The organism is Sphingopyxis sp. SE2 (assembly GCF_032227185.1).
GTDB lineage: Bacteria > Pseudomonadota > Alphaproteobacteria > Sphingomonadales > Sphingomonadaceae > Sphingopyxis.
The window spans coordinates 3,262,664-3,484,661 of record NZ_JAPMXW010000001.1; the positions used below are offsets into that span (position 1 = coordinate 3,262,664).

Here is a 221,998-nt window from a genome sequence, read left to right on the forward strand (position 1 = left end):
TGGGCGGTGATCTGCCCCGGAAGGTCCGAACGGATGCCGGTGATGAGCGCCGCCGGGATGATGCTGCCGGCCTGCACGATGTTGGGCGAGGCTGGCGCGGCCAGGCGCTCGACGCTCACCGTGCGCGCATTGGGCGCCTGGGCCATGAAGGCCCGCTTGGCGGCTTGGTCGCCCTGCGCGGCCGAGCCATCTGGTTGTCCTGGGGGCCGCGGAGCGGCGGCGTCCGGCGCTGCCATTGCGAAGTTCGGCAGGGACGGCATCGCAGCGGCCCCGGCGCTGCTGCCGCCGAGGAACACGCCGCTCATGCGCGCGGCGTCGCGTTCCTGCTGGGCGCGCTGGCGGGCGGCTTCCTCGGCCTGGGCGCGCGGATCGGGCCGGGCACCGACCGGCGGGACCGGGACATTCTCCCCGCGCTGCTGGGCGGAGACGATTGGGCCGCCGAGATCGCCGGGAAGCGGCGGGCCGAGTTTCGGCGCCTGGCTGTAGTCGCGCGGCCCGGAGGTGATGGTCTCGGACGTGGCGCGGCTGTCGGTGCTGTAGAGTTCCTTGGCCTCCTTCTCGCCCGGCGGCTTGAGCGCGTAGATCAGCGAGCCGCCGATGCCGAGGCCGGCGGCAACGCCCATGAGGGCCAGCGCCTTGCGCGAAAGCCGCATGACGCGGGGCGGGTCGCCCCGAAGCTGGAAGGCTTGAGGGTCGGCGCGCGGCGCTTGCGGTGCGGCCCCTTCGGGCGGGGTATTGCCGGCGGGATCGGTCACGGCCGCCCCCTGCGCCCGTCGTCACGCACGATGCGGACGCGCTGCTCGCTGCGCCGGTCGCCCAGGCGCAGCTCGGCGGCGGCGAACAGCCGGTCCACCACCATGTAGCGGCCCTGCACCCGGTAATTGACCAGCTCGGCATCGCCGGCCGCGCCGGTCACGAACAGCGGCGGCATCTCGCCCTGCGAGATCCCGGCCGGAAACTCGATGAACACCTGGGCGGAATCGTCGAAGGCGCGGACGGGCTTCCACGGCACGCGGTCGCCCTCGATCCGGTAGCGGAAATTGAGGGCGGCGAGGTCGATGCCGGCGGCGACGGGGGCCGAGACGGCAGCGGCGGCATTGGCGCTGCGTAGCGCGATGAGCTGGTCCTGCGGGTAGGTCCAGGAGACGGAGGCCATATAGGTCGAAGCTGTCGCGCGCAGTTCGATGTGATAGGTGCGCCGGTCGGTGTTGATGACCAGATTCGTGCCGATGTCGGCGCGGGTGGGCTTCACGAGAATATGCACGCGCGCGGTCTGCCCGCTGCCGCTCACCGTGTCGCCGATGATCCACCTGACCGTATCGCCGGCCGCGACCGGCCCCGGCCCCACAAGCTGCTCCCCTTCCTGCAAGGCGATGTCCGTCACCTGGCCGGGCGCGGTATAGACCTGATAGAGCGCGCCCTGCGTCCAGGGATATTGCTGGATGGCGTTCACATAACCGTCGCGGGTGGGCTGCACGCGGGCGGCCGCGTTCGCGGCCCCGACGCGGCGGCGCGGATCGGCGGGCTCGGACGTCGCCGTCCCGGCCGCGAGCGGCTTCAATTGGCCGGGGAGCGGCAAGGGTTCGGGGATCGTCACCACCTCGACGGCGCGCGGCGGCTGTGCGGCCGGCGTCGCCGCGATCTCGCGCGGCGGATCGTCGTAGGCGATGGCCGGCGGCTTTGCGGACGTGGTGGCGCAGCCGGCGAGCGCGGTTGCGGAAAGCAGCATTGCCGCGCTGGCGGCATGGTGGGCGGATTGCCAGGTCATTGCGACAACTCCTTGCTCCAGTTGAGGGCGTTGACGAACACGCCGAGCGGGTTCTTGCGCAGCGCGTCGGGCGTGCGCGGCGGTTGCACGACGATGGTGAGGATCGCCGACCAGTGTTCGGTGGTGGCGAGGCTCCCGTCCTGATAGCGCCGCTCGGTCCAGGCGACGCGGAAGCTGTCGGGCGAGGCGCGGATCACGCTGGAGACGTCCACCGCGACCTGCACCCGGCCGACATTGGCGAAGGGATCATTGGCGCGGGCGTAGTCATTGAGCGCCATCGCGCCCCGATCGGTCGTGAAGTCGTAGGCGCGCAGCCAGTTCTGGCGGACGATGACCGGATCGGCCGGGATCGCCCTGACCTGCTCGATGAAGCGGGCGAGATGGAACGCGATCTGCGGATCGGTCGGGCGATAGCTGGCCTCGGCTGGCGCGACGGCCTGCGCCTCGCCCAGTCGATCGACCTGGACAACCCAGGGGACGATGTGGCCGCGGGCGGATTGCCAGACGAGGCCGGCCGAGAGCCCACCGGACAGGGCAAGCGCGCCGAAGAAGGCGAGACGCCAGTTCTTCGCCTGCACGCGCGCCGAGCCGATGCGGTCGTCCCAGACCTGCGCGGCGCGCTGATAGGGTGTGGTGGGTTCGGGGGGCTGGCCGTAGCGAATGGTGGGGCGTCGGAACATGGAGGATCAGTCCTTCTCTTTGATGTCGGGACCGGCTCCGCCGCCGTGGCTGTCGCCAGCCTTCATGGTGTGGGCGAGGACGGTCGCGCCGTGGCTGACGGCCTGGCGGCGTTTAATCGCGGCCGCCCATGCGGGCTGGACGGACGTGCCGGCCGGCGCGGGACCGCCAGCGGTTGCGGCGGCCGGGGTGGCGGATGCGGGTCCGCCGGTGATCGTGCCGCCGGTGGCGGTGAATCCGGCGCGGGCGCCCGAGCGGAAATTGGCCTTCATCGCCGCGCCGCCCTTGGCGGCCGCCTTGCGCAAGGGCGAGAGGACGGCGCTCGCCGCGCTTCCCGCCGCCGCTTGGCCGACAGCGGCCATGCCGCCCGCGACAGCGCCGGCGCCGCTCTTGCCCAGCGACCCGAGGCTGTAGGCGCTGGTCGCACCGCCTGCCATCTGAGCGCCGCCACGCGCGGCGGCGCCGGTCATCCGGCCGGGCGCCGAGGCAGGAAACCGGCGCCGACGCCAGCGCGCCGCCGCGCCGCTCGACCAGCGCGCCGCCTGCGGCCAGCGCGGTGCCGGCCGCCGCGCCCGCGCCGAGTTGCGGGCCGCCCGAGACGATGCCGTTGGCGATCGAAGGGCCGAAGATCGACAGGCCCAGGAGCGACAGCGCGGCGAGCGCGATGGCCATGACCTGATTGATGTCGGGCGCGGGGCCGAGGGCCGCGCCGGTGAACTGGCTGAACAGGGTGGTGCCGATGCCGGTGATGACCGCGAGCACCAGCACCTTGATGCCGGTCGAGACGACATGGCCCAGCACCTTCTCGGCCATGAAGGCGGTCTTGTTGAAGAAGGCGAACGGCAGCAGGACGAACCCAGCCAACGTGACCAGCTTGAACTCAATCAGCGTGATGAAGACCTGCACGGCGATGATGAAGAAGGCGAGCACCACAATCACCCAGGCGAGCAGCAGCACGAGGATCAGCGCGAGGTTCGAGAACACGGCCCAAAGGCTGGAGAACTGCCCCGCCGCATCGAGCAGCGGCTTGGCCGCTTCGAGCCCCTTCGCCGCGATCGTGCCGGGCTTCATGAACTCGTCGATCGTCATGGCGCCGCCGCTGGCCTGGAGGCCGAGCCCGGCGAAGCTCTCGAACACGATGGTCGCGAGCAGCGCGAAATTGCCGATGATGAAGGCGAAGGTGCCGATGTAGAGCGTCTTCTTGACGAGGCGCTGAAGCACGTCCTCGTCCGCGCCCCAGGCCCAGAACAGGCCGGCGAGCGTCACGTCGATGGCGATCAGCGTGGTCGAGAGGAACGCGACCTCGCCGCCGAGCAGCCCGAATCCGCTGTCGATGTAGCCGGTGAAGACGTTGAGGAAATTGTCGATAACGCCGGTGTCGTTCATGGCCGGGCGCCTTCATCCGGCGCCATGTCGCCGCCGCGTTCCGTCGCAGGCGTGGACTCGTCCTGGCGGAAGAAGCGGCGGCGGTTGGCGGCCCAGGCCGCTTCGCAGCCGCTGTCCGGCATGGTCAGCGAGGCGCAGCGATCAAGCTCGCGGGCGAGCCTGGCCTGGCCTTCGTCAGCCGGCAGGACGAGCGGCGGCGCCGGCGCAGGCTCATCGGGCTGGACGGCGGCGACGATCGCCACCGTCATCATCAGCCCGGCCAGCGCCGCCACCCCTGCGATCTTCGCCGTGCGCGACATCGGGCGTCTCAGTTGCCCATGAAGCGGCGGAACCGCTCGCGCCCTTCGGCTTCCTCGGCCGCCTGGCGGGCGGATTGCAGCGCCTGCGCCCGGCCCTGCGCCGCGACGGCGGCGGTGAGGTCCGCGAGCTGCTGCGATTGCAGCGCAAGGAGCTGGTTGCCCGCCTGCGCCGCCTGGAGCGCGCCCGTCGCCGACTGGCTGGCCGAGACCAGGCTGTCCATCGTCGTGCGCGTGCCTTCGATGTTGCCGACGACGCCGGCCTGCACCTGCAAGGCATCCTGAAAGGCGCCGACGCTATCCTCCCAGCGGGCGTTCGCATTGGCGACCATCTGCGCGTGATCGCCGGTCAGCGCCGCGCCCCTGTAGCGGCCGCTGAACGCCTGCTGGATGTCCTGCACGTCGTAGGCGATGCGCTGCGCCTCGCTCAGAAGCTGCTGGGTGCGCTGCACCTGCTGCTGGAGCTGCTGGAGCGAGCTGAACGGCAGCGAGGTCAGGTTGCGCGCCTCGTTGATGAGGCTCGTCGCCTGGTTCTGGATTTGCTGGATCTGATTGTTGATCTGCTGGAGCGACCGCGCGGCGGTCAGCACGTTCTGCGCGTAGTTGGTCGGGTCATAGACGATGCCGCCGAACTGCGCGTAGGCCGGCATGGGCGCGATCATCGGCACGACGGCCGCGCTGGCGAGGACGCCGGCCAGGATGGCGCGGCGCAGGGGGAAGCGGGTCATAGAGGTAACTCCTGCTGGGGTTGGCGTGGGGGATCGGGGGGAAGAAGCTCGACAGCCCAGGCGCAGCCGCGATGGCGCAGCCATTCGGCCGCGAAGGCGGGCGCCCCGTGGGTTTCGATGATGTCGGCGATGGCGAGCTGGTCGGTTTTCGACGACGCGGCGGCGAAGGTCAGCGCGACCTCACCCAGCCCCAGCTCGAACAGGCGATTGCCGCGCCTGCTTTGACAGTAATAATCCCTCTTGGGCGTGGCCCGGCTGAGGATTTCGATCTGCCGGGCGTTGAGACCGAACCTCTCGTAGATGGCCGCGATCTGCGGCTCGGCCGCGCGCTCGTTCGGCAGGAAGATGCGCGTCGGGCAGCTCTCGATGATGGCCGGCGCGATGCTCGACGTCTCGATGTCGGCGAGGCTCTGCGTCGCGAAGACGACGCTGGCGTTGCGCTTGCGCAGGGTCTTCAGCCATTCGCGGAGCTGCGCGGCGAAGTCCGGACTGTCGAGGACCAGCCAGCCTTCGTCGATGATGATGAGCGTCGGCGAGCCGTCCAGCCGGCCCTCGATGCGGTGGAACAGATAGGAGAGCACCGCGGCCGCCGAGCCGGCCCCGACCAGCCCCTCGGTCTCGAACGCCTGCATGTCGGCTTCGCCCAGCCGCTCGGCCTCAGCGTCGAGCAGCCGACCCCACGGCCCGCCGATGCAATAGGGCGCGAGCGCCTGCTTGAGCTGCTGGCTCTGCAACAGGACCGCGAGCCCTGTCAGCGTGCGTTCCGGCATCGGCGCGCTGGCAAGCGAACCCAGCGCCGACCAGATATGCTCCTTGGCCTGGGGATCGACGGCGACGCCTTCGCTCGCGAGGATCGCCGCCAGCCATTCGGCGGCCCAGGCGCGTTCGGCCGGATCGTCGATGCGGGCGAGCGGCTGCAACTGGACGCCGCCGTCGCTGTCGTCGGAGAGCCCGCCGCCGAGATCCTGCCAGTCTCCGCCGGTCGCCAGCGCGGCGGCGCGAATCGAGCCGCCGAAGTCGAAGGCGAAGACCTGGGCCTTCTCGTAGCGGCGGAACTGCATCGCCATGAGGGCGAGCAGGACGGACTTGCCCGCGCCGGTCGGGCCGACGATCAGCGTGTGCCCGACATCGCTGCCGTCAGGGTGAAGGGAAAACCGGAACGGGGTCGAGCCTTCGGTCCTGCCGTAGAGCAAGGGGGGTTGTCCGAAGTGCTCGTCCCGTTCCGGCCCCGCCCATACCGCTGACAGGGGGATCAGGTGGGCGAGATTGATCGTGGAGATCGGGGGCTGGCGGACGTTGGCGTAGGTGTGACCGGGCAGAGACCCCAACCATGCCTCGATCGCGTTCATGCCCTCGGGGATGACGGTGAAGTCGCGGCCCTGAATGACCTTCTCGACCAGCCGCAGCTTCTCGGCGGCGATGGCGGGATCGCGATCCCATACCGTCACCGTCGCGGTGACGTAGGCCATGCCGGCATAGTCGGAGCCCAGCTCCTGTAGGGCGATGTCGGCGTCGGCGGCTTTGTTGGAGGCGTCGCTGTCGAGCAGCGTGGACGCCTCGTTGGTCATCACTTCCTTAAGGATCGCCGCGACCGATTTACGCTTGGCGAACCACTGGCGGCGGATGCGGGTCAGCAGCTTGGTCGCGTCGGTCTTGTCGAGCATGATCGCGCGGGTCGCCCAGCGATACTCGAAGGCGAGCCGGTTCAGCTCGTCGAGCAGGCCGGGAAAGGTGACGCTCGGGAATCCCGTGATCGTCAGCGTGCGCAGATGATGGTCGCCCAGGCGCGGTTCGAGCCCGCCGGTCAGCGGCTCGTCGGCGAGCAGCGCGTCCAGGTGCATCGGCGTCTCGGGGACACGCACCCGCTGGTGCCGGGTAGAGATGGTGCTGTGCAGGTAGGTCAGCGTCTCGCCGTCATCGAGCCAGCGGACCTCGGGCACGAAGCCTTCGACCAGATTGAGAACGCGGTCGCTGCGATCCGTGAAGCCCTTGAGCAGCTCCCACGGATCGACGCCGCTGGTGGACCGGCCCTCGTAGAGCCAGCCTTCGGCCCGCGCGGCTTCCTCGGCCGGCGGCATCCACAGCAGCGTCAGATAATAGGCGCTCTCGAAATGCGCGCCCTCCTCGCGGAACTGTTCGCGCCGCTCCATGTCCACGAGCGCCGAGACCGGATCGGGAAACTCCGATTCCGGGTAGTCGAGCGCGGGCGTGCGCTGCGCCTCGACGAAGATCGCCCAGCCCGAGCCCAGGCGGCGGAGCGCGTTGTTGAGCCGCGCCGTGGTGGCGACCAGCTCGGCGGGCGTGGCGCTGTCGAGATCGGGGCCGCGAAAGCGCGCTGTGCGCTGGAACGATCCGTCCTTGTTGAGAACGACGCCTTCGCCGACCAGCGCGGCCCAGGGCAGGAAGTCGGCCAGGTGGGAGGCGCGATTCCTGTATTCGCGCAGGCTCATCATGGCCGCATCCACGCCGGATAGCGGAGGTGGCGGCGGGCCACGTCCACGAACTGCGGATCGCGGCGCGCGGCCCATACCGAGAGCGCATGGCCGATGGCCCAGATGGCGAGACCGGCGATCCAGAGCCGCAGTCCGAGGCCGATCGCGCCCGCCAGCGTGCCGTTGACGATGGCTAGCGAGCGAGGGGCGCCGCCGAGCAGGATCGGCTCGGTCAGCGCCCGATGCACCGGGGCAAAGAAGCCCGCGATCGGCTCGACGGGATCGGCCGTGCTGGTCATGCGATCAGCGCCCCGCCGCCGAACGAGAAGAACGACAGGAAGAAGCTGGACGCGGCGAACGCGATCGACAGGCCGAAGACGATCTGGATGAGGCGGCGAAAGCCGCCGCTCGTATCGCCGAACGCCAGCGTCAGGCCGGTCACTATGATGATGATGACCGCGACAATCTTCGCCACCGGCCCTTCGATGCTTTCGAGAATCGACTGGAGCGGCGCTTCCCACGGCATCGACGAACCGCCCGCATGTGCGGGGAGCGCGTAGAGCAGGCCGGCGGCGGTGATCGCGGCGTGGCCCATGCGGTCGAGCATGGTGCCGCCGAGCAGGCGGCGCTTTGTAGCGCTGATAGGCTTGATGTCCTTGGTCATGGCAGGTCTCCGGGCTGGGGGGTGGTGAGCGGGGCGAGGCGGTAGTCGCCGGTCGCGGGGTCGAGCCCGGCGACGCGGGCCAGCTCGGTCAGCCGGCGCCCGTGCCCGTCGCGAACCAGCACGGCGATCAGGTCGATGGTCTCGGCCAGCAGCGCGCGCGGGACCGTGACGACGGCCTCCTGGATGAGCTGCTCCATGCGGCGCAGCGCGCCCAGCGCGGTCCCGGCGTGGATCGTGCCGACCCCGCCGGGGTGGCCGGTGCCCCAGGCTTTGATGAGGTCGAGCGCCTCGGTGCCGCGCACCTCGCCAATGGGGATGCGGTCGGGGCGTAGGCGCAGCGACGAGCGCACCAGCTCGGACAGCGACACCACGCCGTCCTTCGTCCGCATGGCGACGAGGTTGGGCGCGGCGCATTGCAGCTCGCGGGTGTCTTCGATCAGGACGATGCGGTCGGTGGTCTTGGCGACTTCGGCCAGGAGCGCGTTGACCAGCGTGGTCTTGCCGCTGCCGGTCCCGCCCGCGACGAGGATGTTGGCGCGTGTCTGCACGCCATCGCGCAGCGCCGCCGCCTCGGCCGCCGACATGATTCCGGCCGCCGCATAGTCGTCGAGCGTGAACACGGCGACGGCGGGCTTGCGGATCGCGAAGGCCGGCGCAGCGACGACGGGCGGCAGCAGCCCCTCGAACCGCTCGCCCCCTTCCGGCAACTCGGCCGAGACGCGCGGGGACCGGGCGTGAACCTCGACGCCGACATGGTGCGCGACCAGGCGGACGATGCGCTCGCCGTCAGCGGCGGCCAACGTCATGCCGGTATCGCTGATGCCTTCGCCAAGCCGATCGACCCACAGCCGGCCGTCCGGGTTCAGCATCACCTCGATGACGGCGGCATCGTCGAGCCAGGCCGCGATCGACGGTCCCAGCGCCGTGCGCAGCATCCGCGCGCCGCGTGATTTCGCCTCGGAACGGATTGGGTGGACGGTCAAGAAAAAGCCCCTGATGAGGGCCGGGCGAACCGCCGCCCGGCGTCAGGGGCACATCAAGAGAGACAGAAAAGACCGTGCTTCAACAAGTAAATGCGGGCGTCGTAGTCTGGCGTAGAGATACAAGAACTGGCGTAGTCAGTTCATTCTTCTTGAGGCGGAAAGTCCTCGCCAATTTCTTGTCTGACCTTCGGGCCTTTCGCGAGTCGGCGGCCCAGCGCATCCATGAAGGCGTCGTAGCGGTCGCCGCCCTGGCGACGCATCGCGGCTCGCTCGCTCTCGGGCGGCGGCGGGGTGTTCGACAGCCAGAAGCGCACGAACAGCGCGATCATCTCGACGCTGATACCCGTGTCGCGCTCCAGGCGGGTGATGCGCCGGTCCAGCTTGTCGAGCCGCTTGGCGATGGCGGCCTCGCGCTGCTCATCGGCGTCGGGCGACAGGAAGGATGCGATGGCCGCCTCGGCGATCAGCGAGCGGGACTTGTCCCTCCGATCGGCATAGGCGGCGAGCGCGCGCATCAGCTCCGGGTCGAGATAGACCGACAGCGGCGTCTTCGTGGTCATAGCTCGATGCCATCACCGGGATCGAGCGACGCCTGCCGGGCCGCGCGCTGCATCTGGCGGCGCACCGTCGCCTGCCGCGCCGCGTCGCTATCGGGCTCGGGCTCGTCCAGCTCGAACTCATTGGCGGGCGCGGGCCTGGGCGTGGGCGCAATGTCGATATGGCGCTCCAGCGCCGGCTCGCGGCGCAGGTCCGCGTTCGCGGCGTCGTCCTCAGCATCCGCCTTCTTGGCGGCCTTTTTCTTCTTCGGCTTCTTGGGAGATTCATGCTCGATCGGTTCGGGCATCGGTGGCGCCTCGATCGGCGGCAGGCCGCTCCAGTCGTCGGGGCGCGGCGGGCCGCCTCCGACATTGCTGTCGGGCGGCGACATCACCCGCTGCGTGAACCTCCGGTCCTTGAAGTAGCGGACCTTCTTCGCGCGGATCGGCGGGATGCCCGCGACCATGACGATCTCGTCGTCGGGCGGGAGCTGCATGATCTCGCCGGGGGTGAGGAGCTGGCGGGCGGTCTCGGAACGCGAGACCATCAAATGCCCGAGCCAGGGGCTCAACCTGTGCCCGGCGTAATTCTTCATCGCCCGCATCTCGGTCGCGGTGCCGAGTGCGTCCGATATGCGCTTGGCGGTGCGCTCGTCGTTGGTGGCGAACGACACGCGCACATGGCAATTGTCGAGGATCGCGTTGTTCGGTCCGTAAGCCTTCTCAATCTGATTGAGGCTCTGGGCGATGAGGAAGCTCTGGATGCCGTAGCCGGCCATGAACGCCAGCGCGCTCTCGAAGAAGTCGAGCCGCCCCAGCGCGGGAAACTCGTCGAGCATCAGGAGCAGCCGGTGGCGCGACTGCCGCGCCTTCAAGTCCTCGGTCAGCCGGCGGCCAATCTGGTTGAGGATGAGGCGAATGAGCGGCTTGGTGCGCGAGATGTCGGACGGTGGCACGACGAGGTAGAGCGTCACCGGCAGCTCGCCCTCGACCAGATCCTTTATGCGCCACTCGCAGGTGCGCGTGACCTGCGCGACGACGGGATCGCGATAGAGGCCGAGGAACGACATGGCGGTCGAGAGCACGCCCGATCGCTCGTTGGCCGATTTGTTGAGCAGCTCGCGCGCGGCCGAGGCGACGACGGGATGGACGCCCGCCTCGCCCAAATGCGGCGTCGTCATCATCGCCCATAGCGTGCTTTCGATCGGCCGGCGGGGATCGGACAGGAAGGCGGCGACACCCGCCAGCGTCTTGTCGGCCTCCGCGTAGAGGACATGGAGGATCGTGCCGACCAGCAAGGCATGGGAGGTCTTTTCCCAATGGTTGCGCTTCTCGAGCGATCCTTCCGGGTCCACGAGCACGTCGGCGACGTTCTGCACGTCGCGCACTTCCCAGGCGCCCTTGCGGATTTCGAGCAGCGGGTTGTAGGCGGCCGACGCGCCATTGGTCGGATCGAACAGCAGCACCCGCGCGTGCTGGGCGCGAAAGCCGGCGGTGAGCTGCCAGTTCTCGCCTTTGATATCATGCACGATCGCCGAGCCCGGCCAGGTGAGCAGCGTCGGCACCACGAGGCCGACCCCTTTGCCGCTCCGTGTCGGCGCGAAGCACAACACATGCTCGGGACCGTCGTGGCGCAGATAGTCGCGCCCAAGCCGACCGAGCATGACGCCGCTGCCGCCCGTCAGCCCGGCGGCGGCGATCTCCCCGCGCGTCGCCCAGCGCGCCGAGCCATAGGTCTCGGCGTTCTTCAACTCGCGCGCACGCCAGACCGACATGCCGATGGCGACGACGATCGCGGCGAACCCGCCCGACACGGCGATGAACGCGCCGGTCTGGAATATCTCCGGCGCATAGGCGTCGAAGGAGAACCACCACCAGAAGAAGGCCGGCGGCGGATAGATCGGCCAATCGCCGAGCATGAACCACGGCGCCCCAAGCTCGGGCTGATAGGCGAGCGCCGCGGCCGTCCATTGCGTCGCGGTCCACAGGGCGGCGAGCACGATCAGGAAGACCGCGAAGACCTGACCCCAAAGGATTTTGGTTGCCGACATGGCATCGAAGTCGATGCGGGTCGGATACCAAATCAAGTCACCGTTATTATGGAGGAAAGTCTAGCGTAGAAAGACAGGGAGTAGCGTAGTTTGGCCCATTATATTTCCGAGCGCGATCGGCGTTATTGGACGAATATTCACACGATAGCCGGACCACGGCCCGACTCTCTGCGCACTCGTGGTCAACGGCGATGCGCTGCACCATCGGATTGATGCAGCGCGTGTGATCTGCCCTTAGAGGCCCAGCCCCCGCCCGCGACCGAACGACCAATCGACGCCGCCGCCCGCGCGCATGACGCCGGAGATGTGCTTGCCGATCTGGCGGTCGAGCGAGGGAGACCAGGGCACAAGCTGGAAGCTCAGGCCGTTGTCGATCATGGCGAAGCGGCCCGAGGCGAGCGTGATGCGCTGACGCACGGTGCCCGCGACATACTCCCCGGCCGTGGACGGCGCGTGCGGCAGGCCGACCTCGGCTGACAAGTCCTTGGCGGCTTCGTCCAGCTCGCGGCGGCGGAGCGTGTCGAGTAGGTTGCGCGCGAAGATGATGCGCTGGCCCTGCCGCCGCGCGAGCCCCTCGTCGGCGAGATGCTCGGCGCGGGCCTCCATCGCGGCGCGCACCTCAGACCCGAAGCCGCCGCCGAGATCATGGCCATCGCTCGACAGGTTGCGCCGGTCGAGCCAGGTCGCCCCCGGCGCGCGAACCTGCGCCTCGATGTCCATGTCGGAGCGCACGGCCAGCGCCACCCGCTGCCGGCCCTTCCGGTCCTCGAAGCGGCGCAGCTCGACGATCGCGCCGGGCCGGCAATCGCCGGTCGCCTCGATGTCGGGAAGCTGGACATGGTGGGTGCGGCCATCGATCCCGTCCACGATCGCATAGGCTTTGCCGGTCAGCTCGTCATGCAGGCCGCGATCGACCAGCCTGCCGACAACGGGCTGAGCCGGATCGGCGTCAAGGACGTAGCTGCCGGCGCCCCGGTCGATGCCGCGGTCGCTCATCGCCTTGTGCATCCGCTTGATGATGTCGTCGCGCTCGCCCAGCTCGCGCAGCGCGGCCTGGGCGTTGTCCGCCAGCGTCCACTGGCCGGGCGCGATCTCGTTGGCGAGGCCGAGCCCCTCCAGCTTGCGCAGTCGGCCCGTCCTCAGCACATGGTCGCCGTCCGGCCGGACGCCGGGTTCGGGCGCCATGTCGATCACGCCGTCGCGCTGCATCGTCCGCGACAAGTCGCGGTCGATCTCGGTCCAGCGTTCGGCATCGACCTGCCGCTCCAGCGATTGCCGGATTTCGAGGTCGGTGCGCGGGCCGAGTTCCTGGGTGACGATCTCGCGCGCCTGCGCCCGCATCCCCTCGCGGATATAGTCGCGCGAGATGACGAGGTTCTGCCCGTCCTCGGCGACGCCGCGCACGATGATGTGGACGTGCGGGTTATCGGTGTTCCAATGCTCGACCGCTCGCCAGTCCAGGCGGGTGCCGAGATCCTTTTCCATCCGCGTCATCAGCTCGCGGGTGAAGCCCTTGAGGTCGCGCATCTGCTCAGCGTCCTCAGGCGAGACGATGAACCTGAAATGGTGGCGGTCGTCCTCGCAGCGCGCCGCGAACTCGTTGCGGTCGAGGCCGTCCGCCTCCGCGCCGAACAACACGCCCTTTTCGCCGTCGCGCGTGACGCCATCGCGTTGCAGGTAATTGAGATGGGCGGCGAGGGAGGCGCGGCCGCCGTGCCGGACGACGCGCGCCTTGACGATAACCTGGCGCGATCGGTGCCCGAGCCGGTGGGTGGCGCGCACGCTCGCCACGCGGCCCCGGCCGAAGGTCGAGCGGCCCGGCGCGACGATGCGGCCACGGCGCGAGACATGACCGCCGGCCCTCTGCGCGGCGGCGAGCGCCTGGACGATGATCGGCAACGCCCGCTGGCTTCCTCGCGAGCGGATGCGACCAGGCCGAATACGGAAATCGTCGTCGCCGCTCATGGCGCGACAGGCCGCAATGTGCGGCAAACCCTTATGGCGACGGGCTTCGGCCCTGCGCCGCACAGTGCGGGATTTCCGCACACATTGCGCAGCAATGCCCGAAAGCCTTGAGAATCAAGGCCACAACCGAGGCGCAAGGGCTCCGCACATTGCCGCCCTTTATCTTGCCCTCCAGCCTTCCCCTTCAAAAACAGAGCCTTGCACCCGTCCGGCGCTGCGAGAGGCTGCGAGGGAACACGCCATAGAGCGCAAGAGCTGCTCATGGCGGAGAACGCCCGGAAAGGGGGACGAACAGGCCGTTGGATGGCGCGGGCGCGTCGGCCAGCACAAGCTCGGCGTGGTCGGCGGACGGTCGCTCCGGCTGCGCATCGGATCCCGTCCGGTCGGCAGCCGGTTGCGCGGTCGAAAGCGCCCCCGGTCGCACCGCGAACAGCGCGGCACGACGCCATGCGAAGGGATCGGATGGCGGCGCGGCGGCAAGCTGACTGTCGCCCGAACTGCCGATGATCGCCGCCAGCTTTGCGAGATAGGCGAGCGTTTCGGTGGGCAGCGGGCGACCGCGCGACAGATATTCGTCGTAGCGGCCCGGCCCGGCATTGTAGGCCGCCAGCATCGCCGTCGCATTGCCATAGCGGTCGTGCATCGCCCGCAGATAGGCCGCGCCCGCCATGATGTTGTCGCGCACGTCATAGGGATCATTCCCCAGCCCGTGGCGTGCGCGGAGGCCCGCCCAGGTGCCGGGCATGATCTGCATCAGGCCCATCGCTCCGGCCGACGATATCGCGCGGGAGTCGCCGTTGCTCTCGACGCGCATGACAGCCCATATCCAGCGCTCGGGGATGCCGAAGTGCTGGGCTGCGTCGGCGACATGGACAGCATAGGGATGGCGCGCGGCCGATCGTTCGGCGGGCGCATACTGCGCCAGCGCGGCGACAGGCGCAGCGCCCGGCAAGAGCAGCAGCAGGACCGCGAGCATGGCGGGCGACCCGCCCCCGCTCCGCCGCCAGCCTGCCAGCGTGCTCGCTCCGGCAAAGGGTGCGCGCGATGCGCCGGCCGGGGGCCGCCCTTGACCTTCGCTGCGCGCGCCGGCCGGCCTGTGACCGAGCGGGACGGAGGGATGAGACGGCCTTTCCGCGAACAAAGGGATGATCGGGGACAGCACCGATCAACTCCGATCATCGCGCGGCTTGGGTCGCTTCCACGACAACCGGAACGTCCGGCCATCATCATCGGCGCGGAACAGCACCGGCCGGAACGGCGATCCAAATAGCGGGCTGTCGATCTCAAGCGCGATGTAGTCACCGGCGCGTTCGCCGACCCGTTTCCACGCGCCGCCGACTTCGGGGCCGTCCTCGTCGTCGAGGTGGACGCGGTAATCGGGCGCATTTTCGGCGTCGCTCGGATCGAGCGCGACAAGCACGATCGCTTCGTTGATGCCGAACAGCCGAACGCGGCCGGCATAGCCGTCGGCGGTGGATTCAAAGATGTTGGTTTGCATGGCCGATCTCCTTGGCTTTGGGGGTTGAAGGGGTTGGGGAGGGCGCGCGCAGCCAGAGCGACGTGGCGCGTCCGATGACGGCGGAGGCCGGCAGCGGGCCGAAGTAGCGACCGTCCAGACTGTCGGGATGGGCGGGATTGAGCAGCAGCAGCTCGCCCGGTTGCAGCGTGCGGCAACCTCGCCAGACCGGCAGCGGGCGGCCCCGCCCGTCACGCGCGCGGGCGCTGGCGACGAACTGGCCATCGACGCTCACCACAGCACCAATGCGGCACACGCGCTGTCCGGTCTTCGCGGCGACATGCTTCAGGAGCGGCACGCCCTCGGGCAAATAACCGCGCGCCGAAAGCCAGCGGGAAAGTCGCTCGGGCGGCGCGACAGCGACCAGATCGCCCAGTTTTGGATCGCGATCGGGATGGATGCGATAGAGCCCGATCGGCGCGCTGGCGCTGGCGTTCCAGATGACGCGCGGGAGCGGATCGGCGACGGCGATGGCGACGAAGGCCGTGGCGAAGGCGGACGCAGTGATAGCCGTCGCGATGGCATAGCGACGGCGCGTCATTCTTCGATCTCCCGGCGCTTGAGCCAGGCGTGATGGCGCTCGATCGTGTAGAGGCGCGGCTGCTGGCCGGCGGCGATGCGGTTGTGGACGTGCCGCCAATGGTCGGCAGCCGCATCGCAGGGATCGACGCCGGCCGCTTCCACCGCGTCGATCGCGGCGAGCACTTGGCTAACCTTGGGCCAGCCCTCGATCTTGAGCAGGATGTCGCCGCCCGGCCGCACGAACGGCAGCGTCGTGTAGGCTTCGTTGGCCGCGACCGCGCGCACCACGTCGATGCGCGAGACGATCGTGCCGAAGTCGTTGGCCGCCCAGCGCACGAACGCGAAGACGGCGCCCGGACGGAAGCCGACGACGCGGGTTCGGCGCGTCAGGATGCGGTCCTGGGCGATGCGGCCGAAGCGTATCCAGTGCTCCAGCTTCTTCTCGATCCAGGTCAGTTCGACATGGGTGAGGCCGTCGCGGGCGAGCGCGCTGAATGCGCCGCTGCCGCGCACGGCCGGGGGCCGGTCATCGATCATGGGAGGTCTCCGGGGGTGTGCCGCGCGTGCTGACTGGCAGCGGCGTCCAGAGCCGCGCGCGCCGTTAGCAAGAATCCGAAGGATTCTTTTCTATTAGCATCGTTAGAAGGGGGCCGATTCCGCGAGGATTTCTGCGGGTTTGCGAGGACCGCGCGTTCCCGAAAGTCCGAGTCTCGCGTTCCCGATCGTCCGAATCCGGCCGTTCCCGATAGTCCGAGCCTCATGGCCAGTTCTCCACAGGCTTGAGGCCGACACGGCGCATGGCCGCGTCGAACGGATCGACGGGGATAGGGGTGAAGTTGAGCCGGTCGCGGCCGAGCGCATGTTCAAGCGTGAGGACGTAGCCGGGGAGCGGTTGGCGCGCGACGATGGCGCGCAGCTCGAACGCGAACCGGCGCAGCGGCGAGAGCACGCCGGATTTCAGGTAGAGGTGCGGAACGTCGAAGCTCCAGCCGCCTTCCTGCCGCCCGCCATGCTTGCGCACGATGCGGTAGAGCCAGCGTTCAAGCCCGCCCGTGAGGTCGAAATAGGCGCGGTCGATGGTCAGCACGAGCGCGCGGTCGAGCACGCCGGCATAGAACCAGTCGGGCAGGATCAGCTCGATACCGAGCGCACGGCCGTTACTGTCCGCCAGCTCGCGCCATTCGTTGATCCATGAGAAACGATGGCGGCGGCGCTGGTGCTGCTGCCGGATCGAAGTGGCGACGGTCGTGGATTGCAGGCGGTCGAGCGCGGCCTTCAGCCGCTCGTAGCTCGCCTTGCCGGTGCCGCGCCGGGTGAACGCCAGTATCTCGTGCGGCGTCGTCACCATCAGGCGCGAGGTCGGCCGTCCGGCGTCGCGCGCCTCGATGAGCTGGCTCGCCGCCCAGATCAGCACGTCGGCGTCCCAAATAGTCGCCATGCCGTGCTCGGGCACGGCCTCGACCGAGATCCATGTCGCGCCCACGCGGAAGTCGATGGGCGCGGTGCGGCGGGCCTTGGCGAGCGAGAAGAACGGCCAGGCCATCAAGTTCTGGGCGTCGCGGGCCGCAAGGTCGCCGGGGACCGAGCGGAACAGTTCAAGCTGCGTGCGCTCGGCGCTCGACCGGCCGGAAAGGGAGCGTGCGGTGGGCATCGGTGCTCAGCGGCGCACGCAATCGGTGGGCAGGCGCTTGGCGGGATGGACGACGCCGCTGCCCGGATCGGACGTGGACCGGCGGGTGCCGAGCGCGGCCCAGGCGTCGAGATCGTCGATCGCATAGACGATCCGACCGCCGAGCCTGCGGAACACGGGGCCGGTGCCGTAGCAGCGATGCTTTTCCAGCGTGCGGGCCGAGAGGCCGAGGTGGATCGCCGCGTCGGGCGTCTTGAGATAGCGTGGCGTTGTGGCGGCGACAAGCTCGGCCATGATGATCCTCCTGGTGACGGCCGGCCCCGAAAAAGGGGTCCGGCGGACAGGAGGGAATGATGGCGAAATGCCCCCTATGTGGAGAAGGGGACGCGGGCGACCGGGTCGCCAATGTCCCCCTCAGCCGCCCCGCAGCAACCGGATGTAACCGCCGTCGCGCAGCTCGACGGCTTCCTTGAGCCAGCGTCTGATGCACTTGCGTTCCGCGCTGTCCGTCCATTCGGTAGGCGTGTAGTGACGGACCTTGGGGTGGATCAGCGAGGCGGCCAGCTCTCGCTGGCTGGCGCCCGCGCGGCGACCGTCGAGCACTTGCAGCAGGGTGAGGAGATGTTCGCGCCGGAAGGGCGGCGGGCGTAGCGCCGGCGGGCCGGCCGCCATGCCGCTGAGGCGGCGGCACAGGCGCTCGGCCGATGCGAGGCGCGCGAAGGGGGCGGGTTCGATCGGCACCATCAAGGCCATCGCGTCGTGACGTGATCCGCACACGCACAGATGCTCATCGCCATCGGGATCGGCGAGGATGACATGCAGGACGTCGCCCATCCTGATCCGGGCGCGAATGTCGCCCAGCGCCGCCAAGTCGAGCGGGCCGGCGCCGATGCCGGCGACCGCGGGCGCGAGGATGATGCTCGCCGGCGAGAGGTCGGGGCGCGCGACCGCCAGCTTGCGGTCGAAGGCCGCGCCGGGCGCGGCGTGGTAGCTGATCCCCCAGCGATCCACCAGGGCGGCGGTAGCGTCGTCGGCGGAGATCGCGCCACGTTTCACGCGGCCGAGCGCGCGCTGGTATTCGGCGCGATAGCGGGTATTGCGGCCGAGATAGCCGATGGCGATGTCCGTATATTGCAGCGCGTCGTCCCCGGTCTCGTTCAGGGGCGCGCGCCAGTCCCTCTCAGGCGGCATCGTAACCCTCCCAAGCATGGCCCTCTGCGGGGCGCGTTGGAAGATGTTCTCACCGCCGCCGTTGCCGAGAAGCCCTGCCGGGCAGGCGGCCGCATAGCGGATTCAAGTCAGCATTTTGAAGGGATTATACGCACCGCTGCGCGTGTTCCGGGGCCGCTCTCAGTTCGGCGGCGGGCGCAGATAGTGGCGATAGCCGGTCGCGGTCATCCAGCGCGCGCGGGCGAGATGCGAGTCATAGACGGAGCGGGCGCGTTCCGGTTCGGCGGCAGGGTCGATCCCGAAGATGATGCGAACGGCTTCGCGCCAGTCGGCATTTTCGTCGGCCGCATCGAGCAGTCGCCAATAGGTCCGATGATGATGCTCATCATAGTCGGTGACATGGGGCGCGTCCGGGGCGCGATCCTCGAAAGCGGCTATTGCCATCGCCTCGTTCCGCTTTCAGCCATAGCCCCCTGCGCCTGCTGATTCATCGCCTATACACCATAATGGATCGAAGTAATCGCACCGTCTTTGCTATGGCCCTCTGATACTGCGCGAACAGTCGGACCCGCTCCGTTGCCGGCTACTTGCGCTGTTCGGGACTTGAATCGGTCACGAGCAACACGCCTCGGCCTCGATCCGAATCGAGGAAGACAATCCCCGCCGCCTCAAGCGCCTTCATCACCTGATGCCGGGTATTGTCGTTCACCGGCTTATAACTCTCCGATTCCAGCCGCTTCAGCGCGGTCAGAGCAATAATGGCCTTCTCGGCGAGCGTCTCCTGTGTCCAGCCAAGAAGTGCGCGAGCGGCCCGCACCTGGCGGGAAGTGATCATGCAAGATCACCTCCACAACCTTCGGGTCGTTCGCTACGGAAACGACTATTATAGTCGTCTTGGGGGAATTGGAGTATCCTGATCGCGAGCTGGGTGAATACCCGGCGAGCGCGCCCTTTGAGCGGCCGCGCAGACCATCGGGATGCGCGGCCGCCGCCGATCCGGGGAGCGGGTCGGCGGCGTCGTGTGGGCGATGGGAAGCGAAGCCGCAGAGCCGGGCGGTCCAGCCCTGCGGCTCGAAACGGTCAACCCGTTTTTAGGCGCTGCATCCCTTCGGCTAGCGTCCAGAGCGCGCGATTGAGTGTCACATTCTGGTCGATGCCATTGATGGCGCGAGTCTGGCTGCGGCGGATACGGCCCTCAGCGTTACGCTTGCGGCCATGCAACCCGCCCCGAATGACGTTCTCCTGAATCACGTTGAACGTGCTCCACAGGCTGTTGCCTACATCCTCGCGGCGGCGCGGCTCGATGATCTGCTCGGGGCGAAGCGGGCTTTCATCGTCGCCATAGCGGGCGACAAGGCTTACCTCGCCAAGCAAGCGCTGTTCGTCTCGCGAAAGCTGCACACCCTTCATGGTCTCGCTGGCGTCGATCAGTCGCGGAAAGTCTTCCGCCACGGTATAAACGCCCTCGATAATGTCGTCCTGAATGTTGCCCTTGTGCGGCACGCGGACCTCCTCGAACCGCTCGCCCGCAATCATGCTGTTGGTGCAGACGAAGCGCAGCATCCCAGCGAACATCTGATAGGCGCTGGTCCCGTCATGGCTGTTAACGATGATGACTTCCGCCGCCTCCGGCTTGCCGATACCGTCATCCCGGCGCAAGCGCAGCATATGCTTGGCGTGGCCGTGGCGGCTGCCGTCGCGCGGGACCGACTGCACGGCGAAGAACGGGAACCATCCTTCGCGGCGCAGCCCCTCCACGATGTCGATGGTGGGGACATAGACATAGCGCTCGGAACGGCTGTCGTGCGCCTCGCGGGCGAAGATGGATGGCACGTGGCGATACAGCGCCTCGTTGTCGAGCGGTTCACGTCCGCTGATCTGGTGGGCGTTGCGGCCGAACCGGGTAGCGAGATGATGGATGCTCATGAGTCTGTCCTTCCTTGGGTCTGGGTTTCGCGCAGCGAAGCGCCGCGCTGAAACCCTGCCCGGCGGCGAGCCAGGGGTAGCAAAGGGCAAGGGCGGCCGGGGCGGAGGGGGATCACCCGGCCTGCACAAGCGAAGCGCGGAAGGCTGGGGATACCGCCCCGGACGGTTCCACTTCCCTTGCCCGGCGCGAGGGCAACGCCCTTAGCAACCGCGCGGCGCCAGCCGCGCTGCGACCAGCGCGACGATCAAGGATGCTTGATCGGCCCATCTGGATTAGAGATACCTGCGAGCAACTCGCAAATAGTGCCCCGCCCATAATCGGGCGCGGATCAAGAACCGAAGACCTGGAAGGACAATAATGAACAACAGCGACCTGGCCGAACAACTGGCTGCCGCCCACGGCGTCACCAAGACCGATGCGAAGAAGCTCGTCGATGCGGTGTTCGCCGCGATCGGTGACGCAGCCGCCAAGGGCGAGGAAGTCTCACTCAACGGCTTCGGCAAGTTCAAGGTGAAGGCCAGCCCAGCGCGCGACGGCCGCAATCCATCGACCGGCGAGACGATCAAGATCAAGGCGTCGAAGAAGCTGGTGTTCACGCCCGCCAAAGCGGTCAAGGACAAGCTCAACGGCTGAGTTTATGGGGGATGGCGCTTCGCCCGGCTCGCCGGGTGGAGCTCCAGTTCGCGGCGCTCAATAGAGATTGTCGCGATAGTCCTTGTCCAAGCCCTTCTTGAGCAGGCCGGTCACGCCGGGGACGGAAAGAGTCGCGCGCGCCAGACTGGCGCCGATGCCACCCGCCTTGTTGAGCTTGATATGCTCGACAAACAGCTCGGCGGGGTCGATGTCGGTTTCCGTGTGAACCGGCCAGAGGCCCGCGCGGGCCAGCGCCGGGCTTTCGCGCAGGTCGAGCGTCTCGATCTCCACGCCGATCGCCAGCAGCGGAGTCTTGTCCTTGACGGTGAAGCGCTCGCGCGCCGTCGCGTCAGTAGTAAGACGGGCTTGCCCCCGCACGACGGCGATCCGGTTCGCGCCGGGGATCAGCAGCGCCAGCGCGATATTCGGCTGCTCGACGACGTTGCGGAAGCTATCCACGCGGCGGTTGCCGGGCCGGTCGGCGAACCACAGCACGTCCCCATCGAGCTGCGCCATGCAACCGGCCGGATCGCCCTTTGGGCTGAGATCGGCGCGGCCTTCCGCGCCGATCGTCGCCAGCGCCAGGAAACGGCTTGCGGCAACGAAGGCGGCAGAATCGTCAGGAGCGTGGGCCGGCTGCGCCGCCCATAGTTCGGACCGGATCAGCGCCTTGGCGCAATGACCGTAGCATTCGTCCACGGCGACACGGACATGATCGGCGTCGATGCCGGCGACCCGGCCGTTGACGCGCAGCGTCTCGCCGATGCCGGAGAGGAGGAACAGCGCGCCGAACGCCGCGCCCGGCTGCGCGAGAGCGGGATCGTCGAGCAGCGCCAGCGGAACGCGCAATTCCTGGGCATCGACGCTGGCGAAGCCCGGCGCGCTGCCGGCCAGTGTGATGCCGACGCCCGATCCATCGCCGAAGCCGGCGAACATCAATTGCGATGCGGAGATCCAGCGCAGCGCGCCGACATCGAGATGGTCGATCACCTTGAGGTGCATCGGCGGCGGAGTCCTGCCGATCACGCTTTCCAGCTCGGCGACGGTGGTGATCGCCGCGCCGCTCATTGCAGTGTCCGCACGGGCTGGCCGAGCGTGAGCGCCAGCATGATCCGTGTCGAGCAGAGCGCGCAGTCGAGCGCGTTCGCCGCGTTCTGAGGGCAGTCGAGGCAGCGCGGGCTGGATCCATCGACCAGGCCGAGCAGCAGATGCTCGTCGTCGGACAGGCCCGGTCCTTCGCCGACGATCATCGGCCGGCCGAGCGCCGTTTCATAGAAGAGGCATAGGCTGTCGAGCACCGGCGCGAGCATGGTGCAGTCATGGGCGTCGAGCGTGTGCGCCAAGCGGGGCTGCACCGACGCTCCACTGTCCCGCGCATTCCGCCAGCACCGCGCCGCATCAACCAGCATCGCCGGAACGGCGATCGCATCCTGTGTGGGCGGCGAAAAATGGCGGGTCACGTGTCGATCCTTCCTAGACTTGGCCCCTTTCGCTTTTGCGAATGATTCTTAACTAGCCTGACGCCGTGTCATCGGCAAGTGCGAATGACCGTCTGATCGAGGAAGGCGCCCCGCCGAAAGGCGGGGCGCGTCGTCCGGTCAGCGCGACCAGATGAGGGCGTATTGGCCGGCGGTGTCGGTTTCGGACAGCGTGGCGTAGACGGGAGCCGGGAAGCTCGGATCGTCCAGCTTGACCGAGGTGTATTCGCGGCCTTCGCGGCTGGTCTTCTTCCAGGCAGCGCCGATATCCATGTCGGCGGTGCTGACGCGGAAGTCGGGGGACTTTTCGCCGTCCTTCTCGACCGGACGGAAGATGACCTTGGTGTTGAGAGTGAGCGTCTTGATGACGCCGGTGAACTCGCCCTTGCTGTTGGCGGTGAAGGTGCCGATCGTAGCCATGTCGTAATCTCCGTTCTTTCGGGCCACGCCCTTCGCGGCCTCGATGGTGATCGGCAGGCCGGGGGCGATTGGCCGCGCACCGCAAAGCGGCCGCAGCGTGAGCGGAGGATGGCGGCGGCCCGTTATTTTGGTTCGCGATGCAAAGCGCGGCACGCGCGGCGGAAAATAGCGGGCCATAGCCGTTGCGAAGACAATCGAGGCGAAGCCGTCGCTCGGTCAGATCACGCCATTGAGAGGCCGCCGGGGCGCTCGGCTCCGAGGGATGAGATTTCCGCTATGCCTGCCGTTTGTGTCGGCAACCCCGCCAGCAGCCTTGCGCGATGTTCATTCTACGTTCCAAGGTGCGGCTGCTTCAGCCACATGGGGACGTGAGGATTCGGGGGAAGGACGTGACGAAATTGTTTTCGCAGGATCAGCTCGAAGCCATAGCCGGTGCGCTTGGCGATACGGAAACCGGGTTGAAAGGAACCGAGATCGCGATGCTGATCGCGACCTGTCAAATGGCCGATCCCGGCGAGATGACCAAGCGGCACCGCATCTACAACGCCTTCGCCGAAAGCCAGAACGCGCGGCAGGACCGCACCCGCATCCTCGGCTTCATCCGCCATGCGATGCGTCCTGCGCGATACAGCCGCGAGCCGCATCGCTACGAGCCGATGCGTGCCAGTCTCAACCAGGCACTCGCCTTCGCCGGCCTTGTGGTCAGCGAGGCCGGGAAGATCGAAGCGGTCGAACAGGCGACGACGCTGCCGGAAGCGCAGCGCCGGGCGAAGGAACTGCGCACCGATCTGGAGACGCGCGGCGTCCATGCCGACGTGCTGCGCTTCTGCCGGGCCGAACTGCTGGCCGACGACTATTTCCATGCGGTCCAGGAAGCGGTGAAAAGCATCGCCGACAAGATGCGCGTGCGGACTGGCCTCACCGATGACGGGGGGACGCTGGTAGACCGCGTGCTCGGCGGCGAGCCGCCGATGCTGGCGATCAATCCGCGAAGCACGGTCAGCGAGCGCAGCGAGCAGAGCGGCTTCGCCAATCTCGTCAAAGGCGTCTTCGGCATGTTCCGCAACCCAACTGCCCACGAGGCGCGCATCCACTGGCCGATGACCAAGACCGACGCCGAGGATCTGCTGACGCTCGTATCGCTGATCCATCGCAGGCTCGATACCTCTATGATGCCACCGCGTACCTGATCCCTTCAGGGTGGCGGCGGATTGGCAACGTAATCGTCGAGCGCAGCCACGATCCGGTCGAGTAACCCGGCAAATTTCGAGAAATCGATCGTGTCCTTCTGCGGCTGCACAACCTTCTCGGCGAACCTGGCTTTGCCGTATTTCCCGGCCTCTCCGTGCTTCTTGTTGGGGTCGAACACCTTACCATCAATGACGGTTTTCAAAAGCGCGGGATCGAACAAGTCCTCAATGCAACTTATGCCTTGCGCACCGATTTCCGGTGTTTTGATAAGATAAAGATTGGGTGCGAGCCGATAGAATGGGTCCGTGGAGGTCCGAGCTATATGCGCGGCGCCGAGGCCCTTGGCGGCACCAAAAATCTCTTTCGCTCCGTCGTCATTGTCGATGAGCACGATGATGGGGTTGGGCAGCGGGCGATGTCGGTAACGCTTGAGGGCGTCAGGGTAGCGGCGGATAAAGTGGAAAAGATCGCCTGCGCCATTCCCGAGCTGCAACACGTCATGGATCGTGCTGGAGAACTTCATGAACTTGAGTGCGGGTTTAAACTTGCCTTTGTCCATCGCGCCCAGCCTGGGATGGTAGGCAGTGAGCTTCTCCATCGCCGCACGCAGATAGACGGTATCCGTCTTTCCCTCCGGGATGATGAGGGGCTTGGGCGCCACAACGAAGTTTCGGTAGAACAGAAACCGGATGTAGAGCTTACGGGTCGCCGTGGCCGTCGCGTCCTTCTTTTTGTCAGCGGAAGGTCGCGTATCGACCTGATCGCGCACATGATAGACGTGGCCGAGCATCCCTTGCAGCGGCGCGAGGGATGTTGCCGGCTCCGGCACATCGGGATCGCCTGCTTTGCCGCCCGCCAGCGCCGCAGGGACCATCCGATAGTAGGTTCCGCTGTTGAACAGCGACCAGCACATGGCCCGCACCGTGCGGTAGTATTCGGGACGGACGTTCGGCTTCTCGTTGACGAGCAAGCCGGTGGCGACCTGTCGTGACCCGCGATATTGCATCCTAGTCTTGGTAGGATTTACCTCAAACCCGGCCTTTTCGATCTCCTTCAGGAGCGCGGCGCCGAGTGTCCAGTCATGCTCCGAGCCTGCGACCGGGGCGGCGATGTCAGGAGGGAATGCCTTGGCGTTCGTGGAAAAGGTGATGTCGTCGGCATAGCGTGAGTAGGTGCATTTCTGCGCCTTGGCGAAGCGCACGAGCCGGATGTCCAGTAGATGCCCGACGACATTTGAAATGACCGGGGAACAGGGACTTCCTTGGGGAAGGACATGATCGTGGCAGGCGATCTGTGCGATCAAAGTCGCGATTTTCGGATCGAGGGCGAACCGTTTGTCCTTAATGAACATACCGCGCACGCGGCCGAAATTGATCGACGGGAAGAAATCCTTGATGTCGAGATTCAGCACGTAGCGCCGCCGTTTGTGGACCGCGGCGTTCGTTACGATGGACAGATGTTTGGCGAAGCCGTGGGAGAGCTGCCGGCGCGGTGAACCCACCTTGTCGATGTCGGCGAGCGCCAGGTAGAGGACATTGGCTAGACGCCGTTGCAGCAGCTTCAGCTTGGGCGTCGGGGCAAGAATCGCCCTCGGCGTGCCGTCGCGCTTCGGGATCGTGAACGCGGTATATTTCTGCGCGTCTGGGAGGTGATAGAGCAGGTAGGCAAGCGCGGCGGGCTTATATCCCAGGATCGCAGCTAGATCGTCGAGCGACTTTGCCGCTTGTAGTTTCGCCAGACTCGACACCCCACCCCCCTAACAGGCGGCTTACAGGCACTCCTATGCGTACGATCAGATCGTCCGCTCAGCGGAAATGCTGCAATAAGGGTAGATGGAAGCATCACTGCCTAACATCGGTGTCTTATATCGCGATGCGCGATAACAACTCTGCCTGTAAGCCTGCGGCTGTTGTTGTCCAAAGCACTTACAATTTCAAGTGTAAGTGGCGAGCCGGGCAAGCCCCGGCGAGCTGCAGACTCAAACGACAAAGCGGCCGCGCCCGATTGGGGCGCGGCCGCGATTTTTTGGGGCCGATTGCGAAAGGCTGTGCGGATCAGCGCTGCGCTTCGCGCCAGCGCCGGGCCGCCGCCGCGCTGAACAGGGGGCGGTCTACACAGGCGCGATGCTCGACCACGAAGGCGGCGCAACCGTGCAGGACATAATCGTGGGTGACGATCTGATCGTCGGAAAAGTCGTTGATCGGCTTGCCGCAGCGGATGCAGCACAACGTGCCCGGCTGGTTGTTGCGGCGGGCGATGACGCGGAACAGGCGGCGCATGACGGCCTCCTTGCAGCAAGAGCGCCGCCCCGAAGGCCGGCGCGAAGGTGCGGGTGAAGCCGGGACCGCTGACGCGGCCCCGGCCCGATGCCGCTATTCGGCGGCGACGGCGTAGGCGGCTTCGCCATCCTCAGCCTGCGCTTCGGGAGCCTCCGCCTCGGACGGTTCCACGGTCCCCGTATCCTCGTCCTCGACCGACGCGGGCTGCTCGGTCTCCGGCTCGGGCGTCCGCAGGATCGAGGGCAGCCATCCGGTCCCGGCCAGAAGCTGCTCGGCGGCTTGCGCCATGTCCGGCTTCTTCATGTCGGCGATACGGCGGGCGGCATCCTCGGACACGCCTTCAGTGACGGCCTCGACGATATGACCCTTGGTGACGCGGCCGAGGTAGCTCTCCACGGTCGGCGTCCAGTCCTTCGCCACGTCCAGCGCCAGCGCGGTCGCCAGCCTGTCCGCCGTTTGTAGCGACAGGGGCTTGCGATCCCACGGCAGGCGCAGCGCGTTGACGGTGCGGGCCGCGCAATGCGCCAGCAGCAGGGTCCGCTTCTCGCAGTCCAGCGCCACGATGAAGCCCCACAGGTCCGCCACGTCACGCGGCATCCGTTCGGCCCATGCCTCGTGTTGCTCGCTCGCCCGTGCCGCCAAGGGGGTGTCCTCGATCCCGTCCGCATGACTGCCAAGCGGCGTCACGGTCGGACGAACCTCAAGGCAACCGGCCTCGGCGTAGCTGTAGAACAGTTGCGCCGTGAGCGTATGGGTCAAGGCGACCAACGCCATATCGGGTTGCTCGGCCAGCGCCACGCGGAGCGCCAAGGTCCGATGGGCGGCCAGGTCGCACGTGAGGCTGTCGGAAATCGGCTTGCCCGGTTCCTCGTCCTCCACGTCCTCGGCTTCGGGCTCATCCTCGGCCTGCTCGTCCTCCACGCCCTCCGGGTCGATCCCTTCGCCGTCGACCTCATCCTCGGGCTGCGGGAAGGCCAGCGCCTCGTCCTCGGCCCGAATGAAGCCGCGCTCGATCCTGACCGCGCCGTCATGGTGCAGCACCACGAACGCGCCGCCGTAGGCGATCACGTTGGCGTCATAGGCATGGCGCTTCTCGGAAATGGCGTCGATCTCGTCGGAAATCGCCTCCAGCTTCTCGGCTACGTCCTCGGGCATTTCGTCGTAGGACGAATAGCCTTCGGCAAGCGCGTCATGCTCTGCGGACAGGGTGTCCAACCGCGCCTCGTCCTCATCGGACAGCGAAACGGATTGCGGATAGAAGCGCCGCATCCCGTGGGCGTGGGGGTAGTCGATATGCGCCTCGGCCCATTTCCAGCCTTCGGCCTGCACCGTCGCGGCAACCTCGCGCAGCTTCTCGACCGCAAGCATGTCGAGCAAGCCCGCATCCTCGAAGAAGCCGCCCCGGTCCTCGCTGAACAGGTCGCGGATGATATTGCCGCCCGCCTCGACATAGGCGTCGGCCCCGACGAACACCGCGCGTCGGTCGGTCGCCGGAACATTGCTCGCGGTCATGTCACGCCGGATGATCCACGGCTCGCGATTGTGATGCAGGCCCTCGAACACCTGCTCCTGCCGGGCATGGTCCTCGGTGATGGCGAAGGCCATAAGCTGGTCCAGCGTAAGGCCGTCCTCGCGATAGACCTGCAACAGCTTCGGACTGACAGCGCCCAAGCGAAGCCGCTGCTTCACCACGGAGGCCGACACGCCGAACCGCGCCCCGATCTCTTCCGCGCCCCAACCCTTGTCGTTGGAAAGCTCGGCGAACCGCTCGAACTGGTCGGCGGGGTGCATGGGGGTGCGGGTGACATTTTCGTCAAGGCTTACCTCGGCGGGATCATTCGCCGTATCCAGCCAGCACCGGACAGGTTCGGATTTCTTGCATTGTTTGCGCTTGGCGCGCAGCAGCATCGCCAGCCTGCGGCCCTCGCCAGCGGTGACGAGATAGTAGCTGGTCGGCGTCCCGTCCTCCTTGGTTTCCGGCTCCACGACAAGGTTCTGGATCAGCCCCTTATGCTGGATCGAAGCGGCCAGCGCCTCGATAGCGGCTTCCCCATGCGGCACCTTGCGCGCGTTGCGCGGGGACTTCTTGAGCTTGGCGAGCGGCACGAAAATCTCGACGCCAGACACAGGCTCGGCGGCTGCGGTTTGGGTAACAGCGTTCATTGTCTTCACTCCTTCAAAAGCACACGCACCCCGGAGCGGGGTGGGCGGCGAAAGAGCGACCGGCAGGCCCGCCGGCGGAGCCGGGCAGCACCCAAGGGGCCGGAAAGAAGAGGAGGACGCGCAACGCGCGTTGCGGCCCGGCGCGGCGGGCCTAAAGGGAAGCGACGCCCACCCCGCGGGAGGGGAGCGTAGCGACCCAACAAAGCGATCGGGACGGCGCACGCCCTGGCCCGATCTCCGCAGTCTGGAAAAGCTGGAATCCGCCACGGCGGATTTGCCGATCGGCGTGGATACGCCGACGTTTGGGGCGTTGCGGGGTTGCCCCCGCTTGAAGGGGTCTGACGAGACCCGCGTGGCTCGTCAGTAGGGGAAGTCCTTCCCCAACCGGTCGGTGACGTCATCCTGTAATTACGGTTGCTTCGGCGCTTCCGGGAGTCTGATTGCAGCGCTAGTCATATGTGATGAGCACAGCCTACTTAAACGCGATTCTGGCTCGGGAGGCTGTCGATACCAGCGCATTCTCCCCTGTTCGGCAGGTCCAAACAATTATCGCGCCCGTGCTTCAACGATGGGCAAACCGTTTCTTGCTGTCGATCTCTCCAAGCGGTTCTTTTGCCAAGGGCACGGCCAATCGAAGCGGCACCGACATCGACCTTTTCATTTCTCTGCACGAAGACACGCCCGAAACCTTGAAGGATATTTGCGGCTCGCTCTTCAACGCCATTGCGGGTGCCGGCTATGCGCCAAAACGGCAGAATGTGTCGATCAACGCGACGATCGGCGGCTTCGATGTCGATCTCGTCCCTGGCAAACGGCAGACCGCCTGGACGACAGATCACAGCCTTTACCGTCGCAAAGCCGATACCTGGACGAAGACAAATGTGACGACACATATCAACACCGTCGTCATGGCCGGCCATCAGCGCGAGTCGCGGCTCCTGAAGCTATGGCGCAACCAGAAGCGGCTCGAATTCCCGTCCTTCTACCTGGAGCTGACAGTGATCGCCGCCTTGCACGGTAGGCAATCGCAGGATCTGGCGCAGAATGTTGTGAAGGTGCTGGAGTATCTCCGAGACAGGTTCGCCGCAGCACGGGTGGTCGATCCCGCCAATGGCAACAACGTCATATCGGACGATCTCACCGACACGGAGAAGCAAGCGGTGCGGCGATTGGCGGAAGCTGCGCTGAGCGGCAATTGGAGCGGTTTCGTCCAATGACCGACTGGTCCCTCAAAACTCTGCTGCAAAGCCTGCACGACGAGATCGAAGCGAAGCTGGGCATCGCGCGCGGTAGCTTCGGCCACGGCGGAACGAAGGGTGACGCCAGCGAAGCTGTTTGGCTAGAGCTGTTGCAGGCCTATTTGCCGGAACGGTATCGCGCTGCCGGCGCCCATGTCGTCGACAGCAAGGGCGCCTTCAGCCACCAGATCGATATCGTCATTTTCGATCGGCAATATTCGCCCTTTATCTTCAATTTCAAAGGCCAGTTCATCGTACCGGCAGAGAGCGTCTATGCCGTGTTCGAGACCAAGCAGGCGATCAATGCCCAGCACGTCGCTTATGCAGCGGACAAGGTGGCCAGTGTTCGCGCGCTCCATCGGACGAGCCTGCCGATACCCTACGCCGGCGGTGTCTACGATCCGCGACCGCTGCCGGACATTATCGGCGGATTGCTTACGTTCGAAAGCGTATGGAATCCGCCGCTGGGCCAACCGCTGACCGATGCGCTCGCAGCCCTCGATGGGCAGCACCGCCTCGATATTGGATGCGTCGCGGCGCATGGGGTGTTCGGCTGTGACACGGACGGCTGCTCGCAAGCGGAGGTCGGCGTGCGAGCGGCGACGCGCTTCCTGCTCAACCTTATCGCTCGCCTCCAGGCGAGCGCGACGGTTCCGATGATCGATGTGGGTGCCTATGCCGCGTGGCTCGACTGACCGCGCGGCCCGCTAAGCTGCCGGGATCGGAACCGCGATCTGATTGGCGACGGCGGTATAAAGGTCGATGTCGGTCTCGGGCGCGCGGATCGACACACACAATGCATAGCGGGCGGAACGATCCCAGCGCTGGAGACCAGGCTTCTCCTTCCACCATCCGCTGACGGGAAAGACGCCGATCGCGTCGCGCTCGGCGAGGGCTGCCGCGCTCCCACGCCAAATGTCGCTATGGATCGAACCGCGGTCACGGATCGTCCCCAGAACCCAGGAGTCGCCGCCTGCGACAGCGCCGACAGCGCCAGCCTCTTCGTCCTGAGCCGCCTTGTTGATCCGCTGCCGGAACGCTTCCAAACCTTCGAGCGACCGCTTCACCGCAAAGCGGAGATTGTGTGAAGCGTAGCGGTGGCGCCGCGTCCAGCCCCGTTCTCCGGGATTGGGCTCGACGAAATAGGACAGGGTGATCCGCAGTTCCACATCGAGATCGCCAAGCGCGGCCAGTTCGGCGCGCGGCCAGGGCAGTCGATGCAGATTCATGTCGCGCGTCTTGATCGCCGAGCCATCCTTGCGGAACGGCAACAGGGCGTCCTCGACCATCAAAGTCGCGTCGTTGGACGCGCTCATCAGCGCCCGGCCAAGGTCAGGCACGCCCCAACCGTAGCGGCGCAGCATGGCCAGCTTCTGACTTTGCGAGCCGGCCGCGTCGAAGCGCTGGCGCATCGCCGGCGTCCATTCGGCGGAATGGACAATGAGCGCGCGTACCGTTTCCGGCCAGAGTGTCGGACGCGCTGCGATAATGCCGGCGGCAAGATTCGCGCCGAGCGCGGCAGCGCCGCTGGTGTCGCCGAACGCTTCAAACAGGCGCATGGCGGGACGATAGTGGGTCGTGAGGAGTTGGAGGTCGTCGATCGCCGAGGCCGGGTTGGCGCCGTCATGCGCGAAGTTACCGCCCTCGAACACGACATCCGGACGGATCGGCCATTGCCGATCCCAGATTGCGGACGTTCGGCTTGCCGGTGAGAGGTCGCCGGCCGGGGCGACGGGCGTCCATCCGTCATAGTCGGGATGGGTGATCATGATCTTGTCGGTGCTGGCCCCAACGACGAGCGGATTCCACGCCTGCCCCGGGCTTTCGACCTCTTCGAGGTCGTTGCGGTCAGGATAGTCGGCCGGATTGATGTCCCCGCGGAGATTGCCCGCCGCCAGGACCATGAGGCGTCGCCTGTCACCGCCGCCATAGCAGAGTTGATCGATTGACGAGGACCACGAGGACGGCCGGCCTCGGCCCAGGCCGACGTCGCTGGTCACGGCCATGCAGAACACGCGCCGGCGACGGGGAGCATGGTCTTCGGCGCGGGCGATGCCGGTTGCCGTGATCGCCCCGTAAAGTCGCGGCTCGTTCTGCCCGGTTGGCGGCAGGATCTTCACCGTTTCGAGGCGATGACCAAGCGCGACCGGCTCGCCGTGGGAAAGCGCCGCTTCGAGATCGCCATAAAGCGCGACACCAGCCATCGAGGTGCCGTGACCATTCCAGAAGGCGCTGTCGCCGACACCCCAGTCACCGTCGTAGCTATGCTGATCGGCAGGATCGAGGCCAGGCGCGAGCAGGGGGTGGGCCTGGGTCGCTCCGCTGTCCAGTATGCAGACCGCCGGTGCCAAGGGGGACGGCGGTGCGATCCGATCAGCCAAGTCGTTCGCCCAAGCGGCCTGATCGACCGTGCGCATTTCGAGAAAGAGCGACGGCGTGTCCTTGGCGAGGCGCAGTTCAGCGACGACATCGGAATTGCGTATCAGCCGATCCATCGTCGCTTCATCGGCGAGCGCCAGCGCGACATCGCGCTCGGGAAAGCTGATGACGTGATCCTTGATCGCGACATCGAGCTTGGCAGCGACAGACTGGAAGATTGCGAGACCGCCATCCCGAAGCCAGACTTCCCACCACACCTGACGGCCGTCGGCGGGAAAGTGCTGCGCTTCATCGGTGAATAGCGAGCGAGCGACCGCGACCCTGATATCGTCGATCCGAGCGATCAGGGCCTCGTTCTTGGGCTTGCCGGTGCGCGTCTCCTCGTCGCGATAGGCTTCGATCTTCTTGACGAAGAAATCGGCAGCGGCTTCCGGGACAAACACAGTGGCCGAGACCATTTCGTCGCCCTCCGCAGTGGGCCGCACGGCTACCAGTTCGATAGCCTTCGGCTTGTTCTCCAGGGCTTCGACAGCGGCGCGCTCGGCGATAGGAATATCGAACTCTAGATAAAAGCCTGGCTGGCCCTCGGCTACGCCATCTTCCCGATCGGCGAGCCGTTGGCGGCCGGCGGCCAGCGCCGTTCCGATCGCCTGTTCCAATCGTGCGGCGTGCGCGGCTCGCGCCCGCGCGGGAGGGAGGCCGCTTATGACCAGGCGCGGTGACGTGTAAGCCTCGCTTTGGCCGCCGCCTTCGACGTGGAAATGGGGGCGGTCGCGGGGAGGTACAGCCATCGGGCCTCGTTGCTTAGAGGATGGCCGCGCGCCGCTCCGTCAGAGCGGTCAGCAGCGTCGCGGTCGTCACGCCGTCGTGGCCATCCAGCACCGCGACTTTTGCCGCCTCGTCGGCAGCTCTGGCGACTTCGGCCTGGGAGAGATGGGCAGCGGATTCGAGAACAGGCCCCCATTCGATCGGCTTGAGATCGAAGGTCGCGAGCCGGGCTTCGAGGATGCCCTGCACAACCGAGGGATCGGGAAGATCGTAACTGATGACATCGTCGAACCGGCGATAAAGCGCCTTGTCGAGCAATTCGGGGTGATTGGTCGCGGCGACGATGAGGCTCGGGCCATCGTCATTCTCCAGAAACTGGAGGAAGGAATTGAGCACCCGGCGAATTTCCCCGACGTCGTTCGGCCCGGCCCGTTGCGCACCGATCGCGTCAAACTCGTCGAAGAAGTAGACACCGCGCTGCATGGCAACGGCGTCGAAGACAAGTCTCAGCCGTGTGGCGGTCTCGCCCATGAGCTTGCCGATCAGGCCGTCGTAAAGGACCGTGAAAAGGGGCAGCTTCAACTCGCCGGCCAGGGCGGCGGCGGTCATTGTCTTGCCTGCGCCAGGAGGGCCGACGAGCAGGAGCTTGCGGCGCGGCGCGAGCCCCCGCGCGCGAAGCCGCTCCTGCTGGCGCTGTTCCCGAAGCACGCGCGCAAGCCGCTCCTCAAGTTCCGGCTTGAGCACCATGCTCGACAACCGGACATCGGAATAGCGGGCTTCCAGAAGCCCGGCGAGTTCACCCTTCGGCTGCGCCATTGGCACGGGGCCGGCCCCGCGCCGCGCCACCGTCGCGCTTTTACCCTTGGCGGCGTCGACCAGTTCGCGCAGCTCCTGAGCGAGCTTCCCATGCCCTTGCCTCGCCTCATGCGCGGCAAGCTGCGTCGCCACGGAGAGGAAGCGATCTTCATCCCCGTCGATATGGCTTTGCAGCAGTGCAACGATGTGGCGCGCGGTTGTCATAGGTCAGTTCAAAATTCCGCCTCGGGTTTGGAGAACTTTTAAGGAATCTAGCGTCGGTGATTCGCTGTGTAACGCGAATTCGTACAAGGGGTCGTTACTGCCCCCTCTGCCCTTCGCCAACACAGCATTTAGCCCGCGCCCATGGTCCGCTGTTCCGGCCGCAATCCGTCGGTATCGACTGGCTAATGACCGACGTCCCCCCGAGCCCATAGTTGGACGCCCCCATCGGGTCATCACGACCGCAAAAGGGCATGGTGAGTTTGGTTCGGCGAGTTTTCTGCGGAAATCCAAGGGTTTCGCGTTGTGCCGCCGCGAGCGTGGTGAGTTTCCGACTTTGAGAGGCGGCGCACCAAGGGCGCTGCGGCAGTCTTAACTCACTGATTTTATTGAGATATTTTGGCGCACCCAAGAGGATTCGAACCTCTGGCCTTCGCCTTCGGAGGGCGACGCTCTATCCAGCTGAGCTATGGGTGCGTGTGGCGTGAGCCGTAAGTTTTACGCCGATGAAGGTCAATCCGCGATCGGAATCGGCTTACCCGAGCGCGGTGAGTTTCTGGTGAGTTTTTTCGTCCGTCCTTTCTTCCGTCTTCCTAAGCCCTCGAAAATCCTGTATAAAATCACTGCTCTCGCGTCGGACGTGAGCCTTCGGAGGGCGACACTCTATCCAGCTGAGCTACGGGTGCTTCGCGGCGGTGCCTAGCCGGTCGAACGGTCATTGGTCAACGGATTCGATGCAGGATGGTCCGACTGCTCGGTTCGCGACTGCGCCACTCTGCCGTAGCCCTTCGCACTCTATGATACTACGCAGTATGCTTACGTCATGCTTACGTGAAGCGATTTCACCAGACTGGTTCGCTGAAAAGACGCAAAAATCTATAAGAAACTCAATGGTTTACGAAGAGATTGAGCGCAATTTTGGGGCTTTACCTCTGCCTTCGGAGGGCAGCGCTCTATCCAGCTGAGCTACGGGTGCTGATAGAGCGCGGCCTCTAGCAAGCCCTTGGCCCGCCAGCAATGGCCTATCGACCGGCGCGCGCGGATATGCGAAGCGGGCCCCGCAAAGAGGACGGGAGCGTTGGCGAAACTATCCGAACAGAGCTGGCCGATGGCCGCCGACCTTTACGGCGAAATGCAGCTCGAGGCGAATCCGCCCGCGCGGCATCGCTGGCGCGACTATCTGCCGGGCAGCCTCGTCACGGCCATCGCCGCGCTCGCCGCCGCCTGGCTCGCCGATCATTATGCCGCGCCGATCGTGCTGATGGGGCTGCTCATCGGCCTCGCCCTGTCCTTCCTGTCGCAGGACAAGCGCACCCACGCCGGGCTCGACCTGATGTCGCAAACCGCGCTGCGCATCGGCATCGTGCTCGTCGGCGCGCGGATCACCGCTGGCCAGCTCGCCGAGCTGGGACCGCTGCCCTTCGCGCTGCTCGTCGTCATCATGCTCGCGGTGATCGTCGCGACCGTCGTCGTCGCGCCGCTGTTCCGGCAGGACAAGCAGGCTGCGCTGCTCGCGGGCGGCGCGACCGCGATCTGCGGCGCGTCGGCGGCGCTGGCGCTTTATTCGCTGATCGGCGACAAGCGCATCGACCAGGCGCGCTTCACGCTGACCCTCGTCGGCATCACCGTCGCGAGCGCGCTGGCGATGACGCTCTATCCGGTGCTCGCGGCGCAGCTCGGCCTGACCGACGCGCAGGCGGGATTCCTGATCGGCGCGTCGGTCCACGACGTCGCGCAGGCGATCGGCGGCGGCTTTTCCTTCTCGCAGCCGGCGGGCGAGGTCGCAACGATCGTCAAACTGACGCGCGTCGCGCTGCTCGCCCCGATGCTGATGCTGATCGCGCTCTGGCTCGGCCGCAACGGCGAAGCGGGCGCCGAGACGCGCATTCCGTTCCGCCTGCCCTGGTTCATCCTCGGCTTTCTCGGCTTCGCGGCGATCAATTCGCTCGTCGCGATTCCGAGGCCCGCGCAGGATGCCGCCGCGACCGCCGCGCAGGCGCTGCTTCTCCTCGCGATCGTAGCCACCGCGATGAAGGCGCGGCTGCACCTGCTGCTCGATCAGGGATGGCGCAGCTTCGCGCCGATCATCGTCGCAACGCTGACCAGCTTTTTGCTGTCCTTGGGCGCCGCGCTGCTGTTATGACGGCGTGACGTCAGTACAACACCCCGGAATCTCAGCCTTTCGGTAAGGCCCAGCTCACCGTCAGCTGCGTCGCGCGGCGCGGGATGTCGAGCTTCGCCTCGCTGAAATTGACCTTCTCGTTGGGCGGCAGCATCCGAACCGGCGGCTTGATCGTCCAGCTGTAGACGATCGTCCCCTGCGCATCGCGCAGCTCGGCGAGAATCGGCGGCACGCGCTGTTCGCGATCGGTGGGGTTGATGATCACCCCCGACGCGGCGAAATAGATCGTCCCGTCGGCGAGCTCGCGATGATCCTGGTTCGGCGGCAGCTCGATCACCAGGTCGGGTTCATCGACGCCGCCCGGCAGGCCGAGCCCCTGCGCCCAGCCCGGCAGGCCGAAATAGGCGAGCCCCGCGGTCGCGGCGATCATCAGCACGGCGGCGCTCGCGGCGATCGCCGTCCAGCGCTTCGCCGGGTTGCGCCGCGGGCGGCGGAACGGCAGCGGCGCGTCGGCCGCGACGGGCGCCGCGCGCGGCATGGGGTCCACGGCGGCGGCAAAGGCGGGCGGCGCCGGAGCGGGAGCCGGAGTGGGCGAAGGCTCTGCAACCTCCGATTGCGTGCCGGCGGCGGGTTCGGCGGCCGGCGTTGGCGTCGCCGCGGAGGCTTCGACCGCCGGGGCGGGCGGCGTTGCGGCGGGTGCGGCGGGTTCCTGGAACCAGCTGTGCCGGCAATTGGCGCAGCGCACCGTGCGCCCCGTCGGACCGATCGCCGTATCGGGAACGACATAGCGTGTGTGGCAGGACGGGCAGGCAAGGATCATGGGATCCCTCTAAACACGCTGATTCGCGCGTTGCAAGCGCCGCGTTTCACTCGCACCTTGTCCTTGGTGGATAGCCGTGCGACAGGCAGGTGGATGAGCGGACCAGCGCACCCGACCCCAGACCCCGCGCAGGCGCACGATCGCTGCGGCGCGACGTCATGACCGACGCGTCCCCGGCGCGCCCCGGCGGTGCGATGGTCGAATTCGACGGCGTCGGGCTGCGCTACGGTCCCGATGCCGAAATCCTCTCCGACATCAGCTTCAACCTCCAGCCGGGCAGCTTCTATTTCCTCACCGGCGCGTCGGGTGCGGGCAAGACGTCGCTGCTCAAGATGCTCTATCTCGCGCAGCGGCCGAGCCGCGGCATCGTCCGCCTATTCGGCGAGGATCTGGTCGCGATGCCGCGCCACCGCCTGCCCGGCTTTCGCCGCCGCATCGGCGTCGTTTTTCAGGACTTCCGCCTGATCCCGCATCTGAGCGCGCGCGACAATATCGCGCTGCCGCTGCGCATCGCAGGGGTCAGCGAAGAGGATCTTTCGGGTCCTGTGGGCGAAATGCTGAGTTGGATCGGGCTCGGCGATCGCGCCGACGCGCGCCCCGCGACGCTGTCGGGCGGCGAGCAGCAGCGCGTCGCGATCGCGCGCGCGGTGATCGCGCGCCCGCAATTGCTCGTCGCCGACGAGCCGACGGGTAACGTCGACCCCGAGATGGCGATGCGCCTCTTGGGCCTGTTCGAGGCCTTGAACCGCCTCGGCACCACCGTCGTCGTCGCGACCCACGACATCCACCTGATCAGCCGCATCGAAAATGCGCAGATGATGCGGCTCGAAAAGGGCCGCCTCGCCGACCCCACCGGCGCGCTGCGCTATCCGCCGGCAAATCGCGCATGATCATCCCGCGCGTCCCCGTCCAGCATCGCCGCCTGCTGCCCGACCGCCGCCTGTCGGGGCCGACGCCGTGGGTCGTCGCGATCCTGATGATGCTGACCTTGCTCGCCGCCGCCGCCGGGGTCGGTCTTGCCCGCTCTGCAAACGCGATCGGCGACGCGATTGCCGGGCGCGTCACCGTCCAGATCGTCACCGCCAACCCGGTGACGCGCGCCGAGCAGGCGGCGGCACTCCGCCGCGCCGCAGCCGCGCAGCCCTTCGTGCGGTCGGCGCGTTCGGTCGAGCGCGAGGAGCTGCAGGCGACGCTCGGCCAATGGTTCGGCAGCGCAGACGGCGACGACCCGGTGCTGAAGTCGCTGCCGCTGCCCGCCCTGGTCGATGTCGATTTCGTCGGCGAGGACCGCGGCAGCCATATGGAGGCGCTCCGTGCCCTCGTCGCGCGCGAGGCGCCGGGCGCGCGGATCATCCCGCACGCCGAATGGCTGGGTCCCGTCGCGCGGCTCATCCGTTCGCTCGCGTGGATCGCCGGCGCCATGGTGCTGCTGATGGCGGCGGCGAGCGCCGCGGTGGTGATCATGACCGCACGCGCCGCGCTCGGCACCCATTATGCGACGATCGAGATGCTCCATATGATCGGCGCGACCGACCGCCAGATCACGCGGCTGTTCCAGCGCCGCATCGCGATCGACACCGCCTATGGCATCGCGCTCGGCAGCACCGTCGCCGCGGCGATCCTGCTGCTCATCGGCTGGCAATGGTCGGGCGTCACCGCGGGCCTCGCCGCGACCGCATCGCTCGGCCCCGCGGGCTGGGCGCTCTTGCTGGCGCTGCCGCTATTGGCTATCGCGCTGGCTGCCCTCACCGCGCGGCAGACCCTGCTCGCGGCGCTCAAGAAGATTCTATGATCAAGCGCCTGATTTCCCTGTTGTTTCTGGCCTGGGTGCTGGGCTTCGCATGGTTTGCGCTGCTGTTGCCTTTGCCCGCGGGCGCGCAAAAGACCGACGCGATCGTCGTGCTCACCGGCGGCCCCGGCCGCATCGACCGCGCGCTCGAACGGCTCGAGGCGGGCGACGCCAAGCGCCTGCTCATCAGCGGCGTCGCGCGCGAGGTGAAGCCGCGCGAGCTCGCCGCCGAATATAAGCGCCCGGTTTCGCTGTTCGACTGCTGCATCGCATTGGGGTTCGAGGCCGAGGATACGCGCTCGAACGCGACCGAGGTCGCGACCTGGGCACAGCGGCGCAAGTACAAGAGCATCCGGCTGGTCACCACCGACTGGCACATGCGCCGCGCCGAATATGAGATTGGCCGCGCGGTCGGCGACACGGTGACGATCCTGCCCGACGCGGTGCGCAGCCAGCCCAGTTTCGCGACCCTGTTCCGCGAATATCATAAATATCTCGCGGGGCTGGCGGGCGGCCTCCTCGGGCTCTAAAGCGGGCGCCGATGCGCTACACCATCGCCCTCTTTCGCTCGATCCTCTTCTGGCTGCTGTTCGTGCTGATGAGCAGCATCAGCTCGATCGGCGCGGTGGTCTCGCTGCCGATCTCGCACCGCGCCACCATCTGGTTCGTGCGGATCTGGGCGCAATTCCACCGGCTGATCTGCCGCTTAGCCCTCGGGCAAAAGATCGTCATCGAGGGCGAAATGCCCGACAGCCCGGTGCTGTACGTCTTCAAGCATGAATCGGCGTTCGAAACGGTCGAACAGCCGATGCTGTTCAAACATCCCGCGGTGTTCGCGAAGGAAGAGCTGTTTTCGATCCCCGTCTGGGGCCAGGCGGCGCGCTTCTATGGCCTGATCCCCGTCGATCGCGACGGCGGCGGCAAGGCGATGCGCGCAATGCTCGGCGCCGCGAAAGCCGCGCTCGCGGGCGGGCGCCCGCTCGTCCTGTTCGCCGAAGGCACGCGCGTCGCGCACGGCGAGGCGCCGCAGCTGCGTTCGGGCTTCGCGGGCGTCTACCGCCTGCTCGGCGTGCCGGTGATCCCCGTCGCGGTGAACAGCGGCATCGCCTATCCGCCGCGCAAATGGGTCAAATGGCCGGGCACGATCACCTACAAGGTCGGCGAAACCATCCCCGCCGGGCTGCCGCGCGACGAGGCCGAGGCACGCGTGCGCATCGCGATCAACGCGCTGAACCCGCCCGCGGCGTTGCTGGAAGCGAATTGATCCTCCCTGTCGCGTTGCGATGGGGAGGGGGACCGCCCGCGAAGAGGGTGGTGGAGGGACCGCGACGGCAGCGTCATCGCCCCTCCGTCAGCGCTGTGCGCTGCCACCTCCCCATGGCTTCGCCACAGGGAGGATTAGCTACGCCTAATGCTTCCGCCCAAAGTCAGCCGCCGCATCATCCTGCCCCTGCTCGATGATCGACCGCCGGATCGCGCGCGTGCGCGTGAACCAGTCCTCGAGCTTGGCGCCGTCGCCGCGGCGGATCGCCTGCTGAAGCGCCGTCAGATCCTCGTTGAACCGCTGCAAGGTTGCGAGCACCGCATCCTTGTTGGCGAGGAACACGTCGCGCCACATCACCGGGTCGCTGGCCGCGATGCGCGTGAAGTCGCGGAAACCGCCCGCCGAATATTTGATCACCTCGCTCTCGGTGACCTCTTCGAGCTCGCTCGCGGTGCCGACGATCGTATAGGCGATGAGGTGCGGCAAATGGCTCGTCACCGCGAGCACCATGTCGTGATGCGCGGCGTCCATGACGTCGACTTTCGCGCCGAGCGCCTGCCAGAAGGACGTCACCGCCGTCACCGCCTCGCCCGACGCCCCCGCGCCGGGGGTGACGATGCACCAGCGACGATCGAACAGGGTCGCGAAACCCGCGGCGGGACCGCTGTTCTCGGTCCCCGCGACCGGGTGCGCCGGGATGACGATATGGTCGGGCAGCGCCTTTGCCAGCGCGTCCGCCACGCCGGCTTTCGACGATCCGACGTCCGAAATGATCGCCCCCGCCTTCAGCCCCGGCGCGATCGCCGCCGCCGCGTCGGCCATGCGCCCGACCGGGACCGCGAGGATGACGAGGTCGGCATCGGCCACAGCCGCGGCGGGATCGTCGACGATCGTGTCGCAAAGGCCCAGCGCGCGCGCGACCCCGCGCACATCGTCGCTGGCGTCATGGCCGGTCACCGCCACCTCTGGCAACCGTTCCGCCACCGCGCGCGCGATCGACGAGCCGATCAGGCCCAGTCCGATGACCGCGACCTTGCGGATCGCCATCAGCCGTTCAGCGCCGCGCGGATCGCCGCCGCGAGCCCGCGCGTCTCGTCCGCGGTGCCGATCGTCATGCGCAGCGCATTGGGTAGCCCCTGCCCCGGCAGCCAGCGGACGATATAGCCCGCGTCCATCAGCCGATTATAGACCGTCTCGGCGCTCACATCGCCTTCGAACAGCACGAGCAGGAAATTGCACGCCGACGGCACGACGCGCACGCCATGGTTGCCGAGGCTTTCGAGCTCGCTCGCCAGCCACGCGCGCCATGTCGCATTATGCTCGCGGCTGTGCGCGACGAATTCCTCGTCGCCGAGCGCCGCGATCGCCGCCGCCTGTCCGGCGCGCGTCACGTTGAACGGCAAACGGATACGATGCAGCGCCGAAATCACCTCGGCTGCGGCATAGCCCCAGCCGATGCGTTCGGCGGCGAGCCCGTGGATCTTCGAAAAGGTGCGCGTGATGAACACGTTCGGCTGCGTCTTGGCGAGTTCGAGCCCGCCGTCATCCTCGGCCTCCGACAGATATTCGCTATACGCCTGGTCGATCACGAACAGGACGTTCTTGGGCAGACCCGCGTAAAGCCGCTGGACCTCCTCGCGCGTCGCGAGCGTGCCGGTGGGGTTGTTCGGATTGGCGAGATAGACGACGCGGGTCTTGTCGGTCACCGCCGCGAGCAACGCGTCGACGTCGGTCGCATAGTCGCGATCGTCGGCCTCGACCGGGACCGCGCCGACGCGCCGCGCGGCGATCTCGTAGACCGCAAAGCCGTAGCGCACATAGAGAATCTCGTCGCCCACCCCGGCGTAAGTGCCCGCCGCGAGGTGGAGCAGCTCGTCCGACCCGTTGCCGCAGATGATCCGCGCCGGATCGAGCCCGAACTTCGCCGCGATCGTCTCGCGCAGCTCGACAGAGCCGGGATCGGGATAGCGCGACAGCGCATCGGCCGCGCCCTGCGCCGCCGCGAAGGCCGCGCGCGCCTTCTCGCCCGTCCCGAGCGGATTTTCGTTCGCGCTCAATTTGGTCAGCGGACGGCCATCGGCGCCGGCTGACTTGCCGGGAACATAGGGAGCGATGCCGCTGATCCACGGCTTGGGCACAAGGGTTTCGGTCGCGTCGGTCATGCCGCGCCGTTTAACGGCTGTGCGCCCCGAGTCCAGTGGGCGAAACGCCAAGCTCGACCTTTACTCGTTCGTCACCCCGGACTTGATCCGGGGTCCACGAAGGCAAGCGCGGCGATGGATCCCGGATCAAGTCCGGGATGACGAGGCTTTTCGCGCCCATCGTTGACACGCCCCCGGCGCCCGCTTAGCCCGGCGCACATCATGGCGAGCCTTCTCCACCAGATCCAGCATCAGGGCGTGACGATCAACGCACCGCTGCCGCTCGACAGCGGACAGGTGCTGCCGTCGGTGACGATCGCCTGGCAAAGCTATGGCGCGCTCAACGCCGACAGGTCGAACGCGGTGCTGATCTGCCACGCGCTCACCGGCGACCAATATGTCGCGAGCGACCATCCCGGAACCGGCAAGCCCGGCTGGTGGGCGCGCATGGTCGGCCCGGGCAAGCCGATCGACACCGATCGCTTCCACGTCATCTGCGCCAATGTGCTCGGCAGCTGCATGGGGACGAGCGGCCCCGCGACCCCCGACGCCGCGACGGGCGCGCCGCTCGGCATGGCCTTTCCCGTCATCACCATCACCGACATGGTGCGCGCGCAGGCGATGCTGCTCGACCATCTCGGCATATCGCGCCTCCACGCCGTCGTCGGCGGCTCGATGGGCGGAATGCAGACGCTCGCCTGGGCGGCGACCTTTCCCGAACGGCTTGCCTCGGCGCTCGTCATCGCGAGCGCGGCGCGCCATTCGGCGCAAAATATCGCGTTTCACGAGGTCGGGCGGCAAGCGATCATGGCCGACCCCAACTGGCAGGACGGCCAATATTATGGCAGCGCGCGCGCGCCCACCAAGGGGCTCGCGGTCGCGCGCATGGCCGCGCATATCACCTATTTGTCCGAGGAAGGGCTGACCGCGAAATTCGGCCGCCGCCTGCAGGCGCGCGACATCAAGAGCTTCGGTTTCGACGCCGATTTCCAGGTCGAATCCTATCTCAGGCATCAGGGGCTGGCCTTCACCGACCGTTTCGACGCCAACGCCTATCTCTATATCACGCGCGCGATGGATTATTTCGATCTCGCCGACCCGCACGACGGCCGCCTCGCCGGCGCCTTCGCGGGCGCCAGGGACGTGCGCTTCACGCTCGTCAGCTTCGACACCGACTGGCTCTATCCGACCTCCGAATCGCGCCGCGTCGTGCAGGCGCTGCAAAGCGTCGGCGCGGCGGCGAGCTTCGTCGAGCTGTCGGCGCCCTTCGGCCACGACAGCTTCCTCCTCGACGTCCCCGCGCTCGACCGGCTCGTCGCGGGGTCCTTGCGGGCGGGTCTGGCATGAGTGGAACCTATCGCCTTTCCTTCGACCCGTCCGACATGCAGGTCGACGCGATCCACGCCTTTCTGGCCCAAAGCTATTGGGCCGAAAATATCGCGTGCGCGGTCGTCGAACGCGCCATTGCCGGGTCGCTCTGCGTCGGTGTCTTCGCGCCCGGTGGCGAGCAGGTCGGCTTTGCCCGCGTTGTTACCGACCGCGCGACCTTCGCCTATCTCGCCGACGTCTATGTGCTCGCGGCGCATCGCGGGCATGGCCTTGCCGCGCGCATGGTGACCGCGCTCCACGACCATCCCGAGCTGCAGGGGCTGCGGCGCTGGATGCTCGCGACCAGCGACGCGCACGGCCTCTATGCCGCGCTCGGCTGGACCGCGATCGAGGACAGCGACCCGTTCATGCAGCGGCATTTCCCCGACGTCTACCGGCAGGCCGCGCAATGAAGCTTCGCCCCGATCTCGCGATCATCGCCGACGCCGTCCCGTCGAGCGCGCGCGTGCTCGACGTCGGCTGCGGCGACGGCGAACTGATGGCGGCGCTCCGCGCCAAGGGCGTCGACGCGCGCGGGCTGGAGATCGATCCCGACAATGTCACCGCGGCGATCGCGCGCGGCCAGTCGGTCGTGCAGGGCGACGCCAACCGCGACCTCGCCGACTATCCCGACGACGCCTTCGACTATGCGATCCTGTCGCAGACGCTGCAGACCACCGAGCGCCCCGACCGGGTCGTCGACGAACTGTTGCGCATCGCGCCGCGCGCCTTCGTCAGCTTTCCCAATTTCGCGCACTGGCGCGTCCGGCTCGCGCTGCTGTGGAACGGCCGGATGCCGGTGACGCGGCTGCTGCCCGTCGCCTGGTACGAAACGCCGAACATCCACCATGTCACGGTCCGCGACTTTCGCGACCTCGTGCGCGCCAAGGGCATCAGGGTCGAGCGCGTCTGGCACCTGTCGGGCGACAAGCCGGCGAGCGACGCCGCCGCCAGCTGGCGCGCCGAACATGCGATCTTCCTGATTTCGCGAACCTGATCCTCCCTGCCGCGAAGCGGTGGGGAGGGGGACTGCGCCCGTAGGGCGTGGTGGAGGGGCCGCGACGTCGCGCTATTGCCCCTCCGTCGGCGCTTCGCGCCGCCACCTCCCCATCGCTTCGCGACAGGGAGGACCGATCGCTAATCCCGCTTCCTGAGCCCGTTCGCAAGCAGGTCGTTCGCGATCGCGGCGATCTCCGAAATATCGCTGTCGGTATCCCAGAGGCCGTAACGCATCCCCAGAAACACGTTCATCCCGCCGATCGCCCAAGCATGAATTTCGCTGACGTCGCCGCGAATCTCGCCGCGCGCCGCGCCCTTTTCCAGCCGCTGGCGCACACGCGCCACGGTCGTCTCATAGTGGCGGCGATAGCTCGCATAATCGACGAACTCGGCCTCGTCGATGATGCGGTAAATCTCCTTATGCGCGCGCACGAAGCCGAGATAGGATTCGAGCCCGATGCGTTCGGCGCTGATCTCGTCGGGCGCCGCCTGCACCAGCGGCGTGACATGGTCGCGCAGTTGCTCGCTCATATAGCGAACGAGCGCCTGGAAGATTTCCTCCTTCGAATCGAAATAGGTGTAGAAGCTGCCGAGCGCGGTTCCGGCGCGGCGCGTGATCGCGCTGATCGACGCTTCGTGAAAGCCGCGCTCGCCGAATTCGACCGCCGCGGCGTCGAGCAGCTTGCGCAGCGTCCGCCGCCCGCGTTCGGTGCGCGGCGTCTTGTCGCGCGTATCGCCCGCGCCTTCGCCTGTTTCGGTCCGCGGCTGATCCATGGCTGCCTTTCCGCCTCCCCCCGTCCGGCTCCGCCTGCATCGTGGCATTTGAGCACCACTGGCAAGCAAAAAACGACGAAGCCCGTTTCCAAGTTGAAACTTGGTTCATGTTTCATTATTGGAAGCGGCGCGGCTTGGCAAGCACCGGCCCAAGAAAAGCAAACAGGGCGGCGAGGGGTCGCCCATCACATGGGAGAGTTTTCATGCGTCCTTTCGTCCGCCCGCTGCGCCGTGCCGTGCTCGCCACCAGCGCGCTTTCCATGATCGCCTTCGCCCCGCCCGCCTTCGCGCAGGAAGCCGGCGCCACCGACGTCGGCGATAACGAGATCATCGTCACGGCACGCCGCCGCGACGAACGGCTGATCGACGTCCCCGTCGCGATCACCGCTTACTCGGGCGAGGCGCTCGAAAAGGCGGGCGCGATCGACATCACCGACATCGGCGCGACGACCCCGAACACGACGCTCGAAGTCTCGCGCGGGTCGAACTCGACGCTCAGCGCCTTCATCCGCGGCGTCGGCCAGCAGGATCCGGTGTCGGGGTTCGAACAGGGCGTCGGCATCTATCTCGACGACGTCTATCTCAACCGCCCGCAGGCGGCGGTTCTCGACATCTACGATGTCGAGCGCATCGAAATCCTCCGCGGACCGCAGGGCACGCTCTATGGCCGCAACACGATCGGCGGCGCGGTCAAATATGTGACCAAGCCGCTGCCCGAGGAGTTTTCGCTCAAGATCAAGGGCACGCTCGGCACCTATGATCAGGCCGACCTCGTCGTCACCGCGAGCGCGCCGATCGGCGACCTCGTACGCGTCGGCGGATCGATCGCGCGGCTGTCGCGCGGCGGCTTCGGCGACAATCTCACGACGGGGCTCGAAAATTACAACAAGGACGTCTGGGCCGGCCGCGGCACCGTCGAGCTCGGCGGCTACGACGCCCCCGTGCTCATCCGCATCACGGGCGATTATTCGAAGGACAAGAGCGATCCGCGCGGCGGCCATCGCCTGATCCCCTCGCTCGCGACGGGGGCGCCCGTCCTCGACGACGTCTTCGATTCGCGCGGCGGTCTCAACGATCCGAAGCAGGATATCGAGGCCTATGGCCTCGCGATGAATGTCACCGCCGAACTCAGCGACACGGTGACGCTGCGTTCGATCAGCGCGTGGCGCAAGGACCGCTCGGCGACCCCGATCGACTTCGACGCGCTGCCCGCGGTCGACGTCGACGTTCCGGGCTTCTACTTCAACGAACAGATCAGCCAGGAATTCCAGCTGCTCTACGAAGGCGACCGGCTCAAGGGCCTGCTCGGCTTCTATTATCTCGATGCGACCGCCGACACGCTCTTCGACGTGCGCATCTTCAACACTTTCGCGGGGCTGACCGCCTTCACCGAGGCCGACGTCGACACCACGACCTTCGCGGTGTTCGGCGATGCGACGTTCGATTTCACCGACCGGCTCAGCCTGTCGGTCGGCGGCCGCTATACCTGGGACAAACGTGAAGCCTCGATCCTGCGCCAGAATTATCTCGGCGGCGGATCGCCGGTATTCGGCGGCGCCGGGGTGCCCTTCGGCGCGCCCAGCACCGATTTCGACGGCAGCCGCAGCTTCGAAAAATTCACCCCGCGCGCTTCGCTGTCGTTCAAGCCGACCCCCGACCACACGCTCTACGCTAGCTATTCGCAAGGCTTCAAGGGCGGCGGCTTCGACCCGCGCGGTGTCGGCGTCAATGCGCCCGCCGCAACCCCGGGGATGCCGACCGACGACGAGGTCGCCGCCTTTCTGAGCTTCCGCCCCGAACAGGTCGACAGCTATGAAATCGGCTATAAGGGCAGCCTGTTCGACGGCGCGCTGAATCTCGCGCTCGCGGGCTTCTACGCCGATTATACCGACGTCCAGATCCCCGGCTCGGTCGCCTGCACCGTGCAAGGCCTGCCGAGCTTCTGCGGCGTCGTGTCGAACGCGGGCAAGGCGACCTTCAAGGGGTTGGAATTCGAAGGCCGCGCGCGGCTCGGCGAGGATGTCGCGACCGTCGGCGACCGGCTGACGCTGTCGACCGCGCTCGGCTATATCGACGCCGAATATAAGGAATATGTCACCAACATCGGCGGCGTTCCCACCGATGTCGCCGATTTCCGCGAGGTCCAGAACACGCCGAAGTGGACCGCCAGCGGTACCCTCGCCTATTCGACCCCCGTCGGCGACGGCGACATCAATTTCGCCACGACGCTTTCCTATCGCAGCAAGACCTATCAGTTCGAAATTCCCAATCCCTATATCGACCAGAAAGGCTTCGCGCTCTGGGACGCGAGCATCGTCTACACCGCACCCGACGACCGCTGGAGCCTCGGGGTGTTCGGCAAGAACCTGCTCGACAAGGAATATAAGACCTCGGGCTATACCTTCATCGTCGTCGACCCGGTTACCGGCGTCCCCGCCCTCGGTGCCAACGGCCTCCCGGTCTCGGCGCTCGGCACCGAAGGCACGCTGACCGCCTTCTACGGCAACCCGCGCCAGGTCTTCGTCACCGGCACGGTCAAATTCTGATCCGACGACAAAGGGGGTAGAGGCGCGCGCCCGCCGCGGCGCCCCCTTTTTTCTTCGCCCCTGCCGGCGATACGGCCCCGATGTCCGGTTCGGGGTGGTGAGCGGACGTTGAGGTCTATCAAGCCCCTCCCCTTCAGGGGAGGGGCAACGCAGACTTGGCAGCTTGCTGCCTAGTCGTAGTGGGGTGGGGTCTATCGGCCTTGCGCAAGGCCGATAGACCCCACCCCAACCCAGTATCAGGTGAAACGTCCCCCGGACGTTTCACCTGATACTCCTGAAGGGGAGGAGCCTTCTTCTCTCCATGTCCGCAACCCGCCGCGTCCCGACATTTTACGTTCGCCCGCCGTGCTTCGAATATCGCACCACGGCACCGGGGATTGCCGAATTATTTGTACATCCCCTCGCGCAAATTGATGCCATGTTCCAGCCAGGCCTTCAGCGCACAGAGCATCTGCGACCAGCCCTGGCAATTGCCATAGGAGGCGCTGAGCGCGCCCTGATTCTCACGCCAGCCCTCCTCGGCGATTTCGACCAGCGTGCGGCCGTCGTCGAGCCCCTTGAAGCGCATCGTCACGCGCGTGCGATAGTCGGCATCCTTCGGTTCGCTGCCCTCGACGTTATGCGCCTCGCCTTCGCTCGCCTGCCATTCGAGGACGATCTTTTCGTCGGGCACGACCTCGACCACCCAGACCGGAAAAGCGCCCGGAAAATCATGGAAGTCCCACGTCACCGTCGCGCCGGTCTCGAGCCGGCCCTCCGCGCCGCCCGTGGTGAAATAGTTCGACAGCTTCGCGGGGTCCGCGACCGCCTCGAACACCTCGTGCACCGGCTTCGCGATCCGCGCCGCGACCCTGAATTTCAGTTCCATGTCGATTCTCCGCTTGAGTCGCACTCTTTTATGTTATAAAACTATAACATGTCAATTCACGACCAGTTCGACGCGACGTTCAAGGCGCTCGCCTCGCCGATCCGGCGCCAGATTCTCGACGATCTGAAGGACCAGCCGCTGACGACGGGGGCGCTGTGCGGCCATTTCGCCGACATCGACCGCTGCACGGTGATGCAGCATCTGAAGGTGCTGGAAGAGGCCGGCCTCGTCATCGCCGAACGCCGCGGCCGCGAACGCTGGAACCATCTCAACGCGATACCGATTCAGGACATCCATGACCGCTGGATCGGCCCGCACGCCGCAGCAGCAAGCGCACGGCTCGCCCGCTTCAAACAGTCGGTCGAGGCGCAATGAAAAGGCCGGGGTCGCGACCCCGGCCTTTCTACTTCCTGCCAGTCGGCCTAGCTCACCACCCCGACGGCTTGCCCTTATTCTGTTCGTCGAGCCATGTCTTCAGCGGCGCGAAATAGTCGGCCATCGCCTTGCCCGACATTTCGCGGTTGCCGGTAAAGGCTTCGAGCGCGTCGGGCCACGGCTTCGACGCGCCCATTTCGAGCATCGCGTTGAGCTTCGCGCCGACCTGCTTGTTGCCATAGAACGAACAGCGGTGGAGCGGGCCCTTCCAGCCCGCCTGCTTGCACGCCGCCTGATAGAATTGGAACTGCAGCACGCGCGCGAGGAAATAGCGGGTGTAGGGCGTGTTCCCCGGGATATGGTATTTCGCGCCCGCGTCGAATGCGTTCGCCGGTCGCTCACCCGGCGGGACGATGCCCTGATATTGGGTACGCAGCTGCGTCCATGCCTTGTTGTAATCGGCGGGCTGGATCGACCCGTCGAAAACGCCCCAGCGCCAGCGGTCGACGAGCAGGCCGAAGGGCAGGAAGGCGACCTTGTCCATCGCCTGCCGAAGCAGGAGGCCGATATCCTTGTCGGCGCTCGGCACCTTCGCCTTGTCGAGCAGCCCGATGTCGACGAGATATTGCGGCGTGATCGACAGCGCGACGAAATCGCCGATCGCCTCGTGGAAGCCGTCGTTCGCGCCGTTCAAATAGAGGAACGGCTGCTTGTTATAGGCGCGCTGGTAATAATTGTGCCCGAGTTCGTGGTGGATGGTGATGAAGTCGTCGGCGTTCACCTTGATGCACATCTTGATGCGGATATCGTCCTTATTGTCGATATCCCACGCCGACGCGTGACAGACGACCTCGCGATCGGCGGGCTTCAGGAACTGGCTGCGCTTCCAGAAGGTTTCGGGCAGCGGCGCCATCCCGAGCGACGAATAGAAATTCTCGCCTGCCTTGACCATGTCGAGCGGGGTCTTTCCCTGCGCGGTGAGCAGGTCGCCGATGTCATAGCCGAGGTCGCCGGTGCCCGCGGGCGCGACCAGCGGATAGATGTTACCCCATTCCTGCGCCCACATGTTACCGAGCAGGTCGGCGCGGATCGGGCCGGTCTTGGGCTGCACCGCGTCGCCATATTTCTCGTTCAGTTTCCAGCGGACATAGGTGTGGAGCGCGACGTACAGCGGCTTCATGTCCTGCCAGATCTTTTCGGTCAGCTTGGCGAATTCTTCGGGCGGCATGTCATAGCCCGAACGCCACATCGCGCCGGTGTCGGTGAAGCCCAGCTCCTTCGCGCCCTCGTTGGCGATGCCGACCATGCGGGCATAATCGTCCTTCATCGGCGCGCCGACCTTGTCGTGCCAGCTCGTCCACATTTCGGCGAATTGCGCGGGCGTGTTCTCGAGATTGCCCATCTCGGCCTCGATATCCGACCCCGAGATTTCCTTGCCGTTCAGCGTGCCGCGGCCCTTGCCATATTGCGACTGCAGGTCGGTTGCGATCGTGTTGAGCTCGGCCGCGGCACCCGGCGTCGTCGGCGCGGGCAGCACGATACCGGTGCGCAAAATGTCGAGCTTGCGCTTGGTGTCGGGGCTGAGTCCCGCGACATTCATATATTTCGCGGCCTCGAGCGCATATTTGACCGACTTTTCGGTGCCGACCGCGTTGATCCGCGCCGCCATCGCGTCGGTATCCTCGGTGATATAGGTCGAATTGACCCAGTTCACCTGGCTGGCCTCGACCGTATAGTCGAACAGGTCCTTTTCGACCGCCGCGATAAAGGCGTCGGCGTCAGCAGCAGTGGCGGCGGCCGCCGCGGGGGCAGCGGCGGGTGCGCTCTGCGCAAAAGCGGGGGTCGCCACCGCGAGCGACAGGGCAAGCGACAGCGTCGAAATCATGGCTTTCATGGGGTGCGTCCTCTGGAATGTTATCGCAGCGCTCTCTGGCGCATGCGAACAGCTAGGCGCCCGGCGCGAGTCCGGTCAAGTCGCGAGAAAGACGGCGATCGCTTCGCCCAGCTCGGGCTCCGTCACGCTCGACATATGCGTCCCCGGGATTGTCGCAAGCCGCGCGTCGGGCAAGGCCGCAACCAGCTCCTCGGCCGATCCATTGTCCTGATCGCGGTCGCCGCAGACGACGAGGGTCGGCATCGTCAGCGCCGCGAGCATCTCGGGCGTCGTATCGGTGAAGCTGTCGAGCAGATGCCCCGCCGCGATGCGGTCGACCTTCATCGTCTTCATGAACTGAACCGACAGCCATGTATCGTCGCCGCGTTTCGCCGTCTCATATTCGGCGATCACGCGCTTGAAGAAGCGCCCGCGCCGCTGCCAGCCGGCGAGCCCCGCCAATCCCATGCCGCCAAGAATCAAACGGCGCGGTTTCATCCCGGCGACAACTGCACGCACGCTCGTCCGCGCACCGAGCGAGAAACCGCCGAGGTCGAAGTCGGCGAGGTCCAGATGCGCGACCAGATCTTCGAGGTCATGCACCAGCACGTCGGACGGATAGAATTCCTCCTCGTGCGGCGCGTCGCTCGATCCGTGGACGCGCAGGTCGGGCATGATCATGCGGTATCCGTCGCGGGCGATGCGTGCCGCAGTGCCGAACTTGATCCAGTTGACCTCGCCGCTCGAAAACAGGCCGTGCAGCAAAATCAGCGGCCGACCTTCGCCCGTCTCGCGCCACGCCAGCCGCACGCCGTCGCGCGCTTCGAAATATCGGGGTTCGATTGTCATGCGACGCGCTATGCGCCCTCCATACCCGGTTCGGCAAGCGCCGATCAGCGCGGGAGAAGGCCCTTCTGCTCCATGCGCCACTTCGCCATCTCGATCCGGTCCTGCCCGAAAAAGGGCTCGCCTTCGAACACGAGAGTCGGCACGCCCCAATGGCCCGCGATTTCGAGCGCGACCTGGTTGCCGGCGACTTCATTGTCGAGCGCTTCGGCCTCGCGCACCGCCTCTTCGTCGAGTTCGGGGAGGTCGAGCCCCGCGCGCTTCGCCGCGCCCGCAAGATGATCGCCGAGATGCCAGTCCTGCGCGCCGCCCCAGATGAGCTGGCCGACCTCATGCGCAAAGGCGAGCCCCTTGCCGCGCCGCGACGCCGCCTGTCCCAGCCGGGTAAGGCGATGGATATAGGGCTGCTCGGCCGCGATCTCGCGCGTCGCGACATTCTGGACGATCGGGTCGGGACGCGGCGGGCCGAAGGGAATGCCGTGGAACTGCGCGACGCGGATCATGTCGCGCATCGTGTAGCTCAGCCAATTGGGATGATTGCGCTCGAAAAAGTCGGGCTGGCGCACCGCAAGCGGATAGACGGGGCGCAGGTTGATCGTCACGTCGTGGCTGGCGGCGAGCGCGCGATAGCGGCCGACCGCAAGATAGCTGTACGGCGAACGGAAGGACCAGAAAAGGTCGGCGGTTAAAGTCATCCCCACATCCTGCCCAAAAACATGCCCCACGCAAGCAGTGTAAAGAAAATTTACACCATATCCGAGACTGTTGGCAATCCCGTGCCGCGGTTGAATATAGTAGCAATTGCTATTATGTGCTATGATATGAGCGAGACGATCGGGTATCTGCTGAACGATAGCGCGCGCCTGTTCCGGCGCGCGTTCAACGCGCGCACGAAGGACAGCGGCATCACCGCGCTGCAATGGCGGCTGATCACCTACCTCAAGCGCCACGAGGGTATCCGCCAGGGCCCGCTCGCCGAGCTGATCGAGGTCGAGCCGATCACGCTGTCGCGGATGGTCGACCGGCTGGCCGAGGCGGATCTTGTCGAGCGCCGCGCCGACCCCGCCGACCGCCGCGCGTGGCAGCTTTACCTGACGCCGCGCGCCGGCGAACTGCTCGGCGGGATGCGCGCCACCGCCGATGCGCTGACCGCCGAAGCGACCGAAGGGCTGAGCCCCGCCGAGGTCGAGCAGCTGATCGACCTTGTCGAGCGCGTCCGCGCCAACCTGTCCCGCCGCATCTGCCAAAAAGAAAAAGAGACGATCTGATGGACCAGCTCTCCCCCTCCCGCCCGAAAGCCGAAGAGGCGACGCCGCCGAAGCGCGCGCCGAAGGCCGATCCGCTGCCGGACCCCGCGCCCGTCGCCGACGCCGCGCCCAAGGCGAGCTGGCGCACGCGGCTGTTGATGTTCGGGCTGCCCGCGCTGCTGATCGCGGGCGGCGCCGGCTGGTGGCTGACGAGCGGCGGGTCGGTGTCGACCGACAACGCCTATGTCCAGATGGACAAGGTGTCGGTCGCCGCCGAAGTCGGCGGACGGATCACCGAAGTTGCCGTCCGCGACGGCCAGCAGGTCGCAAAAGGCCAATTGCTCTTTCGCATCGACGGCGAGCCCTATGCGCTGAGCGTCGCGCAGGCGACCGCGGCGATCGACGCCGCCAGGGTCGAAGTCGGCAATCTGGCGGCGAGCGCGAACACGTCGAGCGTCGACATCGCCGCGGCGCGCGAGGATGTGAAGTTCGCCCAGGTGACCTTCGACCGGCAGGCGGCGCTGATGGAAAAGGGCTTCACGACGAAAGCCGCCTATGATGCCTCGCGCCACGCGCTCAGCCAAGCACGCGAAAGCGTCCGGCAGGCCGAAGCCGCCGCCGCCGAAGCGCGCACAAAACTCGCCGCGGGCCCGTCGAGCGGGATCAATCCGCAGGTCGAGGCGGCGCGCGTCCAGCGGTCGCAGGCGCAGGTGAACCTCGACCGGACGACGGTGCGCGCGCCGGGCGCGGGGCGCATCGCGCAGTCGGACCGATTGCAAGTCGGCCAGATGATGGTCGCGGGGCTGCCAGCGGTGACATTGGTCGACACCGCGCATCCGTGGGTCGAGGCCAATTTCAAGGAAACCGACCTTGCGAACATGCGCGTCGGCCAGCGCGCCGAAATCCGCTTCGACGCCTATCCGGGGCTGACGGTGCGTGGCCATGTGCTGACGATCGGCGCGGGTACGGGCAGCGAATTTTCGGTGCTCCCCGCGCAGAACGCGACCGGCAACTGGGTCAAGGTGACGCAGCGCGTGCCGGTGCGGATCGCCTTCGACGAAAAGCCGTCGCGCGATATGATCGCGGGGCTGTCGGCCGATGTGCGGGTGTTTACGAATTAAGCGGAATGCCTGGTCGTCCGTCGATTTCCCGTGCGAATATATCCTCCCCATCGCTTCGCGACAGGGAGGATCGGTTTTAGCCATGGCCAGCAACGCCCTCCCCCGCCGGCCCGCCGCCGCGGCCTTGCCCGACGACGATATGATCGCCCTCCACGAGCGCGTCCGCTATCGCGGCCTGCTGACCGTCGCCGTCATGGGCGCGTCGATCATGCAGATCCTCGACACGACGATCGCCAACGTCGCCATCCCGCACATGCAGTCGGCGCTCGGCGCGACGAGCGAGACGGTGACCTGGGTGCTGACCAGCTATATCCTCGCCTCGGCGATCGCGATGCCGATCACCGGCTGGCTCGCCGACCGCATCGGACGGCGCGAATTGTTCCTCGGCGCGGTCGCGGGCTTCATCGTCGCGTCGATGGCGTGCGGCGCGGCGCAGACGCTCGATCAGATGGTCGCCTTTCGCTTCATGCAGGGGATTTTCGCGGCGTTCATCGGGCCGCTGTCGCAGTCGGTGATGCTCGACATCAACCCGCCCGAGCGCCACGCGCGCGCGATGTCGATCTGGGGCATGGGGATCATGATCGGGCCGATTCTGGGCCCCGTGCTCGGCGGCTGGCTGACCGAAAGCGTCAACTGGCGCTGGGTTTTCTACGTCAACCTCCCCGTCGGATTGCTGACGCTCGCGATGATGTGGGCGCTGTTGCCCGCGACGCGCAGAACCGATCGCAAGTTCGACCTGTTCGGTTTCTCGATGCTCGCGCTCGGCCTCGCCGCGCTGCAACTGATGCTCGACCGCGGCGCGCACGAGGACTGGTTCAACAGCGTCGAAATCTGGATCGAGTGCGGGGTCGCGATCGCGTGCTTGTGGATGTTCTTCGTCCATCTGTTCACCGCGCGCGGCGATACGCTGTTCAACCGCAAGATGCTCGCCGACCGCAACCTCGTCACCGCGATGGGTTTCATGGTCGTGATCGGGGTCGTGATGTTCGCGTCGATGGCGCTGCTGCCGCCGATGCTGCAGAATCTGTTCGGCTGGCCGGTGATCGACACCGGGATCGTCCTCGCGGTGCGCGGGGTGGGCATTTTGATGAGCATGTGGGTCGCGGGGCAATTGCTCGGCCGGATCGACGCGCGCTGGCTGGTCGGCACCGGCCTGCTGATCGCCGCTTATTCGCTGTGGCAGATGAGCCACTGGTCGCTGATGATGGGGATGGAGCCGGTGATCGTCAGCGGGCTGGTGCAGGGGGTCGGCATGGGGCTGATCTTCATTCCGCTCAACACCATGGCATTCGCGACGATCGCACCGCAGCATCGCACCGACGGGTCGAGCCTGCTCAACCTGCTCCGCAGCCTCGGCGCGTCGGTCGGGATTTCGGTCGTTACCACGCTGCTCGGCGTGAACACGCAGACGAGCCACGAGGATCTGGCGGCGCATGTCACCAACAGCTCGGTCGGCCTGCTCGATCCGTCGACGTCCGACCGCTTCGGCGCGATGGGCGACACGGCGATGGCGATGATCAACGCCGAGATCAACCGGCAGGCGGCGATGGTCGCCTATATCGACGATTTCTGGCTGATGATGTGGGTGACTTTGGCGTCGGTCCCGCTGGTGCTGCTGTTGAAGCCGCCGAAACCCGGCGGGCCGCGCGCATCGGCGGCGGACATGGGGCATTAGCCGCGACCAGCCGCTTATGACCGCTACCGACCGGAAGCGGACGTACAGATCCTCCCCATCGCGAAGCGCTGGGGAGGGGGATCGCCGCGAAGCGGTGGTGGAGGGGTCTGGCCTTGCACCGACGCCTGACGGCGTCGACCCCTCCGTCAGCCCTGCGGGCTGCCACCTCCCCATCGCTGCGCAAAGGGGAGGATCTGGACGACAGCTCTCCACCCCTAAGCCGACATCGCCACCACTGCCCACACTCCCCCCTCGCAAATTGAAACTCCGCCCACGCATCCGTTACCTGCCGCGCCGATGCGACATCCAGAGTCCCTGGCCATCTTTCCCGGCCCTCGCTAACGCTCTTTTAACCAGCGCGGCCCAACAAGCTAATATGGCCATTTCCGGATATTTTCTTCCCGTGGAACCCGGCGCCGACAGACGGCAGGACGGCCGCCGGAAACTCAGCCTTCTCGCCAAGGGCGCGCGGCACGACGGCACGGGCATCGACGTCCGAATCCACAATATTTCGGGATCGGGCTTGCTGTTCGAAAGCGACATCAAGCTGGCGACCGGCGACCGAATCGAAATCGAGCTGCCGCATGCCGGCGACATTACCGCTATCGTGATCTGGGCCAGCGGACGGCATTTCGGCTGCCAGTTCGAAGGTCCGGTATCGCGCGCCACGCTGAGTGCCGTCGAACTGAAGAGCGCCACCGACGCGGCCCCCGCTCCCGAAAAGGAAGAGCCGGAACCGGCAACGGGCGAATCCTTCGGCGACCGCCTGCGGCGGCTTCGCATCGAAGCGAAGCTCGACCGGGCCGACGTCGCCAAACGCATGCGCGTCAGCGCGGCATCGGTTCTGGGCTGGGAAAAGGACCGGGCCCGCCCCAGGCCGGGCCGGATGGCGGCGCTCGCGAAGATTCTGGGCGTCGAAACCTCCGACCTGCTCGGCGAGGCCACGCCCGAAGGGATGCAGGAGCTGATCGACCGCGGCCGCGAAGAGATCGCGCGCGCCATCGGCGTCAGCGCCGACAGAATCCGGATCATCGTCGAATTCTAGAGCGGCGTGTGGCCCCCGGCGGGCCCAAGCCCGCGGCGAATATGGGGCATTGGGATGGGCGCGGCTGCTTTGCGGTGGGCGGGGATGTTGCACGCTCTCACTTCCGTCATCCCGGCTTGACCCGGGACCCGCCTTCCTTCCGGCTGGCCATGAAAAGAAGGGCGGCCCCGGGTCAAGCTCGGGGTGACGAGGAAAGAAACATCCTCCCTGTCGCGCAGCGATGGGGAGGTGGCAGCGCGAAGCGCTGACGGAGGGGCCCATAGCGCACCGTCACAGCCCCTCCACCACCGCTTCGCGGTGGTCCCCCTCCCCACGGGAGGATCTATGTCCGCAAGCGTTCGAAACAGGTCGTCTGTCCCTTTCCAGCCCCACTCGCGACTAAAGCGCCCACCCGAAGGCGCGGCGCAATTCGGCTGCGCCGCCGCTTTCATAGGGGAGGCCGTGCGCCATCACGACGCGCTCGCAGTCCCAGGCGAGGATTTGCGCCATCGCGGCGCGCACCGCGCGGCGACGCGGCCAGAAGGTCAGGCGCATATCGACCGGCGTGCCGCCCCCGGGATGCGCGACCCCCGCGAGCCGCACCAGCGCGCGAAACAGGCGGCTGCGAACGCGCGCGGGTTCGAAATTCTCGATCAGATCGGTCAGAATGACGGTGCGCGAGGGCCGGTGAAAAAAGACCGCTTCGCTGACCATCGTGCCCGGGACGAGCACGCCGGCGATATCGTCGGGAAGCGGCATCGCCGGGCCTTCGAGCAGCGCGTCGATGCGGAAGTCGCGCTTCGCCTTTTCGGCGAGCCCCGGCACAGCGAGGGTTTGCGCGGCGGGATAGCGCGCCTGCCAGTCGGCGACATACCAGTAATGGATGCTGTTCGGCGCGACGAGCCAGCCAACCTCGCCCAGCCGGTCGATCGCCGCGAACAGCGCATCGTCGGGGGCGATCGGCGAGTGGACCCACAGCCGTCCGCCGGGGAGTCGCACGACCGTCATCCGCGTCGGAAAGGGCATCGACGCGGGACCATAATCCATGCGGATTTCGGGGCCGTCGACGATCCATATCCCCTCGCCGAACGGCTTGGGCACGTTGAGCGGCGCATAGGGGACGAAGCTGGACATGGGCGGCAGGGTAACAGATGCCGCGGCCGCCTTTCAATTCGGCGGCGGCGGATATGGGGCAATGGCGGCAATGGCGGCGATGGCGGCTTCGGGGCGGGTAGCGGGCGCCGCTTTCCGGCTGCAAACAGCCGCTAACTGCCAAGCGGCGGCGCGCCTCTGTGCGCAACCATGCGCTCGCCGTCGATGACGATCGGGCTCGCGACCCCGTCGATCGACGCCCCCTCGGGACGGAAGCGCATGCCGCGCGCGACGACCTGCGGATCGGCGAACACCTGCGCAAGGTCGTTGATCGGCCCCGCCGGCACCCCCTCGGCCTCGAGCGCGAGCGACAGCGGCTGCGCCTCCCACGCCGCGATCTTCGCCGCGAGCAGCGGAACCAGCTCGGCGCGGTTCGCGAGCCGCGCGGCATTGTTGACGAAACGCACATCGTCGGCCCATTCGGGGACGCCCAATATCGCGCAGAGTTTGCGATATTGCCCGTCGTTGCCGACCGCGATCACCAGCTGGCCGTCGGCGGTGGCAAAGACCTGATAGGGCACGACATTGACGTGCGCATTGCCCATCCGTTTCGGCACGACCCCGCTCGCGAGATAATTGGCCGCCTGATTGGCAAGCACCGCGACCTGCGAATCGAGCAACGCCATATCGACATGCGCGCCCGCGCCGGTGACGTCACGACGTCGCAGCGCCGCGAGGATCGCTACGGCCGAATACATGCCGGTGAAGATGTCGGCGTAGGCGATCCCCGCCTTTTGCGGCGCGCCGTCGGGCTCGCCGGTCAGCGACATGAAGCCGCTCATCGCCTGCACGATATAATCATATCCCGCGCGGTGCGCATAAGGCCCCGTCTGGCCGAAACCGGTGATCGAACAGACGACCAGCCGCGGAAAATCGGCGCGGAGCCGCGCCGGATCGAGCCCGTATTTGACGAGCCCGCCGACCTTGTAATTCTCGATCACGACATCGGCACCGGCGAGCAGCGCGCGCACCTCCGCCTGTCCCTCCGCACGCGCGATATCGATCGCGACGCTCTGCTTGCCGCGGTTGCAGCTGTGATAATAGGCTGCGCCGAGATTTTCTCCGCCGGCACCGGTGACGAAGGGCGGACCCCATTCGCGCGTATCGTCGCCGACGCCCGGCCGCTCGACCTTGACCACCTCGGCACCGAGATCGGCGAGCAATTGCCCGCACCAGGGCCCCGCGAGCACCCGTGCCAGTTCAACGACGCGGATGCCCTCCAACGGTTTAGGCAAAGGCCGAAATGCCCGTGATCGCACGGCCGAGAATCAGCGCGTGCACATCGTGCGTGCCTTCATAGGTGTTCACCGTCTCGAGGTTCACCGCATGGCGGATGACATGATAGTCGGCCGAAATGCCGTTGCCGCCGTGCATGTCGCGCGCGACGCGCGCGATATCGAGCGCCTTGCCGCAATTGTTGCGCTTCAAGAGGCTGATCGCATCGGGGACGAGCCGCCCTTCGTCGATCAGCCGCCCGACGCGCAGCGCCGTCTGCAAGCCCAACGCGATTTCGGTGAGCATGTTGGCGAGCTTCAGCTGGACGATCTGGTTCGCCGCGAGCGGCCGCCCGAACTGCTGGCGCTCGAGCGTGTAATTGCGCGCTGCTTCGTAGCAGAATTCGGCCGCGCCCATCGCGCCCCAGCCGATGCCGTAGCGCGCGCGGTTGAGACAGCCGAACGGCCCCTTGAGCCCCGAGACATGGGGGAGCAGCGCATCCTCGCCGACCTCGACCCCGTCCATGACGATCTCGCCCGTGACCGAGGCGCGGAGGCTCACCTTGCCCTCGATCTTGGGCGCCGACAGGCCTTTCATCCCCTTTTCGAGCAGGAAGCCGCGGATCGCGCCGTCGTGCGCTTCCGATTTCGCCCATACGACGAAGACGTCGGCGATCGGCGAATTGGTGATCCACATCTTCGCGCCCTTCAGGCGATATCCGCCCGCGATCTTTTCGGCGCGCGTGCGCATCCCGCCCGGGTCGCTGCCCGCATCGGGTTCGGTGAGGCCGAAACAGCCGACGAGCTCGCCCGCGGTCAGCCCGGGCAGAAATTTGCGCTTCTGCTCTTCGCTGCCATAGGCGTTGATCGGGTGGATCACGAGGCTGCTCTGCACCGAACAGGCCGAGCGGTAGCCCGAATCGATGCGCTCGACCTCGCGCGCGATCAGCCCGTAGCTGACATAGTTCAGCCCCGCGCCGCCATATTCGGGATCGATCGTCGCGCCGAGCAGGCCGAGCGCGCCCATTTCGGACATGATCTCGCGGTCGAACCGCTCGTCGAGGAAGGCCGAGGTCACGCGCGGCAGCAACGCATCGGTCGCATAGGACCGCGCGGTGTCGCGCACCATCCGCTCCTCGTCGCTCAGCTCGGCGTCGAGCTGGAGGGGGTCGAGCGGGTCGAGCGCTTCGATACGCTGCGGATCGGCGAGGGCCATGGGTCTGCTTTCTTCAAAAAGCGACCTACGGGACCGGGTCGCTACGGGGTCGGTTCGGCCGTTTTACGGGCCACCGCGGCAGGCGGGCTGTCGCGCGGCTCCAATATCGCCGCGGTCTCGATCAGGTCAAGCGCGCGCCGCGCCTCGTGATAGCGCCGCGCGTCCATCAGCCACTCGCCCGCGACATCGGCGCCGGGCATCGCTTCGACCTCGGCGATCGCCTGATCGGCCTGCCCCGCCGTCAGATAGCGCCGCGCGCGATCGAGCCGTTCGGATGCGCGCGGCGATTTGGTTCCCGCCGCGCGCACGACGAACAGCTCGCCCAGTTCGCGGCGAAGCCCGGTCCACAGGCTGCCGTTTCCGTCGCCGCCCCGCCCGACGAGCTGCGGCGCCAGCGCGTCGAGTTCGGTACGAAGCCGCTCGAGCGTCACCGGGTCGCGCGAGGTGTCGATGATCGTCTTGACCGCATTCGGCTGGTCGTCGCCGAAGCGCAGCCGCAGCTGCGCGTCGAGATAGCCCAACGACAGCCCGCGATCGAGCGCGCGGCGCACCGCGAAGGCGACGAGCAGCCCCTCGGCGCGCGAGGCGTTGCCCGACGCCGATTCGGCCTGGAGCGTGATGCGCGACAGCCTTTGTTCGAGTTCGGCGACGCGCGCCGCGAGCGCATTCGCGCCGTCGACCGGCGTCACCATCAGCGACGGCACAGCGGTGTCGCCCTTTGCCGTCCCGCCGGTCAGCAGCGGATTGGCCGCGCCCGCGGGTGCGCCCACCGCCTTGGGCGCGGGCGATATATTGCCGCCGTTCAGCCAGCGATTCACCGCCCATCCGCCGCCAACGATGCCGATGAGCAGGAGAAGGAGGGCACCGATGACGAGCGCGCGGAACGATAGCCCCTTCGCCGGGACCGCCCCGCCCGCAGACGGGGAGGTTTCGAAGCTGTCGATTGCCATGTTTCTCTTTCGAACGACCCTATTTCGCACCCTTGTGCCACAAAGCACGCGCCTGTGCCAATATTGCAACATCGTCGGGCCGTTGGGCAACCGCGACATCGCGCCAGCCCTCCCCCGCCGCCGCCGCCGCCGCCGGGCTGATCGCGGCGAGCGACAGATGCGCGCGCGCCGTGCCTGCCAGATCGGAAATGCGCTTCGCCGCGCGCGCCGAATGCGCGAGCAGCACCGCCGGTGCGGCGATCAACCCCGCCCATTCCGCGGACGGCGGGACGGGGTCGACGGCATAGCAGGGCAGCGCCGTGATCGCCGCGCCGCGCGCGTTGAATTCGGATCGGTCACGCCCGCAAAGCCATAATATCGTTCGAATATTTTGCGACGTCATGGCGTCAAGAAGTCGCTGCGCGTCGGCTGTGCCGGTCCGCGCCACCGTCAGACCCGCCGCTTCGGCCGCGCGCGCGGTCGCATCGCCCACGGCGTGGACGGGCAAGCCCCGGAGGCCCGCGATTTCCGGGCCCGCCAGCCGCGCGGCAAAGGCGCTGGTCAGCAGCAGCGCGTCGAAATCTTCGGCTGCGGGCGCGCGCCAGGCGATCGGGCGCGCTGCAAACAGCGGCATCGCATGCACCTCGAAACCCATCGCCCGGGCCCGCAGGGCCGTCGCGACGTTGCCCGGCTCGGGCCGCGTGACGATCAGCGGCGGCCCATCCGTCATCGCGCGAACAGCGCCCGAACGCTGTCGGGCGCCTCGGCGAGCAGGCGGCGCGCCAGCGCAGCGGGCATATCGGGCCCCGTCACGACGATATGCCCGGCGGCATGCTCGGCGCCATCCTCCGAAAAAATCTCGGCGGCGAGGCGCAGCGCGCCATCCTCCTGCCAGAAGGCGTGCGCCGCAACAGGCGAACGGCAATCGCCGCCCACCGCCGCGAGAAAGGCGCGCTCGGCCGCAACCGCACCATGTGTCGGCGCGTGGTCGACCGCGGCGAGCAGCGCGATCGCCCCGGCATCGTCGGCGCGGCATTCGATCCCGATCGCGCCCTGCGACGCCGCCGGAAGCAGCAGCGCCGCGTCCTGCACGACCCCGACATCGTGCATCCCCAGCCGATCGAGCCCCGCCGCAGCGAGCAGCGTCGCATCGGCGTCGCCGCCCGCGATCTTGGCAAGCCGCGTCGCGACATTGCCGCGCAGCAGCACGGTGTCGAGATCGGGACGCAGCCGCTTCACCTGCGCCGCGCGGCGCGGGCTGCTCGTGCCCAATCGTGCGCCGGGCGGCAGGTCGGCGATCGTCGTGGCCCCTATCCCCTCGCGCACCACCAGCCGGTCGCGCGGGTCGGCGCGCTCGAGCATCGCGCCGAGGAAAAAGCGCGCATCGCGCAGCGTTTCGACGTCCTTCAGCGAATGCACCGCGACGTCGATCGTCCCGGCATCGAGCGCCGCGTCGAGTTCGCGCGTCCACAGCGCCTTGCCGCCGACCTCGGCGAGCGCGCGATCCTGGATCCGGTCGCCGGTCGCGGTCATCGGCACGATGTCGAGCGCCTCGGCAGGCAGGCCATGGCTGGCCATCAGCGCCGCCATCGCCATATGCGCCTGCGCCATCGCAAGCGGCGAGGCCCGCGTCCCGATGCGCAGCGGATGGTCGGAGGTGGGAAGGTCAATCATGCGCCGCTGCTAAGCCCTGCGCGCCCGAAAAGGAAGAGAAGGGATTCGCGCAGAGACCGCGGAGAGGATCGTTTGGGCCGAAAAGACCCCTTCCTCCTTCCACCTCCTGGCCGCGCCCCAACGTCGACAAAAAAGCCGCTTCGCGGCCCGCGCGAAAGCTTCGCGCCTTCGCGTGAACAAATCCCCGCCTTCTCTGCGGTCTCTGCGCCTCCGCGCGAATCTTCAAGGTCCTGCCGCTTGCTCCGTGGCCCGGTGCGCGCGTAAGGGGAGCAAGCACATGACCCTCATCCTTGGCCTTGAATCGAGCTGCGACGAAACCGCGGCGGCGCTCGTCGACAGCGAGCGGCGCATTTTGGCGCAGCGCGTCGCGGGGCAGGAAGCCGAGCATAGCCCCTATGGCGGCGTCGTCCCCGAGATCGCGGCGCGCGCGCATGTCGACCGGCTCGCACCGATCGTCGAGAGCGTGCTTGCCGACGCCGGAGTGTCGCTCGCCGACATCGACGCGATCGCCGCGACCGCCGGACCGGGGCTGATCGGCGGGGTGATGGTCGGGCTCGTCACCGGCAAGGCGCTCGCGCACGCCGCGAACAAGCCGCTGATCGCGGTCAACCATCTCGAAGGCCATGCGCTCAGCCCCCGCCTCGCCGATGCGGGCCTCGAATTCCCCTATCTGCTCCTGCTCGTCTCGGGCGGCCATTGCCAGCTGCTGCTGGTCAAGGGCGTCGGCGATTACCGCCGCCTCGCGACGACGATCGACGACGCCGCGGGCGAGGCGTTCGACAAGACCGCGAAGCTGCTCGGCCTCGGCTATCCGGGCGGCCCCGCGGTCGAGCGTGTCGCGAAGGACGGCGACCCGCACGCGGTGCCGCTGCCGCGTCCGCTCGTCGGCAGCGCCGAGCCGCATTTCTCCTTCGCCGGGCTCAAGAGCGCGGTCGCGCGCGCGGCGGAGAGCGGAGAGCATAGCGTTCCCGACCTCGCAGCATCCTTCCAGCAGGCGGTCGTCGACTGCCTCGTCGACCGCAGCCGCATCGCGCTCGCCGCCTGTCCGGAGGCGACCGCTTTCGTCGTCGCCGGGGGGGTCGCAGCGAATGGCAGGGTCCGCACCGCACTCACCGATCTCGCCGCGCGCTTCGACAAGGGTTTCGTCGCGCCGCCGCTCTGGCTCTGCACCGACAATGGCGCGATGATCGCCTGGGCGGGCGCCGAACGCTTCGCCGCCGGCCTCACCGACCCGCTCGACGCCCCCGCGCGCCCGCGCTGGCCGCTCGATCCCGAAGCCGAGACGGTGCGCGGCGCCGGAGTGAAAGCATGACGTCATACGCGAAATTCGGCGTCGTCGGCGGCGGCGCCTGGGGCACCGCGCTCGCGCAGCTGCTCGCGGCGGACGGCGCGCCCGTCCGCCTCTGGGCCCGCGAAGACGATGTCGTTGCCGCGATCAACGCCGAACATCGCAACCCCGTCTTCCTCCCCGGCGCGTCTCTCTCCCCGTCGCTAACCGCGACCGGCGACCTCGCCGAAATGGCCGATCTCGACGCGCTGCTGATCGTCGTCCCCGTCCCGTATCTCCGCGCGGTGCTCGCCGACCTGCCGCCCGGCGACGCCCCGCTGATCTTCTGCAGCAAGGGCATGGAGGCGGGCAGCTTCGCTTTTCCGATCGACATGGCGCGCGAACTCGTGCCGCAGCGTCCGCATGCCGTGCTGTCGGGACCGACCTTCGCGCACGAGGTCGCCGCCGGCCTGCCGACCGCGATCACCCTCGCGGCAGCCGATGCGGATGTCGCCGGGGGACTCGCGCAGGCGCTCGCGCGCCCGCACTTCCGTCCCTATGTCTCGACCGACATGATCGGGGCGGAGATCGGCGGCGCGGTGAAGAATATCCTCGCGATCGCCTGCGGCATCGTCGACGGCGCCGGGCTCGGGCTCAACGCGCGCGCCGCGCTGATCAGCCGCGGTTTCGCCGAAATGACGCGTTTCGGGCTGGCGCGCGGCGCGCAGGCCGAAACGCTCGCCGGGCTTGCGGGGCTCGGCGACCTCGTGCTCACCTGCACCTCGTCCAATTCGCGCAATTTCGCGCTCGGTCAGGGGCTCGGTCGCGGCGAAGCGGCCACCGAGCTCATGGCCGATCGCCGCACCGTTGCGGAGGGCGCGTTCAGCGCGCCGGTCGTCGCCGCCGCCGCGCACGCCGACGGGATCGACATGCCGATCACCGATACCGTCGCGCGCCTCGTCGCCGGCGAAGTGCGCGTCACCGACGCCATTCAGGCCCTGCTCAGCCGTCCGCTGCGACCCGAAGGGCGATGAATTGCCGCACACAATTGCCTGCTCCCTCCCGCCGCGCTAGACTGCGTCTCAGGGCAAAGCAGAAGGGGCGCCAGGCTTGAGCCAGACCGATAGCGCAGCCGCGCCCCAATCGCCCGACGTCGCGTCGCGCGACGCGGACACGGCGGCACTCGCCAAGGGCGGGCGCACCAATTTCTTCGGCTTCATCCTCCGCCTCGTCGCGCGCCTGCCCTTTCTCTATGTGGCGGGCCGCTGGTACGGGCCCGAGGCGGTCGGGCGCTTCGCCTTTGCCGTGCTCGTCATCGAACTCGTCGCGCAGCTCGCGACTTTGGGGCTCAAGCGCGGCCTCGCCGAGCAGTTGAGCGCGGAGGGCGCCGACCAGCGCATCGTCGTGTGGGACGGCATGTTCGTCGCCTTTATCGTCTCGGCGGCGGGATCGGCGCTTCTCCTCCTGTTTCCGCAGCTGATGTATCCCGCAGGCGATGTCGACAGCGCCGACCGCTGGATGGCGCTGCTCGTCTTCGTGATCGCGGGGACCGACATCGCGCTCGCCGCCTGCGCGTATAAATTCGACGTCGGAGCGACCGTGCGCGCGCGCGCGATCGTCGAACCCTGGGTGATCAGCGTCGCCGCGGCGGGCTTCTGGTTCGTTTCGGTGCGCGACGGGCTGATGCTTTCCTATGCTGCGGCGATGGTCGGCGCCTTTCTCACCGCGCTCATCCCGATGATCCGCCACTATGGCGGCCCCGGCGTATGGCGGCCGCACCCGGCGCATCTGATCATGCTCGCGCGGCGCAACGCCCCGCTCGCCGCCGCCGACGCGATCGAATGGGGCACGCGCCGCCTCGACCTCTTCATCCTCGGCCAGTTCACCTCGCCGACGATCTACGGCATCTATTATATGGCGCAGCAGGTCGCCTCGCTGCCGCAAAAATTGAAGACGAGCTTCGAGCCGATCCTCGGCCCGGTGATCACGCGCAACCTCGCCGAAAAGCGGCTGGGCGCGGTGGCGGCGCAGGTCAGCCAGGTCGGTTTCTGGATCATCGCCGCGCAAGCGGGCGTCGCGCTCGCGCTCGGCATTCCGGGCGAGGCGGTGATGGGCCTCGTCGGCCCCGAATTCGTCAGCGGCACCGCCGCGCTCGCCTTTCTGCTCGCCGCCGAAGTCGTCGCGGCGACCGCCGTGGTCAGCGAAGCCGCGCTCGTCTATGTCGCGCGCCACCGCAACCTGCTCATCAGCTTGGCGACGCTCGCGCTGCAGGCGGTGCTCAGCGTCGCGCTGATCCTGATCGCGCAGTCGATGGGATGGCCGCCGATCTATTATGCTGCAGCGGTCGCGCTCGCGCTGATGCTCGCGCTCGGTTTCGCCTCGCTGGTCAAGGCGCGGCTGCTTGCCCATATTCTCGGCGCCCCGGTGAACAGCCTGCGCTGGGCGCTCGTCTGGGCGACCGCGGGCGCCGCAGTGCTCGGCTGGGGCGCGACGCAGCTGCCCGAATGGGCCGAGCTGCTGCTCGGCGTGCCCTTCATCCTCGGCATTTACGGCTGGCTGATCTGGACGCGCGGCTTCGGGCCCGCCGACCGCGAATTGTTCCGGAAGCACCCCGATCCGGCCGCGGCACCCGCGAGCTGATTCTTAATCGACCGCCTTCTGCGCCGCGTCGCCGACATCCTGCGCGGCGTCGCCGACCTGCTGCGCCGCTTCGCTGATCGCGCCGCTTTCGGCCTGTTCGCTCGCAAGGAACTGATAGGCGAAAAAGGCCGCCACCAGAATCGCCACGAGCAGGATGAGCCCGATGCCGATCCCGCCGCCGCGGCGCGGTTCGCGGTCGATAACCGTGGTGGTGTGCGTCGTCCCGTCGGGATCGCGCGTCGTGTGGATTTCATCGGCCATGTCCGGACCTCCTCTGCTTGATGCCGCATAGGACGCCCGGACGCGCGTGAAGGTTCCTACCCCAGCCGCGCCGCGACCTTCGCCTTGAGGTCGGTCTGCGCGCGCGGGCCGACCTGCGCGATGATCTCGCGCGCGCACACCGCGCCCATCGTCAGGCAATCGGCCATCGACCGGCCTTCGGCAAGGCCGGCGAGAAATCCGGAAGCGAACAGGTCCCCCGCCCCCGTCGTGTCGACGACCTGCTCGATCGGCTCGGCGCCGACCTCGGTGCGCGTCCCGCCCTGCAACGCGATCGCCCCGTGCGCGCCGCGCGTGACGACGAGCAGCGGCACCTGCGGCGCGATCTTCGCGACCGCCGCCTCGAAATCGTCGGTTTCGGCGAGCGCCCGGATCTCGACCTCGTTCGCGAACAGGATGTCGAACAACCCTTCAGCGATCAGCGCACGGAAGTCGGCGCCGTGGCGGTCGATGATGAAGGCGTCCGAAAGCGTGAAGGCGACCTTGCGTCCCGCCGCGCGCGACACGTCGATCGCGCGCCGCATCGCCGCGCGCGACAGTTCGGGATCCCACAGATAGCCTTCGAGATAGAGGATCTCGGAATCGGCGATCCATTGCTCGTCGATCATCGCCTGATCGAGCAAAGGACTCGCCCCGAGAAAGGTGTTCATCGTCCGCTGCCCGTCGGGGGTGACGAGGATCAGGCAGCGCGCGGTCGGTGCGCCTTCCTTCAGCGCCGGAGTCTCGTAAGCGACGCCCAGTGCGCGCAGATCGTGCGTGAAGACATGGCCGAGCTGGTCGTCGGCGACCTGCCCGATGAAGGCGCAGCGTTCGCCGAGCGCCGCCATGCCCGCGAGCGTGTTCGCCGCGCTGCCCCCCGACACTTCGACCGCCGGGCCCATTGCCGCATAGAGACGCTCGGCCTCTTCGGCATCGATCAGCCGCATCGACCCCTTGGTCAGGCCTTCGGCGGCGATCAGCGCATCGTCGGCGCGGGCAAGAACGTCGACGATCGCGTTACCGATGGCGACGACGTCGAAACGGGCGGTGGAGGCCATGGGAAATCCTGTGCTGGCGGGAAAAAGCTGCGCGCGCTTTAGGGACGACGGCGCGCCAACGCAAGCGCGGCGCCATCCCGCCTCTTTCCTATTGTCGTCATGCCGGACTTGATCCGGCATCCATCCCGGCGCCGAAGCCATGGACCCCGGATCGAGTCCGGGATGACGAAGGGAATGGATTGCCAGAGCTTGACGCAAGCCCCCCGCGCGCGTCATCTCAAATCATGGCCCGCGCCGCCCACGCTTTCCTGCTCGCGCTCAGAGACCTGCCGCATCCGCGCGTGCTCCGCGTCCTCGCGCAAAGCCTTGCGCTCACGCTCCTGCTCCTCGCCGCTGCGGGCGCGGCGATCTTCTTCGGCGCACGCTGGGCGCTCGCGCACTGGAAGTGGCTCGACGGCGCGCAGCTCGACATGGCGGGCGTGCTGATCATCCTCCTGATCATCGCCGGAAGCTGGCTGCTCTTTCGCGCCGTCGCGATCGCCGTCATCGGCCTTTTCGCCGACGGCATCGTCGCCGATGTCGAGGGGCGCTATTATCCCGCCGCCGCGGCGCGCGCGGTCGACGTCGGCTGGCGGCAGAATATCCGCCTCGCGCTCGCCTCGCTCGTCCGCCTGATCGGCGGCAATCTGCTCGCTCTGCCGGTCTATATCCTGCTGCTCGCGACGGGGATCGGCACGCCGGTCTTCGCGCTCTTCGTCAACGCGCTGCTGCTCGGCCGCGATCTCGAGGCGATGGTGCTCGCGCGCCACCCCGATCGTCCGCGCTTCGACCGGCCGGCGCGCTGGTCGCTCGGGCTGCTGTCCGCCGCAAGCTTCGTGGTGCCCGTCGCCAATTTGTTGGCGCCGATATTGAGCGCCGCTATGGCCGTCCACATGCTGCATCTCGGCAAGGGGGACCCCGAAATATGATCGATAACCGCCGCCTCGGCGCCGTGGCCATGCTCGGCCTGACCCTCGGCGCCTGCGCCGGCCCCGCGATTCCGCGCGCGACCCCGCCGCGCGCCACCGCGCCGCCGCCTACCGTCGTGCGGCCGGTGCAGAACAATGTGCTGATCGGCAACAGCGCCGACGCGATCGGCCGCATGTTCGGCAAGCCGCGGCTCGACGTCACCGAAGGCGCCGGCCGCAAGATCCAGTACGCGGGGTCGAACTGCATTCTCGACGTCTATTTCTACGCCCCGCGCGCGGGCGCCGATCCGGTCGCGACGCATGTCGACGCGCGCACCCCCGACGGCCGCAACGCCGAGGTCGATAGCTGCGCGCAGGCGCTGCGACGCTGAAATTTCCTCCCTGTGGCGCAGCGATGGGGAGGAGCGGAAAGACGTCACGACGCCAGCTCTTTAAGCGCCCATAAGGCCGCATCGGCGACCATCGGCGATTCATCCGTCGCCAGCCGCTCGAGCGCCGGTACGAAACCCCGGTCGCCGCTGTTCCCCGCCGCGATCGCGGCGTTGCGCACCATCCGTCCGCGCCCGATCCGCTTGATCGGCGACCCCGCGAAGACCTGCCGGAACCCCGTATCGTCGAGGTCGAGCAGGTCGCCGATCGACGGCGCCGCCAGCTCGGCGCGCGGCAAAAACGCCCTGTGCCGATGCGCGGTGTCGGCGAATTTGTTCCACGGACAGGCGGCAAGACAATCGTCGCAACCGTAAATGCGGTTGCCGATCCCGCGCCGCAGCGCGACCGGGATCGGACCCTGATGCTCGATCGTGAGGTAGGAGATGCAGCGCCGCGCATCGAGCCGGTACGGCGCGGGAAAGGCATCGGTCGGGCACGCATCCTGACACGCCGCACAGCTGCCGCACGTATCGCGCCCCGGCACCGACGGCACCAGGTCGAGCGTCGTATAGATCGCGCCGAGGAAGAGCCAGCTGCCATGCTCGCGGCTGACAAGGTTGGTGTGCTTGCCCTGCCAGCCGAGCCCCGCGGCGGCCGACAGCGGCTTTTCCATCACCGGCGCGGTGTCGACGAACACCTTGACCTCGGCGTCCCTCACTTCGCCGACCAGCCAGCGCGCGACGGCTTTCAGAGCCTTTTTGACGACGTCATGATAGTCGCCGCCCTGCGCATAGACCGAAATCCGGCCGCGATCGGGCTGCGCCGCCAGCGCAAGCGGGTCGAATGCAGGCGCATAGCTCATGCCGAGCGCGATCACAGAGCGGACCTCGGGCCACAGCCCCTTTGGCGATCCGCGCTGCGCGGCGCGGCTTTCCATCCAGATCATGTCGCCGTGGCGCCCCTCGGCCAGCCACTGGTTCAGCCGCGCCGCCGTCTGCGGCGCCGCGTCGGCACGCGCGATCCCGAACGCTGCGAACCCATGTTCGCGCGCAACCGCTTCGAGGCGCTGTTCCAGCGATGGCAAGGCTTCGGCAACCATTGGCGCTCTATACGCGAGCCGCCTCGCCGTGCCATAGCCTGGTATGGGAATGATTGGGGACCGGCATTTGAACGATTTCAGCGTCGAGGCGAACGGCCTCACCAAATATTTCGGCGATTACAAGGCGGTCGACCATGTCAGCCTCAGCGTGCCGGCGGGCAGCATCTATGGCGTGCTCGGTCCCAACGGCGCGGGCAAGACGACGAGCCTCAGGATGACGCTCGGTATCATCGACCCCGACGAGGGGACGAGCCGGCTGCTCGGCGGCCACAAGCCGCAGAGCGTGCGCGGCCGCATCGGGTACCTGCCCGAAGAACGCGGGCTCTACCCGGGCATGAAAGCGCGCGAGGCGATCGCCTTCATGGGCGCACTGCGCGGGCTCGACTGGTCCGAAGGGCGCCGCCGCGCCGCGACCTTCATGACCGAACTCGGGCTCGAACGCGTCATCGATGCCAAGATCCGCAAGATGTCGAAAGGCATGGCGCAGATGGTCCAGCTCATCGGCTCGATCGTCCACGCCCCCGACCTCATCGTGCTCGACGAGCCTTTCTCGGGGCTCGACCCGGTCAATCAGGAGCGGCTCGAAACGCTCGTCCGGCGCGAGCAGGCGCGCGGCGCGACGATCCTCTTCTCGACGCATGTGATGGCGCACGCCGAGCGCCTCTGCGACCGGATCGCGATCATCGCGCGCTCGGCGCGGCGCTTCGAAGGCACGGTCGACGAGGCGCGCGCGCTGCTGCCGATGCAGGTGCGCTACACGCCGCGCGATGCCGGCGATCCCGCCGCGGTCGCCGCGACCCTGCCCGCCGGCGCCGAGCGGCGCGGCGACGCGTGGCATTTCGCGATCGAGGACGGCGGCGTCGAACCCTTGCTCGCACAAATCACCGCGAGCGGTCATGGCGTCACCGGCCTGTCGATCAGCCGCCCGGCGCTCCACGACGCCTTCGTCCATATCGTGCGTCAGGTCGACGCGGGTTTCGACGCCGACGCCGCCGAAGATGCTATCGAGGAGGCGAGCGCATGACCCCCTTCATCCGCAATATGTTCGTTGTTGCGCGGCGCGACTTTCTCGCGATCGTCGCGACGCCGACCTTCCTCCTCTTCCTGCTCGCGCCGCTGTTCATGGTCGGCATGGTGCTTGCGGGCGGCATGGGCGCGTCGCAGCTCGCCGACAGCGCGCGCGGCAAGGGCCGCATCGTCGCGGTCGCCGATCCCGCCCAGATCGAGGCGCTGCGCGCCGCCGACACGCGGCTCCGCGCCGCGATGCCGCGCGAGCCCGCGCTGCTCGAACTGCGCGTCGCGAGTCCCGCCGCCGACCCGCTCGCGATCGCGCGCGAAAAGGGCCGCGACACCTATGCGGTGATGAGCGGTCCGCTCGACGCGCCGCGCATCGTCGAGCGCGAGGAGGGCAGCGGCTCGGGACGCTATCTCGCGCTGCTCGCGGGCGAAGTGCGCCGCGCCGAGGCCGCCGGCGACCTGCCGCCGGTGACGCCGCGTTTCGAAAGCCTCGCGAGCGGCGGGACGAGCATCGCGGTGCAGCAATCGCTCGGTTTCGGCGCGGTGTTCGTCATCTTCCTTTTGACCCTGCTCCTCGCGGGCCAGACGGTGAGCTCGCTCGCCGAGGAAAAGGGCAACAAGGTCATCGAGATCCTCGCCGCCGCGGTGCCGCTCGAAAGCGTTTTTCTCGGCAAGCTGCTCGGCTTCCTCGGCGTCGCCGTGCTGTTCATCGCCTTCTGGATGGCCCTTGCGTTCGGCGGCGGACTGATCGCCGCGACGCAGATGGATCCCGCGGCGATCGCTGCGGCGGGCAAGGCGGGCAAGGCGGCGACCGCGCTCGCCGCGACGCCCGCGACCGGCTGGCCCTTCTTCCTCGGCATCGGCTTCATCTATTTCGTGATGGCCTTCCTGCTGCTCGGCGCCGTCTTCCTCGGCGTCGGCGCGCAGGCGGCGACGGTGCGCGAGATCCAGATGCTCAGCCTGCCGATCACCATCTTCCAGGTCGGCATGTTCAGCCTGTGCGCCGCCGCTGCGAGCGCGCCCGACAGCGGCCTCGCCCGTTTCGCTCAGATATTTCCCTTCTCCTCGCCGCTCGCGATGGCCGCACGCGCCGCGACCGACGATTCGAAGGCGATCCACCTGCTCGCGCTCGGCTGGCAGGCGCTGTGGGTCGCGCTCGTCGTCTGGATTTCGGTGCGCCTTTTTCGTTCGGGCGTTCTAGGGAGCGGCAAGAGCTGGCGATTCTGGCGGCGAGACCGGCCAGCGTGATCGCCGCGGCGCCATTGTTCCGCTTCCATTGACAAAGCTGTAAATAGTGGCATTCTGCAACTTAATCGGCCGCGTCCGACGGCCGCTTGAGAGGAACAGCCCATGGCCACCCAGATGCGTATCGCCCCCGAAGTTGCCAACCCGCTGGATGTCAGCCGCGCCGAGCTGTGGAGCGAGGATCGCTGGCAGGAACCGATGCGCCAGTTGCGCGCCGAGGCGCCGATCTATCGCTGCGAAGATTCGAAATTCGGTTCCTATTGGTCGGTGACGACCTACAAACCGATTCAGCATATCGAAGCACTCCCGAAAATCTTCTCCTCTTCATGGGAATATGGCGGGATCACCGTCGCCGGCGACGGCATCGAACATCTTCAGGAGGGCGAAATCCCGATGCCGATGTTCATCGCGATGGACCCTCCGCAGCACACCGCACAGCGCCGCACCGTCGCCCCCGCCTTTGGCCCCTCTGAAATAGAACGTATGCGCGCCGACACCCAGGCGCGCACCGCCGCGCTGATCGACACGCTCCCGGTGGGCGAGACCTTCGATTGGGTTGAACGCCTGTCGATCGAACTCACCACCGACATGCTCGCGATTCTGTTCGATTTCCCGTGGGAAGAGCGCCACCGGCTCACCGGCTGGTCCGACGCGCTTGGCGACATCGAAAGCTTCGATACACTCGAAAAGCGCCAGGCGCGCCTCGCCCAGGCCTTCGAAATGGGCGCCGCCTTCAAGCAATTGTGGGACCAAAAGGCCCAGAACCCGGGCGAGCATGACCTGATTTCGATCATGCTCCAGTCCGACGCGATGAAACATATGAGCGAGAATGAGTTCATGGGGAACCTCATCCTGCTCATCGTCGGAGGCAATGACACGACGCGCAATTCGATGTCGGCCTACGCCTATGGCCTCCACAAATTTCCTGAAGAACGCGCGAAGCTCGAAACCAATCACGACCCGGACCTCGCCATCAATGCGATGCACGAGATTCTGCGCTGGCAGACCCCGCTCGCGCATATGCGCCGTACCGCGACCGAGGACACCGAGTTGTTCGGCCACCAGATCAAGGCGCGCGACAAGATCGCACTGTGGTATGCGTCGGCGAACCGGGACGAGAGCGTATTTCCCGACGGCGACCGCATCATCGTCGATCGTGCGAACGCACGGCGCCACCTCGCCTTTGGCTACGGCATCCACCGCTGTGTCGGGGCGCGTGTGGCCGAACTGCAGCTCACCACGCTGATCTCCGAAATGCAGCGCCGCCGTCTGCGCGTCAACGTCCTCGCCGAGCCCGAGCGGGTGCATGCAAGCTTCGTCCACGGCTACCGACACATGCCGGTCCAACTCGAAAAATATTGACGCGCCCCAGTAACCCCGTGGCCGCGGCATGCGTATCAAAGCCATGATCGAACGTCGTTACCTTCTCGGCGGACTCGCGCTCGGCGGCGCCATCATCGGCGCACCGATGCTCTTCGCCAAATCGGCGCGGCCGAAAGCGCAGGCCGGTTGGCAGCTCAGCGACGCCGAGTGGAAAAAGCGCCTGTCGCCGCTTCAGTATCGCGTGCTGCGCGAAGCGGCGACCGAGCGCGCCTTCACCAGCCCGCTCGACAAGGAAAAGCGCGCCGGCACCTTCGTCTGCGCCGGCTGCGCGCTGCCGCTCTATTCGAGCAGGACCAAGTTCGACAGCGGCACGGGCTGGCCGAGCTTCTGGGCGCCGCTCAAAGGCGCGATCGGTACGTCGACCGACCGCGACCTCGGCTATGCGCGCACCGAGGTGCATTGCCGGCGCTGCGGCGGCCATCTCGGCCATGTCTTCAACGACGGGCCGAAACCGACGGGCAAGCGCTATTGCATGAACGGCGCCGCGCTCCGCTTTCGCGCCTCTTAGAAGCCGCGTGCATTAATCTGATCCGCATCCCCGAGCGAAGACGAGGGGCTCGTGCGAGCGGAGCGAGAACCGCGTAATCCCGCTGTCTCGACTTCGCTCGGGGATGCGGATGATTTAAAGCTTCGCAATTGGCTCTAAGTCACTCCGGCTTCACCCGCCATACCGCCAGCCCCGCAGGCGAGCTGATCGGCACCCCCTCGAGCCACGCCGGCGGCGTCCCCGCATAAAGCGCAGCAGCGAGCGAATCCTTGCGCGCGCGGCGATATTTGGTGAAATCATTGGCGGTGCGGCAAAAGACCACCAGCGTCGCCTGCTGCCCGCGTACCAGCGCCTCGGCCTTCGCCGGATCGCCCGCAAAGGCGCGGATCGTGTCGGCCATCGCGTGGCTGTTGCGGTGATGCGGCGTCGCAACGAGGTTGTGCCGCGTCCAGAAAACCAGCGGCGCGCCGAGGTCGATCGGCGTCAGCAACACCGTCGCCCGCAGATGATTGAGATCGGCGATCGCCGTGGGGTCGAGGCAGTTCGCTTTATAGGGATTGGCTTCGGCCTTCTCCGCCGCCGCGCGCTTCTCTTCCTCTTTGAGCGCGGGAACGAGCGGCGTCAGCACCGCCGCGACCGCCATGCTGCCAAGCAGCGGCAGCGTCAGCGCCGCCATCGCCGATGCGAGAATGCGCGGCACGGTCGACGCAATCGTCCGCGCCCGCGCCCAGGCGCGCAGCCCGAGCCAGGCGCAGCCCGGCAAGGCGAAGAGATGCGCGGTCGATACGGTACGGAATACGAACAAGGACAGCGCCGCCGCGCCCGCGAGTGCAACGATGACCGTCGCCCAGTTCCGCCGGTCCGCCGGTCCGGCACTATCGCGCCAGGCGAGAATCGCCCCCGCGAGGCCGACGAGCGACTGCACGAGCACATGGATCATGTCGTGCGGTTTCGCGACCCACAAAGGCTGGCCTTCGAGGACGCCGCGATACCAATATTGCACGACGATCGGGTCGAGCGCCGCGAAGGGACCGTTCGCGCATTGGGGCTCGGTCCAGACCAGCGCCCCCGCAGCCGCCACGCCGGCCAGCCCGAGCAGCGCGAAGCGGACCCAGACCGCAGCCGGATTGGCCCGTGCGGCGGCGAAACTCACCGCCGCCGCCGCGACGAACGCCGCCATATAGGGCGCTGACAAGGCATCGCACCAGCTTCCGACCAGCCCCACCGGACCGCGCGTCACGAACTGGAGCAGGATCGCCCCACCCGCGAGCGCGCCCATATAGCCGCAGAGACGCGCGCGATCGCCGTTCTTTCCGTTCAGCGCCCAGCGCAAGGCGGCAAGCCCAGCGAACAGCGCGACGACCGGCAGGCCTTCGATCGACACCGCGAGCAGCGCCGCCGCGAACAATCCGCCGAGCAGCCCCGCCTGCCAGGCTGCGGGGCGCAGCGCCTGCGCCATCACCAGCATCGCGAGGAAAATCTGCCAGCCATGATGGTCGACGCGCAGCGGCCGGAACTGCACGAGGATATAACCCGACATGATCAGGAACAGCGGCACCACATAGGCGATCCGGCGGTCGGAGAGGTTGCGGTAGCCGAGCGCGCACGCAACACTCAGCGCCGCGCCGAGCAGCGGCGGCCACAGCGCCATCACGATCCGCTCGGCCATCGCCTGCCCAAACAGCGGCTTCAGCAGCAATATGCCCGCTGCGAGCGGCGCGTCGACGATCCGCGACCAGTGCATCAGCACCCCGCCGCCCGCCGGATTGACGCGATATTGCGCGAGATCCCACCAGCTCTGCCCCGCAAGCAGGTCGCGCACCTGCGCCATGCGCATCGCATCGTCGGTGTCGGAAAGGTCGAGCGCCCCGATCGCCTGCCATTTGGCGCCGATCGCGATCAGGCTCATCAAGCCCCACACGATCAGCGCGATGCGCGCGGGCGTGAACCAGGGGCCGAGCTCGATGCCGCCCGAACCGGAAGCGGGCGGCGCGCCGGTCACGCAGCGGCGGCCCGGAACACGATATGGCGGCGCAGCAGATAGGTCGTCTGGAAACTCACGGCGATCGCCGCGAGCTTGGCGAGCCGCGGGTCGAGCCCCAGCGCGCTGCCGCCGCCGACGATCGCGGTGGTGACCGCGAGGCCGATCAGCGCCGAGCCGACGAAAAGCAATTTCTGGCGATGGCGTTCACCCGTGCCGCGCGCCGCGGCGCCGTCGGCGAAGACGAGCCGGCTCGAAATGACCCAGTGGACGAGAATCCCCGCGCAATAGCCCGTCCCCGACGCCTTCACCGGCGCCAGCCCGGCGTCGAGCAACAGCAGGAACAGCCCCGCATCGCTGCCGAGCGCGAGCCCGCTCGCGAGCAGATAATTGAGCCAGCGAATCTCGCCGCGCCGCACCGACGCGATCAATTTGGTCACAGGAAGCATGGCGCCGATCCCCCCGGCAAACAGCTCAGGCCGCCTTCGCGACGCGCGCCGGCACCTCGCGGACCGACGCCAGCGCCGCCTGTTCGCCCTCGGTACCGCTCTCATGATATTCGGCGTCCTCGTTGACGCCCCAGATATCATAGAGCTTCTCGCCCGCGACGATGTTGCGCACCGTCAGCATCGCGGTCATCATCGCATGATCCTGATTGTTGTATCGGTGCATGCCGTTGCGCCCGACCATGTGCAGCGTCGGGTAACGCGCCTCGAGCTCGCTCCGCATCGTTTCGACATGCGCGGCATAGTCATCGTCATAGACGGGATAGGCCTTTTCCTGCCGCACCACCGCGCCGCCGACGACGTCTTCGGGGTCGCAAAGCCCCAGGATTTCCATCTCCTTCGTCGCGAGCGCGATCAGACGCTCGTCGCTCGACGACCAGAGCCCGTCGCCCTCGAAACAGAAATATTCGAGGCCGACGCACGCGATCGCCGGATCGGGCACCATTTCGGGCGACCAGCTGCGGAAATTCTGCACCCGGCCGACCTGCACCTTGCTGTCGTGGATATAGATCCAGTTGTCGGGGAACAGATCCTCCGACCGGATCTTGAGCGCGACGGTCAGAAAGTCGCGATAATTGAGCTTGGGCGCCGCGGTGAGCGCGCACGCCGGCAGCGGATGGATCCGCGCCGCGAGTTCGCGCATCGGCGCCGAGCTGATGACATGGCCCGCATCGATCACGACGTCGCCGTCGGGTCCGGTCGCGGTCATCCGCCAGCGGCCGGTCTTCTGATCCTGCGTCAGCTGCTTGAAGCTGTGCGCCATCAGCACATGGTTGCCGCCTTGGGCGACCTTGTCGCGCGCGGCCTCCCACATCATGCCGGGGCCGAGCCGCGGATAGCGGAAGGTTTCGAGCAAGGTCTTGGTCGCCATGCCGTCATTGGGCTTTTTGTTGAGCCCGAGGCTGCGCTTCAGCCCGTCGATCACCGCGCCGCCGAGGCTCAGCCCCTTGATGCGCTGCGCCGCCCAGTCGGCCGACATTTCGTCGCACGGCATGCCCCACACCTTCTCGGTATAGGTTTTGAAAAAGATCGAATAGAGCTTTTTCCCGAACTGGTTGATCGTCCAGTCCTCGAAACTGCGCACCTGTTTCTTCGGCAGCAGCTTCGCCTTGGCATAGCTTATCATGCACAAGGTCGAGCGCACGACGCCGAGGTTCCACAGCGCCTCGAACGCCCGCAGCGGGTATGAATAGAATTTGCCTTCGTAATAGATACGGCTCATCCGCGGACGCTCGATGAAATCGTCAGGCAAAATCTCGTTCCACAGCTCGACGACTTCGCGGCTTTTCGAAAAGAAACGATGCCCGCCGATGTCGAACCGAAAGCCCTCATGCTCGACCGTCCGGCTGATCCCGCCGACGTAAACCGGATCCTTCTCGATCACCGTCACTTTATAGCCCTGCTGCGTCAGCAGATAGGCGGCGGTCAGCCCCGCAGGCCCCGCGCCGATGATGGCGACGTCGGCGCTCGTCGGACGATTTTCCGGCACTTGGGCGTTCATCACTTCAAATTCCCCCACACAGACAGATGCTGCCGGTCGCAATGGGGGAAACATGGCTAAGAACCGGTTAACGGGGCGGGGAATTTCGTGAGGATCGCGCGCTTTTTCCGGCGATATCGACGATACGATACACATGAAAGCCGCCCGACGAGAGCCTCGCTTGCGGCTCGAGCCAATCTATCGGCCGCCCTTCCAGCAGATGGGCCGCCAGTCCGCGCGGGCTGACGCGGGCAAGCGGCGCCAGTTCATTTTCGCAAAATACAAGATATCGCGCATTCTGTGCGCCGACCAATCGGCGCGCGGCGTCCGGCGGCGCGAGAAAGGCCGACAGGACGCGGTTGATCGCGGCATGATTGCGATGATGCCCCGTCGTCACCACGCTGTGCGGCGTACCGGCCAGCAAGGTGGGCGCGATATGGATCGACGAAAAGAGAAGCGCGGGAGGCTCGTCGGCGAGCGCCAAGTCCCCCCGCGACAGGCAGACCGGAGTGCTGCCGCTTTCGGTCGACCGCGTCGTCAACAAGGACAGGTTGAAACCCAGCGCGATATCGATCGTCGGCATCGACAGCAGCAGCAACAGCGTCCCGCACAGCCGGCGCCATGTGCTTGGCCCGGCATCACCCCAGCGCCAGAAGGCCACCGCCAATGCGGCAAAGGCCGGAATCATGAAGGCGTGGGCGACGGCGAGCGACCGTATCACCAACAGGGCCAGAATCGCGCTGCACAGGATCAGCACCGCGAGGCGCATCCAGTTTTCGGCTTCGGGACGGCCGCGGGCCCGGCGGCAGGCCCAGACGGTCGCCGCCCCGCCGACGGCGGTCGCGAGGCTGTACGCGATCATCCGCGCGGGTACCTGTTCCCAGAGGGGTCGTCCCTCGAGAATGGGTTCATACCAAAAGGTGCGGACAAGGGGCTCGAGCTCGCCGAAAGGCCCCGCGAGGCAGGAGGCGCCGGTCAGGCCGAAGCTTGCCGCAAACGCGACCCCCGCCGCCCCGACGATCGACACGCGCCGCGCGAGCGAGCCGGTCCAGCGCGCCGGCGCCGTCAGGAAAATCAGGAAGACCGCTCCCGCCAGCGCGGCGGCGGCGATATAGGGCAGCGAAAAGCTGTCGCAAAAGACGCTCGCCACATAGTGCGTGCCGCGCAGCGGCAACGACCACAGCGCCGGGAGCAGGATCATCCCCGCCGAAAAGCCGCGCAGCCGGCTCTCGCTCGCGGGATCGCGCAACCAGTCGAGGACAAAGAGCGCCCAGAAAATCCCCAGGAAAGGAAAGCCTTCGAGCGAAATCTCGACATAGATGCTCGCGACGAAGGCCGACAGAAATCCGTTCGCAAAGGACGCCGGGCGCAATGCGAGCCACAGAAGGACGACCGAAAGCAGCACTTGCCAATTGTGATGATCGATATTGAGCGGCGCGAAATGATGGAGATAGGTGATCGTCGTGGCCGCTATCGCGAGGCCGACAAGGACGAACGGCCGGTCGCCCAACATCTGCAATATCCGGGAAAAGACGAGCAGCAACGGCAATGCAAGCAGCGGCGGATAGGCCGCCAGCACCCAGCGCTCGGCCGTGCGCGGGTCGACGATCAGGCTCAGCAATTCGATCAGTCCAACGATCGGGGCATCGATGAACCGCGACCAATGCGTCAGTCCGCCGTTGCCCGGATTCGTGCGATATTGCGTTGTATCGAACCAGCTCTGCCCGGCGATCAGGTCGCGCACCTGCACGAGACGCATCGCATTGTCGGGATCGGAAAATGCCAGCGTCGCGATGGCGTCGCGATGGATATACAGGCTGGCCGCAACGAAGCCCAGCCACAGGATCAGCGCCAGCCGATCGGGGGAAAGCGCGGAAAAGGGATTCCGGTCATCGGGCGTTTTCGCTGTCGGTCCGGCCATTGGTTTCTTCCTGTGGCCATGTTTCAGCCCGCCGCGCTCCCTATGCCATGGCGCGCTAAAAACCGGTTAATGTCGCGATAGGGATATCAAAGACATGGATTTTTCGCCGATGAGGCGCCCGCGGGCTTGGGCGGCGGGCGGACCTCATGTAGACTCGCGCCGGCAAGGAGGCGCTCGGCAATGGCAGGCGGTCTGGCAATCGTATTGAGCGGCGGCGGCGCCAAGGGCGCCTTCCAGGTCGGCGTCGTCCACGAACTCGTCGTCAATCGCGGCGTCCGGCTCGACATCGTCGCCGGCGTCTCGACCGGCGCGATCCAGGCCTTGGGCGTCGCGCAGGACGATGTGCCCGCGCTGCTCGACGCCTGGCTCGGCATCCGCGGCAACAGTTCGATCTACAAATCGCGCCCGCTCGGCGTCGTCGGCGGGCTGCTCGGCGAGGATGCGCTTTACGACACCGGGCCCTTGAAGCGACTGCTCAAGGGCTTCGCGAACGAGACGAAATTGCGCGCGAGCGGGCGCAAGCTCCTGCTCGGCGTCGTCAATCTCGGCACCGGCACCTATCGCACGATCGACGAAAGCGTCCCCGGCATCCACAATTGGGTCTACGCCAGCTGCGCGATGCCGCTCTTCTTCGATCCCTTGAAGACGCGCGCACGCGACGGGACCGAGGAACAATGGGTCGACGGCGGCGTGCGCGACGTGACCCCTTTGAGTTCGGCGCTCCAAATGAACCCGCGCGGCGTGATCGCGGTGCGCGCCTCCCCCGCACCGCAGCCCGGTGCGGTGCGCACCTTCCCCAATCTCATCAAGATCGGGCTGCGCGCGGTCGACATCCTCCAGTCGGAGGTGTCGGCGAACGACCTCGCCGGAGCCGCGCTGATCAACGACCTGATCGCCGCGCGCGAGGGCCAGCTCCGCGCGCTCCAGAGCGAGGGCATCGGCGGCGCGCAGGCCGCGCGCATCCTCCGACCGCTCGACGTCCAGATCGCGCGCTACCGCTTCGCGCCGATCCGCATCATCGAGCCCGAGGAGGAGGTCGCCGAAACGCTCGAATTCAACCCCGCGAAAATCCGCGCAGCAATCGACGCCGGCCGCCGCGCCGTCGACCGCGAATGGGACGCGCTCGAACCGTTGCTGAGCTGAAATTGAAGGGCAGCTCCCGACCGGTTGGGCCATTGAGAGAAGAAAGCCCTTCCCCTTCAGGGGAGGGGCTAAATTGCCGCAACGTCCGCTCACCACCCCTAAACCGACATTCCCAGCCAACCCGCAATCGCCCCGCCCGCAACGATCGCCGGCGTCGCCCACGCGCCCTTGATGCGCCACACCACCACCAGCGCCGCCGCGAACAGCAACAGCGCAAACCACGGCTCCGCAACCCGCGCACCTGTCGCCTGCCCCAACTGCACGAAGGTCGCGGCAATGATCCCCACCACCGCCGCGGCGACCCCCGCCAGCAAGCGGTGCAGCGCCGGATTCTCGACGATCGCCTCGAGCCGCTCGAACAGGATCAGCGAAAAGGCGAAGGCGGGCAGGAACATGCCCGCGGTGATCGCCAGCGCGCCGCCCGGGCCGCCCGCGACATAGCCGACAAAGGTCGCGAAGATGACGAGCGGCGCCGGAAGCACGCCCGCGAGCGCGATGCCGTCGAGGAACGTCCCGTCGCCGATCCAGCCGCGCCCGACGGTGTCGGCGCGGACATAGGGGATCGCGGTATAGGCGCCGCCGAAGGTCAGCAGCCCGCCCTTCAGCCCCGCGACGAACAGCGCCGCGAGCGTCACGGGCGCCGCGGCCGTCGCCGGGCCGCTCGAAGCAGTTGTTGCCGTCAGATGGACCGCCGCCGCCACACCGGCCGCGGCGAGAATGACGGCAATCGCTGCAACCGGTCGATGCGACACCGCATAGGCGAGGCCGCCGGCGACGAGCGGAATCCAGAAGGCCACGCCTGCGAGCGTCGCGAGCAGGCTTGCGGCCGCAACGAGCGCGAGCAGGCGGTCCTCGACGATATGCTCGCCGATCCGCACCACCGCGCGCAGGATGACAGCGAGCACCACGACCTGCACGCCGAGCAGCATGCCCGACAGCCCGGCGCTTCCCGCGATCCAGCCGACATAGACCCACCCCGCGATCAGCATCAGCGCGAAACCCGGCAGCATGAATCCCAGCCCCGCGAGCAGCCCGCCGATCCGGCCGCGCGCAACCATGCCCAGATGCACGCAAAGCTCGTGCGCCTCGGGCCCGGGCAGGACCTGCAGCACCGCGAGCAGCCGGTTGAAGCGTGCCGGCTCGATCCAGCGCTCTTCCTCGATCAGCGCGTGCCGGATCATCGCGATCTGCGCGACCGGGCCGCCAAAGGCGAGGAATCCGAAACGCAGGAATTTCAGGAAGAGGGCCGTCAGGCTGAGTTCGGACGGGCGGGCTTGTGCAAGGTCGGTGGTCATATCAACGCTCCGAACGCCGCGAAAAGGCGGCGGGTGGAGCGGAACTTGGGCGAGCGCTTCGCCTGAACGGGCGTCCGCACCGGCCCGTTGCCGCCGCTATCGTCCGAAGCGGCGGCGAAGTCAATCGCGGTCGGGCGCGAACGGGGAAGTGCTGGGAGCGACCGCCGAACCGATGTCGAACGTCGCCATTCGATCGGAAGCCGCCCTATCCATCATCGTCACCCCGGACTTGATCCGGGGTGACGAAAGAAACGAATGTCCGCCTTCCACCCCGAACGCCTGACGACTACAACCCGCCATCTTGTTCGCCCGGCGGCCCGCGGGCAGTTTTGCTGCCGGACGGCGCTTCGTCCCGAATCGCAACGGCGCGGATCAACGGCTTCAGCACCATTGTCCCCAGCCTTACGCGCGGCGCTGCCTTGCCCGGCGCGGCGCCGGTCGAAAAGGCGCCATCGAGCCGCAGCGCCGCCGCCGAGACTTTGCCCGGCCGCACCGTGTAACGCCCGTAAGCCACGCCCTCGAACAGGAAATAGCCGTCGAACTCGGTCAGCGTTGCCGCGCGCACGCGCCCTTCGGCATCGACCAGTTCGACGCGCAGCCCTTCGACCACATGGCCGCCGTCGCGCCGGAAAATCCCCTCGATCTCGCCCGCCGCGACCATCGGCAACAGGACGCGCGTCGCGACCCCGGGCCGCGGCGCGACCACCACCCCCGGCAGCGCGGGCTGAACATAGGGATCGGGCAGGCTCCCCGCGTCGATGCCGATCATCACCGCGCGGAACGGCTCGAGCCCGTCGATCGTCCCGCGCCCTTCGCTGTCGGTCGCCGCATCGACAAGGGCGTTGCCCGCGGTCAGCGGCACGGCGGGCAGCGCCGCCTCGCCCGGCTGGCGCACCCCGTCGCCATTTTCGTCCATCCAGACATCGGCGATCACCTGCCCGCGGCTCGCGAGCTTCTCGGCCGATACGCGCCAGCCGCCGGCGGATTTCGGCCCGAAGCTGAACGCGAGCGCCAGCGATGCCGCGACCGATCCGTCGCTCGCGACCTCGCCGAAGCCGCTGAGCTGCAACTTGTTGAAACGGCGTGTATAACCAAGCCCGGCGCGCGCGCGGTCGAGTCCGCGGTCATAACCGAGTTCGGCGCGCCATTCGGCCTCGCCCTTCCCCGCCCATTCACCGATCAGCGCCATGCGCGTGTCGCTATTTTCGCCCGACAGCGCAAAGCGCGCCTCGCCGCGGACGCGCACTCGCCCGATCCGGGCGTTGGCCAGCAGGCTCGCGATCAGATTGTCGGGCGGGTCGGGGCCGATCGGCGCCTTGGTCCGGCTCCAGTCGAGCTGCCCGGTGAAGGTCATCGCGCGGAAACTCGCCGACGCGCGCGCGCTCGCCTCGATGCTGTCGCCTCCCGACCATCGCTCGACCTGCCGCACGTCGAAGTGGAGCGGCAATATCGTCCGCCCGAGCTTCACCGACTGGTCGACCGACACCGAATATATGGCGTTGATATTGGAAAATAAACGGTCCGACACGAAGCCGCCCCAGCCGCGCAGCGCATCGGCGCGCACATAAGTCTCGCCGAACGCCGCGAGCCAGCTCGCGCGCGCGGCGACGCCGCCCTTCTGTTCATAGCTGCCGCCGACCTCGAGCAGGGTCGGTCCGATCGAGCGCCGCAGCGCGAGCTCGCCATAATTGTAGCGGACATTCTCGATCAGCAGGCTGTGCAGATAGGCCGAAGCCGACGTGCGCGTATCGAGCCCGCGCTCGATCCCCGCCGTCCCGCGCCACCCGCGCCGGAACGCGCCGCGCCGCCGGCCGCCGAAGTCGATCAGGTCGGCATTTTCCTGCGCGACGCCCGCCCAATACCAGCTCTGCTGCGGCGGGATCGAATCGAGCCCCACCTGCACCTGCTTGATTTCGCGCCTTATCTGCCCCTGCGGCCCGTACAGTATGATCTCGAAGCGGTTCGCGCCATATTGCAACGGCACGTCGATGAACGCGTAACGCCCGTCGCTATTCGGGCTCGTGAAAGCGAGCAGCTGGCCGTTGCGATACAGTTCGGCATCCCAGCCCGCGGGCAAATCGCCGCGAAAATCGGTCTTGTCGAACGCGTCGGGGCGCTCGACCGGGCGGTTGGTCAGCACCGCGCCGCGCCCCGGCGTCGACGCCGCGACGATTCCCGTCGACAGCAGGCTGACGTCGCCGACGCCATAATGCGTCGCCTTCAACGACCCGAGCAGCCGCCCTTGCGCGTCGGTGCGATAGAGCCGCATCCGCAGACTGTCGGGAACGCCCTCATTGTCCGACGACAGCCGCGCGTCGAAGCTCTGCGCGAGCAGCTCGCCCGCCGCGAAAATCTCGTAGCGCCCCTGCCCATAGGATCCGCCGCGCTTGTCCGACACCGCGCCGACCGACGCGACGACATCGACCGACGGCGTCGCCCACGCCTGATACGGCCGCGCCGCCTGCGGTAGAGTGGCAAGATCGAATTGCGCTTGCGGGCGGATCGACGCCGCGCGCGCGCGGCGTTCGGCTGCGAGCTGGAACGGCAGCTTCTCCTTCGCATCGACGCGCAGCACCGCGTTCGACAGATCGGCGGTCAGCGGCACGCCGAGCCACGCGTTCAGACTGTCCAGATCGACGCACCAGCCCGCCGCCGTGTCGCGGATCGTCGTCGCGGCGAGGCGGAAACGCTCGCTCCCCGCGCGCACCTCGCCCGTCTCGCGGTCGATCGTCAGGCTGCGCCGCTCGTCGAACACCCAGCCGGTTGCGCGGCGCAACTTCTTATCGACGCGCACCGCGAGGTCGAGCGCGAGCACGACATCGCCCAGGTCGACGCAAATCCCCTGCGGCGTCTGATAGCCGCGCACCCCGTCGCCGAGCCGATACTGACCCGAGCGCACATCGAACAGCCAGCTGTCGTCGGCATTCGGCGCCCACGCCGCCGCGGTGGGAGAAACCGGCATTCGCTCGGCGGCTTCGGCGCCGGCGGGCGCGAGTCCCGCCAGCGCCAGCGCGGCGACGATGAAGCGCCCCCACCGCATCACGGCCGCACCTGAACTGTCCGTCCGCTTCCTACTTCACAATGCGCTCGGCTTCGTCGATCGTCCCGCCGCCGATTTCGCGGTCCTCCGAATAGCGGATGCGCACCGGCCCCTTCAGCTTTCCCGCGACATCGTCCGGCACGCGCAGCGACACCGTGCGCGCGGCGACCTCGGGATAGACCGCGATGCCGCGCGCGACGAGCAAAGGCTCGGCGACCCCCGGCCGCGTCACCTCGATATCGCCATAGACCGAGCGGCCACCCGTCCGCGACAGATCGAAATTGAACGCCGGCCCTTCGGCACCTTCGCTCACCCACGCGTCGCCGATCGCCGCCTCGGCGCCGAGGTCGCCGACGCGCACGATCACCGGGATCGTGATTCCGTAGATCGGGGTGAGCGCGATCGACACCCCCGTGCTCGCGGGCTTCGCTTCGGCCGCATTCGTCGCCACCGCGTCGGGAACCGCGCGAAACAGCATATGCGCGCGATATTCGCCCGCCGGCGTCCCCTCGGGCACGCGCACCCCGACGCGCACGACCTGCGGCTGGTTCGGCGGCAGCGTGACGCGGCGCGGGCTGAAGACGATCATGTCGAGCGCCGCGCGCTCGGCGGGCGTGATATTTTCCTCGGCGATCTCGTCGAGCCCGCCCACGGCGGTCATCCGCTTGATCTCGAGGCTGATGCGATAGGTCGCGGGCTCGCTGCCGATATTATTGAGCACCACTTCGGTCCCGCGCGATCCGTCGAGGATGACCCGCGTCGGCGCGACGAGCAGGTCGCCCGCCGCATGGGCGGGAGCGGCCGCGGCGCCGAGCGCGGCCGCGGTGGACAGGCCAAGGGCCTTCAGAAAGCGAAACATTGGTCACGATCCCCACAATCGTCCGGGAAGCGGCCCCACACCGTCCCGATGGTCGCATCCTGCTTGCGCTTACATGGTTGATATTTCGCTAACCATCGCCGTCACGGGCGCAAAAAAAGGGGCCGCCCGGCGCGCGCCCGGCGGCCCCATTTACACGGCTGGCGGGTCTCGGCCCGCCAGGCCCCCCAAATTTACTGATAGTTGGCGGTGACGTTGAACGTCCCCGAATAGTCACCCGACGCCTGATTGGCGCCGACGCTCAGCGTGCCGCCGATCTGAAAGCTGCCGCCCGTCGCGCCCAGCGTGATGTTCGGCGCCGAATAGGTCAGCGTCGACGTCATCGAGCCGCCGAGCGAGCCGTTGAGCGTCACGCTCGAATCGCCGCCGACGAGCACGACCGCACCGCTGGTGCCCGCGACGTCGAAACTGCCCGCCGCCGTCGTCCCGGTGCAGGTCAGCCCCGCGCCGCAAGTGACGCCGCCCGCGGTCGACACCGCGACGGTCGACGCGGTCGCGCCGCTGATGATCGTCGCATATTGCAGGTCGCTGGTCTTGGTGAGCGTGATCTGGCGAAGGATCTTGGCCGTCGCCGTGCCCGTGGCTGTCGCCGCATGCGCCGCCGGGGCGTTCATGGCGAGAGCAGCAATCGCGGCGCCCAGCAGGGCGCGCTTCATTCCGAATTTGCGCATATGATTGGTCCCTTGAATTCGGTCGATATTCGAATGGAAATCCCACCCCATTCACCGACCCGTTTAGGCCGCGACCTGTTCAGCTTTTGCCAGCAAGCTTGGTTAACGGCGCAACAAGGGCTTGCGCGCACAAAGCGATATATCCATTAATTATCAATTGTTTAGATCGTTTTTCAAGCGCGCAAGGAACGCCCTTTTTCTGCTTTGACGGCCCGAACTGGCACATTCCAACGCCCACGACGCGAATCAGATCCCTTCGCCCGAAAGCCGCTGGCAGATCATGTCGAGCTGGTCGAGCGACGCGAATTTCAGCGTCAGCGCGCCCTTGCCCTCGCCCGCATATTGGATCGCCACCCCGATGCCGAGCAGTTCGGACAGGTGGCGTTCGACCGCGACGATGTCGGGATCGCGCCCACCATCCATGCTCTTATATTCGAGCGGTCCCTTGGGCGGCGGCGCATCGCCGCGCTTGCCCGCGCGCACCAGCGCCTCGACCGCGCGCACCGACAGGCCTTCCTTTGCGACGCGGCGCGCGATCGCTTCGGCGTCTTCGGCACCGATCAGCGCGCGCGCGTGACCCATCGCGAGCGATCCGTCGCCGACGAGCGCCTGCACGGCTTGGGGCAGGTCGAGCAGGCGCATCAAATTGGCGACATGGCTGCGCGATTTGCCGACCAGCTTCGCCAGCGCTTCCTGATTATGCCCGAAATCCTCGATCAGCCGGCGATACGCGCTCGCCTCTTCGATCGCATTGAGGTCCTGGCGCTGGATATTCTCGACCAGCGCGATCTCATAGGTCGCGGCGTCGTCGAGTTCGCGCACGAGCGCGGGAATCTGGTGCAGGCCCGCGCGCTGCGCCGCGCGCCAGCGCCGTTCGCCCGCGACGAGCTGGAAACCCTCGCCATCCGGCGACCGGCGCACGATGATCGGCTGGAGCAATCCGCGCAGCCCGATCGAATCGGCGAGTTCGGCGATCGCATTCTCGTCAAAATGGCGCCGCGGCTGCCCGGGCAGCGGTCGAATCGCGCCGACGGGAACATGCTGCACCGCATCGCCCACCACCGGCGCCGCGCGCGCCGCGCTTCCGGGGGTCGCGAGCACCGGCGCTTCGACCGCCGCGTCGCCGAACAGCGCGTTCAGCCCGCGGCCGAGCCCCGAGGGGCGTTTGCGAATCGGCGTTGCGCCACTTTCTTTTTCATTATCAGCCATTTATGCCGCCTTGCGGATTTCGGGGAGCCGGTCGATCAGCTCGCGCGCGAGCGCGATATAGGCCGCCGACCCGGCGCAGCGATGATCGTAGATCAGCGCCGGCAGGCCGTGGCTCGGCGCTTCGGACAGGCGCACATTGCGCGGGATCACCGTGTCGAACACCACCGGGCCCAGCACCTCGCGCACATCGTCGGACACTTGGTCGGTCAGCCGGTTGCGCCGGTCGAACATGGTCAGCGCGACGCCGAGGATCGACAATTTCTGGTTGAAGCGCTCGCGCACGCGCTCGACCGTGGTGAGCAGCTGGCTCAGCCCCTCGAGCGCGAAAAATTCGCATTGGAGCGGCACGATCAGCGATTCGGCGGCGATCAACGCGTTGAGCGTCAACATGCCCAGCGACGGCGGACAATCGATCAGGCAGATGTCCCACTGCCCCGCTTCGGCGCCCGACAAGGCTTGCTGGAGCCGGTGGAGCCGGTCCTGAAATTCGATCAGCTCGATTTCGGCGCCCGACAGGTCGACCGTCGCGCTGACGATGTCGAGCCGCGGCACCGCGGTCGGAATCGCGCATTCGGCGACCGTCGCGTCGCCGCGCAGCAGCTCGTAACTCGAATATTCGCGCTGCGACTGCTTGATCCCGAGGCCGGTCGAGGCATTGCCCTGCGGATCGAGGTCGATGATCAGCGTGCGCCATCCGGTCGCCGCGAGCGCGGTCGCCAGATTGATCGCCGTCGTCGTCTTGCCGACCCCACCCTTCTGGTTCGCCACGGCAATGCGGATCATCGCTTTCCTCGCTGTTTTGCTAAGGGTCGAAACCCGGTAGTTGCACGTTCGAGGCGTCGAAATGGCGAAGATATCGGCTTCGCGGGGCCGCAGCGCATGGTGGTTCCATCTGCAAGGCCGCGCGGAGACGAGATCGAAGCCATTTCGACGTCCCTTCGGGATTTGACCGATTTTGTCCATTGCGTTGTCGGCAAGTTTGGAAATATCGACATATTCCTGCGCCTTGCCTCCTCACACTGAACAAAATCGCTTCAAACCTCGATCGTGCAACTACCGGGTTTCGACCCTTAATTTTCCGGTTCCGACCAGAATCCGGCTGTCGGCGTCGGTGCGGCTCTGTTCCACGTGGAACATTCTCTGCCATGGCTCGGGCAGCAAAGCCAGTTCCTTAACCGCGTTTCGGCCTTTTGGCAGCAGCCAGTGCGTCGATTCGGTGGAAAAACGGGCGGATAAGTCGATGAGCTTGTCGAGCGGCGCAAAGGCGCGCGCGCTGATCGTCGCCGCGCGCCGCGTTTCGACACGCTCGAGCGGCGCCTCGGCGACCTCGACATGCCCCAGCCCCAACGCGTCAGCGACCGCGCGCAAGAATTCGCACCGCCTTTTGCGCGATTCGACGAGCAGCATTGGTCGCGCGCTCAGAATCGCGACAACCAGCCCCGGCAACCCCGGCCCGCTCCCCAAATCGACCCAAAGCCCCTCGCCCTCGGTATCGAGCGCCAGAAGCTGCGCACTGTCGGCGATATGCCGCACCCAGATCGTCGGAATCGTCGACGCCGCGATCAGATTCTGTCGGTCATTCTCGGCGATTAGCATTTGGGCGAAGCGATCGAGCCGCGCCCATTGATCGGCGGTCGGCGAAAACGCGGCCCCGATCCAGGTCCTTGCTTCATCTTCGCTCATCAGAATCCCGCCGTCTGTATTCACCAGCTACCCGCCCATATTTCGTCATTCCCGCCGAAGCGGAAATCCAGCCACTCTTCACGCCCTAGCGCCTTTGCATGCGGCATTGAAAGCCTCATGCCCAAACGAGACGGGACACATCTCCCCCGTCACCCCGGATTGGATCCGGGGTCCATGACTTCGGCGCTACAAATGGATCCCGGATCAAGTCGAACGAGCCACGAGTCTCGTTCGAGGATGACAACGAGAATCAACTGACGGCGAATGTCATTGTGCACCCCGGCGAAAGCCCGAGCCCAGTTGCACCGCCTGAAAGGGTGCTTTCGTCCGTGGCCTACCAAGGGGACCGCTCTCGGTGGCTTGCGGACATCGTTCCAACCCCGTTCGCATCGAGCGAAATGGAGATTGCCCTTCGCTCTAGGCGCGTCGTCGAGGGGTGCCTCGACTTCGCTCGACACGAACGGGAAGCGAGAAAGGTCCAAATCGACCGATAGTTGTCATAAGATCCTCCCTGTGCCGCAGGCATGGGGAGGTGACAGCGCGAAGCGCTGACGGAGGGGCAAATGGCGCGACGCCGCGGCCCCTCCACCACGCCCTGTGGGCGAGTGCTGGGCCGTCCAGTCCCCAGGACTGGACTTGACTGCCGGGGGCAGTTCAACCCCGCACTCCCCCCTCCCCATCGCTTCGAGACAGGGAGGTTTTTTAACGACAGCTCCCCACCCCTAACGGACGCTCTCGCACCGAACCCGAAAAGCTCAAGCCGCGCGCCGCCGGCTATGCACCATGATCGCGGTGAGCGCCGCCGGCGTCACGCCGTCGATGCGCCCCGCCTGCCCCAGCGTTTCGGGGCGCGCCTTGGTCAGCCGCTCGACCATCTCGCGCGACAGGCCTCCGATCGCGCCATAATCGAGCGCGGGGTCGAGCAGGATTGCCTCGTTCGCCGCGAGCGACCGCAGTTCGGCATCCTGCCGTGCCACGTAAGGAGCATAATGCGCGTCCTCGGCAACCTCCGACAGAATCGCCGGGTCGATCGCGTCGAGTTCGGGCGCGAGCAAAGCAAGCCGCGCCATCGTCATCTCGGGATAGCGCAGCAGGTCGATCCGCTTGCGCGCCATTCCGTCGCCCGGCAACGCCAGCCCGACCACGGCATAATCGGCGGTGCTCACCGCAGCGTCGAGCAAGGCTTCGGCCCTCGCCCGCTCGGCTTGGCGTTCGGCGAACAGTTCCGCCGTCGCCGGACGCACCAGCCCCAGCGCGATCCCCTTCGGCGTCAACCGCGTCGCGGCATTGTCGGCGCGCAGTCGCAGCCGATATTCGGCGCGCGCGGTGAGCATCCGATAGGGTTCGCTCACCCCCTGCAGCACCAGATCGTCGACCATCACCCCGATATAGGATTCAACCCGGTCGAGGATCAGCGGATCGCGCCCCTGAACGCTGAGCGCCGCATTGGCGCCCGCGACCAGCCCCTGCGCCGCCGCTTCCTCATAACCCGTCGTGCCATTGATCTGCCCCGCGCACCACACGCCGGGCATCGCGCGCACCTGCAACGTCCGGTCGAGCGCGCGCGGATCTATATGATCATATTCGACCGCATAGCCGGGGACGACCATCGTAACCCGCCCGAGCCCCTCCATCGTGCGCAGCATCGCAAGCTGCACATCGGCGGGTAGCGAGGTCGAAATGCCGTTCGGATAGACAAGATACGTGTCGAGCCCCTCGGGTTCGAGAAACACCTGATGCCCGTCGCGGTCGGCGAAGCGGTGGATCTTGTCCTCGATCGACGGGCAATAGCGCGGCCCGGCCGCCCCGATCGCCCCCGTGAACAGCGGCGATCGGTCGAGGTTCGCCGCGATGATCGCATGGGCTTCTACGTTCGTGCGCGTGATCGCGCAGAAAATCTGCGGCACCGTGCGGGTGCTGTTCCACGTGGAACAGGTCCAGCTCGCGCCATCGGCGCTGTCCGACGCCTGCTCGTCCAGCCGCGCCCAGTCGATCGTCCGCCCGTCGAGCCGCGGCGGCGTCCCCGTCTTGAGCCGCGCCATCGGCAGATCGGCTGCGCGAAGTTGCTCCGCGAGCCGGTGCGCTCCGGCCTCGCCGATGCGCCCGCCATCCATCCGCTCCTCGCCGCGGAACAGGCGTCCGCCGAGGAAGGTTCCGGTCGCGAGCACGACCGCGCTCGCCGTCAGCACCGACCCATCGGCGAGTTCGAGGCCCTCGACGCGTCCCTCGTCCGACAGCCGCAGCGCCGCCGCCTCGCCCGCGACGACGGCGATGCCATCCTCGGCGGCGAGCAAATCCTGGATCGCGTCGCGGTACAATTTGCGGTCGGCCTGGATGCGCGGCCCCTGCACCGCCGCACCCTTCGACGCGTTGAGCATCCGGTAATGAATCGCCGCGCTGTCGGCCGCGCGCGCCATCCACCCGTCGAGCGCATCGACCTCGCGCATCAGATGCCCCTTGCCGAGCCCGCCGATCGCCGGGTTGCACGACATCGTCCCGATCAGCGCGGGGTCGAAGCTGACGAGCGCGACGCGCGCGCCGAGCCGCGACGCGGCCGCGGCGGCCTCGGTCCCGGCGTGCCCCCCGCCGACGACGATGACATCGAAAATTGCGCTATCCGGCATGATGGCGGCGCGCATAGCGCAAAGCGCGCATCGAATCCACCGCACTGCTTGCCGCTCGATGTTTCACGTGAAACATCATTTCCCGATGCAGAAACGGCCGAACAGCGCGTCGAGCATCTCCTCGACCCCCGCGCGCCCGGTGATGCGGTCGAGCGCGGTCGCGGCGAGCCTAAGCCTTTCTGCAAGAAGGATTAAATCGCCAGCCTCCCGCGAATCGGCTTCGACCGTCAGCCATTGCTTTGCTTCGGCAAGTGCGGCGCGCTGGCGCTGGCGCAGCGCCGCCTCGCCCTCGCGCGGCAATAGCGTCCGCGCCATCTCGACGATCATGCGGTGCAGCTTGTCCATCCCCTCGCCCGTCGCCGCCGACAGCGCGAGGTCGCAATGCGCCGCGTCGGCCTCCGCCGCCGCGTCGCCGCGCCAGCGATCGGCCTGCGGCGCGATCGTGATGCAGCGGGGATGCTCCGGAGCTTCCTTCGGCCGCCCGAGCCACAACAATATGTCCGCCGCCTCGACCGCTGCCTTCGCGCGGTCGATCCCGATCGCCTCGATCGCATCGGCACCTTCCCCGCGGATCCCCGCCGTGTCCGAAAAGCGCATCGCGATGCCGTCGAGCGCCAGCGGCGTCTCGATCACATCGCGCGTCGTTCCTTCGACGGGCGACACGATCGCCAGCTCACGCTGAGCTAACGCGTTGATTAAAGTAGATTTTCCGGCATTTGGTGGCCCCGCTATCACCACCGACAGTCCCTCGGCGATCACCTCCGCCGCCGGCCGCGCCAGCCATGTGCCCAGCTCGTCCGAAAGCGCCCCCATCCCCGAAATCAAACGCCGCGCGGCACCTTCGACAACTTCCACATCATCTTCGTCGGCGAAATTGAGCTCGGCCTCCGCCCCCGCCATCAGTCCAAGCAGCCGATCCTGCCAGCCCGCCACCGCGCGCGACACATGCCCGCTCGCCATGCCGAGCGCCTGCACCCGCTGGCTCTCGGTCTCGGCCGCGAGCAGGTCGGCGAGCCCCTCGGCCTCGGCAAGGTCGATCCGCCCATTCTCGAACGCGCGCCGCGTGAACTCGCCCGGCTCGGCGCGGCGGAGCCCCGGCAGCGCCGCAAGCGCCGCCTCGACCGCCGCAACCACCGCGCGTCCGCCGTGCAGATGCAGCTCGGCCAGATCTTCGCCCGTCGCCGTCGCCGGCCCCGGAAACCACAGGATCAGCGCCCGATCGAGCGCCGCACCATCGCCGTTCTTCAACTCCGCCAGCACCGCGCGGCGCGGCGCGGGCAGGCGTCCCGCCAGCGCTTGCAGCGCCGCCCCGGCCGCCGGTCCGCTGACGCGCACGACGCCGATCGCCGCCGGCGGCATCCCGCTCGACAGCGCGAAAATCGTATCGCTTGACGGATCTTGATTCAGCTCTTGCGCCCCTTGGCGGGCTTGTCATCATCGGCAGTTGCATCGGCCGGCTTCGCTCCGCCCATCAGTCCGCCGCCGAACTGGCCGAGCAACGACTGGACCAGCCCCAGCCCGCTCTCGCCCATCGGCAGCCAGGTCTTGACCATCGACTGGACCATGTCGGGCGTGATCCCCTTCGCCATCAATTCCTTGACGCGGTCGAGGTAGATGTCGTGCAGCGGCTCGAGATCGGGGAGACCGAACAGGCGCCGCGCTTCCTCGGGGGTGCAATCGATCTCGATATTGAACTTCATCGCCTGTCTCCGCCCGGAAAAATGCCGGTTAGCCGCTTGAGCCATGCCCATCGCGCGTCTAGCTTCGCGCTTTCACCGCAAAGAAGCAAGAGACAGGAGAGCTCCCCGCATGGCCGCGACCAACATCTCGATCCCCGCACTCGACGGGACGAACGAAATTCCCGCTTATGTCGCGCGCCCCGACGCCGACAGCTCGCGCGCGATCATCGTCATTCCCGAAATTTTCGGGATCAACGAAGGGATTCGCAAGAAATGCGACGATTGGGCGGCCGAAGGCTATCTCGCGATCGCACCGGACATCTTCTGGCGCTTCGCGCCCGGGGTCGAGCTCAATCCCGATGTCGAGGCCGAGCTGCAGGAAGCCTTCGGCTATTTCGCCCAATATGATGCCGACGACGGGGTGAAGGATATCGAGGCGGCCATCCGCTGGCTGCACGGCCAGGGTGCGAGCAAGGTCGGTGCGGTGGGCTTCTGTCTCGGCGGCCGCCTCGCCTATATGACCGCGGCGCGCACCGATATCGATGCGTCGGTCGGCTATTATGGCGTCATGATCGACCAGATGCTGAACGAAAGCCACGCGATCGCGCGGCCGCTGATGCTCCATATCCCGACCGAGGATCATCTCGTCGACCATGATGCGCAAAAGCGGATTCACGAAGGGCTCGATCCGCATCCGAAGGTGACGCTTCACGATTATCCGGGGCTCGACCACGGCTTTGCCGCGACGATGGGCAACCGGCGCGACGAGGACGGCGCGCAGCTCGCCGACGGCCGCACGCGCGCCTTTTTCGCCGAGCATCTCGCATGACCGCGCCGCATCCCGGTCTCGCCGCCTGGCACGCCTATATGGCGGGCGGCGGCGACCCGCGGGCCTTGCGCGACCTGCTCGCCGAGGATGCGGTGTTCCACTCGCCCGTCGTCCACACGCCGCAGGAAGGGCGCGACAAGGTCTTCGCCTATCTCCACGCCGCGAGCCATGTCCTCGGCGGCGACGATTTCCGCTATCTGCGCGAGATCGTCGACGGCAACCAAGCCGTCCTTGAGTTTCAGAGCATCCTCGACGGCATCCAGATCAACGGGGTCGACATCATCCGGTGGAACGCCGACGGAAAGATAGAAGATTTCAAGGTGATGGTCAGGCCGCTCAAGGCGATCAACAAGGTCTGGGAAAAAATGGCCGAAATGCTCGCAGCGCAGGCCGCAAGCTAGATCAGGCTGAGCTCGGCAAGCTCGCGATACAGTTCGGGCGGCAACGCGCCGATTCCGCTCGCATCGTCGATACCCTTGGGCGCATCGGCATCGATCAGGTACCGCCACCCCTGGTGCGCCCGCTTCGGCTGCGGGTGCACGCGCTCGAGGTCGGCGACGCAGACAATGTCGACGCGGCCATCACTACGATCGTCGAAGCGCAGGATTTCGACGCGCGCGACGAGCGTGTGTTTGACGATGAAATGCAGCTTGCCGCCGATCAGCTCGTCGGCGCGCTTGGGCCGGAAGCGTGTCGCGAAACGGATCTCGCCATCGGCGGCGTAATTGGCGATCCGTGCCTCAAGCGCAGGATAATCGGAGCAGCCGACGGCGACGCGGGTCATATGGAGCTGGGGCATGATCGCGAGATGGGAAGCCGATACGAAAAAGCCAGCCCCTCACGAGGCTGGCCCTTTCATTTTACGCTGAAAACCGGTCAGCCGAACAAGGTTCCGACGCCGACGCTCGGGTCGACCCAGCCGTCGTAGATCATCTTGACCGCGACATAGACGATCACCGCGAGGCCGAGATAGGCGATCCAGCGGTAACGCTCGATATATTGGGCAATGATATTCGCCGCGATGCCCATCAGCGCGACGGCAAAGATCAAGCCGACGATCAGGATGCCGGGGTGCTCGCGCGCGGCACCCGCGACCGCGAGCACATTGTCGAGGCTCATGCTGACGTCGGCGACCGCCACCGCCCAGGCGGCACCCGCGAAGCTCTTGGCGGGCTTCAGGCCCGAATGTTCATCGCCCGCAATCTCGGGCGAACCCTGCGACTGGCCCGTGTGGCGCAGTTCGCGCCACATTTTCCATGCCACCCAGATCAGGAGCAGCCCGCCGACGAAGATCAGCCCGACGATCTGCATCAACTGCGTCACGACGAGCGCGAAAGCGATGCGAAGAACCAGCGCGGCGAGCACGCCGATCAGGATGACCTTCTTGCGCTGGTCGGCGGGCAGCCCCGCGGCGAGTGCGCCGACGACGATCGCATTGTCGCCCGCCAGGACGAGGTCGATCATCAGCACCTGCAGGAACGCCGCGAAGGCGGCCGGCTCGGTAATGTTAGAGAAATCCTTGACGATCGCGTCCCACATTCCGGCGGGGCCGCCGAAACCGCCGGCGTGCGACGCGGCCTGAGTCAGAAATTCCAAAATCACAGCGGCTCTCCGAAATAACTGACCTCTGGAATAGGGTCATAAAAGCGATGCAGCAACGCCCGCCACCGTCCGTAGCGGTCCGATTGCCGGAAGCCGTCGCGATGATCCGCGACAGACCTCCATTCGACCAACAGCAGATAAGCCTGTCCGGTTGCGGCCGGGCGGAAAATTTTGAGCGAGATAAAGCCCGGTGAGGCTTCGATCAGCGGCTTTGCCTCTGCCACAGCCGCCTCGCTTCCCGCACGAACGGGCAGCAGGGCGTGTTCGATCACCGCCATGACCCGGGCTTACTGGTTCATGCTGTCGAAGAAATCCTCGTTGGTCTTCGAATCCTTGATCTTGTCGAGCAGGAATTCCATCGCGTCGACGGTGCCCATCTGCATGAGGATGCGGCGCAGCACCCACATTTTCGACAGCTTGTCCTTCTCGACGAGCAATTCTTCCTTGCGGGTGCCCGACTTGCCGACGTCGAGGCTCGGGAAGATGCGTTTGTCGGCGACCTTGCGGTCGAGCACGATTTCCGAATTGCCCGTGCCCTTGAATTCCTCGAAGATCACCTCGTCCATGCGGCTGCCGGTGTCGATCAGCGCGGTCGCGATGATCGACAGCGAACCGCCTTCCTCGATGTTGCGCGCCGCGCCGAAGAAGCGCTTCGGCCGCTGGAGCGCATTGGCATCGACACCGCCGGTCAGCACCTTGCCCGACGAGGGAACGACGGTGTTGTAAGCGCGGCCGAGGCGCGTGATCGAGTCGAGCAGGATGACGACGTCCTTCTTGTGCTCGACGAGGCGCTTCGCCTTTTCGATCACCATTTCGGCGACCTGGACGTGGCGCGTCGCGGGCTCGTCGAAGGTCGAGGAGACGACTTCGCCATTCACGCTGCGCTGCATGTCGGTGACTTCCTCGGGACGTTCGTCGACGAGGAGGACGATGAGGTAGACCTCGGGGTGGTTGTCGGTGATCGCCTTGGCGATATTCTGCAGCAGCACCGTCTTGCCGGTGCGCGGCGGCGCGACGATCAGCGCGCGCTGGCCCTTGCCCTGCGGGCTGACGAGGTCGATGACGCGCGCCGACTTGTCCTTGACGGTCGGGTCGACGGTGTCGAGCGACAGCTTCTGGTTCGGATAGAGCGGGGTGAGGTTGTCGAAATTGACGCGGTGACGCACCGCTTCGGGATCGTCGAAATTGACCTTGATCAGCTTGGTCAGCGCGAAATAGCGTTCGCCGTCGCGCGGGGCGCGAATCTCGCCCTCGACCGTGTCGCCGGTGCGCAGGCCATATTTGCGGACCTGGTTCGGCGAGACATAGATGTCGTCGGGGCCCGCGAGATAGTTCGCGTCCGACGAGCGCAGGAAACCGAACGAGTCGGGGAGAACCTCGATCGTCCCCGATCCGATGATTTCCTCGCCCTCTTCGGCGAGTTCCTTCAGGATCGAGAACATCAGGTCCTGCTTGCGCAGCGTCGATGCGCCTTCGACACCCAGTTCTTCCGCCATTTCGACGAGTTGGGCGGGCGCCTTGGTCTTGAGTTCTTTGAGGTGCATTGGATGGATTCCAGGTAGGTCTTCGGGAAAAATAGGACGCGAATTTGTCGCACCGCGGGGGTGCCTATCCGGCCGTGGGACGACCGTTTCGATAGCATCGGCGCGGGGGACGCGCCGCCCGTATGGAACGGGGTTGAATCGCCCCTATAACCGGCTTCGGATCAAGTCAATCGGGCTGCGCCGGGGCGATGAAGGTCAGGGTCGCACGACGACGAGGATGACGATGATCGCCGCGGCGACGCCGGGCACCTCGTTGAGCATCCTGAGCTGTTTTTCGCTGAGCGGGCGCTCGCCCTTCTTGAGCTTCTTGAAATAGCCGATCATCCAGCCGTGATAACCCGACAGCGCGATCACGAGCAGCAATTTGGCGATAAACCAGCCCTCGCGCCAATAATCGCCGTTGAAGGCGAGCATCAGCCCAAAGATCCAGACGATGATCAGCGACGGGTTCAAAATGATCCGCCGCAGCCGGTCCTCGCGCTCGATCCACTTCTTGTCCTCGTCGGACCCGACCGGAGCCTGATGATGATAGACGAAGAAGCGCGGCATCATGAACAGGCCGGCCATCAGGAAAATCACGAAAATGATATGCGCGGCTTTGATCCAAAGCATCGTCGCCCCCAAAAAACCTGCCAGTTCCATAGATTATCCGCCGCGAACGCGTTTGATGAGATGTTCGACATGCGCGATCGGCGTGTCGGGCACGATGCCATGGCCGAGATTGAAGATATGGGGACGCGACGGGAAAGCCGCAAGGATGCGGTCGATCGCCGCATCGAGCGCGCCGCCGCCCGCGACGAGCGCGAGCGGGTCGAGATTGCCCTGCACGGGCAGATGCGCCGGCAGCGCGGCGTCGGCCCATATAGGGTCTACCGTCTCGTCGAGACCGATCGCGTCGACTCCGGTCTCGTCGGCATAGGCGCGAAGCTTGCCCCCGGCACCCTTCGGAAAGCCGATGACCGGCGTATCGGGATGCAGCGCCTTGATCCGCCGCACGATCTCGGCGTTGGGGGCGATCACCCATTGCTCATATTGGGCGGGGGAAAGACTGCCCGCCCAGCTGTCGAACAATTGCACCGCGTCGACGCCATTTTCGATCTGCCCCGACAAATAGGTGATGGTCAGCTCGACGATCGCGTCGACGATCGCCTGGAAGGCTTCGGGATCGCCGAACGCCATGCGCCGCGCCGCAGCCTGGTCCTTCGACCCCTGTCCCGCCACCATATAGGTCGCGACGGTCCATGGGCTTCCGGCGAAGCCCAAGAAAGTCGTCTCGGGCGGCAGCGCCGCCGCGACGCGCGCGACGGTTGCATAAACCGGGTCGAGCCGCTCGGGTGCCGCCTCGAGCAACGCCAAAGCGCTGTCGACGAGCGGCGGCGCGAGCCGCGGCCCCTCGCCCGCTTCGAACCACAGATGCTGACCGAGCGCGTGCGGGATGACGAGAATGTCGGAAAAGAGGATCGACCCGTCGAAGCCGAAACGGCGGATCGGCTGCAGCGTCACTTCGGCGGCGGCCTCGGGATCGTAGCAGAGCTCGAGAAAACCGCCCTTGGTCTCGCGGAGCGCGCGATATTCGGGCAGATAGCGTCCGGCTTGGCGCATCAGCCAGAGCGGCGGGCGTTCCTGCCGCACCCCGCGCAGCGTCGCGAGCAGCTTCTTCGGTGACGCCTTCACGCGGCCCCTCTTTCTCTCTTCATATAGTTTTAAATATGATTGTGGTGGTTTGTAGGTCGGCGGACAAGGCGGCTTTAGGCCGGGGCGTCCTTTTTGCCAACAGCTTGACTCGGGGCGTTGCGGGTCACGCCCCGGAGTCGCCTTGCACAGTCCCCCTAATTCACAGCCTGTGGATAAGATTCGTCCCATGTGGATAAGCGGTGGAGCGGAATCGACACGGCCGGGGATGAATCCTGCCTGCCGAAATCATCCCGGGGCTTTTGCCAAATTTATCCACAGGGGCTTTTCGTCGTCGCGGGCGTGATCCGGCATTGCCTTTTTTCGCGGACTCCCGCCATGGTGGCGCGATGGGCCGGCTTCACCTTCACCTCATATCCGATTCCACGGGCGAGACGCTCGAAAATATCGCCAAGGCGGCGATCGCGCAGTTCGACGATGTCGAGGTGGTGCGCCATTTCTGGCCGATGGTGCGGTCGGAATCGCATCTCGACCGGATCATGGCCGAAGTGCAGGCGAGCCCCGGCATGATCCTCTTCACCCTCGTCAATGGCGAGCTGCGCGCCAGCCTCGAACGCCGCGCGGGGGCGCAGGGCCTGCCGACCGTCGCCGCGCTCGACGCGGTCACCGACGCGCTGTCGCGGATGCTCGGGCAGGAAGCGAAGGCGCGTCCGGGCCGCCAGCACGTTCTCGACGCCGCCTATTTCGCGCGCGTCGAGGCGATTCAATTTACCGTCGCGCACGACGACGGCATCGGCTGGGAAAATTGGGAACAGGCCGACATCGTTCTCGCCGGCGTGTCGCGCACGTCGAAAACGCCGACGAGCATCTATCTTGCCAACCGCGGCTTCAAGACCGCGAATATCCCGATCGTTCCCGAATCGCCGCCGCCGAACGCGCTGTTCAACCTGAAGCGCCCGATGATCGTCGGGCTGACGACCGGGCTCGACCGGCTCGTCCAGGTTCGCCGCAACCGGCTGCTGTCGCTGAATCAGGCGCCCGAAACCTCCTATGTCGACGACGAACGCGTCAAGGCCGAACTCGCTTATGCGCGGCGGATGTTCGCCGACAATGGCTGGCCGGTGATCGACGTGACGCGCCGCTCGATCGAGGAAACCGCCGCCGCGGTGATCAAGCTCGTCGAAGACCGGACGGACGCATGAGCTTGCTCCTCGCCTCGCAAAGCAGTGGCCGCGCCGCGATGCTTCGCGCCGCCGGGCTGACCTTCGAAACCAGCGCCGCGCATGTCGACGAGGAGGCGCTCACCGCGTCGCTGCTCGCCGCCGGCCAGACGCCGCGCAACATCGCCGACGCGCTCGCCGAGGCGAAGGCGGTCAAAATATCGTCGCGGCTTCCCGGCGTGACCGTGCTCGGCGCCGATTCGACGCTCGCGCTCGACGATGGCGCGATGCTCGCGAAACCCGGAAGCCCCGAAGAGGCCGCCGATCATCTCCGCCGCATGGCGGGAACGCGGCACCGGCTGTTCAGCGCCGCGGTCGCCGCGCGCGACGGCGCGTCGGTCTGGCGCGCGGTCGGCGAGGCGAAGCTCTGGATGCGCCCCTTGTCGGACGCCTTCATCGCCGACTATGTCGCGCGAAACTGGGACAGCATCCGCTGGACCGTCGGCTGTTACGAAATCGAAGGGGCGGGCGTGCAATTGTTCGACCGGGTCGAAGGCGACCCCTGGACCATCATCGGCATGCCGATGCTTCCCTTGCTGGCGTGGCTGCGCACCATCGGGCTCGCGCCGCAATGAGCGCACCTTACGCAGAAGTGATCGGCGACCCGATCGCACAATCGAAATCGCCGCTGATCCACGGTTTCTGGCTCGACGCGCTGGGGCTCGCCGGCGATTACCGCCGCGCGCATGTGAAACCCGACGAGCTCGCCGCCTATATCGCTGAGCGCCGCAGCGATCCTGACTGGCGCGGCTGCAACGTCACCATGCCGCACAAGGGGGCGGTTATGGATCTCGTCGACGATCCGGGCGATATCCGCGGCACGATCGGCGCGATGAACACCGTCGTGCGCCAGCCCGACGGGTCGCTGATCGGTACCAACACCGATGCCGCGGGCTTTTATTCGCCGCTCGCCGAACTCGATCTCGAGGGCGCGCCCGTCGCGGTGGTCGGTGCCGGCGGGGCGGCGCGCGCGGTGCTGTTCGCGCTTGCCCGCGCCCATGTCGGCAAGGTGACGATCTTCAATCGCTCGCCGCTGAAGGCGATGGGCCTGCTCGCGACCTTCGGGCTCAAGGGCGAGGTGGTCGCGCTCGACGCTCCGCTGCCGCCAGTGTCCCTGCTCGTCAATTCGAGCAGCCTCGGCATGGCGGGCCAGCCGCCGCTCGATCTCGACCTGTCGCCGCTCCCCGACGATGCGATCGTCTACGACCTCGTCTATTCGCCGCTCCAGACCGGGCTGCTCAAAGCCGCGGCGGCGCGCGGGCTCGACACCGTCGACGGGCTCGACATGCTCATCGGTCAGGCCGCGCTCGCGTTCGAGCTGTTCTTCGGCGCGTCGCCGCCCGAAGGCCGCGACGAGGAATTGCGCGCGCTGCTGGTGGCCGGATAATAGGGACATGACCCATCGTCCGCGCCCCGGCTCGCGGCTGCGCCGGCCGTTCATTCTCGGGCTTACCGGCTCGATCGGCATGGGCAAGTCGACCGCCGCGGCGATGTTCGAACGCGAGGGCGTCCCCGTCTTCGACGCCGATGCGATGGTCCACCGGCTGCAAGGTCCCGGCGGCGCGCTCGTCGCGGCGATCGAGGCGCGCTTCCCCGGCACCACCGGGCCGAACGGGGTCGACCGGCAGAAACTCGGCGCGCGCGTGCTCGGCAACACCCATGAACTCGCCGCGCTCGAAGCGATCGTTCATCCGGCGGTCGGCAAGGCCCAGAAACGCTTCCTCGCCCGCCACCGCGCGCGCGATTTCGTCGTGCTCGACATTCCCTTGCTCTTCGAAAAGGGCGGCTGGCGCAAGGTCGGCGCGATCGCGGTCGTTTCGGCGCCCGCGTGGATGCAGCGCAAACGCGTGATGCGGCGCCCTGGCATGACGACTGCGAAACTGAAGGCAATCCGCCGCCTGCAGGTTCCCGATCGGGTCAAGCGGTCGCGCGCCGATTTCATCATCGAAACGGGCCGCCCCAAAAGCGAGACGCACCGCCAAATTCGTTTCATCACCTCTTGTTTCCACGCCCGATAGGGTCCAGATTATCCATTCGATGCGCGAGATTATTTTCGATACCGAAACCACGGGTTTCGATCCCAGAAGCGGGGACAGGCTGGTCGAAATCGGATGTGTCGAGCTGATCGACCGCCGCGAAACCGGCGTCACCTTCCACGCCTATTTCAATCCCGAGCGCGATATGCCCGCCGCCGCCGAAGCGGTGCACGGGTTGTCGATCCAGTTCCTCTCGGACAAGCCGCTGTTCGCGGCGCGCGTCGACGAGCTGATCGAATTCCTCGGCGATGCGCCGCTGGTCGCGCACAATGCCGCCTTCGACTTCGGCTTCGTGAACGCCGAACTCGCCCGCGCCGGCCGCCCCGCGCTCGACATGGCGCGCATGTGCTGCACCGTGCAGATGGCGCGCAAGCTTCATCCGGGCGCGAAGCACAGCCTCGACGCGCTCTGCACGCGCTACGGCATCGACCGCAGCCACCGCGTCAAGCATGGCGCGCTGCTCGACGCCGAACTGCTCGCGCATCTCTATATCGAAATGACCGGCGGGCGGCAGATCGGCCTCGGTCTCGCGGCGGCCGCTGCCGTCTCGGTGTCGATGGACGCCGACGCGCCCGCCGCGCCGCGCGGCCCCGACCGCCCTTTTCGCGAACCCCGTCCCCATATGGCGTCGGCCGCCGAAATCGCGCGGCACGCCGAATTTGTCGCAGGGCTGAACCAGCCGCTGTGGCTCGATACGGTGTAACGACTCTCCCATTGTCGTCGCACCGGCCAAGAAGGAGAAGAAAAATGGAAATCCGCGTCTCTGGCCACCAGATCGAAACCGGCGAAGCGCTCCAGGCGCATGTGTCGGACCGGATGAACGCGATTGCCGACAAATATTTCTCGCGCGCGATCGGGGCGCACGCGACCTTCGGGAAAGGTCCGCACGACAGTTTCCAGTGCGACATCGTCGCGCATGTGATGCAGGGGCTGGTGCTCAAGGGGCACGGTCAGGCGCAGGACGCGCATGTCGCGTTCGAGGGCGCGGCCGAACGCATCGAAAAGCAGCTCAGGCGCTATATGCGGCGGTTGAAGGATCATAATAATGGCGTGGCGGCCCCGTCGCCGACGATCGACGAGATCGAGGATAATGCGGCCTACACCGTCTTCGACGCCGGCAGCGAAGAGGATGCGGGCGACGCGCCCGCGATCATCGCCGAAACGCGCGTCGACATTCCCAGCAGCAGCGTGTCCGACGCGGTGATGATGCTCGACCTTCGGAACACCAACGCGCTGCTCTTCGTCAACAGCAAGACCGGCACGCATAATATGGTCTATCGTCGCGACGACGGGACGATCGGCTGGGTCGAACCACGATAGGGCTGGATTTTCTCCGCCATCCGGCTTAAGGGCCGCGCCCAACGATGCCCGAAGCCGGGATGGCGGGGGGCCTGCCACGACAGATCCGCGACCGCTTGCCAGCCAAGTTCCTGGCGGCGGCCGGCGTTTAACAAGATTTGGCCAGACGATGAATCTTTCTTCCCTTCTCTATCCGGCGACCGTGCGCGCGCATGTTCAGCTCGATTCGAAAAAGGCGCTTTTCCCCTTCGTCGGCGATCTCGCCAGCCGTTCGCTCGGCCTCGACGCCGGCGAAGTCAGCGAGGCTTTGCTCGAACGCGAGCGTCTGGGTTCGACCGGCTTCGGCCGCGGCATCGCGCTGCCGCACGCCAAGATGGCCGACCTCGGCGGGGTGCGCGGCCTGTTCCTGCAACTGGCGCGGCCGATCGATTTCAACGCGGTCGACGGGCTGCCGGTCGACCTGCTTTTCGTCCTGCTCTCGCCGCTCGACGCCGGCGCCGACCATCTGAAAGCGCTCGCGGGCGTGTCGCGGATGCTGCGCAACGAGGCGATCGCCGACCGGCTGCGCGGTGCGAAGAATGACGAGGCGCTCTACGCGCTGCTCGCCGACACCGAAACGCGTGACGCGGCGTAACGCCGTTTAGCATGTTGACTAAATCCTCCCTGTGGCGAAGCCATGGGGAGGGGGACCGTTCGCGAAGCGAATGGTGGAGGGGCCGTAACGTCGCGTCATTGACCCTCCGTCAGCGGCTTCGCCGCTGCCACCTCCCCATCGCGACAGGGAGGATCGTTGTGACCCGCCTCAAAAGCCGCTTCCTCGTCGACCTGCTCCTCCGCCGCACCGAGGCAGCGGGAGGTTTTGCCACTATTCTCGCAAAAGGCGACGACACGTCGGGCGTCATTCTCGTCCAGTGCAGCGATCGCGGCGAGCCCGGCCCCCTTCTCGAACGGCGCTTCGCACCCGGCGGCCACTATATTTGGGAGGATGTCGGCCCAAGCGACGCAAAAGATAGTGAATCGCGCGCCAATTATCAGGAGCGGCGGCGAAGAGCCGATCCCGATCTGTGGATCGTCGAACTGGATATCGCAGATGCGCCACGACTCGTCGCGGAGTGGGCCGCGTTAACTTGACTCTGTTGCGGCGCACAATAACTGGCGCCCATTCGATAACGCGTAGGTCGTTCCGCGGGTTGCATCGCCTTGGGCGAAGCTCCGGTAAAACGGTTCGGACACGCAGTCGGACGATGACCGCAGGCGATATTGGACCATAGTCCCCCGCCTGTTTTGAGAGGTTCGGTTCATCGGCCGCCCTTTTGACGGACACTATGAGTCGCATTTTGAACGTGGCCGGCATGGCTGCCGTCGGCATGACTGCCGCCTCCATGCTGCTTCTGGCGGAACCGGGCTTTGCAAGCGATCTTGCGGCCGACGCCAATATTCCCGCCATCATCCTCCCGGGCACCGATGCGCCGGCGGTCGAGGAACAGGCGAATCTCCCGACCGAAATCGAAACCCCGGTCGAGGACAGCACCCAGAACGAAACCGAAGCCGACCCCGCGCCGACCCCGGCGCCGGTGACCGCCGCGTCGCTCGCCGAACTCGTCGCCGCGACGCCGCGGCCCGCCGAAATCGATCCCGAACTGCGCTGCCTCGCCGGCGCGGTCTATTTCGAATCGCGCGGCGAATCGCTTCCGGGCCAGCTCGCGGTCGCGCATGTCGTGATCAATCGCGCCCAGTCGGGCCGCTTCCCCAAAAGCCTGTGCGGCGTCGTCCATCAGAAAAGCCAGTTCAGCTTTGTGCGCGGCGGCCGGATGCCGGCGATCCGCCAGGGCGCCCAGTGGAACAACGCCGTCGCGATCGCCCAGATCGCGCGCGACGGCAGCTGGAAGAACCACGCCCCCGGCGCGCTCTTTTTCCACGCGCGCTACGTCTCGCCGGGCTGGCGCAAGACGCGCATCGCGCAGATCGACAACCACATCTTCTATCGTTGATCTTTGATCCTCCCTGTCGCCCTTCGGCTGGCCGGCAGGCCGGCCGCTCAGGATGAACTGCCCTTCGGGCAGCGATGGGGAGGTGGCAGCGCGCAGCGCTGACGGAGGGGCTATTAGCGCGACGTCGCAGCCCCTCCACCACTCGCTTTGCGAGCGGTCCCCCTCCCCATGCCTGCGGCACAGGGAGGATCGTCGCGCATCCCGTTCATTGCCAAGCCATAATTGCTGGCGCATGATGCGCGGATGACGCGTCCTCTTTTCGCCGCCCTGCTCGCTGCAGCGGCGCTCGCTCTCGGCGGCTGTGCCACCGCGGTTCCGCCGGTCGAAGTCACGCGCTTTCATACCAACGCGGCGCCAAGCTGGGCGCCGGGCACGCGCTACGCCATCGCGACCGACCCGCTCGATGCTCCGGGGACGTTCGACGCCCCGGGGACACGGCCCCCGGGCGCGGCGATACCCTCGCTCGAATGGAACAGCTACCGCGCCGCGGTCGACCAGCAGCTCCAGCGGCAGGGGCTGGTCCCCGCCGGGTCGGGCGAACGCGCGCCGCTCCTCGTCCGCATCTCCTTCGACCGCGTCGAACAGCTGCCCGAGGGGCGCCGCTCGCCCGTGTCGGTCGGCGTCGGCGGTTCGACCGGCAGCTATGGTTCTGGCGTGGGTCTCGGGATCGGCATCAATCTCGGCGGCGGTCCGAAGCGGATGGCCGATCTTCAGCTGTTCGTCCGCATCGACAATGCCGCCACTGGCCAGGCCTTGTGGGAAGGCCGCGCGCTGACCGCGGTTCCGGTCAAGGCGCCCGCCAACCAGCCCAGCCTCGCCGCGGCGAAATTGGCCGAAGCCCTATTCAAGGACTTCCCCGGCGAATCGGGACGCACTATCAGCGTCAAATGACCATCAGCATCAACGCCGCTTTCGACAGCGGCAATATCGTCGTGGAAAATGTCGACGGCACGTCGGCGCGCCTTTCGATTCGCAAGGATCGCGAATCGGACTTTTTCCAGTGGTTCCACTTTCGCGTTGCGTGCAGCATCGGCGACGCGCTCGAACTCGCGATCGCCGGGCTGGCCGAATCGGCCTATCCCGACGGCTGGCCGGGCTATGCCGCCTGCGCTAGCTATGACCGTGAATATTGGTTCCGGCTCGACACCAGCTATGACGCGGGCACGCTGACGATCCAGCACACCGCCGAGAGCCCGATCCTCTATATCGCCTATTTCGCGCCTTACTCGATGGAACGCCACCACGATCTGATCGCCTCGGTCGCCGAATGCGAAGGCGTGACCTATCGTTGCCTCGGCACCAGCCTCGAAGGCCAGCCGATCGACTGCCTCGAAATGGGCACCGGCGACACGCAGGTCTGGCTCTATGCACGCCAGCATCCCGGCGAATCGATGGCCGAATGGTGGATGGAAGGCGCGCTCGAAAAACTCACCGACACGGCCGACCCGCACGCGCGCTCGCTGCTCGGCAAGTGCCGCTTCCACATCGTCCCGAACATGAACCCCGACGGCTCGCGCCGCGGCCATCTGCGCACCAATTTCGCCGGGGTGAACCTCAACCGCGAATGGGACAATCCGACCGCCGAGCGCAGCCCCGAAGTGCTCGCGGTGCGGGGTGCGATGGACGCCACCGGCGTCGACTGGGCGATGGACGTCCATGGCGACGAGGCGATCCCCGCGGTCTTCCTCGCGGGCTTCGAAGGCATCCCGTCGCTGAAGAGCGAGCAGACCGAGAAATATAAGGCGTTCGAAACCGCGCTCGCCGCGAACACCCCCGATTTCCAGGTCGACCTCGGCTATGAAGAATCGGGGCCGGGACAGGCGAATCTTTCGATGTCGACGACGCAGCTCGCCGAACGCTTCGGCGCGGTGTCGATGACGCTCGAAATGCCGTTCAAGGACAATCGCGACCTGCCCGACCCGGCGCGCGGGTGGTCGCCCGAACGCTCGAAGCTGCTCGCCCACGCCTGCCTCGCGACGCTGGACCAGATGCTGTGAGTGACGCCTGGCGGATCGTCGAGGACGATCTGTCGGGCGCCGCGATCCGCGCGCTGCTCGAGCAACATTTCGCGGGCATGCTCGCGAACTCGCCCGCCGAAAGCTGTCATTTTCTCGATTTCGACGGACTGCGCGCGGGCGAGGTGACCTTCTGGTCGATCCACCGCGGCGACGAACTCGCGGGCTGCGGTGCATTGAAGATGCTCGATGCGCGGCATGGCGAGATCAAGTCGATGCGCACCCACGACGCCTTTCTGCGGCAGGGCGTCGCCGCACGCATGCTCGCCCATATCGTCGCCGAAGCGCGCAGCCGCGGCCTCGACCGCCTCAGCCTCGAAACCGGATCGGGTCCGGCTTTCGAACCCGCGCTTGCACTTTACGCGCGCCACGGTTTCGAAGAGTGCGAACCCTTCGCCGACTACAAGCCCGACCCTTTCAGCCGCTTTATGACGCGAAGCCTGCAGGTTTAACCGTTCGTCATCCCGGACTTGATCCGGAATCCATTGCTACGCCGGTTCGAATGGACCCCGGATCAAGTCCGGGGTGACGGGATTTGCGCGGCCAAGAATTGCGAACCTAAAACGGGGCCCGGAAGGGACTCCGGACCCCGCATCATCTAGCCAAATCGGCCTCCGTTTACGCGGCCTTCTTGTCTTCGATCGCCGGCTGCGTGCCGCCGATCGCGATCTTGTGCGGCTTCATCGCCTCGGGCACTTCGCGCACCAGGTCGATCGTCAGCAGCCCGTCGGCGAGGTCGGCCGCGCTCACCCGCACGAAATCGGCGAGCTGGAAGCGGCGCTCGAACGCGCGCGTCGCGATGCCGCTATAGAGCAATTGACGCGTCTCGCCCTCGGCCACGGGCGCCTTGCGGCCGCTCACGGTCAACATATTCTGCTGCGCGGTGATGTCGATCTCGTCGGATTTGAAACCCGCGACCGCCACGGTGATCCGGAAATGGTCGTCGGCAAGCCTTTCGATATCGAAGGGCGGATAATTTTCGGCGCCCGAACCGCCGGTTTCGAGGAAATCGAACAATCGGTCGAAGCCGACGGTCGAACGGCGATAGGGGGTCCAGTCGAAGCTGTTACGCATGATTCATTCCTTCCTCCAAAAAGCGAAGCAAAGGGACCGCGGCGCGCGCCGCGATCGCCACCCGGCCCCGTATCGGCGGCCGGACGAGGCAAATCTGGGTGCAGCTGAAACCATTTCAAGAGGGCGGTTGGCGTTCGGCGAAAAGCCGCGCCAGACCCTGTTTCAGCAAGATTGAAACGCGAGACGGAGCCGATTTTGCCGCGAGGCGAGGCGCGAGGAGGGAGCGATGGTTTTCCATCGTGACCGACGAGCAACGACGTCCTCGCGGTAAAATCGGCCCGCCGCCGCAGGCGGTCGTCCAGCGAGCCGCGCTGGGCGCGCCGCGCCGTTTGCACGGGCCGCCGGCCCGCGCCGCACAACGCTTCTCCCCAGCACAGCTCGCTGGACGATCTCGTCGCTTCAATCTTGCTGAAACAGGGTCTAAAGGGGCGGCAACTCTCCTCCAGCGCAAGGACCTGAAATGCCCCAGCTCATCCTCATCCGTCACGGCCAGTCGCAGTGGAATCTCGAAAACCGCTTCACCGGCTGGTGGGATGTCGATGTCACCGAAAAGGGTGCGGCCGAAGCCTGGGCCGCCGGCGAGCTGATGAAGGCAAAGGGCGTCGCGCCCGACACCTGCTTCACCTCGGTCCAGACGCGCGCGATCAAGACATTGAACCTCGCGCTCGAGGCGATGGGCCGCCTCTGGCTCCCCGTCACCAAGGACTGGCGCCTCAACGAGCGCCATTATGGCGGCCTCACCGGGCTCGACAAGGCCGAGACCGCGGCGAAGCATGGCGACGAGCAGGTCAAGATCTGGCGCCGCAGCTTCGACATCCCCCCGCCGCCGCTCGACGCCGGCTCGGAATGGGACCTGTCGGGCGACCCGCGCTACGCCGGCATCGCGATTCCCTCGACCGAAAGCCTCAAGGACACGATCGCGCGCGTGCTTCCCTATTATGAAGCCGCCATCGTCCCCGAACTCGCCGCGGGCAAAACGGTGCTGATCTCGGCGCACGGCAACAGCCTGCGCGCGCTCGTCAAGCATCTCTCGGGCATTTCGGACGCCGACATCACCGGCCTCGAAATCCCGACCGGCCAGCCGATCGTCTACGACCTCGCCGACGATCTGACCGCGCGCGAACGCTATTATCTCAGCGAGCGGTAATAACCGTCGCCCCCGCGAAGGCGGGGGCCGCTATCGATCCAGCGCAACAGTACCAGCCGACCTCGCTTGCGCGGGGACGCCGGGAAAACAATCAGTCGCGCAGCAGCTCGTTGATCCCGGTCTTCGCGCGCGTCTTGGCGTCGACGCGTTTGACGATCACCGCGCAGTAAAGCGACGGTCCCGGCGTCCCGTCGGGCAGCGGCTTGCCCGGCAGCGATCCCGGCACGACGACCGAATAAGCGGGAACCTCGCCCATGAAGACTTCGCCCGTCGCACGGTCGACGATCTTGGTCGACGCGCCGAGGTATACCCCCATCGACAGCACCGCGCCTTCGCGCACGATCACCCCCTCGGCGACCTCGGCGCGCGCGCCGATGAAGGCGCCGTCCTCGATCACCACCGGCCCGGCCTGCAAGGGTTCGAGCACGCCGCCGATGCCCGCGCCGCCCGACAGATGGACGTTCGCGCCGATCTGCGCGCAGCTGCCGACGGTCGCCCAGGCGTCGACCATCGATCCCTCGCCGACATAGGCGCCGATATTGACGAAGCTCGGCATCAGCACCGCGCCCTTGCTGATAAAGGCGCCGCGGCGGACGATCGATCCGGGGACGGCGCGAAAGCCCGCGTCGCGAAAGCGGTTCTCGCCCCATCCCGCGAATTTCGACGGCACCTTGTCCCACCAGGTCGCGCCGCCGGCGCCGCCCTCGATGATCTCCATGTCATTGAGGCGGAACGACAGCAGCACCGCCTTCTTCAGCCATTGGTTGACCTGCCAGCTACCGCCGGCATCGCGCTCGGCGACGCGGTAGCTGCCGTCGTCGAGCCCCGCGAGCGCACTCTCGACCGCCTCGCGCACCGCGCCGGTCGTGGTCAGCCCCAGCGTGTCGCGCGCGTCCCACGCGGCTTCGATCGTGCTCTGCAGGTCGGTCGTCATGAAATTCCCCAAGGTGAAGGCAAGGTATCGAGCCAGTCGGCGATGTCGGTCGCGTGGAAATCGACATGGTCCGGCAGGTGGTCCCGATGGCCGCTTTCGCTGCCATTGTCCAGCCACACGGTCGTCATCCCCAGCCGCTTCGCCGGGGTCAGGTTGCGCGCCATATCCTCGACGAACAGGCTCTTCACCGGATCGACGCCGAGGTGCGCGACCATCATATCATAAGCCGCCGCGTCGGGCTTGGGCGTATAGCGCGTGATCCGGATATCGCAGATGCCGTCGAACAGGTCGGCGATCCCGCGCGCTTCGAGCACGCGCGCCGCATAATCGGCATCGGCATTGGTGAAGACCATCCTGCGCCCCGGCAGCCGCTCGAGCCCGGCGCGCAGCCGCGCGTCGACGCTCAGCCGGTCGAGCGCGATGTCGTGGACGTCGACCAGAAAATCCTCGGGGTGCACGCCGTGGTGGCGCATCAGCCCCGCCATCGTCGTGCCATGATCGTGAAAATATTGCTTCTGCACCCGCCGCGCCTCGGCGGCATCGACGTTCAACAGCCGCATGATGAAGGCGCCCATGCGCGCGTCGATCAGGTCGAACAGCTTCGCCGACGGCGCATAGAGCGTGTTGTCGAGATCGAAAATCCAGCTGTCGATATGGTCGAGTGCGGGGGGCATGATGACCGGGCGCATAAAGGCTGCGGTGGGCAGCGGCAAGGCGCTCGAAATATCCTCCCTGTGGCGAAGCCATGGGGAGGTCGCAGCGCCCTTCGACTGCCTTGCAGGCGCTCCGGATAAACTGCGCCCTCGGCGCAGCGCTGACGGAGGGGCTTTGGCGCACCGCCGCAGCCCCTCCACCATCCGCTTCGCGGACGGTCCCCCTCCCCACCGCTAGGCGGCAGGGAGGAACGGGAACCCGCAATTAACCGCATGATGCTACCCTTGGTGCATCCGTCGCGCTAAAAGGCGGGCATCAGGACAAGGGGAACGGTCATGGCCGACGCGAACCGACGCAGCCGCATCCGGTGGATGGCTGGACGGTCTTTACCCCTTTTGCTCGGCATCGCCGCGCTTTCGCTTGGCGGCTGCGGTGGCAGGCAGCGGCAGCGTCCGTCCGTCGCCACGACGCCAGCGCCCCGCCGCTCGGCGCCAGCCCCAGCCCCCACGCGAGCCCCGGCCCGCGCCGCCGACGAAAGACGAAGATTTCAACACCGCCCGAAGCGCGGATGTCCGACGGCGTCAATTTCCACCGCGCGATCACCGCCTATCAGGCGGGGGCCACCGGGCAGGGCATATTGGCGGGCGTCATCGACGACGGCATCGATCAGGACAGCCCCGAATTCGCCGGGCGCATTTCGCCGCAATCCGCCGACCTTGCGGGATCGCGCGGGATCGACGGCGAAGGGACGCACGGCACCAATGTCGCGCAGCTCCTGCTCGGCGCAAAGAATGACGCGGGCACCTTCGGCATCGCCTTCGACGCCAGCCTGCTCGTGCTGCGCGCCGACCGGCCGGGCAGCTGCGCGACCGAGGATCCGTCGAACGATGAAAGCGGCTGCCGCTATCCCGAAACGGCGATCGCCGCGGGGCTCGACCGCGCGGTCAGCGCGGGCGCGCGTGTCGTCAACCTCTCGCTCGGCGGCGCGGATCCGCCCGGCGCGACGCTGCGCGCCGCCGTCTCGCGCGCGACCGCGGCGGGAATCATCGTCATCGTCGCGGCGGGCAACGACGGCGACACGAGCGCGAACGGCAACGATCCGAACAACCCCGATCGCTTCGCACAGGGGCTGCGCGATGCCGGCGGCGGGCTCGTCGTGATCGCCGGGTCGGTCGACGACAGCGGCGCGATCTCGGCGTTCAGCAATCGCGCGGGCGGCTATGCGGGGTCCTACCTCGCCGCGCTGGGCGAGGGGGTGTGCTGCGCCTATGAAAATGGCGCGCTCAAGACCGAGGGCAATTTCGTCTTCATACTCAACGGCACCAGCTTCGCCGCGCCGCAGGTCGCGGGCGCGGTCGCGCTGATCGCAGAGGCCTTCCCCAATCTTTCGAGCCAACAGATCGTCTCGCTTCTTTACCAGTCGGCGCGCGATGCCGGTGCCGCGGGCGCCGACGGCGTCTATGGTCAGGGTATCCTCGACATCGCGCGCGCCTTTCAGCCGATGGGGGCGACGGCGCTGACTGGGACTTCGACCGCCGTCGCGCTCGACGCGCCGCTCGGCGTCCTCGGCGGTCCGATGGGCGACGCGGGCGGCGCGGGCACGGTCGGGCTCGTCACCGACGGCTTCGGGCGTGCCTTTACCGTCGACTTCGGCGGATCGCTTGGCCTCCGCCGCCCCGATTTCAAGCTGTCGGGCGCGATCGGCGGCCTCGTCCGCCAGCAAAGCGCCGCAAGCCCGTCGCTTGCGCTCTCGCTTGTTACCGCGCCCGGCGCGGGCGGCACCGACGCGCTCGCCGGGCTGTCTTTCCACGATGCGCAGCGCGCGCGCACCCTCGCCGCCTCGGTGATGACGCGCCTCGACGCGCGGACGCGCCTCGGCTTCGCGGCGGGGCGCGGCACCGGCGGCCTGCTCGCGGGCGAGCGCGGCGAAAGCGGCCATGCGATGCTGATCGGCGACGCCGCGCACGAAGGGCTGGGCTTTGCCGCAAGCCCCGGCATCGGCACGATAGTCCGGCATAATATATTTGATAATCAATATGTTAATGTCATGCTGGAAAATGGCTGGGTCTCCGGCTCGCGCTGGCAGGACGACCCCCTCCTCCGCTACCGCTCGGGCCGCGACAGCCGCTACCGGCGCCTCGGTGCCGCGTGGGACGGCCGCTTCGGCCCCGTCCGCGCCGCGCTCGGCGCCAGCTGGCTCCGCGAATCGGACAGCCTCCTCGGCGCCCGTCTCGGCCCCGTCTTCGGCGCGGGCGGCGCGACCAGCCTCGTCGGCGACGCCAGCTTCACTCTCGATATGCGCGATGATTGGCAAATTGCCGCCGCTTGGCGCCAGATGCGCACGCGCCCCGACCAGCATGGCCTCGTCGCGGGCGGCGCGCTTTGGTCGACCGCCTTCTCCTTCGACATTGCCAAGGCGGGTCTGCTGCAAACCGGCGACCGCGCCGCGCTCCGCTTCGCCCAGCCGCTGCGCGTCGCGCACGGCGGCATCGACCTGATGCTCCCTGTCGTGCACGACTATGCCAGCGGCCACACCGATTTCGGCCGCCGCACCTATAATCTCGCGCCGACCGGGCGCGAACTGGTGGTCGAGGCGAGCTATGCGCTGTCGCTGTTCGGCGGCGACCTCATCGCCAACACATGGTGGCGCCGCGATCCCGGCCACATCGCCGCGATGCCCGACGACCGCGGCGCGGCGCTCCGCTTTACGAAGGGCTTCTGATCGGCTTTAACGCTCCCCAATTCAAAACAGGGGATGCAAAAATGAAGCCGCTTTATGTCCTTCCGTTCGCGCTGTTCGGCGCGGCGATCGCAACGCCGCTCGCCGCGCAGGCGCCCGCGCGCACCGTCATCCACGCCGGGCAGTTGCTCGCCGAACCCGGCAAGCCCGCGCGCGGCGCCTCGACGATCGTCGTCGAGGGTGGCAAGATCCTGAGTATCGCCGACGGCCATCTACCCGCCGAACCCGGCGCGACGCTGATCGACCTCAAGGACAAATATGTCCTCCCCGGCCTTATCGACAGCCATGTCCACCTGACGAGCGACGCGGGCGGCATCGCCGGCCAGCTCGAGGAAATCACGCTCAGCCCCGCCGCGCAGGCCTTCAATGCCGAGGTCAACGGCATGAAGACGCTGCGCGCGGGTTTCACCACGGTGCGCAACCTCGGCGACGGCGATGGGGCGACGCTGGCGCTCCGCGACGCGATCCTCGCGGGCAAGGTGCAGGGGCCGCGCATCGTCGATGCCGGCGCCAGCATCTCGGGCAGCGCGGGGCATATGGACGGCTCACTCGGCTATCGCGACGAACTTCGCCCTTTTTTCGCCGGCGCGGGAAACACTTGTAACGGCGCCGACGATTGCCGCCGCGCGGTGCGGCTCCAGATCGGGCGCGGCGCCGACGTGATCAAATTCGCCTCGACCGGCGGCGTGAACAGCCGCATCGGCGCGGGGCTCGGCAAGCAGATGTTCGACGACGAGGCGCGGGCGATCGTCGAAACCGCGCATCTGTTCGGCAAGAAGGTCGCGGTTCATGCGCACGGCGCCGACGGCATCCGCCTCGCGATCGACGCCGGCGCCGACTCGATCGAACATGGCACGATCCTCGACGACGCGACGATCGCGGCGTGGGCGAAGTCGAAGACCTATTATGTCCCGACGCTCTCGACCGTAAACGGGTACAAGGAACGCCTCGCCGCCAATCCCGACGCCTATGAACCCGACGTGCTGGCGAAGATCAAATGGCGCATCTCGATCACCGGCAAAAGCCTCGAAACGCTCGTGCCCAGAGGCGTGCGCATCGCCTTCGGCACCGACGCCGGCGTCTCGAAGCACGGCCGCAACGGCGACGAATTCGAGCTGATGGTCCAGCACGGCATGACGCCGGTCGAAGCGCTCAAGGCGGCGACGGTCAACGCCGCCGACCTGCTCGGCCTGTCGGACCAGATCGGCACGATCGCGCCGGGCAAGAGCGCCGACATCATCGCGGTGGCCAGCGACCCCGTCGCCGACGTGCGCGTCCTCAAGAAGGTCGATTTCGTGATGGCGCGGGGAACCGTCGTCGATTGATCAGAGCGCGCCGCGCAGGAATTGCCATCGTTCCAGCTTGGCATCGAATCCGATCGTATGCGCGGCGCTGCTCGACGGCAGGTCGACGAGCGCGATGTCCTCGAGCGGCGGCAGTTGCTTTCGTCCGATCGCCGCGGCCTTGCCGCCGTTGAAGGCGATCATGCGCAGATCGGGCAGCCCGGCGATCAGCGCGGCGAGGTCGTGCGCTTCGACCTCGCGGATATGCGAGTCGCTGCTCGCGTGCCGTTCGGCGGACCGGATCACGTCCCACAAGCCGATCTTCGCCCGGCGCAAGGCGGCCAGCCTGTCCTCATAGGCCAGAGGCGCGAGCGGCCGGCTCACTACCTCGCCGAGCAGGCGCCAGAACTGGTTCGTCGGATGGGCGTAATATTGCCGCTCGGCAAGCGAACGGGCGCCGGGCAGGCTTCCCAATATCAGCAGTCTTGTATCGGGCGCGACATGCGGGGCGAAGCTGGCGTGGCGGACGGCGGACATGGACTCGCGATAGCCCGCTCCGTCCGGCGCAACAATATTGCCAGCCCCTTGACCCGGAAGGGAATCGGGTCTAGGGGCGCGCTCGACCGAAAAGGGCGGTTTGCCGCCTCTTTCAGTTGCAACAGCGCTTGAACATTGCTGGCGCGGATGGAGCCTCCGGACGATCTTGTAGGTCTGCCGGGGTCTTTTGCTGTTATCAGGTCGGCCGTTTTCCGCCATTTTCGGTGGGTTATCGGCCGGAGCTTCATCCACCGCGGTACAGTAACCGTTCGCTTTGATGGGCGGACACAAAAAGGTGAAGCATTCATGCCCACGATCAACCAGCTGGTCCGCAAGGGCCGGACTCTCCAGAAGGTGAAGTCCAAGGTCCCGGCGATGGAAGCAAACCCGCAAAAGCGCGGCGTTTGCACCCGTGTCTATACGACGACCCCGAAAAAGCCGAACTCGGCGCTCCGCAAGGTTGCAAAGGTCCGCCTGACCAATGCCCGCGAAGTCATCACCTACATCCCCGGCGAAGGCCACAACCTCCAGGAACACAGCGTCGTGCTGATCCGCGGCGGCCGTGTGCGCGACCTTCCCGGTGTGCGTTACCACGTCCTGCGCGGCGTGCTCGATACGCAGGGTGTGAAGGACCGCAAGCAGAGCCGTTCGAAATACGGCGCGAAGCGTCCGAAGTAAGGACCGCTTTTTCGGCTATCTGATCATCCCGGGACGCCAGCGCGCCGGGATGCTGTTGTAAAAGGAATTACCTATGGCTCGTCGTCGTCGTCCTGAACGCCGCGAAATCCTGCCCGATCCCCGTTTCGGGGATGTCGTGCTGTCGAAATTCATGAACAGCGTCATGCTGGACGGGAAAAAGTCCGTCGCCGAAAGCATCGTTTACGGTGCGCTCGAGTCGGTCGAAGCCCGCGCCAAGAAGGAACCGATCGGCGTGTTCCACGAAGCGCTGGCGAACATTCGCCCGAACATCGAAGTCCGCAGCCGCCGCGTCGGCGGTGCGACCTATCAGGTTCCGGTCGAAGTCCGCCCCGACCGCGCGCAGGCGCTCGCGATCCGCTGGCTGATCACCGCCGCGCGCAACCGCAGCGAAACCACGATGGCCGCGCGCCTGTCGGGCGAACTGCTCGACGCGTCGAACAACCGCGGCAACGCGGTCAAGAAGCGCGAAGACACGCACCGCATGGCGGAAGCGAACCGCGCTTTCAGCCACTACCGCTGGTAATTTGCCGGACGCTCTCCGTGTTACGGGGGCGTCTCGCAATCGCAACAAAACTTCCTATATCGGGGGCGGCTCCCAAGGCCTCCCCCCAAATCCAAGGAAAAGATCATGGCACGTAGCCATCCGCTCGAACGCTATCGCAATTTCGGTATCATGGCGCACATCGACGCCGGCAAGACCACGACGACCGAGCGCATCCTCTATTACACCGGCAAGTCCTACAAGATCGGCGAAGTCCATGACGGCGCCGCGACGATGGACTGGATGGAGCAGGAGCAGGAACGCGGCATCACGATCACGTCGGCCGCCACCACCTGCCTGTGGAAAGCCGAAGAAGGTCAGGGTCCCGAGCATCGCCTGAACATCATCGATACCCCCGGACACGTCGACTTCACGATCGAAGTCGAGCGCAGCTTGCGCGTGCTCGACGGCGCGATCACCGCGTTCGACGGCGTTGCCGGCGTCGAGCCGCAGTCGGAGACCGTGTGGCGTCAGGCGGACAAGTACAAGGTTCCGCGGATGTGCTTCATCAACAAGCTCGACCGCACCGGCGCCGATTTCTATTATTGCGTCCAGACGATCATCGATCGCCTCGGCGCGACCCCGGCCGTCCTCTATCTGCCCATCGGCGCCGAAGGCGACTTCAAGGGCCTCGTCGACCTCGTCAACGAGCGTGCGATCATCTGGAAGGACGAAAGCCTCGGCGCCGAATTCTTCTATGAGGAAATCCCCGCCGACCTCGCCGACAAGGCGGCCGAATATCGCGAAAAGCTCGTCGAGCTCGCCGTCGAACAGGACGACGACGCGATGGAAGCCTATCTCGAAGGCACCGTCCCCGACGTCGCCCAGCTCAAGGCGCTGATCCGCAAGGGCACGCTGGCGCAGGCGTTCGTCCCGGTCCTTTGCGGCTCGGCGTTCAAGAACAAGGGCGTGCAGACGCTGCTCGACGCCGTCGTCGATTATCTGCCGTCGCCGCTCGACATTCCCGACGTTCAGGGCATCAATCCCGACAACGACCAGCCCGACTCGCGCGAGACGTCGGACGCGGCGCCGCTGTCGCTGCTCGCCTTCAAGATCATGAACGACCCGTTCGTCGGTTCGCTCACCTTCGCCCGCATCTATTCGGGGACCCTGAACAAGGGCACCTATCTGAACTCGGTGAAGGACAAGAAGGAAAAGGTTGGCCGCATGCTGCTGATGCACGCGAACAGCCGCGAAGATATCGAAGAAGCCTATGCGGGCGACATCGTCGCGCTCGCCGGCCTCAAGGAAACCACCACCGGGGACACGCTCTGCGCCACCAGCGCGCCGATCATCCTCGAGCGGATGGAATTCCCCGAGCCGGTCATCGAGCTGTCGGTGGAACCGAAGACCAAGGCCGACCAGGAACGTATGGGCATCGCGCTCAACCGCCTGGCCGCCGAGGATCCCTCGTTCCGCGTGTCGACCGACCATGAATCGGGCCAGACGATCATCAAGGGCATGGGCGAGCTTCACCTCGACATCCTCGTCGATCGCATGAAGCGCGAGTTCAAGGTCGAAGCGAACGTCGGCGCGCCGCAGGTGGCGTACCGCGAATCGCTCGCGAAGGCCGTCGACGTCGACTATACCCACAAGAAGCAGTCGGGCGGCTCGGGCCAGTTCGGCCGCGTCAAGGTCAGCGTCGCTCCCGGCGAACGCGGCGCGGGCATCACCTTCATCGATGAGATCAAGGGCGGCAACATTCCGCGCGAATATATCCCGTCGGTCGAAAAGGGCATGCGCGAGTCGGCCGAAAACGGTCACATGATCGGCTTCCCGATCATCGACTTCGAAATCAAGCTCACGGACGGCGCGTATCACGACGTCGACTCGTCGGCACTGGCGTTCGAAATCGCGGGCCGTGCGGCGATGCGCGAAGTGGCGGCAAAGGCCGGCATCAAGCTGCTCGAACCGGTGATGAAGGTCGAGGTTGTCACCCCTGAGGAATTCATGGGCGACGTGATCGGCGATCTCAACAGCCGTCGCGGGCAGATTCAGGGCACCGACAGCCGGGGCATCGCCCAGGTCGTCGAGGCGATCGTCCCGCTGGCGAACATGTTCGGCTACGTCAATCAGCTGCGCAGCTTCAGCCAGGGTCGCGCCAGCTACTCGATGCAATTCTCGCATTATGAGGAAGTGCCGACCAACGTCGCCGAAGAAGTGAAGGCCAAGATGGCCTGATGGGTCAAAGCCGCGCGGGCTTGCACCGCGCGGCAAGACCCTCTAAGGGCGGCGCCTGATTCAGCAGGCCCGTCCGGACTGATCAAACGAAACACCTAAGAAGAAGGTTCTTAAATCATGGCCAAGGCTAAATTTGAGCGGACGAAGCCGCACTGCAACATCGGCACCATCGGTCACGTCGACCATGGCAAAACCTCGCTGACCGCAGCGATCACCAAGGTGCTCGCCGAAAACGTCGCCGGCAACGCCGCCGTCGACTTCGCGAACATCGACAAGGCCCCCGAAGAGCGCGAGCGCGGCATCACCATTTCGACCGCGCACGTCGAATATGAAACCGACGGCCGCCACTATGCGCACGTCGATTGCCCGGGTCACGCCGACTATGTGAAGAACATGATCACCGGTGCCGCCCAGATGGACGGCGCGATCCTGGTCGTGTCGGCCGCCGACGGCCCGATGCCGCAGACCAAGGAGCACATCCTGCTCGCGAAGCAGGTCGGCGTTCCGACCATGGTCGTCTTCCTCAACAAGGTCGATCAGCTCGACGATCCCGAACTGCTCGAACTCGTCGAACTCGAAATCCGCGAAGAACTTTCGAAGCGCGACTTCGACGGCGACAATATTCCGATCATCGCCGGTTCGGCGCTCGCCGCGCTGGAAAGCCGCGACGACAACATCGGTAAGGACGCGATCCTGAAGCTGATGGCCGCCGTCGACGAATGGATCCCGCAGCCGGAACGTCCGCTCGACAAGCCCTTCCTGATGCCGATCGAAGACGTGTTCTCGATCTCGGGCCGTGGTACGGTTGTCACCGGCCGCGTCGAAACCGGCATCGTCAAGGTTGGTGAAGAAGTCGAAATCGTCGGCATCAAGGACACCAAGAAGACCGTCGTCACCGGCGTCGAAATGTTCCGCAAGCTGCTCGACCAGGGCCAGGCCGGCGACAACATCGGTGCGCTGATCCGCGGCGTCGGCCGTGAAGAAGTCGAGCGCGGCCAGGTTCTGGCCAAGCCCGGCTCGATCACGCCGCACACCGAGTTCACCTCGGAAGTCTATGTCCTGTCGAAGGACGAAGGCGGCCGTCACACGCCGTTCTTCGCGAACTATCGTCCGCAGTTCTACTTCCGCACCACCGACGTCACCGGCGAGGTCATCCTCCCCGAGGGCACCGAGATGGTCATGCCGGGCGACAACGTCCAGCTGTCGGTCAAGCTGATCGCCCCGATCGCCATGGACCCGGGTCTGCGCTTCGCAATTCGCGAAGGCGGCCGCACGGTCGGCGCAGGGGTTGTGGCGACGATCACAAAGTAATATAGGGCCGCGAGCCGCGCGATTCGGACCGATTCGCGCGGCTCGTAGCTTAAAGGTTTTTGATGGCCGATCCGGCTTCCTGAGCGGAAGTCGGAGCAGGCCATTTCGGCTCTTTCGCATCGTTAGACGGGATTCGACTGGAACAGTCATGGAAACGCAGAATATTCGCATTCGCCTGAAGGCCTTTGATCACCGCGTGCTCGATCAGGCCACCACCGACATTGCCGACACGGCACGTCGTACCGGAGCGCTTATTCGCGGCCCGATCCCGCTTCCGACGCGTATTGAAAAATTCACCGTGAACCGCGGTCCGCATGTCGACAAAAAGTCGCGCGAGCAGTTCGAGGTGCGCACCCACAAGCGGCTGCTCGACATCGTGCAGCCCACCCCGCAGACGGTCGACGCGCTCATGAAGCTCGACCTCGCCGCGGGCGTGAACGTCGAAATCAAGCTGGCCTAAGGTCAGCGAAGCCCCGGTGAAAACCGGGGTCTCTATCGGCCAGCCGCTTCGGCGCTGGCACAAGTCCGGAGCGATCCGGACCGACGATAGGGTGGATACCGCCGGTCGTTTCCTCGGAAACATCCAGACCGGGCTGCGTCCCCCGTCTCGCCGCTTCTCCTTCGGGATGGCGGCACCTCAGCCCGGACGGGGCGAAGCATCGAAATTTTGGGCTGGGAGGGTAGCCGTCGGGCATTTGTCTGATGGCTTCCCACACGCCGTGCGGAATGGTCCGCCCGGCCTCTGTTGAGGAGTATGATCATGCGTACTGGCGTGATCGCGAAGAAAATGGGGATGACCCGCCTGTTTCAGGACGACGGCCGCCATGTGCCCGTCACCGTCCTGAGCCTCGAAGGCTGCCAGGTCGTCTCCGTGCGCGATAAAGACCGCGACGGCTATGTGGCCGTTCAACTCGGTGCCGGTTCGGCCAAGGCGAAGAACGTCGCCAAGCCGCAGCGCGGCGCCTATGGCAAGGCCGAAGTCGAGCCCAAGGCGAAGCTCGTCGAATTCCGCGTCGCCGACGACGCGACGCTCGACGTCGGCGCCGAACTGTCGGCCGACCACTTCGTCGCCGGCCAGATCGTCGACATCCAGGGCGTGACCCAGGGTAAGGGCTTTGCCGGTGCGATGAAGCGCTGGGGTTTCGGCGGTATGCGCGCGACCCACGGTGTTTCGATCAGCCACCGTGCGCATGGTTCGACCGGTAACCGCCAGGATCCGGGCCGCGTCTTCAAGAACAAGAAGATGGCCGGCCACATGGGCGCGCGCAACCGCACCCAGCAGAATCTCGAAATCGTCCGCACCGACGTCGAGCGCGGCCTTCTCTTCGTCAAGGGCTCGGTCCCTGGCTCGAAGGGCGGCTGGCTGCTCGTCCGCGATGCGGTGAAGCTGCCGCGTCACCCCGAAGCCCCCTACCCGGCGGGCATCAAGAGCGCGGCCAACAGCAACGAAGCCCCGGCTGACGCGCCGGTCGAAACGCCGGTCGAAGAAACCGTCGTCGACACCGCGGCGACCGACGGCGCACAGGAGTCCTGATCATGAAGGTCAAGGTTCAGACCCTCGACGGCAAGGCCGGCACCGACATCGATCTTAACGACGACGTCTTTGGTGTCGACGCCCGCGCCGACATCCTGCACCGCGTCGTCGCCTGGCAGCTCGAAAAGCGCCGTGGTCCGGCTCGCGCCGCCCGCGAACGCAGCGATGTGTCGCGCACCGGCAAGAAGTTCGGTCGCCAGAAGGGCGGCGGTACCGCACGTCACGGCGATCGCAAGGCGCCGATCTTCATCGGCGGTGGCAAGGCGCACGGCCCGCGGGCTCGCACCTTCGGCCACTCGCTCAACAAGAAGATCCGCACCCTCGGCCTGAAGATGGCGCTCAGCGACAAGGCGAAGGGCGGCAAGCTCGTCGTTCTCGACACGCTCGAGCTCAAGGACGCGAAGACCAAGGCGCTCGCCGGCAAGCTCGGCAAGATGGACCTCGGCAATCGCGCCCTCTTCATCGACGGTGACGCGGTGCACGAAAGCTTCGCCATGGCTTCGGCCAACCTCATCGGTGTCGACGCGCTGCCCGCCATCGGTGCCAATGTCTATGACATCATCCGTGCCGACACGCTGGTCCTGACCCGCGCGGCGGTCGAAAAGCTGGAGGCCCGCTGCGCCCTCCCGGGAGGGACCAAGTAATGGCTAAGGCAAAAACCATCGACGCGCGTCACTATGACGTGATCCTCGCTCCGGTGATCACCGAAAAGTCGACGCTGCTCAGCGAAAATGACGCGGTGGTGTTCAAGGTCGCGAACGACGCGACGAAGCCCGCCATCAAGGCCGCCGTCGAGGCGCTGTTCGATGTCAAGGTGCTCAGCGTGAACACGCTCGTCACCAAGGGCAAGACCAAGCGCTGGAAAGGCAAGCCCTACACCCGCAGCGACGTGAAGAAGGCGATCGTCCGCCTGGCCGAAGGCCAGTCGATCGACGTCACCACGGGCGTCTGATTGTAGGAAGAGGCAGAGAAAATGGCACTTAAATCCTATAATCCAACCAGCCCCGCGCAGCGCGGCCTGATCCTCGTCGACAAATCGTCGCTGTGGAAGGGCAAGCCCGTCAAGGCGCTGACCGAAGGCAAGCGCAAGACCGGTGGCCGCAACAACAAGGGCCATGTGACCTCGCGCGGTATCGCCGGCGGCCACAAGCAGAAGTACCGCTTCATCGACTTCAAGCGTCGCAAGTGGGACATGCCGGCCACCGTCGAGCGTCTGGAATATGACCCGAACCGCACGGCGTTCATCGCGCTCGTGAAATATGAAGACGGCGAGCTCGCCTACATCCTCGCGCCGCAGCGCCTGGGTGTCGGCGACACCGTCGTCGCGGGCAAGAAGACCGACGTGAAGCCGGGCAATGCGATGGAATTGTCGCAGATGCCGGTCGGCACGATCGTCCACAATATCGAGATGAAGCCGGGCAAGGGTGGCCAGATCGCCCGTTCGGCTGGCACCTATGCGCAGGTCGTCGGTCGTGACCGCGGCCTCGTCATCGTGCGTCTCGGTTCGGGCGAACAGCGTTACATCCGCGGCGAGTGCATGGGCACGGTCGGTGCGGTGTCGAACCCCGACAACCAGAACACCAACCTGGGCAAGGCCGGCCGCAACCGCTGGCTCGGCAAGCGTCCGCTGACTCGCGGTGTCGCGAAGAACCCGGTCGACCACCCGCACGGCGGTGGTGAAGGCCGCACCTCGGGTGGCCGTCATCCGGTGACCCCGTGGGGCAAGCCGACCAAGGGTGCTCGTACCCGTCACAACAAGTCGACCGACAAGATGATCATCCGGTCGCGTCACGCGAAGAAGAAGAGGTAAGCCATGGCTCGCTCGGTCTGGAAGGGTCCGTTCGTGGACCTCCATCTCCTCAAGAAAGCCGAAACGGCCCAGGACGGCGGCAGCTCTGCCCCGATCAAGACCTGGTCGCGCCGGTCCACCATCCTGCCGCAGTTCGTCGGGCTGACCTTCAATGTCTACAACGGCCGCAAGTTCGTGCCGGTGTCGGTCAATGAAGACATGGTCGGCATGAAGCTGGGTGAATTCGCGCCGACGCGCTTCTTCCCCGGCCACGCGGCTGACAAGAAGGGCAAACGCTAATGGGCAAGGAAAAGTCCCCCCGCCGCGTTGCGGACAATGAGGCGCTCTCGGTCGGCACGCAGATTCGCGGCTCGGCGCAGAAGCTGAACCTCGTTGCCGCGCTGATCCGCGGCCGCAAGGTCGAAGACGCGATGAACGTCCTCGCTTTCTCGAAGAAGGCGATGGCCGTCGACGTGCGCAAGGTTCTCGCCAGCGCCGTCGCCAACGCGGAAAACAACCACAACCTCGACGTCGACGCGCTCGTCGTCAAGGAAGCGAGCGTCGGCAAGTCGCTCTCGATGAAGCGCTGGCATGCGCGTGGCCGCGGCAAGTCGACCCGGATCGTCAAGCCGTTCAGCCGCATCCGCATCGTCGTGCGCGAACAGGAAGAAGAGGCGTAAGATGGGCCAGAAGAGCAATCCGATCGGCCTGCGCCTGCAGGTCAACCGCACCTGGGACAGCCGCTGGTTCGCCGAAGGCCAGGACTATGGCCGCATGCTTGTCGAGGATCTGAAGATCCGCAAGTTCGTGTTCAAGCACCTGCCGCAGGCCGCGATCTCGAAGGTCGTGATCGAGCGTCCGGCGAAGCTGTGCCGCGTGTCGATCTATGCCGCCCGCCCGGGCGTCATCATCGGCAAGAAGGGCGCGGACATCGAAAAGCTGCGCAAGAAGCTGGGTGAGATGACGGGCAGCGACGTGTCGCTGAACATCGTCGAAATCCGCAAGCCCGAAGTCGACGCCAAGCTCGTCGGCCAGGGCATTGCCGACCAGCTCGAACGCCGCGTCGCGTTCCGCCGCGCCATGAAGCGCGCCGTTCAGTCGGCGATGCGTCTCGGCGCCGAGGGCATCCGCATCAACTGCGCCGGCCGTCTCGGCGGCGCGGAAATCGCGCGCACCGAATGGTATCGCGAAGGCCGGGTGCCGCTGCACACGCTGCGCGCCAATGTCGACTATGCCGAGGCCGAAGCGCACACCGCTTACGGTGTCTGCGGCATCAAGGTCTGGATTTTCAAGGGCGAGATCCTTGGTCACGACCCGATGGCGACCGACCGTCTGATGCTCGATGCGCAGACGACCGGTGTCCGTCCGGCCCGTGAAGATCGCCGCTAAGGACTGCTGACATGCTGCAACCGAAAAAAACCAAGTTCCGCAAGGCCTTCAAGGGCCGCATCCATGGCAATGCCAAGGGCGGTACCAGCCTGAACTTCGGCTCCTACGGGCTGAAGGCGATGGAACCCGAGCGCATCACCGCGCGCCAGATCGAGGCGGCTCGCCGCGCGATCAGCCGCGCGATCAAGCGTCAGGGCCGTTTGTGGATCCGCATCTTCCCCGACGTCCCTGTGTCGTCGAAGCCTGCCGAAGTCCGTATGGGTAAGGGCAAGGGTTCGCCGGAATTCTGGGCCGCGCGCGTGAAGCCGGGCCGCATCCTGTTCGAACTCGACGGCGTTCCCGGCCCCGTGGCCGCGCTGGCGTTCGAACGCGCCGCGATGAAGCTGCCGATCAAGACGAAGGTGATCGCCCGCCTCGGCGACACCTCGCACCTGGAGGGTTAAGGACATGGCCAAGACCGAAGATTTCAAGGCCAAGACCGACGACCAGCTCGCCGAACAGCTTGGCGAACTGAAGCGCGAGGCGTTCAACCTCCGCTTCCAGGCGGCCACCGGCCAGCTTGAAAAGGCCTCGCGCGTCAAGGAAGTGCGGCGCTCGATCGCCCGCATCAAGACGCAGCAGACCGAGCGCGCGCGCTCGGCCGCGAAGTAAGGAGACTATCGATGCCGAAGCGCATTCTGACCGGCACGGTGGTGTCCGACAAGGGCGACAAGACCGTCGTGGTGAAGGTCGAACGGAAGGTGAAGCACCCTCTGTACGGCAAGATCATCCGCCGCTCGAAAAAGTATCACGCCCACGATGAAGACAACGCCATCAAGGCTGGCGAAACCGTCCGCATCGAGGAAACGAAGCCGATTTCGAAGCTGAAGACCTGGAAAGTGCTCGACAAGGTCGACACCCACAGCAAGCCCAAGGGCGCCGCTCCGGCTGCTCCCGCCGCGGCCGAAGGCTAAAGAGTTTCACGGAACCGCCGGGGCATCCCGGTAGGCCAAGGAAGAAGGAAGTGCATCGATGATTCAGATGCAGTCACAATTGGAAGTCGCCGACAACAGCGGCGCGAAGCGCGTCCAGTGCATCAAGGTGCTCGGCGGCTCGAAGCGTCGCACCGCCGGCGTCGGCGACGTGATCGTCGTGTCGATCAAGGAAGCGCAGCCGCGCGGCAAGGTGAAGAAGGGCGACGTGCATCGCGCCGTCATCGTCCGCACCGCGAAGGATGTGCGCCGCGCCGATGGCTCGGTGATCCGTTTCGACAGCAACGCCGCCGTGCTCGTCAACAAGAATGAAGAGCCGATCGGCACGCGTATCTTCGGCCCCGTCGTCCGCGAACTGCGCGGCCGCGGCTATATGAAGATCATCAGCCTGGCGCCGGAGGTGCTCTGACCATGGCGAACAAGATCAAGAAGGGCGACACGGTCGTCATCCTGTCCGGCAAGGACAAGGGCAAGACCGGCGAAGTGACGCAGAGCCTGCCGAAGGACGGCAAGGTCGTCGTCGCGGGCGTCAACGTCATCACGCGCCACCGCAAGCCGAGCCAGACCAACCCGCAGGGCGGTCTCGAGCGCAAGGAAGCGCCGCTGTTCGCAAGCAAGGTTGCGCTCGCCGATCCCAAGACCGGCAAGCCGACGCGCGTTCGTTTTGAAACCAAGGACGGCAAGAAGGTCCGCGTGGCCGTGAAGTCCGGGGAGACGATCAATGGCTGACAATTACACCCCGCGCATGCGCAAGCGCTACGACGATGTGATCGTCAAGGCGATGACCGAGAAGTTCGGTTACAAGAATGCGATGGAAGTGCCGAAGATCGAAAAGATCACGCTCAACATGGGCGTCGGCGAAGCCACGCAGGACAAGAAGAAGGTCGAAGCGGCCGCTGCCGAGATGGAACTCATCGCCGGCCAGAAGCCCGTCGTGACCAAGGCGAAGAAGTCGATCGCGCAGTTCAAGCTGCGCGAAGGCATGCCGATCGGCTGCAAGGTCACCCTGCGCCGCGAACGCATGTATGAATTCCTCGATCGCCTGATCACGATCGCCATGCCGCGCATCCGCGACTTCCGCGGCGTGTCGGCGACCAGCTTCGACGGCCGTGGCAACTATGCCATGGGCCTGAAAGAGCAGATCATCTTCCCCGAGATCAACTATGACCGCATCGACCAGGTGCGCGGCATGGACGTGATCGTCACCACCACCGCCCGTACGGACGAAGAAGCCCGCGAACTGCTCAAGCTGTTCGGCTTCCCCTTCCCGATCGAAGCGCAGGAAAAGGAAGCCGCCTGATCCTTCGGGACCAGGCAGGCTCTTTCAAGAAGGAAAGAGAACTTAAGTCATGGCGAAACTGAGTTCGGTAAACAAGAACGAGCGTCGCAAGCAGCTGGTGAAGAAATATGCCGGCCGTTACGCGAAGCTGAAGGCGATTGCGGCGGACACGTCGCTCGACGATGGCGAGCGTCTGATCGCGCGCCTCAAGATGGCGGAAATCCCGCGCAATGGTAACCCGACCCGCATCCGCAACCGGTGCGAGCTGACGGGCCGCCCGCGCGCCTATTATCGCAAATTCCGGCTGTGCCGTATCCAGCTCCGCGATCTGGCCAACAAGGGCCTGATCCCCGGTGTTGTGAAGTCGAGCTGGTAAGGGACTGACAAGATGGCAATGACCGATCCCCTGGGTGATATGCTCACCCGCATCCGCAACGGCCAGCAGGCGAAGAAGGACAGCGTCCTGACTCCCGCCTCGACCCTGCGCGTCCGCGTTCTCGATGTTCTCCAGCGCGAAGGCTATATCCGCGGTTACAGCGAAGAAGCACTGGGTGCCAAGGGCCAGCACAAGGGCATCCGCATCGAGCTCAAATATTTCGAAGGCCAGCCGGCGATCCGCCACGTGGCCCGCGTCTCGAAGCCGGGCCGCCGCATCTATTCGGGCTCGAAAGAGCTGCCGATCGTGCGCAACGGCCTTGGCATCACCATCGTGTCGACCCCGCGCGGCGTTCTCTCGGACGCCGAAGCCCGCGAGCATAATGTCGGCGGCGAAGTGCTGGCGGAGGTGTTCTGATGTCGCGCATTGGTAAAAAGGCAGTAGCGATCCCCGGCGGCGTCACCGCCGCGATCGACGGCGGTCAGCTGTCGGTCAAGGGTCCGAAGGGCACGCTCGCGATGCCGCTGTCCGACCTCATCAAATATGAAGTCGGCGAAGGCAGCATCTCGGTGCAGCCCGCGAACGACACCCGCGAAGCCCGCGCCTTCTGGGGCATGCAGCGCACGCTGGTCCAGAACCTGATCACGGGCGTGACCGAAGGCTTCACCAAGGTGCTCGAAATCACCGGTGTCGGCTATCGTGCCAACGCACAGGGCAAGAATCTGAAGCTGCAGCTCGGCTACAGCCACGATGTCGATTTCGCGGTGCCCGAGGGTATCGAGATCAAGACGCCGGACAATACGACGATCGAGATCAACGGTATCGACAAGCAGAAGGTCGGCCAGGTCGCGGCGGAAATCCGCCGTTGGCGCAAGCCCGAACCCTATAAGGGCAAGGGCATCAAATATCGCGGCGAGTACATCTTCCGCAAAGAAGGCAAGAAGAAGTAAGCCATGGCACATCTTACCCCTTTCCAGAAACGCCGTCAGCGCGTTCGTACCGCCCTCCGTCAGCGCGCCGCTGGCCGTGCCCGCCTGTCGGTGCACCGTTCGGGCCGTCACATCTATGCGCAGCTCATCGATGACGCTGCCGGGCAGACGCTGGCTTCGGCCTCGACGCTCGACAAGGATGTCCGCGGCAAGACCGGCGCGACCACCGCGGCGGCTGCCGACGTCGGCAAGCGCCTCGCCGCTGCCGCCAAGAAGGCGGGCGTGACGCAGGTCGTGTTCGACCGTGGCGGCTTCCTGTTCCACGGGCGCATCAAGGCGCTGGCCGACGCGGCTCGCGAAGGCGGATTGGAGTTCTAATCATGGCAGACGAAATTCAGAACGCCGAAGGCGCTCCCGAAGCAGCCCCGACCGAAGGCCAGGCTCCGCGCCGCGGCCGTGGCGGCGGCCGCGATGGCGGTCGTGGTGGACGTGACGGTGGCCGTGGCCGCCGCGACGACCGCCGCCCGCGCGACGAGGATGGCGGCGAAGAGCTGATTGAAAAGCTCGTCCACATCAACCGCGTTTCGAAGACCGTGAAGGGCGGCAAGCGCTTCGGTTTCGCCGCGCTCGTCGTCGTCGGCGACGGCAAGGGCCGCGCCGGTTTCGGTCATGGCAAGGCGCGCGAAGTGCCCGAAGCCATTTCGAAAGCGACCGCTGCCGCGAAGAAGGCGATGATCCGCGTTCCGCTGCGCGACGGCCGCACGCTCCACCACGATGGCCGCGGTGTGTTCGGCGCGGGCAATGTGACGCTGCGTTCGGCGCCCGCCGGTACCGGCATCATCGCCGGTGGCCCGATGCGCGCCGTGTTCGAATCGCTGGGCGTCGCCGATGTGGTGACCAAGTCGGTCGGCACCTCGAACCCCTATAACATGATCCGCGCGACCTTCGAGGCGCTCGGCGAACAGACCAGCCCGAAGTCGGTCGCGCAGCGTCGCGGCAAGAAGGTTTCGGACCTGATCAAGCGTGGCGGCGCGTCCGACCGCGCAGCCGAGGCGGAAGCCGCGGCGGTGACGGAGTAAGACCATGGCCGACAAGAAGATCAAGATCCGCCAGATCGGTTCGCCGATCCGTCGTCCCAAGAGCCAGCGTGCGATTCTGACCGGCCTCGGCCTGGGCAAGATGCACCGCGAGGTCGAACTGGTCGACACCCCGGAAGTGCGCGGCATGATCCGCAAGCTTCCGCACATGGTGGAAGTCGTCGAGGGCTGAAGCCGGTGAAACTCTATCGCCTGTTGACCGGTCCCGACGACAGCGCCTTTTGCGCGCGGGTCGAGGGACTGCTCAACCGGGGATGGCAGCTTCACGGCAGCCCCTCGATCACCAGTGTCGATGGCCGCGGCTATGTCGCCCAGGCCATCGTGATGGAAAAGGCCGGGCCCTATCCCGGCTTTCAGCCGTCGAGTGAAATCGAACCGGACTGAAGCGTTTCGGTCCATAGCGCGAACACAGCGAAAGCGAGTGCAACATGACTATCAAGCTTAACGAACTTCGTGACAACAACGGCGCCCGCAAGGGCCGCATGCGCGTCGGACGCGGCATCGGCTCGGGCAAGGGCAAGACCGCCGGCCGCGGCCAGAAGGGCCAGAAGGCGCGCAGCGGCGTCGCGATCAACGGCTTCGAGGGCGGCCAGATGCCGCTCCACATGCGCATCCCGAAGCGCGGTTTCAACAACATCTTCGCGAAGGACTTCGCGATCGTGAATCTGGGCCAGATCCAGAAGCTGATCGACGAAAAGAAGCTCGACGCCAAGAAGACCGTCGATCACGCCGCGCTCAAGGCCGCTGGCGTCGCGCGCGGCGGCAAGGACGGCGTCCGCCTCCTCGCCAAGGGCGAACTGACCGCGAAGGTCAGCTTCGCGGTCGCCGGCGCGTCGAAGGGCGCGATCGAAGCGGTCGAAAAGGCCGGCGGCAAGGTCGAGCTGCCCGCAGCTCCGGCCGAGGAAGCCAAGGCTGAATGACTTTGGCGAGGGCGGCTCCTCGGGAGCCGTCCTTCGTCATTTGACCAGATCTACTTCCCGTTCGTGTCGAGCGAAGTCGAGACACCCCTCGGGACAGCGCAAGTTCGAGGAGCATCTCGACTTCGCTCGATGCGAACGGATATTGAAAGCGGGATCGGAGCGTCGGCTCACCGCTAAATAGGCCTTTCCCCTTGCGCTTCGCGACCGCCGAACGCACATAGGCGCCGGGTCGCGGGGGGCGCGGTCCGGACTATCCGAGGAAAACACCCATGGCCTCTCGCGCCGACCAGCTTGCATCCAACCTCAACTTCTCGAAGTTCGGTCAGGCGACCGAGCTCAAGAACCGCATCTGGTTCACGATCGGCGCGCTGATCGTCTTCCGCTTCCTGTCGTTCGTGCCGCTTCCCGGCGTCGATCCGGTCGCGCTGTCGAACCTCTATTCGCAGGCGGCCTCGGGCGGCGTTCTCGACATCTTCAACACCTTCTCGGGCGGCAGCCTCGAGCGCATGAGCATCATCGCGCTCGGCGTCATGCCCTATATCACCGCCTCGATCGTCGTGCAGCTCGCGGCCGCGCTGTCGCCGAGCCTCGCCGCGCTCAAGAAAGAGGGCGAGAGCGGGCGCAAGAAGCTCAACCAATATACGCGCTACGGCACCGTCGCGCTGACCGCGATCCAGGGCTATTTCATCGCCGTCGGGCTCGAAACGCTCGGCGCATCGCAGGGCATCGCCGCGGTCGTCGATCCCGGTATGATGTTCCGCATCGGCGCCGTCATCTCGATCGTCGGCGGCACGCTCTTCCTGATGTGGCTCGGCGAACAGATCACGAGCCGCGGCATCGGCAATGGCGTCTCGCTGATCATCATGGCGGGCATTCTCGCCCAGCTGCCGCGCAGTTTCGCGCAGATGTTCACGCAGGTCCGCGAAGGCTCGATGGGCGGCGGCACGATTTTCGCCGTGATCGGCGGCGCGATCGTGATCATCGCCTTCATCAGCTTCATGGAACGTGCGCAGCGCCGCGTGCTGGTCCAATATCCGAAGCGCGCGACCCAGCGCGGCGTGATGCAGGCCGACCGCAGCCACTTGCCGCTCAAGGTCAATACCGCCGGTGTCATCCCGCCGATCTTCGCCTCGTCGCTGCTGCTGATGCCGCTGACGGTGACGCAGATGATGGGCCAGAATGTCCAGGGCGACACCGCGACCGGCGATTTCCTGATCACGCTCAACCAATATCTCGCGCACGGCCAGCCGCTCTATATGGCGCTCTATGCCGCGGGCATCATCTTCTTCTGCTTCTTCTACGTCGCGGTCGTCTTCAATCCCGAGGAAACCGCCGACAATCTGAAGCGCCAGAACGGCTTCATCCCCGGCATCCGCCCGGGCAAGAATACCGCGACCTATCTCGACTTCGTGCTGACGCGCATCACCGTGCTCGGTGCGGCCTATCTGGCGGCGATCTGTCTGATCCCCGAATATTTCATCGCCGGATCGGGCCTCCCCTTCCAGCTCGGCGGCACCAGCCTGCTGATCATCGTGAACGTCACGATCGATACGATCAGCCAGATCCAGAGCCACATGCTCGCGCATCAATATGGCGACCTGATCAAGAAGGCCAAATTGAAAGGCGGCGTTGCGCGGCGCTAAGGCGCCCGCTACGGCACTCGCGACACGGTAGGGCAAACAGGGGTCCCCATGACGCTGAATATCATTCTGCTTGGTCCGCCGGGAGCGGGCAAGGGTACGCAGGCTTCGCGGCTCGAGGACGAGCATGGCATGGTCCAGCTCTCGACGGGCGACATGCTGCGCGCCGCGGTCAAGGCGGGAACGCCGATCGGCCTCCAGGCCAAGGCGGTGATGGACGCGGGCGAGCTCGTCTCCGACGCGATCGTCTCGGGCCTCATCGGCGAGCGGCTCGACGCGCTCGGCCCCGACGTCTCGGTGATCTTCGACGGCTATCCGCGCACCGCGGCGCAGGCCGCCGCGCTCGACACGATCCTCTCGGACCGCGGCCGCAAGCTCGACCATGTGATCGAGCTGCGGGTCGAGGAAGACGCGCTCGTCGACCGCATCACCGGCCGCTTCAGCTGCGCGAAGTGCGGCGCGGGCTATCACGATCGTTACAAGCTCCCCAAGGTGGAGAATGTTTGCGACGTTTGCGGGTCGGACGAATTCAAGCGCCGTCCCGACGACAATGAGGAAACGGTGCGCACGCGGATGGCCGAATATCGCGCCAAGACCGCGCCGATCCTGCCGATCTACGAAACGCGCGGCATCGTCACCCACGTCGACGGCATGGCGCCGATTGACCAAGTCAACGACGCGATCGAAACGATCCTCGCGACGGCTGGCTAGCAACTTTCCCCTGCGCCGGTTATTGAGGCGCCAAGGGGGAACGGGCTGATGGCATTTTACAGATATTTTGCGAGCGCGGCGGTGGTCGGTGCGCTCGCCCTTGCGCCCGCGCACGCCAAGGTCATCGATCAGGGCGAGATCGGCTTTACCGTCGCGCACACCGCACAGGTCGCCGCGACCCCCGCCGATGTGTGGAAAATGCTCCGCATGCCGCAAAGCTGGTGGTCGAAGGAGCATAGCTGGTCGGGCGATGCCGCCAATTTCTGGCTCGATTCGCAGGCCGGCGGCTGCTTCTGCGAAAAATTACCCGACGCGGGATCGGGCGTCGGCAGCGTCCAGCATGCGCGCGTCCTCTTCTCGAAGCCGAACGAGCTGCTCCGCCTGTCGGGCGCGTTCGGGCCGTTGCAGGGTGAGGCGCTCGACGCCACGCTGACGATCCAGATCAAGGAAACCCCGACGGGCAGCGCGCTGCGCTTCGACTATGTCGTCGGCGGCTATATGCGCTTCAAGGTCGCCGACATCGCGCCCGCGGTCGACAAGGTGATCGGCGAGCAATTGCTCGGCCTTGCCAATGCGCTCGGCGGCGCGCTGCCCCCGACGCGTGGCGAAAAGGCGGCCGAAACGCCCAAGGAAGAAACGCCCGCCACCAAGGATGAGCCGGGGCTCGACGCCGCGGTCGCCGATCTGGTCGAGGAAGAAGCGAAAACCGCGCCCGACGAAAGCCGCTAGCAGGCTCTAGGCGCCGGGCTTGCCGCGCAGCTTCGCCAGCGCGGCGAACGGCCCCGCGGCCTCTTCGCTGAGCACGCCCTTTTCGGCGAGGATACGGTCGGCGTCGGGGTGGCGCGGAAAGGGATCGAGCGCGAGCGACAGCGTCTGCACCGCCGCTTCGCCCAAATCGATCCGGTCGCCCTCGAGCGGCAGCAGGTCGAGATCTTCGCTGCCGATCTCGATCTCTTCCTCCTCGCTTGCCGGGGCATCGACGTCGCGCAGGAAGCGCAGGTCGAACGGCTCGGCGATCGTTGCGGAGACGGGCAGGTCGGTCGCGGCGCACGCCTGCACGACGTCGGCGTTCACCTCACCCTTGGCGGCGATCCCGCCCGCGATCGCACGGACGTCGGCGGTGAGGCCAAAGCGATCGAGCGCGACGAGGCCGAGCCGCCGGGCGATCGCCGCGCGCGCGCCGGCGTCGGCTTCGACCGAAATGGCGCGGCCGTGCGCGGCATCGGCAAGCGTCACGATAAGCGAGAATTCGGGCGCGGTCACGCGCGTGCTCCGCCCAGCCGGTCGGCGACGACCAGCTCGGACACCGGCGTCGCCGCGAGCGCCGCGCGGAGCGCCGCGACCTCGGCCACCACATGCGCCAGTCCCGCTTCGGGGGGGGCGTTGCCGCGCCACAGGTTGCGGACCAGCGCCTCGCGCAATTCGGCCGAGCCGTCGGCCGCGCGATAGGCGCCAAGCCGCCCGCCGAGCGCGCTCATCATTCGCCCGACCTGCTTGCCGACGACCATGTCGCCGAACCCGATCTGGCGCATCTGCCCGTCCATGTCGTTCACGAACAATTCGGTAAGCTGGACGCCGGCGAGCCCCTGCCCGGGATCTTCGTCGATCCGGTGGAGGACGAGTGCGAGCACCAGATTGATCATGTCGAAGCGGCCGTCGAGCGTGTCGGGAACGCCTCCTTGCGCATACCAGTGCGGCGCGCGCGCGGTGGCGACGACGGCGTTCCACAGCGGGCGCCGCGCCTCGCGCGGATCGGGTTCGGATTTGAAGAGTTTGCGGAGCGAAGAAAACATGGCGCAACGCTTAGGCCGAATCATGTCGGCAGAAAAGGGGCCTGAGTCAGCTTGGCGCAAGCTTTGCCGCGGCATAAGCCGCTTGTGCGCGCCGACCGCTTGCGGTTAAGAGGCGCGATTGCCAGCGCCCGACACGAGCGGCGCAACGGAGATATGTTGATGCCGACCCATGACCCGAAGCTTCCCGTCCGTCCCGCGCGTCTGATCGTCGCCGGGCTGGCGCTCGCGCTGACCGTTGGCGGCTGCGCGCAGCTCAAGGGGCGGCAGGGCTATGTCGCCGATCCGGCGCTGACCCAGGCGATCACCCCCGGCGTCGACAACCGCGAGTCGGTCGAAAAGACGCTCGGCCGTCCGACCTTCGTCGGCCAGTTCGGCACGAACGAATATTATTATGTCTCGCGCGAAACGCGTCAGCTCGCCTTCGCAAGGCCGCGCCCGATCGACCAGCAGGTGCTGCGCGTCCGTTTTGACGAGGCGGGTAATGTCGCCGCGGTCGATCGCACCGGGCTCGAGCTGGTCAGCAAGATCAGCCCCGAAGGCGACAAAACCCCGACGCTGGGCCGCGAACGCAGCTTCTTCGAAGACATCTTCGGCAATATCGGCGCGGTCGGCGCGCCGGGTGCGGGCGCGCCCGGCGGGCGGTAAAGCCCAGAATCCTCCCTGCGGCGAAGCCGTGGGGAGGGGGGCCACCGCGAAGCGGTGGTGGAGGGGCGGCAACATCGCGCTATTGGCCCCTCCGTCAGCGGCTTCGCCGCTGCCGCCTCCCCATGCCTGCGGCACAGGGAGAATCTACAACTGCCAAATTATTGCGCAATCCCGCCCGCCGCGAGCACGGCGAGCGTCACGAGGTCCGACGCGGTCGACGCCATCGTCGCGACCTGCACCGGATGTTCCATGCCCACGAGCATCGGACCGATCACAGCGCCGCCGCCGAGTTCGCGCAGCAGCTTCGCCGACAGATTCGCCGACTGCAGCCCCGGCATGATCAGCACATTCGCCGGGCCCGACAGGCGGCAGAAGGGATAATTTTTCATCACCTTCGCGTTCAATGCGACGTCGGGCGCCATCTCGCCTTCATATTCGAAAGCCGGTTTCCGCCGGTCGAGGATCGCCACCGCCTCGCGGATGCTCTCGAGCCAGCTCCCCTCGGGATTGCCGAAGGTCGAATAGGACAGGAAAGCGACGCGCGGCTCGTGCCCCATGCGCCGCGCGACTTGCGCGGTGCGTTCGGCGATGTCGGCGAGCATCTCGGCCGTCGGCCGCTCGTTGACCGTGGTGTCGGCCATGAAGATGGTGTGATGCTGGTCGACCAGGACGTGGATGCCGAACGGCGTCTTGCCCTCGGCATGGTCGATCACGCGCCGGATTTCGCGCATCGACTGCGAGTAAGTGCGTGTCGTGCCGGTGATCATCGCGTCGCCCAGCCCCATTTTGACCAGCAGCGAGCCGAAGATATTGCGGTCGCGGTTGACCATGCGCTCGACGTCGCGGCGGAGGTAGCCGCGCCGCTGCAGCCGCTCGTAGAGCATGTCGACCATTTGCGGCACATGCGGCGAATTGACGCTGTTGTGGACCTCGAAGCTTTCGGCGTCGGCGACGCCCATCGCGCGCAATTTGTCGTGCAGCCCCTCGCGCCCGACCAGCACTGGAATGCCGTAACCGCCGTCGCGGAACTGGATCGCGGCGCGCAGCACGACTTCCTCTTCGCCTTCGGCAAAGACGACGCGCTTGGGATTGTTGCGCGCGGCTTCATAGGCGAGCGTGAGGACCGACGTCGTCGGATTGAGCCGGGCGCGCAGCCGGGTGCGATAATCGTCGAGATTCGCGATCGGCCGCTGCGCGACGCCGGTATCCATCGCCGCCTTGGCGACCGCGGCGGGAACGATTTCCATCAAACGCGGGTCGAAGGGCGAGGGGATGATATATTCGGGGCCGAAGCTCGACGCGCGACCGCCATAGGCCGCCGCGACCTCTTCGGGCACCTGCTGCCGCGCAAGGTCGGCGATCGCATAAGCCGCGGCGATCTTCATCTCCTCGTTGATCGCGGTCGCATGAACGTCGAGCGCGCCGCGGAAGATGAAGGGGAAACAGAGGACGTTGTTGACCTGATTCGGATAATCCGAGCGCCCCGTCGCGATGATCGCGTCGGGCCTTGCCGCGCGCGCATCGGGCGGCGAGATTTCGGGATCGGGGTTCGCCATCGCAAAGATGATCGGCGCCGGCGCCATGTCCTTCACCATCTCGGGCTTGAGCGCGCCTGCGGCCGAAAGCCCCAGGAACACGTCGGCGCCCACCAGCGCTTCGGTCAGGTCGCGTGCTTCGGTCGGCACAGCATGCGCCGACTTCCACTGGTCCATGCCGTCGGTGCGGCCCTGATAGATCGTGCCCTTGCGGTCGCACATGATCACATTTTCATGTTTGACGCCCATCGCCTTGATCAGTTCGGTGCACGCGATCGCGGCGGCGCCCGCGCCGTTGACGACGACCTTCACCGCCCCCAGCTCGCGCCCGGTCAGGTAACAGGCGTTGATCAGCCCGGCGGCGGTGATGATCGCGGTGCCATGCTGGTCGTCATGGAACACCGGGATGTTCATGCGTTCCTTCAGCGCGGCTTCGATGATGAAACAATTGGGGGCGGCGATGTCTTCGAGGTTGATGCCGCCAAAGCTCGGCGCGAGCAGTTCGACCGCTTCGATGAAACGCTGCGGATCTTCGGTATCGACTTCGAGGTCGATCGAATCGACGTCGGCGAAACGCTTGAACAGCACCGCCTTGCCTTCCATCACCGGCTTCGATGCCAGCGCGCCGAGATTGCCGAGCCCGAGGATCGCGGTGCCGTTCGAAATCACGGCGACCAGATTGCCCTTGATCGTATAGTCATAGGCCTTGGCGGGATCTTCGGCGATCGCGTTGACCGGAACCGCGACACCCGGCGAATAGGCGAGGCTGAGGTCGCGCTGCGTCGCCATCGGTTTCGACGCGACGATCTCGATTTTGCCGGGCCGGCCATATTCGTGATAAAGCAGGGCCTCGCGGTCGGAAAATTGCACCTTGCTGCCGCTGTCCATTCTGTATCCTCTCGAAATTTCCACAAGATGCGCGCCCGAATATTTCCCCTAGCGCCGCCTCGCGAAAATGTAACCGGCAATGTTGGGTGTCGTTGACGAGGATCGCGAAGCCGCGCCTCTCATTACTCGTTACCCTGAACTTGTCTCACCACGACCAAATCATGCGGCAGCGGGCGATCTGGTCCCGACGGTAGCTGACGGCCGATAGTTGTCATAAGATCCTCCCTGTGCCGCAGGCGTGGGGAGGTGGCAGCGCGAAGCGCTGACGGAGGGGCCAATGGCGCGACGTTACGGCCCCTCCACCACGCCCTGCGGGCGCGGTCCCCCTCCCCATCGCTACGCGACAGGGAGGATTTTTAACGTCCGCTCTCCACCCATACCCGCCATCCGTCCCCTGCATCCCCTCCGACCTTGCCATGCCGCCCCCAATCACTAAGCAGGGGGCGATGGCCGCCACCGCTCCCCGACCCGCGAACAGCAACGCCCCCGCGCCCGCCGCGACGCCGATGATGGCGCAATATTGGTCGCTGAAGGACAAGGCCGGCGATTGCCTGCTTTTCTATCGCATGGGCGATTTCTTCGAGCTGTTCTTCGACGATGCGAAGGCGGCCGCCTCGACGCTCGACATCGCGCTGACCTCGCGCGGCGAGCATGGCGGTGCGCCGGTGCCGATGTGCGGCGTCCCCGTCCATTCGGCCGAATCCTATCTCGCGCGGCTGATCCGCGCCGGGCACCGCGTCGCGATCGCCGAGCAGGTCGAAACCCCGGCGGAGGCGAAAGCGCGGGGCGGGTCGAAGGCGCTCGTCGCGCGCGACATCGTGCGTTTCGTGACGGCGGGCACGCTCACCGAGGAAAGCCTGCTTGAGGGACGCAGCGCGAACCGGCTCGCCGCGCTCGCGCAAGTCGGCAGCGAGGGCGAGGTCGCGATCGCCGCCGCCGATATTTCGACCGGTCGGTTCGAGGTCGTCGCGGTGCCCGCGGCGGCGGCCGACGCCGAGCTTGCACGGCTCGCGCCGTCGGAGCTGCTGCTGAGCGAGAGCGCCGACGAGCTGCCGATCACCTCGGCCCGGCAGGTCGTGCGCCGGCCTGCGTCGGACTTTTCGAGCACGGGCGCGCAAAAGCGGCTCGAAGCCTTTTTCGGCGTCCAGACGATCGACGGTTTCGGCCAGTTTTCGCGCGGCGAGATCGCCGCGATGGGCGCGCTCGTCGCCTATCTCGATCATGTCGGCACCGGCGGGCCGACCTTCCTTCAGCCGCCGCTGCGGCATCTCGCATCGGGGCGGATGGCGATCGACGCGGCGACGCGCGAAAGCCTCGAACTCGTCCGGACGATGGCGGGTGCGCGCGACGGAAGCCTGCTCGGCACGATCGACCGGACGGTGACGGCGGCGGGTGCGCGGCTCCTCGCCGACGATCTGGCGAGCCCGCTGACCGACAAGGCGGCGATCCTCGACCGGCTCGACCTCGTCGACGCACTCGCGCGCGACGCGCTGTGGCGCGGCGAGCTGCGCGCGGCGCTGCGCGCGTTGCCCGACGCCGGGCGCGCCTTGGGCCGCCTCGTCGCGGGACGCGGCGGGCCGCGCGATCTCGCGCAGCTGCGCGACGCGCTCGGCGGCGCGCGGTTGCTGCGCGAACGTCTCGCGCGGCGCGCCGATCTGCCGCCTTTGCTCGCGCGGCTGCTTCCCGGGCTCGACGGTCATGGCGCGCTCGTCGACGAGCTGACGCGCGCATTGATCGAAACGCCGCCGGTCGACGCGGCGCAGGGCGGCTATGTCGCCGAAGGCTACGACCATGCGCTCGACGCGCTGCGCGAAACCGCGCGCGACGGGCGCAAGGCGATCGCATCGCTCGAGGCGCAATATCGCGACCGTACCGGCATCGCCTCCCTCAAGATCCGCCACAATGGCGTGCTCGGCTATCATGTCGAGGTGCCCGCGAAGCACGCCGACGCGCTGATGGCGCCCGAATCGGGCTTCACCCATCGCCAGACGCTCGCCGGCGTCGTGCGCTTCAATTCGTCCGACCTCCATGAGGCCGCGAGCCGGGTGACGCAGGCGGGCGTCCACGCGGTCGCTGCCGAGGCCGCGCATCTCGAAACGCTTACCGACGCCGCGATCGGCCGCCGCGAAGCGATTGCCGCATCGTGCGACGTGCTCGCGCGCCTTGACGTCGCCGCCGCGCTCGCCGATCATGCGATGAGCCACAATTGGTGCCGCCCCGACCTTGCCGACGCGCCTTGCCTCGATGTCAGCGGCGGGCGCCACCCGGTGGTCGAGGCGGCGCTCGCGAAGTCGGGCGAGCGCTTCGTCCCCAACGATGTGTCGCTGTCGGAAGCCGACCGGCTCTGGCTCGTCACCGGCCCCAACATGGGCGGTAAATCGACTTTCCTCCGGCAAAACGCGCTGATCGTCGTGCTCGCGCAGGCGGGCGGCTTCGTCCCCGCGGCATCGGCGAAGCTCGGGCTCGTCGACCGCCTCTTCAGCCGCGTCGGCGCGAGCGACAATCTGGCGCGCGGGCGCTCGACCTTCATGGTCGAGATGGTCGAAACCGCCGCGATCCTCGCACAGGCGACCCCGAACAGCTTCGTGATCCTCGACGAGGTCGGGCGCGGCACTTCGACCTATGACGGGCTCGCGCTCGCCTGGTCGGTGGTCGAGGCGGTGCACGAGGTCAACAAATGCCGCTGCCTCTTCGCGACGCACTATCACGAGCTGACGCGGCTCGCCGAAACGCTCGATGCGCTGTCGCTCCACCACGTCCGCGCGCGCGAATGGCAGGGCGATCTGGTGCTGCTGCATGAGGTCGCAGAAGGCCCCGCCGACCGCAGCTACGGCCTCGCGGTCGCGCGCCTCGCGGGCGTCCCCGCGCCCGTCGTCAAGCGCGCCGAAGCGGTGCTCGCGAAGCTCGAAGCGGGACGCGAAGCGACCGGCGGGCTCGCCGCCGGGCTCGACGACCTGCCGCTCTTCGCCGCGACGCTCGCCGCTGCGCCCGAAGCGGCGAAGGACGCGCTGCGCGAAGCGCTCGGCGCGATCGACCCCGACGCGCTCGCGCCGCGCGAGGCGCTCGATGCGCTCTACGCGCTCAAACGCCTGCTGGCGGACGAGACATGAGCAATCTCTTCGACAATCTCGACCAGCGCCGCGCGATCATCGATCGCCGCGATCTGGCGGCGCGGCTCGACGCGATCGCCGCCGAAAGCAGCGATTCGGGCACGCGCCGCCGCGCGATGGTCGACCTGCTCAAGGGCGCGCTCGACGCCGGACGCGCCGAGATCGAGCGCCGGCTGCTCGAACGCCCCTCTTCGGGGCGCGTCGCGGCGAATGCGATGGCGTTCCTGATCGACCAGATCGTCCGGCTCAGCCATGATTTCACTACCGGTTATCTCTATCCCTCGGCGAACCGCTCGGCGGGCGAGCGCATCACGCTGATCGCGGTCGGCGGCTATGGCCGCGGCGAGATGGCGCCGCACAGCGACATCGACATCGGCTTTTTGACCCCGTTCAAGCAGACGAGCTGGACCGAACAGGTGATCGAAGCGCAGCTTTACACGCTGTGGGACCTCGGGCTGAAGGTCGGTCATTCGTCGCGTTCATTGGACGAGATGGTGCGCGCGGCGAAGGAGGATCTCACCGTCCGCACCGCGCTGCTCGAAGGGCGCTTCATCTGGGGCGACCGCGACCTTTACGACCAGGCGTCGGCGCGCTTCGATGCCGAGGTCGTCGCGGGCAATGCGCGAGCCTTCGTCGCCGACAAGCTCGCCGAACGCGACGAGCGGCACAAGCGCATGGGCGATTCGCGCTATGTCGTCGAACCCAATGTGAAGGAAGGGAAGGGGGGGCTTCGCGATCTCCACACGCTTTTCTGGATCGGCAAGTTCATCCACCGCGTGCGCACCGTGCCCGAACTCGTCGATGCGGGGCTGATGTCGGCGCGCGAGCTGCGCCAGTTCGAGCGCGCCGAAAATTTCCTGCTCGCGGTGCGCTGCCACCTCCATATCCTCGCGGCGCGCGCCGAGGACCGGCTGACCTTCGATTTCCAGCGCGAAATCGCGAACCGCATGAAATTCGCCGACCGCCCCGGCAAGAGCGCGGTCGAGCGCTTCATGCAGCTCTATTTCCTCCATGCGAAAAGCGTCGGCGACGTCACCGGCACTTTCCTCGCGCATCTCGACGATCAGATGGCGGCGCGCGGGCGGCGCTTCCTGCCGACGATCCGGCGGCGGCCCGGCAAGCTCCACGGCTTCGTCCTCGACCGCGGGCGGCTCGCGCTGCCGGCGGAAGATTTCTTCGCGAAGGACCCGGTGCGGCTGGTCGAGATTTTCGCGCTCGCCGACAAGCATGGCCTCGAAATCCATCCGCAGGCGATGCGGCAGGCGCGCCACGACGCCAAGCTGATCGAGACGCAGAGCGTGCGCCGCGACCCCCGCGCCAACGAGCTGTTCCTCGACGTGCTGACCAGCCCCCGCGATCCCGAAACGGTGCTGCGCTGGATGAACGAGGCGGGGGTGTTCGGCCGCTTCGTTCCCGACTTCGGCCGCGTCGTCGCCCAGATGCAGTTCGACATGTATCACCATTATACCGTCGACGAGCATACGATCCGCGCGATCGGCCTCCTCGCCGACATCGAGCAGAACCGGCTCAAGGACGATCATCCGCTGTCGACCGCGATCATGGACCAGATCCACTCGCGCCGCGTCATCTATGTCGCGGTGCTGCTGCACGACATCGCCAAGGGCCGCGGCGGCGATCATAGCGTGCTCGGCGCCGAACTCGCGCTGCGCGTCTGCCCGCGGCTGGGGTTGAGCGATGCCGAGACCGAGACCGTCTCATGGCTCGTGCGCTATCACCTCCTGATGTCGGCCACCGCGTTCAAGCGCGACCTTGCCGATTTCAAGACGATCCTCGACTTTGCGCAGATCGTGCAAAGCGCCGAACGCCTGCGTCTGCTCCTCGTGCTCACCGTCGTCGATATTCGCGCGGTCGGGCCGGGCGTGTGGAACGGCTGGAAGCGCCAGCTGCTGACCGAACTCTTCGACGCCGCCGAAGAAGTGCTGCGCCTCGGCCACAAGCAGAAAGGGCGCGAGGCGCGGATCGAAAGCAAGAAGGAGGCCGTGGCCGCCCAATTCGGCTTCGATGCCGGGACATTCGAAAAGCTCGCGAAGCGGCTCCCGGAAAGCTACTGGATTGCCGAGCCGGTCGAGGTGATCGCGGCGAATATGCTCCATATCCGCCAGGCGGGCGACGCGCCGCTCCATATCGCCGCGGTGCCCGACGACGATCGCGGGGCGACGCTGGTGATGGTGCTCGCCGCCGACCACCCCGGCCTCTTCTATCGCATCGCCGGCGGCATCCACCTCGCCGGCGGCAACATCATCGACGCGCGCATCCACACGACGCGCGACGGGCTCGCGCTCGACAATTTCCTCGTTCAGGACCCGCTCGGCCGGCCGTTCGACGAGGCGGGCCAGATCGGCCGGCTGACGCGCGCGATCGAGGATGCGCTCGCCAATCGCCAGAAACTGCTCCCCAAACTCGAAGCGCGCGCGCTGCCGCGCACGCGGGCCGAGGCATTCCGCATCGCTCCCAGCGTCTTCGTCGACAATAAGGCGTCGAACCGCTTCACCGTGATCGAGGTCAATGCGCAGGACCGCCCGGCGCTGCTCAACCAGCTCGCCTATGCGCTGTTCCAGTCGAAGGTCACGGTGCACAGCGCGCATGTCGCGACCTATGGCGAACGCGCGGTCGACACTTTTTACGTCACCGACCTCATCGGCGACAAGATCGACAGCGCGGCGCGCGTGAAGAGCCTCGAAAAGCGCCTGCTCGAAGCCGCCGGCAGCCGCAGCGAGGAAGCCGTCGCGGCTTGATCGAGGCGCCGATCACCCCAAAACGTTCGTTTCGGCCAGGCGATCGAACATCGGATGGTCCGAATGAATGTGGTTTTCGACCACAAAGCCGTCCTTCAGGATCAGGCGATCGACGCCCGTCATTTCATTGGGGCCGACCGGAAAGTCTCCGCGGATCACCCATCGCACAAAAGCTGTGTCGCCGCTTACCGCATGGTCGGTGACCTCGACCTCGAATGCGTCCAGCGCCGACAGGAAATTGGCGATGGCTGCAATATAGGCCTCGCGCCCCGCGACCGGCTCCGCCGCCCGCGGCCAGCGCCCGACAACTTCGGGCCAGACGACCGGCGCCACCATCTGCGGGTCGCGTCCGCGCGACCAGAAATATTCGAAACCCTCGACCGTCCAGCGGGCCGATGGGGCGGTGTCGTTCAATGCTTCGGTCATGCGGGCCTCCTTGCTTCTCGAAGGCTGGCATAGCGTATCAGGTAATGCGATCAATTACGCCACAGGTAATGGCTGGCGCGCTAGAAATCGAACCCTTGCTGGACCGGCGTAAGCGCCACGCCTTCGAGTGCGAGCATGCGCGCCTTCGACAGCGCGCCGCCCGGGGCCGAAAACCCCCCGATCGCGCCGCCTGCCGCCAGCACGCGGTGGCACGGAATGATCAGCGGCACCGGATTCGCCGCCATCGCCTGCCCGACCGCTCGGGCATGTTCGGGACCGGCATCGAGTGCCCGCGCGACCGCGCCATAGGTGGTCGTCTCGCCCCAGCCGAGCGTGCGGACATGGTCATAGACGCGTGCGAAAAAGGGCGGCTGCTCGCCCGGATCGACCGCCACCGCGAAAAATTCGGTGCGCTCGCCCGCAAAATAGCCGATTGCCGCGTCGATGACCGCCGCGATCCCGGCGGGCGGTGCGGTGCGGATCGCGCCGGGCAGGCGGCGCGACATCGCGCGCTCGGTTTCGGCGGCGGTCGGCGCAGGCAGCCGCAGCGCAGTGACGCCCGCACCCGCCCAGCCGATCGCCGCGACCCCGGCGGCGGTTTCGAAAAGCTGATATTGGCTTTGCCCGGCCATGCCCGCGCCTCCGTCCTTGCCCGAAATATAGGAGCCGATGGCGCCGGCGCCATAGCGAACGGAATATGGCCCCGGCGGTTGGGCGGCTTTGGGGTGGGGAGCTGTCGTTGCGGCAATTTAGCCCCTCCCCTTCAGGGGAGGGGCAACGCAGACTTGGCAGCTTGCTGCCTAGTCATAGTGGGTGGTCTATCGGCCTGCGCCGATGGCCCCACCCCAACCGGTATCAGGTGAAACCTCCCGGACGTTTCAGATCGGTCGGGGACGATCGACCTGATACTCCTGAAGGGCTTTCTTCTCTCAATGGCAGCTTCCAGTCGAAAGCGGACGCCCCGCCAACCTCTCAGCCGCCCGCCGGTGCCGTCATCGCGCCGCCGCCGCCAGCAGCCCGCCGTTGAAACGCTGCGACAAGACTGCATCGGGGATCGCGTTGAACGCGTGAATCGCGCCGGCATAGCTGTGCAGGTCGACGGACACGCCCGGCGACGGCCGCCGCATAGTCGAGATTTTCGTCGAAAGAGGTCGAGACTGCCCGTCGCGATATAGGCGGGCGCAGGCCAGCCAGATCTTCGGCGAGGCTGGCGAAAACCAGCCGCGCCGTGCGTCGTCGGCCTGTAATCGCCTTGCAGCGCGCCAGCCGACGGTTGTCGCGCGCGTCAGATGAACTCGCCTCGCCGGATTGGCATAGGCGGTTCGCTGCCCGTCGGTAATCGAGCATCGATAGGTGAGCAGCTGCCGGCAATCGCGGTCCGCCAGATCGCGCCATGATTGCAAGCGCGGCGGTACGCCCGCGCTTCGCCCGCGACGACGATCCGCCTCGCGTCGAAGCCCAGCCCCGCCCGCCCGCAAGCCAGCGCCAGCGCCAATGGCAAATCCCCGGGCGGGGAAAGGGATGTTCGGGGCAAGCCGATATTCGACCAGGCAACCGGCACCCCGCCGCCGCCGCGAGCGCGGCAGTCCCGCCATCATCTTCACCGATCCATCACCATGCCGCCGCCATGGATGTGCAGATCGCACCGGCTGGCGCGAATCGTGTCGGGCGGAACAGATGGGCAATACGGGGCCGTGGATCGACGGGACCAAAATCTCTCGGCACGATCACCGGCGGCGGCAGGATCGCAAGGTTTCGCCGCCGCACGGATCTGCGCGATCGGCGCCGCGTCCAGGTCGACGCGCGGAAACAGATCGATGATCGGCGCGATCTGCGATCGACAAGTGGCGGGTGTCTGGCCTGTTCTCCCAGTACCTGTTGCCGGACCCAATTGCGAAATCCGCGGCTCCAGCCTGTGAAACGTGCCGATGTCTTCAGAGGCGGATCCGGATCGGTCGGGATGACGAAAGTCTGGAAACGACCGAACCTAGCCGTCGCCCCGCGAAGGCAGAGCCGCTGTCGTTTCACAATGCCGCTAGTGGCCGTTAGCGGCTCGTTCGCGGGGGCGACGGTTGTGGAATGTCCTCACCACCCATAGCCGCCTTTCAAGCGGCAGCGGAATTTCGTCCGCTTACCCGCGCAACTCCGCGCCGAGCTTCGCCGCCGCCGCCACCACCTTGTCGGCGATCGCCTTCAGTTCGGCGTCGGTGAAGCTCTTGTCCACCGGCTGCAATTCGACTTCGACCGCCAGGCTCACCTGCCCCTCGGGAACGCCCGGCCCCGCGAAGCGGTCGAACAGCCGCGCATCGACGATGCTCGCCTTGTCGGCGCCGCGGATCGCGCGCACCAGTTCGGCGGCGGTCAGCCCCACGGGCGCGAGGAAGGCGAAGTCGCGGCGCACCGATTGCAATGCCGGGGGCGCGAAAGCGGCGCGCGCGGGACCGCTCGCGCGCTTCGCGGGGATCGCGTCGAGGAAAATCTGCACCGCCATCACCGGGCCGTCGACGTCGAACGCGCGGGTCAGCGCGGGGTGGAGCGCGCCGAATTCGGCGAGCACCGCCTTGGGGCCGAGCCGCAAGGTCGCCGACTGGCCGGGGTGCCAGATATTGCCGCCGGTGACGGCTTCCATCACCTGCAACCGATCGGCGGGGGCGCCGGCGGCGTCGAGCAGCGCCAGCGCCGCCGCCTTGGCGTCGAACGCGTCGAACGGCGCGGCCTTGCCCGCCTGCCAGCCGCGCGCGCTTTTGTCGCCCGCCATCAGCAACGCGAGCGTCGGATGTTCGGCGTCGGAAAGATAACGCCGGCCGATTTCGAACAGGCGGATGCTGCCCGCACCGCGGTTCTGGTTGCGCTGCGCCGCGGCGAGCAGGCCGGGCAGCAGCGACGGGCGCATCACTTTCAGGTCTTCGCTGATCGGGTTGGCGAGCGACCAGATGCCGCCGCCGAACGGCGCTGCGTCGGCTTCGCTGATGAACGACCAGGTCACTGCCTCGTCGAAGCCCGCAGCGGCCGCTGCGCGGCGCAGGCGGCGTTCGGTCATCTGTTCGGGCGTCGCGGTCGGCTTGGCCACCCCGTCCGCCCGCGGCAGCGGCACCGACGCGATCGCGTCGAAACCGGTGATGCGCGTGACTTCCTCGACGACGTCGGGCGCGCCGTCCATGTCGCGGCGCCAGCTCGGCACCGACACCTGCCAGCGGCCGCCCTGTTCGATCACCGCGAAACCGAGTGCCGACAATATCTCCTGCTGCCGCTCGGGCGCGATCGCGATACCGCCCAATGTCGCCGACAGCGCGGGGTCGTAATCGATCGTCTTGACCTCGGCGGGCGGGGTGCCCGCGCGCGTCACCGCCGACGGATTGCCGCCGCAGATGTTCAGGATATGCGCGGTGACGATCGCGGTCGCATCGTCGAGGAAGGCCGGATCGACCCCGCGCTCGAAGCGGCTGCGCGCGTCGCTCGACAGGCCGAGCGCCTGCCCGGTCAGCGCGATGCGCTCGGGGGTGAAATAGGCGATCTCGATCAGCACGTCGGTCGTCGTCTCGCTGCACCCGCTATGCTCGCCGCCCATGATGCCCGCGATGTCGTGGACCTCGCGCTCGTCGGCGATCACGGTCATCGTGTCGGTGAGCGTGTATTCCTTGCCGTTGAGCGCCGTGACGGTTTCGCCGTCCTTGGCACGCCGCGCGACGAGCGCGCCCGAAAGCTTGGCGCGGTCGTAGATGTGGCTCGGGCGGCCGAGGTCGAACATCACATAATTGCTGATGTCGACAAGCGCCGAGATCGAGCGCTGCCCGACCGCTTCCAGACGGCGGCGCATCCATTCGGGCGCGCTGCCGTTGGTGACGCCGCTGATCGTGCGGCCGAAGAAGGCGGGGCAGGCTTCGGCATCGTCGGTCCGGATTTCGGTCGCGGGCGCGCCCTCGCCGGCGATCGTCGGAACGTCGAGCGGCTTCAGCGTGCCGAGTCCGGCGGCGGCGAGGTCGCGCGCGATGCCGCGCACGCCCATGCAGTCCTGCCGGTTCGGGGTGATCGAAATGTCGACCACCGGATCGTTGAACCCTGCATAATCGGCGAACGCCATGCCGATCGGTGCGTCGCCATTATCGTCAAACGCCAGCTCGATGATCCCGTCATGGTCGTCGCCGAGCTCGAGCTCGCGCGACGAGCACATCATGCCGTTCGATTCGACCCCGCGCACCGCGGCAACCTTCAGCTCCATGCCGTTCGCCGGCACGACCGCGCCGGGCAGGCCGAGCACGCCGATCAGGCCCGCGCGCGCATTGGGCGCACCGCAGACCACGGTGAGCGGCGCGCCGGCGTTGACCTCTGGGCCCGCCTCGACGGTCAGCACCTGCAGCTTGTCGGCCTGCGGATGTTTTTCGGCGGTCAGCACCCTGGCGACGCGGAAACCCGCGAGCTTTTCGGCCGGATTCTCGACGCCTTCGACCTCATGGCCGATGCGGTTCAACGTCGCGACGACATCGGCGACCGAATAGTCGCCTTCGAGATGTTCGCGGAGCCAGTCGAGGGTGATCTTCATGCCGACACTCCTCCGCTCAGCGTCGGCACCGACAGCGCGCCGAACCCGTAGTGCGCGAGCCAGCGGAGGTCGCCGTCGAAGAAGGCGCGCAGATCGTCCATGCCATATTTGAGCATCGCGAGCCGGTCGACGCCGACCCCGAAGGCAAAGCCCTGCCATTCGTCGGGGTCGAGCCCGCAGTTCGCGATCACGCGGCGGTTGACCATGCCGCTGCCGAGCAGCTCCATCCACGCATGGCCCTCGTCGTCGCCATTGCCGCCGACGATGCGGCGGCCCTTTTCCTGCTTATAGCCGACATCGACCTCGGCCGAGGGTTCGGTGAAAGGGAAATAGGAGGGGCGCAGGCGGAGTACGATGTCGTCGCGCTCGAAATAGGCCTTGAGGAAGGTTTCCAGCGTCCATTTGAGGTGGCCCATGTGGATGCCGCGATCGATCACCAGACCTTCGACCTGGTGGAACATCGGCGTGTGCGTCGCGTCGCTGTCGCTGCGATAGACGCGTCCGGGAGCTATGATCCTGATAGGAGGCGTTTTTTCCATCATCGTCCGGATCTGCACCGGCGAAGTATGCGTCCGCAGCAACATACGCTGCGCGGCACCTTCGCCACCTTCGGGGAAATAGAAGGTGTCGTGCATCGCGCGCGCGGGGTGCGTTTCGGGAATGTTGAGCGCGGTGAAATTGTGCCAGTCGTCCTCGATCTCCGGGCCCGTCGCGACCGCGAAACCCATGTCGGCGAAGATTTCGGCAAGTTCGTCCATCACCTGGCTCACCGGATGGACGCTGCCGCGCGGGCTCGCCGCGGCGGGGAGCGTCATGTCGATCGCCTCGGCGGTGAGCCTGATGTCGAGCGCGGCGGCATCGAGCGCCGCCTTGCGCGCGGCGAGCGCGGCGGTGACGCTCTCGCGCAGGCCATGGATCGCCGGCCCCTGCACCTGCCGTTCCTCGGGGCTCATGCCGCCGAGCGTCTTGAGCAGCCCCGTGATGCTGCCCGCCTTGCCGAGCGTGGCGACGCGCAGCGCCTCGACCGCACCCGCATCGGTCGCGGCTTCGATCTCGCCCAAGAGCCGGGCCCGGATGGCTTCGATATCGCTCATCGTCATTTGTCCTATTCCGGCCGCGCTGCCGCCGCCGGTATCATGCTTTCTCAAATTCGTGGATAGGCGGCTGCCCGCGCGTCCGTCGTCCGCCGCTTGCACCGAAGGCGCCGCGCGGGTCAAGCCTGTTGGCGGAAAACGGTCTATCCTGTCGGTTTGTGCAGGCCTTGCACCGGCGCGCCGGCGGCGGCGGTGCGGGCGAAGGCGGCGGCGCCCAATATCGGCTTGGGCCGCGCGGCATAGTCGCGCGGGCTCATCCCCATGAAACGCTGAAAATCGCGGGTGAACTGCGCCTGATCATAATATTGATGGTCCATCGTATCGATCCACGCCATCGACGGATCGAGCATGAAGCGCGCGAGGCTGCGCAGGAAGCGCTGGCGGCGCAGCAGCAGCTTGGGCGAAAAGCCGAAGGCGCGGTGGCTCAATCGCTCGATCGAGCGTTCGGAAAGACCGAGCTTCGCCGAAAGCTCGGCGACGCTCGACAAATCATCGTCGACCAGCGCGCGGTGCGCCGCAAGGATGGCGGGATCGTCGGGCGGCGCATCGGCAAGCAGCGCGCGGAAATGTGCGTCGATCAGCGCCGCCGCGGCATCGACGTCGTTGGTCCGCCGCAACCGCTCGGCGAGCGGTGCGAAGCGGGCAAAGGCCGGATGCACCCCGCCGTCGCAGAGGCGGTCGGCGAACTCGTCGGCGGGCAGCGGAACGAATTTGGCCCATCCCATCGGAAGCACGCCGATGCCCCAGGTCCGCATATTGCCCGCCGCGAAATAGGTCGCCTGGCTCGTCGGCCCGGTGACGATGAAGCGCGGCGTTTCGAGGGCCGGCCCGTCGCCGATCGCCGCGAGCGGCGGGTCGCCGTCGACAAATCGCAGGTTCGCCCACTCGGGGTGCAGATAATCCTCGACCCGCGAGCCGTCGGCGACGCCGACCTCGCTCAGATAAATGGTGCTGAGATAGGGGCGGAGCGGTTCCGACAAGGGGAAGAAGCGCGTCGCGACACGCGGGCTGGCGGGAGGGGAGGGGAATGCGTCGCGGTGCGGCATGTTGTTTCATTTTAACGCGCAAAACGCCTGAAAAACAATGTCCGGAGGGGGTGTCTTGTCGGGTTCTTACAATTTTATGGGGGCCTCCTGCTTCATAATTGTATCGCCTGCTCCGAACGGGGGCGTGCGAGGAGAATCGGGCGTGACGCCAGAGGATGGGGCTTGGCGGGGACCTGAAACAGACGATTGATTTTCCGAGCTTCGTTCCTGCCGTCGGCTTTCTGCGACCCACGGCTATTCGGCACGGGCGGGGGGCGATGGTTTCCACTGGAACCATTGTCGAGGCGGTGCGGCGCGCGAGCGCCGCGCCGCCTCTTCGCGCGGAGCAAGGCGGGGCCCGCTATCGCGCTCGCGCGGCCTGATGCGCGATATCGGTCATCAGCTTGCGGAACAGCACGCCGCCCGCGGTGCCCGACGCCTTGAGCGCGCGTTCGCAGTCGAGCAGCCGGCTCATCAGCCGCGCGATGCGCACTGAATCCCAGATATGCAGCTGCGCCGTCACGGCGTCGCGCTCCTTCCAAAAAATGCCGCTCGACCGCGCGGAGACGACGGTCGCCGGATGGGCGCCGCCGTCGACTTCGGCGCGCAGGCGCGCCAGTGCCAGCGCCCGGATCGCCAGCGCGCGAATGATGCGGATTTCGGCGACGCCGACCGCCGCCGCCTTGGCCAGCATCTCGGGCAGGTCGCGCACCCTGCCGCCGAGCGCGACGTTGATGCACTCGCTGACATCCTCTTCGTGCGTCGCGGCGCCCAGCGCGGCGATGTCGGCGGGCGTGACCTGCCGCTGGCGGTCGGGACCGGCGTCGAGATAGAGCGCGATCTTCTCGATCTCGCGCCGCATCAGCGCCTGATCGCCCGAGACGAGGTCAACGAGCAATTGCGCCTCGCTGTTGGCGATGCGGAGTCCTTGCTCCTGCGCCGCCGCCATCGCGATGCCGACGAGCGCGCGCCGGTCGGGCTGGTAACAGATCGCCGCGACGGCTTGGTCCGACCCCTCGACCAGCTTGACGAGCTTCGACTTCGCGGTGACCGAGGCGCCCGTCGCGATCACCGGGTTGATCGCGGTTTCGGCGGCGAGCAGCGCCTCGACCGCGGCGAGGCTGTCGTCGCCGCTTCCCGAAAGTTCGAGCTTGATGATGCGCGCGGGCGAAAAGAGCGACATCGATGCCGCTTCGGCCGCGAGCAGCGACGGGTCCTGCGCCAGCTGCGATCCCGTCAGGTCGAGCCGCTCGGCCTCCTTGCCGGCAAGGCCGATGAGGCGGACCGCGACGGCTTCCATCGTCGCTTCGTCGGGGCCGGTCAGGAGGGTGAAGCGGACCGCGGGGTCGAGGCGCGTCTGGCGTTCGAGGTCGGCGGGCTTGACGCTCTTCATGAGATTGCTGGGCGATCCTTATATGACCCGCATCCCCGAGCGAAGACGAGGGGCTCGTTCGAGCGAAGCGAGAACCCGCAACAAAGCGGCCTCGACTTCGCTCGGCATAGTCCCTCGTCTTCGCTCGGGAAAGCGTGTTTTAATTTGCGGGGGCGGCGGACTGGCCGCCGCCGCGGTTCGCATAGACCGCGAGGCGCGCGACGATCTGATCGGCGACGCCCGAGGCGAGCCGTTCGAGCGCGGTCGATTCGGCGGCGATCGTCGCATATTCACTGCCGACGACGTCGATCCCGGCATCCTGCGCCGCGGTTGCGTCGAGCAGCACCGCGCCCGATGCTGCATCGACGAGCTGATAGCGCGCGCGCAGCGTCCGGCGTTCGCGCGTCACCGTGTCGTCGGCGCGAACGCCGAAGCCGGTGATCGAATCCTCGAGCCGGACGTCGAGGCGGAGGCGCTTGCCCGCGCCCTCGCCGCCCTGCGTCGCCTGCAACCGGTCGCGAAGCGCATTGCGGACGAGCCAGCCTTCGTGCCCCTCGATCGGCGCGACGTCGACGTCGGCGAGTATCTGCGCCACTGCCCCCTTGCTGCCGTTTGCGTACAAGGGATGCAGACCGCACCCGCCGAGCATCAGCGAAGCGGCGACGAGCGAGGAGGTCAGAAGGGCGCGCATATCAGGGTACGATATTCACCAAACGGTCGGGCACCACAATCACCTTCTTCGGCGTCGCGCCGGCGAGCAGCTCGACAATGCGCGGGCGCGCGAGCGCCGCCGCTTCGGTGGCGTCCCTGTCGAGGCCCTTGGCGATCGTCATCGTATCGCGCAGCTTACCCGCCATCTGGATCGCGATTGTCACCTCGTCATCGACGAGCAGTGCCGGATCGGCGGCGGGCCACGCGGCATCGGCGATCATCGGCGTCGTGCGCTGGCTTGCCGACAACGCCGCCCATGCCTCTTCGGCGAGGTGCGGCATCATCGGCGCGACGAGCAGGATGAGGGTGCGGCACGCCTCGGCACGCGTCGCCGAAGGCTTGGCCTTCTCGATCTCGTTCGCGAGCGCGTGGATCTTCGCCACCGCCTTGTTGAAACCGAGCGATTCGATGTCGGCCGCGACGCCGGCGATCGCCTGATGGAGCTTCCGCGCAAGTGCCTTGTCTTCGCCGCCTTCGCCGGTATTTTCGGTGTCGCCGAACAGGCGCCACAGGCGCTGGACGAAGCGCCACGCGCCTTCGATACCCGCCTCGCTCCACGGCAGGTCGCGCTCGGGCGGGCTATCGGACAGCATGAACCAGCGCGCCGCGTCGGCGCCATATTGGTCGAGGATGGCGTCGGGATCGACGACATTCTTCTTCGATTTCGACATCTTGATCACGCGACCGATCTCGACCGGCGCGCCGTCGGCGGTCAGCGTTGCGCCCTCGGCGTTGCGCTCGACCTCGTCGGGAGTGAAAAAGAGCGGCGGCAAGCCTTCGCCCTGCGTCCGGCTATAGGTTTCGTGCGTCACCATGCCCTGCGTGAACAGGCTCGCGAAGGGCTCGGCGATGTCAATCATCCCCATATGCTTGAGCGCGCGCGTCCAGAAGCGCGCATAAAGCAGGTGGAGAATCGCATGCTCGATGCCGCCAATATATTGATCGACGGGCAGCCAGCGGCGGATGACGTCGGGATCGAAGGGCTTGTCCGGCGGCGCCGAGGCAAAGCGCAGGAAATACCAGGACGAATCGACGAAAGTGTCGAGCGTATCGGTCTCGCGCACCGCCGCGCCGCCGCACGACGGACATGGGACATGCTTCCACGTCGGGTGGCGATCCAAGGGATTGCCGGGGACCGAGAAATCGGCGTCCTCGGGCAGCACGACGGGGAGCTGGCTCTTGGGCACCGGCACCATGCCGCACGCGGCGCAGTGGATGAAGGGGATCGGCGTCCCCCAATAACGCTGACGCGAGACGCCCCAGTCGCGCAGGCGCCACACCGTCGTGCCCTTGCCCCAGCCCTCATGCTCGGCGCGCGCGATCACGGCCGCCTTGGCCTCGTCGATCGTCATTCCGTCAAGGAAGTGGCTGTTCACCAGCTTGCCGGGTCCGGTGTAAGCCTCGTCACCGGTGAAATGCTGCGCGACCTCGTCGCCGTCGGCGATCACGCGATAGACGGGAAGCTCATATTTATGCGCGAAGTCGAGGTCGCGCTGATCGTGCGCCGGACAGCCGAAGATCGCGCCGGTGCCATAATCCATCAGCACATAATTCACGACCCAGACGGGCAAATGCCAGTCGGGGTCGAGCGGATGCTCGACCGAAATGCCGGTATCGAAGCCCATCTTTTCGGCGGTGTCGAGCTGCTCGGCGGCGGTGCCCTGACGACGGCATTCCTCGATGAAGGCGGCGAGCTCGGGCGAGTCTTTTGCGAGGCGTTCGGCGAGCGGGTGGTCGGGCGAGATCGCCGCGAAGCTCGCGCCGAACAGCGTGTCGGGACGCGTCGTGAAGACGTCGAAGCCGACCGCGCCGCCGGCGAGTTTAAAGCTGAACTCGAGCCCCTGCGACTTGCCGATCCAGTTTTCCTGCATCAGTCGCACCTTGTCGGGCCATTTGTCGAGGCTTTCGAGACCCTCGAGCAGCTCGTCGGCGAAGTCGGTGATCTTCAGGAACCACTGCGAGAGTTTCTTCTTCTCGACCAGCGCGCCCGAGCGCCAGCCGCGGCCGTCGATCACCTGCTCGTTCGCGAGCACGGTCATGTCGACGGGGTCCCAGTTGACGTAACTTTCCTTGCGCGCGACGAGACCGTGCGCGAACAGGTCGAGGAACAGCGACTGCTCCTGCCCGTAATAATCGGGTTCGCACGTCGCGAGTTCGCGGCTCCAGTCGATCGCGAGGCCGAGGCGCTTCAGCTGCGCGCGCATCGACGCGATATTGTCGCGCGTCCAGCCTCCGGGGTGGACGCCCTTTTCCATCGCGGCATTTTCGGCGGGCATGCCGAACGCGTCCCAGCCCATCGGATGCAGCACGTCGTGCCCGGTCATCCGTTTGAAGCGCGCGAGCACGTCGCCCATCGCATAGTTGCGGACATGCCCCATGTGGATGCGCCCCGAGGGATAGGGGAACATCTCGAGGATGTAAGCCTTCGGCTTGTCGCCGCTGTCGGTCGTGGCAAAGCTGTTCGCCGCCTCCCACGCCGCTTGCCAGCGGGCATCGGCGGCGAGGGCGCCAAAGCGCGTTTCGCGGGTCATTCGTCGGTTACCCCGTTAGTCTGTCTGGGCGCGCAGGCGCGCGCCTCCGGATTAGTCCCTGATGGCGCTGCGGCGCAGATCGCGGGCGCGGGTGAGGATGATTTCCTCAAGCTTCTGCACGGTGGCCGCCTGCACCGGCGCGTCGACCCAGGCGCCGCCCTGCGACACCTGCCGCGACGCAGCGACGCGCAGCGCGTCGGCGCGCAGATCCTGATCGAGGATCGACACGGTGACCTTCATCCGCTCGCCGGGGTTCGACGGATTCGCGTACCAGTCGGTGATCACGACGCCGCCCGCGCTGTCGGCCTGGAGCAGCGGCATGAAGGACAGCGCGTCGAGCGAGGCGCGCCACAAATAGCTGTTCACGCCGATCGTCGTCACCTGGCTGGCGGCGAGGTCGGCGCGCGGCCGGTCCTTGTTCGCGCACGCCGAAAGGCCGAGCGCCGCAAGTCCGAGCAGCGCGAGCGTGGCCGGGCGGCGACCGATCGTGATGCCGAGCCTGGCGGGGACAGAAAGCTGGGGCATGCCGATAACACCTTATCTTTTGGAGCCCGTCCGAATAGAAGAAAATCGGCCGCGCATAACGGAATTGCCAGCGTCTCTATCGCCCTTGCCGTCGCCCTGCAAGCGCGGCAATTCCGGCCGTACCGCCGTTCAGATTCTGGTCAGATTCAAAGCGCACTGTGACGATCGCGCAACAATTTCGGCAAAAAGCGGAATCGTTGCAAAGATTTGGCGGGATTCGCTGGCATTATCGGGTCGGCGGTCCTATTTGACGAGTCGATTGGGGTTGGAGTCGCAGAGCAATGGCGCGGACGTCGCGACATTTTTGGAAAGCAGGTCTCACCGCTTTGGCGGTGGCTTCGCTTGCGCTGCCGCCGGCCCTCGCAGCGATGTCGAACGCCGACCGCATTCGCGACACCGCGCTTTCGGAAACATTGCTGGGCCAGTTCACCCCGGCCTCGGGTGACGAAAGGCTGATCGCGCGCTATAACAAGATGTCGGCCGAACAGCGCGGCAATTTCAGCTTCACGCCCGCCCTGACCGATCGGGATCGCAAGAATCGTGCGATCACCGTCGTGATTCGCGCTCGCGACGACGCGTCGAGCGCCGCGCGCACCTCGGCGTTGGCGGCGGGCCGCACCGCGCCGGTCGCGATCGCCCCGGTCAAATATAATCTGGGCGCGTCGGTCGGCTTCGAGAAATTCGTCACGCCGTCGCTGCCGCGCGGCACCGATCTCCGCAACCTGCCGGTCGCCAAGGCGCCCGAACAGGACGAGAAAAAGTCACGCTTCGCCACGCGTATGGTGAACCGCCCAAGCGACCCGAGCGGGGCAACCGATCGCGTCACCGCTCCCGGCGAGGCGTCCGCCGTCGATGTCGTCAGCAGCTATCGCCTAACCAAAAATATCGATGTCACCGCGGGTGTCCGGTACAAGAGCGACGACCGCGTCGAACCGCTCACCGATTCGCGCCGCGACAGCCAGGCGGTCTATATCGGAACCGCGTTCCGCTTCTGACGCGACCGGCGCTTCGCCGCCTTTTCATCCCAGGCATCGATCGCAGCCCAGCCGGGCGCGCACCCGCCCGCGCGCTTCAGCCGGCGCGCCCGCGCCCCGGTCATTCCGCCGAGCGCGATCGGCGCCGCCGCCGCGAGGCGCGCCAGCCGCAGCCATTCCCCCGGGGCGAGCGCGGGCGCGCCGGGATGCGAGCGGGTCGGATGAAGCGGTGAAATGAAGACGGCGTCGGCTCCCGACCGCCGCGCGCGGCGCGCCTCACGGATATTATGGACGGGCATTGTCACCGGCAGTCCGAGGCGACGCGCACGCACCGCGAGATGCGCATCGTGCTGGCGGAGGTGGACGCCCCCTGCGCCCCAGCGCCACGCCATGTCGGGTGGTCCGGCAAGCAGGACGACGAGCCCGCGCGTCCGCGCGGTGCGCATCAGCCGCCGGAGCAGGCGCCAGCGACGCCCGGACGTCAGCCCGTCGTGCCGGAAGATGATGCCGCTGCCTGGCGGCAGCAGCGCGGCGAGTTCGGCGAGGCCGGCCTGCGCCCGTTCGTCGCTGAACAGCCAGAGTTTCGGCAGGGGGTGGCGCGGGCGCATCGCGCTTCCTATAGGCGCGTCGCGAGCGCACGCAACGCGCGGGATGAAAGCGGGACGATGAACGAAGCAGCAGAGCGGCTGGCCGAAGTGCAGGGACATATCGCCGACGCGGCGAAACGCGCGCAGCGCGAGGCCCGCGAAATCTGCCTGATCGCGGTATCGAAGACGCACGACGCGTCGGCGATCCGCCCGCTGATCGCGGCCGGGCAGCGTCATTTCGGCGAGAATCGCGTGCAGGAAGCCGCCGCCAAATGGCCCGAGCTGCGTGCCGAAACGCCCGGCATCGTGCTGCACCTGATCGGCCAGCTGCAGTCGAACAAGGCCGAGGAAGCGGTGGCGCTGTTCGACGCGATCCACTCGGTCGACCGCTCGTCGCTCGTCCAGGCGCTCGCCAAGGCGTGCGCCAAGGCGGGCCGGCAGCCGCAGCTGTTCGTGCAGGTCAATATCGGCGACGAGGAGCAAAAGGGCGGCTGCGCGACCCGCGACCTGCCCGCGCTGCTCGCCGAAGCTGCAGACGCAGGGCTGACGATCGACGGCCTGATGGCGATCCCGCCCGCCGATATCGAACCCGCGCCCTTTTTCGCGCTGCTCGACGAACTCGCCGAACGCCACGGCCTGCCGCTGCGTTCGATGGGGATGAGCGGCGATTATGAGACTGCGGTGATGCTCGGCGCGACGCATGTGCGCGTCGGGACGGCGCTGTTCGGTCTGCGGGGCTGAAGGTCCGCTCCCGACCGGAAGCGGTCATGGAGAAAGCCCCTCCCCTGAAGGGAAGGGGCTTAAATAACAGCAACGACAACTCTCCACCCCAAAGCCGACAATCGCCCTACTGATACTCCACCGTCACCGGAATCCGCCCACGATAATTTCCGTCGTCGAGCGCCGCGACCTGCAACCGGCCCCCGAAGCGGAATTGCAACCGGCCGTCGGCGCCAAGGCGCGGCGCCGCCGACAGGTCGGTGACAAGGCCAGTGACGCGCGCGGTGCGGCCATGGCCGCCCTCAAGGGCGACGCTCGCGGGCAGGATCACGCGCACCTCGGCGCCCGGCGCGCCGCGCACGGTCACGACGCCGGTCAGCGCGAAGCCGCCCAGATCGACGACATCGCCGCGCAGCCGGCGCGCGCCCGACACCGGGTCGATTTCGACATCGCCGCCCATCGCGCCGACGGCGACGCGGCCCATATCGAGCCGGGTCTCGACCTCGACGCGCAGCGGCGTTTCGGCCTGGCGAGTCGCGGCTCCGCCCGACTTGTCCTGCGCGCAGAGCATGCACTGAGCCGCCACGGCGGGCGCGCCGCCGAGTGCCAGGACGAAGCCGAGGAAAAGACGGTGTTTCACGTCCGCTCGAATAGTCCAGCCGTGGTTAATCCGCGGTAAAGTGCGCCGCGCGCTAATCGCTGGCCTGTCCCCCGCTTTTCGGCCACATCTGCGCGATGAGCACGCCTCCCTCTCCCTGGCTGAACGCCCTCGCCACCGCGGTTCCGGGGCATGATGTCCATCGGGCCTTCATCGACTGGGCGGCGCCGCGGCTCAGCGACGAGCGCGTGCGCGCGCTCTTTACGCGAATGGCGGCGCGGTCGGGGATCGATCATCGCTGGTCGGTGCTGCCGCCCACCCCGGGCGGCGGGTCGCCGGTCGCGGCGGGCGGGTTTTACGACGTTCCCGGATTGCCGCCGACATCGGTCCGCATGGCGGCCTATGCGCAGCATGCGCCAGACCTCGCGATGCAGGCGATCGCGGCATTGGGCGACGCGCTCGATCCGGCGCGGATCACCCATATCGTCGTCGCGAGCTGCACCGGTTTCGTCGCGCCCGGCATTGACCAGATCATCGCGCGACGGCTGGGGCTGTCCGCAACCGTCGAACGCGTGCTGATCGGCTTCATGGGCTGTTATGCGGGGGTCACCGCGCTGCGCACCGCGCGGCACATCGTGCGATCGGAACCGGGCGCCGTCGTGCTGGTGGTCAGCGTCGAACTGTCGACGCTGCACCTCGCTCCCGCCGACGAGGCCGAGCCGCTGCTGATGATGCTGCAGTTCAGCGATGGCGCCGCGGCGGGGATCGTCTCGGCCGCGCCGAGCGGACTCGAACTGGGCGAGGGACGCAGCCTCGCGCTCAAGGACAGCGAAGATCTGATCCGCTGGGACATCGGCGACAAGGGCTTCGAGATGATATTGTCGGGTGAGGTGCCGGGGCGGCTGCGCGAGGCGTTGGCTCACCCCGACGTCCAGCGCGAATTGTTCGGCGATGCCGGGGCGCCCCCGCTGCTCGCGGTCCACGCCGGCGGCCGATCGGTGCTCGACGCGGTCGAACATGCGCTGGCGGTCCCGCCCGACGCGCTCGCCGACAGCCGCGCGGTGCTCGCGCGGTTCGGCAATATGTCGTCGGCGACGATCCTGTTCGTGCTCGCCGACATGATGGCGCGCGGAGCGAGCGGTGAGGGCATCGCGATCGCCTTCGGCCCCGGCCTCGCCGCCGAGGCGATCCGGTTCCGCGCATGAACCCCTTCGCCAGCCTCCGGGTGCCGATCGCGCGCGAGGAGGAAATGGACGCCGCCGAACTGCCGCCCGATCGCTATGCGAAAGTGCTTGCCGACCTGTCACGGATCAACGCGCTGACGCTCGCGCCGCGGCCGACACTGGGGTTTCTCGACCGGGTCCGCGCGCGTGCTATTGGCGACCGCCCTTGGCGTATTCTCGATGTCGGCTTCGGCGCGGGCGACGTGCTCGTGCGGATCGCGCGCTGGGGCGAACGCCGGGGCGTTGCACTCGATCTCGCCGGCGTCGACCTCAACCCGAAGAGCGAGGCCGTTGCCAGAGCGCGACTTGGCGGCCGCGCGCGGCTTGTCACCGGCGACTATCGCGATCTGGCCGGACAGGGGTGGGACATCATCCTGTCGAGCCTCGTCAGCCACCATATGACGTCCGCCGAGCGCACCGAATTTCTGCGCTTTATGGAAGCCGAGGCGGCGCGCGGTTGGCTGGTCAACGACCTCCACCGCCGGCGCCTGCCCTTTGCCGGCTATCCCTTGCTCGCCGCGCTGGCGTTGGTCGATCCGATCGTGCGGCGCGACGGCCAATTGTCGGTCGGGCGCAGCTTTCGCCGCGCCGAATGGTCGGCGATGCTGGCAGAGGCGCTGCCCGATGTGGCGGACGAATGCCGTATCTTCCGCAGTTTTCCGTATCGCCTCTGCGTCGAGCGCATCCGGTGACCGCGTCCGATGCGATCGTCGTCGGTGCCGGACCCGCGGGGTCGGCGGCGGCAATCGGGCTGGCGCGCGGCGGTGCCAAGGTTCTGCTGCTCGACCGCGCGCGCGAAACGGGCGACGCGCTGTGCGGCGGCTTTCTGAGCTGGCGGACGCTGGCGCGGCTCGACGCGCTGGGGATCGACCGGGCGTCGCTCGGCGGGCAATCGGTCCGCTTCGTGCGCCTCTTCGCGGGCAAGCGGCGAAGCGAAACACCGCTGCCCGGCGAAGCCATGGGGGTGTCGCGCCACCAGCTCGACAGCCTGCTCCAGGCGGCTGCGGTCGCTGCGGGCGCGGGCCTCGAACGCGGCGTCCATGCGACGGCGATCGACGACGGCGCGGTGCAGACGCGCGATGGCGCGGCGCTGGCGGCGGCCTCGATCTTCCTCGCGGCCGGCAAGCACGGCTTTCGCGGTTTCCCGCGCGAGCCCGCCCGATGGCAGCGCGGCGATCCCGCCAGCGGGCTGCGGCTGCGCTTGCCCGCGCATCCCGCGCTCGCCCGGCTGGTCGGCGATGCGGTCGAGCTGCATCTGTTCGATCGCGGCTATGCGGGGCTGGTGCGGCAGGAGGACGGCAGCGGCAATCTATGCCTCGCTGTCCATAAATCGCGGCTCGACGAAGCGAACGGCGATCCGGCCGCCTTACTCCATATGCTGGGCAATGCGCTGCCGCACCTTGGCGAGCGGCTGGCGCACGCCGACTGGTCGCAGGCCGTCGATGCGATCGGCCACGTCCCCTATGGCTGGCGAACCGCCGAGAGCGCACCCGGCCTGTTCCGGCTCGGTGATCAGGCGGGAGTGATCCCCAGCCTCGCGGGCGAGGGCATGGGTCTCGCCCTTGCCAGCGCCGAGGCCGCAGTGGCGGCGTGGCGCCACCGCGGCGGCGATGCCGCGCCGGCGTTCCAGCGCCGCCTCGCCGCGGCGATGACGCGCCCGTTCGCGCTCGCGAATCTCGTATGGCGGCTCGGCGAAAACCCGCGCACCGCTGGGGCGATGACACGCGCGGCGTCACTTTTTCCCGCGCTGGTGCGAATGACCTCGCACGCGACGCGCATCGACCCGCGCTGACCGCTCACCCTTGCGGCGGCGCTGCGCGTCACCGATATTAGGGATAACATCGATGGCCGGATACGGCCCATCCGAAGGAGATTCTCCATGACCGACCCGAAAACCGACAAGACGCCCGGCAAGCCGCTGGACCCGATGGCGCATCATGTGCTGCGCGAAGGCGGCACCGAACGCGCGTTCACCGGCAAATATACCGACCACAAGGGCGACGGCGTCTATCATTGCGCCGGATGCGGCGCGCCGCTGTTCGACAGCCGCACCAAATATGACAGCGGGTCGGGCTGGCCGAGCTATACCGCGCCCGCCGCGGGCGGTGCGGTGAGCGAACATCGCGACGCGAGCCACGGCATGGTTCGCACCGAAGTGCGCTGCGCGAAATGCGAAGGCCACCTCGGCCATGTCTTCCCCGACGGCCCCGGACCCGATGGTCTGCGCTATTGCATCAACAGCGCGGCGCTTGACTTCGCGGACCGCGGGCAGGATGAGGCGTCAACCGGCGAAGGCTGACACGCCCTCGCTACTGACGCATCAGGGGCGACGCGAGGGAAGGAATACGGGCTTTGCGCCGCGAAAGACAGCAAGCTTCGTCGAATAAATCGTCATCGTCCAGCAAGCGCAGCGGCACGCCCCGTGGTGGTCCGCCGCGCTGGCGTGTGTGGCTGCGCCGCGCCCTTCGCTGGGGCCTCGGCCTTGCGGTCGTCGCTCTCGTCGCGCTGGGCGTGGCGGTCGGCATCGCGGTGCAGCGCATGCCGAGCTTCGAGGAACTCAAGAAATCTCCGGCGGGGCAGACGATCCGCGTCCGCGCCGCCGACGGCACGGTCTTCCTGTCGCTCGGGCCCAATTACGGGCGCTGGCTGACCCTCAGGGAAACGCCGCAGGTGATGCAGGATGCGATGGTCGCGGTTGAGGACCGGCGCTTTCGCTATCATCCGGGCGTCGATCCCGTCGGCATGGCGCGCGCGGCGGTGTTCGCGGCGCAGCATTACGGCACCGGCCGCCGGCTGCAGGGCGCCTCGACGATCACCCAGCAGCTCGCGCGCAACATCTTCCTGTCGAACAGCTATACCTGGGCGCGCAAGATGCGCGAGATGGTCCTGTCGCTCGCGCTCGAATGGAAATTCTCGAAGGACGAGATTCTCGAACTCTATCTCAACAAGGTCTATTTCGGCGGCGGCAGCTATGGCATCGATGCCGCGTCGAACAGTTTCTTCGGCCATAGCGCGACCGAAATGTCGCTGTCGGAGGCCGCCGTCGTCGCGGGGCTCGTCAAGGCGCCGTCGCGCTATTCGCCGACCGCCGATGCGCAAGCGGCGCTCGGGCGCGCCGGCGTCGTGCTCGACGTCATGGTCGATGCCGGGGTCATCACCCAGGCGCAGGCCGACGCCGCCGAGCCCGCCAACGTTCAGCTCGCGAAGGAAACCGGACAGAACAGCGCGCGCTATTTCAGCGACTGGGCGCTGCCGCAGCTCGACATGCTGATCGACGAAGGCAGCGAGGCACTCGACGTCTACACCACAATCGACCTCGGCATGCAGCGCGCGGCGACCGCGGCGATCCAGGCCGACACGCCCGCCGGGGTGCAGGGCGCGCTGGTCTCGCTCGACCGCGACGGCGCGGTGCGCGCGATGGTCGGCGGCCGCGATTATGTCGCGTCGAACTACAACCGCGCGACGCAGGCGCTTCGCCAGCCGGGGTCGGCGTGGAAATTGTTCGTCTATATGGCGGCGCTCGAGGCGGGATATAAGGTCAATGATCCGGTCGTTGACGAGCCCGTCACGATCAACGGCTGGAGCCCGCGCAACTCGTCGGGCCGTTTCGCGGGCACAATGGACCTGCGCAGCGCCTTCGCTTACTCGGTCAACACGGTCGCGGCGAAGCTCGGCGACGAGGTCGGATTTTCGGCGGTCGCGAACATGGCGCGCCGCTTCGGCATCACCACGCCCGTCAACACCCACCCCTCGATGGTGCTCGGCAGCGCCGAGGTCCGCGTGATCGATATGACCGCCGCCTTTGCCGCCGTCTCGCGCGGCGGCGTGTCGGTGCAGCCCTATGGCATCACCAAGGTGACGACGGCGGGCGGCGAATTGCTCTATCAGCGTCCCGCCGAGCGCGGACAGACGCTCGTCGATCATTGGGTCGCCGCCGGGATCACCGACCTTTTGCAGACCGCGGTCAACACCGGCACCGGCCGGGCGGCGCAGATCGGGCGTCCCGTCGCCGGCAAGACCGGCACGACGTCGAGCAACAAGGACGGCTGGTTTTTGGGCTTTTCGAGCGGGATCACCACCGGCGTGTGGATGGGCCGCGACGATGCGAAACCCGTCGGCGGGCTGCAGGGTGGACGCGCACCCGCCCGGGCGTTCGCCGATTATATGCGCGTCGCGGTCGCGCGGCGCCCGGTCGAGCAGTTCGACACCGAAGTCGTGCTGCCCGAATGGCAGCTCGAGGACGAAGACGAAGCCTATATGGGCGAGCCCGGTGAAGACGGGTTCGTCGACGAGAATGGCATGCCGATCGAGCTGCCCTATGACAGCCGCCCGCCCGAAATGACGGGACCGATGCCGCCGCCGGTCGACGAAGGACCCGTGCTCGACCAGCAATGGATCGAAGAACAGACCGGGCGCCGCCCGCCCGCCGACAACGGCGCGGTGCCGAAGAATGGCGGCCAGCCCAGGTTGATCACGGTTCCGAAGGCCGCGCCACCGTCGACAGCGAGACAGCCGCAACAGCGCCCGCCGTCGGAATCGGGCGATTACTAGGGCCCGGCGCTAAGCCGGTTCAGCTTGTGAAGCGATAACGGTGGAGCCCGCGCCCTTCGCGGCGCAGCCAGCCGCGCGCCGCCGCGACGTCGCCGTCGTGCAGTTCGTCGACGAGCGCGTGGAACGCCGCGCCATGGTCCATATGGCGAAGATGCGCGACCTCGTGCGCGACGGTCGCGCGCCGGACATGGTCGGGCGCCATCACCAGCCGCCAGCTGTAGCGAAGGTCGCCGTCATGGGTGCAGCTGCCCCAGCGGCTGCGCGGATCGCCGACCCCCACGCGGCCGACCGCGAGCCCCGCGGCGGCGGCAATCTCGCGGCTCTCGCGCTCCATCAGGTCGAGCGCCTGCGCCTTCAGCCAGCGTTCGATTCGCCGCCCGAGTGTTTCGAGCGGACCGCCGACGTGCAACCGGCCGCCGTCGAGGCGAATCGCGCGCGGCGCCGCCGGCGCCCAGTCGACATGGCGCTCGACGCCGCGAAAGGGCAGCGCCGCGCCGGGTCCGACGAGGATCGGCACCACCGCCCTGCCCGCCTGCTCGGCGAGCCACGCCTGCTGCTCGCCAGCCCATTTAAGCGCGGCGCGCTCGCTGGCGCGGCGCGGCACCGTCAGCCGCAGCTCGCCGCGCGCGCCGTCGAAGACGAGGCGGTAGCGGCGCGACTGCGCATGGCGGACGAGGCGCACCGGCCAGGTTTCGTCGCCGACCCGGATGTGCGGCCGGTCCGCCGACGGATCAAACGGCGCGTTCGACAAGATGATTCTCGAGCGGCCCTGCGACATCTTCGCCGACCGTCCAGCCGACGATCGACTGGCCCGCGCGGTGCACCGCCTCGCGATCACCGCAGACGAGATAATGCCAGTCGGGCAGCGGTTCGCCCTCGGCGCGCAGGCGATAGGCGCAGCTCTGCGGCAACCACTCGAGGTCGTCGACCTTTGCCTTGGTCAATGTCAGGCAGTCGGGAACATGGCGGCGGCGGTGCTTGTAATCGCTGCAGCGCGCAGTGGTAAGGTCGAGCAGGCGGCACGCGACATTGGTGGGATAGATGCGGCCCGTATCCTCATCCTCCAGCTTGTGCAGGCAGCATTTGCCGCAGCCGTCGCACAAAGCCTCCCATTGCCCGGCGTCGAGGCTGGCGAGCGGCGCTTCCCAAAAGGGGCGCTCCGATGTCGCCCCTGCCGCCATCACTTCACCCACTTCGCCAGCTCGGCGGCGACCTTGCCCGGAGCGCCCTCGTCGACGTCGGTCGAGGGATCGTCGAGCGGCAGCAGCGCGAGCGGCTTGCCGTCGGGATCCATCAAAAAGGCGAGCTGGCTGTGCGCCATCAGATAGCGGTCGGGCGCCGAGCCCGGCACCTTGTTATAGGTGACGACAAAGGCTTTCGCGACGCTGGCGATCTGTTCGGGGGTGCCGGTCAGGCCGAGCAGGCGCGGATGATAACGCGCGACGAAGGGCTTCAAGGCCTCGGGCGTGTCGCGTTCGGGATCGACGGTGATGAAGAGCGGCGCGACCTTGGCACCGCGCGCCGCGTCGGTCTTTTCGAACTGCGACAGGCCTCGCATCAGCTTTTGCAGGTCGACCGGACAGATGTCGGGGCAAAAGCTGTAGCCGAAATAGACGAGGCGATATTGGCCGGCGAAATCGCTGTCGCGCACCGTTTTGCCATTCTGGTCGGTCAGCGTGAAGGCGCCGCCGATCCGCGCGCCTTCGAGCGGCGGCTTGGCGGGCGCGCCTTCGCCCGCGCCGTTGCATCCCGCGAGCGCGGCGCCGAAAGCGAGGATCAGGCTTGCACGGACAAGCCTTTGTCCCATATTTGCGATATTCATCATGTGGCCAGCCTTGGTCGGCTAGCTTGCGAAAATCAACCATTGTCGTCGCCGTGCGCGGCGGACAAATTGCCCCAGGGGGTCGCCCGATCATGTTTCGACGCGCGGAATTCCGCCTCGCCTCTTGCCTGTTGCTGCTGCTCGCGGTTGCGGGCCTTGTCCATCCTGCGCAGGCGCAGTTCCGCGGCGGCTATGCCTTTTTGCAGGCGGTCGAGAATCGCGACGGGACCAAAGCGACCGAGGCGCTGAAGGACGACCCCTCTTTCGTCAACACGCGCAATCCCGACACGGGCGAAACCGCGCTGATCATCGTCGCCAAGCGGCGTGATATCAGCTGGCTGCGCTTCCTGCTCGCCAAGGGCGCCGATCCGTCGATCGGCGATCGCCAGGAAGTGACCCCCCTGATGCACGCCGCGCTCATCAACTTCACCGACGGCGCCGAAGAGCTGCTCGACCGCAAGGCGCCTGTCGACCAGACCAACCGGCGCGGCGAAACCGCGCTGATCCTCGCGGTGCAGACGCGGAATGTCGCGATGGTCCGGCTGCTCGTCAAGCGGGGCGCCAATCCCGACAAGGCGGACCATATCGCCGGCATGTCGGCGCGCGACTATGCCAAGCGCGACGATCGCAGCGGACGCGTTCTCGCGCTGCTCGAAGCGAAGGCCGATGCGCCGGAGCGCGAGTTCGGGCCGACTTTCGGCCCGCAATGATCAAGTCAATGTGATAGATGAATTGACAATCACATTATGATGTGAGACATGATGATCATGTCCACAATGCTCATCGATCGTATCCGCGCCATCGTCGACGACGGCACCATGTCCCGCTCGGGTCTCGCTCGCGCCGCGGGTCTCCACGCCAACAGCCTGCGCGACCTCGACTCGCCCGGCTGGAACCCTACCGCCGAAACGCTGCGCAAGCTCGAAAACTGGCTCGCGAACGGCAGCGATCTGTCGCCGATGGCGAGCCCCGAGGAGATCATCGCCGAGGCACGCAACGGGCGCATGTTCATCCTCGTCGACGACGAGGACCGCGAGAATGAGGGCGACCTCGTCATCCCCGCGCAGATGGCGACCCCCGACGCGATCAATTTCATGGTCACCCACGGGCGCGGCCTCGTCTGCCTGACGCTGACCAAGGCGCGCGTCGACACGCTCGGGCTCGAGCTGATGAGCCGCAACAACGGCACGCGGCACGAAACCGCCTTCACCACCTCGATCGAGGCGCGCGAGGGCGTGACGACGGGGATTTCGGCGGGCGACCGCGCGCGCACCGTTGCGGTCGCGATCGACGCGGGCAAGACTCGCGACGACATCGTGACGCCGGGGCATATCTTTCCGCTGATCGCGCGCGACGGCGGTGTGCTCGTGCGCGCCGGCCATACCGAGGCGTCGGTCGACATCGCGCGGCTCGCGGGGCTCAATCCCTCGGGCGTGATCTGCGAGATCATGAACGACGACGGCACGATGGCGCGGCTCGACGACCTCATCCCCTTCGCGCGGCGCCACGGCCTCAAGATCGGCACGATCGCCGACCTCATCGCCTATCGCAACCGCAGCGACCGGCTGGTCGAATGCGTGTCCGACGATCCGTTCGAATCGGACTATGGCGGCGACTGGCGCCTCAAATCCTATCGCAACAAGATCGACGGCAGCGTCAATCTGGTGCTGCAGAAGGGGCCGGTCGATCCTGAAGGCGTCACGCTCGTGCGGATGCACGCCGTTTCGCTCTTCGACGACATCATGGGCCGCCCGGGTCCCAAGAAGCGCCGCCTCCAGCGGTCGATGGACGCGATCGGCGAAGCCGGCGCAGGGGTGATCGTGATGCTGATGCGCCCGCTGCCCGGCTCGGCCGATGCCGACGCGCTGCCGCCGCCGACCGGCGGCATGGACCTGCGCACCTATGGCATCGGCGCGCAGATCCTCGCCGACCTTGGCGTCCACGCGATGGAATTGCTCACCCCCACCCACAGCAATATCGTCGGCCTCGAAGGCTATGGCCTGTCGGTCGTCGGCGAACGCCCGATTCCCGGAGAAGCCTGATGGCACATGTTCTGATCGTCGAAGCCCGCTTCTATTCGCACCTCAACGACATGCTGCTCGACGGCGTGCGGAGCGCGCTCGAGGGCGAGGGGCATAGCCACGAAACGGTGACGGTGCCGGGCGCGCTCGAAGTGCCTGCGGCGATTTCGCTTGCCGCCGACAGCGGTCGTTACGACGCCTATGTCGCGTTGGGCGTCGTGATTCGCGGCGAGACCTATCATTTCGAGGTGGTGTCGAACGAGAGCGCGCGCGGCATCATGGCGCTGACGCTCGACGGCCTTGCCATCGGCAACGGCATTTTGACGGTCGAGAATGAAGAACAGGCGCTTGCGCGCGCCGACAAGACGCGCAAGGATAAGGGCGGCGAAGCGGCGAAGGCCGCGCTCGCGATGCTCGCGCTCAAGGAACAATTCGGTATTGGTTGACCGCCCGCCCCCCAGCCGTTTTTCGGTCGTCGAGCGCGGCGGGCGGCTGGTGGTGATCGACCGCGAGACCGGGCAGATCCCGCCGACCGCGGCCGAGCGTATGGATGCGCATGATCGCCGCATGGGGGTCGAACCCCTTCGCCCCGCGGCGCAGGCTGCCGGCCCCGAGGCGATCCTCGAGCTTGCCGAAGCCGCCCCGGTGACGCAGCGCGAATTGCCACGACCATCGAACGGCCGGAACGCCGTCGCCACGATGGACCGCAAGCAGCCATGGGGACAGAAGGTGAAGGGCGCGGGCCAGCCGCAGCCCGCGCGCATTCCTGAGCGGCCGGCGCTTCAACCGCAAGCGAGCGACCGGAAGACGATCGTTACAGCGAAATGGTGGGATGCAAAGGGGCCGCGCACGATCGAGCTGGGCCCGAACGGGCAGTCCGAACTGACCGGCCGCCTTATGTTCCTGTTTTTCGGAGTGGTGATCGCGGCGATCGTCGTCGCCTTCATCGCGCCGCTGCTGTTGTTCGTCGGCGCGTTTCTGCTGTTCCGCTTCGGCGGCAATTTTCTCGGGCCGATCGGCGCTGGTATCGTCGACAAGGCGCTGGCCGAGCGAGGCTAGCTTGAATATCCTCCCTGTGGCCGAAGGCCATGGGGAGGTGGCAGCCCGCAGGGCTGACGGAGGGGCAAGGACGCGACGCCGTTGCCCCTCCACCATTCGCTACGTGAACGGTCCCCCTCCCCATCGCTACGCGACAGGGAGGACGAGGCAACTCACGCCGGCTGCAGCGCCGGATAGTCGGTGTAGCCTTCCGGGCCCGGCGAATACCAGGTCTGCGGATTGTCGGCCGCCCATTCGGCGCGGTGCCGGATCCGCTCGACGAGGTCGGGGTTGCCGATGAACGGCCGCCCGAAGGCGATCGCGTCGGCGGTGCCGCTGGCGAGCGCCTGTTCGGCGAGCGCGACATCATAGTCGCTGTTGAGGATCAGCGGGCCCTTGAAAGCCGCGCGGATCGAAGGCGATTGTTTCGGTACATCGGTACGCCCGAAGGTGCCGTCGGGGCCGGGTTCGCGCAATTCGAGGAAGGCGATGCCGAGCGCGTCCAGCGCCGCGGCGGCGATCGGAAACAGCCTTTCGGGCGCGCTGTCGTCGACGCCCTGCGTATCGCCATTGGGCGACAGGCGCACGCCGACCCGCTCCTTGCCCCAGACCGAAATCAGCGCCTCGGTGACTTCGCGGAGCAGGCGGATGCGGTTTTCGACCGGGCCGCCATAATCATCGTCGCGCAGGTTCGACCCGTCGCGCAGGAACTGGTCGATCAGATAGCCGTTGGCGCCGTGCAACTGGACGCCGTCGAAACCGGCGCGCTTCGCATTTTCGGCAGCCTTGGCGTAGTCGGCGATGACGCGGGGGATCTCGCCCAGCTCGAGCGGGCGGGCGACCTCATATTCGCGGCGGCCGACCGGCGTATGCGCCTTGCCCGGCGCCTGCGTCGCCGACGCCGAAACCGGCGGCTTGCCGTCGTTGAACACCGAATGGACGACGCGCCCCATATGCCAGAGCTGCGCGACGATCCGCCCGCCGGCTTCATGCACCGCGTCGGTCACCGGCTTCCAGCCTTCGACCTGCGCATCGGTCCACAGGCCCGGCGCGCTCGGCCAGCCGAGCCCTTCCTGCGAAATGCCCGTGGCTTCGGAAATGATGAGCCCCGCCGAGGCGCGCTGGCGATAATATTCGCGCGCCAGCTCGTTGGGCACGAAACCCGGTCCGGCGCGGCCGCGGGTCAGCGGCGCCATGATGATGCGATTCGGCGCGTCGATCGCGCCCAGCTTGATCGGATCGAACAGGGATACGGCCATATTTCCTCCACATTCACTTTCATTGCGCGCGGCCCCATCGGCCGCCGCCTTGGCCCGCGAAGCTATGGACGCAGCGGGGCCGGCACAATGGTGAGTAGCAAAAGAAAATCTAAATGACAGCGAAGAAGGTGCGCGTCGACATGGTTGTGCCCGCGCGGTTGCCGAACCGCGCGGCGCGGCCTATCTGACGCTCATGGCCTCGATCTTGCCCGCCGACCCGACCCTCGACGAAATTCGCGCCGCGCTCGCGCCGCTGATTGCCGCCTCGGCGGCGTTCGACGGGTTCGGTGACGCCGCGCTCGCCGATGCCGCCGCGCGCGTCGGCGTCGACCCCGACGTCGCGCGCCTCGCCTTTCCGGGCGGCGCGCGCGACATGGTCGACGCGTGGTTCGCCGATGTCGATGTGGCGATGGAAACGCGCTGGCCCGCCGAGAAACTCGCGGCGCTCAAGATTCGCGAGCGGATCACGACGCTCGTCGAAACGCGCATCGCCCTGCTCGCGCCGCACCGCGAATCGCTGCGCCGCGCACTCGCTTTGCTCGCGCTGCCGACCAATGCGCCGCACGCCGCGAAGCTCGGCTGGCGCGCCGCCGATCATATGTGGCGGCTCGCGGGCGACACCGCGACCGACTATAATCATTACAGCAAGCGCGCGATCCTCGGCGCCGTCTACGGCTCGACGATGGCGGTGTTCCTGAACGACGAGAGCGAGGATTTCGCCGATACGCGCGCCTTTCTCGCGCGCCGCATCGATCAGGTGATGCGCTTCGAAAGCTGGAAGCACCGCCGCGCCGCGCGCAGCATCGAACGGCCCAGCCTCGCGCGCTTCGTCGGCCGGCTGCGCTATCCGGGGCGCTGAGCGCTCTAGATAAAGGACTGGCGCCGCGCGGCTGTTATTGATAATCGCTCGCAAATGACTGCTTTGCTCGACAAATCGCCCTTGGGCGTGATGGTGCGGATCGCCCGTATCGACTGGAATGCCATGTCCGAAGACGAGGGCCGGCGCCTGCGCGAATTCGGCCTGATGGAAGGGTGCGAAGTCACCCCGCATCACCGTGGCAGCATCTTTTCGCGCGATCCGCTCGCGCTGACCGTCGGCCGCATGAAGGTGATCATCCGCGCCAGACAAGCCGCGGCGATCGAAGTGGAGCCCGCTGCATGACGGCGGCGATTCCCTCGATCGCGCTCGTCGGCAATCCCAACGCCGGCAAATCGAGCCTGTTCAACGCGCTGACCGGCGCGCGGCAGAAGATCGCCAATTATCCCGGCGTCACGGTCGAGCGGAAGGCGGGGCACGCCAGCTTCGCCGACGGCCGCCCGCTGTCGCTGATCGACCTTCCCGGCACCTACAGCCTGACCCCCGCGAGCCTCGACGAGGCGGTGACGCGCGACGTCGTGCTGGGCCGTCAGGAGGGCGAGAAGCGCCCCGACGCGCTGATCGTCGTGCTCGACGCCGCGAACCTCGACAATCATCTCTGTTTCGCGCTCGAACTGCTCGCGCTGAACCTGCCGACCGTCGTCGCGCTCAACATGGTCGACCTCGCGGCACGCGACGGGCTGACGCTCGACGCCGAACGGCTGTCGAAGGAACTGGGCGTGCCCGTCGTGCCGACCGTCGCGGTGCGCAAGCGCGGGCTGACCGATCTGCTCGCCGCGGTCGACGGCGCGATCCGGTCGCACCAGCCGCGCGAAGCCGTTCCGGCGCCGCAGAACGACGCCGCGCTTCACCAGCGCGCCCGTGCAATGGCCAAGGCGGCGATCCTGACCGAAACCCCGGTGCGGCGCTGGACGCAGCGCGTCGACAATGTCGCGCTCCATCCGGTCCTCGGCCTCATCATCCTTGTCGCGCTGATGTTCGTGATGTTCCAGGCGGTCTTTTCGTGGGCAACGCCCTTTGCCGACGCACTCGAAGCCGGGGTCGGCATTCTGCAGGGCTGGGTGGTCGACGGCTTCCCCGACAATTTCCTGCGCGGGCTCGTCGTCGAAGGTCTGCTCGCGGGCGTCGGCGCGGTCGTTGTCTTCCTCCCGCAAATCCTCATCCTCTTCCTTTTCATCCTGCTGCTGGAAGCATCGGGCTATATGACGCGCGCGGCCTTCCTGATGGACGGGCTGATGGGCAAGGTCGGGCTGTCGGGGCGCGGCTTCATCCCGCTTCTGTCGAGCTTTGCCTGTGCCGTCCCCGGCATCATGGCGACGCGCGCGATTCCCGACGAGAAGGACCGGCTGACGACGATCCTGATCGCGCCGCTGATGACCTGTTCGGCGCGGATGCCGGTCTATACGCTGATCATCAGCGCCTTCATTCCCGCGCAGAAGGTCGGCGGGACGCCGATCGGGCTGCAGGGGCTCGTGCTGTTCGGGCTGTTCATCAGCGGGATCGTCGGCGCGCTGCTCGTCGCCTTCTTCCTCCGCCGTTCGGTGACCAAGGGCAATGCGACAGGCTTCATGATGGAAATGCCGCGCTATCAGTGGCCGCGTCTCAACGACATCGTCATCGCGCTGTGGCAGCGCGCGTGGATATTCCTGCGCCGCGCCGGCACGATCATCGCCGCGACGACGGTCGTCCTCTGGCTGCTTCTTACCTTTCCGCAGGCACCGGCGGGTCAGAGCCAGGTCGAATATAGCGCTGGCGGCCGCATCGCGAGTGCGCTGGAAGTCGTCGTCAAGCCGATCGGCTTCAATCATGACATCGCGCTCGCGCTGATCCCCGCGATGGCTGCCCGCGAAGTCGCGGTATCGGCGATGGCGACGGCGAATGCCATCGATGCGGGCGACGACGAGGAGGCGATGGCCGAGCAACTCGGCGATCGCATCGCGGGCCGCTGGAGCATCGCGACCGCGCTCGCCTTCCTCGCCTGGTTCGTCTTTGCGCCGCAGTGCATCTCGACGATCGCGATCACGCGGCGCGAGACCAATGGATGGAAATGGCCGATGTTCATGGTTGGCTATTTGTTCCTGCTCGCCTATGCCGCTGCTGGTATCACTTACTGGACGGCCGTCGCCTTCGGACTCGGCTGATCCTCCCAATCTTCAAGCGGAGCGGCGGATGGCTGGCAGCGTCAACAAGGTAATTTTGATCGGCAACCTCGGTGCCGATCCCGAAATCAAATCGTTCCAGAATGGCGGCAAGATCGCCAATATCCGCATCGCGACCAGCGAACAGTGGAAGGACCGGATGAGCGGCGAGCGCAAGGAGCGCACCGAATGGCATAATGTCGTGATCAACGGCGAAGGGCTGGTCGGGGTGGTCGAGCGTTACCTCAAAAAAGGCTCGAAGGTCTATATCGAGGGCTCGCTGCGCACTCGCAAATGGCAGGACCGCGACGGCAACGACCGCTACACGACCGAAGTGGTGATCGCGGGCATGGGCGGCACGCTGACCATGCTCGACGGCGCGCCCGGCGGTGGCGGCGGCTCGCGCGGCGGTGGCGACTGGGGCGGAGGTTCGTCGAGCGGCGGCGGCTGGGATCAGGGCGGTGGCAGCTCCTCGGGCGGCGGCGGCTCGGGCGGCGGCTGGAACCAGGGCGGCGGCGGCAGCTCGAGCGGCGGACGCCCGCCGTTCGACGACGATCTGGACGACGACGTCCCGTTCTGACGTCTACCTAAACCCGCTCGTGCTGAGCTTGTCGAAGCACCGTCCTTTCTGTGGCGTCGCGGCGAAGAAGAACGGCCCTTCGACAAGCTCAGGGCGAACGGCATGAGTTGAAGCGATGGCTTTGCAAGCTGGCGTCAATCTCGATCAAGCCATCACCGCCGCGGACGTCGCGCGCGGCGTGTGCCGGCTGTTCGCGCAGGCGGGGCTGGTCGCGATTCCCGAGGTCACCTTGCCCAACGGGCGGCGCACCGACCTCACCGCGATCGATGCCAAGGGCCAGATCACGATCGTCGAGATCAAGGTCAGCCGCGCCGACCTGCACGGCGACGGCAAATGGCCCGACTATTGCGACTGGTGCGACCGCTTCTATTGGGCGCTCGCCTCGGGGCTCGACCCGGCGATCCTCGAAACTTCCGATTATCGTCCCGAAAGCTCGGGGCTGATTATCGCCGACCGCTATGGCGCGGCGGTGGTGCGCGAAGCCGCAAGCTGCAACCTCGCCCCCGCGCGGCGCAAGGCGGAACTGCTGCGGATCGGACGGCTCGCGATGCGGCGGTCTATGGTCGCGGCCGACCCTGAACTGGCGGCGGGTTGGGGAGAGGGTTAGCCTCGGTCGATCCGTGCCGAATCAAAGCCCGCTTCATATTGCGGCGCGGAATCGGCGATGCAAACCCAGGGCGCCTTCGACCCGACGAAAATATGCGCCGCATAACCGCGGAAGCCCGGATCGTCGTCGAGCAGGCCCGCCGGTACAAAGAAAAACTTGCCGTTCGCGTCGCTTAGCGGCGCTGGACTGCCGCATCGCCGGCAGAAATGCGATGCCCAGCCTCCGCCGTCGGGGACGGCGAAACGTTCGATCAAATCCTCGCCCGCCAGCCAGCGGAAACTGGCGGCCGGCGCATAGAAGACGGCATTGCCGTCCGTACCCGATACCTTGCGGCATTTGGAACAATGGCATTGGCCGGCGGCGCCGAATTTTCCGTCGATTTCGAAACGGATATCGCCGCACAGGCAGGAACCGCGTATCGCCGTTGCCATCGCCGACCTCCTTCCCCGTTTGCGGTGCCCTTATCCCCGCGCCTGCATGCGGGCGAGGTAGCGCGCGAGGATGTCGATCTCGAGATTGACCGGACGCCCCGCCGCCGCCTCGTTCAGCGTCGTCATCTCCTGCGTATGCGGGATGATGTTGAGCGTGAAATGCGCCTCGCCGTTCGGCTGGTCGGTCACTTCGTTGACCGTCAGCGACACGCCGTCGACGGTGATCGATCCCTTGGGCGCGATATGCGGCGCGAGCGACGCGGGTGCGGCGACGGTGACCGTCACGCTGTCGCCGATCGGCTCGGCCGATACGATATGTCCGATGTCGTCGACATGGCCGGTGACGATATGCCCGCCAAGCTCGTCGCCGATCTTCAGCGCGCGTTCGAGGTTGAGGCGGCGCCCCGCCTCCCACATCCCGGGCGCGGTGCGCGCGATCGTCTCGGCGCTCGCATCGATCGCGAACCAGCCGCCGGGCCCGTTGCTGTCCGCGTCCACACCCTTATCGACGACCGTCAGACACGCCCCCGAACAGGCGATCGACGCGCCGATATCGATGCTACCCACATCATAGGCGGTCTCGATGACGAGCCGCGTGTCGCCGCGGTCCTCGCGGCTGCGGATGGTGCCGATGTCGGTGATGATGCCGGTGAACATGGGTCGCGTTATCCTTCTCTGACGCGCTCGTAGACGTCGAGCCGGTCGCTGCCAAGCATCCGGCTGTCATCAAGCCGCCAGCGCCCGTGCGCATCGGCGAGATCGGCGAGGCCGATGTCGCCGAGCGCCGCCCTGCCGCCGCCGATCAGGATCGGCGCGCGATAAAGGAGCAGCCGGTCGACGCGGTCGGCGGCGAGAAAGGCCGATGCTGCGCCGGCACCGCCCTCAACGAGCAGCGAGTCGATTCCATCGATCGATTCGGGCGATGCGATGGCCGCCCAGCCCTCGGGCGCGGCGCCCTTGGTCAGGAGCAGCTTCTTTGGGCCGCGGCCTTCGAGCCCCGGCAAGCGCACGTCGAGCTTGGGTGCATCGGCGTCGAGCGTCCCGCGCCCGACAAGGATCGCCTCATGTTGGGCGCGTTCGAGATGCCCGTGCGCGCGGGCGCGGGCGCCGGTGATCCAGCGGCTCGACCCGTCGGCCATCGCGATACGGCCGTCGAGCGACGTCGCGAGCTTCAGCGTCACGAAGGGCCGGCCCAGGGCCTGCCGCGTCCACCAGGGCGCCATCGCTGCGCGCGCGTCGGCGGGAAGGACGTTGAAGACCACTTCGATCCCCGCATCCTGCAGCCGCTCTATGCCCTTGCCGTCGGTGCGCGGGTCGGGATCCTGCGCCGCGATCACAACCCGCGCGACGCCCGCGGCGATCAGCGCATCGCTGCACGCCGGGCCGCGCGGGCTGGCGTGCGCACAGGGTTCTAGGCTGACATAGGCCGTCGAGCCGCGCACCGCAGCGCCGGCCGCCGCGAGCGCCATCGCTTCGGCATGCGGGCGACCGCCGGGCTGGGTCCAGCCGCGCGCGACGACGCGCCCGTCCTTGACGATCAGGCAGCCGACATTGGGGTTGGGTGCGGCGACCGGCCGGCCGCGCCGCGACAGCGCGATGGCAACCGCCATCCAGTCGGCGTCGGCGGTCGCTCGGCGCATCCGGTCAGTCGGCGGCTTTGGGCGGCGCGCCGCGCGCCGCGCGCTCGGCGAGCGTCGAGCGCGTCTGCACCGGCGCCGGCTTTTCCTTCGCCGCCGCGGCCGCTTCCTCGCCCAGCGTCTCGCGCGTCACCTTGTCGGCCTCGCTCGAATCATATTCGATGCCGAGGCTGTCGGCGAAACGCTGATATTCGGCGCGCTTCTTCGCATTTTGCAGCGTTGTTTCCTTTGCGCGCGCCACCCAGTCGGCGCGAATCTCGTCGGCGCTGCGCGTCGCTTTCCAATTTTCGAAATAGATGATATGCGCCTTCGGCTTCTCATAGGGGATCAGATATTGTTCGATCCCGTTGAAGACGAGCCAGGTCAGCGCGAGCGCGACGCCCCAGATCGCCCAGCGGTGCGGGCGCGGTTCGCGGATATAGGACCAGAAATCGGACAGGCCGCCGCCCACGTCGACTTTGTTGAACATTCCCATCCGCGCAATTTAGGCGATCTTGCGGCGATTTGCGAGAGGAAGCGGCGCGGCGCGTCGATTGCATCGGATGGCGGTCAAAAAGGCCGGCGATTGCAAAAAATGCAATTACGGATGCTTTTTTCGCAGTTGCAACATTCATTGTGCACTGCAATATCACACTTGCCTTTTAGGCATCCTCTCCCAAAACTTTCACGGGCCGCCCTTGGGCGGCCCTTTTTTTCGACTTTTTTGGTTGAGAGGGTCGATTCGGTTTCTTTTGATTGATTCGGCACCGGCCCGCTCCCCCACCCGGCCTCCCATAGGCTATTATCGTCGGGGAGGCCGGGTGGGGGAGCGGGCCGGTGCCGGGCGTTTCCACGAAGTGGAAACAATCCAAGGGCTTATCAGTCCTGGGTCGGCGTCCGCGCCTCGAATCGCCGCACTTCCGCAATGAAACTGCCCGGCAGCGGTGTTGGTTGGCCGCTATCGGTGTCGAGATGGGCATAGCTGATCTCGATGTCGGTAAGCCGTTCATTATCGCGAAAAATCCCGCAATGGAGCGTGAAGTTCGTCCGGCCGAAGCGACTGATTCGCGCGGCGATCGTGATCAGCTCGTCGAGCCGCGCGGGCGCATGATAGTCGATCTCGCAATGCGTCTCGCGAATGTCTGTTCCATATTGGTTAAAATAGGGGCCGGGCTGCCCCTCGCCGAGCGCGCGGAAATATTCGGTCACCCCGATGTCGGCGTAGACCAGATAATTGGCGTTGAAGACGATATTCTGTCCGTCGATCTCGTTGAAGCGCACGCGAACGCGCTCCTGCACGCGGAAATCGCCGAGCGGCACATCGTTACGGTGATCGGTCATGCGGTGCTCAGGCGGCGAGCGCGGCGGGAGTGCGGTCGAGCGGCGCGCACGCGGCTTCGAGCCATTCGCGTTCCGCACCTTCCATCCCCGTGCCGAGCTTTGCCAGCACCTCGGCATGATAGGCGTCGAGCCAGTCGGCCTCGGCGCCCGACAACAGCGACACATCGACGAGATTTTGCGCGATCGGTGCGAAGGTGATCGTCTCGAACCCCAGCATATCCTCCTCGGCGCCCGCGATGCGCTGCGGGGTGACGACCACCAGATTCTCGATGCGTATGCCGAAATGGCCCGCCTTGTAATAGCCGGGCTCGTTCGAGAGGATCATGCCGGCGTGGAGCGGCTCTTCGGTCCCCGCCTGCCCGCCTGCGGGCTTGGCGATGCGCTGCGGCCCTTCGTGAACCGCGAGATAGGTGCCGACACCGTGGCCGGTACCATGCGCATAATCGACCCCGTCGGCCCACAGATATTGCCGCGCCAGAATGTCGAGCTGGCTGCCGCGCGTCCCCTTGGGGAAGCGCGCCACCGCGAGCGCGATATGGCCTTTGAGCACCTGCGTGAAGCGGCGGCGCATTTCGGCGGTCGGCGTGCCGATCGCGATCGTGCGTGTGATGTCGGTCGTGCCGTCGGCATATTGGCCGCCCGAGTCGACGAGATAGAGCGTGCCCGTCTCGATCGCGCGGTTGGTCGTCTCGTCGACCTTGTAATGCGGCAGCGCGCCGTTGGGACCCGCGGCCGAGATGGTGTCGAACGACAGATCCCTCAGCACCCCGCTGGCATCGCGAAATTCGCGCAGTTTCGCTGCGGCGCCGAGTTCGTCGAGGTTTCCTTCGGGCGCGACCTCCTCCATCCATTTGAGGAAGCGCGACACCGCGACGCCGTCGCGGACATGCGCGGCGCGGGTGCCAGAAAGCTCGGTTTCGTTCTTGATCGCCTTGGGCAGCACCGCGGGGTCGCGGTGGCGCTCGACCTTCGCGCCCGCGCCCTCAAGCGCGGTGAAGATCGCCGCGACCGCGCGGTCGGGATCGACCGCCACCTTCTTGCCTGAAAGATCCGCGAGCGCCGCCTCGAACGCGTCGCGATCATGGATCCGCACGCTGTTGCCGAGATGCGCGCGCACCGCGTCGGTTAGCTTTTCGGGCGCGATGAACAGGTCGGCGGTCGCATCGGCGTGGAGCAGCGCGAAGGCGAGCCCGACCGGCGTGTGGCTGACGTCTTCGCCGCGAATGTTGAAGGTCCACGCGATCGAATCGAGCGCGGTCATCACCGTCGTGTCGAGCCCCTTCGCCTTCAGCCAGTCGGCGATGATCTCGCGCTTCTCCACCGCGCCCTGCCCCGCGAGTGCCGCATCATGCACGGTCACCACCGCGTCGCTCGGCGCGGGCTGGTCGTCCCACGCCGCGTCGAGCGGGTTCGCGTCGACCGCGATCAGGCTCGCGCCCTTCGCGGCGAGCGCCTTCTCCAGCCCCCGCGCCCAGTCGATGCCGTGCAGCCACGGATCGTAACCGACCTTCTGTCCCGCACTGACGTTGGCGCCCAGCCATTCGGCGACGCTCGACTGCGGCACGCCGACATAGTCGAACAGCGTTCCGTCGACCTGATCGCGCACCTGCACCGTGTAGCGGCCGTCGACGAACACCGCCGCCTTTTCGGGTAGCACCGCCGCGGTCCCTGCCGAGCCGCCGAAGCCGGTCAGCCACGCCATACGCTGAGCATAGTCGCCGACATATTCGCTCATATGCTCGTCGCTGATCGGCACGACGAAGCCGTCGAGGCCGCGCTTGGCGAGTTCGGCGCGAACGCGTGCAAGGCGTTCAGCATGGACGGGGCTGGACATGGTCGCTTCCTTGTTCCTACATCAACCGATCCCGCCCTTCCGGGCGGCACCGCGGGGGATTTTGTGATGCGCGCTATTTGGATGTTTCTGGCGGCAATTGCCACCCCGCTTGTCGCATCATCATCCCTGTTTGCCTCCCCTTCGTTCGCCAAAGAGAAAGACGCCGAATTGACCAGCCCGACCCCCGCCCTGCCCGCCGCGCCCGTTGCGGAAAAGCGCCCGCACGAAATGACGCTGCACGGCAAGACGCTGTCCGATCCGTACCACTGGCTGAAGGACGCGAGTTATCCGACGATCGATGACAAGGATGTGCTCGACTATGTGAAGGCCGAGAATGCCTATTTCGATGCCGCGATGAAGCCGCACGCCGCGCTCGTCGAGACGCTGTTTCAGGAGATGAAGGGCCGGATCAAGGAAGCCGATTCCTCCGTGCCGCAGAAGGATGGCGACTGGCTCTATTGGGTCGAGTTCGAAGAAGGCGCCGAGTATAAGAAATGGTATCGCAAGCCCGCATCAGGCTCCGGCGACACCCAACTGATCCTCGACGAGGTCGCGATGGCCGCGGGCAAGGATTATTTCCGCCTCGCCGAAGTGTCGGTGAGCCCGAACGGCAAGCTGATGGCCTATTCGTTCGACGACAATGGCTCCGAACGCTTCGAGGCGCGCATCCGCAACCTCGAGACGGGCGAGCTGCTTCCCGACACCATCCCCGGCACTTTGTCGTCGCTCGTCTGGACGTCGGGCAATGACGCGATCCTCTACGGCCTCGCCAACGAGAATTGGCGCACCGACAATGTCCGGCTGCACAAGCTCGGCACGCCGGTCGCCGAGGATAAATTGCTCTACAAGGAGCCCGACATCGGCTTCGGCGTCGGGATCGGCAAGACCGCCGCCGACAATTATATCGTGATCGCGACGGGCGATAACGAGACGAGCGAGGTCTATCTGCTCCCCGCCGACAATCCCGAAGCTCCGATGCAGCTCGTCTCGGCGCGCAAAAAGGGCCGCGAGTATAGCGTCGATGAGCGCGAGGGGACGCTCTACATCCACACCAACGACGAACATCCCAATTTCCGTGTCGCGACCGCGAGCGTTGCGAAGCCCGGCGAATGGAAGACGCTGATCCCCGGCTCGGATGACAATTACATCACCGGCCTGTCGGTCTTCCGCGACTATTTCGTGCTCGAATCGCGTGAAAAGGGCGTCGATCAGGTCGATATCCGCAAATATGACGCGCCGCTGACCCCCGGCCGGATCCAGTTCCCAGAGGCGACCTATGTCGCAGGGCTCGGCGACAATCCCGAATATCATCAGGACAAGCTGCGGCTCGACTATGAATCGATGGTCACCCCCGACACGGTGTTCGATTACGATCTGGCGAGCGCCAAGCTCGAGACGCTGAAGGTGCAGGAAATTCCATCAGGTTATAATCACGACGATTATCAAACCGAATTGGTTCACATGCCCTCGCGCGACGGCACGCCGGTTCCGGTGTCGCTCGTCTACAAAAGGGGCACGCCGCGCGACGGCAGCGCGCCGATGCACCTCTATGTCTATGGCTCTTACGGCTACCGCGTCCCGCCGGGCTTCTCGACGACGCGCCTCAGCCTTGTCGATCGCGGGATGATCTATGCGATCGCGCACGTTCGCGGCGGCGACGACCTCGGCCGCGCCTGGTATCTCGCGGGCAAGACCGATCAGCGCAAGAACACGTTCAACGACTTCATCGACGTCGCCAAGGGCCTGATCGCCGCCAAATATACGAGCGCGGGCAAGATTTCGATCGAGGGCCGCTCGGCGGGCGGGCAGGTGATGGGCGCGGTCTACAACCAGGCGCCCGAACTCTGGGGCGCGGTGCTCGCGGGCGTGCCCTTCGTCGACGTGATCAACACGATGGTCGACAAGGACTTGCCGCTAACCCCCGGCGAATGGCCCGAATGGGGCAATCCGATCACCGACAAGGCCGCGTTCGACTATATGCTGAGCTACAGCCCCTACGACAATGTCACCGCCAAAGCCTATCCGCCGATGCTGGTGTCGGCGGGGCTCAACGACCCGCGCGTGACCTATTGGGAACCCGCCAAATGGGTCGCGAAGCTGCGTAGCGTCCGCACCAACGACGCGACCTTGCTGCTGCGCACGAATATGGGCGCAGGCCATGCCGGCAAGTCGGGCCGCTGGGGCGCATTGCGCGAGGATGCCGAGGAGTTCGCCTTCGTGCTGACGCAGCTCGGAGTCGAGAAATAATAACGATAGCCCGTATCGACTAAGCCGCCCGCGGTCGCTGCCCCGATCTCAAGGGTTGCATCGATGAGAGCACTATATATAAGCACTTATATATGGATTGTCGTTCGGGCCTTGGAACACGTCTGCGGCTGCTGGTGGCGGCGCTCGACGATGCGGTCGAGCAGGCCTATCGCGACGCGGGCCTGAACTTCCGGCCGCGCTTCTACCCCTATTTCCGGCTGCTCATGGCACGCGAGTCGGCATCGGTCGGCGAATGCGTCGCCGCGCTCGGCTTCACCCAGCCCGCCGCCACCCAGACGCTGCAGACGATGGTTCGCCAAGGCCTGATAGAATCGGTGCCCGGCCGCGACCGGCGCGAACGGCGTTTTTCCCTCACTATCGCGGCGCGCGCGATGATCCCCGATCTCGAGGCAACCTGGACCGCGACCGCCGGTGCCGCGCGGGCGCTCGATGCGGCGCTGCCGCAACCGCTGGGCGCGGCCGTCGATGCCGCCCTCGAACAACTCGAACGCCAGTCGTTTGGCGATCTTATCAGGAAGGAACGTGCCCGATGACACGTGCCCTGCTTTTGCTGGCGCTCGCGTGCCTCGCACTGCCCGCCGCTGCGCAGTCGATCAGCGCCGCCGACCGGGGACAGATGATTGATGAAATCGCTCGCTTGCTCGCGACGCGCTATGTCGACGCCGACAAGGGGCAGCGGATAGCCGCCGAATTGCACCGGGCGAAGGGGCAATGGAGGGATATGGGCGACGGCCCGGCCTTCGCCAAAGCACTGACCGGCTGGCTGCGGCAGGCTTCGGGCGACGGGCATTTCGCGGTCGATTACAGCGCCAGTCCGATCCCCGCCGACGGCGGCGACAAGACCTTTCTCGACGCGGAGATCGAGCGTTATTATGGCGCGCACGTCAATCATGGCGTGCAGAAAATCGAACGTCTCGACGGCAATATCATGCTGATCGACCTTCGCGTCTTCCCGCCCCCGGCGCTTGGCGGCGACGTCATTGCCGCGATGATGACCGTCGCGGCGCAGGGCGATGCGCTGATCATCGACCTGCGCAAAAATGGCGGCGGCATGGAAACGGTCGACACAATCGTCAGCCAGCTCGTTCCCGCAGGGTCGCCGCTTAGCGGCAGCTTCGACCGTCCGAGCGGCAAGACGACGCCCCATGTCTCGCCTGCGCCGCCCGAAGGGCGCCGGTTCGGCGAGACGAAGCCGGTCTATATCCTGACCGGGAAGCGCACCTTCTCGGCGGCCGAAGCGCTCGCTTACGACCTTCAGGCCCTGAAACGCGCGACGATCGTCGGCGAAGTCACGGGAGGCGGCGCCAACCCGTTCGAATATCGCCGCGTGCACCCGCATTTCGCCCTGAGCCTGCCCGAGAAACGGTCGGTCAATCCGATCACCGGAACCAACTGGCAGGATGTCGGGGTCAAGCCCGACGTCGCGGTCCCCGCCGACCGGGCGCTCGAAACCGCGCTATCGCTTGCGAAGGAAGCGCTCGCCAAAGCGCCCGGCGGTAGTCAGGACAAATAGCCCCGCGCGACGAGGTCGCGCTCCAATTCCATCGCGCCGCGAAAATGATGCCCTGCGATCCCGGCCGATTCGGCGCCTGCGACATTGGCCGCATTGTCGTCGATGAAGATCGCGCCCGCCGGATCGATGCCGAATCGTTCGATTGCGAGGGCATAGATCGCGGGGTCGGGCTTCATCAGCTTTTCGGTGCCCGAGACGATGACGTCGCGGAAGCGGTCGAACACCGGCTGGGTCGGGCGGAAGCCTTCCCAGAATTCATGCCCGAAATTGGTGATCGCGAACAGCGGCACGTTTGCGTCGTCGAGCCGCTCGACCAGTTCGAGGCTGCCGGGCATCGGCCCCGGGATCGTCTCGTTGAAACGTGTCGCATAGGCGTCGATCAGCAAGGCGTGATCGGGAAACTCGGCCTTCCGCTCGGGGACCATCTCGGCGAGCGGGCGGCCGGCGTCGTGCTGGAAATGCCACTCGGGCGTGACGACATTGGTGACGAACCATTCCAGCTCGTCCTTGTCGGCGATCAGCCTGGCGAACAGAAAGCGCAGGTCCCAGTCGAAGAGGACGCGGCCGACGTCGAAGATAACGCTCTGGCGAATCATGGGCACTCCAGACACGCGAAAGCGCCGCCGGAAGCATCCGACGGCGTCACGCTAACTCGCAAATGCGCGCGGGACATCTGTCCCGACAGGACTTTTAGCCCTGGCGCGCCTTGAAGCGGCGGTTGGTCTTGTTGATCACATAGGTCCGGCCACGGCGGCGGATCACGCGGTTGTCCCGGTGGCGGTCCTTCAGCGACTTCAGGCTGTTGCGAATCTTCATCGTTCTGTTCCGTAAAATTTCGAGCGTTGTACGCGAAGCGGCGCACCTATGGGGAAGCAACCGAAAAGTCAACCGCTCCGCGCCCATATTTCGTCATGCCGGACTTGATCCGGCATCCATCGCCGCGGCGATGTCATGGACTCCGGATCAAGTCCGGGGTGACGAGGGATATTATCCCGCCAAAGCCTTCTGCCGCCGTCTTTGCACCGACGAGCCATAGCCCATCGCCTCGCGATATTTGACGACGGTGCGCCGCGCGATGTCGTGCCCCTCGGCCGACAGTTTCTGGGCGATCGTCTCGTCGGAGAGGATCGCCCTGGCATCCTCGCCTTCGATCATCGCCTTGATCCGGCTCTTCACCGCTTCGGCCGACACCGCGCCGTCGCCCCCGGTCGCGGCAATTCCGCTCGAGAAGAAATATTTGAGCTCGAACAGCCCGCGCGCGCAGCTCAGATATTTGTTGCTGGTGACGCGGCTGACGGTCGATTCGTGCATGCCGATGGCCTCGGCGACCTGCCGCAGCGTCAGCGGGCGCATATGCGCGACGCCGTTCAGGAAGAAGCCCTCCTGCTGTTTCACGATCTCGCTCGCGACCTTGACGATCGTGCGCTGGCGCTGGTCGAGCGCGCGCACAAGCCAGTTGGCGCCCGCGAGCTGCTCGGACAGCCACGCCTTGCTCTTCGCCGCGGCGCCCTCAGCCAGTTCGGTGTAATAGCGGCGGTTGACGAGCAGGCGGGGCAGGGTGCCGTTGTTGATCTCGACCGCCCAGCCCTTCGCGGTCTGGCGGATATAAAGGTCGGGGACGACCGCGGGCGCACCTTCGCCGCCGAAGCGGAGCCCGGGGCGGGGATCATAGCCGCGCAGCTCGCGGATCATGTCGGCAAGATCCTCGTCGTCGACGCCGCAGATGCGCTTCAATTGCGGGAAAGCGCCCTTTGCGACGAGATCGAGATGCGCGATCATCGTCGCCATCGCGGGATCGTACCGGTCGGCCTCACGCGCCTGGATCGCGATACATTCGGCAAGGTCGCGCGCGCCGACGCCCGAAGGGTCGAAGCACTGGATGCCCGCCAGCACCGCCTCGACCAGCGCCAGCGGCATGCCGAGCTGCGCGGCAAGCTCGGCAAGGTCGGCGCGCAGATATCCCGCCTCGTCGATCAGCGCGACAAGCTGCCCCGCGACGATCGCCTCGATTCCGCCGAACCGCTCGCCGACCTGCGCGAGCAGATGATCGTGGAGCGTCCCCTCATGCTCGGCGAAGCTGTCGAAATCGATATCCTCGCCGCCACCCGACAGGCCGACATTGTCGCTCGCGCTGTCGTGATGGAAGCTTTCGGCCAGGTCGACGTCGAGGTCGTTCGCGCTTCCGTCATCGGCCGACAGCGCCCGATCGGCCTCGATCGACGCGGCTTCGGCGACGGGCGCTTCGCCGGCGGGCTCGTCGCCGCCGGCGCCCTCGCTGTCGGCCGACGCCGTATCGAGCAGCGGATTGCCCTCGAGCGCCTCGGCCAGATAGGCTTCGAGTTCGAGGTTCGACAGCGCCAGCAGCTTGATCGCCTGCTGCAGCTGCGGCGTCATCACCAGCGATTGCGACTGGCGGAGATCGAGACGCGGACCGAGCGCCATCGGCAGCTAGTCGATCACAAGGAAAAACCCTCGCCGAGGTAGAGGCGACGCACCTCGGGGTCGGCGACGAGTTCGGCCGGAGAGCCGGCAAGCAGCACCTTGCCGTCGTAGATGATGCAGGCGCGGTCGACGAGGTCGAGCGTCTCGCGCACATTGTGGTCGGTGATCAGCACGCCGATGCCGCGCGTCTTCAAATCGGCGACGAGGTCGCGAATGTCGCTGATCGACAGCGGATCGATGCCCGCGAAAGGCTCGTCGAGCAGGATGATCGACGGGTTCGCGGCGAGTGCGCGCGCGATTTCGGCGCGGCGGCGTTCGCCGCCCGACAGCGCCATCGCGGCGGCATCGCGCAGCCGCGTGAGGCCGAATTCGTCGAGCAGTTCCTCAAGTCGCCGTTCGCGCGCAATCTTGTCGGGCTCGGCGAGTTCGAGCACCGCCTCGATATTTTGCGCGACCGTCATGCCGCGAAAAATCGAGGTTTCCTGCGGCAGATAACCGAGGCCGAGGATCGAGCGGCGGTACATCGGCAGCGCGGTGATGTCGGCGCCGTCGAGCATGATGCGCCCGGCGTCGGGCTTCACCAGCCCCATGATCGAATAGAAGCAGGTCGTCTTGCCCGCACCGTTTGGGCCGAGCAAACCGACGACCTCGCCCTTGCCGACCGACAGCGAGACGTCCGACAGCACGACGCGCTTGTCATAGCTTTTCGCGATCGAGATGACCGCAAGACCGTTGCCCGCCGCCGCATCCTCGCGGACGTGCGCGCGATGCTCGGTGACGCCATGATCGCCCTCGGAAAGCGTTGCCACGGTGGATTCGTCGTCGGTCATATGTCGGTCGGTTCCGTTTCTAGCTCCCGTGTGGCGTTACCCCAGCGACGCGGCCAAGGTCAATCTGGCAAGATTTTTGCAAGACAACCAAGGGCGGCATCGTCGGCGGCGCTCAATGCGCCGCCTGCGGCCCCCGCACGATCCCCGACAAGGCGAGCTGCTCGTCGATCGCGGCGAGCAGGCGCGCGAGCGCCGCCTCGTCCTTCGCCTCGGCGCGCGCGACGAGAACGTCCTGCGTGTTCGAGGCGCGGAGCAGCCACCAGCCATCGTCGGTGAGCACGCGCGCGCCGTCGGTGCGGTCGACCTTCGCCCCCGATTCGGCGAGCCGGTCCAGAACTTCGTCCACAATGGCGAACTTGCGGCTCTCGTCGACCTGGAAGCGCATTTCGGGGGTGTTGACCATCGGCGCCATATTGCCGCGCAATTCGGTGACGCTCTCACCCAGCTTCGCCGCCGCCTCGATCAGCCGCACCGCGGCATAGGGCGCGTCGTCATAGCCGTAATAGCGGTCGGCAAAGAAGATATGCCCGCTCATCTCGCCCGCCAGCGGGCTCGCGGTTTCCTTCATCTTCGCCTTGATCAGGCTGTGGCCGGTCTTCCACATCAGGGGTTTGCCGCCAAGTTCGGCGACGCGGTCGAACAGCGCCTGGCTCGCCTTCACATCGGCGATCACCGTCGCGCCGGGCATGTCCTTCAGCACCGCGGCGGCATAGATTTGCAGCAGCTGGTCGCCCCAGATCACCCGGCCCTCGCCGTCGATCGCGCCGATGCGGTCGCCGTCTCCATCGAAAGCGACGCCGAAATCGAGGCTCTTCTCGGCGACGAGTTTCCTCAGATCGGCGAGATTCTTTTCCTCGGTCGGATCGGGATGGTGGTTCGGGAAATGGCCGTCGATGTCGGTAAACAGCAAATGATGTTCGCCGGGAAGGCGCGCGGTGAGCTTCTCGATCACGGTGCCCGCGGCGCCGTTGCCGGCGTCCCAACCGATGCGGAAGGCGCCGCCGGCGAAACCCTCGACGAGCCGGTCGACATAGGCGTCGACGATGTCGATGCTCTCAGACGTGCCTTCTCCCGCATCCCAGTCGCCCGCGGCGGCCATTTCGCCGATGGCCAAAATGTCGGCGCCAAAGAAGGGACGCCCCTGAAACACCATCTTGAAACCATTATAGTCGGGGGGGTTGTGGCTGCCGGTTATCTGTATGCCGCCGTCCACATCTTCGGTTGAAGCGGCATAATAGAGCATTGGCGTCGGCCCGAGCCCGACGTTGAGCGCATCGACGCCCGCGGCATTGATCCCGGCGATCAGCGCGTCGGCGAGCATCGGGGACGACAGGCGCCCGTCATAGCCGACCGCGACGCTTTTGCCTCCCGCGCGGCGGATCAGCGTCGCGAAGCTGCGCCCGATCGCATAGGCGTCCTTGTCCGAAAGCGTGTCGCCGACCACCCCGCGGATATCATATTCGCGGAGCATCGTCGGATGGAAATTGTGCGTCATGTTTGAACCTCTTGGGGAGAGAAGGGTCAGGCTGCGGCGAACAAATCCCCGTCCGGATGCAATCTTTCGCGCGCCGGGAGGTTGAGTCCGCCCATCGCCTCGCGGAGTTCCTGCCGCGCGACGACGTGGCCGATTCCCATGCCGCCGAGATGCGCCTTGTCGAGCAGGGTGAGGCCAGCCGGGAAAAGCTCGCGATAGATGACGCGCTCGCCGAGCCCGGGGATGACGCGGAAGCCGACGCGGCGTGACAGCTGGGTCAGCGCCTCGCCGACGCGGCGCATATTGTGCGCGTCGACATGCTGGAGGCGGTTGCGCAGGATGATCCAGTCGATCGTCCGCCCGTCGCTCTTGGCGCGCGCCTTGCGTGTGTCCCAGATGAGTTCGGAATAGAAGCTCGGCCGGGTAACCTGGAAGGTCTCGGGATCGACCTGTCCGATCAGGTCGAAATCGATGAAGCTGTCGTTGATCGGGGTGACGAGCGTGTCGGCGCTCGTCGCAAGATGGCGCGCGAAGACGTCGTCGCGGCCCGGCGTGTCGGCGATCAGATAATCGACATCGACGCTCAGCCGCGCGACCTGCGCGTCGAGTTCCTCGATCGTCGATCCGGTGAACACCTCGAAGCGCGGGGTCGGCAGCGCGATCTCGCGGCGCTTCGCCGTATTCTCGCGATTTTCGAGATAGCGGTGGAAGGTGCGCTGACGCGGGTCGAGGTCGATGCCCGCGACGCGCCACCCCTGGCTCGCCAATGCGACCGCGAAATGCACGGCGCAGGTCGATTTGCCCGTCCCGCCCTTTTCATTGGCAAAGATGATGCGGTGCGGTGCGGGGGTCGTCATGAGCGTTGCGATTTTCCTGTTGGCACGGCATGGGCGGCCGTCGCGCGAAGTGATATAGTCGCGCCAATATCGGAGGGCGACGAACCGTGCAAATCATCCGTGACATCGCGATGCTGCACCGTGCCGTTACGGCACTGAAACAGGGGGGGAAGAGCGTCGCGCTGGTCCCCACCATGGGTTCGCTGCACGACGGCCATCTCTCGCTCGTCCGCATGGCGAAGCGCGTCGCCGACCACGCCGTCGTGTCGATCTTCGTCAATCCCACGCAATTCGGCCCGAACGAGGATTTCGAGGCCTATCCGCGGGACGAAGCGCGCGACGCCGCGCTGCTGGTCGAGGAGGGGGCGAGCCTGCTCTGGGCGCCCGATGTCGCGACCATGTATCCCGGCGGACACAACACGCATATCGAGGTCGCCGAGCTTGGCGCCGATTATTGCGGCGCCGCGCGTCCGGGCCATTTCGACGGCGTCGCGACCGTCGTCGCGAAACTGTTCAACCAGGTGCGCCCCGACGTCGCGATCTTCGGCGAAAAGGACTGGCAACAGCTCGCGATCATCCGCCGCATGGCGCGCGACCTCGATTTCGCGATCGACATTTTGGGTGCGCCGATCGCGCGCGACAGCGACGGCCTCGCGATGTCGTCGCGCAACGCCTATCTCTCGGACGCGCAGCGCGCGGCGGCGCCCGCCTTTCCCGCCGCGTTGAACGCCGCGGCGCAGGCGATCGCAGGCGGCGCCGACGTCACCGAAACGCTCGTCAGGGCCGAGGCGGCGATCGTCGCGGGCGGATTCGACAGCGTCGACTATGTCGCGCTGGCCGATGCCGACAGCCTCGAACGGCTTCGCGCCTTCCGCGCGCCGGCGCGCCTGCTCGCTGCCGCCCGGATCGGAAAAACGCGGCTGATCGACAATCTGGCGGTGGGCTGATCGGCTCGGAAGTCCGGGAATTTCCGGGGAGTTTGTACAATATCTACAAAAAACGACATCGTCGTTAACGCTTTGTTGACCATAAACCGCAAATTTGGCCCCGAGGTCTCCATGTGGGGTGGAGGCAAAGGGGGTTATCATGGCGAACAGTCTGAAGTCTGCCCAATATCTGATCGAGAGCCGCTTGCTCGACGCAGCGCGCGGCGATGCGGGCGCCTATTTCGATCTCGGTATCGCGTTTTCGACCGGCTCGGGCGGGGTCGATGTCGACCTGATCCAAGCGCATAAATGGTTCAATCTCGCCGCGCTCGGCGGCAATGTCGAAGGCCAGCATTGCCGCGCCGACGTGTCGAGCGAAATGTCGCGCGACGAAATCGCCGAAGCACAGCGCCAGGCGCGCGCCTGGCTCGACGAGACGGCGCGCCGTCCCGCCGCCCGCCGCTTCGCGGCCTGATCCTTCCAAAATCCTCTTTTTTCGTCATGCCGGACTTGATCCGGCATCCATCCAGCGGATGATGCTGGACCCCGGATCAAGTCCGGGGTGACGAAGGGGACGTTTCAGCTCTTCCGCTTGAAGGGCATTTGCCCTTCCAGCCATTCCATCTCGGCCGCTTCGGCCTGCCGTTCCTGTTCGAGATAGTCGGCGACCGCACGGCGAAAGCCCGGATCGGCGATGAAATGCGCCGACCAGGTCGCGACAGGGCCATAGCCGCGCGCGAGCTTGTGCCCGCCCTGCGCGCCAGCCTCGACCCGCGCGAGCCCGCGTTCGATCGCGATGTCGATCGCGCGGTAATAGCATAGCTCGAAATGCAGATAGGGGATTTCTGCGAGACATCCCCAATAGCGGCCATACAGCGCGTCGGCGCCGAGGAAGTGCAGCGCGCCGGCGACCGGCCGCTCGTCGGCGTCATGGGCGATGAGCAGGATGATCTGATCGGCCATATGCTCGCCCATCAGGTCGAAGGCGGCGCGAGTCAGATAGGGATGCCCCCATTTGCGCGCGCCGGTGTCCTGATAGAAAAGCCACATCGCGTCCCAATGCTCGGGCCGGATCGCGTCGCCCGTCAGTTCCTCGACGCGCAGTCCCTCGACCGCGCGCAGCCGCTCCTTGCGCAGCTGCTTGCGCTTCTGCGAGTTCAGCGTGGCGAGGAAATCGTTGAAGCTGGCATAGCCCGCGTTCGCGAAATGGAACTGGATATCGCGGCGGACGAGCCAGCCCGCCTCTTCGAACAGCGGCATCTGTTCGGGGGCGACGAAGGTCGCATGCGCCGACGACAATTGATTCTGCCGCACCACCGCCTCGGCGGCGCGGAGCAGCAGCAAGGCGTCACCCTTGTCCTTGGCGAGCAGGCGCGGGCCCGGCACCGGCGTGAAGGGCGCCGCGATCTGCAGCTTGGGATAATAATCGCCGCCCGCGCGCGTCCACGCGTCGGCCCACGCGTGGTCGAAGACATATTCGCCCTGGCTGTGCGATTTGAGGTAGGCGGGCGCCGCGGCGACGAGCGCGCCGGCGGCGTCCTCGACAAGCAGCGGCGCGGGCTGCCAGCCGGTGCCCGGCCCGACGCTGCCCGATTGTTCGAGCAGCGACAGGAAGGCGTGGCCGACGAAGGGATTGCCGCCACCCGCCAGCGCATCCCACGCCGCCGCATCGATCGCGGCGACCCCGGTTCCGAGCGAGATCGTCCGGGCGGGCGGGTCGGCTTCGGCCACCGGATGCCTTAGGCGGGCTTCACCGCGACGATCGCGTCGGCCTCGACCGCCGCGCCGAGCGGCAGCACCGCGACGCCGACCGCGGCGCGCGCGTGGCGGCCCGCTTCGCCGAACAGTGTTTCGAACAGTTCCGATGCGCCGTTGGCGACCTTCGCCTGATCGGTGAAGCTCGGCGCGCTGTTGACGAACACGCCCAGCTTGACGACGCGCTCGACGCGCGACCAGTCGCCGCCCAAGGCCTGCCCGATCTGCGCGACGAGCATCAGCGCGACGCGCTGCGCCGCATCCTGCCCGCCCGCAACGTCCATATCGTCGCCGAGGCGGCCGGTGACGACCTGTCCGTCGCGGAAGGGCAACTGGCCGCTGACATAGAGCATGCCGCCCTGCTCGACGACGGGCACATAGGCCGCGACCGGCGCGGCGGGCTTGGGGAGTTCGAGGCCGAGCTCGGCGATCTTGGCGGCGATATCCATGGGGGTGGTTCCTTCTTAAACCGGCTCGGCGGCCGGGGCGGGGATATTTTCGGCGAGGCGAGCCAATATCCAGCCCTGCGCCTCTTTCCAATCGTCGATTCGCGCATGGGCGTATTTCGCCGGCGCGATCTTGCCGGCGATCGCGGGCTCGCCGATCAGGTGCAGCCGCCACACGTCGGGCGCCTCTTGCGCGACCGACTGGTGGTGGCCGGCGAGGTCGTCGATAAACACCGCGACCGAGGGGCGATATTGCTCGATCAGGCGGCGCACCGGCTCGCCCTTGCCGCCGCGGCTGCCGATCACCGGCGCACGGAAATCATGGAGCGCAAGCTGGTCGATCCGTGCCTGCTGATGCTCGGGACCGACATTGGTCAGGACGACGATATCGGCCTCGGCGCCGATCGCCGCCATCGCGGCCAAGGCGCCGGCTATCGGATATTGCCGCGTCATTTCGGTGCGGAAGAAGCCGTCGAGCAGCGGCCATACCTCGGCCGCCTCCAATGGCGTGCCGCATTCCTTGCGTTTCAGCGCATTGGCGAAGCTCGCATCCTCGATGCGAAAGATCACGCCATGTTCGGCGTCGACCCATTCGGCGAAAGGCACGACCATGTGCATCAGCACCTCGTCGCAATCGGTGATGACGAGCGGGCGGTTCATGCGGAGGTTCCTTCGAGTCTGTGGGCGGCGGCGGCGATGCTGGCGGGCGGCACCTGCAAGGCATCGGCGCAGGCAACAAGATCGTTTTCGTGGCCGGCGAGGAAGGCGAGGATCGCCGCGAGCGTCGCCTGCTCGCCCAGCGAAGCGCGCAGTTCGTCGGGCGCGAGGCCGGTCAACGCGAGCAGCCGTTCGGCGCGCGGTTCGTCGCTCAAAATCCAGCCGAGTGCATGAAGCGCCAGCGCCGCATCATCTTCCAGCAAGCCCGATCCCTCCGTCGCGATGCAATTGTGTCGTGCGGCCGATTCGCCTAAACGGGCCGCGCACGCAAGGTGGGGAACGGAAAGCACATGGGCAAGACCATCCTGGTCGTCGAGGATAATGAACTCAACCTCCGCCTCTTCTGCGACCTCCTCAACGCCCATGGCTACAGCGCGCATCCGGTGCGCGACGGACGCGACGCGCTGGCGAAGGCGCGCGAAATCACCCCTGACCTGATCATCATGGATATCCAGCTGCCGCATGTCAGCGGGCTCGATCTGATCGGCCAGATGAAGGCCGATCTCAGCTTGCGCGCCGTGCCGATCATGGCGGTCACCGCCTATGCCGGGAAGGGTGACGAGGAACAGATCAAGGCGGCGGGGGCCGAGGCCTATGTCTCGAAACCGATCTCGGTGATCAAGTTCATCGAAAGCGTCGGGGCGTTCGCTTAGGGCGGGTTTCGGCCGGAAGCTGCCGATCCTCCCCGGCACGGGGAGGGGGACCACCGAAGGTGGTGGAGGGGCACAGGCGGAGCCGCACGACTCAGATAGGGCAGGAAACACCTCGCGTGCCCCTCCACCATGCTTCGCATGGTCCCCCTCCCCCAAGGGGGAGGACCGTCCGCTCCCCACCCCAAAACCGCTCTCCTCCATAAGGAAAGGGCCTGTCGCGACAGTGCCCGGCCGCGGCAGGCCCTTCCTACGCCCTCCCCGGCTTTGGGGAGGGGGAGAGACGGTCAGAACTGGCCGCGCAGCGTCACGCCATAGGTGCGCGGCTCGCCGGGGAAGCCGACGAACAGCTGGTTTGCGGTCGCCGGGAAGCCCAGCGCCGCGGGCGCCGCGACCGAACGGAATGAGCCCGATCCCTGGAGCGGCATGTCGGCGCCGATCTGGTAATATCGCTTGTTGAACAGATTCTGCCCCCACAGCTCGATCCCCCAGCGCCGGTCGCGGCCGTACAGCCCGATCCGGCCGTTGAAGACCGCGAAGCCGTCCTGGATCTTTTCGACATCCAGATCCGACCCGGTGTTGGTGTCGCTTTGCAGGCGCGTGTCGAAGTAGACGAGTGCGCTCAACCCGCTGTCGCCGATCGGCGGGGTCCAGCTGATCCCCGCGGTCGCGACATATTTGGCAGCGTTCGACACCCCGCGCCCGGGCAACTGGAACAGGACTGGCGACAGCGCCCGCCCTCCAGTGCCGACGAGGTTGCGGCGATAGAGGGTGTCGACATAGGTCAGCCCCATATTGACCGAGAGATAGCGCGCGGGACGCAGGAAGGTCTCGATCTCGAACCCCTTGGCGACGACGCCGGGTTTCAGCCGGTCGGACGCGCAGGCGCCGGTCGCGGCGCTGTTGTCGATCGGCCCGGTCCCCAGATCGTCCTTGCACGCCTGGATATTGGTAACCTCGAAATTGACGCCGTTGAAGGTGTTGAGCTGGTAATTGCTATATTCCTGATAAAAGGCCGCGAGATTGACGTCGACGCCGGGGCCGTCCCATTTGACGCCGAGCTCGTAGGCGTCGACCTTCTCGCTCGCGAATTGCAGGTCGCTCGCTTCGGGCCGCGCGTTGCCGGGCGTGTTCGCCGGCCGCGCGAGCAGCGCGACGCAGGCGGCATCCTGCGCATCCGATCCCGCGGTCGTGCTGCACGGCCGGTCGAGCGCCGAATAGTCGAGATTGAAGCCGCCCGCCTTGTAGCCCTTCGACGCCGAGGCATAGACCAGCCATTCGGGCGCGGGCTTCCAGCTCAGCACCGCAGTCCCCGTCCACTGGCCTTCGCTGAATTTGGTCCCCGGCGCGCCGGCGACGATGTCGGGCGCGGTGCCGTTAATGACACACGCGAGCGTCGCCAAGGCTTGCAAGGATGAATTGACGATCGCCGGACAGAGCGTGTTGGTGAAATTGGCGTCGCCGCTCAGCGTCTTCTTCTCGTGCGTGTAGCGCGCGCCGACGGTCAGCGTCAGCGCATCCTCGACGATGTCAAAGCTGTTGTGCGTGAAGATCGCATAATTGGTGCTGCGCTGGGCGAAGGTCGATCCATTGTTGCCGGTGCCGTTGAGCGGCGCGGCGCCAAGCAGCGCGGCGATGCCCTGAAATCCGGGGAAAGCGGCGGCAGGGAGGTTCGAACAGGTCGCCGAAGCCGGATTGAGGTTCGCGGGCGACAGCGCCGCCGCCGCGAGGCAATTGGCATAGCGCTGATAGTCGGCGCCATAAACGATGTCGTCGTCGACATCGAGCTTCTCGTTCGCATAATAGCCGCCGACGAGCCAGTCGAGCCGCCCGTCGAACGCCTCGCCCTGCAACCGCAGTTCCTGCGTGAACAGTCGGAAGCGGCGATCGAGGTCGGTGCGCCGCAATATGTCGAGCGCGCTGAAATCCGAATCCTGCCCCTGCGCATTCTTGTAGTCGCGATAGGCGGTGATCGAGGTCAGCGTCGCGGCGCCGAAATCCCAGTCGAGTTCGCCCGACACGCCCCAGTCCTTGGTGTCCGACCGATAGGTGACGCCGGGGGTGGTCGACTGGCGGCGAACGAAGCTGTCGCCCGCCGGCGCGACCTGATGGTTCGCGCCGAGGAACTGGAGCAGCGGCAGCAGCGTGTTGGGCGAGGCGACGGGGACGCCGTCGGGCCCGCGCGTCAGGCTGCGCACGGGGTTGAGGAGCACGCCGCCGCAGCAATTCTCGTTGCGTTTCGAATAGTCCGCGATCAGCCGCAGCGTGATATTCTCGGCGGGTTCGAGCAGTAGCTGCCCTTTGACCAGCCAACGGTCGCGGTCGTTGATATCGGGCTCGCCCGCCGTCGCATTGTCGATGAAGCCGTCGCGCCGCTGCCATACGCCGTCGACGCGTAGCGCCGCCTTGTCGCCCAGCGGCGCGTTGATCATGCCGTCGACGCGCCAATAATCATAATTGCCATAGGATATCGATCCCTTGGCACCGAACGCCGAAAGGTCCGGCCCCTTGGTGACGATGTTGATCAGCCCCGCGGTCGAATTGCGGCCGAACAGCGTGCCCTGCGGCCCGCGCAGCACTTCCACACGCTCGATATCGCCGAGCTCCGACAGGCCCACCCCCGTGCGGCTGCGATAGACGCCGTCGATGAACAGGCCGACCGAGCTTTCGAGCCCCGGATTCTCGCCGACCGTGCCGATGCCGCGGATGCGCGCGGTGAAATTGACCTCGCTCGTCGCGCCCGACACGAGCAGCGACGGGGCGACCTGTCCCAGCGCGCGCACGTCGGTGGCGCCCGTCTTTTCGAGCGTATCGCCGGTGACGGCGGAGACCGCGATCGGCACGTCGGACAGCGCCTCGCTGCGCCGCGTCGCGGTGACGATGATCGTGCTGTCGTCGGTTTCGGCGCCCTCGGCGTCCTGCGCCATGGCGGGCGCAGCGACGAGGCCGAGCGACAGCGACAGCCCGGCGGCGCTGGTTCGCAGCAGACCCGCGGCGGTGCGGCAATTGTTTTTCATGAAATGGCCCTCCTCTCACGATCGTTCGTTTATGCGGGGGAGAGCGGTCTTTTGTTTATGACGCAGGCGTATCACGACTTGCGCGCGTCATGCCAGCGCGCCGCCGCCGACCTGACGTCATTCTGCCGGGCGCGCGGCTTTTGTGTCACAGCTGTCAGATGTGACGGGTTGACTCGCCGGAGCAAAAAAAGGGGCGGGTCCAACGGCCCCGCCCCCTCGAAAATCATGCGATCATATGCGATCAGAATTTGCCGCGCAACGTCACGCCATAGGTCCGCGGTTCGGCGAGGAACTGCGAGAACAGCTGGCGACCGCCCGGATATTGCGGGTCGGCGAACGCGGTGCCGGTCGAGGTGCCGCCCTCCTGGAACGGCGAGTTGAACGCGACCTGGGCATATTGCTTGTTGAAGATGTTCTGCGCCCACAGCTCGATGCCCCATTTCTCGTCGGGACCGCGCACGCCGAGGCGGGCGTTGAACAGCGCATAGCCGTCCTGTCCCTTTTGCGGGAACAGGTCCGACCCGGTGTTATAGTCGCTGGTCATGCGGCCATCGATATAGACGAGGCCGGTCAGCCCGCTGCTGCCGATGTCGGGGGTCCAGGCGATGCTACCGGTCGCGACCAGTTCGGGCGCGTTCGACAGATTGTTGCCCGGCAGCAGGCGCAGCGCCTGATCGAGCGGCGCGCCCGAATCATTGCCCACCAGCTGACCGCGATATTTGGTCTTCGCATAGGTCAGGCCGGCAGTCATACGGAAGCTGCGCGCCGGAACGAGCGAGGCTTCGAGTTCGAAGCCCTGCGACCGGACGCCGTGGCTGACGTCATCGGTGGGGCAGGCGCCGGTGGTCGCCGCGGCGGCGTTATAGTTCGGCGCGCCGGTGAACTTGCTTTGATCGCGGTCGCCGCCGGCGAGGTCGCTGTCGCAGCCGTTGATGTTCTGGACGAGGAAAACGGTGCCGTTGAACGTATTGAGCTGGAAGCTCGAGAAGTCCGACCGGAACAGCGTCAGGCCGAGGCCGAACGGACCGCTCGAATATTTGGCGCCGATTTCATAGCTGTTGACCGTTTCGGGGTCGAACTGCAGCGCGCCCACCAGCGACTGCGCCCCGCCGACCGCCGCAAAGGGCAGGATCGGCGATTTCAGCGCCGACCGGTCGAGGTTGAAGCCGCCCGCCTTGTAGCCGCGCGAATAGCTCGCATAGACCATCAGGTCGTCGACCGGCTTGTACGACAGGATCGCCGTGCCGGTGAACTCGTCCTCGCTCCGCTTGTCGTTGATCGACACACCATTGAGTTCGGCGGTCGAATTGCCCTGACAGCTGAGGCCGATGAGCGCGCCTGCGAGCGCGCGCGCCGTGGCGTTCGTGCTCGAAAGATCGTCGAGCACCAGCCCCTGCACGGTGGTGCAGACCGTGTTGTCGTTGGTAAAGCTCGCCGAGAATTTCTTCTTGTCGTTGGTGTAGCGGAGCCCGAAGGTGAAATCGAGCTTGTCGGTGATGTGGAAGATATTGTGCGTGAACAACGCCCAATTCTCGCCATTCTGGCGATAGACGTCGTTGATGCTACCGAGGTCGCTCAGCCCGTCGAGCGCGTTGAACGCCGCGAGAATATCGGGACCCGACGCGCCCGACGCGCCGGCGATCGTCGCCGGTCCGACGCCCGGGAAGACGCACAGGGGGTTGGTCGGCGAGTAAAGGCCGGCCAGACCGCCGCCCGAAATGATGCGGCAGGTCGCGAAGCGGCCATAATCCTCGCCGAAGCGCAGATTGTCGCGCACGCGCAGCTTTTCATTGGCGTAGAAACCGCCGACGAGCCAGTCGAGCTTGCCGTCGAAGGCCTCGCCCTGCAGGCGCAGTTCCTGCGTGAAGGTGTGGAACTGGCGATAGGCGTCGTCGTCGGGCGCGCGATATAGGATGTCGACCGTGCCATAATCGACGTCGCCCGCCTGGCTCGACCGATATTCGCGGTACGCGGTGATCGAGGTCAGCGTAGCGCCGCCGAAATCATAGTCGATCTGGCCCGAAAAGCCGTAATCCTTGGTCTTGCCGGCGAAGCTGCGGCCCGGGGTGACCGAAATGTCGCGGCTGTAGCCCTGGTTGAACGCATCGAGCGACTGGCCGAGATCGGCGAGCACCCGGACGATATTGTTCGTCGTCGGACTCGCGGGAACCCCCGGATTGTTGAGGTTGCCGATATAGGGGTTGACCGAGGGGCCGACATAGGTCGCGGCGCAGCATTCCTCGTTGCGATAGGTATAATCGGCGATCAGCCGGACCGACAGCGCGTCGGTCGGCTCGAACAGCAATTGCCCGCGCAGGAAATAGCGATCGCGGTTGTTGACGTCGCGGTCGTTCGCGGCGTCGTTGTAGAAGCCGTCGCGCTTCACCCACACGCCGTCGAGGCGCGCGGCGAGCGTGTCGCTGATCGGGCCGGTGACGCTGCCGCCGAGGCGCCAGTAATCATAATTGCCATAGGTGATCTCACCCGTGGCCCCGAACTGGAAATCGGGCTTTTTCGAATAGATGCTGATCAGGCCCGCCGACGAGTTGCGGCCGCCGAGCGTGCCCTGCGGGCCGCGCTGCACTTCGATGCGGTCGATTTCGCCCAGCTCGTTGAGGCCGATGCCCGAACGCGAGCGATAGACGCCGTCGATGAAGACGGGGACCGAGCTTTCGAGGCCCGGATTGTCGCCGACCGTGCCGATGCCGCGAATACGCGCCGAACCGTTCGCTTCCGAGCCCGTCGACGAAACGAGCAGCGACGGGGCGACCTGGTTCAGCTGGCGAATGTCGTTCGCGCCGCTGTTCTGCAGCGTTTCGGCGCTGACCGCCGAAATCGCGACGGGGACGTCGGACAGGAGCTGCGAACGCCCCTGCGCGGTGACGATGATCGGCGTATCGTCGCTGTCGTCGGTCGCGGCATCCGCGGCCGCATCGGCCGGCGCATCCTGCGCGAAGGCCGGGGCCGCGACCACCGCCATGGCGATCGAGACGCCGAGCGCGCTGGTGCGGAGAAAACGGGCAGCACGAAGGGAAGATGATTTCATATCGGGCACTCCTCTCAACATTTCATTATTTTTGTTGCCGGGGGAGCATAACTCAATTGCGCCTCCGATCCAGCCGAAGGCGCGTATTTGCGTCGTTTTTGAAGAAGTGATGCTTTTCGGTCACAGGCGGAAAAGCGCCTGTTCGAGGGGGCTTAACTCCCCGTCCGCCGAAGGAGGCGGCTTGCCGTAGCGTCATCGCGCCCCCTGCCGGCGCAGGGGAAGCAGAGGCGGCGACCGCGTGCGACGAGCATCGCTTCATAGGGGCCGTCGAAATTTTCGGCGATGACCGGATCCTCGGCGGCCAGACCGCCGGTCAGGCTGCCGAAAGCGGGCAGAATCATCCGCCGCGCGTCGCCCGCGAAGCAGGGGCGCGAAATCGGCCGGCCGCGAACGTTGATTCGCAATTTGGGGTGGAAATGTCCCGAGATTTCGGGTCGCGTCTCGTTCCTCAGGCTCTGGTGGCGAAAGACGATGCCGTCGACGGCGAGTTCGTCGGCGACCTCGCCGCCCCACGCGCCGCCGGAGAGCCCGTCGTGATTGCCGGCGATCCACAGCAGCCGCGCCGATGCCGCCTGTCGCGCCAATCGCTCCGCCACCGCCGGCACGATGCGCGCCGCGGCGTGACGGTCGTGAAAACTGTCGCCCAGACACCAGATCGCACGCGCGCCGGTCCCGGCGGCGAGCGCGGCGAGCCGGTCGAGCGTGTCGTGGCTGTCATAGGGCGGCAGCGGCTGGCCCAGCGCCGCATACCAGCTCGCCTTTTCCAGATGCAGGTCGGCGACGATCAGCGCGCCGTGGCGCGGCCAGAACAGCGCCCGGTCGGCCAGCATCTCGAACTGCTGGCCCGCAAAGGCAAAGGTCGGCGCGGCGGACATGGCGCCGCTATGCAGTCGCCGCCGCTCCGTCGCAAGCGCCTTCAGTAACGATCAGCAACGACCCAGTCGCGCCGAAGGACGGCTGCCTTGGGGTGGGGAGCGGCCCTGAGGGGACGCGTGCGAAGCATGGTGGTGAGGGGCACGCGAGGTGCTCTGCCCCATCTGAGTTCGCGGCCGCCCGGTGCTCCTCCCCACCTTCGGGGTCCCCTCCCCGTGCTGGGGGATGGCAGCTCCGGCCGAAACGGTGGCACGTTATCTGGCTTGCAAGGATGATCGCCTCTGAGAAATAACCGCGATGCGTATCCCGTTGGCGGCAAAGCGCCGTCCATATCGCGGTTCGCCCCTTCGGGCAGGTCGAACACGACGCGCTTGTTCGGGAAATCGATTCGACGCGATCGAACAGCGACAGGCTGTCCATGCCGAGCAGCAGCGCCACCGCTCGACGAGGCCCAGCGCGCGAACGTCGGCTGTTATGAAGCTCGGCAGGCCGCTGACGTCCATGCCGTGATCACGATGCGGCGGATCGCGGCGCACCGCCGTATACTGCCCGCCGGTCACCGCGCCCAGCGTCGTCGGCAGAAAGGGCAGGCGGTTGCGCGCTTCGCCGCGACCAGCTTGCAGCGCCATATGCCAGACGCTGGTCTGCGCGCGGATCGACGATGACGTCGATGCGTTTGCCGTCGAGCCGCGCGTCGATAGATCGCCACCGCCGAATTGCGCGCGGTGACGACGATCATCACCATTGATCGCGCGCGCGCCTGCGCGTTCCAATATTCCATCGTTTCAGAAATGATGAGCACGCGCGCTCTCGAGTACGTCGACCCGATCACCCCGCGGCACCGATGTGGGGCGAAGGCGGGGCATCGACCGGGCAAGGTGACGGATCCGCAGCGCCGACGCGAAGTTGCACCGCGACCCGCCGATCGTCGCGAGTTGATTGCGCCTTGACAAGTTTCAGCCGCGGCGAGTTCCAGGTGATCACTGGCTCGGCGCCGGTATCGACGATGAAAGGGGCCTGGCCGCGACATGACCTGCACGCCGCGCGCTCGCGTCGAGGTCGAAAGCTGGATGAACGACGGTGACCGCGGCGCGACCAGTGGCGGCGGTGCGGCGGCGGCGGGGCGGCGCGGGATTGGCTGGCGCCGGCGTCGCGCCAGAGAGTGGGCGAGCAGCAGCGCAGGCACGACCACCTGATCACATCGCTGGCATCCTCAACTATCTTGCGCCGTCTGCCTGTGCGGCCCCGCGGAAGAGCGGCCGGACGTCCATTCGCGGGTCAACGCGCATCGCCCTCGGCCAGCGCATCAGATCGGGCCGAGGCATCGTCGATCGGACGCCGCGAATTTTCGCCCGATCAGCACCCGATCGGAATGGCGAGCGGGCTGATCCGCCGAGCGTCCGGGGCATCGTCCGCCGCGCGAAACGAGCAGGCGCCCGCTGCGCGATCATGCCGTCGCGCGCGTCGGCCCAGGCGCTCGAGCAGAGATGGTCGCATTTTCGCAGCACGTCGAAGATCAGGTCGGCTGAAAGGTCACCTGCTTGCCCGTCTTGCGCTTGCCCGATGCTGGCGTTCGATCGCTTACGCCGATCACCGCGACCTCGCGGAAGGCGCGTTTCAGCAGGTGCGACCGCTCGAATCCCTTCGTGACGATTCTTCGGACAATATCTCGGCGTCGAACAGATTCTGGGCGTGCATGCGCAGCGAAGCCAGATCGCGATCGCATAATCGGAGGCGACAAAAGCCAGGGTTGCAGCCCGCGCGCTCCATCCGCTTCGTGATCAGCATGCCCAGCGACTGGTGCGCGTTCCAGCCCTGAACGGATAGCAGACGAGATAATGGTGCCCTTCGTGTGGAAGGTCTCGACGAGCAGTTCGCCCGGCCGCGGCAGCGCGGAGCGCAGCGCCTGCATTTCGAGCCAGAGCGCACATCCGGGAAAGGCGCCCAGCTCGCCGGATCGGCGAGGAAGCTGCGCACGCGGTCGGCGAGCCGCGTCGAAATCGCAGGCGCGCCCATATAGCTCGGGATGCGCGCGGGGCGCATCGTCGCGCGGACGATCAGGTCGGTGTCGCGGATCGCCTCGACCTCGAGGTTTAAACCGGCAAGTGAAAGGGTGTCGCCGGGGTCAGCGTGCTGGCGAAATATTCCTCGATCTTGCCGAGCCGCCGCCCGTTCTGAAGCGGACGTCGGCCATCGGCGCCTCGACGATGATCCCTGGCGTTGAGCCGGTGCTGCGCGGCGAGCTGGTGCGGATCCGCCACTGCCCGGCCCGTCGGGGGGGCGAGCGGCGGAAGCGATCATAGCTTTAGCGCATAGCCGCCGTCGCGCACGAAGCCGAGCAGCCGCGCGAAAACCTCGCATCGATCCATCGGTAGGGCGCGGCGGTGCGGATTTCGGCGAGCAGTTCGGCCTCGTCGAACGGCGCCGCGCAGGCGAGCGCCATCACATGCTGCGCGAGCACGTCGAGCGCGCCGGGGCGGAAGCGATCGGCGTCGCGTTCGCCCGCCTCCACCGCATCGAGCGCCGCCTGCGCTCGAGATATTCGAAGCGGCTGCCGGGCACGATCAGCGCGCGCTCGGTTCGTCGAGCCGGTGGTTGGCGCGCCGATGCGTTGGAGCAGGGTCGCGAGCTTCCTTGGCGCGCCCATCTGGATCACGCAATGACGTCGCCCCAGTCGAGCCCGAGGTCGAGGCTCGCGGTCGCGACGAGCGCGCGCAGCCGTCCCTCGGCCATCGCGGCCTCGGCGGCTGGCGCGCCTCGCGGTCGAGGCTGTGATGGATCGCGATCGGGAGCGAGCCAGATCGTTGACCTTCCACAGCTCCTGAAAAAATCAGCTCGGCGGTTCTGCGCGTGTTGCAGAAGATGATCGTCGTGCGATCTCGCGATCACCTCCATCACCTGATGCACCGCCCAGCGGCCCGAATGCCCGCCCACGGCACCGCGCCCTCGGGCAGCAATATCTCGATATCGGGGTCGGCGCCCGCCCGCCCCTCGAATGGTGACCGTGCCGGCAGCGGCGTCTGAGGGGCGAGCCAGCCGGCATATGTACCCCGATCAGCGATCGTCGCCGACAGCCCTGACGCGGCGCAGGCCAGGCGCGATCGCTTGGGCCGCGCCATCGCGAGGCTCAAGAGAGGTCGCCGCGCTTGCCCGGCGCAAAGGCGTGGATCTCGTCGATCACCAATGTCTTCACATCGCGAACATCGTAAGCTGCCGGATGAGGACAGCAGCAGCGACAGCGATTCGGGCGTCGTCAGCAGGATGTTCGGCGGCCTATGCTGGCGCGCCTTCTTGTCCGAACTGGTATCGCCGCTGCGGCTTTCGACGCTGATGTCGAGCCCATCTCGGCGATCGGGCCGAGGAGGTTGCGCTCGACGTCGGCCGCGAGCGCTTCATGCGGCGAAACATAGAGTGTGGAACGCCGGTCCGACGGGTTTTGCGCGAGATCGACGAGGCTCGGCAAAACCCGACAAGGTCTGCCCGCCCCCGTCGCCGCGACGAGCAGGGCGTGCTCGCCGCGCTCGCCTCGCGCCGAGCATATCGGCCTGATGTCGCCTGAGCCGCCACCCGCGTGCGGCGAACCAGTCAGTGAAAGGGGCGGGGCGGCATGGGCGAGATGTGGCGCGGCGGGAGACGGGGGGCAAGTCCCTCGGCCTCTACGCGGTGCAAGGGATGTCCCTAACGACCGAACTTAGCTGTCGCCCCGCGAAGGCGGGGCCGCTGTCGTTTACACAATGCCGCTGATAAGGCGCTGGCGGCCCCGCCTTCGCGGGGCGACGGTTGTGGAATGTCCGCTCCCCGACCAAAGCGGTCGCAGCGAACGCCCGTCCTCAAAAAATCCCCGCGGCAATCCCCTCTGCGAGCGCAGCGCCCATGTCGCGCGCTTCGGCAAGGCGGTCCGGTGCGATGATCTTCGGCGCCAGGATGGCTTCGGGCGTCTGCGCCGCCGTATTGACGATCACCGGCTCGGCGACGCGTTTCAGCCGCCAGCCGGTGGCGATGCGGTCGAGCTGGCGCTGGGCATTTTCGCCGTCCGACCCCGCGCAAATGATCGTCGCATAGGGACGGCCCTCGAGCTTCCCCAGACAGGGATAATAGCAGCGATCGAACATCTCCTTCATCGCGCCGGACAGCGCGGCGAGATTTTCGGGGCCGACGAAGAGGTAACCGCCCGCAGCCTGCAGAAGCTGGGGCGTGACGTCGTCCGCCGCGACGAGCTGCGCTGCCGTAGCGGCGGCTTCGGCCGCGGCTTCGGCAAGCGCCTTGCTGCCGCCGGTACGGCTGTGCCAGACGATGAGGAGGTGCGGCGTGCCGGTCATGCGGCGATGCTTGCCAAGCCGAAGGGCGCGGCGCAAGCTGCCCCGAAATATGGGGGAGAGAGACGATGCGCCGATGGACCGCCCTGCTGCTTGTCGCGGGCCTGCCCTTTACCGTTGCCGCACAGGACCCGTCGAGCGAAGCGACCCGCGCCGCGCAGGCTGAGCTGGCAAAGCGTCTGCCGCTCGATGATCCGCGCGACGCGGCCAACGCGACGCGCGGCAAGATCGCCGAGATTCCGGACGGGCTGATCCAGACCGCCGACGGCAGGACCGTGTGGGACCGGCGGCCCTATGTCTTCCTCGATACCCGGGAGGCGCCCGATACGGTCAATCCGTCGCTCTGGCGGCAGGCGCGGCTCAACGCCGTGCACGGATTGTTCGAAGTGGTGCCGGACAAGATCTGGCAGGTCCGCGGCTACGATATTTCGGTGATGACGATCATCCGCGGCAAGGCCGGCTGGATCGTCGTCGACCCGCTCTTGTCCGAAGAAGCGGCGGCAGCCGGATGGAAGCTGTTCGCCGATACGGTCGAAGCCAAATCGGGCAAGCGGCCGATCAAGGCGGTGATTTTTTCGCACAGTCATAGCGACCATTTCGGCGGTGTCGGCGGGATCGTGACGCCCGAACGCGTCAAGGCGGAGAATATCCGCATCATCGCGCCGCACGGCTTTTCGGAGGAAGCGACGTCGGAGAATGTCCTTGCGGGCGGCGCGATGGGACGGCGCGCGCTCTATATGTTCGGCGCGACCCTCGCACCCGGCCCGACGGGCCAGGTCGACACGGGGCTGGGCCCGAAGCTGTCGTCGGGGACGATCGGCTATATGGAACCGACCGAGACGGTCGGCGAACAGGGCGGCACGCTGACGATCGACGGTTTGGCCTTCGAATTCCTCGACGCGGGCGGCACCGAGGCGCCGTCGGAGTTCACCTTCTACATCCCCGCCTATAAGGCGCTGCACACGACCGAAGTCGTGACCCACAATCTCCACAATATCCTGACCCTGCGCGGTGCGCAGGTGCGCGATGCGCTCCGCTGGTCGAAGGTGATCGACGCGATGTTGCTGAAATGGGGCGGCAAGGCCGAGGTCGCGATGGCGTCGCACCATTGGCCGACGTGGGGCGCGGGCGAAGTGTCGGCGCTGCTCGCGAACCAGCGCGACGCCTATCGTTATGTCCACGACCGCACGCTCTTCTTCGCGAACCGCGGCGCGACGCTGCACGAACTCGCAGACCAAACCCCCGAGGCGCCGGCGCAGGTGGCCGATTTTTCGACGCGCGGCTATTATGGCACGCTCAACCACGACATGAAGGCGACGTACCAGCGCTATTTCGGTTGGTGGGATGGCAATCCGGCGAACTTCAATCCGCTGCCGCCCGAGCAATCGGCGCCCAAATATGTCGCGCTCGCGGGCGGGGCCGACAAGCTGCTTGCGGCGGGACGGGCGGCGCTGAAGGCGGGCGATTATCGCTGGGCGGCCGAACTTTTGAACAAGCTCGTCTTCGCCGAGCCCGGCAACAAGGAAGCGCGCGCGGCGCTGGCGTCAGCCTATGACCAGATGGGCTATCAGGCCGAATCTGGGGCGTGGCGGAATTATTATCTCGCCGGAGCCGCTAGCCTGCGCGGAAACGCGGTCGAGGCGGCGACGAGCAATGGGCAGAGCCGCAGCTTCGTCAGCGCGATCCCGACCGTGGTCTTTTTCGATGCGCTCGCGACGCGCTTCGACGCCGCGAAAGGAAATGCGCTCAGGGGGGTTTTCCAGTTCATCCTGCCCGACAGCAAGGAAAGCGTCGCCGTCGTCGTTGGCGGCGGGGTCGAATTTCCGCGCTATGGCGTGACCGACCCGGCCCCCACCGCGACGATCACGATAGACCGCAAGATCCTCGACGAAGCGATGATGGCGCGCGCGCAATTCCCCGCGCTGATCCAGTCGGGTGCGATCCGCATCGACGGCGATCGGCAAGCCTTTCTGTCGTGGTTCGCGCTCCACCCGCCCGCCGACCCGCGCTTCAATGTGGTTGTGCCATAGTCATATAAGACGCTAACGGAGGAGCATGACCGACACGCCCGCCGCGCATCCGACCGATCCCTTCGACGCCGAGGCGTTGAACGCCGCCGAGGGGCTGCACCCGGTCGATCCGGCTTACGCGAAAGTGCTGCGTATCGCGACCGCGCTCAACCTGATCCCGCTGGCGATCGGTGCCAGCGTTTTCGACGCGCTGCTGATCCGCCATATCGAGGGGCCGTACGGGCTGATCACCGCGCTGGCCTGGCTGATCGCGATCGTCATCATCGTCAGTTTCCCGTCGCGCCGCGTGTCGCGGTGGGGCTACAAGATCGGCGAGGGGCACTTGCGCGTCGCGCGCGGCTGGCTGTTCCGCACCGATACGATCGTGCCCTTCGTGCGCGTCCAGCATATCGACGTCGGGCAGGGGCCGATCGAACGCTGGTTCGGTCTGTCGCATCTGATTGTCCACACTTCTGGCACGCACAACAGCACGGTGACGTTGCCGGGACTGCCCAGCGACCTCGCGGCGGCGATGCGCGAGACGATCCGCCGCCATATCCAGACCGACTTCGCATGACCGGCGCCGCCGCCCTCGCCGCGCCGGACGACGAGTCGCGCTGGCAGCGGCTGCACCCCGCGACGTTGGCGCTCGCGGTCGTCGCGCTCGGGCCGAAATCGCTCAACTTCCTGCCCGCGGTGGCTGCGCTCGGTTTTACGGGCAACTGGATCTGGATTGTGCCGGCGATCGGTGCGTTCCTGCTGATCTCGCTGCTCGCCGCCTGGTTTCAGTGGCTGCGTTTCCGCTTCCTCGTCGGCGACGATGAGGTGGTGATTGAAAGCGGCGTCTTTGCGCGCCAGCACCGCACGATCCCCTTCGACCGCATTCAGGACGTCAGCATCGAACAGGGGCTGGTCGCGCGCGCGTTCGGGATCGCCAAAGTCGGGTTCGAGACCGGCGCGGGCGGCAAGGAAAATGACGCGAGCCTCAACGCGATCGCGCTCGACGCTGCGCAGGCGCTGCGCACGACGATCCGCGCGCACCGCAGCGGCGAGGCGGCGACGGTCGTCGCGGCGGGCGCCCCCGATACGGCGCCCGCGCCCGAAGACCGGCTGCTCTTCGCAATGAGTCCGGGGCGGCTGCTGACCGCGGGGCTGTTCAACTTCTCGCTCGCCGCGCTGGCCGTGGTCGGCGCCGCGATGCAGTTTTTCGACGGCCTGCTGCCGTTCGATTTCAATATCTTCAATCCGGTGGACTGGATCGACATCGCCGAAAGCTATGGCCTCGATCAGTGGCTGCTCGCGCATCGCTGGGTCGCCGGGATCGGCGCGGCGCTGTCGCTGCTGCTGATCGGTTTCGTAAGCGGGATCGCGATGATGGTCTTCGCCAACTGGGATTTCCGCCTGACGCGCGAGCCGCGCGCGCTGCGCCGGACCCGCGGGCTGACGACGCGCACCGACGTCGCGGTGCCGGTCAAGCGCGTGCAGGCGGCGATCCTTGTCACCGGCTGGTTTCGCCGGCGTTTCGGCTGGCACGAGCTTCGTCTGCAAAGCCTTGCGAGCGATGGCGAGAAGGAGCGCGACCATCAGGTCGTCCCCTTCGGCAAGCTGGCCGAAATCGACCCGGTGCTGGACGAGATCGCGATCGCGCGGCCGGGCGCGGATGCGACATGGCAGCGCAGCCATCGCATCGTCGCGCTCGGCGGCTTGATCGGCGCGGTCGGCGCCGCGACGGGCGGCTTGATCGCGGTGTCGTTCGGCCAGCCGCTCGGCTGGCTCGGTCCGGTCGCCGGGCTCCTGATCGGCGCGGGATCGCTGTTCGGCGCGCGCTTCCACCGCTGGACCGACCTTGGCGAGCAAGTGGCGATCCGGCGCGGAATATGGAAGCCCAAGACGACCCTGCTGCCGCACGCGTCGGTGCAGAGCATCGACCTCAAGAGCGATTTTATCCTGCGCCCGCTGGGCCTCGCGACTTTGGTGTTCGGCGTGCCGGGCGGCAGCTCGCTCGTCAGCCATGAAATTCCGGCGATCCCGGCCGCCACGGCGCAGGCGCTGCGCACCCGCATTCTGGTCGCGAGGGCGCGGCGATGAGTGATGCGGCGCTTGGAATCACGCGCTCGATCGCCGGCCAACCGTGGCACTGGCGGCGGGCGAGCGCCGACATGGCCAGCGAAAATCTCGCGCCCGACGATCTCGTCACGCAATTGTTGCTCGCGCGCGGCGTCGCGCGCGACGATCTCGACCGGCAGCGGACGCCGACGCTGCGCGGCTTCATGCCCGATCCCTCACTGTTCCGTGACATGGACGCCGCCGCCGCGCGGCTCGCCGACGCGGTCGAGAAGGGCGAGGCCGTCACGATCTTTGGCGATTACGACGTCGACGGCGCAACCTCGGCGGCGCTGCTCGTGCGGCTGCTGCGCGGGTTCGGCCTTCCCGTCGGCGCCTATATCCCCGACCGGTTGATGGAAGGCTATGGCCCGTCGGGCGCCGCGCTCGTCAAAATCGGTGAGGCGGGATCGAAGCTCGTCGTCACGGTCGATTGCGGCGCGCAGGCGTTCGATGCGATCGCCGAGGCCAAGGCGGCGGGGGTCGAAGTGATCGTCGTCGACCATCACCAGTGCGCGACGACGCTGCCCGTGGCGCTCGCGCTCGTGAACCCCAACCGGCTTGACGAGGAAGCCGATGCCGCGATCCACGGCAATCTCGCCGCGGTCGGGGTCGCCTTCCTGCTCGGCGCTGCGTTGCTCCGCACGCTTCGCGCACGCGGCTTTTTCGCGGGCCGCGACGAACCCGCGCTGATCGAATTGCTCGACCTCGTCGCGCTCGGGACCGTCGCCGACGTCGCGCACCTCACCGGCTTCAACCGCGCGCTTGTGACGCAGGGGCTGAAGGTGATGGCGCGGCGCGGCAACACGGGACTTGCGGCGCTGATGGACGCCGCGCGGCTCACCAAGCCGCCGAGCGCGAGCGACATGGGCTTTGCGCTCGGCCCGCGGATCAATGCCGGCGGGCGCGTCGGCAAGTCCGACCTCGGCGTGCGGCTGCTCACGACGAGCGACCCGCAGGAGGCGGCGGAGATCGCTGCCGAGCTCAACCGGCTGAACGAAGAACGCCGCGCGATCGAGGCGGCGGTGCTCGAACAGGCGTTGGAGGCAAGCATCGCCTGCGGCAATGCACCGGTCGCGATCGTCGCGGGCGAGGGCTGGCATCCAGGCGTGATCGGTATCGTCGCCGGGCGCCTGAAGGAGAGATTGCACCGTCCCGCGATCGTGATCGCGGTCGATGCGGACGGGACCGGCAAGGGGTCGGGGCGCTCGATTTCGGGCGTCGATCTTGGCGCCGCGATCCTCGCCGCGAAGGAAACGGGCCTGCTCGTCGCGGGCGGTGGTCACGCGATGGCGGCGGGGCTGACGGTCGAAAGGCACAAGGTCGATGCGCTCGGCGCGTTCCTCAATGACCGCCTCGCCGCCGACGTCGAGCGCGCGAGCGGCGACAAGGCGCTGCTGATCGACGCGGTGCTCGCGCCGCGCGGGATCAATCCGCTGTGGTGCGACGCGATCGAAAGCGCGGGTCCCTATGGCGCCGGCTGGCCCGCACCGCGCGTCGCGACCGGCCCGGTGCGAATCGTCGAATCGGGCATCGTCGGCACCGACCATGTCCGCCTGATCGTGTCGGGTGACGATGGCGCGCGCTTCAAGGCGATCGCCTTTAGGAGCGCCGAGACCGAGCTGGGACAGGCCTTGCTCCACGCGCGCGGGCGCAAATTATGGCTCGCGGGCCGCGCAAAACGGGACGATTGGGGCAGCCGCCCCGCCGCGGAATTGCATCTTGAGGATGCCGCTTGGGCGGACTAGGGGCGGGCCGCTCGGGTGCCGCGCAATATTTTTGCGCGGGGGTGGCGTCGCCATGCTTGACCGCGTCCAAACGCCCGTCTAAGGCGCCCGCTCACCGATCAGACGGCCCCTTCGTCTAGCGGTCTAGGACGTCGCCCTTTCACGGCGAAAACACGGGTTCGAGTCCCGTAGGGGTCACCATCGGTCACAGGAGCGGTCGGCTCCTTTCTCCAGCAAAATCTCCGACCCAAGGCCCCTTCGTCTAGCGGTCAGGACGCGGCCCTCTCACGGCTGAAACACGGGTTCGATTCCCGTAGGGGTCACCAAAACTCTCTCTCAGAGGGTTTCAAGCAGTCTCATAAATGGCTGTTTTCCGCGGATTTTTCTGGTATAGTCGTCTCAAACAGAGCGGCTGGATACCACTCCATACCAACATTTCGATGGTAGATATGATGGCATGACGCCGCTCCCGAATCGGGAGATACCATCATGGCGCTCACGGCCATTGCAATTAAATCCGCCAAAGGGCGGCACAAGCCCTACAAGCTTACCGATGGGGACGGGCTGTACCTCGCGGTCATGCCCAATGGTTCGCGCTACTGGCGCATGAACTACCGTTTTCTAGGCAAGCAAAAGACCCTCTCCTTCGGCGTCTGGCCGGATACTGGGCTGGCCGATGCGCGTGCGCAAAGGGATGCAGCGCGCAAGCTCCTCGCCCGCGACGAGGATCCGGGTGAGCGGATCAAGCTCGACCGGATCGCTGCAACGGTCGCAGCGGCGAACAGCTTTCAGGCGATCGCCGAAGAGTGGCTCGCGAAGGCAGAGCGTGAGAACCGATCGGCAGTCACGATGAAGAAGCTGCGATGGCTCACCACCTTCCTCAACGGCTCGATCGGAAAGCGACCTATCGCGTCGATCTCGGCACAGGAACTTCTCGTGGTCCTACGAAAGATGGAGAGCAAAGGCCGCTACGAGACGGCAAAGCGACTGCGCAGCACCTGTTCGCAGATTTTTCGCTATGCGATTGCCACCGCCCGCGCCGACCGCGATGTCGCTGCCGATTTGCGCGGCGCGCTGATAGCGCCTCAACCGGTTCACCGGCCAGCGATTACCGACCCCAAGGGCGTAGGTGGCCTCCTGCGCGCCATAGAAGTCTTCGAGGGGCATGCGAACACCAAGGTGGCTCTCCGCTTGCTCCCGCACGTCTTTGTGCGCCCAGGCGAGCTTAGGCACGCCGAGTGGGCCGACCTCGATCTGGAGAAAGCGATCTGGCTGATCCCGCCGCACAAGACGAAAATGCGCAGGCCGCATGCTATCCCCCTGTCGCGGCAGGCGATAGAGATTCTGAGCTCGATCGAGCACGATGCGAGCTACAGCCCGTTCTTGTTTCCGTCCCTTCGCTCAACCGATCGGCCGATGTCGGAGAATACGATCAACGCCGCGCTCCGACGCATGGGCTTTGCCCAAGACGAAATGACCGGCCACGGCTTTCGTGCAACTGCGGCGACGCTTCTCAATGAAATGGGACAGTGGCATCCCGACGCGATCGAGCGGCAGCTCGCTCATTGCGACAACAACGCGGTGCGCCGCGCCTATACGCGAGGAGAATATTGGGACGAGCGCGTTCGCATGATGCAGCATTGGTCCGACCATCTCGATTTCCTCCGCGACGGCGCGAAAGTCATCAAGGGCGATTTCCAAAAGGTGATGGTCGGGGACTAACCCAGCTCTGCCCAACGCGGCCTGCGGAGTCCACAAGGCCGTGGGCGTGGGAATCTCCTACAATGACCATCGGGCTTTTGCTGTCCGCGAACTCGCGTAAGAGGCGCGCGACGATCTTACGTCAATCTCGCGCTCGCCGCGCCCTAGCTCGCTTCGCTCGAAAGCAGACGCTCCATCCGATAACCAGAGCCGGTCCCTCCGGCGGAAGGTCTGTTCTAGACACGCTTTTACGGAGGATCGTTCTCGTTCGAGGCTTTCCGTTCGCGGATATGCTCGCGCGCGATGTGGCGTCCGATTGCTTCAGCGACGCGCGTCAAGGCCGCGTCAACGGCAGCAGGGTCTAGCGAATTGTCGTTCTCCGCCGTGAGGGGACGTGAATGGCGCGTCTCATCCGTCTTCATATGGCCCGTCATCGATCATGGGGTTGTCATTCTCGGCGCGGTAGCCGGCCGGATCGGCAATCCATCGGTTTATGGAAGATTCGTACCAGCCCGCACCATGAACGCTGATCTGCACTTGGACAGGAAATGTGCCCTCGGCGATCTTGCGATATATGGTCGAGCGCGAAAGCCCGGTGCGCGAAAGGACGGTCTTGAGACGTACAATTCGTTCGGTATTAAGCATGGGATATGCTTCCTTTGCCTGACTGCTAGCGACGCTCCCTGGTTACAGAATTGGTGATTTTCAGGCTGCGCACAACTGTCTCTTCAGTGCGCCTTGGGTCGTTTCGGGGGGCAACGGGGTGCTTGGCGTCCGTGGGAGTCCGGTAGCGTGCGGTAGCGTCGCGAAATATTTTTCCCATGCCGTCCCGGCGACGGATGCGATGACAGCTTGCTGGTGCAACGCGGTGAGATCGCAGTGCGAAAACTGAGTTCGACTCGGGCGTTGTTCGCTGAAATGCGCGCTCTTCAATGCGTAGGTGAAAGGCATGATTGCGCCTCATGTCGGACATTGAGCTGCAGTTCGATTGAGAACTGATAGCGGACGTCCGCCAGCGCTAAACTACTATCGAGTCCTTTGAGCTGAAGATGACGTTGCAGGCCGCGATTTCGGGAAAGCGAACCTTAGCCAACGACCACTCCTTCGTCAGTCCTTGAACCCCCAGCTTCGAGCTGCCAGCGCGCCCCAGTCTGAGCGCTCACCACTCGCCGTTCTGCGGCTTTCCTTCACCAGCAAACCGAGCTTCGCCCGGCTGGCCTCGCTTGCATTGTCGACGACCTTTCGAAGCGGCCCCACATGGTCCTTGAGCCAATGCCGACCCTTTTCAGAGCGAGTAAGCGGAAGGATAATCAGTTCGATGCATTCATCGGGCCGCTTCACAAATGCAGCATCGACAAAGAAGCGGCGCCCGCCCGCCTTCAATACCCGAAGCCGGATCATCGGTGGAAGCTCACCGAGGGCTTTGGCCATCTCCTCACATGCCTTTCGGCGTGCCGGTGCCGTCAGGAATTCAGCCAGCGCAAACCATCGTGCCACACGCTTGGTTGTCCCGGCGACGGCCGAGGCATTGGCACCGAGAGCTTTCGCTAGCGCCGATCCCGTTCCAAGCTTGAGTTCGGCAGGCGTGAGCAGCTTCGTAGCAATACGGAAGGGCTCCGCGCTCTCCAATAGCGCTTTAGTCCATTCCTCGACTGAAGAGTTTTGAGCCTTCTCGACAAGTTCGCGGTGAATGCGCTCGGCCTTGTCTCCGCCCTTCTTCCTGAGAAGTAGGGCGGATTGATAAAGGCCATTGGTCCACGCCCCCGTCTGTACGTTATTCCAGACATTCATGTAACCGGATACGAGTGCGACAAACTCTTCCTGAAGCGCCGAGGTCTCGATCATCCGAGAATAGAAGACCATATTACGCAGGATTTTGCTTGGGTTGAGTGGCCCGAGCGCCCGGCGGCGAATGCGGTCTGCCATTAGAGCCCGAACGAGATTCCGCGGCTTCATCTGGTCGTCGAAGCTTTTCATGAGGATATCAATCGCGGACTCCTCGCGTGGCTCCGCAATATCATCGATGACCAGATTGATGCGTTCGGGCGCGGAAGGATATTTTTGCAGAAAGGCTGGCCAGCTATCTCCGACCGGCGAATGGAAATCGAGCTGCTTCCAGATCATCGCCGCCGCCATGACGGCAACAGCATTGCCATCGCCGCTTCCAGCCGCCGCGCTCAATTGCCCCGTGAATATATTCTCGTTGCCAAGCCGTTCGAGCGCGGCGTGGCGCGTCTCCGCACTTCCGACCGGTAAGCCCAGCGTCCGGACCGCGGCGCGGAAAGCATCGCCCTCGCCGGTCTGGCTCCGCACCGTTGCTTCCGCCACTCCAAAGAGCGGGTCGAGCCCGTCCAGCGAACTGCCGATGATATCCTCCGCCTCCTTTCCCGCCAGTAGGGGAAGCAGATCGGGAACCGAAGCCGGTGCGGCATTCTCGCTCAGGCGCCTCGAGAGTTCGGCCACGATCAGCTCGTGATCGGTTTCGCTCCGCATCCGCCGCTGGACGGTGGGATAGGGCCGCAGACCGGAAAGAACTCTTACGTAGCGTGCGGCATCGCCACTCACATCGAACCATATATTCGTGAGTTTTTGCGCGGCGCCATATTTGACAATGGCGCTCCCGAACGGCCCCATTTCCTTGAACGCCCCGTGATTTAGTTCCGACGTCGACACAATATTATCGAGCATTCGGATCGCGCGGCCTGCCAGAGCCGACGCATCGTCCCCGCCAATGTGATCAAACAATGGCGCCATTCGGTCATGAAGCCCTTCAAGCGGCACTGCAGTTTCTGCGTCCGCGAAGGCGCGAGCTAGATTGCGCCAAGCGGCGGGACGCCATGGCTGGTCCTCCGTCTCGATCGCGAGCAATCGGGCCGCGTTGGTCACGATCTCGAAGAGGGGTGCGGCGCTATTTTCGCCCTGAGGGAGATTGGCGGTGACCAGCTCAAAGATGTCGCCATAGCCGACGACCTTCCGGTATGGCTCGAGATAGTATGGTTCATACTCCACGATCGCGCGCTGAATCGGTGCCGTCATCAATACCTGGCCGGCATCGTCGACGCCCACCCCGAAATGCAATGCCGCGATCTCGCGGGCCCAATCGTCGCTGTAGCGCGCGGCGGGGTGGTATTCGCGCGACACTTCCTTTTCGATCTCGTCTGCAATCCAGTCGCTGTTGATCGAATAATAGGCTAGAGTTTCGAAGGTGACGGGGCGAGCGCGGCAACGGATGAGCAACGCGACCATATGATTGAGTATCTTGTTGATTTCGCGTGGCGTGACCGCGATTTTCTTTTCGGCGAACCAGACATCGAGAAACTGCCGGGTCCGAAAGGCGCGCACGTCGCTATATTCGGAGCCGAGGCAATATTTCATCTTGTCGACAAGGTAGCGTTTCCAATCGGACATGACCGGGGTCGGCACGTCGAAGGTGACATCGAACGTCTTGTTGATAAACGAGCGGGCAAGCCGCCGCCCCTGCTCAGGGTCGGTACCGACCGCGAACATCTGCGAAATTGATTTCGCATCGACCGGAAGAATTACGGTCGGATGATAGGGCTCGAAATCGATATGATTGTCATCGCCTGCGGACAGGAAGAAGCTGCGGGCGCTAGCCCAGATCTTCATGGCCTCTTCGTCGTCGATGCGATCCATATTGTCGATGACGATGATCAGCCGGACGTCATGTGTCTTGATCTCGCGCATCAGAGCCCGGAACTCCTTGCCGAACTCGATGGAAGTCGCGTCAACGGGTTGGTAGGTCAGGCTGTGAACATGGCCGAGGTTCTTGTTAAAAATGAGCGCCGGCAAAAAGGGTGATCGCTTCCCGCTCTCCATCTCGAGCAACCAACGATACGTCCAGACAGCTACCGGGCCCAGAATGAGCAACATCGCAAGGCAAAGCGTGAAGAAGCCGGCGCCGGTCGTAGTCGCCCCCATCCCGTCCTGGAACGTCTCGAGGCTCAGAAACGAAAGTCCGAAGGCGAAAGCGGCGGCACAAAGGAAGAAGAGCTTCGCCTCGCCCGTGAGGACAGGTGTGTCATACTGGTTCGTCTCGCGAATTGAGCCCGACAGGATCTTGACCTTCCTGTCCCATTTCTCGCGATCGATTGGCGTGCGATCCGCCAGAAAAGTTACGAGCGATTCGAAAAACGAGCGCCGCAGCGGGTCGTTCTGATGCAGCCAGGCATCGTAAGTGAACATCAGAAAATTCTTGTCGGCTTTCCTGAGCTGCTCGTTGACATCACGAACGATGGTCGATTTTCCGCTTCCCCACCGCCCGAGGAGGCCGATGATCTTAAGTTGCGGATTTCGAACGATTGCGTGCGATATCGCCGCCGCTACGGGCGAATGCGTATCGAAAAAATCGACCTCAGCAGGTTCATCTATGATGAACTTCAGATCTTCTTCAGCTTCTTCCATCTTACCCCCGTCGCGAAGTATCGCTGCGTCGGGGATGGCGAAATATCTGTGACGCCAACCGCATCCATTTGTTATTATTCTGGATGCCCCCCGACACCGAGCTATGAAATGGTCTTCCCGCTGGCAAGCTTCAAGTGTCGTTCAATTGTCATCTCGCCAGCAGACCTGGTCCATTCCGGCTCGATGCCGGAGACCATTTATATGGAAAGCACGCATTTTTCTGATGTGAGTTGAACAGGAAATAGCTTAGATCCACGCACGCCCCTTGCTCGGGCACGCGGGATGGCTTGGATCGAGGGACGACTTTCCTCTTCTTCCAGCAACGAGCAGACTAACCGCAACCGGCCCATTTTAGTTATCCGCCGTCACCGCTTCACGGCTGATCGGCTTAAAAGTTGCCGTAAATTTACGAGGTTGGAACGGCGGAAATTCTGGAACATGTCGACAGTCTGCCGTATAAAAAATTAACCGGGCCACCTGTTCTATTCATAATTCGATTCTCGTAATTTGCAATCGATCAGGTGGAGGCTACATAGCTTTCTACATTCGAAACAGAGGAATTCTCATGTCGGTCATCAAGAGCTTCGCCGTGGGGCACGGCGACATGTTCTACATTAGGCATGGTAGTGACAACTTCTCGATAATTGACTGCAATCTGAACGACGAGAACGCGGATCGGATCATCGAGGAGCTAAAGGCGCAGTCGGCTGACAAGGGCATCAGCCGCTTTATCTGCACGCACCCGGACCAAGACCACTTTGGCGGGATCGAACGGCTCGATGACGCGATGCCGATCATCAATTTCTACTGCGTCAAGAACCAGGCTATCAAGGATCCCGAGACTGAATCCTTCAAGCGCTACTGCAAACTGCGGGACGCCGATAAGGCCTTCCACATATCCAAGGGCTGCACTCGGAAGTGGATGAACAAGGAAGGCGACGGCCGAGGCTCAGCCGGTATCAACATCCTCTGGCCGGACACAGAAAACGAGCACTTTAAGGAAGCTCTAGCTTCGTGTGATGCCGGCGAGAGCCTCAACAACACATCGGCGGTCATCCGTTACAGCCTGAATGGTGGCGCCAGCTTCATGTGGCTCGGTGACTTGGAAACCGATTTTATGGAGAACATCACCGACTCGATTAATCTGCAAAAAACCACCGTCGTGGTAGCGGCTCACCACGGTCGCGATTCCGGGAAGATTCCGAACAGCTGGTTGGAGAAGCTGGACCCTCAGTTCATCATCATCGGCGAGGCACCGTCGCGGCACCTCAACTACTACACCGGCTACAACATTTTTACGCAAAACAAGGCGGGCGATCTCACCTTTGATCTCGTGGACGACAAGGTACACGTCTACGCCTCAAAGGAGGGCTACTCGCACAAGAAGCTCACCGATGAGGGGCACTCGGCCTTCGAGGGGTATGTAGGCAGTTTCACCGTCGAGACCGAGTACACCCTATGAAAGACTGGTTCCCGCTCACCAGTTATGAGTTCTACGCCTATCTCACTTCCGGAATGGTTGTGCTGGCTGCGGCTGACCGCGCTTTAATGGGTTCAACGCTTGCAAGCCACACGGATTGGAAAGTTGTCATCGTGGTGTTTTGGGCGGCGATAGCGTACCTCATCGGCCACATTGTCGCGATCCCCTCCTCAGCCATCTTTGAGCACTTGATCGCCAATCGCGTGCTGCGTGAACCCTCAGCGATCATCCTCGGCCTTCAGCCTCAACGCCTTCGGGAGCGTTGCTTTGGGACCTTCGTCGGCGCTCGAGAGTACGAGCCTTTCCCTCCGGATTATCGCGCGGAGATCGTCACTAAACTGGCGCGAGCGCTTAACGTTACGGAGCCGAGCATTCAGGCGGACGCCGCTTTTCAGTGCGCCTTTAGTCCCGCGCGGTCGATTCCAGACTCGGCTTCTAGGATGGACAGCTTCCTTAATCAGTACGGTTTATGCCGCAATGTATCCTTTGCCAGCCTGATAGCCACCGTGCTCCTCACGATCCTAGCGTGTCGTACCGGTGACCGGATTGACGTTCTGCTCGCGGTCTGTGCTGGAGTGCTCGCGCTCGGCCTATTCATCCGGTTCATCAAGTTCTACGCGGCATACACTCGCGAGGTATACCGGGGCTTCAATAAGGCATGTTAGTCAACGTCTCGCGGGGCGGTAACGCAGCGTAGCTCGTGATACAGTTGTAGTGATCTTCCTGGCCCGCGAGTTCGCATTCTTTGAAGCGACTGTGTGTGGGGGACGTCTGCTACCCGAACTGTCTGACCAACAGCGGACAGGCGGCTAACGGCCATTCGCGGCACATAAACGAAGTTTGAGCCGGTTGGTCGACGCCCTGCGATCGCTAACTCGTCGGAATAGAGAAGCGAGCGCTGTTCGTATAATAGGATACGACCGGCTTTCCTTCCGCATCCAGCGCCGGCTGGAAACGTGCGCGCGCCATGATCTTCTTGCACACTGCGTCGTCAAAATCCTTTGGCCGGGTCGATAGCTGGATATGACAGCTTTTCGGCATTCCGCGATCATCGACGACCAAGCGGAAATGCACCAGCCCTTGATAGCCCAGAGATCTCATCCTCGGCGGATAGTCGCTGCTCCTCATCCACTCCCGGGGATCGCTGGCCGGGATCACGCGACGCGACAAGGTCTTGTCAGCCTTGGGGTCAATGCCCCAAGCATTAAGCAGATCATCGTTGCAGGCCGTCAGCGCCTGTTCCGGAGCTAACATCGAACCGGTTTCCAATATAATTGGCCGCTTTCCGGAAATGCGCACTTCGAGAAAGCGGATCGCCGAGTAAAGCGCGGGATCGATCAGCTTTGATTCGCGAGGCGTTCCATCATCTTCCAAGGCTGCCTCGACAGGGTTATAGCCCGTAATCCAGAGGCTACCTCCGACGACGAGCGCTGCTTTTCCATTGTCGAGCGTGCCGGGTGCAAACCGCTTCTCGAATTCGGCATCGTGCGGGCCAAAGCGAAGCATGACTTTGCGAACGTCGCTGCGCACATCCACCGGACGGCCGACAAGCGTCATGTTAACCTTGGGACCCGGTCTGAATCGGTCGAGAACGAGGACAACTTCTTCTTCGCCGGTACCAAATGAACGCGCTAGCCGACAGCTATCGTCAGCATAGTTCACGTGCCAGTTCGATGATGG

Annotated in this window: 226 protein-coding genes, 4 tRNA genes and 1 pseudogene (2 of these 231 cut by a window edge); 110 read left to right on the forward strand and 121 right to left on the reverse strand. The window is 66.4% G+C overall.

Translation table 11 applies throughout. From position 1 onward, the window contains the following. The 23 genes and pseudogenes from OVY29_RS15630 to OVY29_RS15740 all read right to left on the reverse strand — a co-directional run. Window positions 1-755, reverse strand: partial view of a TrbI/VirB10 family protein gene (locus OVY29_RS15630; protein ID WP_313911693.1) — the 5' portion only. Its footprint begins 478 nt before the window's first position; the window shows 755 of its 1,233 coding nt (coding positions 1-755); its start codon is at window positions 753-755; its stop codon lies beyond the left edge, outside the window. Then, window positions 752-1,768, reverse strand: coding sequence for a P-type conjugative transfer protein TrbG (trbG, locus tag OVY29_RS15635; protein WP_313911694.1), 1,017 nt, complete (start codon window positions 1,766-1,768; stop codon window positions 752-754). Before trbG ends, OVY29_RS15630 begins: the two co-directional genes overlap by 4 nt. Next, window positions 1,765-2,448, reverse strand: a complete 684-nt coding sequence (gene trbF / locus OVY29_RS15640) for a conjugal transfer protein TrbF (RefSeq protein WP_119081701.1) — start codon at window positions 2,446-2,448, stop codon at window positions 1,765-1,767. Before trbF ends, trbG begins: the two co-directional genes overlap by 4 nt. A 6-nt stretch (window positions 2,449-2,454) precedes the next feature. Then, window positions 2,455-3,832: pseudogene (gene trbL, locus OVY29_RS15645) on the reverse strand (P-type conjugative transfer protein TrbL). Continuing rightward, entirely contained in the window at window positions 3,829-4,131 is a 303-nt protein-coding gene (gene trbK-alt, locus OVY29_RS15650) for a putative entry exclusion protein TrbK-alt (RefSeq protein WP_119081697.1), read from the reverse strand. Before trbK-alt ends, trbL begins: the two are co-directional and overlap by 4 nt. 8 nt (window positions 4,132-4,139) lie before the next feature. Further along, complete coding sequence (trbJ, locus tag OVY29_RS15655) at window positions 4,140-4,856, reverse strand: P-type conjugative transfer protein TrbJ (RefSeq protein WP_119081696.1); 717 nt, start codon at window positions 4,854-4,856, stop codon at window positions 4,140-4,142. Next, complete coding sequence (gene trbE, locus OVY29_RS15660) at window positions 4,853-7,309, reverse strand: conjugal transfer protein TrbE (protein ID WP_119084401.1); 2,457 nt, start codon at window positions 7,307-7,309, stop codon at window positions 4,853-4,855. Before trbE ends, trbJ begins: the two co-directional genes overlap by 4 nt. Further along, on the reverse strand, window positions 7,306-7,587 hold the full coding sequence (locus OVY29_RS15665; RefSeq protein ID WP_119081694.1) for a VirB3 family type IV secretion system protein: 282 nt from the start codon (window positions 7,585-7,587) through the stop codon (window positions 7,306-7,308). Before OVY29_RS15665 ends, trbE begins: the two co-directional genes overlap by 4 nt. Then, the gene (locus OVY29_RS15670) at window positions 7,584-7,952 is read right to left on the reverse strand and encodes a TrbC/VirB2 family protein (protein ID WP_197714466.1); all 369 of its coding nucleotides are present in this window, start codon (window positions 7,950-7,952) and stop codon (window positions 7,584-7,586) included. The genes OVY29_RS15665 and OVY29_RS15670 overlap by 4 nt, the downstream gene beginning before the upstream one ends. Next, a complete protein-coding gene (trbB, locus tag OVY29_RS15675; protein ID WP_119081693.1) occupies window positions 7,949-8,935 on the reverse strand; it encodes a P-type conjugative transfer ATPase TrbB in 987 nt (328 codons plus the stop codon). The genes OVY29_RS15670 and trbB overlap by 4 nt, the downstream gene beginning before the upstream one ends. 140 nt (window positions 8,936-9,075) lie before the next feature. Beyond that, window positions 9,076-9,495 carry a CopG family ribbon-helix-helix protein gene (locus OVY29_RS15680; RefSeq protein ID WP_119081691.1) on the reverse strand — a complete coding sequence of 140 codons (420 nt, stop codon included), beginning with the start codon at window positions 9,493-9,495 and terminating at the stop codon, window positions 9,076-9,078. Then, window positions 9,492-11,522: a conjugal transfer protein TraG gene (locus OVY29_RS15685; protein WP_119084400.1), complete on the reverse strand. Its 2,031-nt coding sequence runs from the start codon at window positions 11,520-11,522 to the stop codon at window positions 9,492-9,494. Before OVY29_RS15685 ends, OVY29_RS15680 begins: the two co-directional genes overlap by 4 nt. A gap of 234 nt (window positions 11,523-11,756) precedes the next feature. Continuing rightward, window positions 11,757-13,487 carry a relaxase/mobilization nuclease domain-containing protein gene (locus OVY29_RS15690; RefSeq protein WP_119081689.1) on the reverse strand — a complete coding sequence of 577 codons (1,731 nt, stop codon included), beginning with the start codon at window positions 13,485-13,487 and terminating at the stop codon, window positions 11,757-11,759. A gap of 259 nt (window positions 13,488-13,746) precedes the next feature. Next, the gene (locus OVY29_RS15695) at window positions 13,747-14,463 is read right to left on the reverse strand and encodes a lytic transglycosylase domain-containing protein (protein WP_231727511.1); all 717 of its coding nucleotides are present in this window, start codon (window positions 14,461-14,463) and stop codon (window positions 13,747-13,749) included. A 189-nt stretch (window positions 14,464-14,652) separates the two neighbouring features. Further along, the gene (locus tag OVY29_RS15700; protein ID WP_066549539.1) at window positions 14,653-14,985 is read right to left on the reverse strand and encodes a DUF736 domain-containing protein; all 333 of its coding nucleotides are present in this window, start codon (window positions 14,983-14,985) and stop codon (window positions 14,653-14,655) included. Further along, entirely contained in the window at window positions 14,966-15,544 is a 579-nt protein-coding gene (locus OVY29_RS15705) for a S26 family signal peptidase (RefSeq protein WP_066549541.1), read from the reverse strand. Before OVY29_RS15705 ends, OVY29_RS15700 begins: the two co-directional genes overlap by 20 nt. After that, window positions 15,541-16,062, reverse strand: coding sequence for a DUF2840 domain-containing protein (locus OVY29_RS15710; RefSeq protein WP_119081687.1), 522 nt, complete (start codon window positions 16,060-16,062; stop codon window positions 15,541-15,543). Before OVY29_RS15710 ends, OVY29_RS15705 begins: the two co-directional genes overlap by 4 nt. 220 nt (window positions 16,063-16,282) lie before the next feature. After that, entirely contained in the window at window positions 16,283-17,176 is an 894-nt protein-coding gene (locus tag OVY29_RS15715) for a replication initiator protein A (RefSeq protein WP_119081684.1), read from the reverse strand. A 6-nt stretch (window positions 17,177-17,182) separates the two neighbouring features. Next, window positions 17,183-17,449 (reverse strand): helix-turn-helix transcriptional regulator, encoded by a 267-nt coding sequence (locus OVY29_RS15720; RefSeq protein WP_066549548.1) that lies wholly within the window; start codon window positions 17,447-17,449, stop codon window positions 17,183-17,185. A 120-nt stretch (window positions 17,450-17,569) separates the two neighbouring features. After that, a complete protein-coding gene (locus OVY29_RS15725; RefSeq protein WP_119081683.1) occupies window positions 17,570-18,346 on the reverse strand; it encodes a DUF2285 domain-containing protein in 777 nt (258 codons plus the stop codon). A 159-nt stretch (window positions 18,347-18,505) separates the two neighbouring features. Continuing rightward, on the reverse strand, window positions 18,506-18,769 hold the full coding sequence (locus tag OVY29_RS15730) for a DNA -binding domain-containing protein (RefSeq protein WP_066549553.1): 264 nt from the start codon (window positions 18,767-18,769) through the stop codon (window positions 18,506-18,508). Window positions 18,770-18,908: 139 nt separating this feature from the next. Then, window positions 18,909-19,160 (reverse strand): multiprotein-bridging factor 1 family protein, encoded by a 252-nt coding sequence (locus OVY29_RS15735; RefSeq protein WP_066549555.1) that lies wholly within the window; start codon window positions 19,158-19,160, stop codon window positions 18,909-18,911. Between the two features lie 245 nt (window positions 19,161-19,405). Continuing rightward, the gene (locus OVY29_RS15740; RefSeq protein WP_066549556.1) at window positions 19,406-20,251 is read right to left on the reverse strand and encodes a DUF932 domain-containing protein; all 846 of its coding nucleotides are present in this window, start codon (window positions 20,249-20,251) and stop codon (window positions 19,406-19,408) included. Between the two features lie 358 nt (window positions 20,252-20,609). Between OVY29_RS15740 and OVY29_RS15745 the strand changes: the two genes are divergently transcribed. Further along, window positions 20,610-20,885: an HU family DNA-binding protein gene (locus OVY29_RS15745; RefSeq protein ID WP_066549557.1), complete on the forward strand. Its 276-nt coding sequence runs from the start codon at window positions 20,610-20,612 to the stop codon at window positions 20,883-20,885. Between the two features lie 57 nt (window positions 20,886-20,942). On the opposite strand, the gene OVY29_RS15750 is transcribed toward OVY29_RS15745, so the two are convergent. The 3 genes from OVY29_RS15750 to OVY29_RS15760 all read right to left on the reverse strand — a co-directional run bounded on the left by OVY29_RS15750 (window position 20,943) and on the right by OVY29_RS15760 (window position 22,783). Further along, window positions 20,943-21,953: a pyridoxamine 5'-phosphate oxidase family protein gene (locus OVY29_RS15750; protein ID WP_313911695.1), complete on the reverse strand. Its 1,011-nt coding sequence runs from the start codon at window positions 21,951-21,953 to the stop codon at window positions 20,943-20,945. Continuing rightward, window positions 21,950-22,345, reverse strand: coding sequence for a hypothetical protein (locus OVY29_RS15755; RefSeq protein WP_066549559.1), 396 nt, complete (start codon window positions 22,343-22,345; stop codon window positions 21,950-21,952). Before OVY29_RS15755 ends, OVY29_RS15750 begins: the two co-directional genes overlap by 4 nt. A gap of 138 nt (window positions 22,346-22,483) precedes the next feature. Further along, window positions 22,484-22,783, reverse strand: coding sequence for a DUF736 domain-containing protein (locus OVY29_RS15760; protein ID WP_066549571.1), 300 nt, complete (start codon window positions 22,781-22,783; stop codon window positions 22,484-22,486). 389 nt (window positions 22,784-23,172) lie between these two features. Between OVY29_RS15760 and OVY29_RS15765 the strand changes: the two genes are divergently transcribed. Then, entirely contained in the window at window positions 23,173-23,973 is an 801-nt protein-coding gene (locus tag OVY29_RS15765) for a TIGR02391 family protein (RefSeq protein WP_066549560.1), read from the forward strand. 5 nt (window positions 23,974-23,978) lie between these two features. Here OVY29_RS15765 and OVY29_RS15770 read toward each other — a convergent pair whose 3' ends face one another. The 3 genes from OVY29_RS15770 to OVY29_RS15780 all read right to left on the reverse strand — a co-directional run bounded on the left by OVY29_RS15770 (window position 23,979) and on the right by OVY29_RS15780 (window position 28,416). Continuing rightward, on the reverse strand, window positions 23,979-25,721 hold the full coding sequence (locus tag OVY29_RS15770; protein ID WP_132883905.1) for a retron Ec67 family RNA-directed DNA polymerase/endonuclease: 1,743 nt from the start codon (window positions 25,719-25,721) through the stop codon (window positions 23,979-23,981). A 307-nt stretch (window positions 25,722-26,028) separates the two neighbouring features. Next, the gene (locus tag OVY29_RS15775) at window positions 26,029-26,253 is read right to left on the reverse strand and encodes a hypothetical protein (RefSeq protein ID WP_066549563.1); all 225 of its coding nucleotides are present in this window, start codon (window positions 26,251-26,253) and stop codon (window positions 26,029-26,031) included. Window positions 26,254-26,346: 93 nt separating this feature from the next. After that, window positions 26,347-28,416, reverse strand: a complete 2,070-nt coding sequence (locus tag OVY29_RS15780; protein ID WP_313911696.1) for a ParB N-terminal domain-containing protein — start codon at window positions 28,414-28,416, stop codon at window positions 26,347-26,349. A 461-nt stretch (window positions 28,417-28,877) separates the two neighbouring features. Between OVY29_RS15780 and OVY29_RS15785 the strand changes: the two genes are divergently transcribed. Together OVY29_RS15785 and OVY29_RS15790 are read left to right on the forward strand one after the other, a co-directional pair. Continuing rightward, on the forward strand, window positions 28,878-29,633 hold the full coding sequence (locus tag OVY29_RS15785; protein ID WP_119081678.1) for a nucleotidyltransferase domain-containing protein: 756 nt from the start codon (window positions 28,878-28,880) through the stop codon (window positions 29,631-29,633). Next, complete coding sequence (locus OVY29_RS15790) at window positions 29,612-30,349, forward strand: DUF6602 domain-containing protein (protein ID WP_313911697.1); 738 nt, start codon at window positions 29,612-29,614, stop codon at window positions 30,347-30,349. The genes OVY29_RS15785 and OVY29_RS15790 overlap by 22 nt, the downstream gene beginning before the upstream one ends. A 12-nt stretch (window positions 30,350-30,361) precedes the next feature. Here OVY29_RS15790 and OVY29_RS15795 read toward each other — a convergent pair whose 3' ends face one another. The 4 genes from OVY29_RS15795 to OVY29_RS15810 all read right to left on the reverse strand — a co-directional run bounded on the left by OVY29_RS15795 (window position 30,362) and on the right by OVY29_RS15810 (window position 34,789). Beyond that, window positions 30,362-32,692 (reverse strand): S8 family peptidase, encoded by a 2,331-nt coding sequence (locus OVY29_RS15795; RefSeq protein ID WP_204991295.1) that lies wholly within the window; start codon window positions 32,690-32,692, stop codon window positions 30,362-30,364. A 145-nt stretch (window positions 32,693-32,837) separates the two neighbouring features. Next, the gene (locus tag OVY29_RS15800) at window positions 32,838-33,821 is read right to left on the reverse strand and encodes an AAA family ATPase (protein WP_119081673.1); all 984 of its coding nucleotides are present in this window, start codon (window positions 33,819-33,821) and stop codon (window positions 32,838-32,840) included. A gap of 397 nt (window positions 33,822-34,218) precedes the next feature. Next, window positions 34,219-34,295 (reverse strand) — tRNA-Arg (locus OVY29_RS15805). A gap of 414 nt (window positions 34,296-34,709) precedes the next feature. Then, a tRNA-Arg gene (locus OVY29_RS15810) sits at window positions 34,710-34,789 on the reverse strand. A gap of 137 nt (window positions 34,790-34,926) precedes the next feature. On the opposite strand from OVY29_RS15810, the gene OVY29_RS15815 reads away from it, so the two are divergent. Then, window positions 34,927-35,961 carry a putative sulfate exporter family transporter gene (locus tag OVY29_RS15815; protein ID WP_313912072.1) on the forward strand — a complete coding sequence of 345 codons (1,035 nt, stop codon included), beginning with the start codon at window positions 34,927-34,929 and terminating at the stop codon, window positions 35,959-35,961. Between the two features lie 31 nt (window positions 35,962-35,992). Here the strand turns inward: OVY29_RS15815 and OVY29_RS15820 are convergent, their stop codons facing one another. Further along, a complete protein-coding gene (locus OVY29_RS15820; protein ID WP_313911698.1) occupies window positions 35,993-36,760 on the reverse strand; it encodes a zinc-ribbon domain-containing protein in 768 nt (255 codons plus the stop codon). A 158-nt stretch (window positions 36,761-36,918) separates the two neighbouring features. On the opposite strand from OVY29_RS15820, the gene ftsE reads away from it, so the two are divergent. The 4 genes from ftsE to OVY29_RS15840 are packed head-to-tail and all read left to right on the forward strand — an operon-like array spanning window position 36,919 to window position 39,813. Then, a complete protein-coding gene (gene ftsE / locus OVY29_RS15825; RefSeq protein WP_052182466.1) occupies window positions 36,919-37,650 on the forward strand; it encodes a cell division ATP-binding protein FtsE in 732 nt (243 codons plus the stop codon). After that, entirely contained in the window at window positions 37,647-38,552 is a 906-nt protein-coding gene (locus OVY29_RS15830; protein ID WP_037557438.1) for a cell division protein FtsX, read from the forward strand. Before ftsE ends, OVY29_RS15830 begins: the two co-directional genes overlap by 4 nt. Continuing rightward, the gene (locus tag OVY29_RS15835; protein WP_313911699.1) at window positions 38,549-39,079 is read left to right on the forward strand and encodes a YdcF family protein; all 531 of its coding nucleotides are present in this window, start codon (window positions 38,549-38,551) and stop codon (window positions 39,077-39,079) included. Before OVY29_RS15830 ends, OVY29_RS15835 begins: the two co-directional genes overlap by 4 nt. 11 nt (window positions 39,080-39,090) lie before the next feature. Further along, on the forward strand, window positions 39,091-39,813 hold the full coding sequence (locus OVY29_RS15840) for a lysophospholipid acyltransferase family protein (RefSeq protein ID WP_313911700.1): 723 nt from the start codon (window positions 39,091-39,093) through the stop codon (window positions 39,811-39,813). A gap of 144 nt (window positions 39,814-39,957) precedes the next feature. Here OVY29_RS15840 and OVY29_RS15845 read toward each other — a convergent pair whose 3' ends face one another. Further along, a complete protein-coding gene (locus OVY29_RS15845) occupies window positions 39,958-40,863 on the reverse strand; it encodes a prephenate/arogenate dehydrogenase family protein (RefSeq protein WP_313912073.1) in 906 nt (301 codons plus the stop codon). After that, window positions 40,860-41,975: a histidinol-phosphate transaminase gene (gene hisC, locus OVY29_RS15850; protein ID WP_313911701.1), complete on the reverse strand. Its 1,116-nt coding sequence runs from the start codon at window positions 41,973-41,975 to the stop codon at window positions 40,860-40,862. The genes OVY29_RS15845 and hisC overlap by 4 nt, the downstream gene beginning before the upstream one ends. Window positions 41,976-42,176: 201 nt before the next feature. Between hisC and OVY29_RS15855 the strand changes: the two genes are divergently transcribed. Genes OVY29_RS15855 through metW form a run of 3 tightly spaced genes read left to right on the forward strand, consistent with a single transcriptional unit; the run spans window position 42,177 to window position 44,319 of the window. Further along, window positions 42,177-43,301 carry a homoserine O-acetyltransferase gene (locus OVY29_RS15855; protein WP_313911702.1) on the forward strand — a complete coding sequence of 375 codons (1,125 nt, stop codon included), beginning with the start codon at window positions 42,177-42,179 and terminating at the stop codon, window positions 43,299-43,301. After that, window positions 43,298-43,735 carry a GNAT family N-acetyltransferase gene (locus tag OVY29_RS15860; protein WP_037557444.1) on the forward strand — a complete coding sequence of 146 codons (438 nt, stop codon included), beginning with the start codon at window positions 43,298-43,300 and terminating at the stop codon, window positions 43,733-43,735. Before OVY29_RS15855 ends, OVY29_RS15860 begins: the two co-directional genes overlap by 4 nt. Beyond that, window positions 43,732-44,319, forward strand: a complete 588-nt coding sequence (metW, locus tag OVY29_RS15865; protein ID WP_037557445.1) for a methionine biosynthesis protein MetW — start codon at window positions 43,732-43,734, stop codon at window positions 44,317-44,319. The genes OVY29_RS15860 and metW overlap by 4 nt, the downstream gene beginning before the upstream one ends. A 140-nt stretch (window positions 44,320-44,459) precedes the next feature. Here the strand turns inward: metW and OVY29_RS15870 are convergent, their stop codons facing one another. Next, the gene (locus tag OVY29_RS15870; RefSeq protein ID WP_313911703.1) at window positions 44,460-45,095 is read right to left on the reverse strand and encodes a TetR/AcrR family transcriptional regulator; all 636 of its coding nucleotides are present in this window, start codon (window positions 45,093-45,095) and stop codon (window positions 44,460-44,462) included. 260 nt (window positions 45,096-45,355) lie between these two features. Here OVY29_RS15870 and OVY29_RS15875 point away from each other — a divergent pair, with 260 nt between their 5' ends. Then, the gene (locus tag OVY29_RS15875) at window positions 45,356-47,641 is read left to right on the forward strand and encodes a TonB-dependent receptor (RefSeq protein ID WP_409581486.1); all 2,286 of its coding nucleotides are present in this window, start codon (window positions 45,356-45,358) and stop codon (window positions 47,639-47,641) included. Window positions 47,642-48,026: 385 nt separating this feature from the next. On the opposite strand, the gene OVY29_RS15880 is transcribed toward OVY29_RS15875, so the two are convergent. After that, window positions 48,027-48,509 (reverse strand): SRPBCC family protein, encoded by a 483-nt coding sequence (locus OVY29_RS15880; protein WP_037557448.1) that lies wholly within the window; start codon window positions 48,507-48,509, stop codon window positions 48,027-48,029. A 48-nt stretch (window positions 48,510-48,557) separates the two neighbouring features. Here OVY29_RS15880 and OVY29_RS15885 point away from each other — a divergent pair, with 48 nt between their 5' ends. After that, window positions 48,558-48,884 carry an ArsR/SmtB family transcription factor gene (locus OVY29_RS15885; RefSeq protein ID WP_039581576.1) on the forward strand — a complete coding sequence of 109 codons (327 nt, stop codon included), beginning with the start codon at window positions 48,558-48,560 and terminating at the stop codon, window positions 48,882-48,884. A gap of 52 nt (window positions 48,885-48,936) precedes the next feature. On the opposite strand, the gene OVY29_RS15890 is transcribed toward OVY29_RS15885, so the two are convergent. From OVY29_RS15890 to OVY29_RS15900, 3 genes are all read right to left on the reverse strand, one after another. After that, entirely contained in the window at window positions 48,937-50,778 is a 1,842-nt protein-coding gene (locus tag OVY29_RS15890) for a M2 family metallopeptidase (protein WP_313911705.1), read from the reverse strand. A gap of 75 nt (window positions 50,779-50,853) precedes the next feature. Beyond that, window positions 50,854-51,606 (reverse strand): alpha/beta fold hydrolase, encoded by a 753-nt coding sequence (locus OVY29_RS15895; protein WP_313911706.1) that lies wholly within the window; start codon window positions 51,604-51,606, stop codon window positions 50,854-50,856. A 44-nt stretch (window positions 51,607-51,650) separates the two neighbouring features. Next, the gene (locus tag OVY29_RS15900) at window positions 51,651-52,298 is read right to left on the reverse strand and encodes a 2-hydroxychromene-2-carboxylate isomerase (protein ID WP_313911707.1); all 648 of its coding nucleotides are present in this window, start codon (window positions 52,296-52,298) and stop codon (window positions 51,651-51,653) included. A 126-nt stretch (window positions 52,299-52,424) separates the two neighbouring features. On the opposite strand from OVY29_RS15900, the gene OVY29_RS15905 reads away from it, so the two are divergent. The 4 genes from OVY29_RS15905 to OVY29_RS15920 all read left to right on the forward strand — a co-directional run bounded on the left by OVY29_RS15905 (window position 52,425) and on the right by OVY29_RS15920 (window position 56,691). Continuing rightward, entirely contained in the window at window positions 52,425-52,871 is a 447-nt protein-coding gene (locus OVY29_RS15905) for a MarR family transcriptional regulator (protein ID WP_313911708.1), read from the forward strand. Continuing rightward, window positions 52,871-53,971, forward strand: a complete 1,101-nt coding sequence (locus OVY29_RS15910; RefSeq protein WP_313911709.1) for an HlyD family secretion protein — start codon at window positions 52,871-52,873, stop codon at window positions 53,969-53,971. The genes OVY29_RS15905 and OVY29_RS15910 overlap by 1 nt, the downstream gene beginning before the upstream one ends. An 82-nt stretch (window positions 53,972-54,053) precedes the next feature. Further along, complete coding sequence (locus tag OVY29_RS15915) at window positions 54,054-55,646, forward strand: MDR family MFS transporter (RefSeq protein WP_313911710.1); 1,593 nt, start codon at window positions 54,054-54,056, stop codon at window positions 55,644-55,646. 376 nt (window positions 55,647-56,022) lie between these two features. Further along, window positions 56,023-56,691, forward strand: coding sequence for a helix-turn-helix domain-containing protein (locus tag OVY29_RS15920; RefSeq protein WP_313911711.1), 669 nt, complete (start codon window positions 56,023-56,025; stop codon window positions 56,689-56,691). A gap of 378 nt (window positions 56,692-57,069) precedes the next feature. On the opposite strand, the gene OVY29_RS15925 is transcribed toward OVY29_RS15920, so the two are convergent. The 6 genes from OVY29_RS15925 to hemC form a co-directional block, all read right to left on the reverse strand. Then, the gene (locus OVY29_RS15925; RefSeq protein WP_313911712.1) at window positions 57,070-57,804 is read right to left on the reverse strand and encodes a DUF4336 domain-containing protein; all 735 of its coding nucleotides are present in this window, start codon (window positions 57,802-57,804) and stop codon (window positions 57,070-57,072) included. Between the two features lie 131 nt (window positions 57,805-57,935). Next, on the reverse strand, window positions 57,936-59,057 hold the full coding sequence (locus tag OVY29_RS15930) for a CaiB/BaiF CoA-transferase family protein (RefSeq protein WP_313911713.1): 1,122 nt from the start codon (window positions 59,055-59,057) through the stop codon (window positions 57,936-57,938). Beyond that, a complete protein-coding gene (locus OVY29_RS15935) occupies window positions 59,050-60,252 on the reverse strand; it encodes an acyl-CoA dehydrogenase (protein WP_037557458.1) in 1,203 nt (400 codons plus the stop codon). Before OVY29_RS15935 ends, OVY29_RS15930 begins: the two co-directional genes overlap by 8 nt. A 41-nt stretch (window positions 60,253-60,293) precedes the next feature. Next, entirely contained in the window at window positions 60,294-61,202 is a 909-nt protein-coding gene (locus tag OVY29_RS15940; protein ID WP_313911714.1) for a mitofilin family membrane protein, read from the reverse strand. A 19-nt stretch (window positions 61,203-61,221) separates the two neighbouring features. Continuing rightward, window positions 61,222-61,911: a uroporphyrinogen-III synthase gene (locus OVY29_RS15945; protein WP_313911715.1), complete on the reverse strand. Its 690-nt coding sequence runs from the start codon at window positions 61,909-61,911 to the stop codon at window positions 61,222-61,224. Beyond that, the gene (gene hemC, locus OVY29_RS15950; RefSeq protein WP_313911716.1) at window positions 61,908-62,855 is read right to left on the reverse strand and encodes a hydroxymethylbilane synthase; all 948 of its coding nucleotides are present in this window, start codon (window positions 62,853-62,855) and stop codon (window positions 61,908-61,910) included. Before hemC ends, OVY29_RS15945 begins: the two co-directional genes overlap by 4 nt. A gap of 277 nt (window positions 62,856-63,132) precedes the next feature. On the opposite strand from hemC, the gene tsaD reads away from it, so the two are divergent. From tsaD to OVY29_RS15965, 3 genes are all read left to right on the forward strand, one after another. Beyond that, the gene (tsaD, locus tag OVY29_RS15955; RefSeq protein ID WP_313911717.1) at window positions 63,133-64,167 is read left to right on the forward strand and encodes a tRNA (adenosine(37)-N6)-threonylcarbamoyltransferase complex transferase subunit TsaD; all 1,035 of its coding nucleotides are present in this window, start codon (window positions 63,133-63,135) and stop codon (window positions 64,165-64,167) included. After that, complete coding sequence (locus OVY29_RS15960) at window positions 64,164-65,156, forward strand: NAD(P)H-dependent glycerol-3-phosphate dehydrogenase (protein ID WP_313911718.1); 993 nt, start codon at window positions 64,164-64,166, stop codon at window positions 65,154-65,156. Before tsaD ends, OVY29_RS15960 begins: the two co-directional genes overlap by 4 nt. A gap of 76 nt (window positions 65,157-65,232) precedes the next feature. Beyond that, window positions 65,233-66,762, forward strand: coding sequence for a lipopolysaccharide biosynthesis protein (locus tag OVY29_RS15965; protein ID WP_037557464.1), 1,530 nt, complete (start codon window positions 65,233-65,235; stop codon window positions 66,760-66,762). 3 nt (window positions 66,763-66,765) lie between these two features. Here the strand turns inward: OVY29_RS15965 and OVY29_RS15970 are convergent, their stop codons facing one another. Both OVY29_RS15970 and OVY29_RS15975 read right to left on the reverse strand, forming a co-directional pair. Continuing rightward, window positions 66,766-67,023: a hypothetical protein gene (locus tag OVY29_RS15970; protein WP_037557465.1), complete on the reverse strand. Its 258-nt coding sequence runs from the start codon at window positions 67,021-67,023 to the stop codon at window positions 66,766-66,768. A 56-nt stretch (window positions 67,024-67,079) separates the two neighbouring features. Next, the gene (locus tag OVY29_RS15975) at window positions 67,080-68,078 is read right to left on the reverse strand and encodes an adenosine kinase (protein WP_313911719.1); all 999 of its coding nucleotides are present in this window, start codon (window positions 68,076-68,078) and stop codon (window positions 67,080-67,082) included. A 224-nt stretch (window positions 68,079-68,302) separates the two neighbouring features. Here OVY29_RS15975 and OVY29_RS15980 point away from each other — a divergent pair, with 224 nt between their 5' ends. Further along, a complete protein-coding gene (locus tag OVY29_RS15980) occupies window positions 68,303-68,986 on the forward strand; it encodes an EI24 domain-containing protein (protein ID WP_313911720.1) in 684 nt (227 codons plus the stop codon). Continuing rightward, the gene (locus OVY29_RS15985) at window positions 68,983-69,357 is read left to right on the forward strand and encodes a hypothetical protein (RefSeq protein ID WP_037557468.1); all 375 of its coding nucleotides are present in this window, start codon (window positions 68,983-68,985) and stop codon (window positions 69,355-69,357) included. Before OVY29_RS15980 ends, OVY29_RS15985 begins: the two co-directional genes overlap by 4 nt. A gap of 44 nt (window positions 69,358-69,401) precedes the next feature. Here the strand turns inward: OVY29_RS15985 and queG are convergent, their stop codons facing one another. Further along, window positions 69,402-70,454 (reverse strand): tRNA epoxyqueuosine(34) reductase QueG, encoded by a 1,053-nt coding sequence (gene queG, locus OVY29_RS15990; RefSeq protein WP_037557469.1) that lies wholly within the window; start codon window positions 70,452-70,454, stop codon window positions 69,402-69,404. Window positions 70,455-70,503: 49 nt separating this feature from the next. On the opposite strand from queG, the gene OVY29_RS15995 reads away from it, so the two are divergent. From OVY29_RS15995 to msrB (OVY29_RS16010), 4 genes are all read left to right on the forward strand, one after another. Continuing rightward, a complete protein-coding gene (locus OVY29_RS15995; protein ID WP_152567700.1) occupies window positions 70,504-71,478 on the forward strand; it encodes an ABC transporter ATP-binding protein in 975 nt (324 codons plus the stop codon). Beyond that, entirely contained in the window at window positions 71,475-72,719 is a 1,245-nt protein-coding gene (locus tag OVY29_RS16000; RefSeq protein ID WP_037557471.1) for an ABC transporter permease, read from the forward strand. The genes OVY29_RS15995 and OVY29_RS16000 overlap by 4 nt, the downstream gene beginning before the upstream one ends. A gap of 102 nt (window positions 72,720-72,821) precedes the next feature. Continuing rightward, window positions 72,822-74,078, forward strand: a complete 1,257-nt coding sequence (locus tag OVY29_RS16005; protein ID WP_037557472.1) for a cytochrome P450 — start codon at window positions 72,822-72,824, stop codon at window positions 74,076-74,078. A gap of 106 nt (window positions 74,079-74,184) precedes the next feature. Then, complete coding sequence (gene msrB, locus OVY29_RS16010) at window positions 74,185-74,607, forward strand: peptide-methionine (R)-S-oxide reductase MsrB (protein WP_409581487.1); 423 nt, start codon at window positions 74,185-74,187, stop codon at window positions 74,605-74,607. A 139-nt stretch (window positions 74,608-74,746) separates the two neighbouring features. On the opposite strand, the gene OVY29_RS16015 is transcribed toward msrB (OVY29_RS16010), so the two are convergent. From OVY29_RS16015 to OVY29_RS16030, 4 genes are all read right to left on the reverse strand, one after another. Beyond that, window positions 74,747-76,588 carry a hypothetical protein gene (locus OVY29_RS16015; RefSeq protein WP_313911721.1) on the reverse strand — a complete coding sequence of 614 codons (1,842 nt, stop codon included), beginning with the start codon at window positions 76,586-76,588 and terminating at the stop codon, window positions 74,747-74,749. Continuing rightward, window positions 76,585-77,016, reverse strand: a complete 432-nt coding sequence (locus OVY29_RS16020) for a GtrA family protein (protein ID WP_052182469.1) — start codon at window positions 77,014-77,016, stop codon at window positions 76,585-76,587. The genes OVY29_RS16015 and OVY29_RS16020 overlap by 4 nt, the downstream gene beginning before the upstream one ends. A gap of 25 nt (window positions 77,017-77,041) precedes the next feature. Continuing rightward, window positions 77,042-78,574, reverse strand: coding sequence for an NAD(P)/FAD-dependent oxidoreductase (locus OVY29_RS16025; RefSeq protein ID WP_037557473.1), 1,533 nt, complete (start codon window positions 78,572-78,574; stop codon window positions 77,042-77,044). 67 nt (window positions 78,575-78,641) lie between these two features. Further along, window positions 78,642-80,474 (reverse strand): hypothetical protein, encoded by a 1,833-nt coding sequence (locus tag OVY29_RS16030; RefSeq protein ID WP_037557474.1) that lies wholly within the window; start codon window positions 80,472-80,474, stop codon window positions 78,642-78,644. Window positions 80,475-80,654: 180 nt separating this feature from the next. On the opposite strand from OVY29_RS16030, the gene OVY29_RS16035 reads away from it, so the two are divergent. Further along, window positions 80,655-81,617 (forward strand): patatin-like phospholipase family protein, encoded by a 963-nt coding sequence (locus tag OVY29_RS16035; RefSeq protein ID WP_081933222.1) that lies wholly within the window; start codon window positions 80,655-80,657, stop codon window positions 81,615-81,617. A gap of 98 nt (window positions 81,618-81,715) precedes the next feature. On the opposite strand, the gene chrA is transcribed toward OVY29_RS16035, so the two are convergent. The 10 genes from chrA to OVY29_RS16085 form a co-directional block, all read right to left on the reverse strand. Continuing rightward, window positions 81,716-82,912, reverse strand: coding sequence for a chromate efflux transporter (gene chrA / locus OVY29_RS16040; protein ID WP_037557478.1), 1,197 nt, complete (start codon window positions 82,910-82,912; stop codon window positions 81,716-81,718). Between the two features lie 286 nt (window positions 82,913-83,198). Then, window positions 83,199-85,952 carry a collagen binding domain-containing protein gene (locus OVY29_RS16045; protein WP_037557479.1) on the reverse strand — a complete coding sequence of 918 codons (2,754 nt, stop codon included), beginning with the start codon at window positions 85,950-85,952 and terminating at the stop codon, window positions 83,199-83,201. A 31-nt stretch (window positions 85,953-85,983) separates the two neighbouring features. Then, entirely contained in the window at window positions 85,984-86,811 is an 828-nt protein-coding gene (locus OVY29_RS16050) for a molecular chaperone (protein ID WP_313911722.1), read from the reverse strand. Between the two features lie 191 nt (window positions 86,812-87,002). Beyond that, the gene (locus tag OVY29_RS16055; protein ID WP_037557523.1) at window positions 87,003-87,500 is read right to left on the reverse strand and encodes a DUF4402 domain-containing protein; all 498 of its coding nucleotides are present in this window, start codon (window positions 87,498-87,500) and stop codon (window positions 87,003-87,005) included. A 246-nt stretch (window positions 87,501-87,746) separates the two neighbouring features. Continuing rightward, window positions 87,747-88,709 (reverse strand): ParB/RepB/Spo0J family partition protein, encoded by a 963-nt coding sequence (locus tag OVY29_RS16060; RefSeq protein ID WP_037557481.1) that lies wholly within the window; start codon window positions 88,707-88,709, stop codon window positions 87,747-87,749. After that, on the reverse strand, window positions 88,710-89,492 hold the full coding sequence (locus OVY29_RS16065) for a ParA family protein (RefSeq protein ID WP_037557482.1): 783 nt from the start codon (window positions 89,490-89,492) through the stop codon (window positions 88,710-88,712). It lies immediately after the preceding gene. A gap of 270 nt (window positions 89,493-89,762) precedes the next feature. Further along, window positions 89,763-90,392 carry a 16S rRNA (guanine(527)-N(7))-methyltransferase RsmG gene (gene rsmG, locus OVY29_RS16070; RefSeq protein ID WP_037557524.1) on the reverse strand — a complete coding sequence of 210 codons (630 nt, stop codon included), beginning with the start codon at window positions 90,390-90,392 and terminating at the stop codon, window positions 89,763-89,765. A 755-nt stretch (window positions 90,393-91,147) separates the two neighbouring features. After that, on the reverse strand, window positions 91,148-93,016 hold the full coding sequence (gene mnmG, locus OVY29_RS16075) for a tRNA uridine-5-carboxymethylaminomethyl(34) synthesis enzyme MnmG (RefSeq protein WP_313911723.1): 1,869 nt from the start codon (window positions 93,014-93,016) through the stop codon (window positions 91,148-91,150). A 75-nt stretch (window positions 93,017-93,091) separates the two neighbouring features. After that, window positions 93,092-94,396: a tRNA uridine-5-carboxymethylaminomethyl(34) synthesis GTPase MnmE gene (gene mnmE / locus OVY29_RS16080; protein ID WP_313912074.1), complete on the reverse strand. Its 1,305-nt coding sequence runs from the start codon at window positions 94,394-94,396 to the stop codon at window positions 93,092-93,094. A gap of 23 nt (window positions 94,397-94,419) precedes the next feature. Beyond that, window positions 94,420-94,716, reverse strand: a complete 297-nt coding sequence (locus OVY29_RS16085; protein WP_313911724.1) for a DUF6489 family protein — start codon at window positions 94,714-94,716, stop codon at window positions 94,420-94,422. A gap of 109 nt (window positions 94,717-94,825) precedes the next feature. Between OVY29_RS16085 and OVY29_RS16090 the strand changes: the two genes are divergently transcribed. Both OVY29_RS16090 and OVY29_RS16095 read left to right on the forward strand, forming a co-directional pair. Then, window positions 94,826-95,524 carry a dienelactone hydrolase family protein gene (locus tag OVY29_RS16090; protein WP_037557486.1) on the forward strand — a complete coding sequence of 233 codons (699 nt, stop codon included), beginning with the start codon at window positions 94,826-94,828 and terminating at the stop codon, window positions 95,522-95,524. Further along, window positions 95,521-95,925 carry a nuclear transport factor 2 family protein gene (locus OVY29_RS16095; protein WP_313911725.1) on the forward strand — a complete coding sequence of 135 codons (405 nt, stop codon included), beginning with the start codon at window positions 95,521-95,523 and terminating at the stop codon, window positions 95,923-95,925. Before OVY29_RS16090 ends, OVY29_RS16095 begins: the two co-directional genes overlap by 4 nt. Here the strand turns inward: OVY29_RS16095 and OVY29_RS16100 are convergent. From OVY29_RS16100 to hemE, 6 genes are all read right to left on the reverse strand, one after another. Beyond that, entirely contained in the window at window positions 95,922-96,308 is a 387-nt protein-coding gene (locus tag OVY29_RS16100) for a DUF1489 domain-containing protein (protein ID WP_235211607.1), read from the reverse strand. The two genes, OVY29_RS16095 and OVY29_RS16100, sit on opposite strands and share 4 nt — an antisense overlap. A 92-nt stretch (window positions 96,309-96,400) precedes the next feature. After that, complete coding sequence (locus tag OVY29_RS16105) at window positions 96,401-97,063, reverse strand: TerC family protein (RefSeq protein ID WP_409581488.1); 663 nt, start codon at window positions 97,061-97,063, stop codon at window positions 96,401-96,403. Window positions 97,064-97,122: 59 nt separating this feature from the next. Then, window positions 97,123-97,404: an antibiotic biosynthesis monooxygenase family protein gene (locus OVY29_RS16110; protein ID WP_037557489.1), complete on the reverse strand. Its 282-nt coding sequence runs from the start codon at window positions 97,402-97,404 to the stop codon at window positions 97,123-97,125. A gap of 9 nt (window positions 97,405-97,413) precedes the next feature. Continuing rightward, window positions 97,414-98,670: a transcription termination factor Rho gene (rho, locus tag OVY29_RS16115; RefSeq protein ID WP_037557490.1), complete on the reverse strand. Its 1,257-nt coding sequence runs from the start codon at window positions 98,668-98,670 to the stop codon at window positions 97,414-97,416. Between the two features lie 195 nt (window positions 98,671-98,865). Beyond that, window positions 98,866-99,282, reverse strand: coding sequence for a CopD family protein (locus OVY29_RS16120; RefSeq protein ID WP_409581468.1), 417 nt, complete (start codon window positions 99,280-99,282; stop codon window positions 98,866-98,868). A 33-nt stretch (window positions 99,283-99,315) separates the two neighbouring features. Next, entirely contained in the window at window positions 99,316-100,344 is a 1,029-nt protein-coding gene (gene hemE / locus OVY29_RS16125; RefSeq protein WP_037557492.1) for a uroporphyrinogen decarboxylase, read from the reverse strand. Between the two features lie 347 nt (window positions 100,345-100,691). Between hemE and OVY29_RS16130 the strand changes: the two genes are divergently transcribed. The 12 genes from OVY29_RS16130 to OVY29_RS16185 all read left to right on the forward strand — a co-directional run bounded on the left by OVY29_RS16130 (window position 100,692) and on the right by OVY29_RS16185 (window position 109,315). Further along, window positions 100,692-101,504, forward strand: coding sequence for a pyruvate, water dikinase regulatory protein (locus OVY29_RS16130; RefSeq protein WP_037557493.1), 813 nt, complete (start codon window positions 100,692-100,694; stop codon window positions 101,502-101,504). Further along, window positions 101,501-102,097: a Maf family protein gene (locus tag OVY29_RS16135; protein ID WP_081933224.1), complete on the forward strand. Its 597-nt coding sequence runs from the start codon at window positions 101,501-101,503 to the stop codon at window positions 102,095-102,097. Before OVY29_RS16130 ends, OVY29_RS16135 begins: the two co-directional genes overlap by 4 nt. Further along, entirely contained in the window at window positions 102,094-102,909 is an 816-nt protein-coding gene (gene aroE / locus OVY29_RS16140) for a shikimate dehydrogenase (protein ID WP_037557494.1), read from the forward strand. Before OVY29_RS16135 ends, aroE begins: the two co-directional genes overlap by 4 nt. A gap of 7 nt (window positions 102,910-102,916) precedes the next feature. Next, window positions 102,917-103,540, forward strand: a complete 624-nt coding sequence (gene coaE / locus OVY29_RS16145) for a dephospho-CoA kinase (protein WP_052182470.1) — start codon at window positions 102,917-102,919, stop codon at window positions 103,538-103,540. A gap of 19 nt (window positions 103,541-103,559) precedes the next feature. After that, a complete protein-coding gene (gene dnaQ, locus OVY29_RS16150; RefSeq protein ID WP_037557495.1) occupies window positions 103,560-104,261 on the forward strand; it encodes a DNA polymerase III subunit epsilon in 702 nt (233 codons plus the stop codon). A gap of 44 nt (window positions 104,262-104,305) precedes the next feature. After that, window positions 104,306-104,878, forward strand: coding sequence for a ribosome hibernation-promoting factor, HPF/YfiA family (gene hpf / locus OVY29_RS16155; protein ID WP_037557496.1), 573 nt, complete (start codon window positions 104,306-104,308; stop codon window positions 104,876-104,878). Window positions 104,879-105,026: 148 nt separating this feature from the next. Then, entirely contained in the window at window positions 105,027-105,491 is a 465-nt protein-coding gene (locus tag OVY29_RS16160) for a PTS sugar transporter subunit IIA (RefSeq protein WP_037557497.1), read from the forward strand. A gap of 158 nt (window positions 105,492-105,649) precedes the next feature. Further along, window positions 105,650-105,988 (forward strand): DUF1491 family protein, encoded by a 339-nt coding sequence (locus OVY29_RS16165; protein ID WP_235211608.1) that lies wholly within the window; start codon window positions 105,650-105,652, stop codon window positions 105,986-105,988. Window positions 105,989-106,224: 236 nt separating this feature from the next. After that, a complete protein-coding gene (locus OVY29_RS16170) occupies window positions 106,225-106,848 on the forward strand; it encodes a cell wall hydrolase (RefSeq protein WP_235211609.1) in 624 nt (207 codons plus the stop codon). A 243-nt stretch (window positions 106,849-107,091) separates the two neighbouring features. Further along, window positions 107,092-107,739, forward strand: a complete 648-nt coding sequence (locus OVY29_RS16175; RefSeq protein ID WP_037557499.1) for a DUF4136 domain-containing protein — start codon at window positions 107,092-107,094, stop codon at window positions 107,737-107,739. Next, window positions 107,736-108,845, forward strand: a complete 1,110-nt coding sequence (locus OVY29_RS16180) for a M14-type cytosolic carboxypeptidase (protein WP_037557500.1) — start codon at window positions 107,736-107,738, stop codon at window positions 108,843-108,845. Before OVY29_RS16175 ends, OVY29_RS16180 begins: the two co-directional genes overlap by 4 nt. Then, on the forward strand, window positions 108,842-109,315 hold the full coding sequence (locus OVY29_RS16185; RefSeq protein WP_313911726.1) for a GNAT family N-acetyltransferase: 474 nt from the start codon (window positions 108,842-108,844) through the stop codon (window positions 109,313-109,315). The genes OVY29_RS16180 and OVY29_RS16185 overlap by 4 nt, the downstream gene beginning before the upstream one ends. A gap of 166 nt (window positions 109,316-109,481) precedes the next feature. On the opposite strand, the gene OVY29_RS16190 is transcribed toward OVY29_RS16185, so the two are convergent. After that, on the reverse strand, window positions 109,482-109,937 hold the full coding sequence (locus OVY29_RS16190; protein WP_037557502.1) for an Hsp20 family protein: 456 nt from the start codon (window positions 109,935-109,937) through the stop codon (window positions 109,482-109,484). Here OVY29_RS16190 and OVY29_RS16195 point away from each other — a divergent pair. Together OVY29_RS16195 and gpmA are read left to right on the forward strand one after the other, a co-directional pair. After that, window positions 109,936-110,112 carry a hypothetical protein gene (locus OVY29_RS16195; RefSeq protein WP_161786574.1) on the forward strand — a complete coding sequence of 59 codons (177 nt, stop codon included), beginning with the start codon at window positions 109,936-109,938 and terminating at the stop codon, window positions 110,110-110,112. The two genes, OVY29_RS16190 and OVY29_RS16195, sit on opposite strands and share 2 nt — an antisense overlap. 285 nt (window positions 110,113-110,397) lie before the next feature. Continuing rightward, a complete protein-coding gene (gene gpmA / locus OVY29_RS16200; protein WP_037557503.1) occupies window positions 110,398-111,084 on the forward strand; it encodes a 2,3-diphosphoglycerate-dependent phosphoglycerate mutase in 687 nt (228 codons plus the stop codon). Window positions 111,085-111,175: 91 nt separating this feature from the next. On the opposite strand, the gene dapD is transcribed toward gpmA, so the two are convergent. Both dapD and OVY29_RS16210 read right to left on the reverse strand, forming a co-directional pair. Continuing rightward, window positions 111,176-112,018: a 2,3,4,5-tetrahydropyridine-2,6-dicarboxylate N-succinyltransferase gene (gene dapD / locus OVY29_RS16205; protein WP_037557504.1), complete on the reverse strand. Its 843-nt coding sequence runs from the start codon at window positions 112,016-112,018 to the stop codon at window positions 111,176-111,178. Then, complete coding sequence (locus OVY29_RS16210; RefSeq protein WP_235211610.1) at window positions 112,015-112,707, reverse strand: pyrimidine 5'-nucleotidase; 693 nt, start codon at window positions 112,705-112,707, stop codon at window positions 112,015-112,017. Before OVY29_RS16210 ends, dapD begins: the two co-directional genes overlap by 4 nt. A gap of 533 nt (window positions 112,708-113,240) precedes the next feature. Between OVY29_RS16210 and OVY29_RS16215 the strand changes: the two genes are divergently transcribed. Together OVY29_RS16215 and OVY29_RS16220 are read left to right on the forward strand one after the other, a co-directional pair. Beyond that, entirely contained in the window at window positions 113,241-115,394 is a 2,154-nt protein-coding gene (locus tag OVY29_RS16215; protein WP_037556400.1) for a S8 family peptidase, read from the forward strand. A gap of 41 nt (window positions 115,395-115,435) precedes the next feature. Next, window positions 115,436-116,737 (forward strand): metal-dependent hydrolase family protein, encoded by a 1,302-nt coding sequence (locus tag OVY29_RS16220; RefSeq protein WP_037556355.1) that lies wholly within the window; start codon window positions 115,436-115,438, stop codon window positions 116,735-116,737. Here the strand turns inward: OVY29_RS16220 and OVY29_RS16225 are convergent, their stop codons facing one another. Further along, window positions 116,738-117,232: a DNA-deoxyinosine glycosylase gene (locus OVY29_RS16225; protein ID WP_037556356.1), complete on the reverse strand. Its 495-nt coding sequence runs from the start codon at window positions 117,230-117,232 to the stop codon at window positions 116,738-116,740. A gap of 306 nt (window positions 117,233-117,538) precedes the next feature. Here OVY29_RS16225 and rpsL point away from each other — a divergent pair, with 306 nt between their 5' ends. The 29 genes from rpsL (at window position 117,539) to OVY29_RS16370 (ending at window position 135,328) form a co-directional block, all read left to right on the forward strand. Continuing rightward, complete coding sequence (rpsL, locus tag OVY29_RS16230; protein ID WP_037556358.1) at window positions 117,539-117,910, forward strand: 30S ribosomal protein S12; 372 nt, start codon at window positions 117,539-117,541, stop codon at window positions 117,908-117,910. 73 nt (window positions 117,911-117,983) lie between these two features. Beyond that, window positions 117,984-118,454 carry a 30S ribosomal protein S7 gene (gene rpsG / locus OVY29_RS16235; protein WP_037556359.1) on the forward strand — a complete coding sequence of 157 codons (471 nt, stop codon included), beginning with the start codon at window positions 117,984-117,986 and terminating at the stop codon, window positions 118,452-118,454. Window positions 118,455-118,559: 105 nt separating this feature from the next. Further along, window positions 118,560-120,653 carry an elongation factor G gene (gene fusA / locus OVY29_RS16240; RefSeq protein WP_037556360.1) on the forward strand — a complete coding sequence of 698 codons (2,094 nt, stop codon included), beginning with the start codon at window positions 118,560-118,562 and terminating at the stop codon, window positions 120,651-120,653. Between the two features lie 117 nt (window positions 120,654-120,770). Next, a complete protein-coding gene (tuf, locus tag OVY29_RS16245) occupies window positions 120,771-121,964 on the forward strand; it encodes an elongation factor Tu (protein ID WP_037556362.1) in 1,194 nt (397 codons plus the stop codon). A 148-nt stretch (window positions 121,965-122,112) separates the two neighbouring features. Further along, window positions 122,113-122,424 (forward strand): 30S ribosomal protein S10, encoded by a 312-nt coding sequence (rpsJ, locus tag OVY29_RS16250; protein ID WP_003042199.1) that lies wholly within the window; start codon window positions 122,113-122,115, stop codon window positions 122,422-122,424. Window positions 122,425-122,724: 300 nt separating this feature from the next. Further along, entirely contained in the window at window positions 122,725-123,498 is a 774-nt protein-coding gene (gene rplC / locus OVY29_RS16255) for a 50S ribosomal protein L3 (RefSeq protein WP_037556402.1), read from the forward strand. A gap of 2 nt (window positions 123,499-123,500) precedes the next feature. Then, a complete protein-coding gene (gene rplD / locus OVY29_RS16260; protein WP_037556363.1) occupies window positions 123,501-124,142 on the forward strand; it encodes a 50S ribosomal protein L4 in 642 nt (213 codons plus the stop codon). Then, a complete protein-coding gene (locus OVY29_RS16265; protein ID WP_037556365.1) occupies window positions 124,142-124,450 on the forward strand; it encodes a 50S ribosomal protein L23 in 309 nt (102 codons plus the stop codon). The genes rplD and OVY29_RS16265 overlap by 1 nt, the downstream gene beginning before the upstream one ends. 21 nt (window positions 124,451-124,471) lie before the next feature. Further along, entirely contained in the window at window positions 124,472-125,308 is an 837-nt protein-coding gene (gene rplB, locus OVY29_RS16270; protein WP_037556366.1) for a 50S ribosomal protein L2, read from the forward strand. Between the two features lie 3 nt (window positions 125,309-125,311). Next, on the forward strand, window positions 125,312-125,587 hold the full coding sequence (gene rpsS / locus OVY29_RS16275) for a 30S ribosomal protein S19 (RefSeq protein ID WP_037556370.1): 276 nt from the start codon (window positions 125,312-125,314) through the stop codon (window positions 125,585-125,587). Then, complete coding sequence (rplV, locus tag OVY29_RS16280; RefSeq protein WP_011543083.1) at window positions 125,587-125,967, forward strand: 50S ribosomal protein L22; 381 nt, start codon at window positions 125,587-125,589, stop codon at window positions 125,965-125,967. Before rpsS ends, rplV begins: the two co-directional genes overlap by 1 nt. A gap of 1 nt (window position 125,968) precedes the next feature. After that, complete coding sequence (rpsC, locus tag OVY29_RS16285; protein WP_037556371.1) at window positions 125,969-126,676, forward strand: 30S ribosomal protein S3; 708 nt, start codon at window positions 125,969-125,971, stop codon at window positions 126,674-126,676. A gap of 11 nt (window positions 126,677-126,687) precedes the next feature. Further along, on the forward strand, window positions 126,688-127,119 hold the full coding sequence (rplP, locus tag OVY29_RS16290) for a 50S ribosomal protein L16 (RefSeq protein WP_037515653.1): 432 nt from the start codon (window positions 126,688-126,690) through the stop codon (window positions 127,117-127,119). A 4-nt stretch (window positions 127,120-127,123) separates the two neighbouring features. After that, window positions 127,124-127,327 (forward strand): 50S ribosomal protein L29, encoded by a 204-nt coding sequence (gene rpmC, locus OVY29_RS16295; protein WP_037556372.1) that lies wholly within the window; start codon window positions 127,124-127,126, stop codon window positions 127,325-127,327. Window positions 127,328-127,338: 11 nt separating this feature from the next. Beyond that, window positions 127,339-127,629, forward strand: a complete 291-nt coding sequence (rpsQ, locus tag OVY29_RS16300) for a 30S ribosomal protein S17 (RefSeq protein WP_037556374.1) — start codon at window positions 127,339-127,341, stop codon at window positions 127,627-127,629. Window positions 127,630-127,687: 58 nt separating this feature from the next. Beyond that, the gene (gene rplN, locus OVY29_RS16305) at window positions 127,688-128,056 is read left to right on the forward strand and encodes a 50S ribosomal protein L14 (protein WP_011543078.1); all 369 of its coding nucleotides are present in this window, start codon (window positions 127,688-127,690) and stop codon (window positions 128,054-128,056) included. A 2-nt stretch (window positions 128,057-128,058) separates the two neighbouring features. After that, complete coding sequence (rplX, locus tag OVY29_RS16310) at window positions 128,059-128,376, forward strand: 50S ribosomal protein L24 (protein WP_037556376.1); 318 nt, start codon at window positions 128,059-128,061, stop codon at window positions 128,374-128,376. Continuing rightward, window positions 128,369-128,947: a 50S ribosomal protein L5 gene (gene rplE, locus OVY29_RS16315; RefSeq protein WP_037556378.1), complete on the forward strand. Its 579-nt coding sequence runs from the start codon at window positions 128,369-128,371 to the stop codon at window positions 128,945-128,947. Before rplX ends, rplE begins: the two co-directional genes overlap by 8 nt. Window positions 128,948-128,996: 49 nt before the next feature. Further along, entirely contained in the window at window positions 128,997-129,302 is a 306-nt protein-coding gene (gene rpsN, locus OVY29_RS16320; RefSeq protein ID WP_037556379.1) for a 30S ribosomal protein S14, read from the forward strand. Between the two features lie 12 nt (window positions 129,303-129,314). Continuing rightward, window positions 129,315-129,719 (forward strand): 30S ribosomal protein S8, encoded by a 405-nt coding sequence (rpsH, locus tag OVY29_RS16325; RefSeq protein ID WP_037556380.1) that lies wholly within the window; start codon window positions 129,315-129,317, stop codon window positions 129,717-129,719. After that, window positions 129,719-130,252 (forward strand): 50S ribosomal protein L6, encoded by a 534-nt coding sequence (gene rplF / locus OVY29_RS16330; RefSeq protein ID WP_037556381.1) that lies wholly within the window; start codon window positions 129,719-129,721, stop codon window positions 130,250-130,252. Before rpsH ends, rplF begins: the two co-directional genes overlap by 1 nt. A gap of 3 nt (window positions 130,253-130,255) precedes the next feature. After that, window positions 130,256-130,609, forward strand: a complete 354-nt coding sequence (gene rplR, locus OVY29_RS16335; protein WP_037556384.1) for a 50S ribosomal protein L18 — start codon at window positions 130,256-130,258, stop codon at window positions 130,607-130,609. A 2-nt stretch (window positions 130,610-130,611) separates the two neighbouring features. Next, window positions 130,612-131,310, forward strand: coding sequence for a 30S ribosomal protein S5 (rpsE, locus tag OVY29_RS16340; protein WP_037556385.1), 699 nt, complete (start codon window positions 130,612-130,614; stop codon window positions 131,308-131,310). A gap of 4 nt (window positions 131,311-131,314) precedes the next feature. Next, on the forward strand, window positions 131,315-131,500 hold the full coding sequence (rpmD, locus tag OVY29_RS16345; RefSeq protein ID WP_037515666.1) for a 50S ribosomal protein L30: 186 nt from the start codon (window positions 131,315-131,317) through the stop codon (window positions 131,498-131,500). 5 nt (window positions 131,501-131,505) lie between these two features. Continuing rightward, complete coding sequence (locus OVY29_RS16350; protein ID WP_037556386.1) at window positions 131,506-131,712, forward strand: DUF1737 domain-containing protein; 207 nt, start codon at window positions 131,506-131,508, stop codon at window positions 131,710-131,712. Window positions 131,713-131,756: 44 nt separating this feature from the next. Beyond that, the gene (gene rplO / locus OVY29_RS16355) at window positions 131,757-132,248 is read left to right on the forward strand and encodes a 50S ribosomal protein L15 (RefSeq protein WP_037556388.1); all 492 of its coding nucleotides are present in this window, start codon (window positions 131,757-131,759) and stop codon (window positions 132,246-132,248) included. A gap of 269 nt (window positions 132,249-132,517) precedes the next feature. Then, window positions 132,518-133,891, forward strand: a complete 1,374-nt coding sequence (secY, locus tag OVY29_RS16360; protein WP_037556389.1) for a preprotein translocase subunit SecY — start codon at window positions 132,518-132,520, stop codon at window positions 133,889-133,891. 48 nt (window positions 133,892-133,939) lie between these two features. Then, window positions 133,940-134,599: an adenylate kinase gene (locus OVY29_RS16365; protein WP_200880197.1), complete on the forward strand. Its 660-nt coding sequence runs from the start codon at window positions 133,940-133,942 to the stop codon at window positions 134,597-134,599. A gap of 48 nt (window positions 134,600-134,647) precedes the next feature. Next, window positions 134,648-135,328 (forward strand): hypothetical protein, encoded by a 681-nt coding sequence (locus tag OVY29_RS16370; RefSeq protein WP_313911727.1) that lies wholly within the window; start codon window positions 134,648-134,650, stop codon window positions 135,326-135,328. Window positions 135,329-135,334: 6 nt separating this feature from the next. On the opposite strand, the gene OVY29_RS16375 is transcribed toward OVY29_RS16370, so the two are convergent. Together OVY29_RS16375 and OVY29_RS16380 are read right to left on the reverse strand one after the other, a co-directional pair. Beyond that, complete coding sequence (locus tag OVY29_RS16375; protein WP_037556392.1) at window positions 135,335-135,862, reverse strand: YceD family protein; 528 nt, start codon at window positions 135,860-135,862, stop codon at window positions 135,335-135,337. After that, window positions 135,859-136,392, reverse strand: a complete 534-nt coding sequence (locus OVY29_RS16380; protein WP_037556393.1) for a ubiquinol-cytochrome C chaperone family protein — start codon at window positions 136,390-136,392, stop codon at window positions 135,859-135,861. Before OVY29_RS16380 ends, OVY29_RS16375 begins: the two co-directional genes overlap by 4 nt. A 159-nt stretch (window positions 136,393-136,551) precedes the next feature. Here OVY29_RS16380 and OVY29_RS16385 point away from each other — a divergent pair, with 159 nt between their 5' ends. Further along, the gene (locus tag OVY29_RS16385; protein ID WP_037556405.1) at window positions 136,552-137,037 is read left to right on the forward strand and encodes an outer membrane protein assembly factor BamE; all 486 of its coding nucleotides are present in this window, start codon (window positions 136,552-136,554) and stop codon (window positions 137,035-137,037) included. Between the two features lie 158 nt (window positions 137,038-137,195). Here OVY29_RS16385 and OVY29_RS16390 read toward each other — a convergent pair whose 3' ends face one another. After that, on the reverse strand, window positions 137,196-139,460 hold the full coding sequence (locus OVY29_RS16390) for an NADP-dependent malic enzyme (RefSeq protein ID WP_313911728.1): 2,265 nt from the start codon (window positions 139,458-139,460) through the stop codon (window positions 137,196-137,198). 446 nt (window positions 139,461-139,906) lie between these two features. On the opposite strand from OVY29_RS16390, the gene mutS reads away from it, so the two are divergent. Beyond that, window positions 139,907-142,570, forward strand: a complete 2,664-nt coding sequence (gene mutS / locus OVY29_RS16395) for a DNA mismatch repair protein MutS (protein ID WP_052182347.1) — start codon at window positions 139,907-139,909, stop codon at window positions 142,568-142,570. After that, complete coding sequence (locus tag OVY29_RS16400; protein WP_037556396.1) at window positions 142,567-145,326, forward strand: [protein-PII] uridylyltransferase; 2,760 nt, start codon at window positions 142,567-142,569, stop codon at window positions 145,324-145,326. Before mutS ends, OVY29_RS16400 begins: the two co-directional genes overlap by 4 nt. 12 nt (window positions 145,327-145,338) lie before the next feature. On the opposite strand, the gene OVY29_RS16405 is transcribed toward OVY29_RS16400, so the two are convergent. From OVY29_RS16405 to OVY29_RS16450, 10 genes are all read right to left on the reverse strand, one after another. Beyond that, window positions 145,339-145,752 (reverse strand): nuclear transport factor 2 family protein, encoded by a 414-nt coding sequence (locus tag OVY29_RS16405; RefSeq protein ID WP_037556397.1) that lies wholly within the window; start codon window positions 145,750-145,752, stop codon window positions 145,339-145,341. Between the two features lie 80 nt (window positions 145,753-145,832). Then, the gene (locus tag OVY29_RS16410) at window positions 145,833-146,384 is read right to left on the reverse strand and encodes a methylated-DNA--[protein]-cysteine S-methyltransferase (protein ID WP_037556398.1); all 552 of its coding nucleotides are present in this window, start codon (window positions 146,382-146,384) and stop codon (window positions 145,833-145,835) included. Window positions 146,385-146,744: 360 nt separating this feature from the next. Beyond that, complete coding sequence (locus OVY29_RS16415; RefSeq protein ID WP_313911729.1) at window positions 146,745-147,155, reverse strand: hypothetical protein; 411 nt, start codon at window positions 147,153-147,155, stop codon at window positions 146,745-146,747. A gap of 728 nt (window positions 147,156-147,883) precedes the next feature. Then, the gene (gene pheT / locus OVY29_RS16420) at window positions 147,884-150,292 is read right to left on the reverse strand and encodes a phenylalanine--tRNA ligase subunit beta (RefSeq protein WP_037556099.1); all 2,409 of its coding nucleotides are present in this window, start codon (window positions 150,290-150,292) and stop codon (window positions 147,884-147,886) included. Continuing rightward, window positions 150,289-151,386, reverse strand: a complete 1,098-nt coding sequence (gene pheS / locus OVY29_RS16425) for a phenylalanine--tRNA ligase subunit alpha (protein WP_037556173.1) — start codon at window positions 151,384-151,386, stop codon at window positions 150,289-150,291. Before pheS ends, pheT begins: the two co-directional genes overlap by 4 nt. A gap of 143 nt (window positions 151,387-151,529) precedes the next feature. Further along, entirely contained in the window at window positions 151,530-152,432 is a 903-nt protein-coding gene (locus OVY29_RS16430; protein ID WP_081933124.1) for a helix-turn-helix domain-containing protein, read from the reverse strand. A 340-nt stretch (window positions 152,433-152,772) separates the two neighbouring features. Then, a complete protein-coding gene (holA, locus tag OVY29_RS16435) occupies window positions 152,773-153,804 on the reverse strand; it encodes a DNA polymerase III subunit delta (protein ID WP_037556101.1) in 1,032 nt (343 codons plus the stop codon). Window positions 153,805-153,943: 139 nt separating this feature from the next. Then, window positions 153,944-154,474, reverse strand: coding sequence for an LPS assembly lipoprotein LptE (gene lptE, locus OVY29_RS16440; protein ID WP_037556104.1), 531 nt, complete (start codon window positions 154,472-154,474; stop codon window positions 153,944-153,946). 1 nt (window position 154,475) lies between these two features. Then, window positions 154,476-157,025, reverse strand: a complete 2,550-nt coding sequence (gene leuS, locus OVY29_RS16445; protein WP_037556105.1) for a leucine--tRNA ligase — start codon at window positions 157,023-157,025, stop codon at window positions 154,476-154,478. Window positions 157,026-157,076: 51 nt separating this feature from the next. Continuing rightward, window positions 157,077-157,550, reverse strand: coding sequence for a DUF3576 domain-containing protein (locus OVY29_RS16450; protein WP_152567636.1), 474 nt, complete (start codon window positions 157,548-157,550; stop codon window positions 157,077-157,079). Window positions 157,551-157,882: 332 nt separating this feature from the next. Between OVY29_RS16450 and OVY29_RS16455 the strand changes: the two genes are divergently transcribed. Then, window positions 157,883-158,545, forward strand: a complete 663-nt coding sequence (locus OVY29_RS16455; RefSeq protein ID WP_235211549.1) for a hypothetical protein — start codon at window positions 157,883-157,885, stop codon at window positions 158,543-158,545. Here the strand turns inward: OVY29_RS16455 and OVY29_RS16460 are convergent. After that, window positions 158,518-159,132, reverse strand: a complete 615-nt coding sequence (locus tag OVY29_RS16460) for a thiamine phosphate synthase (RefSeq protein ID WP_037556109.1) — start codon at window positions 159,130-159,132, stop codon at window positions 158,518-158,520. The genes OVY29_RS16455 and OVY29_RS16460 overlap by 28 nt on opposite strands. Before the next feature lie 57 nt (window positions 159,133-159,189). Here OVY29_RS16460 and OVY29_RS16465 point away from each other — a divergent pair, with 57 nt between their 5' ends. Next, entirely contained in the window at window positions 159,190-159,852 is a 663-nt protein-coding gene (locus OVY29_RS16465) for a YggS family pyridoxal phosphate-dependent enzyme (RefSeq protein ID WP_037556111.1), read from the forward strand. A gap of 106 nt (window positions 159,853-159,958) precedes the next feature. Here the strand turns inward: OVY29_RS16465 and OVY29_RS16470 are convergent, their stop codons facing one another. Then, entirely contained in the window at window positions 159,959-160,471 is a 513-nt protein-coding gene (locus OVY29_RS16470) for a DUF4402 domain-containing protein (protein WP_037556112.1), read from the reverse strand. A 95-nt stretch (window positions 160,472-160,566) separates the two neighbouring features. Here OVY29_RS16470 and OVY29_RS16475 point away from each other — a divergent pair, with 95 nt between their 5' ends. The 5 genes from OVY29_RS16475 (at window position 160,567) to OVY29_RS16495 (ending at window position 166,203) form a co-directional block, all read left to right on the forward strand. After that, entirely contained in the window at window positions 160,567-161,634 is a 1,068-nt protein-coding gene (locus OVY29_RS16475; protein ID WP_037556114.1) for a type III polyketide synthase, read from the forward strand. Further along, window positions 161,631-162,344, forward strand: a complete 714-nt coding sequence (locus OVY29_RS16480) for a methyltransferase domain-containing protein (protein WP_052182319.1) — start codon at window positions 161,631-161,633, stop codon at window positions 162,342-162,344. Before OVY29_RS16475 ends, OVY29_RS16480 begins: the two co-directional genes overlap by 4 nt. Then, window positions 162,341-163,444, forward strand: coding sequence for an NAD(P)/FAD-dependent oxidoreductase (locus OVY29_RS16485; protein WP_037556116.1), 1,104 nt, complete (start codon window positions 162,341-162,343; stop codon window positions 163,442-163,444). Before OVY29_RS16480 ends, OVY29_RS16485 begins: the two co-directional genes overlap by 4 nt. A gap of 87 nt (window positions 163,445-163,531) precedes the next feature. Further along, window positions 163,532-163,951 carry a peptide-methionine (R)-S-oxide reductase MsrB gene (msrB, locus tag OVY29_RS16490; protein ID WP_037556118.1) on the forward strand — a complete coding sequence of 140 codons (420 nt, stop codon included), beginning with the start codon at window positions 163,532-163,534 and terminating at the stop codon, window positions 163,949-163,951. A 53-nt stretch (window positions 163,952-164,004) separates the two neighbouring features. Further along, entirely contained in the window at window positions 164,005-166,203 is a 2,199-nt protein-coding gene (locus OVY29_RS16495; RefSeq protein WP_052182321.1) for a PBP1A family penicillin-binding protein, read from the forward strand. A 19-nt stretch (window positions 166,204-166,222) separates the two neighbouring features. On the opposite strand, the gene OVY29_RS16500 is transcribed toward OVY29_RS16495, so the two are convergent. The 3 genes from OVY29_RS16500 to OVY29_RS16510 are packed head-to-tail and all read right to left on the reverse strand — an operon-like array spanning window position 166,223 to window position 168,028. Next, complete coding sequence (locus tag OVY29_RS16500; RefSeq protein ID WP_235211550.1) at window positions 166,223-166,954, reverse strand: M48 family metallopeptidase; 732 nt, start codon at window positions 166,952-166,954, stop codon at window positions 166,223-166,225. After that, entirely contained in the window at window positions 166,935-167,384 is a 450-nt protein-coding gene (locus OVY29_RS16505; RefSeq protein WP_037556119.1) for a YcgN family cysteine cluster protein, read from the reverse strand. Before OVY29_RS16505 ends, OVY29_RS16500 begins: the two co-directional genes overlap by 20 nt. Then, complete coding sequence (locus tag OVY29_RS16510) at window positions 167,384-168,028, reverse strand: SCO family protein (RefSeq protein ID WP_200880194.1); 645 nt, start codon at window positions 168,026-168,028, stop codon at window positions 167,384-167,386. Before OVY29_RS16510 ends, OVY29_RS16505 begins: the two co-directional genes overlap by 1 nt. A gap of 89 nt (window positions 168,029-168,117) precedes the next feature. Between OVY29_RS16510 and OVY29_RS16515 the strand changes: the two genes are divergently transcribed. From OVY29_RS16515 to OVY29_RS16530, 4 genes are read left to right on the forward strand one after another with little or no spacing between them, the layout of a single operon-like run. Then, window positions 168,118-168,735, forward strand: a complete 618-nt coding sequence (locus OVY29_RS16515; protein WP_037556121.1) for an ankyrin repeat domain-containing protein — start codon at window positions 168,118-168,120, stop codon at window positions 168,733-168,735. A gap of 57 nt (window positions 168,736-168,792) precedes the next feature. Next, window positions 168,793-170,067, forward strand: coding sequence for a 3,4-dihydroxy-2-butanone-4-phosphate synthase (gene ribB, locus OVY29_RS16520; RefSeq protein ID WP_037556186.1), 1,275 nt, complete (start codon window positions 168,793-168,795; stop codon window positions 170,065-170,067). After that, on the forward strand, window positions 170,067-170,492 hold the full coding sequence (gene ribH, locus OVY29_RS16525; RefSeq protein WP_037556122.1) for a 6,7-dimethyl-8-ribityllumazine synthase: 426 nt from the start codon (window positions 170,067-170,069) through the stop codon (window positions 170,490-170,492). The genes ribB and ribH overlap by 1 nt, the downstream gene beginning before the upstream one ends. Continuing rightward, complete coding sequence (locus tag OVY29_RS16530; RefSeq protein WP_037556123.1) at window positions 170,485-171,105, forward strand: hypothetical protein; 621 nt, start codon at window positions 170,485-170,487, stop codon at window positions 171,103-171,105. The genes ribH and OVY29_RS16530 overlap by 8 nt, the downstream gene beginning before the upstream one ends. 152 nt (window positions 171,106-171,257) lie before the next feature. Here OVY29_RS16530 and OVY29_RS16535 read toward each other — a convergent pair whose 3' ends face one another. Further along, window positions 171,258-172,343, reverse strand: a complete 1,086-nt coding sequence (locus OVY29_RS16535; RefSeq protein WP_313911730.1) for an alkene reductase — start codon at window positions 172,341-172,343, stop codon at window positions 171,258-171,260. Window positions 172,344-172,536: 193 nt separating this feature from the next. Between OVY29_RS16535 and OVY29_RS16540 the strand changes: the two genes are divergently transcribed. The 5 genes from OVY29_RS16540 (at window position 172,537) to OVY29_RS16560 (ending at window position 176,545) form a co-directional block, all read left to right on the forward strand. Further along, window positions 172,537-173,202 carry a COQ9 family protein gene (locus tag OVY29_RS16540; RefSeq protein ID WP_037556126.1) on the forward strand — a complete coding sequence of 222 codons (666 nt, stop codon included), beginning with the start codon at window positions 172,537-172,539 and terminating at the stop codon, window positions 173,200-173,202. A gap of 54 nt (window positions 173,203-173,256) precedes the next feature. Next, window positions 173,257-173,505: a ferrous iron transport protein A gene (locus OVY29_RS16545; protein ID WP_037556128.1), complete on the forward strand. Its 249-nt coding sequence runs from the start codon at window positions 173,257-173,259 to the stop codon at window positions 173,503-173,505. Beyond that, window positions 173,502-175,361, forward strand: coding sequence for a ferrous iron transporter B (locus tag OVY29_RS16550; protein WP_037556130.1), 1,860 nt, complete (start codon window positions 173,502-173,504; stop codon window positions 175,359-175,361). The genes OVY29_RS16545 and OVY29_RS16550 overlap by 4 nt, the downstream gene beginning before the upstream one ends. A gap of 28 nt (window positions 175,362-175,389) precedes the next feature. Continuing rightward, window positions 175,390-175,938, forward strand: coding sequence for a single-stranded DNA-binding protein (gene ssb / locus OVY29_RS16555; protein ID WP_037556132.1), 549 nt, complete (start codon window positions 175,390-175,392; stop codon window positions 175,936-175,938). Between the two features lie 115 nt (window positions 175,939-176,053). Beyond that, on the forward strand, window positions 176,054-176,545 hold the full coding sequence (locus OVY29_RS16560) for an MmcB family DNA repair protein (protein WP_037556133.1): 492 nt from the start codon (window positions 176,054-176,056) through the stop codon (window positions 176,543-176,545). Here the strand turns inward: OVY29_RS16560 and OVY29_RS16565 are convergent. From OVY29_RS16565 to OVY29_RS16590, 6 genes are all read right to left on the reverse strand, one after another. Continuing rightward, a complete protein-coding gene (locus tag OVY29_RS16565; RefSeq protein WP_037556134.1) occupies window positions 176,542-176,976 on the reverse strand; it encodes a GFA family protein in 435 nt (144 codons plus the stop codon). The two genes, OVY29_RS16560 and OVY29_RS16565, sit on opposite strands and share 4 nt — an antisense overlap. A gap of 30 nt (window positions 176,977-177,006) precedes the next feature. Beyond that, window positions 177,007-177,633, reverse strand: a complete 627-nt coding sequence (locus tag OVY29_RS16570; RefSeq protein WP_037556137.1) for a riboflavin synthase — start codon at window positions 177,631-177,633, stop codon at window positions 177,007-177,009. Window positions 177,634-177,641: 8 nt separating this feature from the next. Continuing rightward, the gene (gene ribD, locus OVY29_RS16575) at window positions 177,642-178,586 is read right to left on the reverse strand and encodes a bifunctional diaminohydroxyphosphoribosylaminopyrimidine deaminase/5-amino-6-(5-phosphoribosylamino)uracil reductase RibD (RefSeq protein ID WP_037556188.1); all 945 of its coding nucleotides are present in this window, start codon (window positions 178,584-178,586) and stop codon (window positions 177,642-177,644) included. A gap of 34 nt (window positions 178,587-178,620) precedes the next feature. Further along, a complete protein-coding gene (locus OVY29_RS16580; RefSeq protein WP_313911731.1) occupies window positions 178,621-179,082 on the reverse strand; it encodes a hypothetical protein in 462 nt (153 codons plus the stop codon). Window positions 179,083-179,471: 389 nt separating this feature from the next. After that, window positions 179,472-179,933 carry an acyl-CoA thioesterase gene (locus OVY29_RS16585; protein WP_052182324.1) on the reverse strand — a complete coding sequence of 154 codons (462 nt, stop codon included), beginning with the start codon at window positions 179,931-179,933 and terminating at the stop codon, window positions 179,472-179,474. A gap of 7 nt (window positions 179,934-179,940) precedes the next feature. Then, window positions 179,941-181,767: an aminopeptidase P family protein gene (locus tag OVY29_RS16590; RefSeq protein WP_037556141.1), complete on the reverse strand. Its 1,827-nt coding sequence runs from the start codon at window positions 181,765-181,767 to the stop codon at window positions 179,941-179,943. Window positions 181,768-181,848: 81 nt separating this feature from the next. Here OVY29_RS16590 and OVY29_RS16595 point away from each other — a divergent pair, with 81 nt between their 5' ends. The 3 genes from OVY29_RS16595 (at window position 181,849) to OVY29_RS16605 (ending at window position 185,548) form a co-directional block, all read left to right on the forward strand. Next, on the forward strand, window positions 181,849-184,014 hold the full coding sequence (locus tag OVY29_RS16595) for a S9 family peptidase (RefSeq protein ID WP_081933129.1): 2,166 nt from the start codon (window positions 181,849-181,851) through the stop codon (window positions 184,012-184,014). Between the two features lie 134 nt (window positions 184,015-184,148). After that, window positions 184,149-184,568 carry a helix-turn-helix domain-containing protein gene (locus tag OVY29_RS16600; RefSeq protein WP_052182322.1) on the forward strand — a complete coding sequence of 140 codons (420 nt, stop codon included), beginning with the start codon at window positions 184,149-184,151 and terminating at the stop codon, window positions 184,566-184,568. Next, window positions 184,565-185,548: a S41 family peptidase gene (locus OVY29_RS16605; RefSeq protein WP_052182323.1), complete on the forward strand. Its 984-nt coding sequence runs from the start codon at window positions 184,565-184,567 to the stop codon at window positions 185,546-185,548. The genes OVY29_RS16600 and OVY29_RS16605 overlap by 4 nt, the downstream gene beginning before the upstream one ends. Here the strand turns inward: OVY29_RS16605 and OVY29_RS16610 are convergent. The 6 genes from OVY29_RS16610 to OVY29_RS16635 form a co-directional block, all read right to left on the reverse strand. After that, the gene (locus OVY29_RS16610) at window positions 185,536-186,144 is read right to left on the reverse strand and encodes an HAD family hydrolase (RefSeq protein WP_037556147.1); all 609 of its coding nucleotides are present in this window, start codon (window positions 186,142-186,144) and stop codon (window positions 185,536-185,538) included. The genes OVY29_RS16605 and OVY29_RS16610 overlap by 13 nt on opposite strands. 94 nt (window positions 186,145-186,238) lie before the next feature. Then, window positions 186,239-186,364: a type B 50S ribosomal protein L36 gene (ykgO, locus tag OVY29_RS16615; protein ID WP_003046794.1), complete on the reverse strand. Its 126-nt coding sequence runs from the start codon at window positions 186,362-186,364 to the stop codon at window positions 186,239-186,241. Between the two features lie 171 nt (window positions 186,365-186,535). Further along, window positions 186,536-187,990, reverse strand: coding sequence for an RNA polymerase factor sigma-54 (rpoN, locus tag OVY29_RS16620; RefSeq protein ID WP_037556150.1), 1,455 nt, complete (start codon window positions 187,988-187,990; stop codon window positions 186,536-186,538). 14 nt (window positions 187,991-188,004) lie between these two features. Continuing rightward, the gene (lptB, locus tag OVY29_RS16625; RefSeq protein WP_037556153.1) at window positions 188,005-188,820 is read right to left on the reverse strand and encodes an LPS export ABC transporter ATP-binding protein; all 816 of its coding nucleotides are present in this window, start codon (window positions 188,818-188,820) and stop codon (window positions 188,005-188,007) included. A gap of 112 nt (window positions 188,821-188,932) precedes the next feature. After that, on the reverse strand, window positions 188,933-190,315 hold the full coding sequence (gene pgmG / locus OVY29_RS16630; RefSeq protein WP_037556155.1) for a phosphoglucomutase/phosphomannomutase PgmG: 1,383 nt from the start codon (window positions 190,313-190,315) through the stop codon (window positions 188,933-188,935). Between the two features lie 26 nt (window positions 190,316-190,341). Next, window positions 190,342-191,151, reverse strand: coding sequence for a division plane positioning ATPase MipZ (locus OVY29_RS16635; protein ID WP_037556156.1), 810 nt, complete (start codon window positions 191,149-191,151; stop codon window positions 190,342-190,344). An 86-nt stretch (window positions 191,152-191,237) separates the two neighbouring features. On the opposite strand from OVY29_RS16635, the gene panC reads away from it, so the two are divergent. Beyond that, window positions 191,238-192,077: a pantoate--beta-alanine ligase gene (gene panC / locus OVY29_RS16640; protein ID WP_037556157.1), complete on the forward strand. Its 840-nt coding sequence runs from the start codon at window positions 191,238-191,240 to the stop codon at window positions 192,075-192,077. A gap of 139 nt (window positions 192,078-192,216) precedes the next feature. Continuing rightward, window positions 192,217-192,531: a sel1 repeat family protein gene (locus OVY29_RS16645; protein ID WP_037556159.1), complete on the forward strand. Its 315-nt coding sequence runs from the start codon at window positions 192,217-192,219 to the stop codon at window positions 192,529-192,531. A gap of 104 nt (window positions 192,532-192,635) precedes the next feature. Here the strand turns inward: OVY29_RS16645 and OVY29_RS16650 are convergent, their stop codons facing one another. Genes OVY29_RS16650 through OVY29_RS16665 form a run of 4 tightly spaced genes read right to left on the reverse strand, consistent with a single transcriptional unit; the run spans window position 192,636 to window position 195,177 of the window. Next, a complete protein-coding gene (locus OVY29_RS16650) occupies window positions 192,636-193,787 on the reverse strand; it encodes a GNAT family N-acetyltransferase (protein WP_037556161.1) in 1,152 nt (383 codons plus the stop codon). Between the two features lie 8 nt (window positions 193,788-193,795). Next, window positions 193,796-194,260: a RidA family protein gene (locus OVY29_RS16655; RefSeq protein WP_037556163.1), complete on the reverse strand. Its 465-nt coding sequence runs from the start codon at window positions 194,258-194,260 to the stop codon at window positions 193,796-193,798. A gap of 15 nt (window positions 194,261-194,275) precedes the next feature. Next, window positions 194,276-194,917 (reverse strand): HAD family hydrolase, encoded by a 642-nt coding sequence (locus OVY29_RS16660; RefSeq protein WP_037556166.1) that lies wholly within the window; start codon window positions 194,915-194,917, stop codon window positions 194,276-194,278. Continuing rightward, window positions 194,914-195,177, reverse strand: coding sequence for a DUF3572 family protein (locus OVY29_RS16665; protein WP_037556169.1), 264 nt, complete (start codon window positions 195,175-195,177; stop codon window positions 194,914-194,916). Before OVY29_RS16665 ends, OVY29_RS16660 begins: the two co-directional genes overlap by 4 nt. An 87-nt stretch (window positions 195,178-195,264) precedes the next feature. Here OVY29_RS16665 and OVY29_RS16670 point away from each other — a divergent pair, with 87 nt between their 5' ends. Continuing rightward, complete coding sequence (locus tag OVY29_RS16670; RefSeq protein WP_037556171.1) at window positions 195,265-195,627, forward strand: response regulator; 363 nt, start codon at window positions 195,265-195,267, stop codon at window positions 195,625-195,627. Window positions 195,628-195,911: 284 nt separating this feature from the next. Here the strand turns inward: OVY29_RS16670 and OVY29_RS16675 are convergent, their stop codons facing one another. The 4 genes from OVY29_RS16675 to OVY29_RS16690 all read right to left on the reverse strand — a co-directional run bounded on the left by OVY29_RS16675 (window position 195,912) and on the right by OVY29_RS16690 (window position 203,189). Continuing rightward, a complete protein-coding gene (locus OVY29_RS16675; protein WP_037557309.1) occupies window positions 195,912-198,641 on the reverse strand; it encodes a TonB-dependent receptor in 2,730 nt (909 codons plus the stop codon). 241 nt (window positions 198,642-198,882) lie between these two features. Beyond that, on the reverse strand, window positions 198,883-201,687 hold the full coding sequence (locus OVY29_RS16680; protein WP_037557308.1) for a TonB-dependent receptor: 2,805 nt from the start codon (window positions 201,685-201,687) through the stop codon (window positions 198,883-198,885). A 152-nt stretch (window positions 201,688-201,839) separates the two neighbouring features. Beyond that, on the reverse strand, window positions 201,840-202,562 hold the full coding sequence (pdeM, locus tag OVY29_RS16685; protein WP_037557307.1) for a ligase-associated DNA damage response endonuclease PdeM: 723 nt from the start codon (window positions 202,560-202,562) through the stop codon (window positions 201,840-201,842). Window positions 202,563-202,814: 252 nt separating this feature from the next. Then, window positions 202,815-203,189, reverse strand: coding sequence for a hypothetical protein (locus OVY29_RS16690; RefSeq protein WP_313911732.1), 375 nt, complete (start codon window positions 203,187-203,189; stop codon window positions 202,815-202,817). A 96-nt stretch (window positions 203,190-203,285) separates the two neighbouring features. Here OVY29_RS16690 and OVY29_RS16695 point away from each other — a divergent pair, with 96 nt between their 5' ends. After that, complete coding sequence (locus OVY29_RS16695) at window positions 203,286-203,510, forward strand: hypothetical protein (RefSeq protein ID WP_313911733.1); 225 nt, start codon at window positions 203,286-203,288, stop codon at window positions 203,508-203,510. A gap of 566 nt (window positions 203,511-204,076) precedes the next feature. On the opposite strand, the gene OVY29_RS16700 is transcribed toward OVY29_RS16695, so the two are convergent. The 5 genes from OVY29_RS16700 to OVY29_RS16720 form a co-directional block, all read right to left on the reverse strand. Then, on the reverse strand, window positions 204,077-204,472 hold the full coding sequence (locus OVY29_RS16700; protein ID WP_313911734.1) for a hypothetical protein: 396 nt from the start codon (window positions 204,470-204,472) through the stop codon (window positions 204,077-204,079). Window positions 204,473-204,653: 181 nt separating this feature from the next. After that, window positions 204,654-204,821 carry a hypothetical protein gene (locus tag OVY29_RS16705; RefSeq protein ID WP_313911735.1) on the reverse strand — a complete coding sequence of 56 codons (168 nt, stop codon included), beginning with the start codon at window positions 204,819-204,821 and terminating at the stop codon, window positions 204,654-204,656. Between the two features lie 44 nt (window positions 204,822-204,865). Continuing rightward, on the reverse strand, window positions 204,866-205,216 hold the full coding sequence (locus OVY29_RS16710) for a hypothetical protein (RefSeq protein ID WP_313911736.1): 351 nt from the start codon (window positions 205,214-205,216) through the stop codon (window positions 204,866-204,868). Continuing rightward, the gene (locus OVY29_RS16715) at window positions 205,213-205,494 is read right to left on the reverse strand and encodes a hypothetical protein (RefSeq protein WP_313911737.1); all 282 of its coding nucleotides are present in this window, start codon (window positions 205,492-205,494) and stop codon (window positions 205,213-205,215) included. The genes OVY29_RS16710 and OVY29_RS16715 overlap by 4 nt, the downstream gene beginning before the upstream one ends. Before the next feature lie 896 nt (window positions 205,495-206,390). After that, complete coding sequence (locus OVY29_RS16720) at window positions 206,391-206,879, reverse strand: flavodoxin family protein (RefSeq protein ID WP_037557283.1); 489 nt, start codon at window positions 206,877-206,879, stop codon at window positions 206,391-206,393. A 65-nt stretch (window positions 206,880-206,944) separates the two neighbouring features. On the opposite strand from OVY29_RS16720, the gene OVY29_RS16725 reads away from it, so the two are divergent. The 7 genes from OVY29_RS16725 to OVY29_RS16755 all read left to right on the forward strand — a co-directional run bounded on the left by OVY29_RS16725 (window position 206,945) and on the right by OVY29_RS16755 (window position 214,437). Beyond that, window positions 206,945-208,906 (forward strand): alkyl/aryl-sulfatase, encoded by a 1,962-nt coding sequence (locus OVY29_RS16725; protein WP_037557285.1) that lies wholly within the window; start codon window positions 206,945-206,947, stop codon window positions 208,904-208,906. A 25-nt stretch (window positions 208,907-208,931) separates the two neighbouring features. Beyond that, window positions 208,932-209,462 carry a PH domain-containing protein gene (locus OVY29_RS16730; protein WP_037557288.1) on the forward strand — a complete coding sequence of 177 codons (531 nt, stop codon included), beginning with the start codon at window positions 208,932-208,934 and terminating at the stop codon, window positions 209,460-209,462. Further along, entirely contained in the window at window positions 209,459-210,973 is a 1,515-nt protein-coding gene (locus OVY29_RS16735; protein WP_037557290.1) for a PH domain-containing protein, read from the forward strand. Before OVY29_RS16730 ends, OVY29_RS16735 begins: the two co-directional genes overlap by 4 nt. Continuing rightward, window positions 210,970-212,736, forward strand: coding sequence for a single-stranded-DNA-specific exonuclease RecJ (gene recJ, locus OVY29_RS16740; RefSeq protein ID WP_037557292.1), 1,767 nt, complete (start codon window positions 210,970-210,972; stop codon window positions 212,734-212,736). The genes OVY29_RS16735 and recJ overlap by 4 nt, the downstream gene beginning before the upstream one ends. A gap of 104 nt (window positions 212,737-212,840) precedes the next feature. Beyond that, a tRNA-Glu gene (locus OVY29_RS16745) sits at window positions 212,841-212,916 on the forward strand. A gap of 50 nt (window positions 212,917-212,966) precedes the next feature. Then, window positions 212,967-213,041: transfer RNA gene (locus OVY29_RS16750), tRNA-Glu, on the forward strand. Between the two features lie 163 nt (window positions 213,042-213,204). Further along, on the forward strand, window positions 213,205-214,437 hold the full coding sequence (locus OVY29_RS16755; RefSeq protein WP_313911738.1) for a phage integrase central domain-containing protein: 1,233 nt from the start codon (window positions 213,205-213,207) through the stop codon (window positions 214,435-214,437). Between the two features lie 387 nt (window positions 214,438-214,824). Here OVY29_RS16755 and OVY29_RS16760 read toward each other — a convergent pair whose 3' ends face one another. Together OVY29_RS16760 and OVY29_RS16765 are read right to left on the reverse strand one after the other, a co-directional pair. Continuing rightward, complete coding sequence (locus OVY29_RS16760) at window positions 214,825-215,061, reverse strand: AlpA family transcriptional regulator (protein WP_313911739.1); 237 nt, start codon at window positions 215,059-215,061, stop codon at window positions 214,825-214,827. A 462-nt stretch (window positions 215,062-215,523) separates the two neighbouring features. Continuing rightward, window positions 215,524-218,838, reverse strand: coding sequence for a P-loop NTPase fold protein (locus tag OVY29_RS16765; protein WP_313911740.1), 3,315 nt, complete (start codon window positions 218,836-218,838; stop codon window positions 215,524-215,526). A 565-nt stretch (window positions 218,839-219,403) separates the two neighbouring features. On the opposite strand from OVY29_RS16765, the gene OVY29_RS16770 reads away from it, so the two are divergent. Both OVY29_RS16770 and OVY29_RS16775 read left to right on the forward strand, forming a co-directional pair. Further along, the gene (locus tag OVY29_RS16770) at window positions 219,404-220,300 is read left to right on the forward strand and encodes a hypothetical protein (protein ID WP_313911741.1); all 897 of its coding nucleotides are present in this window, start codon (window positions 219,404-219,406) and stop codon (window positions 220,298-220,300) included. Next, window positions 220,297-220,983, forward strand: a complete 687-nt coding sequence (locus OVY29_RS16775) for a hypothetical protein (protein ID WP_313911742.1) — start codon at window positions 220,297-220,299, stop codon at window positions 220,981-220,983. Before OVY29_RS16770 ends, OVY29_RS16775 begins: the two co-directional genes overlap by 4 nt. 205 nt (window positions 220,984-221,188) lie before the next feature. Here the strand turns inward: OVY29_RS16775 and OVY29_RS16780 are convergent, their stop codons facing one another. Beyond that, a protein-coding gene (locus tag OVY29_RS16780; RefSeq protein ID WP_313911743.1) for an energy transducer TonB crosses the window boundary here: on the reverse strand, window positions 221,189-221,998 show its 3' portion. It continues 87 nt past the right edge of the window; only the last 810 of its 897 coding nucleotides appear in the window; its start codon lies beyond the right edge, outside the window; its stop codon occupies window positions 221,189-221,191.

Coding starts and splice junctions, on each gene's coding strand:
- rplR (WP_037556384.1), top strand. CDS start 130,256: ATGGCACATCTTACCCCTTTCCAGAAACGCCGTCAGCGCGTTCGTACC.
- OVY29_RS16380 (WP_037556393.1), bottom strand. CDS start 136,392: ATGTTTTCTTCGCTCCGCAAACTCTTCAAATCCGAACCCGATCCGCGC.
- OVY29_RS16175 (WP_037557499.1), top strand. CDS start 107,092: ATGACGCGTCCTCTTTTCGCCGCCCTGCTCGCTGCAGCGGCGCTCGCT.
- OVY29_RS16450 (WP_152567636.1), bottom strand. CDS start 157,550: ATGCCCCAGCTTTCTGTCCCCGCCAGGCTCGGCATCACGATCGGTCGC.
- rho (WP_037557490.1), bottom strand. CDS start 98,670: ATGCACCTCAAAGAACTCAAGACCAAGGCGCCCGCCCAACTCGTCGAA.
- rpsQ (WP_037556374.1), top strand. CDS start 127,339: ATGCCGAAGCGCATTCTGACCGGCACGGTGGTGTCCGACAAGGGCGAC.
- OVY29_RS16190 (WP_037557502.1), bottom strand. CDS start 109,937: ATGCGTAACAGCTTCGACTGGACCCCCTATCGCCGTTCGACCGTCGGC.
- OVY29_RS15700 (WP_066549539.1), bottom strand. CDS start 14,985: ATGCAAACCAACATCTTTGAATCCACCGCCGACGGCTATGCCGGCCGC.
- rplD (WP_037556363.1), top strand. CDS start 123,501: ATGAAGGTCAAGGTTCAGACCCTCGACGGCAAGGCCGGCACCGACATC.
- trbF (WP_119081701.1), bottom strand. CDS start 2,448: ATGTTCCGACGCCCCACCATTCGCTACGGCCAGCCCCCCGAACCCACC.
- rsmG (WP_037557524.1), bottom strand. CDS start 90,392: ATGAGCGAAGATGAAGCAAGGACCTGGATCGGGGCCGCGTTTTCGCCG.
- OVY29_RS15985 (WP_037557468.1), top strand. CDS start 68,983: ATGATCGATAACCGCCGCCTCGGCGCCGTGGCCATGCTCGGCCTGACC.
- dapD (WP_037557504.1), bottom strand. CDS start 112,018: ATGACGACCGACCTGCAGAGCACGATCGAAGCCGCGTGGGACGCGCGC.
- OVY29_RS16515 (WP_037556121.1), top strand. CDS start 168,118: ATGTTTCGACGCGCGGAATTCCGCCTCGCCTCTTGCCTGTTGCTGCTG.
- OVY29_RS16130 (WP_037557493.1), top strand. CDS start 100,692: ATGGGCCGGCTTCACCTTCACCTCATATCCGATTCCACGGGCGAGACG.
- rplN (WP_011543078.1), top strand. CDS start 127,688: ATGATTCAGATGCAGTCACAATTGGAAGTCGCCGACAACAGCGGCGCG.
- rpsN (WP_037556379.1), top strand. CDS start 128,997: ATGGCGAAACTGAGTTCGGTAAACAAGAACGAGCGTCGCAAGCAGCTG.
- rplB (WP_037556366.1), top strand. CDS start 124,472: ATGGCACTTAAATCCTATAATCCAACCAGCCCCGCGCAGCGCGGCCTG.
- OVY29_RS16545 (WP_037556128.1), top strand. CDS start 173,257: ATGACTGCTTTGCTCGACAAATCGCCCTTGGGCGTGATGGTGCGGATC.
- OVY29_RS16105 (WP_409581488.1), bottom strand. CDS start 97,063: ATGTGGGACGCGATCGTCAAGGATTTCTCTAACATTACCGAGCCGGCC.
- OVY29_RS15915 (WP_313911710.1), top strand. CDS start 54,054: ATGGCCAGCAACGCCCTCCCCCGCCGGCCCGCCGCCGCGGCCTTGCCC.
- leuS (WP_037556105.1), bottom strand. CDS start 157,025: ATGACCCGCGAAACGCGCTTTGGCGCCCTCGCCGCCGATGCCCGCTGG.
- pgmG (WP_037556155.1), bottom strand. CDS start 190,315: ATGACGCACAATTTCCATCCGACGATGCTCCGCGAATATGATATCCGC.
- OVY29_RS16085 (WP_313911724.1), bottom strand. CDS start 94,716: ATGAAGTTCAATATCGAGATCGATTGCACCCCCGAGGAAGCGCGGCGC.
- rplE (WP_037556378.1), top strand. CDS start 128,369: ATGGCTGACAATTACACCCCGCGCATGCGCAAGCGCTACGACGATGTG.
- OVY29_RS16035 (WP_081933222.1), top strand. CDS start 80,655: ATGGCAGGCGGTCTGGCAATCGTATTGAGCGGCGGCGGCGCCAAGGGC.
- secY (WP_037556389.1), top strand. CDS start 132,518: ATGGCCTCTCGCGCCGACCAGCTTGCATCCAACCTCAACTTCTCGAAG.
- trbJ (WP_119081696.1), bottom strand. CDS start 4,856: ATGACCCGCTTCCCCCTGCGCCGCGCCATCCTGGCCGGCGTCCTCGCC.
- OVY29_RS15735 (WP_066549555.1), bottom strand. CDS start 19,160: ATGATCACTTCCCGCCAGGTGCGGGCCGCTCGCGCACTTCTTGGCTGG.
- OVY29_RS16605 (WP_052182323.1), top strand. CDS start 184,565: ATGACACGTGCCCTGCTTTTGCTGGCGCTCGCGTGCCTCGCACTGCCC.
- OVY29_RS16700 (WP_313911734.1), bottom strand. CDS start 204,472: ATGCAGGCGCTGCGCTCCGCGCTGCCGCGGCCGGGCGAACTGCTCGTC.
- OVY29_RS15785 (WP_119081678.1), top strand. CDS start 28,878: ATGAGCACAGCCTACTTAAACGCGATTCTGGCTCGGGAGGCTGTCGAT.
- OVY29_RS15945 (WP_313911715.1), bottom strand. CDS start 61,911: ATGACGGATGGGCCGCCGCTGATCGTCACGCGGCCCGAGCCGGGCAAC.
- rpsJ (WP_003042199.1), top strand. CDS start 122,113: ATGGAAACGCAGAATATTCGCATTCGCCTGAAGGCCTTTGATCACCGC.
- OVY29_RS16365 (WP_200880197.1), top strand. CDS start 133,940: ATGACGCTGAATATCATTCTGCTTGGTCCGCCGGGAGCGGGCAAGGGT.
- OVY29_RS16050 (WP_313911722.1), bottom strand. CDS start 86,811: ATGTTTCGCTTTCTGAAGGCCCTTGGCCTGTCCACCGCGGCCGCGCTC.
- OVY29_RS15715 (WP_119081684.1), bottom strand. CDS start 17,176: ATGCCCACCGCACGCTCCCTTTCCGGCCGGTCGAGCGCCGAGCGCACG.
- rpoN (WP_037556150.1), bottom strand. CDS start 187,990: ATGGCGCTCGGTCCGCGTCTCGATCTCCGCCAGTCGCAATCGCTGGTG.
- OVY29_RS16730 (WP_037557288.1), top strand. CDS start 208,932: ATGACCGACACGCCCGCCGCGCATCCGACCGATCCCTTCGACGCCGAG.
- OVY29_RS16585 (WP_052182324.1), bottom strand. CDS start 179,933: ATGACCGATCACCGTAACGATGTGCCGCTCGGCGATTTCCGCGTGCAG.
- pheT (WP_037556099.1), bottom strand. CDS start 150,292: ATGAAGATCACCCTCGACTGGCTCCGCGAACATCTCGAAGGCGACTAT.
- ribB (WP_037556186.1), top strand. CDS start 168,793: ATGTCCACAATGCTCATCGATCGTATCCGCGCCATCGTCGACGACGGC.
- OVY29_RS15885 (WP_039581576.1), top strand. CDS start 48,558: ATGTCAATTCACGACCAGTTCGACGCGACGTTCAAGGCGCTCGCCTCG.
- OVY29_RS16095 (WP_313911725.1), top strand. CDS start 95,521: ATGACCGCGCCGCATCCCGGTCTCGCCGCCTGGCACGCCTATATGGCG.
- OVY29_RS15975 (WP_313911719.1), bottom strand. CDS start 68,078: ATGGCCTCCACCGCCCGTTTCGACGTCGTCGCCATCGGTAACGCGATC.
- OVY29_RS15960 (WP_313911718.1), top strand. CDS start 64,164: ATGACGTCATACGCGAAATTCGGCGTCGTCGGCGGCGGCGCCTGGGGC.
- rplF (WP_037556381.1), top strand. CDS start 129,719: ATGTCGCGCATTGGTAAAAAGGCAGTAGCGATCCCCGGCGGCGTCACC.
- rpmD (WP_037515666.1), top strand. CDS start 131,315: ATGGCCGACAAGAAGATCAAGATCCGCCAGATCGGTTCGCCGATCCGT.
- pheS (WP_037556173.1), bottom strand. CDS start 151,386: ATGAGCGATATCGAAGCCATCCGGGCCCGGCTCTTGGGCGAGATCGAA.
- ribD (WP_037556188.1), bottom strand. CDS start 178,586: ATGGCGGTTGCCATCGCGCTGTCGCGGCGCGGCCGGCCGGTCGCCGCA.
- OVY29_RS15995 (WP_152567700.1), top strand. CDS start 70,504: ATGATTGGGGACCGGCATTTGAACGATTTCAGCGTCGAGGCGAACGGC.
- coaE (WP_052182470.1), top strand. CDS start 102,917: ATGACCCATCGTCCGCGCCCCGGCTCGCGGCTGCGCCGGCCGTTCATT.
- OVY29_RS16180 (WP_037557500.1), top strand. CDS start 107,736: ATGACCATCAGCATCAACGCCGCTTTCGACAGCGGCAATATCGTCGTG.
- OVY29_RS15685 (WP_119084400.1), bottom strand. CDS start 11,522: ATGTCGGCAACCAAAATCCTTTGGGGTCAGGTCTTCGCGGTCTTCCTG.
- lptB (WP_037556153.1), bottom strand. CDS start 188,820: ATGACCGACGACGAATCCACCGTGGCAACGCTTTCCGAGGGCGATCAT.
- OVY29_RS16460 (WP_037556109.1), bottom strand. CDS start 159,132: ATGCGCCCGCGCCACCCCCTGCCGAAACTCTGGCTGTTCAGCGACGAA.
- OVY29_RS16195 (WP_161786574.1), top strand. CDS start 109,936: ATGATTCATTCCTTCCTCCAAAAAGCGAAGCAAAGGGACCGCGGCGCG.
- OVY29_RS15690 (WP_119081689.1), bottom strand. CDS start 13,487: ATGAGCGGCGACGACGATTTCCGTATTCGGCCTGGTCGCATCCGCTCG.
- OVY29_RS16170 (WP_235211609.1), top strand. CDS start 106,225: ATGACTGCCGCCTCCATGCTGCTTCTGGCGGAACCGGGCTTTGCAAGC.
- OVY29_RS15815 (WP_313912072.1), top strand. CDS start 34,927: ATGGCCGCCGACCTTTACGGCGAAATGCAGCTCGAGGCGAATCCGCCC.
- OVY29_RS15855 (WP_313911702.1), top strand. CDS start 42,177: ATGGCGAGCCTTCTCCACCAGATCCAGCATCAGGGCGTGACGATCAAC.
- mutS (WP_052182347.1), top strand. CDS start 139,907: ATGGCCGCCACCGCTCCCCGACCCGCGAACAGCAACGCCCCCGCGCCC.
- fusA (WP_037556360.1), top strand. CDS start 118,560: ATGGCACGTAGCCATCCGCTCGAACGCTATCGCAATTTCGGTATCATG.
- rpsG (WP_037556359.1), top strand. CDS start 117,984: ATGGCTCGTCGTCGTCGTCCTGAACGCCGCGAAATCCTGCCCGATCCC.
- OVY29_RS16060 (WP_037557481.1), bottom strand. CDS start 88,709: ATGGCTGATAATGAAAAAGAAAGTGGCGCAACGCCGATTCGCAAACGC.
- OVY29_RS15860 (WP_037557444.1), top strand. CDS start 43,298: ATGAGTGGAACCTATCGCCTTTCCTTCGACCCGTCCGACATGCAGGTC.
- OVY29_RS15895 (WP_313911706.1), bottom strand. CDS start 51,606: ATGACAATCGAACCCCGATATTTCGAAGCGCGCGACGGCGTGCGGCTG.
- recJ (WP_037557292.1), top strand. CDS start 210,970: ATGAGTGATGCGGCGCTTGGAATCACGCGCTCGATCGCCGGCCAACCG.
- tsaD (WP_313911717.1), top strand. CDS start 63,133: ATGACCCTCATCCTTGGCCTTGAATCGAGCTGCGACGAAACCGCGGCG.
- OVY29_RS15900 (WP_313911707.1), bottom strand. CDS start 52,298: ATGACTTTAACCGCCGACCTTTTCTGGTCCTTCCGTTCGCCGTACAGC.
- rplV (WP_011543083.1), top strand. CDS start 125,587: ATGGGCAAGGAAAAGTCCCCCCGCCGCGTTGCGGACAATGAGGCGCTC.
- rplP (WP_037515653.1), top strand. CDS start 126,688: ATGCTGCAACCGAAAAAAACCAAGTTCCGCAAGGCCTTCAAGGGCCGC.
- ykgO (WP_003046794.1), bottom strand. CDS start 186,364: ATGAAGATTCGCAACAGCCTGAAGTCGCTGAAGGACCGCCACCGGGAC.
- OVY29_RS16025 (WP_037557473.1), bottom strand. CDS start 78,574: ATGAACGCCCAAGTGCCGGAAAATCGTCCGACGAGCGCCGACGTCGCC.
- OVY29_RS16720 (WP_037557283.1), bottom strand. CDS start 206,879: ATGACCGGCACGCCGCACCTCCTCATCGTCTGGCACAGCCGTACCGGC.
- trbG (WP_313911694.1), bottom strand. CDS start 1,768: ATGACCTGGCAATCCGCCCACCATGCCGCCAGCGCGGCAATGCTGCTT.
- OVY29_RS16370 (WP_313911727.1), top strand. CDS start 134,648: ATGGCATTTTACAGATATTTTGCGAGCGCGGCGGTGGTCGGTGCGCTC.
- OVY29_RS16480 (WP_052182319.1), top strand. CDS start 161,631: ATGAACCCCTTCGCCAGCCTCCGGGTGCCGATCGCGCGCGAGGAGGAA.
- ribH (WP_037556122.1), top strand. CDS start 170,067: ATGGCACATGTTCTGATCGTCGAAGCCCGCTTCTATTCGCACCTCAAC.
- OVY29_RS16765 (WP_313911740.1), bottom strand. CDS start 218,838: ATGGAAGAAGCTGAAGAAGATCTGAAGTTCATCATAGATGAACCTGCT.
- OVY29_RS16735 (WP_037557290.1), top strand. CDS start 209,459: ATGACCGGCGCCGCCGCCCTCGCCGCGCCGGACGACGAGTCGCGCTGG.
- OVY29_RS15775 (WP_066549563.1), bottom strand. CDS start 26,253: ATGCGCCGCCTGTTCCGCGTCATCGCCCGCCGCAACAACCAGCCGGGC.
- OVY29_RS16565 (WP_037556134.1), bottom strand. CDS start 176,976: ATGGCAACGGCGATACGCGGTTCCTGCCTGTGCGGCGATATCCGTTTC.
- OVY29_RS16590 (WP_037556141.1), bottom strand. CDS start 181,767: ATGTCCAGCCCCGTCCATGCTGAACGCCTTGCACGCGTTCGCGCCGAA.
- OVY29_RS16465 (WP_037556111.1), top strand. CDS start 159,190: ATGAACGAAGCAGCAGAGCGGCTGGCCGAAGTGCAGGGACATATCGCC.
- trbE (WP_119084401.1), bottom strand. CDS start 7,309: ATGATGAGCCTGCGCGAATACAGGAATCGCGCCTCCCACCTGGCCGAC.
- OVY29_RS16770 (WP_313911741.1), top strand. CDS start 219,404: ATGTCGGTCATCAAGAGCTTCGCCGTGGGGCACGGCGACATGTTCTAC.
- OVY29_RS15920 (WP_313911711.1), top strand. CDS start 56,023: ATGGCCATTTCCGGATATTTTCTTCCCGTGGAACCCGGCGCCGACAGA.
- OVY29_RS15820 (WP_313911698.1), bottom strand. CDS start 36,760: ATGATCCTTGCCTGCCCGTCCTGCCACACACGCTATGTCGTTCCCGAT.
- queG (WP_037557469.1), bottom strand. CDS start 70,454: ATGGTTGCCGAAGCCTTGCCATCGCTGGAACAGCGCCTCGAAGCGGTT.
- OVY29_RS16405 (WP_037556397.1), bottom strand. CDS start 145,752: ATGACCGAAGCATTGAACGACACCGCCCCATCGGCCCGCTGGACGGTC.
- msrB (WP_409581487.1), top strand. CDS start 74,185: ATGCTCTTCGCCAAATCGGCGCGGCCGAAAGCGCAGGCCGGTTGGCAG.
- OVY29_RS16755 (WP_313911738.1), top strand. CDS start 213,205: ATGGCGCTCACGGCCATTGCAATTAAATCCGCCAAAGGGCGGCACAAG.
- OVY29_RS16000 (WP_037557471.1), top strand. CDS start 71,475: ATGACCCCCTTCATCCGCAATATGTTCGTTGTTGCGCGGCGCGACTTT.
- OVY29_RS16120 (WP_409581468.1), bottom strand. CDS start 99,282: ATGCTTTGGATCAAAGCCGCGCATATCATTTTCGTGATTTTCCTGATG.
- gpmA (WP_037557503.1), top strand. CDS start 110,398: ATGCCCCAGCTCATCCTCATCCGTCACGGCCAGTCGCAGTGGAATCTC.
- OVY29_RS16535 (WP_313911730.1), bottom strand. CDS start 172,343: ATGGCCGTATCCCTGTTCGATCCGATCAAGCTGGGCGCGATCGACGCG.
- OVY29_RS15740 (WP_066549556.1), bottom strand. CDS start 20,251: ATGAGCATCCATCATCTCGCTACCCGGTTCGGCCGCAACGCCCACCAG.
- pdeM (WP_037557307.1), bottom strand. CDS start 202,562: ATGTCCGCCGCGCCGACCTTTGCCTTTGCGGGCCAGCAGTTCGAGATG.
- OVY29_RS15980 (WP_313911720.1), top strand. CDS start 68,303: ATGGCCCGCGCCGCCCACGCTTTCCTGCTCGCGCTCAGAGACCTGCCG.
- OVY29_RS16680 (WP_037557308.1), bottom strand. CDS start 201,687: ATGAAATCATCTTCCCTTCGTGCTGCCCGTTTTCTCCGCACCAGCGCG.
- hisC (WP_313911701.1), bottom strand. CDS start 41,975: ATGACCGACGCGACCGAAACCCTTGTGCCCAAGCCGTGGATCAGCGGC.
- OVY29_RS16655 (WP_037556163.1), bottom strand. CDS start 194,260: ATGGATATCGCCGCCAAGATCGCCGAGCTCGGCCTCGAACTCCCCAAG.
- OVY29_RS15730 (WP_066549553.1), bottom strand. CDS start 18,769: ATGGCAATAGCCGCTTTCGAGGATCGCGCCCCGGACGCGCCCCATGTC.
- OVY29_RS16020 (WP_052182469.1), bottom strand. CDS start 77,016: ATGCTTCCTGTGACCAAATTGATCGCGTCGGTGCGGCGCGGCGAGATT.
- rpsC (WP_037556371.1), top strand. CDS start 125,969: ATGGGCCAGAAGAGCAATCCGATCGGCCTGCGCCTGCAGGTCAACCGC.
- OVY29_RS15835 (WP_313911699.1), top strand. CDS start 38,549: ATGATCAAGCGCCTGATTTCCCTGTTGTTTCTGGCCTGGGTGCTGGGC.
- OVY29_RS15670 (WP_197714466.1), bottom strand. CDS start 7,952: ATGACCAAGGACATCAAGCCTATCAGCGCTACAAAGCGCCGCCTGCTC.
- OVY29_RS16550 (WP_037556130.1), top strand. CDS start 173,502: ATGACGGCGGCGATTCCCTCGATCGCGCTCGTCGGCAATCCCAACGCC.
- OVY29_RS16660 (WP_037556166.1), bottom strand. CDS start 194,917: ATGAACCGCCCGCTCGTCATCACCGATTGCGACGAGGTGCTGATGCAC.
- lptE (WP_037556104.1), bottom strand. CDS start 154,474: ATGCGCGCCCTTCTGACCTCCTCGCTCGTCGCCGCTTCGCTGATGCTC.
- OVY29_RS15750 (WP_313911695.1), bottom strand. CDS start 21,953: ATGAGCGGCGCGGCGATCACCACCGTCGCCGAGCTGGAAAGCGTGATC.
- hemC (WP_313911716.1), bottom strand. CDS start 62,855: ATGATTGACCTTCCCACCTCCGACCATCCGCTGCGCATCGGGACGCGG.
- OVY29_RS15890 (WP_313911705.1), bottom strand. CDS start 50,778: ATGAAAGCCATGATTTCGACGCTGTCGCTTGCCCTGTCGCTCGCGGTG.
- OVY29_RS16675 (WP_037557309.1), bottom strand. CDS start 198,641: ATGAAAAACAATTGCCGCACCGCCGCGGGTCTGCTGCGAACCAGCGCC.
- rpsH (WP_037556380.1), top strand. CDS start 129,315: ATGGCAATGACCGATCCCCTGGGTGATATGCTCACCCGCATCCGCAAC.
- rpsE (WP_037556385.1), top strand. CDS start 130,612: ATGGCAGACGAAATTCAGAACGCCGAAGGCGCTCCCGAAGCAGCCCCG.
- OVY29_RS16775 (WP_313911742.1), top strand. CDS start 220,297: ATGAAAGACTGGTTCCCGCTCACCAGTTATGAGTTCTACGCCTATCTC.
- OVY29_RS16005 (WP_037557472.1), top strand. CDS start 72,822: ATGGCCACCCAGATGCGTATCGCCCCCGAAGTTGCCAACCCGCTGGAT.
- ssb (WP_037556132.1), top strand. CDS start 175,390: ATGGCTGGCAGCGTCAACAAGGTAATTTTGATCGGCAACCTCGGTGCC.
- OVY29_RS15710 (WP_119081687.1), bottom strand. CDS start 16,062: ATGATCGATGACCGGCCCCCGGCCGTGCGCGGCAGCGGCGCATTCAGC.
- OVY29_RS16595 (WP_081933129.1), top strand. CDS start 181,849: ATGTTTCTGGCGGCAATTGCCACCCCGCTTGTCGCATCATCATCCCTG.
- OVY29_RS15910 (WP_313911709.1), top strand. CDS start 52,871: ATGGACCAGCTCTCCCCCTCCCGCCCGAAAGCCGAAGAGGCGACGCCG.
- OVY29_RS15680 (WP_119081691.1), bottom strand. CDS start 9,495: ATGACCACGAAGACGCCGCTGTCGGTCTATCTCGACCCGGAGCTGATG.
- OVY29_RS15840 (WP_313911700.1), top strand. CDS start 39,091: ATGCGCTACACCATCGCCCTCTTTCGCTCGATCCTCTTCTGGCTGCTG.
- OVY29_RS16100 (WP_235211607.1), bottom strand. CDS start 96,308: ATGACCCGCGTCGCCGTCGGCTGCTCCGATTATCCTGCGCTTGAGGCA.
- OVY29_RS16570 (WP_037556137.1), bottom strand. CDS start 177,633: ATGTTCACCGGCATCATCACCGACATCGGCACCATCCGCAGCCGCGAG.
- OVY29_RS16045 (WP_037557479.1), bottom strand. CDS start 85,952: ATGCGGTGGGGGCGCTTCATCGTCGCCGCGCTGGCGCTGGCGGGACTC.
- OVY29_RS15745 (WP_066549557.1), top strand. CDS start 20,610: ATGAACAACAGCGACCTGGCCGAACAACTGGCTGCCGCCCACGGCGTC.
- OVY29_RS15870 (WP_313911703.1), bottom strand. CDS start 45,095: ATGGATCAGCCGCGGACCGAAACAGGCGAAGGCGCGGGCGATACGCGC.
- rplC (WP_037556402.1), top strand. CDS start 122,725: ATGCGTACTGGCGTGATCGCGAAGAAAATGGGGATGACCCGCCTGTTT.
- OVY29_RS16645 (WP_037556159.1), top strand. CDS start 192,217: ATGGCGAACAGTCTGAAGTCTGCCCAATATCTGATCGAGAGCCGCTTG.
- OVY29_RS16540 (WP_037556126.1), top strand. CDS start 172,537: ATGGCCTCGATCTTGCCCGCCGACCCGACCCTCGACGAAATTCGCGCC.
- OVY29_RS16560 (WP_037556133.1), top strand. CDS start 176,054: ATGGCTTTGCAAGCTGGCGTCAATCTCGATCAAGCCATCACCGCCGCG.
- OVY29_RS15780 (WP_313911696.1), bottom strand. CDS start 28,416: ATGAACGCTGTTACCCAAACCGCAGCCGCCGAGCCTGTGTCTGGCGTC.
- OVY29_RS16725 (WP_037557285.1), top strand. CDS start 206,945: ATGCGCCGATGGACCGCCCTGCTGCTTGTCGCGGGCCTGCCCTTTACC.
- OVY29_RS16215 (WP_037556400.1), top strand. CDS start 113,241: ATGTCCGACGGCGTCAATTTCCACCGCGCGATCACCGCCTATCAGGCG.
- OVY29_RS16160 (WP_037557497.1), top strand. CDS start 105,027: ATGAATCTTTCTTCCCTTCTCTATCCGGCGACCGTGCGCGCGCATGTT.
- OVY29_RS15880 (WP_037557448.1), bottom strand. CDS start 48,509: ATGGAACTGAAATTCAGGGTCGCGGCGCGGATCGCGAAGCCGGTGCAC.
- OVY29_RS16210 (WP_235211610.1), bottom strand. CDS start 112,707: ATGCGCCCGGTCATCATGCCCCCCGCACTCGACCATATCGACAGCTGG.
- metW (WP_037557445.1), top strand. CDS start 43,732: ATGAAGCTTCGCCCCGATCTCGCGATCATCGCCGACGCCGTCCCGTCG.
- OVY29_RS15760 (WP_066549571.1), bottom strand. CDS start 22,783: ATGGCTACGATCGGCACCTTCACCGCCAACAGCAAGGGCGAGTTCACC.
- rpsS (WP_037556370.1), top strand. CDS start 125,312: ATGGCTCGCTCGGTCTGGAAGGGTCCGTTCGTGGACCTCCATCTCCTC.
- OVY29_RS16760 (WP_313911739.1), bottom strand. CDS start 215,061: ATGCTTAATACCGAACGAATTGTACGTCTCAAGACCGTCCTTTCGCGC.
- rplX (WP_037556376.1), top strand. CDS start 128,059: ATGGCGAACAAGATCAAGAAGGGCGACACGGTCGTCATCCTGTCCGGC.
- OVY29_RS16065 (WP_037557482.1), bottom strand. CDS start 89,492: ATGATCCGCATTGCCGTGGCGAACCAGAAGGGTGGGGTCGGCAAGACG.
- OVY29_RS16110 (WP_037557489.1), bottom strand. CDS start 97,404: ATGGCGGTGATCGAACACGCCCTGCTGCCCGTTCGTGCGGGAAGCGAG.
- OVY29_RS15905 (WP_313911708.1), top strand. CDS start 52,425: ATGAGCGAGACGATCGGGTATCTGCTGAACGATAGCGCGCGCCTGTTC.
- OVY29_RS16610 (WP_037556147.1), bottom strand. CDS start 186,144: ATGATTCGCCAGAGCGTTATCTTCGACGTCGGCCGCGTCCTCTTCGAC.
- OVY29_RS16220 (WP_037556355.1), top strand. CDS start 115,436: ATGAAGCCGCTTTATGTCCTTCCGTTCGCGCTGTTCGGCGCGGCGATC.
- OVY29_RS15720 (WP_066549548.1), bottom strand. CDS start 17,449: ATGGCCGAGCTTGTCGCCGCCACAACGCCACGCTATCTCAAGACGCCC.
- OVY29_RS15800 (WP_119081673.1), bottom strand. CDS start 33,821: ATGACAACCGCGCGCCACATCGTTGCACTGCTGCAAAGCCATATCGAC.
- OVY29_RS15940 (WP_313911714.1), bottom strand. CDS start 61,202: ATGGCAATCGACAGCTTCGAAACCTCCCCGTCTGCGGGCGGGGCGGTC.
- OVY29_RS15830 (WP_037557438.1), top strand. CDS start 37,647: ATGATCATCCCGCGCGTCCCCGTCCAGCATCGCCGCCTGCTGCCCGAC.
- OVY29_RS16475 (WP_037556114.1), top strand. CDS start 160,567: ATGAGCACGCCTCCCTCTCCCTGGCTGAACGCCCTCGCCACCGCGGTT.
- rplO (WP_037556388.1), top strand. CDS start 131,757: ATGACTATCAAGCTTAACGAACTTCGTGACAACAACGGCGCCCGCAAG.
- rpmC (WP_037556372.1), top strand. CDS start 127,124: ATGGCCAAGACCGAAGATTTCAAGGCCAAGACCGACGACCAGCTCGCC.
- OVY29_RS16135 (WP_081933224.1), top strand. CDS start 101,501: ATGAGCTTGCTCCTCGCCTCGCAAAGCAGTGGCCGCGCCGCGATGCTT.
- mnmG (WP_313911723.1), bottom strand. CDS start 93,016: ATGCCGGATAGCGCAATTTTCGATGTCATCGTCGTCGGCGGGGGGCAC.
- OVY29_RS16635 (WP_037556156.1), bottom strand. CDS start 191,151: ATGACGACCCCCGCACCGCACCGCATCATCTTTGCCAATGAAAAGGGC.
- OVY29_RS16400 (WP_037556396.1), top strand. CDS start 142,567: ATGAGCAATCTCTTCGACAATCTCGACCAGCGCCGCGCGATCATCGAT.
- dnaQ (WP_037557495.1), top strand. CDS start 103,560: ATGCGCGAGATTATTTTCGATACCGAAACCACGGGTTTCGATCCCAGA.
- OVY29_RS16385 (WP_037556405.1), top strand. CDS start 136,552: ATGCCGACCCATGACCCGAAGCTTCCCGTCCGTCCCGCGCGTCTGATC.
- aroE (WP_037557494.1), top strand. CDS start 102,094: ATGAGCGCACCTTACGCAGAAGTGATCGGCGACCCGATCGCACAATCG.
- tuf (WP_037556362.1), top strand. CDS start 120,771: ATGGCCAAGGCTAAATTTGAGCGGACGAAGCCGCACTGCAACATCGGC.
- OVY29_RS16580 (WP_313911731.1), bottom strand. CDS start 179,082: ATGTTCAACAAAGTCGACGTGGGCGGCGGCCTGTCCGATTTCTGGTCC.
- trbK-alt (WP_119081697.1), bottom strand. CDS start 4,131: ATGTCGCGCACGGCGAAGATCGCAGGGGTGGCGGCGCTGGCCGGGCTG.
- OVY29_RS15970 (WP_037557465.1), bottom strand. CDS start 67,023: ATGGCCGATGAAATCCACACGACGCGCGATCCCGACGGGACGACGCAC.
- OVY29_RS15725 (WP_119081683.1), bottom strand. CDS start 18,346: ATGCCGCCTGAGAGGGACTGGCGCGCGCCCCTGAACGAGACCGGGGAC.
- rpsL (WP_037556358.1), top strand. CDS start 117,539: ATGCCCACGATCAACCAGCTGGTCCGCAAGGGCCGGACTCTCCAGAAG.
- OVY29_RS16055 (WP_037557523.1), bottom strand. CDS start 87,500: ATGCGCAAATTCGGAATGAAGCGCGCCCTGCTGGGCGCCGCGATTGCT.
- OVY29_RS15705 (WP_066549541.1), bottom strand. CDS start 15,544: ATGACGCGCCGTCGCTATGCCATCGCGACGGCTATCACTGCGTCCGCC.
- holA (WP_037556101.1), bottom strand. CDS start 153,804: ATGAAGAGCGTCAAGCCCGCCGACCTCGAACGCCAGACGCGCCTCGAC.
- OVY29_RS15925 (WP_313911712.1), bottom strand. CDS start 57,804: ATGTCCAGCTTCGTCCCCTATGCGCCGCTCAACGTGCCCAAGCCGTTC.
- chrA (WP_037557478.1), bottom strand. CDS start 82,912: ATGACCACCGACCTTGCACAAGCCCGCCCGTCCGAACTCAGCCTGACG.
- hpf (WP_037557496.1), top strand. CDS start 104,306: ATGGAAATCCGCGTCTCTGGCCACCAGATCGAAACCGGCGAAGCGCTC.
- OVY29_RS16265 (WP_037556365.1), top strand. CDS start 124,142: ATGGCTAAGGCAAAAACCATCGACGCGCGTCACTATGACGTGATCCTC.
- OVY29_RS15665 (WP_119081694.1), bottom strand. CDS start 7,587: ATGACCAGCACGGCCGATCCCGTCGAGCCGATCGCGGGCTTCTTTGCC.
- OVY29_RS15875 (WP_409581486.1), top strand. CDS start 45,356: ATGATCGCCTTCGCCCCGCCCGCCTTCGCGCAGGAAGCCGGCGCCACC.
- msrB (WP_037556118.1), top strand. CDS start 163,532: ATGACCGACCCGAAAACCGACAAGACGCCCGGCAAGCCGCTGGACCCG.
- OVY29_RS16090 (WP_037557486.1), top strand. CDS start 94,826: ATGGCCGCGACCAACATCTCGATCCCCGCACTCGACGGGACGAACGAA.
- OVY29_RS16430 (WP_081933124.1), bottom strand. CDS start 152,432: ATGCCGCACCGCGACGCATTCCCCTCCCCTCCCGCCAGCCCGCGTGTC.
- ftsE (WP_052182466.1), top strand. CDS start 36,919: ATGACCGACGCGTCCCCGGCGCGCCCCGGCGGTGCGATGGTCGAATTC.
- OVY29_RS16410 (WP_037556398.1), bottom strand. CDS start 146,384: ATGGCCGGGCAAAGCCAATATCAGCTTTTCGAAACCGCCGCCGGGGTC.
- OVY29_RS15935 (WP_037557458.1), bottom strand. CDS start 60,252: ATGGCCCTCGCCGATCCGCAGCGTATCGAAGCGCTCGACCCGCTCGAC.
- OVY29_RS16510 (WP_200880194.1), bottom strand. CDS start 168,028: ATGATGAATATCGCAAATATGGGACAAAGGCTTGTCCGTGCAAGCCTG.
- OVY29_RS16690 (WP_313911732.1), bottom strand. CDS start 203,189: ATGGCGCTGCAAGCTGGTCGCGGCGAAGCGCGCAACCGCCTGCCCTTT.
- OVY29_RS16390 (WP_313911728.1), bottom strand. CDS start 139,460: ATGGACAGCGGCAGCAAGGTGCAATTTTCCGACCGCGAGGCCCTGCTT.
- OVY29_RS16225 (WP_037556356.1), bottom strand. CDS start 117,232: ATGTCCGCCGTCCGCCACGCCAGCTTCGCCCCGCATGTCGCGCCCGAT.
- OVY29_RS16670 (WP_037556171.1), top strand. CDS start 195,265: ATGGGCAAGACCATCCTGGTCGTCGAGGATAATGAACTCAACCTCCGC.
- OVY29_RS16030 (WP_037557474.1), bottom strand. CDS start 80,474: ATGGCCGGACCGACAGCGAAAACGCCCGATGACCGGAATCCCTTTTCC.
- OVY29_RS15695 (WP_231727511.1), bottom strand. CDS start 14,463: ATGCTCGCGGTCCTGCTGCTGCTCTTGCCGGGCGCTGCGCCTGTCGCC.
- OVY29_RS16505 (WP_037556119.1), bottom strand. CDS start 167,384: ATGGCGGCAGGGGCGACATCGGAGCGCCCCTTTTGGGAAGCGCCGCTC.